At 42.2% G+C, this 230686-nt stretch carries 215 protein-coding genes, 5 tRNA genes, 1 other RNA gene, 1 riboswitch and 2 other annotated features (1 of these 224 running past the window's edge); of the genes, 35 read left to right on the top strand and 186 right to left on the bottom strand.

Going from position 1 to position 230686, the window contains the following annotated elements; translation table 11 throughout:
• Positions 1–8 precede the first annotated feature (8 nt).
• From RZO55_RS15035 to RZO55_RS15075, 9 genes are all read right to left on the bottom strand, one after another.
• Positions 9–839: an AraC family transcriptional regulator gene (locus tag RZO55_RS15035; protein WP_318065074.1), complete on the bottom strand. Its 831-nt coding sequence runs from the start codon at positions 837–839 to the stop codon at positions 9–11.
• 72 nt (positions 840–911) lie between these two features.
• Positions 912–2615, bottom strand: coding sequence for a S8 family peptidase (locus RZO55_RS15040; RefSeq protein ID WP_318065075.1), 1704 nt, complete (start codon positions 2613–2615; stop codon positions 912–914).
• Positions 2616–2660: 45 nt separating this feature from the next.
• Positions 2661–4931: a SpoIID/LytB domain-containing protein gene (locus tag RZO55_RS15045; protein WP_318065076.1), complete on the bottom strand. Its 2271-nt coding sequence runs from the start codon at positions 4929–4931 to the stop codon at positions 2661–2663.
• Between the two features lie 9 nt (positions 4932–4940).
• Positions 4941–6173, bottom strand: a complete 1233-nt coding sequence (locus RZO55_RS15050; protein ID WP_318065077.1) for an AI-2E family transporter — start codon at positions 6171–6173, stop codon at positions 4941–4943.
• Positions 6174–6271: 98 nt separating this feature from the next.
• A non-coding RNA gene (ssrS, locus tag RZO55_RS15055) (6S RNA) lies at positions 6272–6450 on the bottom strand.
• An 84-nt stretch (positions 6451–6534) separates the two neighbouring features.
• Entirely contained in the window at positions 6535–6798 is a 264-nt protein-coding gene (locus tag RZO55_RS15060) for an HPr family phosphocarrier protein (RefSeq protein WP_318065078.1), read from the bottom strand.
• A 29-nt stretch (positions 6799–6827) separates the two neighbouring features.
• A complete protein-coding gene (locus RZO55_RS15065) occupies positions 6828–7622 on the bottom strand; it encodes a GNAT family N-acetyltransferase (protein WP_318065079.1) in 795 nt (264 codons plus the stop codon).
• Between the two features lie 84 nt (positions 7623–7706).
• On the bottom strand, positions 7707–8351 hold the full coding sequence (locus tag RZO55_RS15070) for an HAD family hydrolase (protein ID WP_318065080.1): 645 nt from the start codon (positions 8349–8351) through the stop codon (positions 7707–7709).
• Between the two features lie 63 nt (positions 8352–8414).
• Positions 8415–10106 carry a phosphoenolpyruvate carboxykinase (ATP) gene (locus RZO55_RS15075; RefSeq protein ID WP_318065081.1) on the bottom strand — a complete coding sequence of 564 codons (1692 nt, stop codon included), beginning with the start codon at positions 10104–10106 and terminating at the stop codon, positions 8415–8417.
• Positions 10107–10257: 151 nt separating this feature from the next.
• On the opposite strand from RZO55_RS15075, the gene RZO55_RS15080 reads away from it, so the two are divergent.
• Entirely contained in the window at positions 10258–11223 is a 966-nt protein-coding gene (locus RZO55_RS15080) for a pectinesterase family protein (protein ID WP_318065082.1), read from the top strand.
• Between the two features lie 43 nt (positions 11224–11266).
• Here the strand turns inward: RZO55_RS15080 and RZO55_RS15085 are convergent, their stop codons facing one another.
• The 7 genes from RZO55_RS15085 to RZO55_RS15115 form a co-directional block, all read right to left on the bottom strand.
• A complete protein-coding gene (locus RZO55_RS15085) occupies positions 11267–11731 on the bottom strand; it encodes a NanQ anomerase/TabA/YiaL family protein (protein WP_318065083.1) in 465 nt (154 codons plus the stop codon).
• A gap of 103 nt (positions 11732–11834) precedes the next feature.
• The gene (locus RZO55_RS15090) at positions 11835–12713 is read right to left on the bottom strand and encodes a cell wall hydrolase (RefSeq protein WP_318065084.1); all 879 of its coding nucleotides are present in this window, start codon (positions 12711–12713) and stop codon (positions 11835–11837) included.
• Positions 12714–13024: 311 nt separating this feature from the next.
• Positions 13025–13498 (bottom strand): Cys-tRNA(Pro) deacylase, encoded by a 474-nt coding sequence (gene ybaK, locus RZO55_RS15095; RefSeq protein WP_318065085.1) that lies wholly within the window; start codon positions 13496–13498, stop codon positions 13025–13027.
• Between the two features lie 298 nt (positions 13499–13796).
• Positions 13797–15140, bottom strand: coding sequence for an MFS transporter (locus RZO55_RS15100; protein ID WP_318065086.1), 1344 nt, complete (start codon positions 15138–15140; stop codon positions 13797–13799).
• Positions 15141–15180: 40 nt separating this feature from the next.
• Positions 15181–16668 (bottom strand): sulfatase family protein, encoded by a 1488-nt coding sequence (locus RZO55_RS15105; RefSeq protein WP_318065087.1) that lies wholly within the window; start codon positions 16666–16668, stop codon positions 15181–15183.
• Positions 16652–18178 (bottom strand): sulfatase, encoded by a 1527-nt coding sequence (locus RZO55_RS15110; protein ID WP_318065088.1) that lies wholly within the window; start codon positions 18176–18178, stop codon positions 16652–16654. The genes RZO55_RS15105 and RZO55_RS15110 overlap by 17 nt, the downstream gene beginning before the upstream one ends.
• Before the next feature lie 47 nt (positions 18179–18225).
• Positions 18226–19254 (bottom strand): LacI family DNA-binding transcriptional regulator, encoded by a 1029-nt coding sequence (locus RZO55_RS15115; protein WP_318065089.1) that lies wholly within the window; start codon positions 19252–19254, stop codon positions 18226–18228.
• Between the two features lie 293 nt (positions 19255–19547).
• Here RZO55_RS15115 and RZO55_RS15120 point away from each other — a divergent pair, with 293 nt between their 5' ends.
• Positions 19548–20441: a LysR family transcriptional regulator gene (locus RZO55_RS15120; protein WP_318065090.1), complete on the top strand. Its 894-nt coding sequence runs from the start codon at positions 19548–19550 to the stop codon at positions 20439–20441.
• A gap of 97 nt (positions 20442–20538) precedes the next feature.
• On the opposite strand, the gene ilvC is transcribed toward RZO55_RS15120, so the two are convergent.
• The 12 genes from ilvC to RZO55_RS15180 form a co-directional block, all read right to left on the bottom strand.
• Positions 20539–21549 carry a ketol-acid reductoisomerase gene (gene ilvC / locus RZO55_RS15125; RefSeq protein ID WP_318065091.1) on the bottom strand — a complete coding sequence of 337 codons (1011 nt, stop codon included), beginning with the start codon at positions 21547–21549 and terminating at the stop codon, positions 20539–20541.
• 109 nt (positions 21550–21658) lie between these two features.
• The gene (ilvN, locus tag RZO55_RS15130) at positions 21659–22159 is read right to left on the bottom strand and encodes an acetolactate synthase small subunit (protein WP_318065092.1); all 501 of its coding nucleotides are present in this window, start codon (positions 22157–22159) and stop codon (positions 21659–21661) included.
• A gap of 99 nt (positions 22160–22258) precedes the next feature.
• Positions 22259–23191 carry a cation diffusion facilitator family transporter gene (locus tag RZO55_RS15135; RefSeq protein WP_318065093.1) on the bottom strand — a complete coding sequence of 311 codons (933 nt, stop codon included), beginning with the start codon at positions 23189–23191 and terminating at the stop codon, positions 22259–22261.
• A gap of 110 nt (positions 23192–23301) precedes the next feature.
• Positions 23302–23394: riboswitch (NiCo riboswitch) on the bottom strand.
• Positions 23395–23479: 85 nt separating this feature from the next.
• Positions 23480–24076 carry a metallophosphoesterase family protein gene (locus RZO55_RS15140; protein WP_318065094.1) on the bottom strand — a complete coding sequence of 199 codons (597 nt, stop codon included), beginning with the start codon at positions 24074–24076 and terminating at the stop codon, positions 23480–23482.
• Positions 24048–26039 carry a BMP family ABC transporter substrate-binding protein gene (locus RZO55_RS15145; protein WP_318065095.1) on the bottom strand — a complete coding sequence of 664 codons (1992 nt, stop codon included), beginning with the start codon at positions 26037–26039 and terminating at the stop codon, positions 24048–24050. The genes RZO55_RS15140 and RZO55_RS15145 overlap by 29 nt, the downstream gene beginning before the upstream one ends.
• An 84-nt stretch (positions 26040–26123) precedes the next feature.
• Complete coding sequence (gene smpB / locus RZO55_RS15150; protein WP_318065096.1) at positions 26124–26591, bottom strand: SsrA-binding protein SmpB; 468 nt, start codon at positions 26589–26591, stop codon at positions 26124–26126.
• A 582-nt stretch (positions 26592–27173) separates the two neighbouring features.
• Positions 27174–29315: a ribonuclease R gene (rnr, locus tag RZO55_RS15155; protein ID WP_318065097.1), complete on the bottom strand. Its 2142-nt coding sequence runs from the start codon at positions 29313–29315 to the stop codon at positions 27174–27176.
• 134 nt (positions 29316–29449) lie between these two features.
• Positions 29450–29683: a preprotein translocase subunit SecG gene (gene secG / locus RZO55_RS15160; protein WP_097005797.1), complete on the bottom strand. Its 234-nt coding sequence runs from the start codon at positions 29681–29683 to the stop codon at positions 29450–29452.
• 73 nt (positions 29684–29756) lie between these two features.
• On the bottom strand, positions 29757–30926 hold the full coding sequence (locus RZO55_RS15165) for a phosphopyruvate hydratase family protein (RefSeq protein WP_318065098.1): 1170 nt from the start codon (positions 30924–30926) through the stop codon (positions 29757–29759).
• 131 nt (positions 30927–31057) lie between these two features.
• Entirely contained in the window at positions 31058–33478 is a 2421-nt protein-coding gene (pheT, locus tag RZO55_RS15170) for a phenylalanine--tRNA ligase subunit beta (RefSeq protein WP_318065099.1), read from the bottom strand.
• A gap of 22 nt (positions 33479–33500) precedes the next feature.
• On the bottom strand, positions 33501–34520 hold the full coding sequence (gene pheS / locus RZO55_RS15175; protein WP_318065376.1) for a phenylalanine--tRNA ligase subunit alpha: 1020 nt from the start codon (positions 34518–34520) through the stop codon (positions 33501–33503).
• A 55-nt stretch (positions 34521–34575) separates the two neighbouring features.
• Positions 34576–34819: a binding site (T-box leader), on the bottom strand.
• Between the two features lie 55 nt (positions 34820–34874).
• Positions 34875–36947: a methyl-accepting chemotaxis protein gene (locus RZO55_RS15180; protein ID WP_318065100.1), complete on the bottom strand. Its 2073-nt coding sequence runs from the start codon at positions 36945–36947 to the stop codon at positions 34875–34877.
• A 340-nt stretch (positions 36948–37287) separates the two neighbouring features.
• Between RZO55_RS15180 and RZO55_RS15185 the strand changes: the two genes are divergently transcribed.
• Complete coding sequence (locus RZO55_RS15185; RefSeq protein WP_318065101.1) at positions 37288–37599, top strand: helix-turn-helix domain-containing protein; 312 nt, start codon at positions 37288–37290, stop codon at positions 37597–37599.
• An 80-nt stretch (positions 37600–37679) separates the two neighbouring features.
• On the opposite strand, the gene RZO55_RS15190 is transcribed toward RZO55_RS15185, so the two are convergent.
• The 9 genes from RZO55_RS15190 to RZO55_RS15230 all read right to left on the bottom strand — a co-directional run bounded on the left by RZO55_RS15190 (position 37680) and on the right by RZO55_RS15230 (position 45808).
• Positions 37680–37853: a hypothetical protein gene (locus tag RZO55_RS15190; protein ID WP_318065102.1), complete on the bottom strand. Its 174-nt coding sequence runs from the start codon at positions 37851–37853 to the stop codon at positions 37680–37682.
• A gap of 42 nt (positions 37854–37895) precedes the next feature.
• Complete coding sequence (locus RZO55_RS15195; RefSeq protein WP_318065103.1) at positions 37896–38483, bottom strand: hypothetical protein; 588 nt, start codon at positions 38481–38483, stop codon at positions 37896–37898.
• Positions 38484–38504: 21 nt separating this feature from the next.
• On the bottom strand, positions 38505–38975 hold the full coding sequence (locus tag RZO55_RS15200) for a hypothetical protein (protein ID WP_318065104.1): 471 nt from the start codon (positions 38973–38975) through the stop codon (positions 38505–38507).
• Positions 38976–39233: 258 nt separating this feature from the next.
• Positions 39234–39824: an accessory gene regulator ArgB-like protein gene (locus RZO55_RS15205; protein WP_318065105.1), complete on the bottom strand. Its 591-nt coding sequence runs from the start codon at positions 39822–39824 to the stop codon at positions 39234–39236.
• A complete protein-coding gene (locus RZO55_RS15210; protein WP_318065106.1) occupies positions 39824–39985 on the bottom strand; it encodes a cyclic lactone autoinducer peptide in 162 nt (53 codons plus the stop codon). Before RZO55_RS15210 ends, RZO55_RS15205 begins: the two co-directional genes overlap by 1 nt.
• Before the next feature lie 69 nt (positions 39986–40054).
• Entirely contained in the window at positions 40055–41416 is a 1362-nt protein-coding gene (locus tag RZO55_RS15215; protein ID WP_318065107.1) for a sensor histidine kinase, read from the bottom strand.
• Positions 41406–42182: a LytR/AlgR family response regulator transcription factor gene (locus RZO55_RS15220; protein ID WP_318065108.1), complete on the bottom strand. Its 777-nt coding sequence runs from the start codon at positions 42180–42182 to the stop codon at positions 41406–41408. The genes RZO55_RS15215 and RZO55_RS15220 overlap by 11 nt, the downstream gene beginning before the upstream one ends.
• 148 nt (positions 42183–42330) lie before the next feature.
• Positions 42331–44076 (bottom strand): ABC transporter ATP-binding protein, encoded by a 1746-nt coding sequence (locus tag RZO55_RS15225; protein ID WP_318065109.1) that lies wholly within the window; start codon positions 44074–44076, stop codon positions 42331–42333.
• Position 44077: 1 nt separating this feature from the next.
• Positions 44078–45808 (bottom strand): ABC transporter ATP-binding protein, encoded by a 1731-nt coding sequence (locus RZO55_RS15230; protein WP_318065110.1) that lies wholly within the window; start codon positions 45806–45808, stop codon positions 44078–44080.
• A 117-nt stretch (positions 45809–45925) separates the two neighbouring features.
• Here RZO55_RS15230 and RZO55_RS15235 point away from each other — a divergent pair, with 117 nt between their 5' ends.
• Positions 45926–46807 (top strand): LysR family transcriptional regulator, encoded by an 882-nt coding sequence (locus RZO55_RS15235; protein ID WP_318065111.1) that lies wholly within the window; start codon positions 45926–45928, stop codon positions 46805–46807.
• Here RZO55_RS15235 and RZO55_RS15240 read toward each other — a convergent pair whose 3' ends face one another.
• On the bottom strand, positions 46808–47698 hold the full coding sequence (locus tag RZO55_RS15240; protein ID WP_318065112.1) for an SPL family radical SAM protein: 891 nt from the start codon (positions 47696–47698) through the stop codon (positions 46808–46810).
• A gap of 108 nt (positions 47699–47806) precedes the next feature.
• On the opposite strand from RZO55_RS15240, the gene RZO55_RS15245 reads away from it, so the two are divergent.
• Positions 47807–48631, top strand: a complete 825-nt coding sequence (locus RZO55_RS15245; protein WP_318065113.1) for a YihY/virulence factor BrkB family protein — start codon at positions 47807–47809, stop codon at positions 48629–48631.
• A 60-nt stretch (positions 48632–48691) separates the two neighbouring features.
• On the opposite strand, the gene cysK is transcribed toward RZO55_RS15245, so the two are convergent.
• The 5 genes from cysK to RZO55_RS15270 form a co-directional block, all read right to left on the bottom strand.
• On the bottom strand, positions 48692–49621 hold the full coding sequence (cysK, locus tag RZO55_RS15250) for a cysteine synthase A (protein WP_318065114.1): 930 nt from the start codon (positions 49619–49621) through the stop codon (positions 48692–48694).
• 57 nt (positions 49622–49678) lie between these two features.
• Positions 49679–51175 (bottom strand): carboxypeptidase M32, encoded by a 1497-nt coding sequence (locus RZO55_RS15255; protein WP_318065115.1) that lies wholly within the window; start codon positions 51173–51175, stop codon positions 49679–49681.
• A gap of 81 nt (positions 51176–51256) precedes the next feature.
• A complete protein-coding gene (locus tag RZO55_RS15260; RefSeq protein WP_318065116.1) occupies positions 51257–52333 on the bottom strand; it encodes a 5'-3' exonuclease in 1077 nt (358 codons plus the stop codon).
• A gap of 33 nt (positions 52334–52366) precedes the next feature.
• Positions 52367–52600 carry a hypothetical protein gene (locus tag RZO55_RS15265; protein ID WP_318065117.1) on the bottom strand — a complete coding sequence of 78 codons (234 nt, stop codon included), beginning with the start codon at positions 52598–52600 and terminating at the stop codon, positions 52367–52369.
• Positions 52601–52649: 49 nt separating this feature from the next.
• Positions 52650–53147 carry a macro domain-containing protein gene (locus RZO55_RS15270; RefSeq protein ID WP_318065118.1) on the bottom strand — a complete coding sequence of 166 codons (498 nt, stop codon included), beginning with the start codon at positions 53145–53147 and terminating at the stop codon, positions 52650–52652.
• A 181-nt stretch (positions 53148–53328) separates the two neighbouring features.
• Between RZO55_RS15270 and RZO55_RS15275 the strand changes: the two genes are divergently transcribed.
• Complete coding sequence (locus RZO55_RS15275) at positions 53329–54150, top strand: CZB domain-containing protein (protein WP_318065119.1); 822 nt, start codon at positions 53329–53331, stop codon at positions 54148–54150.
• A gap of 94 nt (positions 54151–54244) precedes the next feature.
• Here RZO55_RS15275 and RZO55_RS15280 read toward each other — a convergent pair whose 3' ends face one another.
• The 7 genes from RZO55_RS15280 to ruvA form a co-directional block, all read right to left on the bottom strand.
• Positions 54245–54697, bottom strand: a complete 453-nt coding sequence (locus RZO55_RS15280) for an NUDIX hydrolase (RefSeq protein ID WP_097005819.1) — start codon at positions 54695–54697, stop codon at positions 54245–54247.
• Between the two features lie 137 nt (positions 54698–54834).
• Positions 54835–56259, bottom strand: a complete 1425-nt coding sequence (locus RZO55_RS15285) for a peptidoglycan D,D-transpeptidase FtsI family protein (protein WP_318065120.1) — start codon at positions 56257–56259, stop codon at positions 54835–54837.
• On the bottom strand, positions 56249–57574 hold the full coding sequence (locus tag RZO55_RS15290; RefSeq protein ID WP_318065121.1) for an FtsW/RodA/SpoVE family cell cycle protein: 1326 nt from the start codon (positions 57572–57574) through the stop codon (positions 56249–56251). Before RZO55_RS15290 ends, RZO55_RS15285 begins: the two co-directional genes overlap by 11 nt.
• A 7-nt stretch (positions 57575–57581) precedes the next feature.
• Positions 57582–59762: a U32 family peptidase gene (locus RZO55_RS15295; protein WP_336624310.1), complete on the bottom strand. Its 2181-nt coding sequence runs from the start codon at positions 59760–59762 to the stop codon at positions 57582–57584.
• Between the two features lie 91 nt (positions 59763–59853).
• Positions 59854–60222: a cell division protein ZapA gene (locus tag RZO55_RS15300; protein WP_318065122.1), complete on the bottom strand. Its 369-nt coding sequence runs from the start codon at positions 60220–60222 to the stop codon at positions 59854–59856.
• An 82-nt stretch (positions 60223–60304) separates the two neighbouring features.
• Positions 60305–61303 carry a Holliday junction branch migration DNA helicase RuvB gene (gene ruvB, locus RZO55_RS15305; protein WP_318065123.1) on the bottom strand — a complete coding sequence of 333 codons (999 nt, stop codon included), beginning with the start codon at positions 61301–61303 and terminating at the stop codon, positions 60305–60307.
• A 22-nt stretch (positions 61304–61325) separates the two neighbouring features.
• On the bottom strand, positions 61326–61934 hold the full coding sequence (gene ruvA, locus RZO55_RS15310) for a Holliday junction branch migration protein RuvA (protein ID WP_318065124.1): 609 nt from the start codon (positions 61932–61934) through the stop codon (positions 61326–61328).
• A 178-nt stretch (positions 61935–62112) separates the two neighbouring features.
• On the opposite strand from ruvA, the gene RZO55_RS15315 reads away from it, so the two are divergent.
• Positions 62113–63210 (top strand): ribonuclease H-like domain-containing protein, encoded by a 1098-nt coding sequence (locus RZO55_RS15315; RefSeq protein WP_318065125.1) that lies wholly within the window; start codon positions 62113–62115, stop codon positions 63208–63210.
• A gap of 6 nt (positions 63211–63216) precedes the next feature.
• Here RZO55_RS15315 and RZO55_RS15320 read toward each other — a convergent pair whose 3' ends face one another.
• Together RZO55_RS15320 and RZO55_RS15325 are read right to left on the bottom strand one after the other, a co-directional pair.
• Positions 63217–64026, bottom strand: coding sequence for an AraC family transcriptional regulator (locus RZO55_RS15320; RefSeq protein ID WP_318065126.1), 810 nt, complete (start codon positions 64024–64026; stop codon positions 63217–63219).
• Between the two features lie 7 nt (positions 64027–64033).
• Positions 64034–64579: a DUF5662 family protein gene (locus RZO55_RS15325; protein ID WP_318065127.1), complete on the bottom strand. Its 546-nt coding sequence runs from the start codon at positions 64577–64579 to the stop codon at positions 64034–64036.
• A 212-nt stretch (positions 64580–64791) separates the two neighbouring features.
• Here RZO55_RS15325 and RZO55_RS15330 point away from each other — a divergent pair, with 212 nt between their 5' ends.
• On the top strand, positions 64792–64989 hold the full coding sequence (locus RZO55_RS15330; RefSeq protein WP_318065128.1) for a cold-shock protein: 198 nt from the start codon (positions 64792–64794) through the stop codon (positions 64987–64989).
• 114 nt (positions 64990–65103) lie between these two features.
• On the opposite strand, the gene hslO is transcribed toward RZO55_RS15330, so the two are convergent.
• The 9 genes from hslO to RZO55_RS15375 all read right to left on the bottom strand — a co-directional run bounded on the left by hslO (position 65104) and on the right by RZO55_RS15375 (position 73924).
• Complete coding sequence (gene hslO, locus RZO55_RS15335; protein WP_318065129.1) at positions 65104–65982, bottom strand: Hsp33 family molecular chaperone HslO; 879 nt, start codon at positions 65980–65982, stop codon at positions 65104–65106.
• Entirely contained in the window at positions 65975–66763 is a 789-nt protein-coding gene (locus tag RZO55_RS15340; RefSeq protein WP_439100056.1) for a class I SAM-dependent DNA methyltransferase, read from the bottom strand. The genes hslO and RZO55_RS15340 overlap by 8 nt, the downstream gene beginning before the upstream one ends.
• Before the next feature lie 97 nt (positions 66764–66860).
• Entirely contained in the window at positions 66861–67370 is a 510-nt protein-coding gene (locus RZO55_RS15345) for an SEC-C metal-binding domain-containing protein (RefSeq protein WP_318065130.1), read from the bottom strand.
• A 181-nt stretch (positions 67371–67551) separates the two neighbouring features.
• Positions 67552–68859: a TRAP transporter large permease gene (locus tag RZO55_RS15350; RefSeq protein WP_318065131.1), complete on the bottom strand. Its 1308-nt coding sequence runs from the start codon at positions 68857–68859 to the stop codon at positions 67552–67554.
• Positions 68860–69360, bottom strand: coding sequence for a TRAP transporter small permease (locus RZO55_RS15355; RefSeq protein ID WP_318065132.1), 501 nt, complete (start codon positions 69358–69360; stop codon positions 68860–68862).
• Between the two features lies 1 nt (position 69361).
• Positions 69362–70384: a TRAP transporter substrate-binding protein gene (locus RZO55_RS15360; protein WP_318065133.1), complete on the bottom strand. Its 1023-nt coding sequence runs from the start codon at positions 70382–70384 to the stop codon at positions 69362–69364.
• 220 nt (positions 70385–70604) lie between these two features.
• On the bottom strand, positions 70605–71378 hold the full coding sequence (locus RZO55_RS15365; RefSeq protein ID WP_318065134.1) for a response regulator transcription factor: 774 nt from the start codon (positions 71376–71378) through the stop codon (positions 70605–70607).
• Positions 71379–71391: 13 nt separating this feature from the next.
• The gene (locus tag RZO55_RS15370) at positions 71392–72855 is read right to left on the bottom strand and encodes a sensor histidine kinase (protein ID WP_318065135.1); all 1464 of its coding nucleotides are present in this window, start codon (positions 72853–72855) and stop codon (positions 71392–71394) included.
• A 772-nt stretch (positions 72856–73627) separates the two neighbouring features.
• Entirely contained in the window at positions 73628–73924 is a 297-nt protein-coding gene (locus RZO55_RS15375) for a hypothetical protein (protein ID WP_318065136.1), read from the bottom strand.
• A 389-nt stretch (positions 73925–74313) separates the two neighbouring features.
• On the opposite strand from RZO55_RS15375, the gene RZO55_RS15380 reads away from it, so the two are divergent.
• A complete protein-coding gene (locus RZO55_RS15380) occupies positions 74314–74511 on the top strand; it encodes a cold-shock protein (RefSeq protein WP_318065137.1) in 198 nt (65 codons plus the stop codon).
• A gap of 232 nt (positions 74512–74743) precedes the next feature.
• Here the strand turns inward: RZO55_RS15380 and RZO55_RS15385 are convergent, their stop codons facing one another.
• Positions 74744–75256, bottom strand: a complete 513-nt coding sequence (locus tag RZO55_RS15385) for a hypothetical protein (RefSeq protein ID WP_318065138.1) — start codon at positions 75254–75256, stop codon at positions 74744–74746.
• Between the two features lie 127 nt (positions 75257–75383).
• On the bottom strand, positions 75384–77063 hold the full coding sequence (locus RZO55_RS15390) for a S8 family peptidase (protein ID WP_318065139.1): 1680 nt from the start codon (positions 77061–77063) through the stop codon (positions 75384–75386).
• A gap of 144 nt (positions 77064–77207) precedes the next feature.
• Here RZO55_RS15390 and RZO55_RS15395 point away from each other — a divergent pair, with 144 nt between their 5' ends.
• Positions 77208–78887 carry a S8 family peptidase gene (locus RZO55_RS15395; protein ID WP_318065140.1) on the top strand — a complete coding sequence of 560 codons (1680 nt, stop codon included), beginning with the start codon at positions 77208–77210 and terminating at the stop codon, positions 78885–78887.
• A gap of 69 nt (positions 78888–78956) precedes the next feature.
• On the opposite strand, the gene mscL is transcribed toward RZO55_RS15395, so the two are convergent.
• Together mscL and RZO55_RS15405 are read right to left on the bottom strand one after the other, a co-directional pair.
• The gene (mscL, locus tag RZO55_RS15400; protein WP_439100057.1) at positions 78957–79442 is read right to left on the bottom strand and encodes a large conductance mechanosensitive channel protein MscL; all 486 of its coding nucleotides are present in this window, start codon (positions 79440–79442) and stop codon (positions 78957–78959) included.
• A gap of 87 nt (positions 79443–79529) precedes the next feature.
• Complete coding sequence (locus tag RZO55_RS15405) at positions 79530–80423, bottom strand: LysR family transcriptional regulator (RefSeq protein ID WP_318065141.1); 894 nt, start codon at positions 80421–80423, stop codon at positions 79530–79532.
• 137 nt (positions 80424–80560) lie between these two features.
• On the opposite strand from RZO55_RS15405, the gene RZO55_RS15410 reads away from it, so the two are divergent.
• From RZO55_RS15410 to RZO55_RS15430, 5 genes are all read left to right on the top strand, one after another.
• Entirely contained in the window at positions 80561–81490 is a 930-nt protein-coding gene (locus tag RZO55_RS15410) for a ketopantoate reductase family protein (RefSeq protein ID WP_318065142.1), read from the top strand.
• Positions 81491–81560: 70 nt separating this feature from the next.
• A complete protein-coding gene (locus tag RZO55_RS15415) occupies positions 81561–82322 on the top strand; it encodes a MerR family transcriptional regulator (protein WP_318065143.1) in 762 nt (253 codons plus the stop codon).
• Positions 82323–82377: 55 nt separating this feature from the next.
• Positions 82378–83109: an ABC transporter ATP-binding protein gene (locus tag RZO55_RS15420; protein ID WP_318065144.1), complete on the top strand. Its 732-nt coding sequence runs from the start codon at positions 82378–82380 to the stop codon at positions 83107–83109.
• A complete protein-coding gene (locus RZO55_RS15425; RefSeq protein WP_318065145.1) occupies positions 83096–83839 on the top strand; it encodes an ABC transporter permease in 744 nt (247 codons plus the stop codon). The genes RZO55_RS15420 and RZO55_RS15425 overlap by 14 nt, the downstream gene beginning before the upstream one ends.
• 13 nt (positions 83840–83852) lie before the next feature.
• Positions 83853–84458, top strand: coding sequence for a CDP-alcohol phosphatidyltransferase family protein (locus RZO55_RS15430; protein WP_318065146.1), 606 nt, complete (start codon positions 83853–83855; stop codon positions 84456–84458).
• Between the two features lie 8 nt (positions 84459–84466).
• Here the strand turns inward: RZO55_RS15430 and RZO55_RS15435 are convergent, their stop codons facing one another.
• From RZO55_RS15435 to RZO55_RS15455, 5 genes are all read right to left on the bottom strand, one after another.
• Entirely contained in the window at positions 84467–85036 is a 570-nt protein-coding gene (locus tag RZO55_RS15435; RefSeq protein ID WP_318065147.1) for a thymidine kinase, read from the bottom strand.
• A gap of 105 nt (positions 85037–85141) precedes the next feature.
• Positions 85142–85906, bottom strand: a complete 765-nt coding sequence (pstB, locus tag RZO55_RS15440; RefSeq protein ID WP_318065148.1) for a phosphate ABC transporter ATP-binding protein PstB — start codon at positions 85904–85906, stop codon at positions 85142–85144.
• Complete coding sequence (gene pstA / locus RZO55_RS15445; protein WP_318065149.1) at positions 85903–86805, bottom strand: phosphate ABC transporter permease PstA; 903 nt, start codon at positions 86803–86805, stop codon at positions 85903–85905. The genes pstB and pstA overlap by 4 nt, the downstream gene beginning before the upstream one ends.
• Entirely contained in the window at positions 86795–87745 is a 951-nt protein-coding gene (pstC, locus tag RZO55_RS15450; RefSeq protein ID WP_336624311.1) for a phosphate ABC transporter permease subunit PstC, read from the bottom strand. Before pstC ends, pstA begins: the two co-directional genes overlap by 11 nt.
• Positions 87746–87831: 86 nt before the next feature.
• Positions 87832–89592 carry a phosphate ABC transporter substrate-binding protein gene (locus RZO55_RS15455; protein WP_318065150.1) on the bottom strand — a complete coding sequence of 587 codons (1761 nt, stop codon included), beginning with the start codon at positions 89590–89592 and terminating at the stop codon, positions 87832–87834.
• A 218-nt stretch (positions 89593–89810) separates the two neighbouring features.
• Between RZO55_RS15455 and RZO55_RS15460 the strand changes: the two genes are divergently transcribed.
• The 3 genes from RZO55_RS15460 to RZO55_RS15470 are packed head-to-tail and all read left to right on the top strand — an operon-like array spanning position 89811 to position 90432.
• Positions 89811–89954 carry a CPC_1213 family protein gene (locus RZO55_RS15460; protein ID WP_170313619.1) on the top strand — a complete coding sequence of 48 codons (144 nt, stop codon included), beginning with the start codon at positions 89811–89813 and terminating at the stop codon, positions 89952–89954.
• A 16-nt stretch (positions 89955–89970) separates the two neighbouring features.
• Positions 89971–90183, top strand: a complete 213-nt coding sequence (locus tag RZO55_RS15465) for a cold-shock protein (RefSeq protein ID WP_318065151.1) — start codon at positions 89971–89973, stop codon at positions 90181–90183.
• A 21-nt stretch (positions 90184–90204) separates the two neighbouring features.
• Positions 90205–90432 carry a heavy metal transporter gene (locus RZO55_RS15470; RefSeq protein WP_318065152.1) on the top strand — a complete coding sequence of 76 codons (228 nt, stop codon included), beginning with the start codon at positions 90205–90207 and terminating at the stop codon, positions 90430–90432.
• A 456-nt stretch (positions 90433–90888) separates the two neighbouring features.
• Here the strand turns inward: RZO55_RS15470 and RZO55_RS15475 are convergent, their stop codons facing one another.
• Together RZO55_RS15475 and RZO55_RS15480 are read right to left on the bottom strand one after the other, a co-directional pair.
• A complete protein-coding gene (locus tag RZO55_RS15475; protein WP_318065153.1) occupies positions 90889–91530 on the bottom strand; it encodes a hypothetical protein in 642 nt (213 codons plus the stop codon).
• A 401-nt stretch (positions 91531–91931) separates the two neighbouring features.
• Entirely contained in the window at positions 91932–92360 is a 429-nt protein-coding gene (locus RZO55_RS15480; protein WP_318065154.1) for a GNAT family N-acetyltransferase, read from the bottom strand.
• Positions 92361–92834: 474 nt separating this feature from the next.
• On the opposite strand from RZO55_RS15480, the gene RZO55_RS15485 reads away from it, so the two are divergent.
• Both RZO55_RS15485 and RZO55_RS15490 read left to right on the top strand, forming a co-directional pair.
• On the top strand, positions 92835–94052 hold the full coding sequence (locus RZO55_RS15485) for a 6-phosphofructokinase (RefSeq protein ID WP_318065155.1): 1218 nt from the start codon (positions 92835–92837) through the stop codon (positions 94050–94052).
• A 208-nt stretch (positions 94053–94260) separates the two neighbouring features.
• Positions 94261–95907 (top strand): sensor domain-containing diguanylate cyclase, encoded by a 1647-nt coding sequence (locus RZO55_RS15490; protein ID WP_318065156.1) that lies wholly within the window; start codon positions 94261–94263, stop codon positions 95905–95907.
• Between the two features lie 80 nt (positions 95908–95987).
• On the opposite strand, the gene RZO55_RS15495 is transcribed toward RZO55_RS15490, so the two are convergent.
• The 14 genes from RZO55_RS15495 to RZO55_RS15560 all read right to left on the bottom strand — a co-directional run bounded on the left by RZO55_RS15495 (position 95988) and on the right by RZO55_RS15560 (position 107383).
• A complete protein-coding gene (locus RZO55_RS15495; protein WP_318065157.1) occupies positions 95988–98498 on the bottom strand; it encodes an ABC transporter permease in 2511 nt (836 codons plus the stop codon).
• A 12-nt stretch (positions 98499–98510) separates the two neighbouring features.
• Entirely contained in the window at positions 98511–99176 is a 666-nt protein-coding gene (locus RZO55_RS15500) for an ABC transporter ATP-binding protein (protein WP_318065158.1), read from the bottom strand.
• 127 nt (positions 99177–99303) lie between these two features.
• Positions 99304–100341 (bottom strand): sensor histidine kinase, encoded by a 1038-nt coding sequence (locus RZO55_RS15505; protein WP_318065159.1) that lies wholly within the window; start codon positions 100339–100341, stop codon positions 99304–99306.
• A complete protein-coding gene (locus tag RZO55_RS15510) occupies positions 100338–101018 on the bottom strand; it encodes a response regulator transcription factor (RefSeq protein WP_318065160.1) in 681 nt (226 codons plus the stop codon). Before RZO55_RS15510 ends, RZO55_RS15505 begins: the two co-directional genes overlap by 4 nt.
• A 1-nt stretch (position 101019) precedes the next feature.
• On the bottom strand, positions 101020–101208 hold the full coding sequence (locus tag RZO55_RS15515; protein ID WP_318065161.1) for a helix-turn-helix domain-containing protein: 189 nt from the start codon (positions 101206–101208) through the stop codon (positions 101020–101022).
• Between the two features lie 174 nt (positions 101209–101382).
• On the bottom strand, positions 101383–102600 hold the full coding sequence (locus RZO55_RS15520) for an ABC transporter permease (protein ID WP_318065162.1): 1218 nt from the start codon (positions 102598–102600) through the stop codon (positions 101383–101385).
• Positions 102597–103466, bottom strand: coding sequence for an ABC transporter ATP-binding protein (locus RZO55_RS15525; RefSeq protein WP_318065163.1), 870 nt, complete (start codon positions 103464–103466; stop codon positions 102597–102599). Before RZO55_RS15525 ends, RZO55_RS15520 begins: the two co-directional genes overlap by 4 nt.
• Complete coding sequence (locus RZO55_RS15530) at positions 103442–104191, bottom strand: hypothetical protein (protein WP_318065164.1); 750 nt, start codon at positions 104189–104191, stop codon at positions 103442–103444. The genes RZO55_RS15525 and RZO55_RS15530 overlap by 25 nt, the downstream gene beginning before the upstream one ends.
• Positions 104191–104646 carry an RNA polymerase sigma factor gene (locus tag RZO55_RS15535; protein WP_318065165.1) on the bottom strand — a complete coding sequence of 152 codons (456 nt, stop codon included), beginning with the start codon at positions 104644–104646 and terminating at the stop codon, positions 104191–104193. Before RZO55_RS15535 ends, RZO55_RS15530 begins: the two co-directional genes overlap by 1 nt.
• Positions 104647–105016: 370 nt before the next feature.
• Positions 105017–106078 carry a hypothetical protein gene (locus RZO55_RS15540; protein ID WP_318065166.1) on the bottom strand — a complete coding sequence of 354 codons (1062 nt, stop codon included), beginning with the start codon at positions 106076–106078 and terminating at the stop codon, positions 105017–105019.
• Positions 106079–106245: 167 nt separating this feature from the next.
• Positions 106246–106767 carry a GNAT family N-acetyltransferase gene (locus tag RZO55_RS15545; protein WP_318065167.1) on the bottom strand — a complete coding sequence of 174 codons (522 nt, stop codon included), beginning with the start codon at positions 106765–106767 and terminating at the stop codon, positions 106246–106248.
• A 139-nt stretch (positions 106768–106906) separates the two neighbouring features.
• Positions 106907–106990, bottom strand: a tRNA-Leu gene (locus RZO55_RS15550).
• Between the two features lie 177 nt (positions 106991–107167).
• Positions 107168–107251 (bottom strand) — tRNA-Leu (locus RZO55_RS15555).
• Between the two features lie 48 nt (positions 107252–107299).
• Positions 107300–107383: transfer RNA gene (locus tag RZO55_RS15560), tRNA-Leu, on the bottom strand.
• A gap of 158 nt (positions 107384–107541) precedes the next feature.
• On the opposite strand from RZO55_RS15560, the gene RZO55_RS15565 reads away from it, so the two are divergent.
• Both RZO55_RS15565 and RZO55_RS15570 read left to right on the top strand, forming a co-directional pair.
• Positions 107542–107625, top strand: a tRNA-Leu gene (locus RZO55_RS15565).
• Between the two features lie 67 nt (positions 107626–107692).
• Positions 107693–107765: transfer RNA gene (locus RZO55_RS15570), tRNA-Asn, on the top strand.
• Positions 107766–108451: 686 nt separating this feature from the next.
• On the opposite strand, the gene RZO55_RS15575 is transcribed toward RZO55_RS15570, so the two are convergent.
• The 16 genes from RZO55_RS15575 to RZO55_RS15650 form a co-directional block, all read right to left on the bottom strand.
• On the bottom strand, positions 108452–109276 hold the full coding sequence (locus RZO55_RS15575; protein WP_318065168.1) for a phosphorylase family protein: 825 nt from the start codon (positions 109274–109276) through the stop codon (positions 108452–108454).
• A gap of 97 nt (positions 109277–109373) precedes the next feature.
• Positions 109374–109730, bottom strand: coding sequence for a 50S ribosomal protein L20 (gene rplT, locus RZO55_RS15580; protein WP_318065169.1), 357 nt, complete (start codon positions 109728–109730; stop codon positions 109374–109376).
• A 29-nt stretch (positions 109731–109759) separates the two neighbouring features.
• Complete coding sequence (gene rpmI / locus RZO55_RS15585; RefSeq protein WP_013272956.1) at positions 109760–109957, bottom strand: 50S ribosomal protein L35; 198 nt, start codon at positions 109955–109957, stop codon at positions 109760–109762.
• Between the two features lie 27 nt (positions 109958–109984).
• A complete protein-coding gene (gene infC, locus RZO55_RS15590; RefSeq protein ID WP_277407941.1) occupies positions 109985–110479 on the bottom strand; it encodes a translation initiation factor IF-3 in 495 nt (164 codons plus the stop codon).
• A gap of 430 nt (positions 110480–110909) precedes the next feature.
• On the bottom strand, positions 110910–111224 hold the full coding sequence (locus RZO55_RS15595) for a DUF1540 domain-containing protein (protein ID WP_318065170.1): 315 nt from the start codon (positions 111222–111224) through the stop codon (positions 110910–110912).
• Between the two features lie 105 nt (positions 111225–111329).
• Positions 111330–113291, bottom strand: a complete 1962-nt coding sequence (gene thrS, locus RZO55_RS15600; RefSeq protein WP_318065171.1) for a threonine--tRNA ligase — start codon at positions 113289–113291, stop codon at positions 111330–111332.
• 359 nt (positions 113292–113650) lie between these two features.
• Positions 113651–114562: an AEC family transporter gene (locus RZO55_RS15605; RefSeq protein ID WP_318065172.1), complete on the bottom strand. Its 912-nt coding sequence runs from the start codon at positions 114560–114562 to the stop codon at positions 113651–113653.
• Positions 114563–114633: 71 nt separating this feature from the next.
• The gene (locus RZO55_RS15610) at positions 114634–115704 is read right to left on the bottom strand and encodes a branched-chain amino acid aminotransferase (RefSeq protein WP_318065173.1); all 1071 of its coding nucleotides are present in this window, start codon (positions 115702–115704) and stop codon (positions 114634–114636) included.
• Between the two features lie 154 nt (positions 115705–115858).
• Positions 115859–117220 carry an MATE family efflux transporter gene (locus RZO55_RS15615; RefSeq protein ID WP_318065174.1) on the bottom strand — a complete coding sequence of 454 codons (1362 nt, stop codon included), beginning with the start codon at positions 117218–117220 and terminating at the stop codon, positions 115859–115861.
• A 170-nt stretch (positions 117221–117390) separates the two neighbouring features.
• Positions 117391–118539 (bottom strand): lactaldehyde reductase, encoded by a 1149-nt coding sequence (gene fucO, locus RZO55_RS15620; RefSeq protein ID WP_318065175.1) that lies wholly within the window; start codon positions 118537–118539, stop codon positions 117391–117393.
• Positions 118540–118673: 134 nt separating this feature from the next.
• Complete coding sequence (locus tag RZO55_RS15625; protein ID WP_318065176.1) at positions 118674–119243, bottom strand: TetR/AcrR family transcriptional regulator C-terminal domain-containing protein; 570 nt, start codon at positions 119241–119243, stop codon at positions 118674–118676.
• Positions 119244–119320: 77 nt separating this feature from the next.
• On the bottom strand, positions 119321–120838 hold the full coding sequence (gene garD, locus RZO55_RS15630; RefSeq protein WP_318065177.1) for a galactarate dehydratase: 1518 nt from the start codon (positions 120836–120838) through the stop codon (positions 119321–119323).
• 9 nt (positions 120839–120847) lie between these two features.
• The gene (locus RZO55_RS15635) at positions 120848–122158 is read right to left on the bottom strand and encodes a nickel pincer cofactor-dependent isomerase, group 22 (protein ID WP_318065178.1); all 1311 of its coding nucleotides are present in this window, start codon (positions 122156–122158) and stop codon (positions 120848–120850) included.
• A gap of 3 nt (positions 122159–122161) precedes the next feature.
• Positions 122162–123658: a tripartite tricarboxylate transporter permease gene (locus RZO55_RS15640; protein ID WP_318065179.1), complete on the bottom strand. Its 1497-nt coding sequence runs from the start codon at positions 123656–123658 to the stop codon at positions 122162–122164.
• Between the two features lie 13 nt (positions 123659–123671).
• Complete coding sequence (locus tag RZO55_RS15645) at positions 123672–124145, bottom strand: tripartite tricarboxylate transporter TctB family protein (protein WP_318065180.1); 474 nt, start codon at positions 124143–124145, stop codon at positions 123672–123674.
• A gap of 56 nt (positions 124146–124201) precedes the next feature.
• The gene (locus tag RZO55_RS15650; RefSeq protein ID WP_318065181.1) at positions 124202–125221 is read right to left on the bottom strand and encodes a tripartite tricarboxylate transporter substrate binding protein; all 1020 of its coding nucleotides are present in this window, start codon (positions 125219–125221) and stop codon (positions 124202–124204) included.
• Positions 125222–125400: 179 nt separating this feature from the next.
• On the opposite strand from RZO55_RS15650, the gene RZO55_RS15655 reads away from it, so the two are divergent.
• On the top strand, positions 125401–126318 hold the full coding sequence (locus tag RZO55_RS15655; RefSeq protein WP_318065182.1) for a LysR substrate-binding domain-containing protein: 918 nt from the start codon (positions 125401–125403) through the stop codon (positions 126316–126318).
• On the opposite strand, the gene RZO55_RS15660 is transcribed toward RZO55_RS15655, so the two are convergent.
• Together RZO55_RS15660 and RZO55_RS15665 are read right to left on the bottom strand one after the other, a co-directional pair.
• Positions 126315–126752 carry a PPC domain-containing DNA-binding protein gene (locus tag RZO55_RS15660; protein WP_318065183.1) on the bottom strand — a complete coding sequence of 146 codons (438 nt, stop codon included), beginning with the start codon at positions 126750–126752 and terminating at the stop codon, positions 126315–126317. The two genes, RZO55_RS15655 and RZO55_RS15660, sit on opposite strands and share 4 nt — an antisense overlap.
• A gap of 31 nt (positions 126753–126783) precedes the next feature.
• Entirely contained in the window at positions 126784–127449 is a 666-nt protein-coding gene (locus RZO55_RS15665; protein ID WP_318065184.1) for a YoaK family protein, read from the bottom strand.
• 185 nt (positions 127450–127634) lie between these two features.
• Here RZO55_RS15665 and RZO55_RS15670 point away from each other — a divergent pair, with 185 nt between their 5' ends.
• Positions 127635–129068 (top strand): MATE family efflux transporter, encoded by a 1434-nt coding sequence (locus RZO55_RS15670; protein ID WP_318065185.1) that lies wholly within the window; start codon positions 127635–127637, stop codon positions 129066–129068.
• Between the two features lie 60 nt (positions 129069–129128).
• Here the strand turns inward: RZO55_RS15670 and nrdG are convergent, their stop codons facing one another.
• From nrdG to coaBC, 18 genes are all read right to left on the bottom strand, one after another.
• On the bottom strand, positions 129129–129647 hold the full coding sequence (gene nrdG, locus RZO55_RS15675; RefSeq protein ID WP_318065186.1) for an anaerobic ribonucleoside-triphosphate reductase activating protein: 519 nt from the start codon (positions 129645–129647) through the stop codon (positions 129129–129131).
• Between the two features lie 8 nt (positions 129648–129655).
• Entirely contained in the window at positions 129656–131782 is a 2127-nt protein-coding gene (nrdD, locus tag RZO55_RS15680; protein WP_336624318.1) for an anaerobic ribonucleoside-triphosphate reductase, read from the bottom strand.
• 116 nt (positions 131783–131898) lie between these two features.
• Positions 131899–132522, bottom strand: a complete 624-nt coding sequence (locus tag RZO55_RS15685; protein WP_318065188.1) for a flavodoxin family protein — start codon at positions 132520–132522, stop codon at positions 131899–131901.
• An 18-nt stretch (positions 132523–132540) separates the two neighbouring features.
• Positions 132541–135687, bottom strand: a complete 3147-nt coding sequence (locus RZO55_RS15690) for a DEAD/DEAH box helicase (protein WP_318065189.1) — start codon at positions 135685–135687, stop codon at positions 132541–132543.
• A gap of 21 nt (positions 135688–135708) precedes the next feature.
• Positions 135709–137478 carry an arginine--tRNA ligase gene (gene argS / locus RZO55_RS15695; protein ID WP_318065190.1) on the bottom strand — a complete coding sequence of 590 codons (1770 nt, stop codon included), beginning with the start codon at positions 137476–137478 and terminating at the stop codon, positions 135709–135711.
• Positions 137479–137612: 134 nt separating this feature from the next.
• Positions 137613–138170, bottom strand: coding sequence for an elongation factor P (gene efp / locus RZO55_RS15700; RefSeq protein WP_318065191.1), 558 nt, complete (start codon positions 138168–138170; stop codon positions 137613–137615).
• Between the two features lie 204 nt (positions 138171–138374).
• Positions 138375–138896: a YqeG family HAD IIIA-type phosphatase gene (locus RZO55_RS15705; protein ID WP_318065192.1), complete on the bottom strand. Its 522-nt coding sequence runs from the start codon at positions 138894–138896 to the stop codon at positions 138375–138377.
• A 7-nt stretch (positions 138897–138903) separates the two neighbouring features.
• Positions 138904–139356 carry a transcriptional regulator NrdR gene (gene nrdR / locus RZO55_RS15710; RefSeq protein ID WP_097006750.1) on the bottom strand — a complete coding sequence of 151 codons (453 nt, stop codon included), beginning with the start codon at positions 139354–139356 and terminating at the stop codon, positions 138904–138906.
• Between the two features lie 85 nt (positions 139357–139441).
• Complete coding sequence (locus RZO55_RS15715; RefSeq protein WP_097006749.1) at positions 139442–139702, bottom strand: PRC-barrel domain-containing protein; 261 nt, start codon at positions 139700–139702, stop codon at positions 139442–139444.
• Between the two features lie 59 nt (positions 139703–139761).
• Positions 139762–140523: a DUF975 family protein gene (locus tag RZO55_RS15720; protein WP_318065193.1), complete on the bottom strand. Its 762-nt coding sequence runs from the start codon at positions 140521–140523 to the stop codon at positions 139762–139764.
• Positions 140520–140912: a DUF4190 domain-containing protein gene (locus tag RZO55_RS15725; RefSeq protein ID WP_318065194.1), complete on the bottom strand. Its 393-nt coding sequence runs from the start codon at positions 140910–140912 to the stop codon at positions 140520–140522. The genes RZO55_RS15720 and RZO55_RS15725 overlap by 4 nt, the downstream gene beginning before the upstream one ends.
• 163 nt (positions 140913–141075) lie before the next feature.
• Positions 141076–141948, bottom strand: coding sequence for a MetQ/NlpA family ABC transporter substrate-binding protein (locus tag RZO55_RS15730; RefSeq protein WP_318065195.1), 873 nt, complete (start codon positions 141946–141948; stop codon positions 141076–141078).
• A gap of 45 nt (positions 141949–141993) precedes the next feature.
• Positions 141994–142659 (bottom strand): methionine ABC transporter permease, encoded by a 666-nt coding sequence (locus RZO55_RS15735; protein ID WP_318065196.1) that lies wholly within the window; start codon positions 142657–142659, stop codon positions 141994–141996.
• Positions 142649–143671, bottom strand: a complete 1023-nt coding sequence (locus RZO55_RS15740; protein WP_318065197.1) for a methionine ABC transporter ATP-binding protein — start codon at positions 143669–143671, stop codon at positions 142649–142651. The genes RZO55_RS15735 and RZO55_RS15740 overlap by 11 nt, the downstream gene beginning before the upstream one ends.
• A gap of 333 nt (positions 143672–144004) precedes the next feature.
• Entirely contained in the window at positions 144005–145408 is a 1404-nt protein-coding gene (gene pepV / locus RZO55_RS15745; RefSeq protein ID WP_318065198.1) for a dipeptidase PepV, read from the bottom strand.
• 33 nt (positions 145409–145441) lie between these two features.
• Positions 145442–145894: a GatB/YqeY domain-containing protein gene (locus tag RZO55_RS15750; RefSeq protein ID WP_318065199.1), complete on the bottom strand. Its 453-nt coding sequence runs from the start codon at positions 145892–145894 to the stop codon at positions 145442–145444.
• A 48-nt stretch (positions 145895–145942) separates the two neighbouring features.
• The gene (locus RZO55_RS15755) at positions 145943–147532 is read right to left on the bottom strand and encodes a peptide chain release factor 3 (protein WP_318065200.1); all 1590 of its coding nucleotides are present in this window, start codon (positions 147530–147532) and stop codon (positions 145943–145945) included.
• Positions 147533–147636: 104 nt separating this feature from the next.
• Positions 147637–148824, bottom strand: coding sequence for a bifunctional phosphopantothenoylcysteine decarboxylase/phosphopantothenate--cysteine ligase CoaBC (coaBC, locus tag RZO55_RS15760; RefSeq protein ID WP_318065201.1), 1188 nt, complete (start codon positions 148822–148824; stop codon positions 147637–147639).
• Positions 148825–148908: 84 nt separating this feature from the next.
• On the opposite strand from coaBC, the gene RZO55_RS15765 reads away from it, so the two are divergent.
• Both RZO55_RS15765 and sigG read left to right on the top strand, forming a co-directional pair.
• Complete coding sequence (locus RZO55_RS15765; protein ID WP_318065202.1) at positions 148909–149673, top strand: type III pantothenate kinase; 765 nt, start codon at positions 148909–148911, stop codon at positions 149671–149673.
• A gap of 112 nt (positions 149674–149785) precedes the next feature.
• Positions 149786–150562: an RNA polymerase sporulation sigma factor SigG gene (gene sigG / locus RZO55_RS15770; RefSeq protein ID WP_097006612.1), complete on the top strand. Its 777-nt coding sequence runs from the start codon at positions 149786–149788 to the stop codon at positions 150560–150562.
• Positions 150563–150651: 89 nt separating this feature from the next.
• Here the strand turns inward: sigG and sigE are convergent, their stop codons facing one another.
• The 6 genes from sigE to RZO55_RS15800 form a co-directional block, all read right to left on the bottom strand.
• Positions 150652–151392 carry an RNA polymerase sporulation sigma factor SigE gene (sigE, locus tag RZO55_RS15775; RefSeq protein WP_318065203.1) on the bottom strand — a complete coding sequence of 247 codons (741 nt, stop codon included), beginning with the start codon at positions 151390–151392 and terminating at the stop codon, positions 150652–150654.
• Positions 151393–151421: 29 nt separating this feature from the next.
• The gene (locus RZO55_RS15780) at positions 151422–152309 is read right to left on the bottom strand and encodes a sigma-E processing peptidase SpoIIGA (protein WP_336624312.1); all 888 of its coding nucleotides are present in this window, start codon (positions 152307–152309) and stop codon (positions 151422–151424) included.
• Positions 152310–152551: 242 nt separating this feature from the next.
• A complete protein-coding gene (locus RZO55_RS15785) occupies positions 152552–155191 on the bottom strand; it encodes a valine--tRNA ligase (protein ID WP_318065205.1) in 2640 nt (879 codons plus the stop codon).
• Positions 155192–155254: 63 nt separating this feature from the next.
• Positions 155255–155477 (bottom strand) — a binding site (T-box leader).
• Positions 155478–155516: 39 nt separating this feature from the next.
• Entirely contained in the window at positions 155517–156332 is an 816-nt protein-coding gene (locus tag RZO55_RS15790) for a tetratricopeptide repeat protein (protein WP_318065206.1), read from the bottom strand.
• A complete protein-coding gene (locus tag RZO55_RS15795) occupies positions 156329–157552 on the bottom strand; it encodes a DUF5716 family protein (protein ID WP_318065207.1) in 1224 nt (407 codons plus the stop codon). Before RZO55_RS15795 ends, RZO55_RS15790 begins: the two co-directional genes overlap by 4 nt.
• 15 nt (positions 157553–157567) lie before the next feature.
• Entirely contained in the window at positions 157568–161140 is a 3573-nt protein-coding gene (locus RZO55_RS15800; RefSeq protein ID WP_318065208.1) for a DUF5717 family protein, read from the bottom strand.
• Between the two features lie 142 nt (positions 161141–161282).
• Here RZO55_RS15800 and RZO55_RS15805 point away from each other — a divergent pair, with 142 nt between their 5' ends.
• Together RZO55_RS15805 and RZO55_RS15810 are read left to right on the top strand one after the other, a co-directional pair.
• Positions 161283–162434 carry an NAD(P)-dependent malic enzyme gene (locus RZO55_RS15805; RefSeq protein ID WP_318065209.1) on the top strand — a complete coding sequence of 384 codons (1152 nt, stop codon included), beginning with the start codon at positions 161283–161285 and terminating at the stop codon, positions 162432–162434.
• Positions 162435–162455: 21 nt separating this feature from the next.
• Positions 162456–162980 (top strand): DUF4364 family protein, encoded by a 525-nt coding sequence (locus RZO55_RS15810; protein WP_097006604.1) that lies wholly within the window; start codon positions 162456–162458, stop codon positions 162978–162980.
• 278 nt (positions 162981–163258) lie between these two features.
• On the opposite strand, the gene RZO55_RS15815 is transcribed toward RZO55_RS15810, so the two are convergent.
• The 13 genes from RZO55_RS15815 to RZO55_RS15875 form a co-directional block, all read right to left on the bottom strand.
• Positions 163259–164212, bottom strand: a complete 954-nt coding sequence (locus RZO55_RS15815) for a D-2-hydroxyacid dehydrogenase (RefSeq protein WP_318065210.1) — start codon at positions 164210–164212, stop codon at positions 163259–163261.
• 80 nt (positions 164213–164292) lie between these two features.
• Positions 164293–165036, bottom strand: coding sequence for an amino acid ABC transporter ATP-binding protein (locus tag RZO55_RS15820; RefSeq protein ID WP_318065211.1), 744 nt, complete (start codon positions 165034–165036; stop codon positions 164293–164295).
• Between the two features lies 1 nt (position 165037).
• A complete protein-coding gene (locus RZO55_RS15825) occupies positions 165038–165838 on the bottom strand; it encodes an amino acid ABC transporter permease (protein ID WP_336624313.1) in 801 nt (266 codons plus the stop codon).
• Positions 165839–165935: 97 nt separating this feature from the next.
• The gene (locus tag RZO55_RS15830) at positions 165936–166814 is read right to left on the bottom strand and encodes a transporter substrate-binding domain-containing protein (protein ID WP_318065212.1); all 879 of its coding nucleotides are present in this window, start codon (positions 166812–166814) and stop codon (positions 165936–165938) included.
• A 67-nt stretch (positions 166815–166881) separates the two neighbouring features.
• The gene (gene yihA / locus RZO55_RS15835; protein WP_318065213.1) at positions 166882–167481 is read right to left on the bottom strand and encodes a ribosome biogenesis GTP-binding protein YihA/YsxC; all 600 of its coding nucleotides are present in this window, start codon (positions 167479–167481) and stop codon (positions 166882–166884) included.
• A gap of 12 nt (positions 167482–167493) precedes the next feature.
• A complete protein-coding gene (gene lon, locus RZO55_RS15840; RefSeq protein WP_318065214.1) occupies positions 167494–169812 on the bottom strand; it encodes an endopeptidase La in 2319 nt (772 codons plus the stop codon).
• A gap of 78 nt (positions 169813–169890) precedes the next feature.
• Positions 169891–171192, bottom strand: a complete 1302-nt coding sequence (gene clpX, locus RZO55_RS15845; RefSeq protein ID WP_318065215.1) for an ATP-dependent Clp protease ATP-binding subunit ClpX — start codon at positions 171190–171192, stop codon at positions 169891–169893.
• A 212-nt stretch (positions 171193–171404) separates the two neighbouring features.
• The gene (gene clpP / locus RZO55_RS15850) at positions 171405–171992 is read right to left on the bottom strand and encodes an ATP-dependent Clp endopeptidase proteolytic subunit ClpP (RefSeq protein WP_318065216.1); all 588 of its coding nucleotides are present in this window, start codon (positions 171990–171992) and stop codon (positions 171405–171407) included.
• Between the two features lie 83 nt (positions 171993–172075).
• Positions 172076–173362: a trigger factor gene (gene tig / locus RZO55_RS15855; protein WP_318065217.1), complete on the bottom strand. Its 1287-nt coding sequence runs from the start codon at positions 173360–173362 to the stop codon at positions 172076–172078.
• A 113-nt stretch (positions 173363–173475) separates the two neighbouring features.
• Entirely contained in the window at positions 173476–176451 is a 2976-nt protein-coding gene (locus RZO55_RS15860; protein ID WP_318065218.1) for an EAL domain-containing protein, read from the bottom strand.
• A gap of 3 nt (positions 176452–176454) precedes the next feature.
• A complete protein-coding gene (locus RZO55_RS15865; RefSeq protein WP_318065219.1) occupies positions 176455–177900 on the bottom strand; it encodes an extracellular solute-binding protein in 1446 nt (481 codons plus the stop codon).
• 15 nt (positions 177901–177915) lie between these two features.
• Complete coding sequence (locus RZO55_RS15870) at positions 177916–178476, bottom strand: DJ-1 family glyoxalase III (protein WP_318065220.1); 561 nt, start codon at positions 178474–178476, stop codon at positions 177916–177918.
• Between the two features lies 1 nt (position 178477).
• Entirely contained in the window at positions 178478–179539 is a 1062-nt protein-coding gene (locus tag RZO55_RS15875; protein ID WP_318065221.1) for a substrate-binding domain-containing protein, read from the bottom strand.
• 140 nt (positions 179540–179679) lie between these two features.
• On the opposite strand from RZO55_RS15875, the gene RZO55_RS15880 reads away from it, so the two are divergent.
• Positions 179680–180135 carry a CYTH domain-containing protein gene (locus RZO55_RS15880; RefSeq protein WP_318065222.1) on the top strand — a complete coding sequence of 152 codons (456 nt, stop codon included), beginning with the start codon at positions 179680–179682 and terminating at the stop codon, positions 180133–180135.
• 68 nt (positions 180136–180203) lie between these two features.
• Here the strand turns inward: RZO55_RS15880 and RZO55_RS15885 are convergent, their stop codons facing one another.
• From RZO55_RS15885 to RZO55_RS15945, 13 genes are all read right to left on the bottom strand, one after another.
• The gene (locus tag RZO55_RS15885) at positions 180204–181202 is read right to left on the bottom strand and encodes a galactose/methyl galactoside ABC transporter permease MglC (RefSeq protein ID WP_318065223.1); all 999 of its coding nucleotides are present in this window, start codon (positions 181200–181202) and stop codon (positions 180204–180206) included.
• Positions 181199–182752 (bottom strand): sugar ABC transporter ATP-binding protein, encoded by a 1554-nt coding sequence (locus RZO55_RS15890; RefSeq protein WP_318065224.1) that lies wholly within the window; start codon positions 182750–182752, stop codon positions 181199–181201. The genes RZO55_RS15885 and RZO55_RS15890 overlap by 4 nt, the downstream gene beginning before the upstream one ends.
• A gap of 274 nt (positions 182753–183026) precedes the next feature.
• Positions 183027–184148: a galactose ABC transporter substrate-binding protein gene (locus tag RZO55_RS15895; protein WP_318065225.1), complete on the bottom strand. Its 1122-nt coding sequence runs from the start codon at positions 184146–184148 to the stop codon at positions 183027–183029.
• Between the two features lie 194 nt (positions 184149–184342).
• On the bottom strand, positions 184343–185365 hold the full coding sequence (locus RZO55_RS15900; RefSeq protein WP_318065226.1) for a galactose ABC transporter substrate-binding protein: 1023 nt from the start codon (positions 185363–185365) through the stop codon (positions 184343–184345).
• Between the two features lie 14 nt (positions 185366–185379).
• On the bottom strand, positions 185380–186351 hold the full coding sequence (locus RZO55_RS15905) for a sugar ABC transporter substrate-binding protein (protein WP_318065227.1): 972 nt from the start codon (positions 186349–186351) through the stop codon (positions 185380–185382).
• The gene (locus RZO55_RS15910; protein ID WP_318065228.1) at positions 186348–188120 is read right to left on the bottom strand and encodes a sensor histidine kinase; all 1773 of its coding nucleotides are present in this window, start codon (positions 188118–188120) and stop codon (positions 186348–186350) included. Before RZO55_RS15910 ends, RZO55_RS15905 begins: the two co-directional genes overlap by 4 nt.
• Positions 188120–189730 carry a response regulator transcription factor gene (locus RZO55_RS15915; RefSeq protein WP_318065229.1) on the bottom strand — a complete coding sequence of 537 codons (1611 nt, stop codon included), beginning with the start codon at positions 189728–189730 and terminating at the stop codon, positions 188120–188122. The genes RZO55_RS15910 and RZO55_RS15915 overlap by 1 nt, the downstream gene beginning before the upstream one ends.
• 28 nt (positions 189731–189758) lie before the next feature.
• Positions 189759–190391, bottom strand: a complete 633-nt coding sequence (locus RZO55_RS15920) for a precorrin-8X methylmutase (RefSeq protein ID WP_318065230.1) — start codon at positions 190389–190391, stop codon at positions 189759–189761.
• Positions 190384–191928 carry a cobyric acid synthase gene (locus RZO55_RS15925; protein WP_318065231.1) on the bottom strand — a complete coding sequence of 515 codons (1545 nt, stop codon included), beginning with the start codon at positions 191926–191928 and terminating at the stop codon, positions 190384–190386. Before RZO55_RS15925 ends, RZO55_RS15920 begins: the two co-directional genes overlap by 8 nt.
• 3 nt (positions 191929–191931) lie before the next feature.
• Entirely contained in the window at positions 191932–193020 is a 1089-nt protein-coding gene (locus RZO55_RS15930) for a pyridoxal phosphate-dependent aminotransferase (protein ID WP_318065232.1), read from the bottom strand.
• A gap of 28 nt (positions 193021–193048) precedes the next feature.
• Positions 193049–194032 (bottom strand): adenosylcobinamide-phosphate synthase CbiB, encoded by a 984-nt coding sequence (gene cbiB / locus RZO55_RS15935; protein ID WP_318065233.1) that lies wholly within the window; start codon positions 194030–194032, stop codon positions 193049–193051.
• A 21-nt stretch (positions 194033–194053) separates the two neighbouring features.
• Positions 194054–194443 (bottom strand): bifunctional adenosylcobinamide kinase/adenosylcobinamide-phosphate guanylyltransferase, encoded by a 390-nt coding sequence (locus tag RZO55_RS15940; RefSeq protein WP_318065234.1) that lies wholly within the window; start codon positions 194441–194443, stop codon positions 194054–194056.
• 22 nt (positions 194444–194465) lie between these two features.
• Complete coding sequence (locus tag RZO55_RS15945) at positions 194466–195230, bottom strand: adenosylcobinamide-GDP ribazoletransferase (RefSeq protein ID WP_318065235.1); 765 nt, start codon at positions 195228–195230, stop codon at positions 194466–194468.
• A 218-nt stretch (positions 195231–195448) separates the two neighbouring features.
• On the opposite strand from RZO55_RS15945, the gene RZO55_RS15950 reads away from it, so the two are divergent.
• Entirely contained in the window at positions 195449–196117 is a 669-nt protein-coding gene (locus RZO55_RS15950; protein WP_318065236.1) for a Fic family protein, read from the top strand.
• Between the two features lie 53 nt (positions 196118–196170).
• On the top strand, positions 196171–196482 hold the full coding sequence (locus tag RZO55_RS15955) for a YcxB family protein (protein ID WP_318065237.1): 312 nt from the start codon (positions 196171–196173) through the stop codon (positions 196480–196482).
• A 67-nt stretch (positions 196483–196549) separates the two neighbouring features.
• On the opposite strand, the gene hydF is transcribed toward RZO55_RS15955, so the two are convergent.
• The 23 genes from hydF to RZO55_RS16070 all read right to left on the bottom strand — a co-directional run bounded on the left by hydF (position 196550) and on the right by RZO55_RS16070 (position 216550).
• A complete protein-coding gene (hydF, locus tag RZO55_RS15960; RefSeq protein ID WP_318065238.1) occupies positions 196550–197743 on the bottom strand; it encodes a [FeFe] hydrogenase H-cluster maturation GTPase HydF in 1194 nt (397 codons plus the stop codon).
• Between the two features lie 33 nt (positions 197744–197776).
• Positions 197777–199192 carry a [FeFe] hydrogenase H-cluster radical SAM maturase HydG gene (gene hydG, locus RZO55_RS15965; protein WP_318065239.1) on the bottom strand — a complete coding sequence of 472 codons (1416 nt, stop codon included), beginning with the start codon at positions 199190–199192 and terminating at the stop codon, positions 197777–197779.
• 58 nt (positions 199193–199250) lie between these two features.
• Positions 199251–199502: a TM1266 family iron-only hydrogenase system putative regulator gene (locus RZO55_RS15970; RefSeq protein WP_318065240.1), complete on the bottom strand. Its 252-nt coding sequence runs from the start codon at positions 199500–199502 to the stop codon at positions 199251–199253.
• 161 nt (positions 199503–199663) lie between these two features.
• Entirely contained in the window at positions 199664–200212 is a 549-nt protein-coding gene (locus RZO55_RS15975) for a bifunctional adenosylcobinamide kinase/adenosylcobinamide-phosphate guanylyltransferase (RefSeq protein WP_318065241.1), read from the bottom strand.
• Positions 200209–201291, bottom strand: coding sequence for a nicotinate-nucleotide--dimethylbenzimidazole phosphoribosyltransferase (cobT, locus tag RZO55_RS15980; protein WP_318065242.1), 1083 nt, complete (start codon positions 201289–201291; stop codon positions 200209–200211). The genes RZO55_RS15975 and cobT overlap by 4 nt, the downstream gene beginning before the upstream one ends.
• A 3-nt stretch (positions 201292–201294) precedes the next feature.
• Positions 201295–201837 (bottom strand): GNAT family N-acetyltransferase, encoded by a 543-nt coding sequence (locus RZO55_RS15985; RefSeq protein WP_318065243.1) that lies wholly within the window; start codon positions 201835–201837, stop codon positions 201295–201297.
• On the bottom strand, positions 201834–203228 hold the full coding sequence (locus RZO55_RS15990) for a cobyrinic acid a,c-diamide synthase CobB (protein ID WP_318065244.1): 1395 nt from the start codon (positions 203226–203228) through the stop codon (positions 201834–201836). Before RZO55_RS15990 ends, RZO55_RS15985 begins: the two co-directional genes overlap by 4 nt.
• Complete coding sequence (cbiT, locus tag RZO55_RS15995) at positions 203212–203793, bottom strand: precorrin-6Y C5,15-methyltransferase (decarboxylating) subunit CbiT (RefSeq protein WP_318065245.1); 582 nt, start codon at positions 203791–203793, stop codon at positions 203212–203214. The genes RZO55_RS15990 and cbiT overlap by 17 nt, the downstream gene beginning before the upstream one ends.
• Positions 203794–203796: 3 nt before the next feature.
• Positions 203797–205215: a precorrin-6A reductase gene (cobK, locus tag RZO55_RS16000; RefSeq protein ID WP_318065246.1), complete on the bottom strand. Its 1419-nt coding sequence runs from the start codon at positions 205213–205215 to the stop codon at positions 203797–203799.
• Positions 205208–205948 (bottom strand): precorrin-3B C(17)-methyltransferase, encoded by a 741-nt coding sequence (gene cobJ, locus RZO55_RS16005; protein ID WP_318065247.1) that lies wholly within the window; start codon positions 205946–205948, stop codon positions 205208–205210. The genes cobK and cobJ overlap by 8 nt, the downstream gene beginning before the upstream one ends.
• On the bottom strand, positions 205945–206982 hold the full coding sequence (locus tag RZO55_RS16010; protein ID WP_318065248.1) for a cobalt-precorrin 5A hydrolase: 1038 nt from the start codon (positions 206980–206982) through the stop codon (positions 205945–205947). The genes cobJ and RZO55_RS16010 overlap by 4 nt, the downstream gene beginning before the upstream one ends.
• A complete protein-coding gene (gene cobM / locus RZO55_RS16015; RefSeq protein ID WP_318065249.1) occupies positions 206979–207746 on the bottom strand; it encodes a precorrin-4 C(11)-methyltransferase in 768 nt (255 codons plus the stop codon). The genes RZO55_RS16010 and cobM overlap by 4 nt, the downstream gene beginning before the upstream one ends.
• A 2-nt stretch (positions 207747–207748) precedes the next feature.
• Positions 207749–208426: a precorrin-2 C(20)-methyltransferase gene (gene cobI, locus RZO55_RS16020; RefSeq protein ID WP_318065250.1), complete on the bottom strand. Its 678-nt coding sequence runs from the start codon at positions 208424–208426 to the stop codon at positions 207749–207751.
• A 41-nt stretch (positions 208427–208467) separates the two neighbouring features.
• Positions 208468–209634 (bottom strand): cobalt-precorrin-5B (C(1))-methyltransferase CbiD, encoded by a 1167-nt coding sequence (gene cbiD / locus RZO55_RS16025; protein WP_318065251.1) that lies wholly within the window; start codon positions 209632–209634, stop codon positions 208468–208470.
• A gap of 68 nt (positions 209635–209702) precedes the next feature.
• Positions 209703–209924 (bottom strand): alpha/beta-type small acid-soluble spore protein, encoded by a 222-nt coding sequence (locus RZO55_RS16030; RefSeq protein WP_318065252.1) that lies wholly within the window; start codon positions 209922–209924, stop codon positions 209703–209705.
• 117 nt (positions 209925–210041) lie between these two features.
• Complete coding sequence (locus tag RZO55_RS16035) at positions 210042–210221, bottom strand: PspC domain-containing protein (RefSeq protein WP_318065253.1); 180 nt, start codon at positions 210219–210221, stop codon at positions 210042–210044.
• A gap of 38 nt (positions 210222–210259) precedes the next feature.
• Entirely contained in the window at positions 210260–211159 is a 900-nt protein-coding gene (locus tag RZO55_RS16040; RefSeq protein WP_318065254.1) for a hypothetical protein, read from the bottom strand.
• Positions 211156–211902, bottom strand: a complete 747-nt coding sequence (locus tag RZO55_RS16045) for a DUF1700 domain-containing protein (protein WP_318065255.1) — start codon at positions 211900–211902, stop codon at positions 211156–211158. The genes RZO55_RS16040 and RZO55_RS16045 overlap by 4 nt, the downstream gene beginning before the upstream one ends.
• A complete protein-coding gene (locus RZO55_RS16050; protein WP_097006232.1) occupies positions 211899–212219 on the bottom strand; it encodes a PadR family transcriptional regulator in 321 nt (106 codons plus the stop codon). Before RZO55_RS16050 ends, RZO55_RS16045 begins: the two co-directional genes overlap by 4 nt.
• A 35-nt stretch (positions 212220–212254) precedes the next feature.
• Positions 212255–212503, bottom strand: coding sequence for a PspC domain-containing protein (locus RZO55_RS16055; protein WP_318065256.1), 249 nt, complete (start codon positions 212501–212503; stop codon positions 212255–212257).
• Between the two features lie 181 nt (positions 212504–212684).
• Complete coding sequence (locus RZO55_RS16060) at positions 212685–213620, bottom strand: ROK family protein (protein ID WP_318065257.1); 936 nt, start codon at positions 213618–213620, stop codon at positions 212685–212687.
• Entirely contained in the window at positions 213601–215181 is a 1581-nt protein-coding gene (locus tag RZO55_RS16065; RefSeq protein WP_318065258.1) for an alpha-L-rhamnosidase-related protein, read from the bottom strand. Before RZO55_RS16065 ends, RZO55_RS16060 begins: the two co-directional genes overlap by 20 nt.
• Positions 215182–215194: 13 nt before the next feature.
• On the bottom strand, positions 215195–216550 hold the full coding sequence (locus RZO55_RS16070) for a glycoside-pentoside-hexuronide (GPH):cation symporter (RefSeq protein WP_318065259.1): 1356 nt from the start codon (positions 216548–216550) through the stop codon (positions 215195–215197).
• Between the two features lie 140 nt (positions 216551–216690).
• Between RZO55_RS16070 and RZO55_RS16075 the strand changes: the two genes are divergently transcribed.
• Positions 216691–217734, top strand: coding sequence for an AraC family transcriptional regulator (locus RZO55_RS16075; RefSeq protein ID WP_318065260.1), 1044 nt, complete (start codon positions 216691–216693; stop codon positions 217732–217734).
• Between the two features lie 27 nt (positions 217735–217761).
• Here RZO55_RS16075 and RZO55_RS16080 read toward each other — a convergent pair whose 3' ends face one another.
• The 4 genes from RZO55_RS16080 to RZO55_RS16095 all read right to left on the bottom strand — a co-directional run bounded on the left by RZO55_RS16080 (position 217762) and on the right by RZO55_RS16095 (position 223620).
• Positions 217762–219366, bottom strand: a complete 1605-nt coding sequence (locus RZO55_RS16080) for a sulfatase family protein (RefSeq protein WP_318065261.1) — start codon at positions 219364–219366, stop codon at positions 217762–217764.
• A gap of 3 nt (positions 219367–219369) precedes the next feature.
• Complete coding sequence (locus RZO55_RS16085; RefSeq protein WP_318065262.1) at positions 219370–220830, bottom strand: MFS transporter; 1461 nt, start codon at positions 220828–220830, stop codon at positions 219370–219372.
• 135 nt (positions 220831–220965) lie between these two features.
• A complete protein-coding gene (locus RZO55_RS16090; protein WP_318065263.1) occupies positions 220966–222123 on the bottom strand; it encodes a helix-turn-helix transcriptional regulator in 1158 nt (385 codons plus the stop codon).
• A gap of 261 nt (positions 222124–222384) precedes the next feature.
• Positions 222385–223620, bottom strand: coding sequence for a D-alanyl-D-alanine carboxypeptidase family protein (locus RZO55_RS16095; RefSeq protein WP_318065264.1), 1236 nt, complete (start codon positions 223618–223620; stop codon positions 222385–222387).
• 192 nt (positions 223621–223812) lie between these two features.
• On the opposite strand from RZO55_RS16095, the gene RZO55_RS16100 reads away from it, so the two are divergent.
• Both RZO55_RS16100 and RZO55_RS16105 read left to right on the top strand, forming a co-directional pair.
• Complete coding sequence (locus RZO55_RS16100) at positions 223813–225219, top strand: polysaccharide deacetylase family protein (protein ID WP_318065265.1); 1407 nt, start codon at positions 223813–223815, stop codon at positions 225217–225219.
• A 55-nt stretch (positions 225220–225274) separates the two neighbouring features.
• Positions 225275–226015 (top strand): MurR/RpiR family transcriptional regulator, encoded by a 741-nt coding sequence (locus RZO55_RS16105; RefSeq protein WP_318065266.1) that lies wholly within the window; start codon positions 225275–225277, stop codon positions 226013–226015.
• A 126-nt stretch (positions 226016–226141) separates the two neighbouring features.
• Here the strand turns inward: RZO55_RS16105 and RZO55_RS16110 are convergent, their stop codons facing one another.
• Both RZO55_RS16110 and RZO55_RS16115 read right to left on the bottom strand, forming a co-directional pair.
• On the bottom strand, positions 226142–227095 hold the full coding sequence (locus RZO55_RS16110) for a TIGR03943 family putative permease subunit (RefSeq protein ID WP_336624314.1): 954 nt from the start codon (positions 227093–227095) through the stop codon (positions 226142–226144).
• A 17-nt stretch (positions 227096–227112) separates the two neighbouring features.
• The gene (locus RZO55_RS16115) at positions 227113–228255 is read right to left on the bottom strand and encodes a CobW family GTP-binding protein (RefSeq protein WP_318065267.1); all 1143 of its coding nucleotides are present in this window, start codon (positions 228253–228255) and stop codon (positions 227113–227115) included.
• A 239-nt stretch (positions 228256–228494) separates the two neighbouring features.
• On the opposite strand from RZO55_RS16115, the gene RZO55_RS16120 reads away from it, so the two are divergent.
• The gene (locus RZO55_RS16120) at positions 228495–229520 is read left to right on the top strand and encodes a PTS sugar transporter subunit IIC (protein ID WP_318065268.1); all 1026 of its coding nucleotides are present in this window, start codon (positions 228495–228497) and stop codon (positions 229518–229520) included.
• 54 nt (positions 229521–229574) lie between these two features.
• Here RZO55_RS16120 and RZO55_RS16125 read toward each other — a convergent pair whose 3' ends face one another.
• The 3 genes in view from RZO55_RS16125 to RZO55_RS16135 are tightly spaced (at most 17 nt apart) and all read right to left on the bottom strand, a layout consistent with a single transcriptional unit that may run on beyond the window.
• Positions 229575–229754, bottom strand: coding sequence for a FeoB-associated Cys-rich membrane protein (locus tag RZO55_RS16125; RefSeq protein WP_318065269.1), 180 nt, complete (start codon positions 229752–229754; stop codon positions 229575–229577).
• Between the two features lie 15 nt (positions 229755–229769).
• Entirely contained in the window at positions 229770–230423 is a 654-nt protein-coding gene (locus RZO55_RS16130) for a potassium channel family protein (RefSeq protein WP_318065270.1), read from the bottom strand.
• A gap of 17 nt (positions 230424–230440) precedes the next feature.
• A protein-coding gene (locus tag RZO55_RS16135) for a TrkH family potassium uptake protein (protein ID WP_318065271.1) crosses the window boundary here: on the bottom strand, positions 230441–230686 show its final stretch. Its footprint extends 1110 nt past the window's final position; the window shows 246 of its 1356 coding nt (coding positions 1111–1356); its start codon lies beyond the right edge, outside the window — the gene reads right to left on this strand; it ends in the stop codon at positions 230441–230443.

Raw genomic sequence — 230686 nt, forward strand, 5'->3', positions numbered from 1 at the left:
CAATCCCCTCACCTTGTGCTGTTAATATGCTTCCTGTATTCACTGGGCAGGCATCCAAACCTTTTTTTGAATGCCTTGGCGAATGCTCTGCTGTCAGGGAACCCGTGTTTCATGGCGATCTCTCCAATTTCATGGTCGGTTCCCATAAGTTCACGGACTGCATACTTGACACGCAGGTCAATTAAAAATGTCCTGTAATTGACCTGCGCATATTTCAAGAAGATCCTGGATAAATAGGTGGGACTAAACCCAAATTTTAAAGCGACTAAATCCAGCTTTAAATCCTGGTCATAGTTCTCCCTCATATAATTGGTTACATCGGATAGCTTATCAAGCTGTTTCTTCTGACGGATCACCTCTTTATCCATATTTTCTGATTTAAACTCCGTAACCAGCAGATATAAAAGCTGATAGAACTCACTTTTAACCTGAAAGGTATACCCATATTCCTGTTTTTCATATACATAAAAAAGAGAAGTTACAAGGTCCTTCAGCTTTCGGTTTGATTCTTCCCCTTTTTTTTCAAAATTCACATAGGAATCCTCTCCCATATAATCTTCAAAGGTCTCTCCGGGGATCTGTAAAACAATGGTTATATTGGGATTTGGGCAATCAATAGAATGTACTTCATTGGAATTGACCAGTACAAACTCATCTCTGGTAAGCCTTTGGTGTGCATTATTGATAAAAAAATCGATTTCCCCTTCCAGTACCAGAAAAATCTCTACCGAATGATGCCAGTGCTTTGTAACTTTATAGTTACCGTCTCTGCCTTCAAAGATAAACAGCCGGAAAGGGAGATCATTATTGGGAATGACCAGTTCATGTCTGATTTTCATTTCATACCTCCGAAAAGTACTGTACCCATTATAAAACATTTCTGTCTGTTTTCCAATGGATTTTCTTTTGTTTTAAACCGGCAGGCTGTTACTTACACATAAAACACCATATCCCAGTTCAGGGTTTGGATACTGGGTAATTCCCGGAAGCTTTCTTGTTCCCCTGATTAAATAGGCTTTTATCTTTTCCCCGAAGAGAAACGGATCTCTTCCGTCCACTATTCCCCACTGCATCAGAAGAGCTGCACTTCCTGTCACAAATGGAGTCGCAAAGGACGTTCCCGTAACTGCATCATAACCGCCTCCCGCAAGAGCCGCGATAATCCCCACTCCCGGTGCAGCCAGATCCGGTTTCACCTGATTCGTCCTTCTTGTGTAACCCCTCCCTGAAAAATCGGCATAGGACTGATACGTATCATCATAGGCTCCTACAGAAATCACCTTAGATGCTGTAGAAGGGATGGTCAGCGTTGTTTCCGGAGTTGCCCGTAAAAAGCGGGTGGACTGGTTTAGCACACCGGAAGACGGAAGCCACAAATCATAGTTTCCCTCAACAATTTCTCTGGGCGTCAGACGGAATTTCCAGATCCCTCCGTCAACATACGTATCATTTGGGAGGAAATCCATATAGATCTCCTGAGCTACACTATATGGTCCCGGTTTTCCATAATACAAAAGAATCTGGGTGTTTCCGTATTTTATCGACTGAGGCCCCAGTCTGCTGCTGATGGGACCGATTATTTCTCCGGAAGGTGTTATAATGCTGATATCAAACAGATCCGCATAGGATTTCCAGAGCTGTACACTGAAGCTCTGCTGATAATCTCCCACGCTGAGTTCGATATCCTGCGGATTTGACATGGTTAATGTTCCCGATATATGACCGCCCCCAACTCCTTCATTCCCTGTACCAACCATAATTGCAGTTTTTCCATAATTGGAGATGTCATCAAGAAATGTTTCCAGCAGGCTGGTGCCGTCATGGGAACCATAGGTATTTCCAAAGCTTAAATTGATTGCAATCGGCATTTTTAAGTCCACAGCTTCCTTCACTGCAAAATTAACAGCCCGCATAAGTTCTGTCGTTCTTGGAAATCCACCTTCCTGGGGTACTCCCAGCTTCACCACTAAAAGAGGGCTCTCATAGGCAACCCCCCGGTACTGTCCCCTGTTTTCCCTTCCGTTTCCTGCCGCAATCGAAGCTACTGCCGTACCGTGACCGCTTATATCAACAGACGGGACCAGCTTTAAGGCTTCTTCTCTGCTTCCTGTTGCCAGTGCTGCATCAATTTCTTCTTTTGTAAAGACACGGTCAATCGTCTGGTCCCAAAGCTTCAATATCCGGGTCGTTCCGTCTGCATTACGAAAGTCATCATGATAATAATCAATCCCCGAATCAATAACGGCTACAAGGACTCCTCTTCCTGTCAGATTATTGGTCCCCTGCTGGACCAAATTGACACAAGAGGCCGCCTTTGCCTGATTTATGGCAAAAAACAGCCTCTTTGGTTTCTCCACATACTCGATCTGCGGCAGTTCACTTAACTGATCAATGAACGATTCCGGTACGTTTAAAATCGCATATTCATTTACCATCTGTTCTACCTTGATTCCCACCTGGGACAGACCGCTGATATCTCCGGAATGCTTTACAATCACATCCCACGATTTTTCTTCTGGATTATATCCTACACTTAAATTGCCTGACTTTGCCCTCTCTTCCGGTGTGGAACTGAGTGCGAGATTCAGCAGATTTTCCAATTTCTGATCCTGCATATTGCGTCCTGCGTTTTTTTATATTCTACGCAGGATCAGCCTCTCTCATTCCTTTACCTGTTTCGCTTCACACACCTGAACCCCATGGTAAAAGAATTTCAGGATATCCTCATATGATTTGCCTTCTTTCGCCATTGCCTGGGCACCATTCTGACTCATCCCTACGCCGTGTCCGAAGCCGCCGCCATAAATGTGAAATGTGGTGATATTTTTATCATCAACTCCCTGATTATCTATGGCAAGATACGCGCTGGGAAGAGAATCAAATTTTTTCATCACAGATCCGTCTTTCCTGGTTATTGTCATATATTTATTGCCTAGTTTTGCCCGGACCTGTCCTTCACCGCTGATTGTCATTACGCCATCTGAGCCTTCGACCCTCAATTTCTTCACAATACCGCCAACTCCACGTTCCACCACTGTAATATTTAAAATGGAGCCAACCTCTGTTATCTCTTCTTCCAGCTGTCTGTTTGTCACAGTCGTCTCCCACCGATACATGGGAAATGAAGAATCATAAGCTGGATAATCTTTATTCTTTATAAATTGCTCAAAATCTGAATTGGTGGACAGATTTAATACTTCTCCTCCATCCTGAAGCAGACTTCCCTCCAGGTAAGGAAACTGTGCTGGATCTCCCCCCCATACACTTCCATCTGTGGTGTGTCCGCAGGACGTGGAAAAATAAAAAGCAGCAACCGGCGTATCTCCATAAAACAGCAGTTTTCCATAAGTTTCCCGGACTGCATCCTCAGTTTTACCTGCAGTTGGAAGGTTATTGTATACCTGAAAGCGGGTACTATCATCTACATGAGCTCCATATTTGCTGTAGGTATTGCTCTGGATCTGGCGGTAAGCATAGGTTCTTGCACACACTGCCTGTGCTTTGAGCGCTTCTTTTTCATAGCTGTCAGGCATCTCACTGGGTACCACCTTTGTCAGATAGTCCTCCAGATACAGCTCGTTAATCAAAAGTAATCCTTCCGGATTCTTTCTGATCTCAATGGTTCCATCATATGAGGGAGTTCCATAGGAACGGCTGATGGAATCCACCTCTATGGAACCGCCCTTTTCCAGGGGAGCCGCTACAATTCTGCCGTTTTTTAATCGTTCATCAGAAGGCTCAATAATTACTTCTGCTTTTGGCGGTACCTGAACTGTTGCTCCGTCATAGGTTAAAATCAAACCGGTCTGGGAGGACAGTGTCACAGAAGGGTGAAAAATCGATTGAAAATTCGTGTTCATCAATAAAACCCGAATGGTTTTAGCATCAAATTCCCGGACAAGCAGTGCTGCGCAGATCCTGCCATGGGCCACCACGAAATCCTGTATATCATACCCTACAAGTATATCAGAAACCGTCCGTTCTTCAAATTGCCCGTACAGACGGTAAACTTTAAAATCCTTATCAAATTTCAATGTTCCGTAATTCTCTATTTCTATGGTTGAATCAGTAATTGCAAGTACTTTTCCTGATATTTTCTTTTTCTTCATGGTAACCTTCTGAAGCTTCCCGCGTTTCAGACTGATATCAGCTACCTGATTGGCAAACTCCTCCGTCTGTCCTAAGGATGCTTCCAAAGGAAATGATCTTACCACAGAACCTAAATGCACCTCAAACGTCTGACTTCCGTCAGAAGTCAGCCAGGCATTCCTATATGTAACTGAATCACTTACAGCTTCTTTTAATGCGATGATTTCGCTGCCTTTTACCAGAACTTTTACTTCCCAGTCTATATAAGAATCCAGACTGATACCCTCAAAACCAAATGTTCCTTCACTGGTATAGGCAGTCCATGAGGAAGAAGGTCTTATATTAGAAGGTGTACCATATAGAAGCACATCAATGGATTTAATCTGATTCTCCTTATCCAGCACCTTTTTTAAATCTTCAAACAAAAACCACCATTCATCAGCGGTGATATGTTTATTCCTGTTTTTTCTTCCTGCATGAATATTCGTTCCAGAACCAGGTGCCAATGCTTCTGCCAGGCGTTCTGCTTCCTGATAGGTCAAAAAACCTTGCGCAGTCTCCTGATCTGCAGGCATAAGTGCCGGATCAAGATAGCCATTAGCATATAAATAATCCATATATTTCGCATACCAGACGCTCTGATCCTGTTTGGAGAAATAACTCTGATTCTCCGGCATTTTTTCTAAGCTTTCTCTGTCTGTAAGAAGGAGGGCTGCCGACTTATATGCCAGCCCCCTTGAGATCCCCTCCGGCTCTGGTTCATTCAATAATATAATAAGAATGAGAACTATAACCAGAAGAGGAATACCGACGACAAACCCGATCAATGACTTTTTGTTCATGCGCTCCTCTTATCTCATATATGTTTTTTTCTCTTCTTCAATACGATCTAAATTCAAATAATCTTCTGTTTCCAAAGAAAGTCTTTTCTTTGAAAGCGACCGGTTCACCAGTCTTGTAATAACACTGTAAATCACTGCAAATGTGGGCACTGCTATTATCATTCCCACGAATCCGAACAATCCTCCAAATAAAAGGATGGAAAACAGAACCCAGAAGCTTGGCAGCCCTGTGGATTCACCTAGTATTTTAGGACCCAGAATATTTCCGTCAAACTGCTGGAGCAGTAAAATAAAAATCAGGAAATAAAGACACTTTACCGGGCTGACGAGCAGTATTAAAAATGCGCTTGGAATCGCCCCGATGAAAGGTCCGAAGAATGGCACCACATTGGTAACGCCGATGATAACACTTACCAGCAGCACATACGGCATCTTCATGGCATTGAGCAGCACAAAGCACATAATACCGATAATTAAGGAATCCAAAAGTTTACCGGTAATGAATCCGCCAAAAACCCGGTGTACAAACCGTACCTCATCAATGATCTGATTCGCTGTTTTTAAAGAAAAAATACTGTAGATAATCTTTTTCCCCTGGGCAGAAAGTCTTTCCTTAATATTAAGCAGATATACCATAACAATCACGCCGATTAATAAGTTTTTAAGAACCAGAACAACACTTAACAGACCGCTGGATAAGCTGCCGATTAATGTAGACATATTGGGGACAAGATCCGTTGTCATCCAGTTCTGAAGCTGATTGGCAACTTTATCATAGATTGGAATCACTGCTTTTTCAAAAGATGGATTATCGTGAAACAGCTTTTGAAGCCACAGGGCAACATTGTTAATGTTCTCTCCGAAATTATCCTGTATTCCCATAATGCTTGTATAAATTTCAGGTATAATCATTGAGAAAAGTCCTGCCACAATTACAAATAAAAAAATCAGGCTGACCAGTGTAGCCAGTACCCGTGAAAAGGAAAGAACCGTTTTTCGGCTGCGTGTCACCTTATTTAGCGTACGGGCTGATATATCCCTGGACCTGTTATAAACCGGCAATAAAAGATATGCCAGCACCGCGCCATAAATGACAGGCATTAATATTTCTACAATCAAACGGATTGTACCTTTTACCGCTTCAAATCTGGAAAGGAAAAAGGCGAATGCAATACTGAGCGCGATTACCGCAAGTGCGGTTACTCCCCAACAAACGTAGGTGCGGAATTTAAAATCCTTCATGTTTATCTCCTATGTGGCTGCTTAATATATATCTAACCATACTTTATCATATTTTTTCATAAAGTTAAAGCAGCGATTTCTCGCTGCTTTTTTTCTTTTGTAACCCCAAAATGCCGGTTCTTACTTATTGACGCCTAGCTGTGCTAGGTGGGCAACCTCACTCAAGCATCTGCCTTCCACTACAATGGAGGCCTGACATCCGCCTGAAAATATTGGAATCCCTTATGTCATAATGTAGGTTCAAAAAAGGTAAGATTATCGTACATTTCAGGAATTACACACTCTATTTTCTATGGTTTCAGTATACAACATTTCCTAGAAATTTTCAAGTTCCTTTTCCTGTCAGTTTTTAATCAGAAAATCAAAAAACAATATTCTTACCACCAAGAAGCCTTCCATGCTCCACGTACAAATCAAGCCGGTCTAAAAGAGAATCGCAGGATTCGTCCTGAATAATCAGTTCAACCGCTTCAGCAGTTACCAGGGAAAGAACCGATAAAAGTGATTTTGCATTTACAATGCAGTCTCCATTCACTAACTCCATCTGTTCCTTATATTTACCGGCTATAGTCACAAATTCCAATATGGAGTCCATGCCCCAAAAACCGATCCTAACCTTTTTCATCTGCTGTAATCCTCCTGATTCTTCTGTGTCTAATACAGTCCGTTCTCTAAGTTTCCCAGTCTGTATACCTGATATTCTTTTTCAAAAATATAACCAAGCTTTTCCGCCAGACCGGCGGCAGGAATGTTGTCCGCATCCCAGGTTGGAATAATATCCTGTTGCAGGCAGGATAAGATCAACCCGGCGCTGCATGCCAGAGCAAGACCCCGGCGCTTGTACTCCTTGTGTGTTGCAACCTTTACCACAATTTTTTCTTCATTAATGTCATATGCAGAACAGCCGGAAACCATCCTTTCCCCATCTAGTGCAGCAAATCCAAATCCATATTGGCAAAACTCTTCTTTTGATTCAAAATTAGAACAAATCTCTCTGCTCCATTCTGAATTCATCGCTTTTTCATAAAGACCTGCATCAATTTTTTTGATCTGGATTCCATCAGGAATGGAATTTAAATAATCTGCCAGTATCTCTTCGGAAAAATAAGTTTCATCCGTTCTCATGGCATAGCGGGACATAATCCGGCAGTTGCCGCCAAACGTCTCCTCCAGCCACTCAGCCCAGCGTTCATCCGATGGTGTAATAAAATCCTGGTTGAAGTTTTTGATCAGCAGCTCGCGAAGTTCCAGAGCCAGCTCTCCCTTAGGACAAATACCCACCAGATATGCAAAATTACCCGAATGAATCAAACAAAAGGAGGGATTATCCCGTTGGGGGACCCAGACTTTTTCCATTCGCCCTTCCGCAGTTACAGAAGGTATGGCATCTTCATTCATACTGCAAAGTTCTCTGACAATCTGTCTCTCATCTTTTTCCAATTCAATCACAATAATTCTCCTTCCGCTCGTGCTTCGTCTGCCAAATTCCGATATCAAAAGGACTGTTTCCTGTTAAAGACCTAGTATAGCACACTAAAAAAGATTCTGCAAATCAAAAATTGATTCTGCCAGAAAATCTGCTCCTGCCTCTGAAAGTTCCTGTCTGCTGCCATAACCATACAGCACCCCCACAGAATCAATTCCACACTCTTTCGCCCCCAGAACATCATGCTTTCTGTCACCGATCATTACGGTTCCCGGCAAATCACAGATACCGCAGGTATCAAACACATACCGGATCACATCAGCCTTTTTGACACGAACTTCCTCAAAGTCAGCTCCACCCATAAATTCAAAATATGAATCCAGCTCAAAATGTTTTAGTATCTTTCTTACAAAAACTTCCGGTTTTGAAGATGCAACGTAAAGCTTTTTCCCCGATTCACAGAGGGCTTTTAAAACTTCTGCCGTCCCCTCGTATACTTTGTTCTCAAAGATCCCCTTTACGGAAAAATATTCCCGGAAGATCCCGACCGCTTTTTGTGCGTCAGCTTCTGAAAAATCATAATATTCCATGAAGCTGTCCTTTAGCGGCGGGCCAATAAAGCAACATAGTTGGTCAAGGCTTTCCACTTCTATTCCAAAGGCTTTCAGTGCATGACGGACCGACTTTGTAATTCCCTCTTTTGGGTCAGTCAGTGTCCCATCCAAATCAAACAATACATATTCTTTTTTCATAACAATTCCTCTCTGATTTTAAAAACAGAGACGAAAAGGTTTCCCTCCCCGTCTCTGTAACGATTACTTCAATTGATCAACAACTTTCTGAATAGCTGCCAGAGCATCATCAGGAAGTTTATCATATCCTTCTTTTACAACTGCAGTATTAGCAACATATTTCAAACGATCTTCCATACGTGCCTTTAACTGTGTCTTATATTCCGCATCATTAAGATCCGGAACAAATCCTTCCCATTCAAAGATATCGATATCTGTAAATGGTCCCCATGGCTTGAATTCCGCTTTCTTTTCCACTATTGCTTCCAGAATTCCCAATGTGTCTTTCGGCTGAACCTTCTTCCCCATGAAATCGCCTGTATTAATAATATAGCAGTCTACATTCTTTTCTTCCACTAATTTTTTGAATTTTTCATAATCATTTGCAAGAGAATAGGTTCTAAATGGATTTGCATAAGGAACCACTACCAGTGCGTTGGGATCTGCACCTGGAGCAAGTCTTTCTGCTGAGGATCTCTTTGTTGCAAGAGTTGCTCCCATGACAGATGCCAGAGAAGACCCTTTTAATTTAACTACCGGTGGAATGGTAGGATCCTTCATAATCCAGAAAATTGCATTTACCGGAGAATCGATCTTATCCACCCGGTTCGGTGACCATAATTTTGATTTAATCGCCCGGCCGTTGCCGTTCCTGATATCTTCTGTTACCAGCTGAAGTTTTCCGTCTTCATCTAAGGTACAGGAGCAGTTCTGAGCGGTCAGTAAGTATTTGTTATCGTCACAGCCTGTAGGATAATCCTGTGTCTTATCAAAATATGTAGGCTCAATTGCTATCGATGAGCAGGTATCTGTATTGATAATAAAGGCATCATCATGAAGTACGGTAACGCCGTATTTGCCGCCGTGCTTTGCATGTGTAATAGTGGATTTTCCGGATCCGGATAAACCAAATACAGATGCAACATATTTGGAGCCGTCCTGCAGTGTATATTCTTTCTGTCCGCCGTGGCAGGGTGCATAGCCGTTGCGGTTAGCAAGTGCCCAGGTCATGGTAAGTGTACCTTTCTTATGCTCTCCGAAATATCTCATGCCGAGAATTGCAGCGCAGTTTTGTTCTGTATTAAAATAGCATAAACATTTAGGATCGCTTAAACAGGACAGATCTACACCTGGACGGTCAGAGCCGTTCCACTGTGGATCAGAGAAAATATAGATATCAGGCTCTTTCCCATCCCCAACCGGTTTGGAAGCCTTATACATTTTGATATACTGATCAGACATATACTGGAAGTTCAGCATCCAGTTATATAAGATATTTTCTTCCCCTTCCGGTATGAGAAGATGCGCCTTTACCATATATTCCGGATCAAGACCTGTAAACACTTCTGCATGATACATGGTCTTCCACCGTGTTTCATAAACTGCATCCATTACAACTTTATCAAGGGCCGCGCAGTTTACTCCAGGTTCACCAGCAATTCTTCTGGCAGTGGCATACCGTCCGGTAATCGCGCCATCATTAAACAGTAGTACTTTGGCATCCTTATCAAGACCAAATTCTTCTCCTCTATAAACGGGCATATCCGTAACTATGGTACCTGGTGAGTTTTTTGCTAATTCATATGCCTCACGAAGCGTATTAACTTTAATAACGTTATTCCCATAGAATGGTGCCTCAATAATTGAACGTGTCGTTGCAAAGCCTGGTTTGCCTTTTCCAATTTCATTAATTGGGTAATAAGCTTTTGTTGACATATAAAATCCTCCTTATAAAATTCAAATTTGAATCTATTATCTCATTCTGTTAATAAAAAGTCAATATTTTCTATTGCATTTTTCACAAAAATTGTTTATATTTAATATGCATTATGCATCATGTATACAATAACTAGAAAGAAGGTCAAATATGATACACATTTCCAAAGATGGTTCCGGAGATTTCAAAAGCATACAAAAAGCGCTCGATTCACTGCCAAAGGACAACACAACAGAACAGATTCTTTACATACACAAAGGAATCTATCAAGAGCAGATTACAATTACAATTCCCCACGTTACCTTTCTTGGAGAGGATAAAGATAATACCATATTAACTTATAATTTGTATGCCCGCATGCCCATGGAAGACGGTATGAAACGCGGAACCTTCCGCACTTATTCCTGTTTTATCGATACAGACAATTTTACTGCAAGAAATATTACGTTTGAAAACAGTGCAGGAAAAGGCATTGATGTGGGCCAGGCTCTGGCAGTTTATGCAGACGGAGACCGCCTCTTATTTGAAAACTGCCGTTTTCTGGGCAATCAGGATACCCTCTTTACAGGACCTCTGCCTCCAAAGGAAGTGGAGCCCAACGGATTCATCGGACCGAAACAGAATGCTCCCCGGATCAACGGAAGACATTATTATAAAGACTGCTATCTGGAAGGGGATGTTGATTTCATCTTTGGCAGCGCAACTGCTTATTTTGAAACCTGCACCTTCTTTTCCAAATATACTGGAAAGGAAATCAGCAGCTATGTAACAGCAGCTTCTACTCCCGAAGGTCAGGAATACGGCTACGTAATGAATCACTGCCGTTTTGAAGGCAACTGCCCTGCTGATAATGCATATCTGGGAAGACCCTGGAGAGAATACGCCAAAACAGTTCTGATCAATTGCTTCATCGGTGATCACATCTGCAGGGAAGGCTGGCATGACTGGAATAAAGAAGCTGCTCATACCAATGCCTTTTATGCAGAGTACGGCAGCTTTGGGCCCAGGGGAGATATGGAGCACCGCCCCGATTGGATATATAGACTAAAGGAAACTGATCTGTCTAAATATACCAGAGAAGCTGTGCTTTCCGGCTCGGACGGCTGGATGGCATAAAATATGGGATTCTGTTCTTTTAAAAGGAACAGAATCCCGTTTTTTAATTCTCTTTGATTTTAACAATTACTTTCTTGATGGGAGCAGATTCTCCGGCAGCAGCCTTCGGTTTATGGCCATCCCAAGGATTAAATATCATATATTCTCCAGCCTTAACTACTGCTTTTAAGCCTGGATTTTCATTGTCGTAAAATACAACATCTTTTTCATCGTTATATGGTACTTTTTCATTCAGTTCATCGATTCTTGCATAGGTCATGATCTCAGAACCTGAAATTACATACTGAATATCTGTATAATTATGGTGAGCTTCAAATTTCGCTTCTTCCCATGGAATTGTTGTATATTCTACTACATTGGCAAATACATTCTTGCCGTCAATCTCATATTTACCTGGTTCAAGTTTCTCCAGATCCGTATTCTTAAGAAAATCCACTGCCTTGGCATATCGTCCTTCCACACCAAGGTTTCTGTAAAAATCAAGGTTTTTTGCTGTGTCAAAAATCATATGAATACTCTCCTTTTATGTATCAATATAGTCATAGCAGAACATAGATCATCCTGTCCATACCCTATAGTATACACCTAAAGCAGAATATTAAACAATGTTTTTATTTAAAAAATTCATGGTTTCCGTGCTGGAACAAATAAGTCAAATGGGAATCGAACCAGCTTACCGCTCCGCTCCTGGAGCCTCTTCGGTACATAAAATATAATGCTCCGTTTGAATAGTCTTCACCTGCCAGTGCCCGGTTCACACATTCTTTGGTACTGTTCGTTACCTTTACAGAATTTATGCTGCCGTTGGATACCGGTGAAAACTGGGAGGGCGAATAAACAACTCCTTTCACTGTACTTGGAAACTGACCGCTTTTTACGCGGTTTAAAATCACATTTGCTACAAGAATCTTTCCTTCCTCATCACAGATTCCAGCTTCTGCCTGCACAATCTTTAACAGGACATTATAGTCATCATCAGATAGTGACGTGGCATGAACTGCTCTTTCCTCTTCTGCTTTTCTGGCTGCTTCTTCTTCCGCTTTTTTTGCTTCCTCTGCGGCTATCTGTGCCTGCCTTTTTGCTTCCTCCTCCAGTGCAATCTGCTCATTCATGCGCTGAACTCTGGTAAAAGATTCTTCTTCCAGTTCCTGCTTTTGTATGATTTCTTTTTCTAACAGATTTCCAGCCAGCTGCTGTGCCTGCATCTTGGGATCGGTAAGGTTAATTTGTACTTTTGCTTGTAAGGCCGTTTCCTCTTCTTCAACGTTCTCATCATCTGTAGCGTCTTCCAATGCCCTGGTCTCTGCAAAAGCCGTCAACGCATTCTTTCCGCTGCTTCCAAAACCTGTGGAAGTAAAAGCGATAACGGTAATAACTGCAGCACCTGCCATAAAAACTGCTGAGGAACGATACATTCGCTTTGTAACCTTTACGGTTATTCCTCTTAAGAACTGACTAATCTGCTGAAGGATAGAGCGTAGTGTAAGCATAAATACTCCTCTTTCTCTAATCTCATTTGCCTGGGCTGCGGATGAATCCGTAACCCGTTTCCTTGTGTCGTCCGTAATTATAGAAGAATACCGTTAAAAAAGTCAATGGCAGTTTAACATTTTTGTGATAATTTAACTTCTTAATTTTTTAACTTTTTTATTTTTTTGTTAGTTATACACTATTTTGTCTTGTACTTAAGTGCTTTTTTTGTATTAAACATGTGTTAACATTTTACAATAGTATTACATTTCTGTTAATTATTCACCTGGCCATCTTCGGCTTGTCTTGATGTTTTATTGTTTTATGTAAACTAATCAGCCATAATTGATGCAAATTTGCCATTTATAAAGGTAGCCAGCTTCTCCGCTGGCAGAACAATCTGCTGTCCTCTCACACCGGCACTGACAACAATTTCAGAATACTGTTTTGCTGATTCCTCTATCCATGTGGGGTAGTGCTTTTTCATTCCAACAGGAGAACACCCTCCCCTGATGTATCCGGTGACAGACTGTAATTCTTTTACAGAAATCATTTCTGCCTTTTTATCTCCTGTGAGTTTCGCTGTTTTTTTTAAATCCAGCTCTCCGTCTACAGGAATGCAACAGACAAAATACCCTGTTTTATCCCCTTTTAATACAAGAGTTTTAAAAACACTCCCATGATCGACTCCCATCATATCCGCAGCATGGCTGCCCGATAGATCCTGTTCATCTACGGTATATTCCCTGGTGTTATAATCAATCCCTGCTTTATCTAACATTCTCATCGCGTTTGTTTTTACCATTCCAGCTCTCTCTTAACCCTTTCTCGTATTAAAAAACGTTTTAATGTTTCTTATTTCAACAAAAAAATCAGGGACAGAATTATATTCTGCCCCTATTGCCTTAACTTCCGTATTCTGACTTTCTATTCTATGTCTTCCAAAAAAGCGTCTGGTTTCCAGCATCAATAATCCATTTCTTTATATCATAATAAAAAAGACCATTTTTGTCCAGCAAAAGCTTTACACTACCAGTTCTCTTTCTCTTATTTGATGAAGCTGCCTTCACCCAGGCTTTCTCTGCCTTTCATTATTTGCCCTCTTACTTTTCATCCAGCTCTGAACGAATCTGTAAATACTTTTCATCGGTGATTTCATATAATGCCATGGAAATCAGCGATGCCACATATCCTATTACCGGCATACCAAATCTTAAAAACACAATCATATCAAGAACCTGAGGGGTCTGCTCCTGGTTTGCCGTAAAACCAACTATACCCAGAAAAAAGCTGGCGATAAAGCCTCCGATTGCCATACCGAATTTATTGATAAACGTCAGGGAAGACGACATCAGACCATCTGAGCGCTGACCAAATTTCCATTCACCAAAGTCAGAACACTCCGGAAGCATTGCCCAGCCTAAGTTACTTGGAATACGTGAAACGAATCCGAAGACTGCCATCATACTCATGAGTATGGTAACAGATGCTGTAGGATGCAGCCACATAACAATCAGAGGATAAATAGAGAACAGGCTTCCCAGCCAGTATAAACGTTTTTTACCTACAAACTTAGCAATTGCCGGCAGCAGAGGAAGGAGGATGATCCCTGCGAACAGTGTCGCAGAAGCAACTTTCGGTACCAGGTCCACACGATTAAGCACATATTTGAAATAATACATATTGACTGCACTGTATGTAGCATTAGCCAGTACGTCCGTACCAAAAGCAATCATCAGCATCAGCATAGGTTTGTTTTTCACTAAAAGCTTAAGATCATTTACCATATTTAGCCGGACTCTTTCCCTTTGCATATCACAAACATCATATTTCTTACCGCCCCATGCACAAACCCAGAATGAAACGGTTGTCATAATGCCGACTAAAGCTCCATAAATCGCCCAACCCTGTTTTCCACCTCCAAATGCGTCCACTAACGGAAGTGCCATGATAGTAACAATAAACTGTGCCACCGTTCCCATACCCTGTTTCCACGATACAATTACAGTCCGCTGATCTGGATCCTGAGACATGACAGGAGTTAAAGAATGATAAGGAATATTTACTACAGTAGATACCAATGAATATGTAATATATATGACATACACATATACAATCTTCATATTAGGAGACATCTCCGGTGCCGTAAACAGCAAAAAGATAAATAATCCAAGTAATGGTGCTCCTCCTATGATCCATGGCCTGTATTTCCCCATCTTTGAATGAGTATGATCGCTTAGCATCCCCATGATTGGATCTGTAAATGCATCGATAAATCTGGATATCAGCATAAGGCCGGAAACCACCATTGTGTTAATTCCAAAAATATCTGTATAAAAGAATGTCAGATAAGACATAACCAGAAAAAATGCCAGATTGGATCCCAAGCCCCCAAAAGAATATTTAAAAACATCTATAAATTTTGCTTTTGAATATTTATTTTTCATATGATTCCTTCTCCTTTTCTAAATAAACTTCCCCAAGTTGTTAATGCATCAATCTTTTCATAAAATCCCGGTCCATTCTGGCATCCTTTTCAAATGGTACAACATCGCAGGTATCCTGATAAAACTCCAGCAGCCTTTCCTTCATTTCTGCAATCAAAGTCCGGTACTCTTCACAATCGATCTGATTCCTTATCTCATCCGGATCATTTCTCAGATCATAAAATTCGTCTTTCTCATAGAGCCTTCGGATATATTTATAATCCTTTGTTCTGCACATGACAGCTTTTCCATTATACATGTCATCCGATGCCTGCAGCGACTGCCTGGGAAAATATAATCCTTGCGGATCAGGTACGGTCTGCCCTCCGGTTTCTTTACAGTGATCCTCTCCTTTCCGAAAACCTCCTTCACAAAATACGGCCTCCCTCAATACCTCCTGCTGCTGCATAATATAGGGAATGAGTGATTTCCCAAAGTGCGTATGTTCTGCAGGCAGCTCTGCCAGTTCTTCTACAGTGGCATAAAAATCAATTAACTCTGTCATTTCCCGGCTTACACCATGACGTTTTTGCATATTTTTTGGAAGTTTTACAATAAACGGAACATTTGTCAGACAGTCCTCAAAAGAATTCTGTACCTTTTCCACCAGGTTATAATCGCCGGTATAGTCCCCATGATCACTGAAAAAAAATAAAGCAGTTTCATCATAAATTCCTTTTTCCTTTAATGCGCGGACAATCTGACCTGTAAGTTCATCAACCTTACTGCACATTCCCAGATAGACCGCACGCAATTCATCATATTCTTCCTCCTTCCAATCTTTCATATTCTGCAGCCTGGACAATTCCTTTTGCAGCCTGGACTTTCCTTCCAATCCTTTCATCGGCAAAATCCTCTTTTTCAGTTCTTTCCTGTCGATTCTGCTAAAGTATGGCTCACTGATCTGATAGACAGGATGGGGGAGCATCAGAGGAAGGAATAAGCAGAATGGCTTTTCTCCCTCATAATTTCGTATAAACTCAGCTGCACCTTCTGTCCATATCTGATCTATATCTTTAATTTCCGGCAATTTTCCCCGGTAAAAGGAATAAAAGTTCTTTCCACCTGGTTCTCCCCTCCAGTTTTCATAAGGAAGTATATCCGGTCGCCTTTGCCCATCAAGAGTAAAATAAGTATCACAATAGGGCTTATAATACTCCGGGTTCTGAGCCGGAAGCAGATCGTTTCTCTGATTCATCCAAATATGGTAATTGTGCTCTTTCAATCTTTTTAATAAGACTGGTTCATGATCATGCATCATATGATTCATCGTGCGGTGTCCTGTAACGTGGGGATACCAGCCGCTCATGAAGCTGCATCTCGATGGCGTACATACCGGATTCTGACAGAATGCATCTGCAAAGGACACCCCCTCGTTTGCCAGTTCATCCAGATTAGGAGTAACCGATGCCGGATTTCCAAGATGAAACATGGAATCAGCCCGCATCTGATCCGGATTGATAATTACAATGTTAGGATGGTTTATCATTTTCCTTCTCCTTTTTCAATCCCAGCCTTGTATAAAGTTCGTTTGGAGCATCGTTTTTTTCCATATACTCCCGGATATAGCCTTTCATTTTGTTTCGCACCGCCTCATCCGATATCGTTTGAATCTGATCCGGATCTTCTTTCAGGTCAAAAAGCAGAGAACCAAATGATGTAGTATCTCCCATATTATCTTTCTTTCTGATTTTCATTACTTTGCAGTTTTTGGTAAAAGAAAACGGTCCTGCCAGCTCCATATCTTTAAATTCAGCCGGCTGAAACATACTTCTCATATGAGTCGGCATCAGAGTATATTCAAAAACCGGCTCATCCAGGTTTTCTGCTGCGTGCATATATATGTATCTTCCATCCGTTACATTCACCTGGCTTCCATGGTAACCAAATACCGCATATTCCCGAACGGACTCATCTGAATCCATTACACTGCACAGCGGTTTCCCCTCCATATCCTCCGGAATTTTTAATCCAAAAAACTCTAAAAGTGTCGGTGCCAGATCAATGGTCTGTACGATTGCCTTTCTTCTTATTCCTGCACACTCCTTTCTTCTGGGATCATAGATATAAAATGGTATATGGGCAATCTCCTGATAAATCGGCATACTCGTTTTTCCCCACCAGCCATGCTCACCCAACAGGAAACCATGGTCAGTATTAACGATCAGCATCGTATCCTCCCACAGATTATAACGATCCATTAAATCCAGAACCTTACCAAGGTACCGGTCACATTTTGAAAGAAGAGCGGCATATTCAAACCGTACATGACTGACTGTATCTTCATCTTCCGCAACCGGAGCATAAGGAGGCCAATCCGATTCAGATGCAGCATCTCCAGAAAATGTATGTGGATACAATGCTTTATCCTCTTTCAGAGAGTAAAATGGTTCATGGGGATCAAAGGTCTCTATCTGAAGAAACCAGTTATCTTCTTCATGATTTGTTCTAATGAACTCCAGACCATTTTTAAACGTAACAGCCTGTGATGTCTTATCCTCTTTATCCATGCATCTGCGGTTAATACCATCATGCATCATCATATTTTTATAAGGGGGGTAAGTAAGCATTACTTCCTTATTTTTAAAAACAGTATTAGCTTCATATTTATAAGACAAATCTGCTTTCCATAAATCGCCTTCCTGGCCCCTGGAAATCTCCCAGGATGAGTAGCGGTTGTGATATGTGCATCCGCCATCCTCCCAATAATGCTGATGGTCACTAATTAAATGAGTATAAATCCCCCCATTTTTCAATTGTTCAGGCATGGAATCATCATATGGTTCCATTGGTCCCCAGCTCCGGTGGAAAAAGTTAATTCTGCCGGTATGAAGTTCTCTCCTTGCGGGCATGCAGGGCATGCTTCCCACATAACAGTTATCAAACTGGACACTTTTTTCCGCCAATCTCTTGAAATTAGGAGTAATTGTCCAGTTGCAGCCATATGACTCCAACAGATCCCTTCTCAGCGAATCATACATTACCATGATTGCTTTCATAATAATACCTCCTTGAAAACGTTTTCAAATCTATGATCAAAAAGCGCTTATATAAGCCGCTTTATTGATTCCCTCTCAATGTATTCTGTCACAAATTCCTCTGAAATTATTTCGTTATTCTCATGATTAATCATATTCAGCACCAAACATGCAGCTTCTCTCCCCATATCAATGGCAGGTACATAAAATGCAGAAATTGGAGGATACATAAGCGCCCCATCTCCCTTCTTATGCTCCACAGATAAAATAGATATGTCATCCGGGATAGAAAGCCGCAGTTCAACACAAATCCCCATGATAAGCTGAAGCAGTTCAATACTTGGCGAACAGACTGCAGTACATGATCCATCACGAACATATTTTTTTATTTGTGAAGCAATCATCTCCCTGGATTTTGCGATATTCTTAAAAGCTGACGGAATGATCTTTAATTCGGGTAATTCCGTTTTTAATTGTACACTGATCTTTTCTATATAAGTCTGATGTAAATGCATATAATAAAGCAGCACGCAGCGATGGCCTTTATTATACAGTTCGTGCATCATGTTAATCGTATAATTCTCGAATTGAGCATATATATTCATTCCTCTTTGATGAAGCTTTTTACCGATATATATAACTGGATATTGCTGGTCTATGAGTCGTTTTAATGCCAGTTCAGATGCCTGCTTATTGATCAGTCCTGTAAGAATCAAACCATCAATTTTTCTTTGCCCTGCGCTTTCTAAAAATCGGGGGCCGCTTTCTTCCTGGCTTTCATATATCTCCGATTCACTTATTATAACCATATTATAATTATAATGGGGTAACGTCTGTTCAATTCCCTTTAGCAGTTCTAAATTATAAGAAGTTTCAAATATAGAGTGTGAAGAGAAAGGAAAATACACCCCTATCATGTTGGATTTTTGTTTGACAAGACCACGTCCAAATTGATTGGGCTCATAATGATAGTAATTAAGTGCCTCTTTTACTGCAGCAATCTTTTCATCACTTACATTAGCACTGTTATTTAAGATTCTCGACACTGTCGAAATAGATACACCTGCGCGTTTGGCAACATCTCGTATGGATTGCATAAAAACACCTCATGAAAACGTTTTCTTATTGTATGTTTTTATACTACCAAATATAATTTCTATTTACAATAAGCACTTTAACTAAAACAAACATTTATTTATTAAGCACTTTTCACAAATATATGTTTTTTGATTTGAACTTATTATATCTTATTCTTCTGTTTATCAAAAAAATCGAGGAGTTCCAGAAGGTTATTTAATCCTTTACATTACAATATAGTTACTGATATAATACAAATATATAATATTTTATTATATCATAACAGAAAGTTATAAAACGAAAGGATTTTAATATGGATCAGAATCTTTCCCAATATAAGATATTTTATGAAGTGGCAAAAGCAGGTAATATTTCCAAAGCGGCAAAAGAGCTTTTTATCAGTCAGCCGGCAATCAGTAAATCAATCAGCAAGCTGGAAGACAATTTAGACGTGGCATTATTTACCCGCAATTCCAGAGGTGTCCAGCTTACACAAGAAGGACAGCTGCTGTTTCATCACACGAAAACTGCCTTTGAAGCATTAAACAGAGGGGAACTGGAGCTGAAAAGGGTAAAGGATTTTAATATCGGACACTTAAGAATCGGTGTCAGCAATACACTGTGCAAATACATTCTACTTCCATATTTAAAAGGATTTATTGAAAAATATCCTCATATTAAAATCACCATTGAGAGTCAGTCTACCTCCCATACAGTTGAAATGCTTGAACAGCAACAGATTGACCTTGGACTGATTGCAGAACCTTCCAACCGCCGCCCGCTTTTATTCAATCCAGTCATGGAAATTCAGGACATTTTCGTAACTACAAATGCATACCTGGAAAATCTATATTTAAGGGAAGGGGAAAATGCTGATTTATTTCAGACAGGCAACATTTTACTATTGGATAAAAATAATATGACAAGGAAGTATATTGACGAATATCTAAATGAAAATAAGATTATTCCCAATCAGCTTCTGGAAATTACCACCATGGATTTACTCATAGAATTCGCCAAAATCGGCCTTGGCATAGGTTGTGTGATTAAAGAATTTGTTCAGGATGAACTTGACAAAAAGGAACTGATCGAAATCCCAATGATTTCCGGCATTAAGAAACGTATGGTAGGGTTTGCATATAATCCGGGAACGATATCCACAGCAATGGAAATTTTCATTGAAGCAATGAAAAAAGCTGGAATGTAAGGCTGAATATACCATAAAAAAGACTGCTAAAAAGAGAAGCTGTTTTATCCCACTCTCTCTTTTTAGCAGTCTTTTATTTAATACACTAAAGTGATATTTAGTTATCGATCAGTTTTCCGCCGTCATTCCAGCTGTAAAGCTTACGAAGATCTGCTCCCACTTTCTCTAATTCATGAGAAGCTTCAGAATTCCTCATAGCTCTGAAATGTGCACCGCCAACCTGATTCTCAAGCAGCCAGTCCTTTGCAAAGGTGCCATCCTGAATATCAGTCAGTACTTTCTTCATCGCTTTCTTTGTTTCATCTGTAATGATCTTTGGTCCTGTAATATAGTCTCCATACTCAGCTGTATTGGAAATGGAATATCTCATTCCTGCAAAACCGCTTTCGAAGATCAGATCGACAATCAGCTTCATCTCATGTACACATTCAAAGTAAGCGTTCTCCGGTGCATATCCTGCTTCAACCAATGTCTCAAAACCAGCTTTCATCAGTGCGCATACACCGCCGCACAATACAGCCTGCTCACCGAAAAGATCCGTTTCAGTTTCTACCTTAAAGGTTGTCTCCAAAACGCCTGCTCTTGCGCCGCCTAAAGCCTGAGCATAAGCCAGAGCCTTGTCCTTCGCCTTACCGGTATAATCCTGATGAACTGCTACCAGACAGGGAGTTCCTCTTCCAACCAGATATTCATTACGAACTGTATGTCCAGGTGCTTTTGGTGCAATCATGGTAACGTCAACATTCTTAGGAGGAATAATCTGTCCGAAGTGAATCGCAAAACCATGAGCGAACATCAGCATATCGCCTTCCTTTAAGTTAGGCTCTACTGATTCCTTATACATAGCAGCCTGTTTCTCATCATTGATCAGAATCATGATAACATCTGCCTTTTTGGCTGCTTCAGCTGCAGTATAAACGGATAAACCCTGAGCCTCTGCTTTTGCCCAGGAACTGCTTCCTTCATAAAGTCCAACGATGACATCACATCCGGACTCCTTTAAATTAAGCGCGTGGGCATGGCCCTGGCTTCCGTATCCAATCACTGCAATCGTCTTACCTTCTAATAAAGATAAGTTGCAGTCTTCCTGGTAGTAAATCTTTGCCATCTTTCTTTCCTCCTCATATACTGACTCATAATATATTTTGTTAAAGGAACTCTGCCGACGGCTCACTGTCCGCCTTTGGCAACACCTCTAGCTAACAAACTCAGACTGCCTAAGGCAGGTAGCGGATATCATCGGATCCTCTGGAAAGTCCTGTCAGACCAGTCCTTGCCAACTCTAAAATCTCGTAGTCTCCAAGGAGATTAATCAGCGCATCCAGTTTAGACTGGTCCCCTGTCAGCATGACAGTCAAAGAATCTCTTCCTACATCAACAATGGTAGCTCTGAAAATTTCTGCAATGGCACTGATTGCCTGGCGTTCACTGGCATTGGCACTTACCTTAACCAGAATAAGCTCACGGTAAACAGAATGCCCTGGTTTTAATTCCTTAATATCCCTGACATCTTCCAGCTTTCTCAGCTGTTTTTCAATCTGATCCAGAATCTCCTGTTCGCCGACAGAAACCACTGTCATCCTCGAATATCTCTCATCCGCAGTTACTCCTACCGTAAGGCTCTCAATGTTATAGCCACGGCGGCTGAACAGTCCGGCTACACGGCTTAATACGCCGGCAGTGTTATCAACCAACAATGATAATACGATTCTTTCCATTCCCATCCCTGCCTTTTTGTATAATATTTAAATGATAACAATGGAACTGTTATTTGTCAACTAAATAATAGGAATGTGTATTATAATCTGGAGTTATACCTATAAGCAGATTTGATCATTATCTTCCATATCAATCACAGGATTCACATGAACCATGCAATGCTTTACATCAGGAAAGTGTTCTTCTATGCACAGATGTACCTTTTCTGCAATTTCATGAGACCTCACCAGTTCCAGTTTCCCTTCCGCAGCAATTTCTATATCCACATAAACCTTTGCCCCAAACATTCTGGTTCTGATTTCATCAATCCGTTTCACTCCGATTACAGACATGGCAAATTCTTCCATTTTTTGCACTGTCTCATCATCACAGGATTTATCTACCATTTTATCCATTGCATCCCGGAATATATCTATCGCAGCCTTAGCGATAAAAAAGCATATTACAATACTGGCGACTGGGTCCAGCACCGGTGCGCCCATTCTGGCTCCTGCAATCCCCACCAGGGCTCCCACAGATGACAGTGCATCAGAACGGTGATGCCAGGCATCTGCCATAACTGCCCCAGAATTTATCTTTTTTGCCGCTGCTTTTGTATACCAGTACATCCATTCTTTCACAGCAATAGACAAAACTGCCGCAAACAGGGCCAAAACACCAGGAATTGCCATTGGCTCCCCGTTTCTGCCAAAAATGTTCTTAATTCCGGTCATACCGATTACAACTCCGGTTGCCATAAGCATGGAGGAAAGAATGATGGAAGCCACGCATTCCATACGATCATGTCCATAAGGGTGCTCCTTATCCGATTTTTGATCTGCCAGGTGTACCCCAGCTATCACAACCAATGAACTGAAAACATCAGAAGCGGAGTGAACGGCATCGGAAATCATTGCGCCGGAATGAGCAAAAATTCCAGCTGCCAGTTTAAAGACAGACAGCAGTAAATTCATCATAATACTGACTGCCGACACATGCATGGCAAGACTTTTACCTTCTTTTTCTTTCTTTTTTGTGATCATACATTTCATAACAGTTACCTCCAATTAATTAAGATAGCCCTATATCATCTGCAATCACTTCCTGACGTCCACATCTGTCCAATAATAGAAAAAGCACCTGTGGAACAATTAGAGTAAACTACTGTCCCACAGATGCTTATTAATCATCCGTTGTCGCACAAGGCAACCCGGCTTCCAGCGATTTAAGCTGATGCCTGCTCAGTTTGTACTGTAGATTCATATGCAGTGCAAAGAGTGTTAAATTCTGTTTAAAGGCTTCTGCAATATAATATGAAGGATCTTCTTAAAAGTGACTGGTTACGTATAATCAATAATACAATATTCATAGGCATTGATTACGATTGTACTGCCATACTGGTCTTCCCGCTTAAATGCATTGCCATAGTTAGCATGGATATGACCATGAAAAAAATATCTGGGAGCATACTTATCCATCAGTGCTTTAAAACACGAAAAACCACGATGAGGAAGATCCGGCAGGTCATTGAGTTCAAAAGCCGGCGCATGGGTTACCAGTATATCAAACCCCTTATTTTTCTTTAACTTCCACCACATACGCCTGATTCTCTGCTCCATTTTCTTCTCTGTAAACTGATCGGGTGAACATGGAATATATTCCATGGAACCACCCAGCCCCAAAATTCTGACTCCATTGAAGGTAACAATCTCATCTTCAATGCAGGTACACCCCTCCGGAGGGCAGGTGTGATACTGACAATCATGGTTTCCACGGACATAAAAGACCGGTGCATGGGAACAGGTCGCAAAAAACGTCAGATAATTTGCTCTCAAATCACCGCAGGAAATGATCAGATCAATATCCTTTAGTTTCTCCGGTGTATAGTATTCATAGAGTGACTTGGACTCATGATCCGCCAGTACCAGAATTTTCACGCTGCAGTTCCTCCATATCCATGTTCTCGTATATTGTCTGGCCCTGAAGGCGGACCAATGACCGGGCTTCTTCCGTTAATTCCTCAAAATCAGGAATCTGCCCCACCACATTTTCCGTCAGCCAGTTCATTGTGGTAATTTCTTCCGGTGTAAGACTTAAGCCTTCTTCACACTCGATTTTCCCAGCCTGAGAATAGATGGTTCCTACAAAAGGCTGAAAACTGCCTGCCCGAATAGAATTTTTTAAAAATGTAAGCAATCGGTTTGTGCCGTGTGGCAGATTCTGGGAGCAAATCACATCAATCACATCGGCAGACATTCCCCACCAGTAATTAATTGCCTGCTTTCCTTTCATTTCCTTGCGGTCAACCGAACCGTGACAAGTGAGATTTACGATTCTCTCATAGAACTTTCCCCAGTGCCAGATAGGAGTAGCCAGATTTTTGAGGCTTCCATTTGGTGTTTTCTGATATAGTCCATATGCTCTTGTAGGCGCCTGAGGTGTGATCATATCGTCTCCGGAAATAAAACGGATGCCTTCCTTCTCCAGTTGTTCCTGTGCATCCCGTCCATTGATCTTTGACCACTCCAGATGAACTTTTGCATAAGGATTAATCATCTTCGCTCCCAATGCAAATGCATTGATATTTGCAATGGTTCCGTATATGGGATAATCTGCAATGTAACCCAGTTTATCATCCCGCGACATGGAAGCCGCCAGAGCACCCATTAAAAATTTAGATTCATACATCCTTCCATAATAGGTGCAGACAGAAGAATACGACATATTGACCGAGCAGTTAAATACCTTTATTTCCGGGTGGTCGATTGCAGCCTTCACGCTTAAATTAATCATTTGAGAGGCTGTGGTAAATATCATATTGCACCCTTTAGCAATCGCCGTATCTATGGCTTTTCCTGTCTCTTCCTCCGTATCTGCGTGGAAGAAGACAATCGTCTCCGTCTTCCCCTCAAAGGCTTGTTCCAGATACATCCGTCCCAGCTCATGGCCGTAAGTCCAGCTGGAGGTTTCTGCTGTCTTTGCATGTATAAATGCTATTTTTAACATGGATGGATCAAACGACGAATTCGGAAGCAGCCAGTTAATCAGCTTCATGGGAGTATTTTCTGCTCCTTCACTTGCCTCCTCCGGCTGCTCTACCAACGCAATCTTATTGCCTCTGGAAGCAAGAAGGAGCTCATCCTTTATCTTAACCAGATCCTTCCTGATCTGCTTTTCCACCCGGTCTTTCACCAATCTGTAGCCAAACAGTTCTATATAAACTAAAAAGGCATCGGAACAGGTCATGTCATAATCATCACCGCCGAATGCATGAAACGCTTTGGAAAAACGGTCATAAGCGGACTTAAAAATCAGCCGCTCATCTTCGCTCCACTGTTCATCCGGATTTTTATTCATGGCTTTTAAAAGCTTATCATAGCTGCCTTCCTTGCTGAACCATATATCACAGTTAAAGGAGACCTGATAAAAATCAAGGAATTCATAGTAAAGCTTGTTGTTTAAATCGTCCGTACGTCTGGGAATCATTCGGATCACTGAAGCAGCGATACTGAAAGCTCCTACATATTTTAATACACTGACCCTTTTATTCCCTTCCTGTACATAATACTGATTCATGAATTCATAGACAACAATCGGGTCATGAATCCCCTCCTGTATCTGATGATCATAAAGATATGCCCATTTCGCTCCAAATTCAGACTTTTCCGACAAGAGCGGCATGAAATTGTTGGCAAATGCATTCGTCCGTCCTTCCGTCTTGGTGCCAACTACCTTTTCAAGAGGAATATCCATTATCCCCAGATTGACTTCCGATACAATATCCGAATACGATAAGATATCATCAAGCACCGGCAGATACGGATATTCTCCTCTTGATACGGATGCCTGGTACTGCCTTCGCCCTTTTCTTAAAGCCCCTACATAATCATATAGTGCCATCCGCAGTTTCCTCCCTTTATTTTATACCCCTATTTTACCATCCAATCTGTTGTGTGTACAGACAACGATTTCTTCTTATGCTTATTACACTTTTAAGTTGCGCACTTTGAAATCACGTTCCAATTCACGTTTCTGGTCTTTCTTAGCAATATCATCCCTTTTATCGTAAAGCTTTTTACCTCTTGCCAGACCGATCTCCACCTTAACCAGACTGCCTTTAAAATATACCGAAAGGGGTACCAGAGTATACCCTTTCTGGGCAATCTTTTCATCCAATTTCAGAATCTCCGATTTGTGAAGAAGAAGTTTTCTCACACGCAGGGGATCTTTGTTGAAAATATTTCCTTTTTCATAAGGGCTGACATTCATGCCACATACATAAACCTGACCTCTGTCAACTTTTACAAAAGATTCCTTTACGCTGCATTTTCCCATTCGTATGGATTTTACCTCTGTGCCAAAAAGCTCAATTCCAGCTTCATATTTTTCATCAATAAAATAATCATGATACGCCTTTTTATTGTTGGCGATTAATTTAAAATTTTCTCCCATATCAATAAATCTCCCTCATTAAAACTTTACACAATCATACTACATTATTTATATCCCGTAAAGGTGTTAGAAAATGCTTTTTTATTTTCCGCTTAAAATAGGAAGGTTATGGTACATATTTATGTTGATTTTGGCACTCAACATATATAATGTTGGCACTTTAGTCGATTTTTATTTCTTATATGTTATCATTATACAGGGAACGAAGTGGTATTAATATAGAGAAGGCTACAGCTAATGAAAGAGAGGGCTATAATGAATAAAACAGATAAATTGATAAGGATCACATTTTCAATCTTGAGTATCATGTTTCTTATTTCTTATAAAAGTCAGGGATATATTAATGGAGTTTCTATATGGAATTTACAGAGTTTTATATTAGCTCCAATATTAATTATTTTAGGTTGTATTGATCTAAAAGAAAAAAATATGCGGGGACTTATTAATATCGTATTGGGCATAATTCAGATTATTTTAATCATAAATAATTTTTTGCTATAACAAAAGTCTCGTTTATATAATACCAAATTATCGTTTTTCACGAGCTTTACTTATATCATAATAAGTAAAGCTCGTATAATCTTATTCCTCTTCAAAATCTCTTCCCAGAATAAAGTCGATGGTACGAAGCAGTTTATCCGTAGCCGATACAATTACCCGAATGGGCTGGCCAAGTTTAAAAGTTCTCCTTGTCATTTCACCCACCAGCTCATAATGTTCCTCATCAAAATGATAATAATCATCCTGAAGGTCATTGACATGGATCAGTCCTTCCACGGTATTAGGTAGTTCCACATAAAGCCCCCAGTTTGTCACTCCTGAGATGACTCCGTCAAATTCCTGTCCGATATAGCGGGACATATATTCACACTTTTTAAGCTTTATGGTTTCCCGCTCCGCTTCATCTGCCCTTCTCTCAAGAGAAGAGGACTGTACCGCTACCTGCATAAGAAGCTTATCGTAATGGCTGACCCGTTTCTCACTGAGACCTGCCCTTAAATTCTCCTTTATGATACGATGGATCTGTAAATCCGGATATCTTCTGATGGGGGAAGTAAAGTGCGTATAATATTTCGCAGCCAGACCAAAATGTCCGGTATTTCCTACTGTATACTTCGCCTGCTTCATTGAGCGGAGGGCAAGGCGGCTGATTAACGCTTCTTCCGGAGTATCCTCTGCATTGGCAAGCAGCTTCTGGACCTCCTTTGGGTATACCTCTCCGTTGTGGAAGCGGATGGAATATCCGAAATTGTTAATCAGTGTTGCCAGGCTTTTCATCTTCTCCGGATCGGGATTGTCATGGGTCCGATAAAGGAATGGGATCTCCTGCCAGAAATAATCCTCTGCAACGGTTTCATTGGCCATAAGCATAAAATCTTCGATGATTTTAGTAGCGGAGTTCCGGTCATAAGGCTTTATTTCCAAAGGCTTGCCCCGTTCATCAAGAATCACCTTTGTTTCCGGGAAATCAAAGTCAATGGAACCTCTTTTTTTCCTTTTCTCTCTTAAAATATCAGCCAGTTCCTTCATCTGTTCAAACATGGGAATAAAGGCTTCATACTCTTTCATCACTGCTTCATCATGGTTGGTAATGATTGCGTTCACTGCTGTATAAGTCATTCTGCGGTCCACATTAATTACCGTTTCCGCGATCCTGTGGCCGGTTACCGTGCCATTCTCATCAATATCCATGATGCAGCTCAGCGCCAGACGGTCTTCTCCCTGGTTTAAGGAGCAGATACCATTTGACAGCTTGTGGGGCAGCATGGGAATCACACGGTCCACCAGATAAACACTGGTTCCCCTTTTTAGTGCTTCTTCGTCAAGCGGGCTGTGCTCTGTTACATAATTGGTTACGTCTGCAATGTGCACACCCAGCGTATAGATACCGTCTTTCTTAGAAAGAGTAATCGCATCATCAAGATCTTTTGCATCTTCTCCGTCGATGGTGACTGTCTGCAGCTGTCTTAAATCCAGGCGCCCCTGCATATCTTTTCCAGTAATGGAATCCTGCACAGACTCCACCTGCTTCATCACACTGTCAGGGAATTCCTCCGGAAGCCCGTATGCACGGACAATGGAAAGAATATCGGTTCCGGGATCATTAACATGCCCAAGAATCTCTTTAATAACGCCCTCCGGTTTTTTCCCTTCTCCACCAAAATCAGTGACCTTAACTACAACTTTGTGTCCGTTTACAGCCCCCATATCCTTGCCCTGAGGTATAAATACATCCTTTGATATCTTTTGATTATCCGGTATTACAAACCCAAAATTTTTATTTTTCTGATAAAAACCGATAATTTCTTCATTGGCATGCTGAAGCACTTTGATAACCCGGCCTTCTGCTCTCTTTGCTCCCGAGCCTTCTGTCTCCACAGATATCAGAACGGTATCTCCATGAAGAGCGCCGCCCGTCTTATCCTCTGGTATAAAGATATCCTTCTCAAAGCCTTCTACAGATACGAAACCAAAGCCTTTCTGGTGTCCGAAAAATACTCCTGCAATGGATCCCACATCTGGCTTTCCATATTTGCCTTTCTGTGATACTCCGATTTTTCCTTCTGCCAGCAGCCCATCAAGCACCTGTTTTAATTCGTCTCTCTGATGTTTGGGAACCCCGAATAACATGGCTAGTTCCTTTAATTTCATCGGTTTATATGTCGGATCCGAAAACAGCTCCATAAACATGGCTTTCCGCTGCATTAACTGTTCTTCTGTCATTATTTTCCTCTCTTTTCACGTTTTACAATTTTATTTATGTTCATATTATCTGCACTTCCACCAATGGTATAACAGATATTATCCTTAATTCGAAAAAAACACCCTTGTTGCTATACCACAAGAGTGTTTAATCGCTACAGTATATTCAGATTCAGTACCAATGACAGAATAAAAAATAAGATTGCTCCGTACTTTGTAAACTTCTCCAGTTTTCCTTCCATAGAACGACCTTTATTCCTGCCCCAGTAAGTATCCGCCATACCACCGATAGAACCAAGACCCTGACTCTTTCCTTCCTGTAACAGGATGATCGCTGATAAAGCAATGCATATAATAACAAACACGATTGATAATATAATCCGGATCATTTTTCCACCTCCTTAAGTCAAACACCGATTATCATACCATATTTTTTCAGTAAATACAATGATTTTTTCTATTTTAATGCCGCTGGCCATAGAATTCCTCAATCCTGAGAAGTTCATTATATTTCGCCGTATTCTCTCCTCTGCAGGGCGCTCCGCATTTTATATAGTCCGCCCCTACGGCAGCGGCCATATCTCCCAGAAATACTTCCTCCGTCTCATTATCGCTGTTTGAGAATATCACTTTACTTCCCATTTTCTTTGCCGCACAAACCATATTAAGTGCACCAGTCACTGTACCAGCCTTTTTTAATTGTACCTCAACACCATTGGATGCAAAAAAATCGTCTGAAACCATCAGAAGACGGTGTTTTAACATTTGATACATCCTGTTTCTGTCATCCGGATCATTCTTATAAAGTCCGTTCATTACAATGCCCAGCGGAAATCCATCTGCAAGCCTTAAATAGTAGGATATCATATCTTTTTGATCTCTGTGAACCGGGATCCCATTTTTCAAACTCTCTTTGTCAAAGCGGTAAATTCCATCCTCTTTTACATATAGATTGTCCGCATTGCCATAGATTGCTGCAGAAACATCGGAATCAGGATCATATCCCGATAGCCTGACGGCATCCATTATATAATGAAGAGATTCCTCTGAACTTTTCATATCAGCTGCAAAGCCTCCGCTCTCCCCAACAGATGTATCATATCCATTTATGGATAATATGCGTTTTAATGTCTGGTATATTTCTGTTCCCATCCGAAGTCCTTCTGCAAAGGAACCGCGTTTTAAAGGGACAATCATAATTTCTTTAAAATCGATTCCTTTCACACAGTCTCCTCCATCAATCATACTCATTACAGGAACGGGCATTGCCGGAGCTGATGTTCCGCCTAAATAACGGTAGAGCGGAAGTCCCAGACCTGCTCCTGCTGCCCTTGCTGCTGCCATGGACAGAGCTGAAACTCCTGCCCTGCCTCTGCCTTTTTTATCAAATTGCTGCATTAAAAGACGGTCGATGTTCTCCTGATCAGCAGCATTCTCAAATAAAATGGCTTCTGCTAACCATTCACTTATAACGTCCGCCTCTTCCTCTCCATCTGCTTCATTAAAAACAGAAACCGTTGCTCTCCCATGTGCACCGTTTTCAAGGATCACTTCTGCTTCCACTGCCGGATTCCCGCCGGAATCATAAAGCATTCTTCCTCTTATCTGTTCTATATCAAGATCTTCAAGCATCTGATTTGCCTCCCTTTATTCCATCATTCCTCTACCGTAAGGATTGACGGGATTTTTCGGTTCCATGCAGGCAAATAAAAAAAGATGTCAGAAGCGGACCATGAGTTTCTTCTGACATCTTTATTCTATATTTATGCTCTCAGTTCAATACCGAGGGCCTGTAAACCATTGAGTATCTTTTTCATAACGCCTGAAACTTCCTGTTCCTCCAGCGTATGATCTGCAGCCCGGAATGTGATGGAATAGGCCACTGATTTAAAGCCAGCCAGAATCTGTGCACCCTCATAGATGTCAAACAGCTCATAGCTTTCCAAAATTTTCCCTCCCCGCTGCGCAATCACTTCCTCGATCTGACCCACAAGAATATTTTTAGGCACAACCATGCTGATATCTCTTGTTACTGCCGGATACTTTGCAATTCCCGTATATTTACGATCAAAACTTGTAAACGGTATCATAGAAGGCATATCAATGACTGCTACATAAGCCCGGTCTCCGATCTTATAGTTATCTGCAACCTCCGGATGAATCTCTCCCAGATAACCAATATTTACTCCATCGTAAATAATATCTGCCTGTCTTCCCGGATGGAGGAATGTCTTGCCTGCCTTCGGATCATAATGTGGTTTTAATTTCATGCCGGTTTTATCAAAGAATTCCTCAATAACACCCTTCATATCAAAGAAATCGCCATCTCCGTAAAAGCCCAGGGTAAACTGCATTCTTTCATCAGGAAGCTCGGTTAATGGAAGGCTCTTAGGCAGATAGATGTTAGCCAGCTCATATAAACGTACATTTTTGTTACGCCTGTTAAAATTAGTGGACAGTGAATTTAACATCCCATGGAGAGGAGTTGTTCTCATAACACTGTAATCTTCACCCAGAGGATTTAAGATATTAACGGTGGTGCGAAGCGGACTGTCCTCTGGAAGAAGCAGACGGTCAAAAACTTTGGGACTTTCAAAGGAATACGTCATTCCCTGTGAAAATCCGCTGAATTCTGCAACCTCTCTTGCAACTTCCTCCACTCTTAATTTGTAGGAAAGTTTACCAGTTGTTGCTTCTCCTGTTGGCAGGGATACCGGTATCTTGTCATAACCATAGAATCTGGCTGTTTCCTCTGCCATGTCTGCCATGCATTCCAGATCCTGACGGAATGTAGGTATTATGATCTCCCCTGTTTTCTCATCATATTCCAGTTCCAGACGGTTATAATACTCAAGCATCGTCTCCGGCGCAATATCTGTTCCAAGAAGACGGTTCATTCGCTCTGGTTCAAAAGCAATCCGCTTGCTTTCTCTCTTTTCCGGATAGACATCGATCATGCCGCCGACTACTTCTCCTGCACCCAGCTCTTCAATTAGCTGGCATGCACGGTCAATTGCAGCCTGTGCATTATTGGGATCAAGACCCTTTTCAAATTTACCGGAGGCATCTGTTCTTAACCCCACTTTTTTAGAGGAAAGACGGATATTGGTTCCGTCAAAGCAGGCACTTTCAAATACCATGGTATGAATTTCATCGGTAATTTTTGAATTCTCGCCTCCCATAATACCGGCGATACCCACAGCTTTCTCTCCGTCACGTATCATGAGTACGGTGCTGTCCAGTTTTCTCTCCTGACCATCCAGAGTCTGGAACAGTTCTCCATCCTCTGCACATCTGACAACGATTTCATGGCCTGATAGCTGATCATAATCAAAGGCATGCATTGGCTGACCGTATTCTTCCATTACATAATTGGTAATATCAACGATGTTATTAATTGGTCTGATTCCGCAGGCAGCAAGCCTTCTCTGCATCCAGACCGGTGAAGGAGCCAGCTTTAAATTTTTTACCATTCTTGCACAATAGCGGGAACAAAGACGGCTGTCTTCGACTGTCACTTTTAAATAATCGTGAACATCCTCACTGTTACCTGCAGCGGTTACTACCGGAGGAATAAATGGTTTGTTAAATGTAGCTGCTGCCTCTCTGGCAATTCCTATTACACTGTAACAGTCTACCCGGTTTGATGTTACTTCATATTCAAATACGGAGTCATGAAGGCCCAAAAGCTCTACTGCATCAGACCCTGGAACAGAATCTTCCGGAAGAATATAGATTCCGCTTTCCGGAGCATCCGGATACATCTCATTTGTAAATCCCAGTTCTTCAATGGAGCACATCATTCCGCAGGACTCAATTCCTCTTAATTTGCCCGTTTTTATCTTTATTCCATTTTCCGGAAGCGGACCGCCGTCATGTCCTCCGGCAACCTTCCCTCCGTCTAATACAACCGGTACCTTATCACCTGTTTTTACGTTTGAAGCGCCTGTTACGATCTGTACGGTTTCACTGCCTGCGTTAACCTGGCAGACAATCAGTTTATCCGCATCGGGATGGCGTACAATCGATTGAATGTGGCCTACTACAATCTTCTCTAAATTTTTATCCAGGCATTCATAGCCCTCAACCTTCGTTCCTGTCAGTGTCATGGCATCCGTGTATTCCTGTGGTGTCACATCCAAATCCGGTACATATGCTTTAACCCATGATAATGGTGTATTCATCAATCTATCTCCCTTCCTGTTTTTAGAACTGCTTTAAGAATCTGATGTCATTTTCATATAATAATCTCATGTCATCGATCTCGTATTTCAGCAGAGCAATTCTCTCCAAGCCTACTCCGAAAGCAAAGCCGGAATATTCGTTGGAATCAATTCCGCTCATTGCAAGTACATTGGGGTGTACCATACCGCAGCCTAAAATCTCGATCCAGCCAGATCCCTTACAGAAACGGCAGCCCTTTCCTCCGCACTTAAAGCAGGTAACATCCATTTCAGCACTCGGCTCAGTGAACGGGAAATGATGGGGGCGGAACTTCACCTTTGTCTCAGGACCGAATAACTCTCTGGCAAACTCAGCCAGTGTCCCTTTTAAGTCTGCAAATGTTATATTCTTATCGATTACCAGTCCTTCAATCTGATGGAAGGACGGGGAATGAGTTGCATCCACTTCATCGGAACGGAATACTCTGCCTGGTGCCAGCATACGAATCGGAAGTTTCCCCTTCTCCATGGTCCTGACCTGGACAGGAGAAGTCTGACTTCTCAAAACGATGTTATCACTGATATAAAACGTATCCTGTTCATCTCTTGCCGGGTGATTCTTCGGAATGTTTAGTTTTTCAAAGTTATAGTGATCATACTCCACTTCCGGTCCCTCAATGACCTCATATCCCATGCCTACAAAGATTCTCTCCACCTCTTCTAAAGCGATGGAATTGGGATGGGTATGACCTACTCTGCTTCTCTTTGCAGGCAGAGTGACATCAATCACTTCTTTTCTCAACTGCTCTTCCCTTGCTTTTTTCATCAGTGCCGCCATGGCAGCATCTAATTTTCCCTCAATTGCTTCACGGGCTTCATTGACCATCTGCCCGATCTTGGGTCTGTCTTCCGGAGCAACGTCCTTCATGCTCTTTAGCACACTGGTCAGTTCTCCCTTTTTTCCAAGATAAGCGACTTTAATGTCACCTAGTTTTTCCAGTGCATCCGAAGCTTCGATCTGCTTTAATGCTTCTTGTTTGATTCTCTCTAATTGATCTTTCATCATGCTCTCCTTCTTTGATTCATTCCCTGATACATCAAAAAAGCTCCATCCCTGTAAAAGGGACGAAGCTGTGTTCGCGGTACCACCCTGATTCCTGCTTCTAAAGCAGGCGCTCGGCATACGTAACGTGTAAGGACGTCATGACCTACACGCCTGGCAGACAAATACAACCGCCGGTTTCAGCCATGCTGCTTCAGTGGGAAATTCGATTTCTTAATTGAACTTAAAAGGGCTTTCAGCCGGTGACCCCTTCTCTCTGATAGAAACTAAGAATCTACTTGCACTTTCATCGCATTTAATTATAATATAATATTGCAATCATTATAATAAAACAGCATTAAAATGTCAAGAGAATTATTTTAATTTGAAGCCGGATACTACAGTCTTTAATTCCTCTGCAATTCGTTCCTGCTTTTCTGACATCTTAGACATGTCCTGTACAACTACATATGCTTTTTCGATTGTGCCAAGGACCATACTGCTGTTTCCTGCAGTCGTCTGAACGGATTCGGAGACATTCTGGATTGCATCACGCACTTCCTGCATCACCTGGCTGATGTTTGCAGCCATCTCCTCCACCTCATTGGAGATTTCTTCTATGGTAACTGCATCCTTGCCATATTGCTGTCCTACATTAACAAAACTGTCATAATCCGGAGTCACCGTATCTTTTAAGAAAACAAGCATGGACTGAGATCCATCTAACATCATGGTGAACGCATTCTGAACATCTGTAATAGTTCCCTCAATTTCCTTTACGATCTCAGAAGTATCTTTTGCAAGCTTTCCGATCTCTCTTGCAACAACAGCAAAGCCTCTGCCCTGTTCTCCAGCCCTCACTGCTTCAATTGAGGCATTGAGTGACAGTAAATTGATCTGGGAGGCCGTATTGGAAATAAGACGTGCCATATCGCCGATCCGCTCCACTACCTTTGCGTGCTGGACTGCCATCTGAAGGTCCTGCTCTCTTTCCTGGGATATCACAATGGCATTATCGTAAGCTTCCCTGCTTTTTTTCTCAATATCTTTTGCCCGTTCCATGATCTCTCCGGCCATACTGCTGCTTTTTTCCGTCTCATTTGCAAGTATTCCTACTGATGAGTTAACTTCTGCAAGAGACGCATTCAGCTCCTCCGTAGCTGCACTGGAAGACATCATTGCCTTGTCCACATCTCCCATATATGTTTTCACTTCGCTGAATTGAAGAAGCAGATCGTTTGATACTTTATTCAGGTGAATGCTGGCATCTGTAATATCTCCTGCCTGATCGGAAATCTGTTCAATCACCCCTTTGTTGCTTTGGAACATATTATTCAACGAGCTGCTCATCTGTCCCAGTTCATCTTTTCGTCTGGTTTTAAGAGGCTGGACTGTAAAGTCACCGGCAGCAAGAGAACCCGCAAACTTACGGACCTTCTTAAGACCTGATGCAATGCTTCCCACTTGCAGTAAAACTGCAAAAATACATAGAATCAATGCTGCAGCACTCAGCTTCATCAATTTCTCGTTTAATAGAACAATGGGTTCTTCAAGCTCAGACTGCGGCATCTTAATCATAATAATCCAGCCGACTCCCGGGACCGTATCATAATAGAGGTTATAAGTCTTCGTTCCCTCTGTGTAAGCCGTCTTTCCTCTGTCATTTGCAACCATCTCCGCTGCTGCAGCGGAAAGAGAGGCATTCTCGTCCTGCTTCATATTCATCGCTTTACTGACCTTATCCCCATCTGCACCGCTAAGATAAACTCCTTCTGCAGAAATCAGCATGGCAGTTCCGTTCTTCCCCACTTTAATGGACTTAATCAGTTCATCAATATCACTAAGCTGCATATCAACCGTCACAACTCCGATAAAACGGCTGCTGCTGTCATAAATAGGGGCCGCACAGGTGGCCATCATCATATCGAGAGTCGGGTCATAATAGGGATCTGTAATAACTGGAGTTTTCACTCCTCCTGATACCGATTGATAGTATGCCTGATTGAAATAATCATAACTGTCATTGCTGTATTCATTGGTCTGGATAACCTTATCACCGTCTTTGTACCAGTAAGGGCCCACATACTTCTGGCTGGTGTCATATACATTCGGCTCAAACCAGATACCACTGCCAAGTATTAAGCCGTTGGTTGATATTATATCTGAAATTGCCCTGCCGTATGTATCAAGATCTGTGGTCTGATAGGACGCACTCACTATATGTGAAATATTCATGGCCGTGGTTTCCACCGCATTTAAATCATTATTAATACCGTTAACGCTGGCTTTCAATTCCGACTCCATCGTGGAATTGCTCTGCTGCTCAATTAACTGACTGCTTGTAGATTCACTTAATTTGGCCAGAAAGGCCAGGGCAAGCACCAGAACAGGTAAAATTCCCAACAGCATCTTAACCCCTATGCTTTTGATTCCGATTCTTCTATTCATACTTTACTCTCCTGTAATTCAGTCTCGACCTTATAATACATATATCGACATTTAGTTAAAAACATCATATCATACCAAGGTAAATTTTACTAATAAGTTTTGCTATTTTTGTGTAAGCTTGATTCCGTTTTCCTATTGCAATTCCACTTATGTACATATAAACTGGATATCAGAACTTTTATACCTGTTAAGCTCCCTTCCTCCCCGCATCTTTTACTAATATCAGCAGTTTTTAATTATACTATTGATACTCATATTATGCAATATATGAATTTTACATATTTAAATCGTGTATTATACTAATTTTATTATCATAAAATAAGTACGAGAGGTGACAACAATGGATCAAGACTATATCAACAAAAGAATTACAGAATTACGTTTAAAAAAAGGAGTGGCGGAACATAAGATGAGCTTGGAGCTGGGACATAGCAGAAGTTACGTGCAAAGCATTTCCAGCGGCAGAAGCCTTCCCTCAATGGCTGAGTTTCTGGCAATCTGTGAATACTTAAGCGTAACACCGAAAGACTTTTTTGATAATGATAATCCCAACCCGCCCTTAGTCAAAGACACCATAGACAAGCTTAAAACATTACCGGAAAGTGATCTGCTGCTGATATTGACTATTATCAACCGGCTTCAGTCTCAATAGACGGGATTTTTGAAAAAAAAGGCAGAATAATTCATTGTCCCCGTGCATATGTACGGGGATTTTGAGGTATAACCGATAGTTTATGGATTCGTACTTGCGGCAGAAACAGTTGTTTTAAATTCATTGATTTCCTGAAGAGAAACAATGGTAGGTATTGCTTCCAGTGCCCTGGCATATATTTCGTCAAGATCCCCCCGATTTATCATACCAAAAAAATAACCATATAAATCCTGAAAAGTCTGTTCGTTTATCATGAAATCTCATTCCTTCCCCTGGCCGAATCAAAGCCAATACTTTTAATAATCTACTTCATTCACGTTATTGTAGATTGTAATGCTTTTACGTATTTTACACAGGCAGCTGCCCCAGTCCAGCCTTTTTTCAAACGGGCTGTTAAACATCACCATCAGCAGTTTTTTACCTACCGGATATATAATCAGCATGTTATAAAGGTTATCATCAAGAGCAGTGCTGATAAATTCCATCCAGGCAAAGGGAACCTTATTATCCAACTCTGTTCCATCATCGAGACAAACGCTCATCGGCTGAAAACGCTTTAAAACAAGATAAAATTCCTGTATTACAGACCCAAGCTGTTCTGGCTTAATCTCCCTTTCCACCATACTGAAAGAAAAATTAACAGTACCATCTTCATTGGTTTTTATTATTTCAGGGCGCTGTTCAGAAAAATATTTTCTTTTTGCATCTTCCGCTTTCATATCTTTAAATACCGTAGGAAGAAATAGGCCCACCTTATTATCAAACATCCTCACTTCACAGAATTGCAGTAGTTCTCCTTCCACATAGATCCCCGTTTCTATGCTGGTAAACCGGTTAATCCGCTCGAGGTGTCTGTCATCAATCAGTTTTTCATCCTCACACATGATTCATCCTCTCTATTTTGTTCAGTCTTTATCCGCGATACATTGGCTGATATTATCCACTCCCATTTCAACAATATCAGTCATCTTATTATCATTTGCGTATATTTCCACTTTTTTCTCCTCTGCAACAGATGCCCACATCATATTTAAAAGCAGAAGTACAATCACTTCTATGACAAGCAGCAGCCTTTTAAACAATGATCCTTTTTTACCGGCTGTTTTATGGGATCTGTAGGTGAATCGTGGTATCAGGACCAGTCTCTCCTGTAAAATTCTGCATTTTACAATTCCTGGTTCACGGGATGCAAAATCAAATAACATATTCTGACTTTTTTTCAGATAGTATAACCGATTCCAAAAATGAAGATCTCCGTATAATATATCTGTCTCCAGTTCATAATTTTTTATCTCTTCTGTCCCATCTTCTTTACGAATGGAACAGCTTGCCCTGTATTGATAATAACTTTCATTGTTTCTTTTATTCTGCACCATCAGCCCTCCTTTCGTTCTAAGAACTATGTTACTTATATTTTTATTCTACATGGAACAGAAATAAATTCAACCGAAGTGCCAAAATTGTACACTTTGAGTGCCAAAATTTGCACACCTGACCGATTGAATAGTGCTTTAGAGATAATAAACCGGGTGGGGGAATTTATAATTGTAGGTGCACGGAAACTGCTCCCTTAGATCATCAAAACAGGAAAACGAGACTGGCGCAAACGCACAGTCTCGTCTTCAAATAGATTGTTATAGCTCTTTCATACCCATTTTACTATTTTTCAGCACTCCATATACAAGCATAATGGATAGCAAAAGGTGGCTTATGGCTAGTACAACACAAATGCGGCTGTTGACAAACCAGAAGATTCCGCCTGCGATTACTTCTGCAAGCCATAGCTGTCTGCTTTTCAATCGGTAACGTCTTGTCTCCTCTTCGTCCAGAAGTTTATTATTATCAGCAACTGGTGCAAAGATAAAGATTAAGATTCCTGATATAAGAAACCCCGCTATTGGTAAATAAAGAGCAGCCGTTCCAACTATGTACATTTCAAGCAAACAGGTAATTATAATAAGGATTGCCGACACTACGGTACAGACTCCGTTGGTTTTCGCGTGATACCCTCCGCAATAGGACCGCAAGGGTATATAGCTGACAAGGAACACCAACACAGGCATAGGAGCGCGTAAAATTACTGCTATGACAACAGCCACGACTATGTTAATAATCTGGTTGAGTAAAACTTCATAAGCGTAAAGATACAATGAGCGCTGATTATCTTTTAAAAGATTCTTTTTAATCTGCCAGCTGACTATGCCATTGGAAATCCGTTGTAACATTAGAACTTCCTGAGACTCTTCGCCTCTTCAGGTACCTCTGGCTGGTGGTGAGCCCAGAAACAGGTTACATTCATGGTATAAGCTGCAACCAGTAATGCACATGTGTTCATAACGTTCACCATTGATACTTTTCCCTTTAAAGCATTTAACAATTTTTTCATCTTAAATCTCTCCTTTTTTTTCTTTAATTTTATAACAGTAATTTCCATTTTTCAAGTCAAGTGCCAAAATTATACACGTTGAGTGCCAAAATTTGCACATCTATCTTCTGTAAAAGCCGAAATCGTTAAAGTCGTGATAAAAAAGGCCTCTTTCTGAACAAGATTTAATGATCCTCCATACTTCTCAGCAAGTGAGGTAACTATACCTACACCCAGGCCATGATGTTTTGAATCTTCTTTTGTAGAAAGGAGTTTATCACCTTCTTTTATTGCTTTGACTTTAAAACTGTTTTCAATACGGAATATGAGGAAATAGTTAGTTCCCATAAATAGTTTTATATGTACTACACGCTTTTGGGGCTCACATTTAGAAGCCGCTTCCAATGCATTGTCAAGCAGGTTGCCAAACATAGAAATCAGGTCTGAGTCAGATATAAAATCCAGATTAATATTCTTTTCTATAAAAATAGAAAACTCAACTCCAAGTTCCTTAGCCTTTGAAACACGTTCCGACAATATGGCATTAAATACAGGATTACCGCTATAAATAACAATATTGATCTCATCTTGTATTTTCCCTTTCAGTTCATCTATAATTTCAACAATCTTTTGATTTTCCCCATTTAAAGCAAGCAGTCGAAAACTATTAAAGTACGAATGCACATCATGCATAAAACAACGGTAATGGTCATTTATTTTTAGTATGTTTTGAAAGTGATCATTTTCCATCTCTCTTTTCACTGAATAAAGCTCTGCATATTTTATTTTGTTCATCATGTCAGTATATTTCTCAAGTATAATAAATATTGCAGCATTGGAAAGATATAATAAAACGGCTCCACCGCACATGAAAATTTGTAAAACTATAGATTTCGGAAAATCCATATATAAAAAGCTGCTGGAAATAGCCAGAGATAACACAGGAACGATCAGTAAATACCATGAAAATACATTATTATTCCTGATATTTATCTTTTTAATATATTTCTCAATATAAAGCAAAAATAAAAAGCCTACAATATATTCTAATATCAAAAAATAAATTCCACCTGACGTAAACCATGGAGGTATGTAAATGGGAAGATTATAAGAAAGGAACCGATATAATAGTTCAAAAAGCACTTCCTTACCTCCCACAAATGCAAAATAAATAATTGTATATGCAATACCATTTGAAAAAGAAATCTTAAACAAAAGCAGAGCATAAATATAACAAAATAGTGGAACAGTTATAAAATTTAAGCTGACACTGCCAATTGCATTTTCAAAAAAGATCAGTAATGTTATTACAATACTAATTATTTGACGTTTTTTTCCAAAGATCTTAAATGGATAAATAGCAGCAAAAAACCGAAACATCATATAAACATCTGCGCCGCAGAACAAAAGCCTGCTTACTGAAAACAAATCATTTCCCATCTTAATTGCCATCCTTGTATTTTGATAACATAAATTCTTCCTTCAGCATATGAAATTCCTGCGCCTTGCTCCGGGTAATCTGAAACATGGTGTCAACATCTTTCAGGCGCAGAATCTTGCTGGTACAATAAACCAAATATTTAAAATTAATAATATAGCTGTCATGAGGATAGCCGAAACCATACTTTTTAAGGCGCTCATAAATCGTCTCCAGTTTATCCGGAACCCGGATATCAGGGATTTCACTGCTGTCAATTTCTTTAATTCCGTAAATTCTAATGGAGCTTTCAGAAATATGAACTCTTGTATTCTTCTTAAATTTTTCTATGTATACAATATCATCTGCCCGAAGAAACAGCCGTTCCCGGTTCACGTTCGCCGTCAGAAGCGGTGCCTGACCCAGTTCAATCATTTTATCCAGAGAATCTCTTATATAACGGTCCATTAATTCATCGGTCATATTCTTCATAATATAGCGGTAAGGCTGGACTTCAAAGCTGCGGGGAGACGGTTCTGCAAAGCCTGTATTAAAAACAAGAATTACATTATTATCCAGTTCCCTGACCCGCACCGCTGTTTCTTCTCCATTCATTTCATTCATCTGAACATCAAGAAAAATAATAGAAAATCTAATATTTTTAATCGCTGATAAAAGGCTGATTCCAGAATCATATTCGTGTATACGGAATTTATCGCTTTCGGGCATATTCTTACCAATTCTCTCTATTAAACGCTCTCTGTCGCCCATACTATCATCGCAAATAGCAATTTCAAACATTCTTTTTCCCCTTTATAAATTTCTTTTTTATTGAATATCGTATATTCCCTCCTATTTTATAAGAAATATGCCAAGAATACAAGAAAAGGTGCCAGAAAAATACAAGTTCATACTTTTTCGGTACCTCATTTCTGATTATTCAACTTAATTATACGGCAAACTGACTGTTATAGAGCTGAGCATAAAAACCATTTTCTGAGAGAAGGTCCTCATGCGTTCCCTGTTCAATGATATGGCCCTCCCTCATAACCAGTATGACATCCGCTTCCTTGATTGTGGAAAGACGGTGAGCAACAATAAAGCTGGTGCGTCCCTCCATCATTTTAGCAAATGCTTTCTGTATCTTTAATTCAGTTCTGGTATCGATGGATGATGTCGCCTCATCAAGAATAAGAATCGGCGGAAGGCACAGCATGACTCTTGCTATGCACAAAAGCTGTTTCTGACCCTGTGATAAGTTTCCTCCGTCTTCTGAAATGATTGTATCATATCCCTGCGGCATGCGGGAAATAAAGCTATGCGCATGTGCTTCTTTTGCTGCTGTGACTATTTCTTCCTCAGATGCATCCGATTTTCCGTAGGCGATATTTTCTCTTATCGTCCCAGTCTTCAGCCATGTTTCCTGTAAAACCATTCCATAGGAGGATCTTAAGCTTTCTCTGGTAATGTGACGAACGTCGTTTCCATCCACCTTTATGGCCCCGGCATTTACATCGTAAAAGCGCATGAGAAGGTTAATTACCGTACTTTTCCCGCAGCCGGTAGGACCAACAATGGCAATTCGCTTTCCCTGTGCTGCGCATAAATTCATATCCTCAATCAACCGTACCTCCTGATTATAGGAAAAATCAACATGTTCCAGAACCACCTCGCCTCTGGAATTCTTTAGTACAACCGCCTGGCCGTCATCCGGTATCTCTGACTCTTCGTCAATCAGTTCAAATACACGTGCAGCTGACGCAAGAGCGTTCTGAAGCTCTGTTACTACGCCTGATATCTCATTAAAAGGTTTCGTATACTGATTGGCATAACTTAAAAAACTTGATAACTGACCCACTGTCAAAAATCCGTTTACTGCCGCAATTGCACCGGCGATTCCTACACAGGCATAAACAAGGCTGTTTACAAACCGCGTAGCCGGATTGGTAATGGAAGAGAAAAAGGTTGCCTTAAGTCCCCATACACGAAGCTCTTCATTAATGGTTTCGAATTTTTTCTGAGCCTCATCTTCATAAGCAAAGGCCTTTACCACCTTCTGGTTTCCCAGCATCTCCTCCACCAGAGACGTCATTACTCCTCTTGTCTGAGATTGCATCCGGAACATACTGTATGTTCTTTTCGCTATAAAACTGGCCACAAACAGGGACAGCGGGGTAACAAGCACAACCAGAGCCCCGATTAACGGATTAATATAAAACATAAAAACCAGTGTTCCTAAAATGGTTAAAACTCCGGTAAACAGCTGGGTGAATCCCATCAGCAGGCCATCGGAGAACTGATCAATATCAGCAATAATTCTGCTGATTATATCACCATGTGCATGTGAATCTATATACTTTAAAGGAAGGCTTTCCAGCTTATTAAAAGCCTGCGTTCTGATGTCCTTTACCACCCGGTAAGTAATCTGATTATTGATATGGCTCATGACCCACTGCGCCGTTGCAGTAACCAGAATCACTATCCCCATCTGTGTCAGGATCACACCCATTGTTTTAAAATCCACTTTTCCGGCACCTGCTATACAATCAATAGCGCGTCCGATTAATATGGGAATATACAAGGTAAATACAACTGTAAGAAACGCACAAAACAGCGAAGCCATTACACTCCATTTGTACTTTCCAATCTTATTTAAGATTCGTTTGACTGTAGTCTTATGCCTTTTTATATTCATATTACTGCACCTCCTTTTCAGACAGCTGGGATAGGCAGATTTCACGGTAGACCTCACAGGATTCCATTAATTCTCCATGCTTTCCGCAGCCTGCCATCCGCCCATCTTCTAACACGACAATGCTGTCTGCATTCTTGATTGTGGAAGCTCTCTGGGATACTAAAAATACGGTCATATCCCTGGTTTCCTCCTTAATCGCCTTGCGGAGTCTTGCATCGGTGGCAAAATCCAAAGCAGATGCGCTGTCATCCAAAATAAGAATCTGGGGATTTTTTACAATGGCTCTGGCAATGGTAAGACGCTGGCGCTGGCCTCCGGATAAGTTTTTTCCCCCTGCCTGTATCAGAAAGTCAAGTCCTTCCCCTTTTTCTTCCACAAATTCCTTTGCCTGGGCAATAGTAAGTGCCCGGTAAATGTCTTCATCAGAGGCATCCTTTTTCCCCCACTGCATGTTTTCCCGAATACTTCCTTTAAAAAGAACCGCCTTTTGGGGAACAATACCTACCATCTCTCTCAGCTGGCCCAGCGGATATTCCCTGACATCGATACCTTCCACTCTGACGCTCCCCTGAGATACATCATAAAATCTTGGAATTACGTTCACCAGTGTGGATTTTCCTGATCCCGTCCCTCCTATAATTCCGATGGTCTCACCTTTTTTCGCGCAAAATCCAATTCCCCTCAGAGATTCAGACTTTGCACCCTGATAAAAAAGGCTTACCTGATTAAATTCCACCTTGGGTGAATCTGTTTTCCCCTTTACCTCGTTATGGTTTGTGTCTTTAATGCCTGGTTCCATGGAAAACACGGAACTGATCCGGTTGGCACAGGCCAGAGCTTTGGATATGGTGATAATTAAGTTGGCAAGCTTCACCAGCTCAACCAGTATCTGAGACATGTAATTTACAAGAGCCACTACCTGACCCTGAGTGATATTCCCTGTCTGAACCCGATTTGCACCGGTGTTAATGAGTACAATGATTGCAAGGTTTATAATTACATAAGTAAAAGGATTCATCAATGCGGATATCTTACCTACAAATACCTGGAGTTTCACAAGCATGCCATTCTCTTCATCGAACCTGCGTACTTCATCATTCTGACGGTTAAATGCACGGATCACACGGACGCCGCCCAGATTTTCTCTTGCTGCCAGTAAGACCCGGTCCAGCTGCTTTTGTACTTTTTTATATAGAGGCATACTAAAAAGCATAATACCGAATACTACAACTGAAAGTACCGGTATGGAAACCGCAAATATCAGAGCTGCCTTTATATCGATGGTAAATGCCATAATCATTGCGCCGAAAACAACAAACGGTGAGCGCAGAAACAGGCGCAGAAATAAATTCACACCGGACTGGACCTGATTCACATCACTGGTCATTCGGGTAATGAGAGTGGCCGTTCCTATGGTATCAATTTCCTGAAAAGACAGAGTGTTAATATGGGAAAACAGATCATTTCTTAATGAAGTACCAAAACCTGCCGCTGCCTTTGCCGCAAAGTACTGTGCTGTTATGGAACAGGTAAGACCGATAATGCCTAACAGAACCAGCAGTCCACCCATGGACAGAATATAAGTCACATCATGGTTTTTGATTCCAATGTCAATGATTGCTGCCATTACCAGAGGCACAAGAAGTTCAAAACTGGCTTCCAGAAGCTTGAACAATGGTCCCAGTATGCTTTCCCGCTTATAATTACTCAAATACTTAAGGAGCTTTTTCATTTTTCTTAATCCTCCCGCAAATAATACTTTTTAAGAATAATGCATTGTATTATTATACCATTTTGATATAATAATACAAGTATAAAATGAAATCAGATAGAATAGAGGATGTACCAGATGATTCCAATTAATTCAAAACAGTTATACTATTTTACCGTCGTCTCAGAGACCGGAAGTTTTACTGCAGCTGCAAAAAAACTGGGGATTTCTCAGCCGCCTTTAAGCAAGCAGATTATGCTTCTGGAGGAAGAGATGGGAGTGAAGCTTCTTGAGCGCAGATCGAAAAAGGCAGAGCTTACAGAAGCAGGCACATATTTATATTTTAAGGCAAAAGATATTTTATCCATGATGGGGACTGTATCAGATGATTTAAAGCATTTTCCATCTTCTGCCAGAGGTGTGCTGAAGCTGGGGACCATTTCTTCATCCGGAACTGTACTTCTGGATTTTTTAAAGAATTTCACATCAGCTCACCCAGGTGTCCGGTTTGAAGTAACAGAAGGCAATACCTATGAACTCCTGGAGAAAATGAAAAATGGACTTGTAGAATGTTCCATTATACGAACACCTTTTAATCCGGAGGGTCTTAAATGTGTCTACGGTAAGAAAGAACCCATTATGGCAGTGGGTAATCCCGCATTTTTCCCGGAGTTTACAGGGAATAAGGTAAGTCTTACAGAGTTGAAGGGGAAGCCATTAATTTATTACCGCAGATTTGATTCCATCATTTCTCTGGCATTTCAAAACAGCGGGATCAAACCGGATATCTTTTGCAGGAATGACGATGCAAGGACCTGTCTACAATGGGCAAAAGCAGGAATGGGAATTGCTCTGGTACCCCAATCCATCAGCCTCACCCTGGGGCAGGAAAATCTGTTATTCCGGGAAATTGATTCTTCCGATACCGTTACCCAGATAGCCGCTGTATACAAAAAAAATGGCTATGTCTCAAACATAGCCAGGGAATTTGTAACCAGTTTTGGCGATCAGTCCAATTGATTAATCAAAAAGGCTCAACTGGGTAATCTGGTAATTTTTCTTGTACGCGTGAATTATATCCGGCATTTTATAAAGAATCCGGTTTCGGCTGCACTCTTCAGAAAACACCTGCCATAATTTACGTGCTCTTGGACTGGTGCACTGGTAATTATTTCCATAACGCTTCATATACTGCTCTGCCAGGTTATCTCCAGGAAACAGCTCCCCTAATCGGTCATAATACCATTCTCTCTGATTGTTCCGCAGCGTGACACCAAAAGCCGGATAGATAAAATCAGCGCCGGCTTCTTTCGCTGCAGCTATAATAGAACTGATATTGTCTTCATTATCCTCCAGAAAAGGGAGGACAGGCATCAGAAGGATCCCTGCAAACAGCCCCTGGTCTTTAAGGGCCGCAATCAGTGACAGCCGGTCGGATGGTCTGGAAACCCTGGGTTCAATTTTAGACGCCAGATTATCATCACTTGTAGTAACCGTAACCTTTAGAATAACAGGAGAATGATCTGCTATACTTTTCAGTATATCAATATCCCTTTGAAGCAAAGTACTTTTTGTAGCAATGGCTGCCCCAAAACCAAAGGCATCAATCAATTCCAGGGCATGTCTGGTAAGCTTAAGTTCATTTTCCAGTGGATTGTATGGATCACTCATTGCTCCTGTTCCCACCACTCCTGTTTTTACTTTTCTTCTCAGATCATCCCGTATGATCCGAAGTGCATCCTCCTTGACACGTACGGTATCAAAATGATCAATTCTGTAACAGTCTGAACGGCTGTCACAGTAAATACAGCCATGACTGCAGCCTCTGTATATATTCATATTATAATCAATCCCAAACCAGCCGGAGGTCTTTGTTTTTGTTACAATTGTTTTTGCCGGGATGTATTCCATGATAATTCTCCCTCTTTTTATACTTTTTTCACTGAACAGAGAATCCCTTGATATTTTCTAAGTGCCATGATAATATGCTTATACGAGATAGGAAGGGAAGCGTTCATTATGATTCGTTTTTTATTGCGCTGCAAACAGATATATGACAAATATACGAAAGATGAAATGACTGTCTATGCAGCACAGGCTTCATATTTTACCATAATTGCTGCTTTTCCGTTTATGATGCTGTTACTTGCTATGATTCAGTTTATTCCTTCTATTACAAAAGCGAATTTACTGCAGCTTCTGGTCACGGTGATTCCCAGCACGTTGGAGATTGACAGCGTTATCGTTAACGTGATTGAAGATCTCTACACCAAGTCACCTGCAGCAATCTTATCTGTGACCGCCATTGCTGCGATCTGGTCTGCTTCAAAGGGTATGCTTAGCATTGAACGGGGATTAAACCGGGTTTTCGGGCAGGAAAAAAAACGTGGGTATTTCATGACCCGTGTCGTCTGTGCCGGTTATACGGTTGTGTTTATTATAATCTGTACCCTGACACTTGTACTACTTGTACTGGGCAGTTCCATACAGGCTTTTATGAACCGACATTTTCCCATTCTGGCCGAGATTACCCAGCATGTTATCAGTTTCCGTACTATGCTCTTATTTATTCTTACTTTATGTTTTGCCATGCTTTATACCTATGTACCCGAAAAGAAGCAGCATTTTACCAGACAACTGCCAGGAGCCGTCTTTTCCACACTGGGGTGGATTGCCTTCTCCTTTGCCTTTTCTATTTACTTTAGCAATTTCAGCAATTATTCCGTTATGTACGGCAGCCTGACTGCCATTGTTCTCATCATGCTGTGGCTGTATTCCTGCATCTGCATTCTGTTTTTCGGAGCTGAAATCAATTACTATTATTCAGAAAACAGGAAGGAATAAATGAACGAAAGACCAGAGATCCTTTAAAGATCCCTGGTCTTCTTAATCCATCAGCTGACTTTAAGAAAACAGCGGCGTGGATAAATATCTGTCTCCTGTATCCGGAAGAAGAACGATGATTCTTTTTCCTTCGAATTCCGGCCGTTTTGCAGCTTCCCTGGCTGCCCATACTGCTGCAGCAGAGGATATTCCCACAAGGATTCCTTCCGTCTGTGCGATCTCTTTGCCCGTCTCATAAGCTTCCTGATTCTCTACAGGTATTATTTCATCATAGATCTCTGTGTTTAGTATATCAGGGACGAAACCAGCTCCAATTCCCTGGAGTCCGTGAGGTCCCGGCTTTCCTCCGGAAAGAATGGGGGATCCTGCTGGTTCTACTCCGATAATCCGGATATCAGGATTCTTACTCTTTAGATATTCCCCAACTCCGGTTATGGTACCACCCGTTCCGATCCCTGCCACAAATACATCAACTATCCCATCAGTATCTTCCCAGATTTCAGGCCCTGTGGTTTCCCGATGTATTGCCGGATTGGCCGGATTCTCAAACTGCCCTAAAATGACGGAACCTTCGATCTCTTTTTGCAGCTGGGCAGCTTTATCAATTGCACCTTTCATCCCTTTTGTTCCTTCGGTAAGTACAATCTCAGCTCCATATGCTTTTAAAAGATTCCTTCGTTCCACACTCATGGTTTCAGGCATGATGAGAATTGCACGATACCCTTTCATGGCAGCGATACTGGCAATTCCAATACCAGTATTTCCAGATGTGGGTTCAATGATAGTTGCCCCCGGCTTTATTCTGCCGGTTTTTTCTCCATCCTCAATCATGGACAGCGCTGCTCTGTCTTTTACACTGCCAGCCGGGTTAAAATATTCCAGTTTTGCAATGACAGATGCCTTAAGTCCGTGTTTCTTCTGGTAATTGGAAAGTTCCAGCAAAGGAGTTTTTCCAATCAGTTCCCGGGCACTTTTTTTAATGTTTTCCATAATAAACCTCTTTTCTTACACGTTTCCTGATTTCATTTTATCTGCAGGTAATTAATATTATGATAAACCATAAAGCTTACGGTACTTTTCTTTCAGGTAATCGATGAAGTATTCCGGAGTAAAGTCCTCTCCTGTCGCTGCCTTTATTAACTCACGGCTTGTCTTCATCTTACCATATTGATGAATATGGCTTCGCAGATATTCTTTGATCACGTCCAGCTTCCCATCTCTTAAAAGGCCATTAAAATCCATCTCCTTTTTCATATGGAAATACAGCTGTGCTCCAAATGCATTCCCAAGGGCATATGATGGGAAATATCCGAACAATCCCTGAGACCAGTGGATATCCTGCAGGACTCCTTCTGAAACATTCTTCGGCCGGATTCCTAAATATTCCTCATATTTATCTGCCCAGATTTCCGGTAATTTTTTAAGATCCACGTCTTCTTCTATTATCATCTTCTCCAGTTCATACCGGATCATAATATGAAGGCTGTAAGTCAGCTCATCTGCTTCAGTACGAATAAATCCTGGATCCACTTTATTAATTGCTTCCATAAATCGTTCTGCAGAAATAGTTTTCAACCTGTCGGGATAAAGCTCCGTTAATCTGTCATAAATAGGATTCCAGAAATTCGGATTCCGCCCGATAAAATTCTCATAAAATCTGGACTGTGACTCATGCATACCCATAGAGGTTCCCTGTCCAACTGGTGTCTGGGTTATCTCATCTGATATGCCTAACTCATAAATCCCGTGACCGCTCTCGTGGATCACAGAAAACATGGAACTGTCCATCTTATCGTGGTAGCTGGTTGTTATACGGACATCATGGTTATGGAGATTAGTTGTAAATGGGTGGGCACTCTCTGACAATACACCCTTCTCAAATTCAAATCCTACGTATTCAGAAAGGAAACGAGCCATCTCCTCCTGCTTTTCTTTTGGATATCCGCCAATTAGAAAGGAATCATCAATCTCTTTTCCATGTTCTCTGATCTCCTGTAACAGCGGAACAAGTTCTTCCTTCAGTCTGCCAAAAAACTCATCCAAAAGTTCTGTCTCAAATCCCTTTTCGTATTCGGCAAGGAGAACATCGTACAGCTTCTGACCATCCTTTTTCCGGTAGGATGCAAATTTCTTCTTGAAATGAATAACCTTTTCCAATGTGGGCAGGAAAGAATCATAATCCTCATTCTTCTTCGCCTTCGACCAGACTCTTGCTGCTTCGGCAATCAGCTGGGCATTTTCCCTGTATTCGGTCTTTGGTATACAGATCAGTTCTTCTCTGGCTTCCTTTGCCCCCTGAAGTACTGCTTTTTGGATATCAGACAATTCCGATTCCTGTTCGCATGCTGCAATTGCTTCTCCCATCTCTTCGCCTGTCATAAATCCATAGTACTCTTCTGTTAGTGCACCAATCACTCTGGCTGTATAGGATCCGGCTTCTTCGGGAGCCAGTGTTTCATTATCCCACTCAAAAAGGATAAGAGCTGTCTGCAGTGCCATTGTTTTTTCTAATATTGAAGATAAGTTTTCATATATTTTGTTCATATTTATTCTTTCTCCTTCATAAAAAATCGGAACATTCTGTATAATTGTCTCCAATGCCACCCAAAAAATACTGCCCAGAATTTACTTTGCGCTGCCAAAAATGGAGGTTTCTTTTATATCAAGGCGAATCAGCCATTCCCTGACCGCATCCTCATTATAAGAGGATGCATTAAAATCCTCCAATTGAAAATCAAGGGGGATATCTGTTTTTATGGCAGCAAGTGTTTTAGACAATCGTGCAGCCTTCTCACCGCATAATTCTTCCTCACTTGTCTTAGTCATGGCTTTATATGGAGATCTGGTAATACCCAGATCATTTTTCCAGAAGTCCTGAAGATCCTTTAACCGCTTTTTATCTGCTTCCGCTTCATGTATGACATCATAGATACGCTCTACAGTCTTATACTCTCTCAGCAATATGGGAGCAGCACTGCTGACACCCTTAACACCAGGAATATTGTCGGAAGCGTCGCCTTGTATCCCTTTTAAATCCGGGATCTGCTCCGGCAGCACGCCTTCCTCACGAAGGACCGTATCAGAAGTGTATTCAAACACTTTTTCCGGCAGATTAATCTCTTCTTTCTTCATGCCGTAAAAAGAATAATATTTTTGATAAAGCTCGTCCGCCTTCTCCTGGCGGGATTGTACCATCCATGCACGGACATTGTATTCATCATTTACCAGCTGAAGGTAATCATGGTCCTTTGTCAAAACCACCATAGGGATCTGCTCTCTGAATTTAAGGACAAGACTCCCTGCATAGTCATCCGCCTCATACTGATTGCAGCAAAGCACTTTAAATCCAACTTCTTCCAGAATACGCTCCATGAGTGCAAACTGTTCCTTTAAAGGTTCCGGTGTGGCTCCTCTTGTACCCTTATACTGAGAATAAAGTTCTCTTCGAAAGGTGTCTCTTGTTTTATCGAAAACAAAAGCGATATGATCCGGCTGCTGCTTCTTCATAAGTGACGCTACCATCTTCAGCATGCCGAAAATAGCATTGGTATAAGTCCCATCTTTGGCATGAAGTATCTTGTCATAGTGCTTCTTCTTTTCCTCTTCTGTCTTGGCAAACATGATTTCTCTTGGCAAAACCGCATAATAGCAGGTTGACAGCATGGAAGAGCCATCTATAACTACGAATCTTTTTTCTGACATCTGAAACTCCTATCTTTTTCGTTCCTTTCAAAATTACGTAAAATAATTTTGTAATTCTGTTTCATTTTTTGTGCCCAGCCGCTTCATAATTTCTCTCCGCTCCTGTGCGGACAAACCCTTCCACAGTTTTTGAACTCGGGGGTCTGAAAATCCAATATAGGGCAGACCATTTCTATCACATTCATAAGACGATAAGTAGTGGTTGAGTGCACTCCATTCCACATAAAAAGCAGTGATACTGCGGCTTAAAGAGCTGACTTTTGCCATATTCGTTCCTCCCTTATAATTGCTGCTGACTAAATAATCTGTTCTCGTTTTATTGACCAGAGTCATTCTTCCAGATCTGAACTTCTCCCTGGTAATCTAAAAAGCAATTTTTTAAAATTTCTTCCACTTTATTCCAGTCGCCGCCTGCATTCTTACAGCCCATTTCATACGGAAATGCCACCTTCTCCAGTTTACCTCTGACATCCACAAAATCACGGATCTCAGTAACGGCCTGTGTAAGCGCTTTATAATCCGTATAAATTCCGTTTTTACCGTATTTATCCTGTCCATACAGATTGGCAATCAGAAACCATCTGCCACTTAATTCAACCGGCTGCGCCGATACTCTCCCTAATAAACCGGAGGTAATACCTCCCGCCTGCTCCTGCCACTGTTTCGTAATAATCCGGTATGTCTTTTCTACTTCCGGAAACATTTTTTTAATTTGACCTTCCAAACCGCGTTCAAATACTCCCTGACAATTTACCTGATGGCAGATGATATCTGCATCAGACATAAAGATATCTCCGTCGTAATACTTTAGCATATTTTTTTCCTCCAAGCTTATCTAATCAGATATCCTAACTCATTATACCCTGATTTTCCAGTTATTCATAGTACATTCCTTAAGTTTTGACATATATTTTCCAAAAACACGTTGAAGTATAAGGAAATAAGATTTATAATAAACATTAACAGCAAATAAAAAAGGTAAGGACCGAAAGAGAATGGAAAAAGAAATCAAATGTCCCTATATTATTTTTAAAATTGCAGGCTCCTTATACTGCATAAACAGCAAGTACATATCCACAATTTTACAGCTGCCGGAATACAGCACCATTCCCGCTGCACCTGCCAACATCACCGGAATGTTTAAGTACCGGGACAAAGTCATTAATATGATGGATTTACGCATTACATTTGGTTTAAAGCCCATAACAGAAGAATGCAGGGACTTTGAGCAGATGATTGATGCGAGGAAGCAGGATCATATTAACTGGGTCAGCGAATTGGAGCGTTTTATCAAAGATGGCGGATCCTTCAATCTCGCCCGGGATCCCCACCAATGTGCCCTGGGTAAATGGTATGATCATTTCACCACAGATAATACGGCAATAATCAGCCATTTAAAAAAAATCGAAGAACCTCATGAGAAACTTCACAGAGCAGCCGATGAGGCTGATAACTGTAAAAGAGACTGTGAGAACTGCCAGGAGTCCGAATGCCTTCGTAAAGTTTTAGCGTGTGCTAAAGATGAATGTATGCCTGTCATATTAAAGCTTCTGGACCAGACAAAGGACCTGTTCCGTTCTACCATATACAAGGAAATGGTTCTTATCTTAGATCAAATCCAGTGGGGAATCGTAGTCGATGAAATCGTCGCCGTAGAAGATCTTGAAGTGATTTCTAAACGGCACGATGACCCAATGATAAACCATTGTTCCTATTTGGGACGAGTTATGGAAAGTGAAAAACAGAAAGGACTGATCTTTGAGCTTAACCCGGAAACACTGCTTGCTAAATTTAAGGATCTGGAATCTATGTTTTAACAAATCAAATGTCTATAATAGAAAAAAGCCGAAAAAGTTATGGCAGAAGCTTTTCCGGCTTTTTTGGCAGTCAGGAAACTGGCTCTGACTTTCTTCAGAAATACTTTTTATTCCCCCAAAGGTTGCTCTTCTTCAGATCCAGATATTCATTATAGGCTTTTTCTAAAATCTGCTTTTCATTGGAAAACTTCAGAAGATGATATGCTTCATGGAACTTATAGTATCCTGAATCAATAAAATATTCTTCCCGTTGTGGTTTACTGTAATAGCTGTCGGCCATCATGAGATACCAGTATACATCCTTTTCCACCATATCCTGAGGCGTATTAAAAGAATACTGACTCTTACCAATGTACTTGATAATAGACGCACTTACCCCGGTCTCTTCTTTCACTTCCCGAAGTGCCGTCTCTTTATACTCTTCACCCGCTTCTACTGTTCCCTTTGGCAAAACCCAACCTTCATACTTGTTTTTGTAATTCTTATATAAAACCAGAATTTTACCTCGAAAAATAACCACACCGCCACAACTCGTTGCTTCTATCATTGCAATTCCTCCAGAGTGAAACCGCGGATCCAGCCGGATCCCGATTTTGGTGTGTCTCACAGACTGGCTCTAGTATACCTCTTTTTATAATGATATGCAAGTGTGTAATCGCCGAAAGAATGGGCTGAAATCTTCCCTTATCTGGAAAAATATAAATCAAAAAGCGACCTGGCGATGGGTGCAGCAGTCTTTCCACCAGACCCGCCCTCTTCTACAATCACACTGACTGCGATCTTCGGATGTTCTGCAGGAGCAAATCCAACAAACCATGCATGTGTCTCTTTATTTTTATCAAATTCTGCTGATCCTGTCTTCCCCGCTGCCGTATAGGCATCTGTGCGAATGGCAGAACCGGTTCCTTCCGTAACCACCGCTTTCATCAGTTCTGTCAGACTGGCTGATTCTTTTGCAGTCATAATGGTTTCATAAGTCTGGGGAACAAACTTTTTTATAACATCTCCACCTGCATTCTCCACATAATCAATCAGATATGGCTTCATCAAAGTTCCCCCATTGGCAATGGCGCAGGTAATCATGGCATTATGAAGAGGCGTGATCTGAGTCTGCCCCTGACCAATTGCAGTCTGAAGGATCTGCCAGGTATCAGCTCCCGGTTCCATAATATAAGAACTTCTGTTAGCAGGAAAAGGAAGGGATAAATCTGTACCGAACAGCATCTGACGGGTTGTATTTTTTAATCCGTTCAAATCCATCACAAGCCCGAGACTTGCAAAGGCTCCGTTACAGGAATTTGCAAATGCCTGGGTAAAATTCTGATGCCCATGGGCAGTTTCGTGATAGCACTTGATGGCATAATCCCCATTTTCATAAATACCGTCACAATCAAAGGTGTAATCCTTATAAGTATCGGGATTCTCCCTGATGTATTCCAGCGCCGTAATAATCTTAAACGTGGATCCCGGCGGATAAAGTCCCTGGGTTGCACGGTTTAAAAGCTGACCTGATGTATTCTCGTCTGCAACCAGATTATTCCAGTCGCTTAACAGGGTGTTTGGATTATAATCAGGTTTTGAGACCATGGCAAGAATCTTCCCTGTATCGGGCTCCATGACAACAACTGCCCCATTTCTTTTACCAAGAGTTTCATATGCTTTTTTCTGAAGCTCCACATCAAGGGTCGTCACCACGTTATCTCCCTGGCTTTTTCTGGTATACAACTCATTAAAAATCTGTTCCATAATATTGACATGGCTGGTTAACAGATAGAAATTAGCCTGGGCCTCCAGACCTGTCTTTCCATTTACCGAATATCCCACTGAATGTGCAAACATGGAGTCATAAGGATAAATCCTTGTCTCATGTCCTTCCCCATCCACATCCGTTCTGGCAAGTATCTGTCCGTCACTGCTGATAATCTCACCGCGTACTACCCTGTCGGCAAAGCTGTCCAGTCTGGTATTATAGGAATTGTTGATTACACTTTCGCTCTCCACCTGTAGAAAATATCCATAGTAAACCGCCAGACCTATAAAAAGCATGACAACCCCATAGGTCAGTATTAAGATATGATGATTTGCTTTTGGATTTGTATTAGCTTTCATACCTGTCCTCTTCCTCTTCATTGCGTTTAAGAATATAAAGTCCCTGAATGATACCAAAAATAATAAAAGTGCTGGCTGCCGAACTTCCTCCATAACTGACTAAGGGAAGAGTGACTCCGGTAGATGGGATAAATTTCGTAACTCCTCCTATTGTTAAAAACACCTGAATTGCATATATCATCCCCAGGCCGAAAGCAATGAGCTTATAAAACAAGGCCTGCATACTTCCTGCCACCATCATAAACTGAAGAAAGCATCCAAGGCAGATTAACAGGACACAGAGGGCAAATATCCCTCCCAGTTCTTCTGAAATCGCCGAGAATATAAAATCCTTCTCCACAACCGGTATTTTTCTCGGCATCCCTCTGTAAAGCCCCATTCCCAGCCAGCCCCCCGTTCCAATGGCAAACAGAGACTGGCTGATCTGATATCCTTTTCCTGCAATATCGGACCATGGATTTAACCAGGCTGCCACCCTTGTCTTTACATGATCAAACAGGTGAAACGCCAAAACAGACGACATAACACCTCCCGCTGTACCTCCAAGTAAATATATCCATTTACCGGTTGCTATAAAAAGCATAAACACATAGGTAGTAAAGAAAATAAGTGCACTGCCCAAATCTCTGGATAGTACAAGTATCAGAACATGAAGTGCAGAAACACCGGTGACTGCAAGAATCGTTTGAAAGCTGACAGACCGGTAAAACATGGCTGCTATAAAAAATACATAGCTGATCTTAACGAATTCAGAAGGCTGAAAAGAAAATCCGGCAATACCAATGGAAAGCTGCGCTCCGTAGCTGTTGGTTCCTGCAACGTATACAATTCCCAGAAGGATTCCTCCCAAAATACCATAAACCCATGGTATCCTGCTAAGCTGCCATGCTCTGTCGATAACAAAGGGGATGATGAAAGTAACTGCTGCCGCTGCCACAACAATGGTAAACTGTTTTACAGCCCTGTCAAAAGAAAGTCTGGTAAGCATAATGAAGCCGATCGATAAGAGCAGACACATATTGTTAACCAGCAGCTTTGACAAATTTCTGTAAAACAGGCGTGATAAAAACAGGTACACCAAAAAGAACAGTACCTGTGCCGCATAAAAGACCAGCATACGCTCATCTTTCATCTCCAGCCAGATAATACCATAGGCCAGGAGATGAATCAGAAACATAAATATGTTCTGTCTTCTGCAGATACTGTTTTTCTTCTTTTCGTCATGAAAAGAAAAATAACGAAAATTTAAATATGTGTATAAAGCAATCAGCAGTATCATGAAATATCTTGATACATCTACTATCAGATTAATCATAAATCACCTACTCTATACCGCGCTTAAAATGTCCCCTGGTAAAGTCAGTCAAAATCGCTTCTGCCTTTTTTCCGTTTAAAAATTCGTCTGCAAAGACCTGTATAATCTTAGCAGTCTCTGCAGGACTTTCGGTTGTAAACTGAAGCCTTAACGAGGCAGGAGATAATGCTTCCACGGAATCACTGTAACCCAAAAGGGAAAGAGGCGCTGAATTATAAATGGAATTGTAACAGAATGTACAATGGTTTTTCACGGGGAACTCTTTTCCCATACGGTCTTTTAAACTTAATAATACCGGCGTGTGATCACATTGTTTCATTCCCTGATGGAGGCACTGGGCCGTCACCATCATAGGAAGACGTCCGTAAATTAAAAGTTCTCCCGGAATTTCTAGTTTTTCCAGTTCCCGGCTGTTTAATTCAACAGGCCAGGTAATCTCGTTCGCACCAAGGTCCAGTAACATCTTTTGCGCCCGGCGGTTCATACCATACATTCCAAAATCAAAAACCAGCTTCCCCGGTATGCTAGCTTTTTTTAAATATCCGATCTCTTCCATGGAGCGGATTAAGAAACCGTCAAATCCTGCTTTTTGAAGGTGCACCAGATTGCGGTCAAAAAAGCGCTGTGCCTCCATACGGAAGATATGAGGCATAGTAAGAATACACTCCTTACTGCTGTCATGACACGCCTGTACATAATGGTTCCACCGTTGGGGTTCAAAATGGGCTGCATCTACATAGACCCTATTCACATTCAGATTGTGAACGGCTGTGTCAAAACACTCCGGTTTCTCTAAGGAAACAGTCAGATTCCAAGCACCAGATGACCGGGTATTGCAGTTACTTACCTGTTTGTCAGGAAGATCCTGTTTTCTGTATTCTCTTCTGTATTCATGGAGTATCTCTGCTTCCAGCACTTTAAGACCTCTGCGTCTTAAATCATTCAGAGTCTGGACTGGAAGAAAGACATTTCCCTGTATCTCTGCTGAGAGACTTTCAAACTGAAATGGTGTATTTCCTGTTTTATTCAGCTGCTTTAATACTTTTTCTTCTGACATCGGCTGATTCTGGGCCGTCTGTACCATGTCTCCTTCTATTAAAACGCGATATTCCTGAGACTGAAGGATGAGAGAGGCATTCTTCCCCTCTGTAAGAAAAAGGTTTCCTGTAACCGGTACTTTTAACTGTTTTTCTACGTATTCCCGGTCAAGCTGTTCAAAAAGCTGACTGTTGCCCTCTCTGAATGAAGGTTTTTCCTTCCAGACTATCATATCCCTGCCATTATGGTTCTTATAATATCCGTCAGTCTGTCCACCTCTGTCAAATAAATCGAGAAGTATCCTTCTATCCTCTTCTTCTACCCGATATCCACTCCTGCCTTTTTCCAAATAGAGATCTGCATATTTTCTGTAAATATGAACCACGCCTGCCGTATAACGCGGACTCTTCATTCTGCCCTCGATCTTCATGGAATATACACCAGCTTCCATAATATCAGGGATCAGATCCAGTGTGGATAAATCCTTCAGGCTCAGGCAGTACCGCTCATCTTTTTTACCAATGGGCTTACCACCATCTCTCACATCAAAGGGCAGGCGGCAGGTCTGTGCACATCTTCCCCGGTTTCCGCTCCGTCCTCCAATGAGACTGCTAAAAAGGCACTGTCCTGAATAGCAGTAACAAAGAGCCCCATGGACAAAGCTTTCGATTTCCACATCAACCTGGTCTTTGATCTGCCGGATCTCATTTAAAGATAATTCCCTTGCGGTGACCACCCGCTCTGCACCAAGGTCTTTTAAAAGCCGGGCACCATGAACTCCCGTAATCGTCATCTGTGTGCTTGCATGAATAGGCAGATCCGGAAACTGTTCCCTGATAAATCCCAAAACTCCCAGATCCTGTACGATAACCGCGTCCAGGCCCTGTTGATAGTAAGGGAGGAGATAGTCAAAAAGCTCCTTCATCTCCTGTTCTTTCATAAGAGTATTGACCGTTAAATAGAGTTTTCTGCCGTAAAGGTGAACATAATCAATGGCCTCTAAAAGCTTGTCCTCTCCGGGATTGTCTGCAAAGGCCCTGGCACCGAACCTGCTTCCTCCTATATAAACTGCATCTGCACCTGAGGCGACTGCAGCCTTCATGCTTTCAAACGAGCCTGCCGGAGCAAGGATCTCAACTGTATTTTTCACTTCTGCCTCCAAAATTTCCCTGTGGATATTCTTATTCTAATTGATAAAAAGGAGGAGGTCATGGAACATCCATGAAATACCCCCTCCTGCCTTATTCATTCCTGTCGGAACCGGACGAATTCCTGATTCCTGCCAGTTCTGTCTTCACTGCCTCCAGCTTCATCTGAGTTGCAACCAACTCATGCTTCAAACTGTAGGTTTCCTTTTCCATCTCCGCTTTCTGCTGTTCCAGTATAGCAATCTGCTCTCTTGCTTTAAAGAAATCATCTGCCATATTTAATTCTATCATAACGTTCTGGTATTCAGCACTCTGCTTTGTGAATCCTTCCCGACGTTTTAAAGTTATGATCATCTCATTGATGTAACTGGCAAGACGTTGTATATAGCCTTCTTCTTCACTGCCGCCAAGGGCATAGATCTTGCCATCTATCAAAACTTCTGTATAGTGTTTGGAATTCATGTTGTTCTCTCCCTGCTATCATTTGCTCTTTCTTTACTATATCATACTTTACACAGTTAGGAAAGTTCTAAAATTCAGGCAGCTAAGGCTCCAAAGAGATTCCAAGATGCCCATAGGCTCTTTCGGTTGCAACGCGCCCCCGGGAGGTGCGGTTTAAAAATCCATTCATTAGAAGATATGGTTCATACACATCCTCCAGCGTGCCCGCATCCTCACCCAGGGCTGCAGCAAGGGTATCAAGCCCCACGGGGCCGCCGGCAAATTTCTCAATGACCGTGGTTAGTATCGCGCGGTCATTATAATCCAGTCCGAATTTATCCACATCCAGGATATCCAGTGCGAAATCAGCCACTTCCTTTGTTATAATGCCATGGTACTTGACCTGTGCAAAATCCCGGACTCTTTTTAACAGGCGGTTTGCCAGCCTGGGGGTTCCTCTGGAGCGCTTGGCAATCTCTGCTGCTCCCTCATCCTCAATTTCAACTCCCAGGACCTCTGCGGAACGGGATACAATAATCTTTAATTCTTCCGGTGTGTAAAATTCCAGCTTCTGAACGACGCCGAAACGGTCCCTGAGAGGCGCTGTTAAAAGCCCTGCTCTGGTGGTTGCCCCCACCAGGGTAAACTTTGGAAGGTCCAGACGAATCGATCTGGCCGCGGATTCCTTACCCAGCATAATATCAATGGCAAAGTCCTCCATAGCCGGATAGAGCACCTCTTCCACCTGCCGGTTCAATCGGTGAATCTCATCAACAAACAGGACATCGCCTTCCTGTAAGTTATTTAAAATAGCAGCCATCTCGCCCGGCTTTTCGATGGCGGGACCAGAAGTCACTTTCATGTTCACTCCCATCTCATTGGCAATAATGCCGGAAAGAGTAGTCTTTCCCAGTCCAGGAGGACCGTAAAACAGCACATGGTCCAGTGATTCCCCTCTTGCTTTGGCAGCTTCAATATAAACTTTCAGATTCAACCGGATCTTCTCCTGTCCAATATATTCATTCAGACTTCTGGGCCTTAGATTCGGTTCAATCTTCTTATCCTCTTCTGTTAATTCTGTGGTTATTATTCTACGCTCCATCTTTGCCATACCCTGTTATATTCTATATAAATGCCAGATGTTTTAAGGAAGCCTTTAAAACGTCCTCTACCGACATTGTGTCTGTTACCTCTACCTGGCGTACCGCACGACCGGCTTCCGCTGGTGAATATCCAAGTGCTGTGAGCGCATCCACTGCCTCACCCGTCACCCCGTCCTCTTTCAAAAGCACATTCCCTGGGTCTTTAAACGAAGGAGGAAGAAGGTCTGCCGTATCTATCTTATCTTTTAAGTCCAGAATAATTCTCTGTGCAGTCTTGGCACCAACACCGGGTGCTCTGGATATGGCTTTGGCATCTCCTGAAATAACCGCTCTCTTTAAATCATCCGGTTCCATGGCAGAAAGAATCCCCAGCGCTCCTTTGGGACCAATTCCATTCACACTGATTAACTGCTTAAACATTGTTAAATCCTGCCGGCTCAAAAAGCCGTACAGACACATGGCATCCTCTCTTACCTGAAAGTAGGTATACAGCTTAGCTTCCCTGCCAATACCCGGAAGTTTCCCAAGTACAGATACCGGAACAAAAATCTCATATCCAATGTTTCCGCACTCAATCACAACGGAATCTTCTGTCATCTCGGCCACGGGGCCTTTTACGAAAGAAATCACTTCTTCAGTTCTCCTTTTAAGCCTTACGATTGCATCTGTTTGGCATTACTTTGACATTAATCATAGCATACTGCCAGTTGATATGCAAGTAATTGATCGAACAAATATTCTGTAGTGCGTTGACGAACCGGGAAGCTTTGGATATAATATTCAGTGAAAAGAAAGGACGAAACTGCAGATGATAACGCTTCAAAAACACATTCCATTCGAAGAAACCTACCCGCTGGACCGTTTAGGCTGCCGGGAAGATCTTCTGTTTTTTGATATTGAAACAACCGGCTTTTCCGGAGAATATTCCACGCTGTATTTAATTGGCTGTGTCTATTACAAAGACGGAATCTGGAATCTGAGCCAGTGGTTTGCTAATACTCTGGATTCGGAAAAGACGGTACTTATAACATTTTTTGAATTTCTTAAAGAATATAAAAAGGTTATCCATTTTAACGGGGATGGTTTTGATATCCCCTATCTTCTAAAACGCTGCCATGCATACGGACTTGACTATGATTTTTCTGATGTTGAAAGCCTGGACATATACAGAAAAATCCGTCCGTACCGGAATCTTCTCAGTCTTTTAAGCATGAAGCAGAAAGCCATTGAAGCATTCTTAGGTGTGGAACGCAAGGACCTTTATTCCGGCGGACAGCTGATTGAAGTCTATAAGGATTACTTGATTTCCAGGGAACAGTTTCTCTTTGATTTACTGATACTACATAATGAGGATGATTTAAAAGGCATGCCTCTGATTCTCCCAATACTCAACTATCCGGATTTTCTGGAGAACCCCTTTACTCTCACAGACCAGTCCCTGATCAGCTGTCCGGACCTGTTGGGTCGGGAACATCATCAGCTGCAGCTGACTCTGGAGAACGATTTTACGGTACCGGTTGGTTTTTCTAAATCCAATTCCATGGTCATGGCAAAAGCTGAGGGAAGAGAACTGATCCTTACCATTGACTTATACGAAGGAGAGCTGAAATACTTTTATCCGGATTACAAAAATTATTATTACCTGATTTATGAGGACAGGGCAATTCATAAAAGCGTAGCCGAATACGTAGATAAAGAAGCAAGAATAAAGGCCAGTGCAAAGAACTGCTATGTCCGGCAAACCGGCTGTTATGTGCCTCAGTTTTCGACTTTATGGACGCCGGCTCTTCAAAATCAGAGGAAAGATAAAATCACTTACTTTGCATACGAACCGGAGTTTTTTCAGAATCCGGATACTTTGCAGCACTATATCCGGCATCTGTTTGATCATCTTTCCACGGCCTGAATCCGATTATAATATACCCTGCATTTTCCGGAAATCCCTTGGAGATACGCCTTTAATCTTTTTAAAGGCATCTCCAAAATAATTTCCGTCTCCGAACCCGCATTCCATTGCAATATCTGTAACGGATTTATCCGTGTTAAGCAGCAGCGAGGCCGCTTCCCGAATACGGATATTGGTCAGATACTCCTTGAATCCGAATCCTGTGACAGCTTTGAATTTCCTTGAAAAATAGGCCGGGCTCATATGAATCCGCTCTGCCATCTCATTAAGAGTTATCGGCACTTCAAAGTTATGGTAGATGTATTCCGCCGCTTCCTCAATTGCCTTCTCCGCAACCTCCATCTTCCCTGTGTCTGCCTTAGCTCCCTGACACCTGTACAGAAAAACCAACAGCTCATATAGATAATTCTTCTTCATCATAGAAGAATATCCGTCCTGACCGGCTCCTTCATAGACCATCTTCTGAATCAGTTCTTCTGTATACGGTCTTCTCCCTGCCGGTACACAGATCCTGGAATTGCCAAAGAGAGAAACGGTCATCTGGCCGCCGCAGTTTTTTGTCATATCGGTTAAGTATTCCTTATCAAAGCTCAGAGTGATCCTTTCATTGACCGGACTGGAATGATAGGTCGTCCGGTGGATCTCTCCCGGAGAGATAAATATCATGTCACCAGGCTCTACATAATATAAGGTATGATTGATGAATATTTTACAATGTCCTGACACCAGGTAAAACAGCTCATAGTAAGGATGCCAGTGACTTTTTACCATATTGAATTCATAAGAACGCTTTGTCCTGCTGATTAAAAATTCCATAATTCTTTTAATAATCCCCTTTTTTTAACAGTTCCCTGATATAGGAAAAGGTTTTTCTCTCACCCTCATCCTTTAACATCAAAAGGAGCGTTTCCAGAAGCGTCTCTGTCTCAGGTGCGATAATCATATATGCTTTTCCCTGCACATAATATTCCCATGGTGATGCATCCGTATATTCCCTGCCTTTATAGGTCTTTGATGCCGCAATCCGGTCCATGACCATCTCCACCACATAGTTGAGAGGCATTTTATAACCAATCATCCCCTTTGCATGATCCATGGAAAAATCGATCCAGTATTCGCTGTGATGCTTATTCCTCCCCTTGTGATGCAGCCATGCCCTTGAGAATCCCTTTTCTTCAATCTCTGCCGCATTGGGGCTTCTGTTTCCCTGATAATATAAGACACCTGCAAAAAATTCCTCCGGACTGTATTTGGATAAATCATGAAGCAGCCCCTGTTTAATCAGTCCTACCCGAAAGCAGTTTTTCATGACACGGTATTTGTGTATGTGAATGGTGCAAAAATGCCCCCATAAATTTCTAAACTTCATATTTATCCCTTCTTGTCCCAATGTAAAATCTTCACCCATTTTATCATAATTACCAGTGATTTTACCACACATTTTTCGGATTCATTTTTTTTAGAGAATTCTTGTTTTTTATGGTGGAAAATGTTTGACACCTTACCCATTTTATGCTATTCTTAGGGAAGTTACAGATATCCTGTAACAGTACAATTTTTAGTCGTTTTGGAGGTATCATAATGAAAGGTACAGTTAAGTGGTTTAACAACCAAAAGGGTTACGGATTTATTTCCGACGAACAGGGTAACGATGTATTTGTTCACTACTCAGGTCTCAACATGGATGGTTTCAAGTCTTTAGAAGAAGGCGCTGCTGTAGAGTTCGATGTAGTAGACGGAGCAAAGGGTCCTCAGGCTACAAACGTTATCAAAATATAATCATTGACTTATCAGTGTACCTTTTTTCAATATAGGAAGAAGTTATATTGTTTCACATGATTACGATTAGAGCCATCCGAAGATGGCTCTTTTTGATGTTTATCACAAGTTTTGCTATTTCGCTTTCTCATATAAATCTTTTAAATCTTCTACTTTGAATTCATAATTTTTGTTACAGAAATGGCAGTTTACTTCAATGCTCTTTCCTTCCTCTATCATATCTTCCAGTTCTGTTCTGCCGATGCTGATCAGGGCTTTTTCCACTCTGGTTTTATCGCAGTTACAGGTGAATTTAACAGGAGTCTGCTCCATTATCTCCAGACCAAGTCCGCCTAATATATGAGTCAGTATCATCTCCGGAGTTTTTCCTTCTTCCAGTAGAGAAGTAACCGAATGAATCTCGCCTAATCTTTTCTCCAGAAGATCAATCATCTCTTCTGATGCGCCCGGAAGAAGCTGAATGATAAATCCTCCTGCCTGCTTCACTGTATTATCTTTGTTCATCAGAACCCCAAGAGCCACAGAAGACGGGGTCTGCTCCGAATTGGCATAATAATAAGTAAGATCTTCTGCAATCTCTCCGCCTACTAAAATCGTCTGACCTACATAAGGCTCTTTCAGCCCGATATCCTGTATTACACTCAAAACACCCTCTCCAACCGCTCCGCCTACATCCAGCTTTCCAAACTCATTGGGGGGCAGCATGACTCCGGGATTATACGCATATCCCTTAACGTTTCCTTTGGAATCGGCAGTTACCGTCAATCCTTCTATAGGTCCGCTTCCCTGGATTTTAATTGTCAGTAAATCCTCTTCACCTTTCATCATAATCCCCATCATACCGCCTGCTGTTAACAGTCTTCCTAACGCAGCCGTAGCCACAGGACTTGTATTATGTGCCTGCCTTGCATATTCCACCAGATCTCTGGTAGTTGCCGCAAATGCACGGATCTGATGATCTCCCGCTGTTGCTCTTACAATATAATCAGCCATGATTGTACTCCTTTCCATGCTCTCTTGCAATCAGATAAATTCGCTCGCTGGTATCCTTCACCGGTTCCCTGGTAAAAGCATCGTATGCTTCTAAAAATTCCATACCGGCCTCTTCTAACGCTTTTTGAATTTCCTCAATGGTATAAGCTCTCTGGTAATGGGTTTCCGTATATTTCCGATAGAGATCCTCTTCCTCCCTAATAAACAGGGAAAGATCATATTCGTTAAGCTTTGTATCCCCGTCGTAATAATTATCCCAGATGAAGCTGCATTCCTCCCGGTCCTCTGCAATGGTAGTATCACCCATCACCGTCTCATACTTATAAACAGTATTTAAATCAAAGATAAACACACCGCCAGGATCAAGATAATTATTTACCAGACCAAAAACCTTCACCAGATCTCTGTATTCCAGAATATAATTGATACAGTCGCAGATACTTATAACCGCTTTCACAGTGCCGTAAAGCTCAAACTCCCTCATATCCTGCATCAGATAAAGAATATCCTTACCAGATTCTGCTCTCTTATCCATAGCAATCTGCAGCATATCTTCGGAATTATCCACTCCAATCATGTCGTAGCCGGCATCTGCCAGAAGCTCTGTCAGACTTCCCGTTCCGCAGCCCAAATCCAGAAGCAGCCCCTCCCTGGTTCCATATTCCTTTAAAAGACAAGTCACATAGCTGCACCAGTCCTCGTATGGAATATTGTCCATAAACAAATCGTAGACCTCTGCAAAATTTGTATACGCTTCCACTAAGTTTTCCTTTCTTTTCAACAACCTTTTTCCATAGGGAAAATAAAGCAGGTAGCCTCAAAGAGGTACCTGCTTTCCTGTCTCATTGTCTTACTGCATAAGCAGCATCCGGTTACGATTACAGGCTGCGTCCGCAGCATTTTTTATATTTCTTGCCGCTGCCGCAAGGACATGGGTCGTTTCTTCCGACCTTAGCACCTTTTACAATAGTTCCGGAAGCCTTCTGAGTCTTGTAAAGCTCTTTTTTCTTCTCCTCTGTCAGAATCTGATCCCACTGAGGAAGGCTGTAGAGCCATTCAGCCTTTGCTTCTACCATATTGTAATAAAGCTTTTCAGGATCGATTTCGATCTTAACTACTGTATTCTCATCCATTGTCTCAATGGGATTTTCGTAGCCCTTTAAGCTTTCATTAATACCATCTAAGAATCCTGTCATTGTCTGCACATCTGTGCCATATCTTTTAGCCAGTTCTTCTACAGTTCCTTCCGCTGCTTCTTCCGGCTTTGACAGAATATGTTCATAGATACCTTTTTCAACTTTAAAATATTCGGTCCATAATTCTTCTTTACCTTTATCATCCAGACCTTCACCGTATGCTAAATTTCTCCAATTTTCTAAAATAGTCATGATTAAAACCATCCTTTTGTCTGTTCTTTCTTGTAATACTCCATCAAACAGTATATAACATATTGATAAATTTTGCAAAATGTTTTTTCTCTTTTTGTCATTCTCTGCAGGGTTTGAGAAAATGGGAGCTGCCTCATCCCCTCACAGGAAGGAATCGGAGGCAGTTCCCATTTACATTTTTTTATACATATCCAAGTAGCCCCGGCAGCCATAAGGACAATTGGGGAATGTACGATACCATAAGAAGCACTGCAAAAATAGCAGCAAAATAAATAAGCAGTGTTTTTATGACATTTTCAATCTTCGTCTGTCCCACTTTCACTCCCACAAACAGTGTTGTTCCTACCGGAGGAGTGATGGTTCCGATACATAAGTTAAAAATCATCATAATTCCAAAATGAATGGTATTCATTCCCAACGCCTGGCAGACAGGCAGGAAAATAGGTGTAAAGATCAGACAGGCCGGTGTCATATCCATAAAAGTTCCCACTAAAAGCAGAAGAATATTAATAATGAATAAAATTACGTAACGGTTGCTGCTGATTCCCAGCATGGCATCTGAAACTGCTCCGGGAATCCCGGTAAACGCCATAACCCAGCTCATGATACTGGAAACTCCAATTAAAAATATAATGATTCCTGTCATCTGGGCACTTTCTAAAAACAGCTTCGGCAGCTCAGAAAGCTTTAACGATTTATAAAAGAACAGAGACAAAATCAGGCTGTAAACAACAGACACCACACTTCCCTCAGTAGCCGTAAAGATTCCCCCAATAATTCCTCCAATTACAATAATAATCATTAGAAGGCAGGGAATCGCCTGAAGGAGAACACGGATCTTTTCTTTTGCAGTGAAACGTTTTGTACTCTGATATCCCTTTTTCTTTGCCAGAAAATAGATCACAATCATACAGGCCAGGCCCCATAAAATACCAGGAATATAGCCTGCCATAAAAAGTGCAGCAACGGAAGTTCCACCGCTGACAAGAGAATACGTAATCATAACGTTGCTGGGAGGAATTAAAAGTCCGGTTGGTGCAGTTGCGATATTGGCAGCAGCAGAAAAGTCCCGGTCATAGCCTTCCTCTTCCTCAATGGGACCTATGATCGCTCCCATGGCGGAGGCTGCGGCTGTTCCTGATCCTGAAATTGAACCAAACAGCATGTTAGCCACAGCATTTGTATGGGCCAGGGAACCAGGAATTCTTCCTGTAAACAGCTTTGCAAAATTAATGAGACGGATTGCAATGCCGCCCTTGTTCATGATATTTCCTGCCAGAATAAAAAACGGAATGGCAAGAAGACTGAACACAGAAATTCCCGAAAAGATTCTTTGTGCACCTGTTAACACCGCTGCCCCTGTGTTTAAGATAGGCAAAATGGCACATATGGAGGAAACGGCAAGCGCTACAGCTACCGGTACTCCTAACAAAAGCAGGACTACCAGAACAAACAGTATGATCAGTCCGCAAAATATGGATATATTCATTTAGGCTTCCTCCTCCTTTACGCTGAAATCCGTATGCAGTATATCCAACGCATTTACCAGGCAAAACACCATGATAAGCACTCCTGTAACAGGTACTGCTGCATAAATATACCCCATGGGAATCTGCAGGGATGCGGTTGTCTGCATCATCGTAAGCTTTGTAATGGCGCTTCCGCCATAAACCATCACCACACCGGCAAATACAAATGCCAGTATTTCTATGGAAAATTCCAGATATTTTTTACCCGTACCAGTAAATTTATCTGCCAGAAATCCGATTCGCATATGGTCTTTTTTCCCAAATACATAAGCAGAGGCAAACAATGACATCCAGGTGAAGGAATACGTCAGCAGTTCTTCTGAAATCGTACTCGGTCTGTTAAAAAAATATCTGGTAATAATCTGGTAGGTTCCGATTACCGTCATTGCTGCAAACAAAACGGTAATGACTGCTCCAAGTATCTTCATAATCTGGTCTTTTACCTGATGAATTGCAGACATCTTATTGTCCTCCCTTTAATTTTTGATTTTCTTCCTGAATGTGCTGATATAAATCTCTGATTTTTGGATTATCATTGAGCATTTTTTCATGAAGCGGAAGAACCATTTTCTTAAATGCATCTACATCAACATCGATGAATTCCACACCCATCTCAGTTTTAGCCTTTACTTTCGCTGCATCTATACTCTTATCCCATTCAGCAAGCTCTACTTCTGTGGAGCGTCTGGCCGCCTCTTTAAAAACTTCATACTCTTTTGGGCTTAAGCTGTTTAAAAATTTCAAATTACCAACCAGCATATCCGGTACCATCTGATGCTTATTATAAGAGTAATATTTCGCCACTTCGCCATGCTTGTTATTGGTAAGCGCCAGCTCATTGTTTTCCGCTCCATCTATGACTCCCTGCTGTATGGCAGTATACACTTCTCCAAATCCCATAGGAGCTGCTGCTGCGCCAAAGGACTGCACCATTGCTACGCTGGCAGGGCTTTGCTGCACACGGATTTTCTTTCCCTTTAAATCATCCGGTGTACGAATGGGTGTCTTGGCATAGAAATTTCTGGTTCCTGCATTGTACCAGGTGACAACACGGAATCCCGCGTCGTCAGTAGACTGATAAATATTCTGCATATAGTCCGTATCTTCCATAACTGAGCGGTACACATCTTCGGAGTCAAATAAATACGGCATACTGAATATTTCATATACATCCGCGAAGGTTTCCAGATTTGCTGTGCCTGCAACTACAAAATCAATTGCTCCTGTCTGTGTAAGTTCAATTGCTTTCTGGGCTGAGCCAAGAATCTCATTGGGAAATATCTGCACCTCATACTTATCTCCAAGCTGTTCCTCCACATACTGTTTAAATGCAAGAAGACCTAAATGCTCCGGATGTGTCTCAGCCTGTGCGTGTGAGATCCGTATGATCCTTTTCCCTGAAGTTGCCATACTGCAGCCACTAAGTCCTGCTGCCAAAGCAGCTGCCAGAATGCCCGCTGCCAGTCTCTTTAAGAATTTCTTCATATGATTTCTTTCCTTCCATCTGTTTTTAAGATGTAATACGACAAAAAAAATAAGCCCCGGATTATCTGATTGAGCGAATCAGCAAGGGCCATTGCCTGCCTGAATACTTTCTCAATTATATAACCTGAAGCTTTTTTTTGTACCGTAGAGGATTGTCTTCCAGGAAGAATATTTTAACATCCTCCCTGGAGCTTTCGACAATTTGCATAAATATATATATTTATTTTTGTGCATTCTGACCATCGCGAAATTCTGAAGGAAGCATTCCGGTAATTCGTCTGAATACCTTAGCAAAATAATTGGAATCAAAATATCCCACCTGTATACTCACGTCCTTTACACTGGCATTTTTATTCATAAGCAGCTTTTTCGCCTCACTGATTCTGACCTTTGTCAGATAAGTGGTGAAATTCTGGTCAAAACACTGCTTAAACAGCTTACAAAAATAGGCATCGGAATAGTGAAGCATCCGGGCTGCATCCTGCATGGATATTTCCTTCATATAATTATTCTTTATATATTCCAGAATCCTTGCTGCTACTTCACTTTTAGCATCTCCATCTTCTGATTCATGGAGTTCTGAATCAGGTTCATGAGGTTCCGGACCAGCATTTGAACCGATATCTGCGAGGCGCATGGCTTCTTCCATGACAGCAAGCAGCTCCTCTTCTTCACAAGGTTTTAAAAGATAATCCAGAGCCCGTATGACAATCGCTCTCTTCGCATAGGAAAATTCATCATATGCAGTTAAAAAGATAATGACACAATCCCTGCTTAAACTCCTGATCCGCTCTGCTGCCTCCACACCGTTTAGTTCCGGCATGGCAATATCCAGAATTGCGATCTGACACTTTTCCCTCTCAAAAATGGCAATTGCATCTGCTCCGTCAGCCGCCTCACTGATTGCGATACTGTCACCAAAATGTTTGATCAGCCTTCTTGCCAGCGCCATTCGTTCGATCTGCTCATCATCTGCCAGTAATATACGATACATATATCTTGCCTCCTTACGAATTCTTTCGGTAGTCCGGGGTAAAGGCAAGCTGTACAGCCGTTCCTTTACAGGGACTGCTGAATATGGATACCTCCCCATCCTGATACATCCCATGGACTCTCCGGTAAATATTCCCCACACCGATCCCTGTTTTTGTTTCATTTCCCTCTCTTAATGAGCTGCGGATTTCTTCCAGAGTTTCTTTGCTGATTCCTTCTCCCGTATCTGCTACGGATATTACCAGCTTTCCTTCCTTCAGCCAGGAGCGGATAAGAATCTTTCCTCCCCTGCTTCGTTTGGAAAGTCCATGTATAACTGCATTTTCCACAAGGGGCTGCAGCGAAAAGGAGGGAATCAGTATGTCAAGGGTCTGGGGACTGCAGTCTGTCATATACTGGAATCGCTGTCCGAAACGCATCTGCTGCAGATACATATAATCCTGAACTACCTTTAATTCCCGCTCTAGAGGCATCACAGAATCCGTTGACTTTAAGTTATAGCGGAAAAGACTGCTTAGCGCAGAGATCATTTTCTCTGTTACTTTGGCTTCCTCAATCTGTGCCATGCTGGATATCATGTTTAAGGTATTAAAAAGGAAATGGGGATTGATCTGGTTTTTAAGCATCTGCAGGCGAACCTCATCCAACTGCTTTTCCATCTCATGCTTTTCCGTTAATGCACGAATATAACCGCGGGTTGAAGATTTCATGGAAGAAAAAGCCCGTACCAGTCCTGTTATTTCATCGTCTCCTTCTTTCTTCACATCTTCGCCGGAAAAATCATTCTTCCCGATTCTTGCAGAATCCTCAGCCAGTTCCACCACAGGGCGTATAATGCTGCGGTTAATGGAACGGTTTAGAAGCTTAACCAAAAGCAGGGAAACGACACCCCAGATTATACTGACCAGCGGGATAATCACCAACAGATAGCGGTTGCTTTCGTAGCTTTCATTGCCCTGTTTTACTGTCATCTGTTCCAACTGTCCTGCATGAGTAGTTAAATACCCCTGCACTCTGTATATCGTATATAGTTTTTCCGTATAATCCGAATCCTGCTTTGTCAGTTTATGAAACGATTCCCGGTATCCGGAATAACTTTCATACATATTCCGGATCGACCATACTTTTGCATACTGATACCGCCCGGTCTTCTTATAATCATAAGGAAGCTGGTCAACCGCCCGCTTTGTGTTCCGGCAGGCCTTGCGGTATGCATCACGGCTGTCTTCCGTTTCATCCCTTATATAAGAAGCAAACGCATTCTTTTCATTCTCCATTGCTGACCAGAATGCCAGACTCTGGGAATTGTTCCTTAATACAGAACTGAATCCTCTCATACCAAACCCAGCCACCATAAAGTTGGCTATAATCGATAATATTACCACAGCAGCTCCGCTGGCTGTAATATAATTCACCTTTTTCTGTAGGGAAAGTGTACCCCAGAACCTATGCAGCCGGCTGTTTTTCTTATTTTCCATTCCATTTCACCTTTCAAACGTGTAATTCACGGTAATTGGCGTTTTAAATCAGAGTATATCAGTTCTTATCTTGTTTTTCAAGCGTCTATCCTGACCCTGCTGTTTCTTTAAACTTTTTATAACCAGGAATCCGGTTTTTTATTTTTAGTAAAAAAAGGAGCTATTGCTCCAATAGATGATTCATCCATTTTTGCAACAGCCCCATAAGTTTAAATTCATAATCACTTAATATCCGGTTTTCTTTCAAATATTCCCCATATTACAAAAATTAGCCCTAGTGCAATAAGAAAATATGATAGTATTAAGAATGGTAATAATCGGTAATTGATTGCAGCCTGCCAAAATTTACCTATTTCTTTATATGATTGCACGTCATTTATGGACAGCCACGTAACTATTATAAATGCTATTTGTAATAATGTGCCAGATATTATACAGCATGATCCAGATATCACTTTCTTCATGTTAAAAGACCTCTAATTAAACATATTGTCTTACTACAATTCCACAAGGCAGCATAGTTTCTCCCGATCCTTGCGAATACCATAATCCTATGGAATTTGAATACTCATAATAGATATCGTATGTTTTTTTCCTATAATTTACGTAATATCTAATATTATTGATTTTTCCAGATGGGACTTCTATATGCAAACTTTTAGTAAATGATGATTCTTCACCTATTGAAACTCCAAAATTCGCTTCGAAAACCGACGTAGGAATAGAAACTCCAGCTGTAATTTCAACTTTTCCAGTAACACTATATTCATTGTCAATTGACGCTGGACCTTGTATAGAAAGTAGACGTTAAACGTTTTGCTTTAAAATTATCTTGAGGCACTTTTTTTATTGCAGTCGGTTTCAACTCGTATTCATTGATAATAATTTTATTGACGGATTGAGGATTTATTCCATCTTGCAATGCCATTTTTTCAATAGTATTGCGATCAGTAATCACCTTCTCCCCCTCTGCCTTAGTATTATAATTACCGGTTGATGCGTTTGATATCACATAATTTGATTGAAAAAATAAACCTGTACATAATAATAACAATAAGATCTTTTTCATTTAATTTCTAATCATCCGATTCTCACCATAACGAGCACCCCCTTTTTTTTAGATTAAGCCTTATTTTTATGAATTTCAATCCATACGCCAAAATTATACAAGTTAGAGGCCAAAATCAGCACTTTATAACGTATTTTTACAAGGAGGGTCGGATACATTATATAACGCAAACTCCATAGACAGAATTGAAAATGACTAAATGTATTGGTGCAATTAAGAATATATTTATCTCTATTGACTCTTTTTAACTAATGTGATATACTTGGCAAGTAGTTTAATAAAGTCGTGATTTCGCATGTATACGTAAGTCATTATTCTATTGGTGATTTACTTATATATGCGATTTTTAGTTAGGCAAATATAATTTTAAAATTAAGGAGGTATCTTTCATGAAAGGTACAGTAAAATGGTTTAATGCACAAAAGGGATTTGGTTTTATCAGCGATGAGCAGGGCAACGAAGTTTTCGTTCATTTCTCAGGTCTTGCTATGGACGGTTATAAGTCTTTAGACGATGGTCAGTCTGTAACATTTGATATGGCAGAAGGTAAACGCGGACCACAGGCTGTTAATGTTAAACCTGCATAAACACTTATTTAAAAGACCACTTCTAAGCGGTCTTTTTTTAATTTCTCCACCAATCCTTCTGCATTTCCATTCACAGCCTTATTGTTCATATCATGCCTGAAGCAAAAAAATACCCCACATGCGACGCCTTTGCCGCACATGGGGTATTAAAAAGGGGAGGATAAGTATTCACTTATCTTTGGTATAATTCTATTATCACCCATTCCATTGTTTTTATTCACATAAAATATATTTATTTATGAAGTGCGGACAGTTTTTTCTTTAATCCTTCCAGATAAATCATATCCAGTCTGCGTTTTGCTTTCAGAGATTTTACATCTTCATCTTTTAGCTGCTCATCTATCGCTGCGATCCGCTCTTCACATTCTCTAATCTGCTCAATCAGCAGGGATCTGCTGGGCTTTTTCATAATCACCGGCAAATCAAGCGTTCTGGTAAGGAAACGGGAGACAGCTTCCTCCGTCTTCGTCTCATTCTCATAAAGCCGCTTATAAAAATCGCACACTGCCAGATAAAGATTTTCATAAGACTTTAACGCCTCACCGTCAGCTCCGGAAACCACAATTGTTCCATCCTGAATAAAAAAGCTGATTCTTTCTTTATCTTCTTTCTCCAGGCTGTATTTGCTTTCATCTATTTTATCCAGCTTTAATCCTTCCGCAATCAGATCAAATACATACCACTTCAGTTCACTCGTTATCAAACCGTTTAATGATTCCAGTCCGATCTCTTCCTCATGCTCCATCTCGTATCTCCAATCCTTTCCTTTTGCTGTTCTCTTTCGTACCGTTATTATACAGGAACCTTCTCCACAGCTCAACCATTATTTCAAAATTTCAGTTTGATCCGTCCTAAATCATGGGATGTCCCAATTAAATATTGGTGAGGCGTTCAAAAAGAGTATTGATATCAATTTGTCCATATCCCCATACGTTATTGGGGTATGTATTAGCAGGATTGCGCCTCGCCCCTCTTATAAGAAGACGATTTACATCAATCCCAGCTATGGTTGTATAGTTCCCTCTGGGAACTGCCCATTCAAAAACCATTGCTTCAATTCCGGTTGCCTGCGCGGCTGCACAGCCACTTCCGGTAATGGTACCATACTGATTTCCAGGTACTGCGCAGACCAGTTGATATCCCGGTGCTGCAATATCTGGTTTTATATATCCGGTTCTTGTATACCCTCTGCCGGACTCCGGTAATATGCTGTCGTTTGCCGCATTGTATGCAGTCACCCCCAGCGGGTGGGTAGAGGTGCCGGGAGCAGTAATGGTTGTATCAGGATTGGAATTTAAGAAAAAGGTGTCTTTACTAATTAAATCACCAGACGGAAGCCAGGAATGTAAAGCGAAGGCTTCATTTTCCAGATTCTGCACTTTTATAGTCCAGATACCCGGGATCGGATTCTGAAAGCGGATTAAAATCAGCTGATCACCTGTTTCTTCTTCAAAAATATAGTTATTGATATATACAACGCTATCGTTTAATACAAAAGAAAATCTTCTGCATTCACCAAGGGAAGGATATACCTGTCCGGTTGTTTCTCTGTTTGGTACCGTGATTTCGATAGAAAGTCTTGCAGGAGCAAATGGCCATATCTCCATAGAAAACAGCTTATCGTTTTCTCCGACTCTCATTTCAAATTCGTTCACGAAAGGCTCTGCGGAAGTATTATTATAATAATGCCTTCGCTTATTCGCTTCATTTCCTGCTGAAATTACGACCCCTGTAAGAGGCTGCTCTGCGAAAAAATTGGTAATATAGCTGGTCGCCCCCCTGCCATCATGGCTGGACTGATTCGTTCCCATCGCGACACAGATGACGATCGGACGGTTCAGCTTGCGTGCAAGCGCTACGACATAACTGATTCCTATAATTAAATCGGATTCCTGATAGCATTCAGCATCTTCCGGAACAAAGAAAATCCTTTTCAGCGAATTTTTTGCTGGTTTTAATTTTACAACCACCAGATCCGATTCCGGTACAACACCGCTAAACGACTGAGCCGGATTTGGTTTTCCTGCTATGACACTGGCAATCGCAGTACCATGCCCATTGGTATCTACAGAAGGAACGATGGATAAGGGATCTTCCGAGCGCAGTGCCACGTTAATGTGCTCTCTGGTATATTCAGTCCCATAGGTAAATCCGGCTGGCGGATTGCCGCTTTGAATGGTCTGATCCCATAAGGAGAGAATTCTGGTTGTTCCATCGTTGTATAAAAAAGCCTGATGCTGATAATCAATACCGGTATCAATAACAGCTACCAATACCCCCCGTCCAAACAGCGCAAGATAGGGAGTTCTCTGAACTGTTCCTATTCCTGATTTTTCAAGGCTGATTACAGAGCTAAGCGTCAGCACAGAGGGAAATGCGTTATAAGGATATGTGCCTAAAGCACAGGGGTCCGGCGGCATACTTGGAATTGGGATATGAGCCAGGGAATGTCTTAAATCCATGTAGGTAATATTATCTCCTGTGTCATAATCAGATTTCATCACATTGCTGATAATGAGATCAAAATAATTTTCATCCAGTATTTTTTGCATAAGCAGGCCTCCCTGTCTATCACTTATGGTACATATGATATATCTTATGCAAAAAGGTACTTAATATGAGACCATTCATAATAGAAAAAACAATGCATAAAATATAGCATATGCCTGGAGTGCTGAAATAAAGGAGATCGGATAATGTTAAAAATACTGGACAACGATTATTATGATATGATAATTAATAATTTCATGGTTCCCAACTTCGGCTCCAGTGACAGTCTAACACTGCTAAACGGCAATTTCTCTCTGCTTCATGTCTCGCAAAAAAACAAAGATCTCTGTGACCTGGGGAGAAATCCCTACCATTATTTTCCTTCCCTTTATACGCTCACCTCTGTTATCGGCAGACATCTCTCCCCTCCTTTGCATACTGTTCAGCAAAATCCTGATTTTATCTTATCTGGACAGGGAATTATCATAGGGATTGTAGATACAGGAATTGACTATCAGCATCCGGCTTTCTTTAACAGGGATAAAACAACTAAGATTTTATCAATCTGGGATCAGACCATTCAGAGTGGTCCCCCACCCCAGGGATTTACATTTGGTACGGAATATACTAAACCAGCCATCAATGGTGCTTTAAACTCATCAGAATCCTTTTTGACTGTTCCAACGACGGATACCAATGGACATGGAACTGCTATCGCAAGCATTATAGCCGGAAGCCAGAATAATGATCCGCCATTTCAGGGAATTGTCCCCAATGCCGACATAGCAGTAGTCAAACTGAAAGAGGCCAAAGAAAACTTAAAAGTGCTTTTTTCCGTACCTGATGACAGGCTGTGTTATCAGGAAAGTGATATTGTTCTTGGAATTCGCTATTTGACAATTCTTGCCCAAAGACTGAAGAGACCTCTTGTCATATGCCTGGCACTTGGAACCAGCCAGGGAGGTCATGACGGTAAAGGGGTATTAGCCAGGTACATTGATGATTTGGTTCAGGTGCCGGAAATCGGAATCGTCACCTCTGCCGGGAATGAAGGAAATAACGGCAGACACCATTTTGGCTCTGTGGTTTCTCTTCCATACACAAGTAATTTTCAGTTAAACGTAGGCAAAGGAGAAAGTAAATTCGCTATGGAATTGTGGACGGTCGCCCCAGGGCTGCTTTCTATTGAAGTCACTGCTCCAAACATGGAGAAGATTCCCAGAACAGATCCAACCTTTATTAATTGTACAAAGTATCAGCTCAATTCCGGCCAGAGCACAGTCTGGATCAATAATATAGGATTTGAACAACAAAGCGGGGAACAACTTATTCTTCTGCGTTTTGATAATCCGCTTCCGGGAACCTGGTATTTTTATGTCAAAAGCACAGAAAACGAACGCTTCGCTTATAATGTCTGGCTTCCTTCCGGAAACTTGATTTCTGATAACACATTTTTTCTGAATCCTGACCCTGATACTACCATCACATCACCTGGCAACACCCAAAATGTGTTCACAGTAACTGCCTATAACCAGCAGAGCGGAAATATCCTGAATGAATCTGGGAGAGGATATACAAAAAGCGGTCTGGTAAAGCCCGACGTAGCTGCCCCCGGTTATAACATCACATGTGCGATCCCAGGAGGACAGTACGGAACTTTAACTGGAACCAGTGCTTCTGCCGCACAGGCTTCCGGTGCTATGGCTATGCTGTTTGAATGGACTCAGGGTAAAGGAAATCTCACTTCAGTTACCGGAGAACAGGCAAACAGGATGCTGATCCGCAATGCACAGCGAAATCCGTCATATCATTATCCCAATCAGATCTGGGGCTATGGAATCCTGGATCTTTACGGGCTATTAAAACGGCTCTATACTAATTTATAAACCTGGTTCATATACAATATAAATAAAAAGAGAAAGATGATTTCCTGCAGTGAAATCACCTTTCTCTTTTTAAGATGTCTGATTTTTCGAATCCAGCTGGCTGGTACAGTGGGGACATCGTTTTGCTTTTGGATGGATGGGCTGATAACAATATGGACACTTTTTGTCCTCTGTTATGGAAGTCGTTTGAGATTGTTTCTTCCCATTCATAGCATTGATTGCTTTTATTATAATGAATATTACAATTGCCATGATCAGAAAATTAATCACAGCGGTAATAAAGGAACCATAGGCAAATACAGGACCCAGTGCCCGGGCATCCGAAAGGGTCTGAACGGAAGAACCTTCAGGAGCCTTATAAAGGAGCAAAAACTGGTTGGAAAAATCCACCCCTCCTGTGATCACGCCAATTAAGGGAGAGATGACATCCTTAACCAGAGAACTCACTATTCCCTGAAATGCCGCGCCTATAATAACGCCGACTGCCAGATCGACTACATTTCCCCGGAGAACGAATTCCTTAAATTCTGTAACAATCCCCTTTTTCTTACTCATCGTATCATTCCTCTTTTCTTTCAGCCTCACGTTCCATGGTTTCTGTATCATAGGATTGGTGAAACCCTGCAAGAATATACCCAAATATCAGATTCCAATTACATTTTCTGCATTTTCTTTTACCCATTCCCTGGCAAATGCAGAAAATACTCTGACTGTTGGGCGCAGCGTTTTACCGGAAGGCACACAAAAATAGATGATGCGGGATACTTCCGGATCCAGAGCTCTTCTTACGTACCCTGCGGATCCGTAAGAATCCAGAACAAGCTTTGGCAGAATACTGATACCGCAGCCTCCGCATACCATGGCTATGACTGCCTGATCGCTTAGAAATCCGCTATGCTCCATCAGTTTTCCCTTTGCCTGGCGAAGCATCCTTCCCACGCAATAGCTGGTTCCTTCACTGGGAATCACAAACGTTTCTCCTTTTAAATGAGTAAGAGTAATTGTTTCACAGGCACAAAGAGTATGCTCCGGAGGCAGTATCACATAATAGGGATCTTTTACCAGCGGGGTCTCATTTTCTTTTCTGCTTGATTCAGCCGTAATGGCGCAGTCAATGACGTCTTTGGAAAACCAGTCTTTCATGATTTCATAATTGATTGCATCATTCATAAATAAATTCACCATCGGGTATTTCTTTCTGAATGCGATTATCATCTGAGGCATCCATTTGACAGCTACACTTGTGATTACACCAATCCGGATCTTTCCATGCTGTATATTCTCCTCTCCTGCCATCTGTCTGATAAGTTCTTCCTTTTCTGTCAGTTCCTTTGCAGCCGGGTAAATTCTTTCTCCCTCTTCTGTCAGGGATACACCGTTTCTTCCTCTGTAAAGCAGCTTGATTCCCAGCTCCTCTTCCATGGAAGAGATCATGTGGCTGGCTGCAGTCTGGGAATAATTCAGCTGAGCCGCTGCTTTTGAGAGATTTCCGGTCTCCGCCGCTCTTACAAACAGAATATATTTATTCACGTCCATATGATTTGTCCTTTCGGTTTTAAATCTACTTGGATTATACATGAATTTCTCTCATGATACCATTGAAATTTCATCATTATATTAAGAAAAAAATTCATGGTAAAATCAAGAAAATCATACCTATAACGGAGGATATAATGAATATAGCAATTCTCGGCGCCGGAGCAATGGGCAGTCTGTATGCCAGTTATCTGGTGCCCTTTCATTCTGTCACACTGATTGACAGTTTCACCCCTTTAATCGAACATATTAATACAAAGGGACTGGTGAAAGTCAATCACGACCATACGGAAACATCAATAAAAGCAAAGGCTGTTTTAAGTGGGACCAGGCTTGTGTATCAGGATCTGGTTATCGTTTTTGTAAAAGGGATACATACCTATGAGGCCATGAAAAACAACCAGTCCCTGTTTGGACCGGACACTATTGTCATGACCCTTCAAAATGGGGCCGGCAATAACCGGGATATCGCACAGTTTGTCCCCAGAGAACGGATTATCGTTGGTACCAGCAGCCACAACAGTGTCTCCCTTGAATTAGGAAAATTCTACCACTCCGGCTGCGGTCCCACCAACATCGGTCCTGATCTTCCCTGTGAAGAATCTCTGCAAGGTGTAAATAAGGTGGCACAGGCACTTAAGGAAAGCGGCCTTACGGTAAATATCATAGAAAATATCCAATACGTCCTCTGGCAGAAGCTGGTCATAAACTGCGGCATCAATGCCTTAAGCACTCTGATGCAGTGCCGGATCGGTGAAATCTATACCAATCCCTGGCTTTGGGATCTGTGCAGAAAAATCGTCTATGAGTGCGTATTGATTGCAGAAGCAGACGGTACTTATCTGGACAGAAAGGAAGCTCTTATCGCAGTTCAAAAGGTCTGTGAAAATGACGCCGACGGATATGCCAGCATGTATCAGGACAGACAAAAGCAGAGGCTGACGGAAATTGACAGAATTAATGGTGTGGTTGCCAGCCTGGGCGGCAGTTATGGCATCCTGGCCCCCTGCAACAGCATGCTTGTCACTCAGATACATGCCATGGAGCAGATGTATTCTAATTCTTAGACCTTCCATTATAGCACCAGACTTTTCCTCTGTGTTATACTATATCTACAGAATGGAGGTTCCGGTAATTATGAATACCTATAGAACATCAGAAATTGCAAATAAAACAGGAATTCACCCCAACACAGTACGGCTTTATGAGAAGTTGAATCTGATTACTAAACCAGAGCGCCTGCCCAATGGATACCGCGTTTATACGGACCTGCATCTAGAACAAGTCCGATTTATAAGAATGGCATTAAAAGCGGAAATACTGCAGAATGGTCTTAGAAAACAGGTAATTGCCATTATAAAGAAAGCGTCATCTCTGGGATTTGACAGCGCACTGCTTATGAACGGAGCTTATTTACAGCAGATTCATAATGAACAGAAACGTTCAGAAGAAGCAATAGAGATAACGAAAAAACTGTTATCCGGGAAAACAGAGGAACAGGAAAATAAAGTTTATACGAGAAAAGAGGCAGCGGATTATTTAAATATTTCCATGGACTCCCTAAGAAATTGGGAAATGAATGGACTTCTCAAAGTTAAACGGCGGCTTAACGGCTATCGAATTTATACCGGAGAAGACATTCTACGTTTAAAGATAATACGATCACTGCGCTGTGCTAACTACTCGCTTTCAGCAATTCTCCGAATGCTTGATGCGCTGTCTAAAAGTCCTATGACCGATATACGGCAGGTTATTAATACTCCGGCCGAGACTGAAGATATTATTTCTGTATGCGACCATCTGCTTACCGCACTTTCGGAAGCAGAGACACTTGCAAAAGCTATGGAAGTCCAGCTGAAAAAAATGAAAAAACTTCTTTCTTCCAACCCTACATTTTAACACCAGACTTTGTTCTGGTGTTATTCTCTTTTTATCAGAAAAAGGAGGGAAAAAAATGGATTTCGTAATCAAGACCGAAAAACTGACAAAATCATATGGCAGTTTGACAGTTCTCGACCAATTTGACTTATCGGTGAGAAGGGGAGAGATCTGGGGGCTGTTGGGAACCAATGGCGCAGGAAAAAGCACCGCAGTGGAGTGCATTATAGGTACCAGAAAAGCAGACTATGGAACTACAGAAATTCTTGGAATGGATCCGCAAAAAGACCGTAAAAAAGTGTTCCAGAAAGTAGGTGTCCAGTTTCAGGAAAACAGTTACCAGGATAAAATCAGGGTTTCTGAACTATGTGAGACAACCGCCTGCCTGTACAATAATCCCATGGACTCAAAACTTTTGCTGCACCAGTTCGGACTTTCTGACAAGCTTAATTCAATGGTAAACGAGTTGTCCGGCGGACAGAAACAGCGTCTGTTTCTGGTACTGGCTCTGATTCCACGACCGGAGGTCATCTTTTTAGATGAGCTGACCACAGGTCTCGATGTCCGGGCGCGGCGTGATGTATGGAACCGGATTCTGGACTTGAAAGAAAATGGACTGACAGTGGTTCTTACTTCCCATTTCATGGACGAAGTTGAAATGCTGTGTGATAAAATTATGATTTTAAAAAATGGAAAAACAGTATTTCGAGGTACAGTACCAGAAGCCATTTCAGAAAGTCACTGCCCCCAACTGGAGGAAGCATACTTCTATTTCACAGAGGGGAGGTCCCGCAATGAAAGCGTTTAGAACAATATTAAGAACAGAGTGTAAATTGTCACTACGGGGAATGGATATGTTTATTTTCGCAATATTTATGCCTGTAACAATTTTTATTCTTTTGGGAATTATCTATAAAGACAAACCTGCTTTTGACGGTGCCGGCTACACATTTATGGACCAGTCTTTCGGTGCTGTATCAACCATTGCAATCTGCGCAGGGGGCGTTATGGGACTTCCCCTTGTGGTATCTGATTACCGGAAAAAGCATATATTAAAACGTTTCCAGGTAACACCTGCAAGCCCGATACTGATACTCGCGGTACAACTCACCATTTATGCCATGTACTCCTTTGCTTCCCTCATTATGGTCTACAGTGTGGGAGTGGTTTTCTTCGGTCTACATTTAAAAGGTTCCCTTCTGATTTATTTAGCCGCACATTTGCTGGTGATGATGTCCATGTTTAGTATCGGACTTTTGGTGGGAGGAATTACTCCAGACGCAAAAACAGCCGGCGCTGCCGCCAGCATACTCTATTTCCCCATGATTATTTTTTCAGGTGCTACCCTTCCCTATGAAATTATGCCGACTGTACTTCAAAAATTCTCTGATTTCATGCCACTTACCCAGGGGATTAAACTACTGAAAGCTGCAGCACTGGGATCTCCTTCCAAAGATTTATTCCTTCCTGTTTTATTCATGAGCGCAACAGCATTTTTATGCATTGCCCTCACCCTCCGTTTTTTCCGGTGGGAATAAGCAGCTGTTTTCATTGACAACTAAACAGTTCTATGCCATAGTTAAATCATCAGCCATTTATCTGCTATGGAGAACTCTCATGAAAAACATTCCCAACTACATTACAGCAATCCGTCTTGCTCTGTCTGTGCTTTTATATTTTATTACGGACAATTGGACACTTTTTCTTATGATCTATTTTGTGTGCGGCATAAGCGATGTGCTTGACGGCTTCCTTGCAAGGATGTTTCATCTTCAGACAAAAACAGGAGCCAGGCTTGACAGCCTGGCCGACTTTATATTTTTCTTTTCCGCTTTTTTCAGAATGCTGCTTTCTTATGGGCTGACCATACCATCTCCGGTTATCTGGGGAACCATTCTGGTTGCACTGATCCGCTTTTTCAACCTCTATATTACAAGGAGAAAATTCGGACTGACCGGTATTCTTCACACGATAGGGAATAAGCTTTCCGGATTCATCTTTTTTATTGCATGTCCGGCAGCTGTAATGATGGATGATCTGTCTCTTTGGATTGTATTCATTCCCTTAATTTCTTCATTGGAAGAAACATTCATTCTCCTTCAGTCAAAAACTTATGATCCTGATATCAAGAGCTTTTACCATATATCGAATAAATAACTGTCTAATCAGTCCGGTTTGATCTTTCCTTCATTATAGTGCTTCCTGCAAAGGGATACATATTTTTCATTTGCTCCCATAAGGATCTGCTCTCCGTTCCTCACAATCGTACCATTTTCATCAAGCCTTGCATTCATTCCTGCACGGCTTCCGCACCAGCAGACTGTTTTTAATTCCGTAACTTCATCTGCCAGCTCCATAAGACGTTTGGATCCCGGAAAAAGATGAGAAGTAAAATCCGTCCGCAAGCCATAGCAAAAGACCGGTATCTCATACTGATCCACAATATAAGCAAGTTTATCTATATCTGATTCCTCAAGAAACTGTGCTTCATCTACAATTATAACATCGGATTTTTTCAGTTCTTCAGGATCGTATTTCTGCAATTGGGACCATACAATGCAATCAGCTTCCAGTCCAATCCTAGATCTGATCTTATTAATCCCATCTCTGGTTTCAATATCCGGCTTTACCAGCAAAACCTGTTTTCCCTTTTCTATAAAGTTATATCTGGTCATCAGTGCATTTGCCGTCTTAGAACTTCCCATGGCCCCATATCTGAAATATAATTTAGCCATTCCTGTCTCCTTTGTCTTCAATCATTCGCGTTGCATCCGCCAGTTGAATTTTACCACAGACATGGTGGGAAGTCCATATAGAAAGAGTCTTTATTCTGTCGCATACTATCCGAAATGCCCTGTAATATATTGTTCCGTTTCATGGTTATCCGGAGAGAAAAACAACTGGCTGGTTTCATTATATTCGATCAGGTTCCCTAAGAGAAAGAACGCCGTCTTATCTGAAATGCGGCTTGCCTGCTGCATATTATGAGTCACAATTATGATGGTGTATTTTTCTTTTAAGCTGACAATTAATTCCTCTAACTTCATTGTAGATAAAGGATCCAGCGCAGAGGTTGGCTCATCCATAAGTAATACCTCCGGCTCTACTGCTAAAACACGGGCAATGCATAAACGCTGCTGCTGACCTCCTGAAAGTCCCAGTGCACTTTTATGAAGCCGGTCTTTCACTTCCTCCCAGACAGCCGCCTGTTTCAGGCTTTTTTCAACAATCTCATCCAGTTTACATTTCTGATTGATTCCATTGATACGAGATCCGTAAGCCACATTTTCATAAACGCTTTTTCGAAATGGATTGGGCTGTTGGAATACCATTCCCACTTTTTTGCGAAGTGCAATGGCATCCATATCACGATAAATATTGACTCCCGATAAAGCAACCTCCCCCTCTACACGTACATCAGGCTCCAGCTCATTCATACGGTTTAACGTTTTTAAAAAGGTTGACTTTCCGCAGCCTGACGGTCCGATCAGCGCAGTAATTTCGTGTTCCTCAATTTCCATACTGATCTGTTTGAGAGCCTGGAATTTCCCATAAAATAAATCCAGCTGCTTTATGGAAAATTTGGGCTTACGATCTAAATTCATTCTTCTGATCCTCCGGATTTTCTTTTAATTCGTTCCGACATAATTCTTGCGGTCAAGCTGAATCCAAGAATCAGCATCACCAGGATTGCAGATGAAAAATTCGCAATTTCAGTGGCGTGAGGATTTAAACTTCCTTCCGTACGCATCACCCAGATATGAAGCGCAAGGGTCTCACCCGGACGAAACGGGTTAAGCGCACAGGTTGGTGAGGTAAGATTCCAGTTTGACCAATTAATATTCGTACTTTGCCCTGCTGTATACAAAAGTGCTGCCGCTTCCCCGAACCCGCGGCCTGCTGCCAGTATCACTCCTGTAATAATCCGGGGCAGGCAGGCGGGAAGAAGCACCTTGAAAATCGTCTGCCACTGGGTTGCCCCCAGAACATAGCTTCCATTTTTATATCCGATTGGAAGGTTGCGTATGGCATCTTCTGTGGTTGTTGTAATTAACGGCAGACTTAAAATAGAAACAGCCAGAGCGCCGGCCATAAGATTCCATTTTGCCCCAGTCATGAGAATAAATACGAGATATCCGAACAATCCCACTACAATAGAGGGTAAAGAGGATAGAGATTCAATGCTTATTCTGAGGAAAGAAAGAATTTTTCCTTCTTTCGCATATTCTGCCATATAGATTCCTGCTGCCACTCCAATGGGAACACTGATAAGAAGAGATAAAAAAACAAGGTAGATGGTGTTAAACAACTGATTTCCCACACCTTCCCTTCCAAATGACAGAAGACCAGGATAAAATCCCATTAAACCACTGATAATTATGGCACCTGCCAAAAACAGAAGAAATAATAATATAAAGCCTCCAACGATATAGAATAAGATAGTCATTCCTTTGTCTACAGATTTGGATTTTTTTATTCGCAGTTCTATGGTATCAGACTTCACCGGATCCACTCCCCTTTCGAAGCAAAACATGAATTAAAAATATAAAAAACATTGAAATCAGGAATAAAAGAAGTGCCATTGTCCATAAAGCCAGATTATGCTCTCCTCCATCTGCAGAATTGCCCATGTCTGCTGCAATTGCTGCCGTTAAATTATTTGTAGGTGATAAAAGGGAAGATGGAAAGGCTCTGGTCTTACCGATTACCATGGCAACTGCTAAGGCTTCTCCAAATGCTCTGGATAGTCCAAGAATAATACCGGTAAAGATTCCAGGAAATGCAACCGGCAAAACAACCCGGTAAATCACCTGCCACCTGGTTGATCCCATTCCATAGGCAGCCTGATAATATTCCTTTGGTACGTTTCGTAAGGCATCGGCAGAAAGCGCTGTAATGGTGGGAAATATCATGACTGCCAATACAATACTGGCTGCCAGAACAGAAAATCCACCCATTTTTGCTCCAAATGTATTCTTAATAAAAGGGACCAGAACCGTTAATCCAATCCACCCATAAACGACGGAAGGAATCCCCATAAAAATTTCAACTGCAGGCTGGAAAAGCTTCTCTCCGGCATCGGGCGAAATTTCCACCATAAATATAGCTGCAGCCAGGCTGAACGGAGTTGCTATCAAAAGACTCAGACCGCAGGTTAACAATGAACCAAATATGTATATGGCAGAGCCTACCTTTCCTCCTCCTTCGTTGGCACTATCCATAGGTGACCATTCCGACGAAAACAGAAATTCACTTAATGTGTGATGGTACTTGGTAAACGTTCCAGTTCCTTTTGCAATGAGAAAGAGTCCAATGGAGAGAGTCAGAAGTATGATTAAGATTCCGCAAACCGTAACCAATCCCCGCCAGAAATATTCATTGCGAAACTTGTGCAGCGTATTCTTTTGCGATGCCCCATCTTTGATACTTTCAAAATTCGACAATTTTAACACCTCTTCTGAATAAAATGAAATGCCGGACAGGCACAAAAGCACCTGCACGGCAAAAGAATGGTTTCAATCCCAGTTCTTTACTGATGACTTTTCACTGCTTGATCTGAAAGTTTGGAAGAAGCACCATACCCCATAGCTTCGATGTTAGAAGCAAATGCATCACTCATCATATATTTGATATATGCCTGAGCAGATTCACTGCCCTCCCCTTTGGTATACATGTGTTCATATCCCCATACTTTGTAAGTTCCATTGTAAGTATTTTCCAGTGTCGGAGCAACACCATCGATCGCAACTGCCTTAACTTTATCATTATTAACCAGATAGGAAAGAGCTACATATCCGATGGCAGCATCATTGTCTTCTACAGTCTGAAGTAGCGTACCGGAATCATCTGTCTCAAGCGCGGACTCTGAAGCTTCTTCTACTCCGCCTAATGCCCAGGTCTTAAACAGTGCACGTGTTCCGGAGGAGGTTGGTCTGGTTACCAGCATAATCTCTTTGTCCGGGCCTCCCACTTCTTTCCAGTTCTTAATTTTTCCTGTAAATATATCTGTTATTTGTTTTGTGGTAAGATTATCAACGCCCAGACTCTTATTTACTACCGCTGCCATGGTTACGGTACAAACCTTGTGGTCTGTCAATTCAGAAGCTGCAGATGCATCCAATTTTTCTTCTGCAAATACATCGGAGTTTCCAATGTCTACCGCGCCTTGAGATACCTGTTTTAATCCGGTTCCTGAACCGCCCCCATTGGCAACGATGGAGCAATCTGGATTCTGTTTCATAAACTCCTCAGCTGCTGCCTGAGCAAGAGGAAGCAGTGCAGACGAACCGGAAGTTGTAACAGAACCCTTTACCTGCTCAGCCGCTGGTGCTGCTGCCTGACTGCTATCCTCATGACTGTCAATTGCTTTTTTAGATAGTTTGGAGGAAGCGCCGTATCCCATTTCTTCTATATTGATTGCAAACTCATCACCCATCATATATTGAATGAACGCCTGAGCCAGATCACTTCCATCCCCTTTGGTATACATGTGCTCATATCCCCATACCGGATAGGTACCGTTATATGTATTTTCAAGAGTTGGCTCAACCCCGTTAATGGCAACTGCCTGAACTTTATCGTTATTTACCAGATAAGATAAAGCTACATACCCAATAGCACCAGGGTTATCCTGTACTGTTTGTAAAAGAGTTCCGGAATCATCGGTTTCCAGCGCAGTATTGGAAGCTTCTTCTTTTCCATCTAACGCCCAGGTCTTAAATAATGCACGGGTTCCGGAGGAGGTTGGTCTGGTCACCAGCATGATTTCCATATCCGGTCCCCCAACTTCGTTCCAGTTCTTTACTTTTCCAGTAAATATATCAGTCATCTGCTGGCTTGTCAGATCTTTTACTCCCAGACTTTTATTAACAACTGCAGTCATTGTTACGGTACATACTTTATGATCTACCAGATCCTCTGCTGCTTTTTCATCCAGCTTTTCTTTTGCAAATACATCTGAGTTACCGATATCGACAGCACCTTCTGAAACCTGCTTTAAACCGGTTCCTGATCCGCCTCCATTCGCAACTATGGAGCTGTCTGGATTCTTTTCCATAAATTTTTCCGCGGCAGCTTGTACCAACGGAAGCAAAGCGGAGGATCCCGAAGTTGTTACTGAACCGGAAACAGTTTCAGCTTTCGTACTGCTTTCTCCCGTAGTCTCTGTTTTTGCGGTTGTTGCAGCATCCGCCTGGCTGGCTGATGTTTTCTTGTCTGATGTACCTGCGCAGGCAGCCAGACTTGCACATACTGCGGCAGTCAGAATCATAGCAATGGCTTTTTTCATCATCTTTATTTCCTTTCTAAACTTTATTTACTTTATTTAGTATGCTACTGAGAAAATTTTCTTACTATCGAATTTTTGTAATCTATTTGTCAAATCTTAGTAAATTTATCAAAAGATCAGCTATTATTCTTCTATTGGCTGAAACTGGGCACCAACAACCGAATGATATTTTTATATATTAGGTATACTAAAAACACTTCATAAATAACAGGAGGCATAAAATGAGCAGAGATAATTCAAAAAAAAGCACAAGTAACCACAAAAAGGAAGATGGCACCTTTCATTCAAAGCATATTAACCATAATCCCCAGGCAGAAAGCGCAAGAGCCGTATTCGGGTTAAAGGAAGATAATTCAAAAAGATAAGAAGGAGGGGTTATTCATGTCTAATTATACCGGAGTTGTAAAATGGTTTGATAATGAAAGAGGCTATGGCTTCATCTCTACCAACGATGGTGAGGATGTCTTCGTACATCATTCTCAGGTAAAAGAAAAAACGCATTACAAAGATCTGCACGAAGGCGAGTCTGTCAATTTTGACGTCAGAAAAGGGGAAAAAGGGCTAAGTGCTTTTAATGTCCAGAAAAACGATTAAACTATAAGGAGTTGTTGTCTAATGAAAAGAATCCATTACGAGATATCAGGTATTCAGAATAAAGATGTCAAAACACAGTTAAAAAATGCTTTGGATAAAATAGATGGAATTTCTATGATAAACATCGACGCGGGCAGAGGTTCCATTGAAGTGGGATACAATCAATCTACGGATGAGAATTCCATAAAATCGTGTATTGAAACAGTTGGATGTGAGATAACAGGGCGGTCCTGTGAGGATAGCCATTAGAATCCTTAAGCGTGAAACGGCAGAAAAACTATAACCGGACCTTTCCCGCTTGTTTATTGTCTATATGTTAGTTATTACCATAATAATTTTATAGATTATGCTCATAATAATAATGTGTTCAAAAAAAAACACATCATTATAGACGAAGGTATCAAGTCATGGATGGCAATGCGGAAATAACAATAGGTTGTTAATGATGTATTGTTGACAGCTTAAGCCTTAGTTAGAAAAATGTCCTCAAATTAATTTTGGGGGCATTTTTCTTTTAAACATTTTGCTCTATTACCATGAGGAACAAAGGCGTTCAGCCTCTCCACGTCCCTTAATCTCAGATACGTGGTGGAAAACCAGAAGAGGTTTACTCATTTATGCTTTCTTCCATATATCCGCTACTCCATGCTGCGATCTCTATTTAACTGACTAATCTATTATAACATCTCCGCATGAAAAAAATCCTTAAATCTTGGGTTTCATAGACTCATGTTGCTTTTGTTTTATTTCATACCAAACATCTTCACCAATATCTTTTAAATCTTTAACATTTGAACTCGAAAATCCATCATAAATAAATTGCAAAGCTCTATAATCTTCACCTTGAAGAATCAAAAAGCCCACATTAAAGTTAGATTCTGAAAAATCGTATCTATAATCATGAGAATAAAGTAACGACTGAGAGAACACATAATATCGGTATCCCTCATTATCAACCTCACATATTTTTGACAATTCCTTATTGCCTAATTGGTTTTTATCATTATAAATTTTTCCGTAGACATATAAATTTTCATTATACAAATGCAGTGTTTCATCATCCATACCTTCTATCTTAACTTTTGCAATTACGTAGGGTGTATATGAATTACCTACATCTGATTTTTCCTGATACAGTTCACATGATGATAATTCAAGAATATGTCCTTTGAATTCCATATCATAAGGCAAAGTTCTCAAATCAAATATTACTCTTTTATCTCCTTCGATAATACTTACATCTTTATTAGTTTCAGCATTAGTTTGCGCTTCCCCGCCATCTTTTGAACAAACCGTTATAAAGATGATTCCAAGAGCTAAAGCCATTATTAAAAAGTACTTTTTCATAGTACTCCCCCCATTCGTATATATGAAACATACCATACTTTTTTGTATTATTCAAGAAGAGAGCTGTCACTTCTCAAAATGTATAAAACAATCATTACCATAAATTTATTAAGTATCCTAGTCACTAAAAAAATATGAGTGCTATAATCAATTATTTTTTATCACTTTTAATATATTTAATACAGCATATTATTATACAAATTAACGTCACCAATTCTAATGCCCGAAAAACCACTGCAAATATTGCAGTTAGAAGCGCCATATATTGCATAATTATCACCTCCTATAAATTCAAATATAAAGGGAATTGTGGGAATGTTAATCAATATTAAGTAGTCCAGAATTCTCTTTACATATTCAATTTATTGGCCTTACATTATTCTCATAATCTTTGCTATAAATTATAACTGTTTCTTTAATGTATATAGTCTGATATCATCCGGAAAACCGTTGACTTCCCCACAAATAACATATCCTCGCTTTTGATAAAAAAGTGGAGCTTGAAAAGAATATGTTGTCAGATGAGCAATTTGGCATCCAGCGTCTATTGCTTGATGTTCAATTACTTCCAATAAACGTGATGCTATTTTTTGTCCTCTATAAGCTTCCTGCACCCAAAGAACCTCTATTTCTAAGGAGGAGAGATAAGTAGATCCCGATACACCTCCCACAATAACCCCCTTTTCATTTCGTGCTATATTCGTAAACTCTATATTTGGTACTTTTAATTTACCGTTTGTTTTTTTCATATTGTGCTCAAGCAACCCATTTACACGAACTGAATTAAAAAACTCTTGTTCATCACAATCATTATAAATAGTTATAGACATTTTTGTCACCCCCATAAAACCAATGTAATAATCTTTTATAAGTAGAATATCATCAAACCTGCTAACTATCAATATTAAGTTCTCAATGTACTTTAATTCATTAAATTCTAATTCATAAACTATATCTAATGATATACCAGTCGAAATCGCTCATAAAACACTACCATTATTCATTCACAGTTTTTTCATAAGTCGTACAAAAATTATTTACATCTTCTACAAACTTACTTCACATGTATCCTATATACTGATTAATATAAACAAGAACAACTCCAAACTTGTTTTATAAAACTTTTTTTCATAACTCGCCGGTGAAACCCACATTTCACCGGCTCCTCCCTTTTTATGGTCTTTTTTCTATTTCCTTTCTTTACCAATTCCCTTATATCCTTTAAATCTGGTTGCAAAGATGTCCTTTCTATTATAGAATAGGTAACGTGCACCTGGTATATGCAGATTTGGAGGAAATGATACATGAAGAAAAATGTAATCGTAGGACAATCCGGCGGACCTACAGCTGTGATTAACGCAAGCCTTTACGGCGTCATTAAAGAAGGAAAGGCTCACGAAGAGATCGGACGTGTATACGGCATGATCAATGGCATAGAAGGCTTTATGTCCGGAAATTATATGGATTTGACCAATGATTTAACATCGGAGGAACTGGAGTTATTAAAGCTGACACCTGCTGCGTATCTGGGTTCCTGCCGTTATAAACTGCCTGATGATTTATCATCCCCTTTCTACCCCGCACTGTTTGAAAAATTCCGTGCTATGGAGATTGGATATTTCTTTTATATTGGCGGAAATGATTCTATGGATACTGTAAGCAAGCTCTCCCGCTACGCTTCCCATCACGGAAGCAGCATCCGCTTTATCGGCGTTCCAAAGACAATTGACAATGATCTGGTCCACACTGACCATACGCCTGGCTTTGGAAGCGCAGCCAAATATGTGGCAGATACCGTTCGGGAGATTGTTTTGGATTCCAGTGTTTATCAGCAAAAATCAGTTACCATAATTGAACTGATGGGTCGTCATGCAGGCTGGCTCACTGCTGCCAGCTCACTTGCAAGAAAATTTGATGGTGATAATCCTGTTTTAATTTATCTTCCTGAATCCGATTTTGATTTTGAACAGTTTGCAGATGATGTGGATAAGGCCTTATCCAAAAAGAACTCTGTAATCATCTGTATCTCTGAAGGTATTTCAGATGCAAGCGGAAAATTCATCTGCGAATACACCGACGAAGTCCGTACCGATACATTCGGCCACAAGATGCTGACTGGTAGCGGAAAAATGCTGGAGAATTTCGTCCGCAACCGTTTTGGCGTAAAGGTTCGTTCTATTGAACTCAACGTGAACCAACGCTGCAGCGGCATGCTTGCATCAGCAACGGATATTGAAGAGGCTGTTACAGCCGGCAGAGAGGGAATAAAGGCTTCCTTAAACGGCGGTACAGGCCTGATGATCGCTTTCAAACGAATTTCCGATTCTCCTTATGAGATGGAATGTGTTACGGTTGATGTAAATGATGTGTGCAATAAGGAAAAGCTATTCCCATCTCACTGGATCTGTGACCATGGAACCAATGTCACCGAGGAATTCCTTGCCTATGCACTGCCTCTCATTAAAGGCGAACCGGACAGGATTATAAAGGATGGCAGACCTCTCTATCTTTACAGATCTTAATAGCGTCTATTTGCAGAATATTATAGGGTTGATTTTAAGCTGACAGCATATGTTCCGCTTGAAATCAACCCTTTTTCCCTATACGAATTACATGTTTTACATTTTTTATATTATTTTTATTAAATAAGTAATTTTTTCAATGCTTGCCTCATATGCTTATAATAATAGATATTTCTATTTCTAACGCACTTATGGGAGAAAGCGAACAATGGACGGAGATGTTTTTTTAGACCGCATACCATGCGGCATTCTAAAGCTGAAGGCGGAAGAAGGCTTTCCAGTTATTTATTCTAATACAGCAATAAAAAACTGGTTCCAGTCTCCTTCCTGTCTTGAAGATATGATCTGTGAATCGGAGTTCAGCAAAATTACAGATAAAATTCACAATCATATGGAGCTTGAATCCAGTATCTTCAGGCTGGAATTCAGAGCTAAAACAATGGATAACCGCTGCTGGTTCTCCATCGATTTTCATTTTATACAAGAAGAAGAGCTATTCTATTGTTCTGTATCGGATATCAGCTGCCTGAAACGAAGCTTAGAAAGCCTTCAGGTTCAGGAAGAGCAATACCGCCTTGCAAGCCGGCACTCCGGCTGTATGGTATGCATCTATGATATACCAAACAGAACCCTTTCTCCTTCCGCAGAATTTACCAGATGCTTCCAAGCTCCTCTTTCCGTGCCTCTTTCTCCGGAATTTTTAATAGAGAACGGCATTGTACATAAGGAAAGTATCATGGATTTTCTGGAATTTTACGAGGATATGGAACGGGGTTCTCCAGAAGGGGAATGTGTAGTCAGACTTAAAACAGGTTTAGGAAAATACCACTGGTTTTCAAAGCATTACTCACTGGTATACACGGAAGAAAAAAAGCCGCTTCGAGGTATTATTTCCTATCAGGATATTACAGATCAATATGAAAAAGAGCTGGCATATCAGCGCTGGGCAGAGTATATGCGGGAACAAAAGAAAGACTGTATCGGATATTATGAATATAATACAAAGTCGGATCTGTTTGAGGAAATAATCGGAGAAATGACTCGCAATATCCCGGAAGATGCAAGAAAATCATTTTCGGATATTATGAATTATATCGCGGAACACGAAATTTACGAAGAGGATAAAGAATCTTACATAAACTTCTTTAATAAGGAACACTTACTTTGCCAGTACTACCAGGGGAACCGTTCTCTCCACCTGGAACACCGCCGGTTAAGGGAGGATGGCAGCATCTGCTGGACTCTGGGCATGGTACAAATAGTTACCGACCCGTATACAGATACCATTAAAGCATTTATTCTGATTAAAGATATTGATGCTTCAAAACGGGAGGCTCTGACCTTGCATGAGCTGTCACAACAGGACTGTCTGACAGGACTCTTAAACCGGGCTGCTGCAATCCGGGCGATCCGTCATATCCTTAATAGCAGCAAAGGCCATCATATCCTGATTATGCTGGATATCGACCAGTTTAAGCAGCTCAATGACAACTATGGGCATCAGTTTGGAGATAAGGCGCTTCACAGAGCTGCATCCAGATTGAAATCCGCCCTCAGAAGAGATGATGTCTTCGGCCGTTTAGGCGGCGACGAATTCATCATACTTCTTAAAGATGTGTCTTACAGTATGGATTTATATTCCCGTTTAGAGAATTTGTGCAGTCTGATCGGAAGTGCTTTGGAACCTGAGGTACATATATCCGGAAGTCTGGGAACAGCCGCTTATCCGGAGGATGGTGTTATCTTTGAAGATTTATATAAAAAGGCAGATATTGCACTTTATCATGCAAAAAAGCATGGAAGAAACCAGTATTCCGTTTATGAATCAGGTATGACCATGTCTGATTGTGAATAAATAAAAGAGAGGTATCTCTCCGTATGTTTCCTTTGGATTCATCGGGCAGATACCTCTTTTTTAATCATGTAAAAAACGCCTTATTCAAATGATCTTAGCCGTTCCACAACGGATTTCTTATTTAGTTGTCGGGTCATAAAGAAGGAAATAGTCGCACACAACGCTGCCATAAAGATAAGTAGGAGCAAAAAATTCATCCCAAACAGGGTTGGATTGAACCCTGTAAACATAGAAGATGATGCCACCGTCACTGTAAGATAGCTTCCCGCCACCAACATAATCCCTGCTGATATAAGGCATAGCCTTAAATTATTTTTGAAAAGGGACCTCCATAGTTGCTTTTTCGTCATGCCGACCGCCTGAAAAATGAGGATTGTTTTTTTCTGTGCAAGCGTATCGGTGATCAGAGTATTCACCATATTCGATACTCCGATAATCCCCAGCACCAACGCCAAGAAAAATCCTAAAATTGTAATGGCTGCTTTGCGATGAGTATAATAGTCCATGTCTTCATATCGGGAATCAATACGCAACTGTATATTATGCTCTTTCTTCATCAAGTCTGTGATGTCCTCTATCTGTTGTTCGTTAAGGCAGTTATTTGAAACAATCTGTATGCTTGATATACGCTCACCGTAATCTGGGTATATGGATTGAAAAAGCGTGTCTGGCATTATAATATTGCTATAGTAGATGTTGCCCGTACCATAGTTATCCATTTTTCTTACAACCGCCATCACCGTTAACTGCTTTGCTTGATACGCTCCGGTTATATCATCGTAGAAAGACAAATCCAAGACATCGCCTGCATGAATCTTCTGGCTTTGCTCAATTTGCTGATCGGTAACATTTAAATAATCAACATCCTGATATAAAATGTAGCCGCCCGATTTGAACTTTTCCGTATCTAACTGCCCCTCCAGAACTTTTATATAGGCAGCTTCCTGTTCCAACCTTTGTGCAGGTAAACCGCAGATTAATAGCTTTGCGTTACCGTTGGATAATAACTGAACAAAGTTACGACTTCCTTGCAACTGTGCAATTGCCTCAATTTCTTCTTTCAGCTTTCCCTCAAGTTTAACCTCCGCTAAAAAACTCTCATACATTTTTTGTGAAACAGATTCGATCAAATCAGGCATGGTTTTTGCACGGTATATTACATCAACACGTTCTACGAAAGGCAGTTTTTCTATAGAAGAAGGCAGTTCCTTTGAAATGGGTTTATAAGGCTCATTTAAATCCCAGAAACTGGCGATATGAATAATTCGAGCCTCGTCTTGATTATGGCGGTCAACCATCTTTTCAACCTGATACCCGAAAGCCACGTTACAAACAGTTAAAAAAACAATCCCGCTCAACGCAAATGAAATAACAGTAAATACTTTATTTTTATGGCGTGGGATAAAACGAGCTGCTTCAATGGGTGAATAGGAGGCTGCTTTTTGAAGTGTTCTGGAGCAGCTGATCCAGACCGTAAGCCATGAAAACAAGACTGTGAAACACAGTATCAGCCACAAGTTTGGTGCCTTGTAGTAAAGATAGTAATCTGTCATTCGGATGACTTCCGGGGCCAATAGCAGGCCTGCGCCATATCCGGAAAGAATTCCTAAAAAAATACCTGCACAAGCTAAAAAGCGTATTTGTTTCATGTACATGGATCGGAGCTGTTTCTTTGTAGTACCAATCGTTTTCATCATTCCAAACCATCGGATATCCGACGCCAAAGAGATGGAAAAAACATTATGGATTAGGAAATATCCGCTCAGCATAATCAGCATTACAAAGAAAAGTAAAGGTAGAGCAATCACAAACGAATAAGCAAATTCCATATAATGTCTCGTTTGAGCAGAATCTGCATTGACTGCTTTAGTCAGATCAGACAATTTGTTGAACACATCACTTTTTAGCAAAAAAGGATTCAGGTTGTTGAGTTTAACATAAATCAGGTTCTGATTTTTTGACAATTCGGGATTATAAGCGTCAATGAATCCTTGAGCCGTATAAATCTCTTCATAGTAATTGCTGATATTTGCTAATGGGTTTTTATAGATTCCGCAGACTTCCATCGGGATTTTGGTTTCAAGCTCTTTTCCATCCTGCAATACGACTACTTGCAAGGGAATCTCTGCACCCAACTCTTGTAATCCCAGCTTTTGTGCAAGCGTGTCCGAAATTAGAATTTGTGTGTTTTCTTTCGGTAATTCGCCTTTAGCCAAGATGATATAGTTGTGAGTATAGAAACTCTTATCTGGTGCAAACAGCTCTGTCTGAACACCGGCAAACTCATCATTGTGTAAGGATGACGTGCTGCATTTTCTTACAAAGTCAGCCCATTCGACCTGTTCCTGAAGCACAACCTTTTCGTAGGCCGCTTTGCTGCCAGTCAATGCACCGTCTGCTCCCGGACCCGGCGCAGCTTCGGAAGCTTCATACATGGTTGTAAAGAAGCTGAATCCGGCCGTTAAGACAAACGAAATCAAAACCGTTGTTAAGAAGATTGCAGTAACCATAATCAGGCTACGATTTCGATTGGCTTTCATATTTTTTATAGCAAGTTTCTTTACGACTTTTTTGTTATTATTCTCAAACAATGTTTTGCCCCCTTACGCCACAATCCGTCCATCTTCAATCCGCACAATACGATCAGCAAGCTGGGCGATTTCGTAGTTATGGGTAATCATGACGATAGTCTGGTGGAATTGCTGACTTGTTATTTTCAAAAGCCCCAGCACTTCCTGACTGGTCTTGCTGTCCAGATTTCCGGTAGGTTCATCAGCAAGAATGATGGCTGGTTTTGTTGCCAATGCTCTTGCAATTGCCACACGCTGTTGTTGACCGCCGGACAGGTTGTTCGGCAAATTGTTTAGCTTTTCTGTCAACCCAAGCATCTTTACAATTTTATCAATGAAGTCTTTGTCCGGCTTCTCCCCATCAAGTTCAATGGGCAAGACAATATTTTCGTAAACACTCAGAATCGGTACAAGATTGTAGTTCTGAAAGATGAAGCCAATATTTCTGCGCCGGAAAATAGTCAGCTGATCATCATTCATTTTGGATAGTTCTTTTCCCCCCACTTCCACGCTGCCGGATGTAGGGGTATCCAGTCCACCGAGCATATGCAGCAGAGTGGATTTTCCGCTGCCGGATGTGCCGACAATTGCTACAAATTCTCCAGGCTCTACGTTCAGGGTAACGCCATCCAGCGCTTTTACAATATTTGTATCGGTTCCATATTGCTTTTTCAGTTCATTTGTTTTTAATATGCTCACCGTAAACCCTCCTGTTTTCACTTTATCTTCTTTATTGTACTAGGCAAATGTAACCAAAAAGTCTCAATTACAAAATCAAATGTCACAGTTCTGAGACATTTGATTCTGCATAGAAAAAAGACAGCTCTCAAAGCTGCCTTTCGTTTTGAAGGAATACCGAAAAAGTGGAGCCTTTGCCGATTTCGGATTTTACCTGAATGTAGCCTCCCTGTTTGGAGATAATTTCACGGCACAGATAAAGGCCAACGCCGATGCCGCTGAATTCATGCACCTCATCTTCCCGATAGAATCGTTTGAATATCTGTGCGTAGTGCTGTTCGGGGATGCCCCTGCCTGTGTCGGTAATGTCGATTTTGGTTACCATTTCCCACTGATCCACCGTCACGGATATTTTGCCGCCCGACGGCGTATATTTGACAGCATTGTCCAAAATGTTAAACAAGGCTTCCGCAGTCCACTTTTTATCATGGGGTACGGCAATGGCAGGGTCACAGTCTACGATTACTTCAAGCCTTTTCTGTTCCGCAGTCCGTTCAATTCCAGAGAGTGCAAGCCCTACCGTATCGTAAATCGGTGTGGAGGAAACGGAAAGGGTGATAACACCTGTTTCCAGCCGGGACATCTTCACCATTGCCTGCATCAAAAAATCCAACTTATCTATTTGTGTTTCCATCAGTTCATGAAACTCTTGTTCTTTCTCCGGGGTAAGCTGTCGCTCCAGCAGGGTAGCGTTATACATTTTTAGATTTGTCACCGGAGTTTTTACTTGATGGGAGATGTCAGAAATTGTTTCCTGTATGGATTGCTTTTCTTTCTGAACCTGTCTTTTTCCATTTTGCATGATTTCGTACAGGCGTTGAAGCTTATAATTGAATTTGCCAATCAGTGTTTCCGATTCTAACTCAAAGGTCAAATCCTCTTTTCCGCTTACAATGTCATCAATACAGGCATTCAAAGAATCAGAAAAAGCTGTCAATTTTCCTTTTATCAGTCTGATCAAAGTAATTCCCAGCAGCAGAACCAACAGGGAGAAAATGATAGACGATCCAAGGATTGTCCGGTTTTCGGTATTGTGAAACAAAATGATATGAAAGCATACCATAAGGACAAGAAAAGCAGTACCGACTCCGATATAGATTCCACTTGTAGATAAATTTTTTTTCATTCCTTATCACCTGCCCACAGATAGCCCATACCATAAACAGTCTTAATAAATTTTCTGTTTCCGGTTTCTATCTTGTTTCTTAAACGATTGATATTGACGGTCAAAGCGTGTTCATCCACAAAATTCGCATCTACATCGTACAGCTTTTCCAACAGCAACTGCCGGGTAAGTAGTACACCGGGATTACTTGTAAAAATTTTCAGAACTTTATACTCCGTGGGCGTAAAAACAACTGGCTCATCCTTTATGGTCGCTGTCATCTTGTTGAAGTCTATCACAAGATCACCGCATAGATAAAATTTTTGACTTGACGGTTCTCCTGACCGCTTCAAAACAGCGGCTACTTTTTTTCTGAAAATATTGATATTGAACGGCTTTGTAATATAATCATCCGCGCCTAAATCAAAGCCTTTCATCACATCAGCTTCCAAATCTCGGGCAGTCAGAAATATAACCGGAATATCCCGTGCAGCTCTAATTTTCTTGCACAGTTCAAAGCCATCTCCATCCGGCAGATTTACATCCAGAATCATTAAGTCAAAGGTTTCATTCTTTATCTTTTCCAGAGCTGCTGCCACATCATGGGCAGGAACAGCTTTATATTCATCCAGTTCAAGGTTATAGCACAAACCGGAATTCAGCATAACATCATCTTCCACTACTAGAATTTGTCTCATTTTATCGCCCCTTTTTCCTGTTTTCTTTCAGCCTGCTGTCTGCAGGTTTTGGTGCATCCTTGGGAATCGCCCATACACGACCGAAGCGAACCACTCCGTTAATTCTATTTTCTTCACAGAGCTTTTGTATTCTCCGCTTGGAGATTCCCCATTTGTCAGAAGCCTGTTTCACAGATATATAATCAAACATTCGTATTCCTCCACCATATATAATGCTTACAGTATATACGCATTAGCGAATAAAATCAACAGTTCGCTTTTCATGGCGCATCTATTCTTCCGTTTTGGTTTCAGGCGCAAAAAAGCGGTTGTGTCTTTCGGTTACGAAGAACACAACCGCTTCAAAATTGCCCTGCAGGGTAGTCTAAGCAATTTGATGTTTTTTAAAGGTTCGATACGCCAAAGGGGTCAACAGTATACTGACTGCAATTCCAAATAAAGAAAGAGCCATATAAGGGGGAAGAACCAAACTTCCAATTTCATATTGAATCACATCGACCACCGATGTAAGAGAGGTCATTTGTGTTGGGAATAGATGATATAAATTATAAAGCAGTATGTTCTTTTCAGAAACGCTTCCCAGCATAGGAGCAATCAGCAATACACTTACCAGTATAATTACACCAAAGGGTGATCCCAGCTTTGCGGAAAGCAGCATGGTAATCGCCGAAGTCATCAGGTAAGCACATAAGCTGACGACCATAAGCAAAATTGCCGTCTGTGACATTGTCAGAGAATATGGAGACAGAATCGCATACAGTTGTAAGGGAGCATTACCACCGTCAGAACCAAATACAGCCAATGACAGACAAAAAGCGAGCGTGATCTGAATCAGCCCCCAAATAGCTGACAGTGAAAAGCCGGTGAATATCTTTGCCACAATCAACCTATTTTTTCCGTACTTCGCGGATAAAATGAGCTGATCCGCGCCGGAAGTGTATTCTCCGGAAAACAGTGGTGCCACGCAAATGGCAATAGCAAAGGCAGAGAAAAGCCCCAGCGAATTAATCATAACAAAAAAACGGGTATATCCGTCCACATAAGAAAATGTAAGCGGTGTTTTTATCTGCTCATCCATTTCTATTACACGTTTTTTAGCATTTTCGCTCATGTGTGTTTGCAGAATATGCTCCGACATCTTTTCGTGCCGGGTGCTGTAATAGCCATCCGCCTGTGCTTCGGTCAGCACTTGAAAATCCTCCATATTAAAACGTTTGGAAGCTGTATTGAAAACACTGCGGATTGTACCGTAAATTTGACTGTATGGTCTTGCGATGGTCTGGAATTCCTGCGTGGACTGATAGACATCTGATTCCGGAATTTCTGCATATGCATTTACAGTTTCCATAATCAACTCTGTATCCAGCGGGCGTTTTGAAAGTTTACGGGCATATGTTCTGTCCTTGACCATTCCTTCATAATTGGATTCGTAGGGTTTGCCATCCACATAATAGTCCCCCAGCAGCGTGGCAAGAACGCTGAGAGCTGTTATGAGGACAGAAAGTAACAGGGTAACTTGTACACTTCTCTTAAGCAAAATCTTTTTATATTCAAAGCCTACTAAATTCCAAAATCCTTTCATGATTTACTCACCTCACTAAAATAGTATAAATATAAATCTTCTAATGTTGCTTGTACGCTCATTGCCGAAGCACATGGTTTTTCATTCGCTATCAAGCGCAAAAAAGTCCGCGCTTCGCTTTCCTGACGCAGGTTGATCACCGAATAATTCTCAAACAAACTATCCGCTTCGGATTGAGGCAAAGTACACTCCCATACCTTACCATCAATCGCTTTTATTAATTCCTCCCGTGTTCCCTGATGAACGAGCGTCCCGTCTTTCATTACAAGGATCGTACCTGCAATATGCTCAACATCGGAAACAATGTGTGTAGAAAGCAGTATAATACGATCTGTTCCAAGTCGTGAAATCAAATTGCGAAAACGCACCCTCTCCTTAGGGTCAAGACCGGCAGTAGGCTCATCTAAAATCAATATTTGAGGGTTGTTCAGCATGGATTGGGCAATGCCCAGCCGCTGTTTCATACCCCCGGAAAAAGTCTTAATTTTTTTCTTAGCTTCTTTTTCAAGAGATACCTGTTCCAAAAGATCCCACATTTTTTCCTTAGCTTGTGGCTTGGGTAAACCCTTTAAGGCTGCAATATACAGTAAAAAATCCATTGCGGTAAATTCGGGATAGTATCCGAAGTCTTGCGGTAAGTATCCCAGAACATCGCGATAATCTTCGTGGCTGACATCAATATTGTTAAACCGAATTGTTCCGGAAGTCGGTGCCAATACACCGCACATCATACGCATCAAGGTCGTTTTTCCTGCTCCGTTTGCTCCAAGAAGACCGTAAACACCTCTTTGAAACGAAAATGAAATACGGTCGCAGGCAATTTTACTCCCGTATTCTTTTGTTACTCGCTTAAGCTCAAGTTCCATTGTTTTTCCTCCAGTTGTTTTACTAATTTATGCATCTGAAATCCAATCAGCGCCAAGCAGCCGGCAACAAGCGTCAGCCAACCGTTTAGATATGCATCTGAATAAAGAACAGTTACTACGCTTTCACAGAAAATACTGACAACGCTGACAAATCCCGCTGCGATGGCACAAGCATAGATGCCCTCTGAAGCATGTGTTCGGTTTAGCAACCACAAGCAAACGGCACACACAACAAGATAGGGACTTATCACATAAAGAATGGTCTGCAGCAGGCTGTAAGCCGATATCCTGCTAATAAAAATAAGGAGCAGTATCAAAACAACAGCACTGACTGCTCCGAGAATACTAATCCGAGCCATCACAATCTGAGGCAGACTGAATCGGCATCCTCCCTCCAACTCCACCATTTTGTAAGCGGCGGAGCGGTAGACTTCTGTAATCGTTATCATCGCCAGAAATGGAAGAGCTGCGGAAATGCCCCAGATATTTAATCCATCAGTACGCCAATATTGCGGCATGGGTAAGCGCAGCGCAGTTAGCAAGCCAAGCAAAATAATCAAAGTAAAAGCAATCCATATACGTTTGCGGATATAGCTAAGCTGAGCCAAAAGGAATTCCCGATAAGAGATTTTCGGATAACGCAGTTGATTTAAAAATTGCTCCTTACCTGTTGGCGGTGGCGCTTGAAACGCTGATTTCAGTTCTTTTTTGAGTTTCCCTTTCATTAAATATCCTCCTCTCTCAATAACTTTTTCAAGGCTGTTATTGCAGAACCTGTTCTTCGGTAAACAGCAAAACGGGAAATTTGTAAAATAGAAGAAATCTCTACCACAGAAAGTTCGTTGACATATCGTAGGAGCAACAACTCCCGTTTCTGTTCAGGCAAAGAGTTAAGGACCTTGCGGATCGTAAGATTAAGTTCTATTTGTTCAAAATAGTCTTTGTCAGGTATGTCTTGCGTCAATAGTTCAGGCTGAACTTTACGAAACGCATCTATGCAAAGGTTTCGTGCTATGGTATAAAGATAGGCAAGCATTTTACCTCGCTCGATATACGCAGTTTGTTCAAAATATTTGAGGAAGGTTTCTTGAGTGAGGTCTTCTGCCAAAGCAGAATTTTTCACCTTATAATAGCAATATCGATAAATTTTATCGTATTGCTCCTGCATATCAATCGACATTTAAAACCTCCTTTCAAAATGATTAACGGTTCATGTTCAGCAAATGTGCGGATAAAATTATTATATTATATAATTTGTCATATTTTCATGATTGAATTTCATGGCACATCTATTCTTCTGTTTTGGTTTTAGACATAAAAAGCGGCTGTGCTTTTCAGTTACGAAGAACACAGCCGCTAGCGAGGGTTACTCTTATTCAGCACTTTGAGTCCTAAAAAATCAACGATATCTTGAATATTTCATCTTTTTTCATGGACAATGACAGCAGCTCATTGTCGTCCAAACTACCCATAGCCCCAACAGATTAGAATTTTTCTGTTTCTCATCGTGCTCATAATCTCACCTATAAACGGATTCTTCACAACCTGACTTATTCGCTGCTTTTGGGAATAGCCCACTGATTGAGTATTTCACAAAGTTTATCATCATAATCCAATCCCAATATATAACTATTCTCTTGGCTGGTTAATGTCCCTTGCTGAAAACAAACTTCTAGGTTGCTGGGAAACAAAATAATATACTCTGGCTTAAATGCCATCTCCATTTCTTTTCTTAGGGTTGTATCAGTCACACCCGCAATATCCAGTATCTTCTGTTTTGCTTCTTCCGGTGAACAGGAGAACAAATTCCAGTTATTAATTTCTTGCCCAGTTTTCCGATCAAAAGCAGCTCCGGTACGATACTCATAGCCGTGATCATCATCTTTAGTTAGCTGTACCGATGTCAGAAAATACAGTACCATTTCATTTGATGCTGTAGGTGCTATATCCTGACTGATCATGTAAGAATTGAATTCCGAACTATCTTCTTTTTCAAGATAGTCATCATATGCTTTTTCAAGATCAGCCTGTACATCATATAACAAGCCTTGATTATCATAGAATTTCAATACATTCGATTGAGCATTTTTCTCTAAATCATCGAAACTCTCAATTCCAGCTACGTATACATTATTAGGACCGGACGGATTATGAATTCGCAGTAATTCTGTTCCGTTCTGTAGTGTATAAGCAGAACCATAGGAAGAGTTCCAAATATCTATGTTTGTTCCATCTGATAAAATGGTTTCACCCGTTAAAAAATCTGTAATCTGAATTTGCTTAGCATTATATGCAGCAATCTCCTGATTGTTTTTGGTGGTTATAGAGTGGCGTAAATTTTCATATTCTATCGATACGATAACCTTACTAAAAGAGCCCGTCTTAAATTCATCGGCTGTTATGCCATCTGCAAAAGAAGATATATATGTTTCATCGGTCATAAGAATCCCAATCTCTTGATCAGCATCTGTTTGAACAACAAAAGAAACAACGCCTATTGTATCATCAATGTTAGCTTCGATTACTTTGCCGGACACCTTGCTTTCTACACCACATGCAGATAACAAGCAAAGGCATGTAACAAACAGGAACAGGACTCCTTTTTTTATCATACTTTAACCTCCCAAAATATAAATAATCCACACATCTAAATTCCATTTATCTTTCTATGAGTAATTGAATTTCAAATCAATTATACCATATTTCCCCACATAAAAAAGACATACCTTTCTTTGGCGAAAGATATGTCTTTTTTGAAAAAATACTGCATATAAAAAAGTTATAAATTTTTACGCATTACAAAATCCGTTTGCTCTTCTTCTCCCATGAAAAAAGAATGCGTACCAATTTCATAAAAACCATTCTTTTTATAAAACAAAATGGCTCTATCATTTCTTTCCCATACTCCGAGCCATACATATAATTTTTTTCTGGCGTTCGCTATATCAATAGCCTTGTTCATAAGAACATTGCCCAATCCCTCGCCTTGAAATTCCTTTGCTACATATATTCTCTCTATTTCTAGCGATTGCATATTGTTTATGTCAGTTTGTGATGGGGCCTCGTTTAACTTTAAGTAACCTGCCAATTCACCGTTGGCATAAAGAAAATAAAATAATGAATTGCTATTTGATAATTCTCCGTATAGTTTGCTTATATTAAAAGACTGTTCCAAATAGGCTTTCATATTTGATGGCGTGTTCATGTGAGCAAAAGTTTCATTATATGTTTTATACGAAAAGTTACAAAGTGTATGAATGTCATCCGGTATACATTGTCTAAATGTTAAATTCAATTTCATATTTCCTCCATACTATATAAATAACTTCACAGCAAATCTGTTTATCTTTCTATGATAATGGAATTTAGTTTCATTTTACCACGCTTTTCGCGACAAAAAAAGGCATATCTCCCCCTTGGCGGAAAATATGTCCTTCTAATGCAGAAGAAGGGACTTGAACCCTCAAGGTATTGCTACCACACGGACCTGAACCGTGCGCGTCTGCCAATTCCGCCACTTCTGCTTTCTCAATTGTTCAAATTGATGAATCAATTCGTAAAATTATAATACTATACTTTTCCAAAATAATCAAGCACTTTTTAATTTAATTTTATTTAAATTTGATCTAATCCTACAAACAAAACCAGTCATTGCCTGAACAAAAAAAGCAGCTCTCCACAAATGAAAAACTGCTTCCCAATGCGGGAGATGGGACTTGAACCCACACGATCATACAACCACAAGATCCTTAGTCTTGCCTGTCTGCCAATTCCAGCACTCCCGCATGTCATCTTATACAAAACCTTACCGCCATGACATTCAATAAGGTTCGTGCAGAAGAAGGGACTTGAACCCTCAAGGTATTGCTACCACACGGACCTGAACCGTGCGCGTCTGCCAATTCCGCCACTTCTGCATTCCGCTGTAATCTCTTTCAGCGACAATAGCTATTATAGTATACAAGCCAACTTCTGTCAACAAGATTTTCTATTATTTTGAATATTATTTTTTTGTATATATTTTTTAAATAATATTGACAATTATAGGTAAAGATGGTAAAATTACTTTCGTTGCGCGGGAGTGCTGGAATTGGCAGACAGGCAAGACTAAGGATCTTGTGGTTGTATGATCGTGTGGGTTCAAGTCCCATCTCCCGCATTTACTCTTAAAAATCAAGAGTTTTCACTTGACATTTTCAACTTATAGAGTATAATAGGTCGTATATTCCTCGATAGCTCAGTTGGTAGAGCAAACGGCTGTTAACCGTTGGGTCGTAGGTTCAAGTCCTACTCGGGGAGTTTTTAATCACACTGAATGTGTGATTTTTTATTGCTTTCAAATCAATACATAATTTTACATCACCATACATATATATTACTGTACATACCTGTCAAGGTGGTACTTAGGTGCTGTTTACCGGCACCCGCATTTCCGGGCGGAAGTCTCAATCTCCTGTAGGCTTCCGCCCCTTTTTATCATTTTTGGGGATTTGTTAACTGCATTCTTTCATTTTCATATAATATATTAACAAAGATGAAAGGGATAAAAATATGCCCCCATTCCCACCTTACGGCAACCCTCCAGGCGGCCCCGTCCCTATGGGACCTCCACCATCGACTGCACCGTCAAAACCTACTCAGACACGATCTGCTACAAAGATGGTAAGCCCCGGTTCCATGCAAAATTGCATAGGACGCTTTACCTATATATGGATGAGCAACGGACAAGAATTCTGGTTCTTTCCAATTCAGATATGGCGTAACAGTGTCTCAGGCTTCCGCTGGGACAGAAGATTCGGTTGGTCATACGCAGGCATCTCCTTAAACCGGATTGATATGTTTACCTGCTCCTGGTAAACCAGCAATATCTCTTTATTCTAAAATAAAATTACGTATACGATACGTGGCGTAAAAGAAAGGAGTGAAATAAATTCGCTCCTTTTTCCATGCATACTAATAAGCAGATTGCCTTTTTTCATCACAGCCTACTGCTCGCCTTTATTATGAAAGAATGCTGTTATGATTTCAGGAAACAGTTCACTACGCACCTTTTTTCGATACTGCATCTCTTCTGATGTACGTCCACTGACCAGAGATTTATGGACAACCGTATTATCAGAGACACTAAATAGAGCTGCCATTGGAATGCCAGTTAAATCTGCTGCCCGAAAAGCAGCTGCAGTCTCCATTTCAATAACATTACAGCCCATTCCAATAATTTCATCAATATGTACAAACTGTGCGAATACCGTATCCGTGCTATAATTGTTACCAATATGCCATTTCACATCGTACTTTTTACATATTTGACTGACCGATTTTTTTAAGTGTTCAAACATTGCTTTATCCGGATATTGTTTCTCTCCAAACACATCACCATCTGCAAGTTTTTCAGTGGCCAGGTAGCGGCTCGCTCCATCACCACAAACAGAATATTCCGGTATCACAATATCTCCGATGCCCATTTTATCATCCAGAGCCCCCACAGATCCAATAAAAAGAATCTGCCTGCACGGTGTGACACCCAGAGCCAGAAGAACATCCATTAATACAGGTGCACCAATTCCTGTTTTTATATAACTGATTTCCAAGCCATCAACCGTAAGATTCCACACTTTTATTGAAGAATAGTCTGACTTACTTAAATAATCAAAATTTCCAAAATCCGTAAAAGCTGACGGTTCCCACCAAGGAGCAATCACTACATTCTTTTGTATTTTGTCCGGGTCTACACCTATGCTATGAATACAGATATCATGCTTCGTTGCTCCAAACCGTTCCATACTCTTTAATAAATCCTGATAATTCAACAATATCTCCCCCTTCCTCACTTTTCACAATAAGTATAGAATTTCATTCATTAAAAAAACCCCGTAAACACGAGGTTTCCGAGGTCAGAATATATGATTAAGCCACTTTGGATTTTGCAAGCTCAGCTAATTTTGCAAAACCTTCCGCATCATTAACAGCCATGTCAGCTAAAATTTTTCTGTTTAAATCAACACCAGCCAGCTTTAATCCATGCATAAATACGCTGTAGGATACGCCATTGATACGTGCTGCTGCATTGATACGGGCAATCCATAACTGTCTGAACTGTCTCTTTCTTTCTTTTCTGCCTGCATAAGAACTTGTTAAAGCTCTCATTACGGACTGTTTTGCTACTCTATACTGTTTGGAACGAGCGCCTCTGTAGCCTTTAGCCATCTTTAACACTCTGTTATGTTTTTTCTTAGCGTTCATACCGCCTTTAATTCTTGCCATCGGTTTTTCCTCCTTCTTAACTTAAGATCCTATAAATATGGTAAAATCTTTTTCATTACTTTTGCATTGGTTGCATCTGTAACAATATCTTTTCTAAGATTTCTTTTTCTCTTAGTAGATTTCTTAGTTAAGATGTGAGATTTATAAGCTTTATTTCTTACAAGCTTTCCTGTTCCTGTAACTTTGAAACGTTTTGCAGCTGATTTGCTTGTTTTTAATTTAGGCATTGTATTTTCCTCCTTGATAATGTTCTTTTAGCGTTTTGGGGTTAAAAACATAACCATGCTTCTTCCTTCCACTTTCGATGGTTTATCAATGGTCGCAATATCTGATAATTTCTCAGCGAAATCTTCTAAAATATATCTTGACTTTGACATATGCGCCATCTCACGACCTCTGAAACGTAAGGTTACCTTAACTTTATCTCCTTTTTCGAGGAACTTCCTTGCGGCGCCCATCTTTGTATTCAAATCATTCGTATCAATGTTGGGAGATAAACGAACTTCTTTTATTTCGATTACCTTCTGTTTCTTTTTAGCTTCTTTTTCTTTTCTTGCCAGTTCATAACGATACTTACCGTAATCGATGATCTTGCAAACGGGTGGTTTCGCGGTAGGAGCAATTTTAACCAAATCAAGCTCTGCTTCCTTTGCCATCTGCATGGCATCTTTGGTCAACATAACTCCAAGCTTCTCTCCGTTTTCACCAATCAACAGAATTTCTTTATCTCTGATCTGTTCATTAATCATTAAATCGCTAATTGTCGTGCACCTCCATTATATTGTGTGTGTATTGGTCGGAATCACATTGCTGCCTTAAGGCATAAAAAAAAGTAGATAGACAAACGCTATCCACCACCAAAGTCTCTACACAGTATACCTATGTATGAAAGGCTATAAACCAGGGACACTTGCTCGTGCCGTGGTGAGGCGGATACCTACTTTCCTGTCTGTTGTTTCCACAACTTTTATTATAATACTACATATCAAGTAATGTGTCAATGTATTTCTCATCATTTATGTAAATTTTCTGTTGCCAACTGGTTAAAGCGGAGATACAATCGAGTAGTAAAAAGCTGATTGGGATCCTGCTCATCACAGCAGGAACCTTTATCATGATCCTTTAATATAGAAGAAAGACAAAGACTAACGGATATTCGTCTGCCTTTGTCTTTCCTTTTTATCTGGTCTTAAATGTGGCACATTCCGTATGCTCGGATGCTCTTGCACCATCACCCGCAATGCCAATGTGCTCCGCGGAACAGTGACGGCCTTCATTGTATACACAGTTAACCGCTTCACAATCCACTTCCAGTTTGCTCTCCGGTGTTTTGAATAAGTTGTGGAAAGAACCGTCTTTGTTCTCATCAAAGCTGCCGCAGCAGGTATCAATCGTATCCTTTGCCTGGGAGCCTTCTACTATAATTGCAGATTTACAACAGCAATTATCAGAATTGTGCAGACAGTTTGTTACATTGCAGTCTAATTTTGTCATGTCCGTTTCCTCCTGGAATTCTTATTGAGATTTTCTTTCAGGAGGTATTATGCGCCGGGGGGGAGGAAAATATTCTCACGAATATCTCCTCTTCCCGGTATCATGTTATTTCGATTCTTCTGTCACATTGACCTTTTTGATCTCTTTGGTACGAATCTCCCGGCAGATCTCATCGATGAAGTCTGCAAGGGGACGCTGTCCCTCATCTCCGTTAAAGCGGCTGCGTACGGAAACAACGCCTTCTTCTTCTTCTTTCTGTCCCACTACAAGCATATACGGCAGCTTAGAAAGACGTGCCTCCCGGATCTTATATCCGATTTTTTCTGCACGCTCATCCACGGTAGCAAGAACCCCGTTTGCTTTCAGCTGTTCTGCCACTTTGCCTGCGTACTCATGATATTTTTCGGAGATAGGAAGAACACGAACCTGCTCCGGACATAACCAGGTTGGGAACGCACCCTCATATTTTTCAATCAGCCATGCAAGCGTTCTTTCATAGCAGCCGATGGAGGTTCTGTGTATGATATAAGGACGTTTTTTTGTTCCATCCTTATCTACAAAGCTCATATCAAAACGTTCTGCCAGGAACATATCCAGCTGAATGGTAATCATGGTATCTTCCTTGCCATATACATTCTTTGCCTGAATGTCAAGTTTCGGGCCATAGAAAGCGGCTTCTCCTACTGCTTCCGTATACTCAATTCCGATATGATCCAGAATCTTACGCATCATTCCTTCCACTTCATCCCACATCTCAGGATTTCCAAGGTAATGGTCTGCATTGTCAGGATCCCATTTAGACATCTGATAAGTCACGTCACCTTCCAGACCCAGAGTAGTTAAGCAGTATTTTGCAAGATCAACACAGCCTTTGAACTCATCTTCAATCTGATCCGGACGAACAATTAAGTGACCCTCGGAAATGGTAAACTGGCGTACACGTGTCAGTCCGTGCATCTCTCCTGAATCTTCGTTACGGAAAAGAGTTGATGTTTCACCATATCTGCATGGAAGATCGCGGTAAGACTTCTGGCTCTGTTTGTATACGTAATACTGGAATGGACATGTCATGGGACGAAGTGCGAATACTTCATCATCCTTTTCTTCATCTCCCAGAACAAACATTCCCTCTTTATAATGATCCCAGTGATCTGAGATAATATACAGATCCCGCTTTGCCATCAGAGGAGTTTTGGTTCTCATATAACCGCGTCTCTCTTCTTCATCCTCGATCCATCTCTGCATGGTCTGAACAATCTTGGCGCCCTTTGGCATTAAAAGAGGGAGACCCTGACCAATCACATCAACAGTGGCAAACAATTCTAAATCACGGCCAAGCTTATTGTGATCCCGGTTTTTAATATTCGCCAGATACTCCAGATATTCATTCAATTCGTCTTTCTTAGAAAATGCGGTTCCGTATATACGGGTTAACATGGCATTCTTCTCGCTTCCTCTCCAATATGCACCGGAAGATGAAGTCAGCTTAAATGCCTTAATTGGCTTTGTGCTCATAAGATGGGGTCCTGCACAGAGATCGGTAAAATCTCCCTGCTTATAAAAAGAGATTTCCTCTCCCTCCGGAAGATCTAAAATCAGTTCTACCTTGTAAGGCTCCCCTTTCTCTTCCATAAATTTAACAGCTTCCTCTCTGGGAAGAGTAAAACGTTCAATAGGAGTTCCTTCTTTTATGATCTTTTTCATCTCAGCTTCTATTTTATCAAGATCCTCTCTTGAAAAAGATGGAGTATCAAAATCATAATAAAACCCATTCTCAATGGAAGGTCCGATTGCCAGTTTTGCCTGAGGATAAAGGCGCTTTACTGCCTGGGCCAGAATGTGGCTGGTGGTATGGCGGTAAGCTGCCAGACCAGCAGGATCATTGACTGTTAAAATACTTAAGCTGCAGTCCCTGTCCACCGTAGTCCTTAAATCCACAACCTCTCCATCTATCTCGCCCGCACAGGCATTTCTGGCAAGTCCTTCACTGATATCAGAAGCGATATCAATCACCGACATTGCATGATCATACTCTTTGACTGAACCGTCTTTCAGTGTAATCTTCATTGTTCTAATCTCCTTTACCAATTTTTGTAATCATGGATCAAATAAAAAAAGCCCCTTTCCATATGTCTCCATACAGAAAGGGACGATTCTAACGTAATAAATCGCGGTTCCACCCTACTTGAAAGAATGATTCCTCATTCAAACCACTTAAACTGATGATAACGGAATCACCGTTCCCGATTAAGGGACGCTCCAAGCTGGTCTTCTCCTGATATTCCGGCAAGGCACTTTCACCATATGTGCCTCTCTCTGAGCTCTCCTGTCAGGGTACTGGTCTTGTCACCGCTTTATCTTAATTAAATTTCTATGCCTAAATTATAACACTCAAAAACATTTTGTCAAGCGTCAAAAATATTTTGTTATAAAAGGAGAATCAGTGCCGCGGTAATCGCAACAATGCTGATAATGATTGACAGGGAATTGATTGCACTTGCCATCTCAATATCGCCTTTTAGATCTGCTGTGAATGCAGGTGCTACGGAAGCAATCGGGCCAAGAGTAACAATGGCTAACGTCTGGCGGACTTCCAGAATAAAAGGGGATAGAAAATAAAAGCCTGCTGCCATGATTACAGCAATCGAATACCGCATTACAAGCATCCGAATAATTTTTTTGATTTTCTCTTTGTCCATTCGGATCTCAAATCCGATACCAAGCATCAGCAGCGCCAAAAATGCATTGGCTGCACCTGCAGTATCTGCAAAACTGATTATAATACCCGGAAGACTGATCTTTAAGATGCTTAAAATGGTCATGATTACATAGGCATCAAAGGGGACAGAGGAAAAAAGCTTCTTCACCATCTTACCAACAGAAGGTTTTTCCCCTTCTCCTGCCACCATGCTGGCCAGGGAATAGGTCATGCCTGTACACATCACTGAATTGCCTGCATCAAAAAGGCTGGTGGCCGCAAAACCCACAGGGCTTAAAAAACTCTGCACAAAAGGCATAGTAAAATTCCCAACATTATAGCCGGACATATTAAGCATCGCGAAGGCTTTACTGTCTCCGGAACGGGTAAGATTGGTGATATAGCCGATCCCTATTGTCACAAGATTACACAAAATCCCAATGATACACATGGTAAGGAGGGAACGCTCCATGGTAATCCTGCTGAAATTGGAAACAATAGCGGCAGGAAGAGTTATCCTGATCACTACTCTGGAAATCAGATAAAAATCCTTTGCCTGAAAAAAACCTGCCCGCTTCAGTAAGTAGCCCATCAAAATTATTGCCACAAAGGCTGCTGCCCTCATTAGTACTGCCGTCATAAAAACTCCTTATTCTGTAATCAACAAACTGACGGCGGTGCTTTTAAGCCCCGCCAGTCGTTCTTTTTCTGTTATTTTACTTCTACGCTCCAGCCTGCAGGTCCTGTTACCTTGCCAAGCTGTATACCAGTGATGGTATCGTAGCATCTCTGGGTGAGCTCTCCGATCTTTCCGCCACCGATGGACATTCTCTCGTCCTCAAAGCGAAGCTCACCAACCGGTGAAACGACTGCTGCCGTACCGGTTCCAAAACATTCTTCCATCTCTCCAGATCTGGCTGCAGCCACCACTTCATCTACAGAAATCCTGCGCTCTTCCACCGGAAATCCCCATTCTCTGCACAATGCCAGAACGGAATCCCTTGTTACACCCTGCAGAATGCTGCCGTTTAACTCTGGTGTAATCACAACACCGTTAATCTTAAAGAAAATATTCATAGCACCGACTTCTTCGATGTATTTACGTTCAACACCGTCAAGCCACAGCACCTGGGAATATCCTTCGTCATGAGCCTTGACCTGGGCAGCAAGGGAAGCAACGTAGTTCCCTCCGGTCTTTGCTTCACCGATTCCGCCTTTTACCGCTCTCACGTAATCATCTTCAATCCAGATTTTAACCGGATCAAGTCCGCTGGCGTAATAAGCACCGACCGGTGACAAAATAATCATGAATTTATAAGTATGAGAAGGTCTGACTCCTAAAAACGGATCCGTAGCAATCACAAAGGGTCTGATGTAAAGAGACGTTCCAGGTTTTGTAGGAATCCAGTCCTGATCCACGCTTACAACCGTCTTTAACGCATCCAAAAATAACTCTTCCGGAATCTCCGGAATACAGAGTCTGTCATTGCTCCGGTTAGCACGCTCAATGTTTTTATCCGGGCGGAACAGCAGTATCCTTCCATCTTCGGTTTTGTACGCTTTCAAGCCTTCAAACATCTCCTGACCGTAATGAAACACCATTGAGGATGGTTCCAGTTCCAGCTTGTGGTAAGGCACAATTCTTGGGTCATACCAGCCTTTTCCTTCCTCGTAATCCATTTCAAACATATGATCTGTAAATATGGTACCAAATGTTAAAGGATTTTCTTTGCCTGGTTTTTCTTTCGGGCAAGCGGTTCTCTCAATTCTAATATTCTGCATGTTATACTCTTCCTTTCCCATACCGGCATATCGTCAGCTTTTCTAATTTGTTTATCATTATCTTCCAAAAAACTACTGCTGTCAAGAAAATTCAACCCTTTTTAATCTGCCGAAATGGAATCAAATCCATAACTTTTTGTTATATAACAGGGAATTATGATTTTTTCTTATTTAATTCCGGCCATACAGTGGCCAGCATGGTAGTAAAACAGGCGCCTCCTCCGATTAAGTTGGAAACTGGCTCTGCCATTAACACTCCATAGACACCATTTCCCAAGACAATGGGAAGTAAGATGATAAGAGGAATAACAATTACAACCTTTCTGAAAATAGAAAAAAATACTGCCCGTTTTGCCTTTCCCAGCGCTACAAAAACCGATTGCCCGGCAAATTGGAGAGACATGAGAAAAAATCCGAAATAGTAAATCCGCATGGATGGAATACCTGCTTTCAAAAGCTGCCCATCCTGATTAAAAATACGGATAAAAAATTCCGGAAAGCTGTGAACCAGAACCCACATGGCAGTCGTGTATACAATAGCTACCAAAGAAGTAAATTTAATGGCCTGTTTCACCCGCTTGTATTCGCCAGCACCATAATTAAAGCCCATGACCGGCTGTGAACCATTGGTTAAGCCACTGACAGGCATGGATATTACTTCTCTGACTGAATTAATTACCGTCATAATTCCAACATACAGATCACCTCCATAATGCTGAAGGGAGGAATTGTACATGATCTGTACCAGACTGTTGGTGATAGACATGGTAAAGCCGGACATTCCGAGCGCCGCAATGGACTTAACACGGTGTTTTTTCAGGCGGAAGGCAGAAAGCTTCAGCCGCAGAATAGTCTTTTTTCCAGTTAAGAAAAGGACAATCCAGAGAGCAGAGAGAAACTGGGATATGATTGTAGCAAAGGCAGCTCCTTTTACCCCCATACCCAGGGCAAAAATAAAGATGGGATCCAGCAAAATATTAGCTGCTGCCCCAACCAGAACTGTTGTCATTCCAATGGTTCCAAACCCCTGGGAATTAATAAAGCTGTTCATCCCCAGCCCGGTCATTACAAAAATGCTGCCAAGAAGATAAATACTGATATACTGACTGGCAAACGGATACGTCTGATCACTGGCACCAAACAGATACAGCATCGGTTTCTTAAAAAGCAGCCCTATAGCAGTAAGAACAATTCCAAATGCAATAAGAAGAATAAAGGAGTTACCCATGATCTTTTCTGCTTCTTCTTCATTCCCCCTGCCCCGTTCAATGGAACATAACGGTGCTCCTCCCATTCCAAATAAATTAGCAAAAGCGATTACTATAGAAATGATAGGAAGGCAAAGCCCCAGTCCGGTAAGAGCCAGAGTCGAATTCTCAGGTATTCTTCCAATATAAATTCTGTCTATGATATTATAAAGAACATTAATCAGCTGAGCAAGGGTCATGGGAACAGCAAGCTTTAATATATTCCCTACTATATTTCCTTTCGAAAAATCATTCTTTGTATCTGACATTCGTTCACTGCCTTTCTGTAATATTCTGCCAATATAGGCACTCTTTTAATGATAGCATGGATATTCTGATTTTGCATCCGTTTTTTTCCAGTCCCGCTTTTCAAATATTTTTCTTCGCAGCAGTAAAAAGCCGGTTCCATGACAGGAACCGGCGAACAGACAAAGAACGATTACATAAGGGAACGATATAACCGGATAAGGTCTTCCAGACTGGCTTCTTTCGGATTGCCGGGAGCACAGGCATCTGCAGCTGCAGACTCAGCTAGAAATGGAATATCCTCTTCCTTAACGATACTGGTTAAATCAACGGGAATTCCCACATCTGCCGAAAGCTTTTTCACTGCCGCAACTGCAGCTGCCCGGTACTCCTCCTGGCTCATTAAATCAGCCCCTTCCACTCCCATGGCTCTGGCTATATCACGATACTTTTCACCAGTTGCACTTGCATTAAACTCCATAATTGCAGGAAGAAGGATTGCATTTGCCACTCCGTGAGGGGTATCATAAACAGCTCCCAGAGCATGGGCCATAGAATGTACAATTCCAAGGCCGCAGTTTGAAAATCCCATTCCTGTAATATATTGTCCCAAAGCCATTCCTTCTCTGCCTTCTGAGGTATTCTCAACTGCTCCCCTTAAGCTTTTGCCGATCAGCTCGACCGCTTTTATGTTAAACATATCTGTAATAGGATTAGCGCCTTTAGTGATGTAACCTTCTATGGCATGAGTGAGCGCATCCATACCCGTAGCTGCTGTCAGTCCCTTTGGCATGCTGGACATCATGTCCGGATCAACAATTGCCACAACTGGAATGTCATGAGGATCAACGCATACAAATTTTCGTTTTTTCTCCACATCTGTAATTACATAGTTAATGGTCACTTCTGCCGCAGTACCAGCCGTGGTTGGCACTGCTATAATCGGAACCGACGGATTCTTAGTAGGCGCAACTCCTTCTAAGCTTCTCACATCTGCATATTCCGGATTTGCAATGATAATGCCAATTGCTTTGGAGGTATCCATAGATGAGCCGCCTCCGATGGCAATGATGTAATCAGCGCCGGATTTTTTGTATGCTTCTACTCCGGTCTGCACGTTCTCAATTGTAGGATTGGGTTTAATATCCGAATAAAGTTCATACTCCAGCCCGTTTTCTTCCAGTATTTTTGTTACCTTAGCGGTAACCTGGAATTTAATTAAATCAGGATCTGATGCGACAAAAGCCTTTTTAAACCCTCTTTTTGCCACTTCGCCGGGAATCTCAAGAATGGCGCCTGCGCCGTGATAGGATGTTTCATTTAAAATGATTCTGTTTACCATGATAATCTCTCCTTTCATACTGTTATAATTTTAACAACCAAGCCTCAAAAAATAAAGTTACAGTTCCGGGCTTTTGTAACATATGTTACATTACCTTTAAACTGTAACTTTATTTATGTGCATTAATACTATAATCATACCAGATTTGCTTCTTCAAAGACCGCAGACAGCTTAGGCGGCATGGCTTCTACAAGAGTTTTAGCCATATCCTGCGGCGTCTTTTGCATCCCGGACAAAACCCACTTAACAGTCATATACACAGATCCACGGCAATACATCTCCAGCAGGAACTCAATTTCATTGGATAAAGGCTCCTGTCTTCTGCGGATTAACAAATCCGTATAAAATCCCATAATCAGCTCGAAATCATGCTCCTTTAAAGAATTATAATCGTCAGAACGGAACGCACCCGTAAAGAAAACTGACTCCTTCTGAATGAACTGAAACTTTTCACTGAGACTCTGGCAGATAGTCTTGTCCACACCGATCTGGGCAAATGATTCCAGAACCAGCTTATCAAAATACCAGTTAATCAAATCATACTTATCCTTAAAATTGCGGTAGAATGTCTGCCTTGTCATCTGACAGCCGTCTACAATATTCTGAACCGTTATTTTATCCACCGGTTTTATCTTCATGCAGTTCTTTATGGAATCAGCCAGCTTGTATTTTGTTTTTTCATTCTTATTTGGATATTCAGCCATTTCTCGCTCCTGTTGGTTTATATGAATCTATTTTATCACAGCAGAAGGGTTTTGTGAACCTGGTCAGTGGTAAGTGTCTACGTAATTGGCGCTGGGTTAAAGATGCATAAATCATTATGAAGTTTGTATTTTTCCGCCCAGGTCTGTTTTTTTCCGCTTGCCACATCAATGATCTCCCGAAACAGCAGCGTCCCGATTTCTTCTATGGATGCTTCACCGGTTGCAATTGGTCCTGCATTGATATCAATCAGATCCATCCATTGGTTTTTCATATCATTTCTGGAGCAGACCTTTACGACCGGGGCAATTGCCAGACCGTATGGAGTGCCTCTTCCTGTCATAAACACCTGTAAACCAATTCCACTGGCCAGCTGACATGGACCACATACGATATCACTGGCAGGTGTAGCCGCATAAATCAATCCTTTTTTAGTCGGTTTTTCCGCTGGAGAAAGCACCTCCACAATAGGAGAAGTCCCTGATTTTGCTATGGATCCCATGGCTTTTTCCACAATATTGGCAAGTCCTCCCTTCTTATTTCCAGGAGTAGGATTAGCGCTTCTGTCAACCTCCCCTTCCTTAAGATAATTGTCGTACCACTTCATTTCCTGCGCCAGTTTTTTGCCTGTTTCTTCATTTACACACCGTTCTGCAAGCAGGTAGACACCGTCACGTACTTCCGTCACTTCAGAAAACAATACGGTAGCTCCGCCTTTTACCAGCATATCTGACGCATATCCGGCTGCAGGGTTGGCTGTCACTCCGGAAAAGGCATCACTGCCCCCGCATTGCATCCCAATCAGCAGTTCAGAAAGAGGTAATGTCTCCCGTCTTCTTTCATTTAAAATCTTAAGCTTCTTTTCCGCCATTTCCATCAGAGAATTGATCATTTCATCAAATCCTTTTTTCTCCTGGAGTATAATGACATTTTCTTCGTTGATATCAGCTTCCTCGCAAAGCATATCCACCGTAAACTTTTCACAGCCAAGGCCAACCACCATTAACTGCCCTCCAAAGTTTGGATGCTTAGATAAATTACGAAGCGCCCGTATGGGTATTTGAGCCTCCGGAGCATTAATTGCGACACCGCAGCCATATGCATGGTTGATTGGGACAATATTATCTACATTAGGGTATTTATGTAGCAGCTCCTTTTTCATTTTTTCTACTGCAACATTTAAAACTCCGGTAACACATTGCACCGTCGTACTGATTCCCAGTATATTTCTGGTTCCAGCCGGGCCTCCTAATGGGTTTACATACCCTTCCCACGAAGCAACGGGCGGATCAGGTAAATCAGTTACAAGATTGATGGAAAATTCCATCTCATCAACATTCGGCGGTTCCGGGAGTTCCAGCATATGCTCATTGATCCAGTCGCCTTTTTTTATTGGTTTCATGGCATAACCAAGAATCACTCCATAGCGAATGATTTTACCCCCCTGCGCAATATCTTCCAGCGCAATCTTATGAGCCTGTGGAATATCCTGGTGAGCAATAACCCCCTCCATCACTTCCATTCCGGCTTTGATTTCATTTACTGCAATAGCCACATTATCCTGTTCCTTGATCTTTACATATAATGGTATACTCATGTTTCTCTCCTATATTCTTACAGGGGTCAATACATTCCCTGCATGATCAAACTCTAAACTTTGGGGCTCATCCAGTGCCGTGACCCCCTTATACTTACCGGCAATCACCTCTTCATAATAACTTTCTGACAATTGTATCCTGTCAATGTGTAGGCTATTGGCAATTCTGACCATTCTGACATGCCCTTTGTCAATCTTATTACATGTTCGGATGCATATCTGTATTGCTTCCTTATCAGATGACACTACACAAGGAATTCTTGCCGATGCCAGCACGGTACTGGTAATGCAATTGGGATACATTTTTTCTATATCCATTTTATCAAATATTTTTTTAGTGATAGCACTTGCCAGACCACAACCCAGTGCATTTCCATGGGACTCTTCACTCAGATTTAAGAAACAGGTTCTTTGAACGTTGATCCCTCCAGATGCATACGGAGTGGAAAACGTTCCTGTTATATTAGGGTCCACCCCAGTCCCGCTGAAATTTTTACCAATCTCATCAACTACCAAGACATCTGTTTCTCCCACAATCAATTTGGGCATATTGTCAAAAGCCTCTTTGAGCAGTTCCGGCTCTCGTGACAAAATATCTTTCGCCAGAATACCTTCGATCTTGTAAGTTTCATCGTAAGCATTCTCAATACATGGAACTGCGAATAATATGTTCGCCTTTTCCAATACCACCTTTGCCATCGTGGGAATATTTTCTGCGATCACATCCATACCGTCACTATGCACCACGGACGCACCAGTCTGTTTTCCCAAACCAACCGTCATCATTTTACAGGGACCGCTTTCATACGCCCCACGGAAGGCATTGTGGGGTTTCAGCCGACAGGAAACAATAATTCCATCCGCTTCATAAGCATTCCGGTCAAGAACAACCTTTCTCCCCCTTTCCGAGTACCCAAGTTCTACCACCTCCATGGATGACCGAATGGGACAGCCCATAGATTCCGTGGTAATGTTATAACTTTCCAATACCTCCAACTGACCTTCTGACGTTGCTCCACCATGACTCCCCATTGCAGGAACGATGAAAGGCTCTGCACCCTTTGATTTGACAAAATCCACAATTGCTTTTGTAATAATATCCACATTACGGATTCCGCGGCTTCCAGCAGTAATTGCTACGTTCATCCCAGGTTTTATAAGGGAAGAGAAACATTCTTTTTCCAGTTCCTTATGAATCACAGCCGGAATCTCTACTGGTTTTATAACACTTCTTGAAAACTCCTGCCTTGCATGAAACATCTTGGGAATCTTTGTATCCTTTAGCAGTTGGCTGACAACTCCCTGACTTTTCACTTCCATCTTTTAAATCTCCTTTTTTACTTTCCGTCTTTTACTGTCAATCTGTTTATATCCAGTCCAGATTAACATAGCCATAGTGAATAATAAGAATACGGCCGCGATGGGAGATTTGAAGAATGCAAAGAAATTATTGTTGCTATACATAAGTCCACGAATCAGGTTTTCTTCAATCACCTTCCCCAAAACAAATCCCAGTATCATAGGAGCCTGCGGGAATTTATGTTTCATCATAAAGAATCCAATTAATCCAAAAAACAGTGCTGTCCACACATCAAACATATTGTGATTGGTTCCATAAGTACCTACAACACACAATACCAGTACAGCTGGAAGAAGAATGTATTTGGGAATTGCCAGTACTTTTACAAACATACGGATTCCGCCATATTCCACAATAAGCATTAAAAAGGTGGCTATTAAAAAGGAAGCAAAGATTCCATATACCAGTTCTCCGCTGTTTTTAAACAGCAGCGGTCCGGGAGCAATACCATGTAACGTAAGTCCGCCAAGAATCATTGCGGTCACCGTATCCCCTGGTATTCCAAGAGTTAAAAGAGGAATCAAGGCTCCGCCGATAGATGCGTTATTTGATGTTTCTGTTGCAATAACACCATCAATTATTCCCGTTCCGAACTTTTCCGGGTGCTTGCTTTGCTGCTTTGCAACACTATACGCTACAATATTAGAGGTCGCCCCTCCAATTCCAGGAAGAATTCCGATTCCGATTCCAAGCAAAGCTGACCGGATAAAGTTAACAAACTGCTCCTTAAATTCCTGAAAGGTAATTCCAAATCCTTTTATCTTGCAGCTCATAACTTTTGCTTTATCCGCTTTGATTCCATCCATTCCGACTTTTAATATCTCAGCTACAGCGAACAAACCAATCATGACAGGAAGCTGCTGAAATCCATTTTCTAAATCCCGGATTCCGAAGGTAAATCGTTGCGCTCCACCGATGGAAGCAATCCCAAATAAGGAAAATGTAAGACCTGCAACTCCACTCATCAACCCTTTTAAAAGGTTATCCCCTACCATAGCCCCTATCATGGTAAGAGCAAACAAGCAGATAGCAAAGTATTCATATGGGCCAAACTTTAAGGCAATTTTAGCCAGTGATGGGGCAATAAAAATCAGTGCAATAATGGAAAGTACCGTACCAAGGAATGAATATAAAATTCCTACACCCAGCGCCTTGCCACCTTCCCCGTTGTCTGCCATAGGGCCGCCATCAAAAGTAGTTGCCACAGAAGAAGGAGTACCTGGAATTTTTAATAATATTGCTGATATGAGTCCTCCAGAGGTACCTCCTACATAAAGCGCAATCAGCATGGCAATTCCATTTAAGGGTGACATGGAAAATGTAATAGGCAGACATAGTGCCACACCCATTGTCGAAGTAAGTCCAGGAATGGAACCGAATATAATTCCAATCACTACGCCGATGAAAATAACGATAAAACAGCCCGGGTTCAGTACGGACAATAAACCTTGAGTAATCATTTCATTCCTCCTCCTATTTTAGTATTCCGGTTGGCAATATAAGTGAAAACACATTTACAAACAGGAGGTTCACCAATATTGGTAATATAACAGATATCACTGCAAATGAAACAATCCGTTTCTTGTTCAACTGCTCTTTTGGAACAAACAGTAACATCTGGACAAACATGTATAATATAGAAGTGATAACAAATCCAACTGGTTTTAATAATAAAATATAAACGAACAATAAGACCAAGGTGGCAAAAAATCCTTTGACACTACCTTCAGATTTTTGTCCTTCACTCTTTTTCTCACTTAAGCTGGTGACTAACAGCAATGCACTAAGAAGAACCCAGATCGTCGCACATAACTTCGGCATAAAATCTCCGCCCTGTCCCATCGCTGCTCCTACCTCGATTCCCTGAGCTGAGACCCACAGGCTAACTCCGAAAATCAGCAAAACTGTGTGTATTACTATATCAGAAACTCTTTTTGTACCCATCATACGCTCCTTTTAAAAGAATCCCGGCAATAAATGCCGGAATCCTTATGACTGATCTGCTATTTCACTGAAAAATCTACCTCTTCAAGTAATTTATCAATTTCCGAAAATTTATTAAGTCCATCCTCTCTAGGAATGAATACTGGTTTCTGATAGTAGGAAGAATAGATCTTATCCTGATATTCCTTGTCCGTCTCAATGATATCTTTTAAAGCAGCATTAAATTCATCAACAAGTCCGTCATCCGTACCTTTTGGGAATGCAAAGAAATAATAAAACGGGAGCTTAATGTCATATCCCAAATTATGCATTGCCTTTATATCAATTCCTTCTGAATCAACCACCAGATCATCTTCTCCATCCATTGCCAGCGGAACGAGTGTTCCCTCTTTTACATAATCCTTTACAGAACCATATGCAGCCAAAATCACATCTACATGTCCTCCCAATACTGCTGCAAGGCGATCTGCCGCGGATCCCGCATCAACAATATTCACATCAAAGCCAGCATTTTTCATTTGCATGGCAACTGCATAGGAAGTGGCACCTGTCTGGGCTGCCATCTTTAATTCGCCCGGATGTTCTTTCGTATACTCAAGAAGTTCCTGTAGTGTCTTGATTCCAAGCTTTGAATTAATTGTAACAACATTTCCCACATTTAATCCGGCAATTGCTGCAAAGTTATATTCATCAAAGCCGTAATCCGTTGTTCCAGAAGCTTTATTTACTAATAAAGCCGTATGATAAAATACGATAGAACTTCCGTCATTTTCTGCATCTTTTACCTGACGGGTTCCGGTCGCTCCCCCGTTTCCATTCACGTTTGATACAACAAAATTTGCCGGAAGTTTTTCTGATAACTTCTGAGCCAAAAGTCTTGCATTAAAATCAGTATCTCCCCCTGCTCCGGCAGGCACCACAATCTCAACATTTTTGGGCCATTTTACCTCAGTTGCTGTCGTCCCCTCGGAAGTGTTTTCTGCTGAATTAGTTCCTGTTGCCTGTGCGCGATTCCCACACGCTACTAAAGTCCCCGCCATAGTGATTGCCATTAAAATACCAACTGCTCTCTTTAACATAACTCTCTTCTCCTTCATTAAGCATTTTGTTGTATTAATCCCTTGTCATACCCTATTATATTGGCATATTTACCATTTGTAAAATTAATAGTTTTTATATATCTCTAATTTTTTCTTATAGTTCTTCTTGTAATCCTGCAAAAATCCAGCTATACTACTAATAAACAGGCTGAAAGGATATGACAATGGATACCAAACAGATTGAGTATATATTAAAAATAGCGGAAGAAAACAACATAACCAAAGCAGCAGAAAAGCTTTTTATAACCCAGCCTGCCCTTAACCAACAGCTTCTGCGATTAGAAAAAGAGCTTGGAATCCAGCTTTTCCATCGCTCCAGAACTGACTGGCACCCAACACAAGCCGGAGAAATCTATTTAAAAAATGCACGTTTAATGCTGCAGATAAAAAAAGACACCTATCGCATCATCAACGATATGGTATCTGATAAAAAAGGAAATTTATCTGTAGGATTTACTCCGGGACGGGGCATTGCCATGTTCTGTGCTGTCTATCCAAAATTCCACAAAAAATATCCTGAAATAATAGTCACGCCCAATGAGATGAGCGTAAAAAAGCAACAGGCCGCCATTTCAAATGGCGACCTGGATATTGGATTTTTAACGCTCTGCGACAATCAGCGTACTTCCGATCATTATATACCAATTGCACAAGAGGAGATTTACCTTGCTATTCCTGCCAGACATCCCTTAAGCGCACTTGATTCATCTAAGACATATGAAAACAATTATCCAGATCTGGATATTACTGCTGTTAAATACGAACCCTTTGTCTTAATGTACAAGGAGTCTACCGTGCGGCATATGATCGATAATATATTTAAAGAAGCAGCGTTTGAACCAAATGTTTTGTTTGAGACAGCAAGTACAAGTACGATTCTTACCATGATTCAGGCAAATTTATGCTGCGGCCTGATTCCATATTATTATATAAAGAATCCAATAGAAGGAATCTCTTGTTTCTCTCTTCCTTCCCATCCCGCCTGGAGTGTGGCAGCCACTTACCGAAAAAACAGCTACCTTACTCATGCAGCAGAATATTTTATAAAACTTGCGAAGGATTACTGGAAAAATTAATGGGTCTCCTCTTCAAACTCAAATAAATTCAACCCCACTGTCTCGTCTTCCCGTCTCCCAACTATTCCCGGGATTGTGGTGACAACCAATTCTCCGGTAGCGCTGATTACTGCTCGTCCTAAGTGTCCGCCGTAGCATTCATTCGTATGCGGATTTCCAATAACCATATGCAAATGAAGATATGGATTTTCTCCTTTTACACTGATTGTACCAGTCAGGGATGCAATTTCGTATAAACCTTTGTATTCCCGGCTGTAGTATTGCTTCTTTTCTGTATCAAATACGCCCAGCTGAGCAGCATTTACTGCCCCAAGTCCGCTCACGCAAGCCAGCATAATTTTTTCTGTCTCGCAAAGGCGAATAAGACTGGTAAGTATTTCATCACCAGGATCCAACCGTATTACAAACGTATTTTCAAACTTTCTATATTCCATGTATAAACCTCCTTTGAATGTATATTGTTTATTAGTCTCTCAGAAACATCATGATGAATACAGCCATTAACAATCCAGAAGAAAACCAGATCGTTTTTTCCTGAAACAAGGGAACGAGAAAGCTTCCGGCGGCAGCTCCCAGCGCAAAAAACAGGATAACACCGTAATACCGCAGACATTTTTCCAGACTCTCCCTGTTTTTGGTCTTACGATAACGATAAAGCATTTCCGTTGCACTTCTTAAATTTCCAATGCACATCGTACTTGCGAAGGCACTTCCCTTCACTTTTCTAAATGCCTCTACCTGCATGGCACAGACAAATGATACCAATGAGTTGGCAAATAAATTAAACGACTGAGGCATAAAACCTACAAAGAACAGCAGTATAATTTCTATTATTACCACAATCTGTCTCCAGTGAATCGCTTCGCGGCACTGAAATCTCCCTCTGATTAGTTCGGAAACATAGATTCCTCCTGCAAATGACAAAATCGGCAATAAATACAGAAAGGCTGTATGCCAGCTCCGGCTTATCATATTATGGGTAAAGTTTATAATATTACCAGTCTGTGCATTTGCATAAACTTTTCCTCTGTAAAAATAAGTGTATGCATCCTGCAGGCCGCCAGAGATCGTTAAGATGATAACGGTAGACATCGCTTCCGACATCTGACCTTCTCCTTTTTTCCAAACCATTTTTGATTGTCCTCCTTAACAAAGCATACTATATCACAACTTTCGGCATTTGAAAATCAATCCAAACCAAAATTGAGCAAAAAATCTGTAGTTTCGATAAAATTCAACATAAAATTGGTAGTATTTATTAGTTCTTTGCTATATGCTTAATGGGCATTAAAACATTGCTCAAAAGGAGAATTTACATGTCACCAAAAGCAACCTTATCTGCCAAAGACGAAAAGTTCCGCTATTTCGCACTTCACGATAATATGTGGAAAGTTGTTCTTTATGTGGGAGCACCACTGGCACTCTATCAGAGTTTAAATCAGCTGTTTAAAATATTTGACTCCATGATGGCGGCACACATCAGTGCCGCATCCGTTTCGGCAGTTGCTTACCTGTCCCAGATTAATTTATCTCTTTCCGCCTTAGGAGGAGGTCTTGCCATCGGTTCCAGCTTAAAGATCAGCCAGGCCTATGGAGCAGGTGATTTTGATCTGGTAAAGAAACGAGTCAGCAGCCTGTTCGCCATGTGCGCCTTATTAGGTGCAGCAATCCTTATTATTTTAATGCCCTCTGCAACTCAATTTCTCAGGCTTGCAAAAACACCGGAAAGTTTTATTGCAGAAGGTACTCAGTATTTCCGCCTGGAACTGGTTGGTATGGTCATCAGTTTCTTTAATAATGTATACATTGCAATTGAAAGGGCAAGAGGAAATTCGAAAAGAATCCTCCATTTAAATATGGGCGTTATCGCAGTAAAGTTATCTCTGACCGCTTTATTTGTATATGTGCTGGGATCAGGAATCAACATGATCTCTGTGGCAACCATAATCTCTCAGATTTTTATTCTTATTGCTGCTGTGATTAATTTAAATCAGAAGGATAATGCATTTGGTTATTCGTTTCGAAGCATCAGCTTAAAGTCCACGGTAATTGTACCTATGATTAGCTTATCCATACCGGTCATTATTGAAAAAATTGCCTTTTCTCTTGGCAAGGTAGTCGTCAATTCCATGAGTACGATCTATAGTGCTTTAACAGTAGGTGCTTTGGGGATCTCCAATAATATCGGAGGGATCACTACAATGCCCCAAAACGGTTTTCAGGAAGGGGGTTCCGCCATCATCAGCCAGAACATGGGCGCAGGAAAGCCAGAGCGTGCACTGAAGGCATTTGGCTGTATTCTGGCCATTAACATTATGCTGGGGGCGGTACTCATGTCTTTGTCGCTGATCTTTTTAGGCCAGATCAGCAGGCTTTTTGCCGGTGAGGATCAGGAATTTGCCAACATGATAGCTTCTATATACCATTATGAGGCCTATGGTGCCATTCCATTGGGAATTAATTCCTCAATCCTTGCACTTTTATACGGCTTTGGCAAAACCAGAATCACCCTGGCCATTAATTTCTGCCGGGTATTCGTATTTAGAATCCCCGTACTCTGGTACTTACAGAACTTTACGAAATTTGGAAGCACCAGCGTCGGAATGGTGATGGCAATCAGCAATATCTGTACCGGGTTGTTTGCCCTTCTCATTGGATTCATTGAAATCCGGAAAGTTTGTAAAAAACATAATATTACAATACAATTCTTTCCTGCTGCTAAAAAAATGCTGCAGAAAACGGATTCCTAACCGATTAAGAAATAAACAGGGTGCTTCTTCTTTGCTCACGCATTGAAAAGCACCCTGTTATTATTCCCACGATATTACACTGCCTGCTTTAAGAGACTCTGGAACTTTAATAATTCTCTGATTGGATGATCCCTTAAACCGCAGCTTTAAATCTTTCTTCTCTTCTACAAACTTACCATCTACCAAAACATCCAGACATGCTAAAATCCGTCGTGTCTCCGGAACGCGTTCAGCCATGCCGCCCAGAATATCTGTCTCAAAATCATACCCTGTATAGCACCAGATGGTCTTGTCAGGAAAACGGCGCCGGACTTCTTCCACCAGCTGCAAAATACCTTTCTGGTTGTCCGGATGCATGGGCTCCCCTCCCAAAAGAGAGAGCCCTGCAATATAACTGTGATCAAGATATCCAAGTATCCGTTCCTGTGTTTCCTCTGTATAAGCTTCTCCATAGTGGAAATCCCATGCTTCAGCATTAAAGCACCCCTTACAGTAATGCGTGCAGCCGCTGACAAATAAGGATACTCTCACGCCTGACCCATTGGCAACATCAGTGGGTTTTATTGTAGCAAAATACATGGCTCCTCCTAAAGATGCAGTACTCTGGACTTTATTTCTTTGGTCTTCCCTGTGTTCCAGAAATTCTCTCCTAAATAACCGCAGGTTCTTCTGGTTACATTCATTCGGTTCTTATCTTTATTACGGCACTGGGGACATTCCCATTCCATATTGTCATTAATAATTATCTCTCCGTCATATCCGCATACCTGGCAATAGTCAGACTTGGTATTAAACTCTGCGTACTGAATGTTATCATAGATAAATTTTACGATATCTTCCATCGCCTCTAAATTATGCCTCATATTGGGAACTTCCACGTAGGAAATAGCTCCGCCTGAAGAAATCTTCTGGAACTGGCTTTCAAAATTAAATTTGGTAAAAGCATCAATATGCTCTCTTACGTCAACATGATAGGAGTTGGTATAATAGCCTTTATCTGTCACATCAGGAATGCTTCCGAAACGTTCCCGGTCAATCTTAGCAAAACGGTAGCACAAGGATTCAGCCGGTGTTCCGTACAGTCCAAAGCCAAGACCGGTCTCTTCTTTCCATCTATCTACGGTCTCTCTCATGTAATTCATAATGCGAAGTGCGAATGATTCGCCCTCAGCAGTGGTGTGGCTGACGCCCTTCATAAGCCTGGTTGTTTCGTATAAGCCGATGTATCCAAGGGAAATGGTTGAATACCCGCCGTGAAGGAGGCGGTCAATGGTCTCTCCCTTCTTAAGCCTTGCAATTGCTCCGTACTGCCAGTGAATAGGGCTTACATCAGACACCGTTCCCTCCAGCGATTTATGCCTGTACATCAGTGCTTCAAAGCAGAGGCTTAACCGTTCTTCCAGCAGATTCCAGAACGTTTTTTCATCTCCGCTTGCTATGATTCCGATCTGAGGAAGATTTAAGCTCACCACGCCCTGGTTAAATCTCCCTTCAAATTTATAGTTTCCATTCTCATCTTTCCAGGGAGACAGAAAGCTTCTGCAGCCCATACAGCTGAATACGTTGCCTTCATAATATTCCCGCATCTTTTTAGCCGAGATATAATCCGGGTACATCCGTTTAGATGAACACTGCACTGCAAGCTTTGTAATAAAGTCATATCTTCCGCCTTTTAAGCAGTTGTTCTCATCAAGAACATAGATCAGCTTTGGAAATGCAGGGGTTACATATACGCCGGATTCGTTCTTGATCCCTTCCAGTCTCTGGCGGAGAACCTCTTCCACAATCAAGGCATTCTCTTCGATATATTCATCCTGATCATCCAGGCATAAGAACAAAGTAACAAAGGGGGCCTGGCCATTGGTTGTCATGAGTGTGTTAATCTGATACTGTATGGTCTGGACACCGGACTTTAACTCATCCCTTAAACGAATGGAAGCAATCTTCTCTATCATCTCTTCGGATACTGAATCTCCGAATTCTTCTTTGATCTGCTTATGAAATTTGTTGCTGCTTTTTCTTAAATATTTTCCGAGATGACGGATATCTACAGACTGACCTCCGTACTGATTGCTGGCTACAGCCGCAATAATCTGGGTCATGACTGTACAAGCCACCTGAAAGCTCTTAGGACTTTCAATCATCTTCTCATTCATAACCGTCCCGTTATCCAGCATATCGCCGATATTGATCAGACAACAGTTAAAAATCGGCTGCACGAAATAATCCGCATCGTGAAAATGAATGGATCCCTGTTCATGAGCAAGGGAAATCCGCTCCGGCAGAAGCATTCTCTTTGTTAAGTCTCTGGAAACCTCTCCTGCTATATAATCTCTCTGTGTCGATGCAAGAATGGTATTCTTATTGGAGTTCTCCTCAGCCAGTTCTTTATTCTCGTTCTTAATCAGTTTTAAAATGGATTCATCCGTTGTATTAGCCTTACGAAGTAAAGCTCTCTGGTAACGGTAAATGATATATTTTTTGGACAATGTATACTTGTTGTTATTTACAAGACCGCTTTCGATCATGTCCTGTATGTTCTCCACATTCATTACATCTTCTGAATGGCTTTCCACATGATCTAAAATGGCATGTATCATGTCCTCGCCAGCCTGCTCGGAAAACTCCACCTCGGCATTGGCTTTGCAAATTGCCTTGATGATCTTTTCTCTGTCATACTCCACAATTCTGCCGTCGCGCTTTTGTACCTTTATCATTCCTGTCACCCTAACCTATTCAATATTTTGTATGTTAATATAAATCTCCACTACATATAGTGCTTTTTAATTATACACCACCTAGAAAAAATGTAAAGGAGATTTTTGGAATTTTAACGGATAAAGTTAGTCCAGACTTTTTCTTCTTCCTTTGGAAGGCCGATTCCTGCTGCTTTACCCGCCTCAATACATTTTAAAAGCCATGCCATATTTTTTCCCAGAATCCTCATTGTGTAAAGTCCTTCTAAATCCTGCTCCACTTCCTCGGGAGTTCTTCCATGTACCATATTCCAATAGGAGGAGGAAACAAGCGGCATCTGAGCAATGGTAAAATACTTATTTAAGGAATCAAGGGTAGCCGTAGTACCCGCTCTTCGTGCTGAAGCTATGGCTGCTCCTGGTTTATGGGCGAAATTTCTTCCTGCTGCATAAAAGAGACGGTCAAGGAATGAAAACAGCGCTCCATTGGCAGACGCATAATAAACCGGCGAACCTACAACGAGACCATCTGCCAGTTTCATCTTTTCAATAAATTCATTTACCGGATCATCCTCAAATACACAGGCCCCAATCTTCATGCATGTTCCGCATGCAATACATCCATGAATTGCCTTAGATCCAATATGAACCAGTTCTGTATCAATTCCCTCTGCATTCAATGCCCCTTCTACTTCAAGAAGGGCACGGTTGGTGCAGCCTTCCTCGTGAGGGCTGCCATTTAATAACAATACATTCATGTCTCTCCTGTCCTTTCTTTAATTCAGAAGTCCCAGCAAGTCTTCCCTGGTTAAATTGCTCAGGGAAACGGTTCCTTCTGTTATAATCTGTTCCGCCAGATCTTTTTTGGATTCCTGAAGCTTTAAAATATTTTCTTCAATTGTACCCTTGGTGATCAGTTTAAATACCGTCACCTGTTTGTCCTGGCCAATTCTGTGAGCTCTGTCTGTTGCCTGATTCTGTGCTGCCACATTCCACCAGGGATCAAAATGAATGACTATATCAGCTGCAGTTAAATTAAGACCCGTTCCCCCCGCCTTTAATGAGATGAGAAATAGCGGTATATCATCATTTTTAAAGGACTTAACCATACGAAGCCGTTCTTCCTTGGGAGTCGCCCCAGTCAGCATATAGTAGGAAATCCCTTCCGCTTTCAGCCTTGTTGCGATGATTTCCAGCATAGAGGTGAATTGGGAAAACAGAAGGATCTTATGTCCTCCCTCCACACCATTTCTGATCAGATCAACACAGGTTTCAAGCTTAGCGGAAGCTCCCCTGTAATTCTCATAACACAAATGGGGATCGCAGCAGATCTGGCGCAGCTTTGTCAGCTCTGCCAGTATCTGGATGTTATTCCTGCCGGTTCTCTCCCCCCTGTTTTCCAGTTCTGCCTTTAAGCGGTACGCATTGGCTGCATAGATATCCTTTTGCTCTTTGTCAAAAGCGGAGTACACCACAGTCTCCAGTTTGTCCGGCAGTTCCTTCAATACATCCTTTTTAAGTCTTCTTAAGATAAATGGTCCTATCAGGCGGTGAAGGCTCTCCAGAACCCATTGCTCCTGATTCTTCACGATTGGCAGCTCATATTCTTTCTTAAACTTCTGATAATGGAACAAAAAACCAGGCATCAGAAAATCAAAAATACTCCAAAGCTCAGAAAGTCGGTTTTCTATGGGTGTTCCAGTCATTGCAAATCTGCAGACAGCTTCAACTGATTTCACTGCCCTGGCGCTCTGGGTGGATGCATTCTTAATGTACTGGGCTTCGTCAATAATCTGAAACCGGAAAGTTCTGCCTTCATAAAGATCAATATCCCGTTTCAGCAAATCATATGAAGTAACCACTACACTGCCTTTATCCAGATTCCTTAACTGCTCTTCCCTCTCCGCAGCCGTACCTGTTACCGTTACTACGTTTAATTCAGGAGCAAATAAGTGGATTTCATTCTCCCAGTTAAAGACGAGAGAAGCCGGGCAGACAACGAGAAATTCCGCTTCCGGATTCTTCTGTGCTTCATCCAGAATTAACGTAATGACCTGAAGAGTCTTGCCCAGTCCCATATCATCAGCAAGAATTCCGCCAAAACCATAATGGTCCAGAGTTTTAAGCCAGAGGTACCCGGTCTTCTGATAGCCCCTTAGCACATGCTTTAAGGACTGGGGTATTTCAAAATCACTGTCTTCCACGGATTTCATCCCACGGACTATTGCTTTGTACAGCTGGTCCCTGTATAAGGTTATGCCGCTTTCCTCTTTAAAAAGACCATCCAGATAAAGAGCCCTGTATTTAGGAAGCCGGAAGTTTTTCTGCTCCATCTCATCCGGACTCACCCCCAGCCCTTCCACCAGCTTTGCTATAGTGATCAGACCGTTGTCCTCAAGGTTTACAAATTCTCCGCTCTTGAGCCGGTAGTATTTCTTTTTACTGCTGTATTCAGATAAAAGCCTGACTAAGTCTGTTCCTGTCAGTTCCCCTGCATCCACATTCAGTTCCAGCCAGTTCCCCGCACTTTTCACACCAACTGCGATTTTAGGAGGAGGAAGCACCTTCAGCTTTTTAAATGACTCGGAAAAATATACCTCTCCCACAGCCATAAACTCTCTTACACCCTCGGTTAGAAGACGGTATACTGCTTCTTCGTCATCCCGTATGGCCGGATAATCAGATTCATATTCCCTGTATTTAAAATATCTGGTAATCAGCTGGCTGATACGAAATTCTCCCGGAACATCCCTGCAAACGGTTCGCGGCAGTCTTTCATCCTCCACCGGCTGAAAGGAATAACTTCCATAAGAAAGCGTAGGGCGAAGGACCAGTTTATTCAGACCATCGGAATCAAACTCAAATTTTGCCTTAAGTTCATCCGGCTGAAAGGACTCCAGATCAAGACTCCCCGAATCCACGGTACAGTATGCGGAAATCCTTTTTATCACCCGCTCATAAAAAAGAGGCATATCCTTATTGTTGATTTCTGTCTGATAGTCCATCCCATAACCATTTATCATCTGGTTTAAAAAGACTCCAAGAGTATCACTGCAGGGCTGGTCACAGCAATAGAGATATTTTCTGTCTCCCAGATAAAGATGAGTCTCTCCTTTCAGTACCAGGAGATTTTTGTCTATGGAAATACGAACTCCGTCTCTGCCTGAACGGACCGCCGTCACAGTCAGATCCGGATTGCAGTTGGAAATCTCCAGCTGCCGTTTCTCTCCCTTGTGATCTTCAAACTCCAGCGTGTTTCCCTTCATAATCTGAAAAAAACGGTCTCTTGCCGTTTTGCTGAGATTTAAGTAGCGCATCACAGGACGTGCAGAAAATGAACTTTTCTGCATCTGTTCATATTGTTCGCAGTAGGAATTGATGACTTCCAGCATAAAATCCAGCAATGGCCGGCTTTTTTTTACGAAAACTGACCGGTTGTGGTAAAATGAAAGGTTTTTACCATATTCCACATAGGTTCCATGATCCATTGCATCTGCAAAGGCCGCTAAATCTTTGATGAGGTACAGCCGGTCTCTGCCAAGCTTCACTTCCAGCTTTACTTCCCTGCGGCTTACAATCACAGATACCGAAAGATGTATCTGTTCTTCCTGCCCCTCGCTCATAATCCTGGCCACTTCTCCATTGGTGTACTCGCGGATCATGGCTCTGACCTGGGCGGAGGTAACAACCGGCTTGCCCTGATTTCCAGCTTCCTGCTCCTCATATGCCTTTAAAAGGGCCTTGCAGTGAGGGCACATCCCCCGATAAGAATTTCCCAGAGCACAGGAACAAGAGTAGTCAAATACCTGACTACCCTTGAGATGAAGACTTACCTTATATTCTTTTCCCTGATCTTCCACCAGTGCTTTTACTCCTGTTTCACCTTTCCAGAAAGCATTGGCAGTTATCTGTGATACTTTCATAAACCCTCACATCCGTTCACTTTACATTCGTTCCGGTGCCTCAATTCCAAGTACTCCGATGCAGCCGCTCAGTACGTCCCTGGTCAGACGAATCAGACCGATCCAGGAAGCCTGCTGCTCCTTATTCTCCTCAGAGATGATCTTCGTATCATGATAGAAACGGTTGAATGAATTGGCCAGTTCATATACATACTGGCAGATCTTATGAGGAGCCAGCTCCAGGAATGCGTTCTCTGTCACTTCATTGTATCTGGACAGCTGAAGCATAAGATCCTTTTCAGCCTCAGAGGAAGCAGGAAGAATCAGTTCTTTTCCCTGTTTTCGCTCCTTAAGAGCCTGATATTTTGTCAAAATAGACTTTATACGCACAATGGTGTAAAGGATGTAAGGTCCTGTATTCCCTTCAAAGGACAGAAACCGGTCCATATCAAAGACATAATCTTTCGCTGCCTGATTGGATAAGTCACCGTATTTTAAAGCTGCCATACCCACCATTTTAGAAGTGTCTCTTGCTTCTTCTTCTGTAATGGTACGGTTCTCCATGATTTTTTCATATGCAGCCTGGCTGATATCAGAAATCAGGGTTTCCAGACGCAGGACTCCTCCGTCCCTTGTTTTAAACGGTTTTCCGTCTTTGCCGTTCATAGTACCGAAAGCAAGATGGGACATCTTCTTATCAGCACTTACAAAGCCAGCCTTTTTCGCCACACGGAACACCTGGGTAAAATGCAGTTCCTGACGTTTGTCCGTTACATAAATATACCAATCCGGCTTAATCTCATTCTCTCTCTCTATAATGGTTCCCAGATCAGAGGTGGAGTAAAGAGCTGCTCCGTCAGACTTTCTTATAATACAGGGGGGAAGTTCTTTTGAATCTCCTTCCTGTGAAACATCAACCACAAGAGCTCCCTGACTTTCGTAGGCAAGCCCCTTGGCTGTCAGCTCCTTTATGACTTCCGGTATATAAGGTTCAGCATCGCTTTCTCCCTTCCACAGATCAAACGTCACATTCAGATTACCGTAATTCATCTTTAAATCTGCAACGGAAATGTGAATAATGTGCTGCCAGATCGCACGATACGGACGGTATCCGTTCTGCAGCTTTAAGGTAGCATCATGGGCTCTCTTGCTAAATGCTTCATCTTCTTTTGATTTTAAACTGGCTGCTGGATAAATCTCCTCTAATTCGCTGATTGTAAAGGGAGCTTCCTTTGGATATTCCCCTTCAAATGACTCATCAAAATAAGGCAGATCCGGTTTTCTGTCTTTTAGTTCTTCGATAATGAGACCCATCTGAAGACCCCAGTCTCCTAAATGTACATCGCCGATAATGTGATGTCCAAGGAAACGTCCCATGCGCTTGATGCTCTCTCCAATCACAGCAGACCGGAGATGTCCCACGTGAAGAGGTTTTGCCACATTGGCTCCGCCGTAATCTACAACGATGGTCATGGGTTCGTTTGCTTCCTCACAGCCGCAGCGGTCATCATCTGCCATTCCATTCATATATTCCGCCAGATATCCGGCATTGAGTTTTAAATTAATAAATCCGGGCATCACAGCATCCACAGAAGTGAAAACGTGACTTCCGGCAAGTTTTGACACCACTTCCGATGCGATATCAAACGGTTTCTTTTTATAAGCTTTGGCTGCCGCCATGGCTCCGTTGCACTGGTACTCGCAAAGATCCGGACGGTTGGATAAGGTCACCTTTGCATAAATTTCATCGTATCCGCTGTCTGCAAAAGCTGTCTTCATCTCTGCCGTAATTAAATCAAGAATCTTCTTCATCGGTTTTATGATCTCCTTTTTCTATTCCAGAAATTTCTAAGCTAAATATTAATTATATTACAATTACCTTAAAAAATCAAATCTTTTAGGGCAGAAAGAAAAAAAGACCGGATATCCCGGCCCTTTTTAATTGATTAAACTCTTGACAGGTATTCACCTGAACGTGTATCAATCTTAATCTTATCACCCTGTTCAACAAATAAAGGTACATAAACCACTGCACCGGTTTCCACGGTAGCCGGTTTGGTTGCACCCTGAGCAGTATCACCCTTGAATCCTGGCTCTGTATCAGTAATAACCAGTTCCACAAATAACGGAGGCTCTATGGAATACACCTTACCATTGTAAGAACATACCTTTACTGTATCATTCTCTTTCACAAACTTTAATGCATCTCCAATGACATCATTGCTTAATGCAACCTGCTCATAGCTGCTGGTATCCATAAAGTTATGAAGATCTCCATCGGCATACAGGTACTGCATGTCTACTCTGTCGATTCTTGCCTGGGGAAACTTCTCTGTCGGGCGGAATGTGCGCTCTACAACGCCGCCGTTTACCACATCTTTAATCTTAGTTCTTACGAAAGCAGCACCTTTACCAGGTTTCACGTGCTGAAACTCCATAATCTGATATACAGTACCATCGATCTCCAATGTGATACCGTTTCTAAAATCACCCGCTGATATCATAAATGATATTCCTCCTTGAATTCTCTTCTTAACCTTTTATATTCTATACTAAAATAAATTCATTTTCAACCGTTTTTTGCAAATATCTCCTTTTTTCTTTGTAACAGATCAATCATTTTTGATCAAAAAAGGAATCTGCATGTCCATGAAAACTATCCTCTCCCCTGATATTATAACCGAATAAATGAAATATACCCACCCCGATCAGCGGCGCTTTCCATGTCTGATTTTTTTATTCTTATGGTAATAATGCAGAACAACGGACTCCAGGGCCCGTTTCATTCTGATCTGAATTTCCTCTTTGGGATGAATCCGTTTGACAAAAATGCTGTGGATTCCTGCTCTCTTTGCACCGAACACGTCAGTAAAAAGCTGGTCACCTACAAAAATCGTATTAGATATATCGGTTCCCATAAGCCTCATAGCCTGCTGATACCCTCTGATTCCGGGCTTTCTTCCTTTATAAATGTACTTAAGGCTCCCTGCATCCCGGGCAAATGCTGCAACTCTCGGCTCCTTGTTATTGGACAAAAGGCAGGTTTCCATTCCCATCTGGTGAAGCGTGGAAAAAAGCTTTTTCGCCCGGTTGTCCGCCGGCGCCCCGTGGGGTACCAGTGTATTGTCAACATCAAAAATAACACCCCTGATTCCTTTTTTATAAAATTCCTCAAAGGGTATTTCATACGTGGAATTAACGTCTTCGTCTGGATAAAATCTCTGTAACATAGTTCTCCTACTTCTTTAATAATTTTCCTATTTCTTCCATAAAGGTATTCACATCTTTAAATTCCCGGTATACGGAAGCAAAACGTACATATGCAACTTCATCCACTTCCTGAAGTTTTTTCATAACCAGTTCGCCTATGACGGTGCTTTCTACTTCTTTTTCCTCCCGGTTAAAAACCTGGGTTTCGATTTCATCTACCATAGCAGCAATCTGCTGGGAAGAAACCGGTCTTTTATGGCAGGAATGAAGGATACCCGCTTCTATCTTGGAGCGGTCGTAAACCTCCCTGGAATTATCCTTTTTTATTACCATAAGGGGCATGGTTTCCAGCTTTTCATAAGTAGTAAACCGTTTCCCGCACTTTTCGCACTGTCTGCGGCGTCTGATGGAACTGTTGTCGTCTGCCGGTCTGGAATCAATGACCTTTGTATCTGCCTCGTTGCAAAATGGACATTTCACGCCTCGGATCCTCCTGTCTTACGGACTGTAACTATTTTATGTATATCATAACTTACAATCCATAGTTGCGCAAGCCTATCTTCTGTTAAATACCGCATTTTTCCGTTGCTTTTTCCAAATCCACGTTTACCAGGATAATATCAGGCCCTACCTGCCTGATATCACAAAACGGGATAACATATTCTCTTTCTCTGACCAGAAAGCCGCAAAAGCATCCGGGACCTGGTACAATGATTGCCAGCAGACAGCCGGTCTCCATATCAAAATCCACGTCTCCTACAAAGCCAAGACGTCTGCAGTCACAGATATTAATCACTTCTTTTTGCTTCAGATCACAAATGCGCATAAGACACACCTCCTATAGTGTATTCTATGCGCATCCAAACCCTGTGACACGGTTTCAAATTAAAATTCTTGTTTCAGTTCTTTATAGTATTCCGTATAGGTGGCATACATATACGGATAAATCCAAAGATATGCAATACCAAAAGAAAAGTAGCCTAAAAGCACCAGCCCGATAAAACTTAAATTAAGATAGAACAAACTTCCCTTGTTCCCATTCATCAGCTCTGCACTCTCTCTGATGCACTGAAATACCCCTTTTTCAGGTGCTTCAACAAAAATAAACATAGACTGAGACACATATAGGGATGTGACCATAATTCCTGCTAACAGCAACAGATATGTAATAATCAGCAAGACTACCATAACCGGAATATAATTCGTAACAGCAGCCACAGCCAGTACCACATAGTAGGGAATGGCCCAGATCATCATCATCAAAAAGATGATGAAGTTCAATCCAATAAACTTATGGGGCTTATTCTTGAATCCGTAAAGAAGGTCTGATAGCTTAGCCGGTCTATCCCCGCTGATATTTAAAAATATCTTAAACATTCCTGGTGTAAACAGAGAAACTATGATAAGCATAAGAATTGACACAATTCCCACAACAATTAAGATCATGGTGAATTCTTTCATATGTACACCTGCTCCAGGTATCAGTCCGGTACTTATGAAAGCACTTACTAATACTGCAAAAAACACCATAATTAAAATGACTGACATGATTGCGCCAACAATCAGCTGAGCTCCCACACAGAGACCGTAGTTTCCCATAAGCTTCTGCTTTGCACGCTTTTTCAGCTCTTTTGATGATATTTTCAATGAAACGCACCTCCTGTACTGAGCTTATGCATCACTCCCCATGTTACATACAAAAACATAACAATCACGGTAAGTACCAAAGCAATGATAGAGGTAATGAGTCCTGCTGTAGCATTCCCTTCAAAATGATCCTCTGTTTTCGAGAGCAGCGCGAATACAATACCCAAACTGCCGAATATAAGACCTCCATAACAGCTGCAGGCTGTAACAATACCAATAATTCCCATAATCAGAGAGGCAAGTGCCATATTATTCTGCATTTTCTGCGGAGGCTGCTGGAAGTTAACGGCATTATTCTGCTCTATGTCAGAATTTACAGAAACAGGCTGTATATCGTTTTCCGGTGATACCGAAGGTTCATTGAAATCCATCTGATTATCCTGATCCATAAATAATCATCTCCTTTTTTGTCATAATAAAAGAATTATACATTATTTTCCAATTTATGTAAAATGAAGTTTTTCTTTCAATTTTTCATTTGACGAATCACAAAAAAATGCAGCAGGGAGTTTATTTTTCCTGCTGCATGATAAAACATTAATATTTCATTCATTAAAAGGAGGGAACAACGGCTCCGTTATAGGTGTCTTCTATAAACTTTTTAACTGTATCGCTGGTTAATGCTTCTACAAGAGCCTTTGTCTTATCGTTTGTTTCATCTCCCTTGCGGACTGCAATGATATTGCTGTAACGAGTTGCTGCTGCAGAGGTTGCATCTTCTACTGCGAGCGCATCAGAAACCTTTAATCCTGCATCAATGGCATAGTTACCGTTAATAACTGCAACATCCACATCACCAAGAGAGCGGGGAAGCTGAGCGGCCTCTACTTCAACGATCTTAAAGTTCTTATCATTTTTTACAATATCATTCTTCGTTGCTTCCAGACCAACGCCCTCTTTTAACTGGATCAGACCATTGTCAGCCAGAAGATTTAATGCTCTTGCCTCATTGGAAACATCATTTGGCACAGCGATCTGGGCTCCGTCAGGAAGATCTTCAAGAGTCTTGCTCTTTCCAGCATAGATTCCGTATGGCTCATAATGAATAGAGCCTGCACTGACTAACTCAGTTCCCTTTTCTTCATTGAACTGATCCAGATACGGCTGATGCTGGAAGTAGTTCGCATCTAAATCTCCGGAATCAAGTGCTAGATTTGGCTGCACGTAATCGGTATATTCTTTCACAACCAGCTCATATCCTTTTTCTTTTAAAATATCCTTTGCAGCATTTAAGATCTCTGCATGAGGAGCTGGTGTAGCACCTACTACAATTTTTTCCAGTTTACCGGAAGCCTCTGTCTTGCTTTCAGTTTCTGCTTTTGTCTCTGCTGCAGTGGTCGCCGGTGTTTCTTTGCTTCCAGCGCAACCGGTCAGTGCTCCTGCTAAAAGCAGGGCTGCGGTTAGAGCATAAAAAGATTTTTTCATAATAATTTCCTCCTGAAATATATTTGGTAACGCCAGTGGCAGTTACTATTTAATTCGCTTGTCACTCATTCTGGAAAGTTTCATACCTGCTTCCTGAATAACCTGGACAATGATAACAAGAATTGCAACCGTAATAAACATCATCAGAGTCTGGTACCGGTAATAGCCATATTTAATGGCGATATCACCCAGACCGCCTCCGCCTACAAAGCCTGACATTGCGGAATAAGCCAGTATGGTCGTAACGGATAAAGCGGCTCCAACCAACAGTGAAGGTTTTGCTTCCGGCAGAAGAACCTTCCATATTATCTGCATGACAGACGCTCCCATGGATTTGGCCGCCTCTATTACCCCTGCATCCACTTCTTTAAAGGAAGATTCCACCACACGTGCCACATAAGGGAATGCTGATATCACGAGAGGAGGTATAACCGCTTTCGCCCCTAGTGTTGTTCCTGCGATAATCTTTGTGATTGGCATTACCATAATAAGCAGAATAATAAAAGGAATGGAACGCAGCAGGTTAATGATCAGACCCAGAATTCTCTGCAGCCATGGAACCGGATAGATTCCATCTCTATCCATAACTATGAGTATAATTCCTAACGGTATTCCAATCAGATAAGCAAAAAAGGATGAAGCAAATGTCATGTATAAGGTTTCCCAGATTCCTAATTTCAACATATCTATTGTCGCAGCATCAAAGGTCATAATCCTTCACCTCCTCAAAATTAATCTTTGCTGTTTTTAAATAATTCAAAATCCGGTTCTGATCAATTTCCTCTTCCGGAAGCTGAATCACCATTTGACCCATGGCAGTTCCTCCAATATCGCGGGTTTCCGCATGCATAATGTTTACAGGCACCTTGCAGGCGAGAATCATATTGGAAAGAACCGGTTCGAAGGAAGAACGACCGTCAAAGGAGATACGGATTCTTCTGTTGCCTCCAAACCCTATGGCCTGTTCCGCCGCTTCTCCAAGAATCAGCTGTCTTCCAATTTTGGATTTGGGTTCGGAAAAGATATCTGCAACACAGCCCACCTCAGCGATATGGCTCTGGTCAATGATGGCAACCCGGTCACAGATCGCTTCAATCACCGCCATCTCATGTGTGATCACAACAACAGTAACACCCAGGTTTTTGTTGATCTCTTTTAAAAGGCCCAGTATGGATTTGGTCGTATTAGGATCTAAGGCACTGGTTGCCTCATCGCACAGAAGAATCTTAGGATTTGTAGCAAGGGCTCTCGCTATGGCTACCCTCTGTTTCTGACCTCCGGAAAGCTGGGAGGGATAGGCTTTCGCCCGATCCTTTAAACCAACCAGTTCCAAAAGCTCCATGGCTCTTTTTACCGCTTCCTTTTTAGGCATATATGCTATTTCCAACGGGAAGCATACATTCTGTAGTACGTTTCTCTGGGCAAGCAAATTAAACTGCTGGAAAATCATTCCCATGGACTGTCTCGCCAGCCTCTGCTGCCTGGAATTCATGGCTGCCAGGCTTTGATTTTCAAAAAGCACCTCACCGGATGTAGGTACCTCCAAATAATTAATACAACGGACGAGGGTGCTTTTTCCGGCTCCGCTTAAGCCGATGATTCCAAAGATCTCCCCCCGTTCAATGGACAGATTAATATCGTCTAATGCTTTAATGGGACCGCTTGAGGTATGAAATTCTTTTCCCAGTCCGACCAGCTGAATAATAGGTTCTTCTGACTGCATGTGTCGTTTCCTTTCTTTTTATGTACAAAAAGGCCGCAAGCCTTGCACAGACCTGCGACCCGAAACTTCCGCATATGCGGTTTCCAGCAGACACCAATCACAATCCTATACAAATGAATTCCTTTATCGGTTTTTTACGTATCCAGAGTAACAACACATCATCATATACATGTCGTTCATCTGATCCATATTCATCTGCATAGCTGTTAACCGGATCATGGCAACCGCTCCTTTCCCCAAATCCTACGGAAATAGTAGGTATGTCTTTATGAGGCGTATTGTACGCTTTCTATTCCGTTTTGTCAATAGTTTTTTTTAATATGCAAAATTTCCTTATGAACAGAGATCTGTAATTACCTGTGCAAAGATCTTAGCACTTACCAAAAGCTCATCAATAACAGCAAACTCATCGGCTCCATGCATGCGGTTATCTGTTCCAGGCAAAGAAGCACCGAAAGCGACTCCGTTCTCCAGTTCGTGAACATAGGTACCGCCTCCCATGGAAACGCACTCACCTTTTAAACCGGTATATGATTCATAAGCATTCAGCAGAGTTTTTACGAATACGGAATCTCCGTCAACGTGATGAGGCGGACGCATGGAATCGTTATGCAGGGTGAATCCCTTTTCTTCTATATTTTTTCTTACTACTTCCAAAACGTTTTCCGATGTGGCACAAACGGGACAGCGGCTGTCAAAGGTTCCGTCAAGTCCGGACTCAGTGACTTCCAACAGGCTGAATGCCAGAGTCAGTTCTCCTGAAAGTTCATCACTCATGGCAATTCCCAGTGCTTTTCCTTCTGTATCCCCGTGAGGAATCAGTTCCAGAAGACGTCCGATCATGGTAATCTGCGGACATTTTGCAAAAGGAAGTCTGGTTAAGTAAAACAATAAACCGGTTAAAGCGTTGTTACCCTCTTTAGGTGTAGATGCGTGGGCACCCTCTCCTACCGCAGTAATACAGGTCGTGTCACCCTCAAACGTTAATTCATAGCGGACACCTGTTTCTTTCTCACACTCAGAAGCCGTACGGCTTAATACTTCTTTGTCAAAACCGGCAACTGTCGCATTTGCTTTGCCAGGTACAACATTGACCTTAAGTCCTGCTTTGATGCTTACCAGTTTTGGAAGTGCATCAGAAGGCTCCCAGTCAGCAGTGAAATGACCGTTTAAACCGCCTTTTTCCGTATTAACCACAGGAAAAGCTCCATCTGGCGAAAAGGTCATAGGCGCTTCCTTTTCAATGGAATAATAATGAGCAATATCGGAACTGCCGCATTCTTCATCTGTACCAAGGATCAGGCGTACATTCTTCTTTAAGGGAATATTTAACTCCTTTACAGCGCGCATGGCATAAAGTGCTGCCACGGCAGGTCCTTTATCATCGGAGGTTCCACGGCCGAACAACTTATCTCCTTTTACAACCGGTTCAAAAGGTTCTGTCTCTTTCCAGCCTTCTCCAGCCGGTACCACATCAAGATGAGCCAGAATATCAAGCTGGTGTTCCTTGTCATTTAAATCAGCGGTACCCACATAGTTATCATAATTGTTGATGGTAAACCCATAAGAGTCCGCCATCTCAAGAGCTTCCTCCAATGCCCGGAATGCCCCTGGACCATAAGGCATGCCCTCTTTATAAGACATCTTCTCGCTGTTGATTCTGCAGAGTCTGCAGATATCCCGGATCATCTCCTCCTTATGAGAATCAATGTACTGGCTAATTTCTTTCTTATACATAATCCGCACCCCTTTCTGTATTCTGATCTATTATTATTTCATCATGCCTGCCAGTGTTTCATTCACAACCTTGCCGTCTGCCTTGCCTTTTACCTTAGGCATCAGTACCTTCATGATCTTTCCCTTGTCTGCTGCAGTGGGTGTTTCTATTCCAAGTTCAGCAAGCACAGCACCGATGACTTCCTTAATCTGGTCAACTGCCATGTCCTCCGGTGCAAATTCTTTATATACTGAAATTCTGAAAGATGATTCTTCTTTTATGTCTGTACGGTCTGCCGGTGCCTGCTCAAAAGTTTCCTGTGTCTGCCTCAGTTCCTTTTTTACAACTGCGTCAGCTTCTTCCTCTGTAATCGGTGTATGATCCTTCTTATCAATCTCAAAATTCTTAAGTGCAGAAAGAAGCATGGATAAAGCATCTTTTCTTTGTTTATCCTTTGCCTTCATCGCTGCTACCATTGCCTGTCTTACTTCATCAATTCTACTCATTATCTGCTGCCTCCTTGTTTTTATACAGTTCCAGGCCCTGCTTTCAATCTAATTATGTCCAAATTCAGAAAGCTTGAGGCCCGGATTGCGATCCAGTACCATTCCCACACTCCAGCTATTTACAAAAAGGAGAAGCGGGTTGTCCTTTAAATCCTTAATGCGCTTCATATCCGATGTTCCCTGAATCTTTGCCACATCAATCTCCGTGCTGTTCTCTACCCAGCGGATATATTCATATGGCAGCTTCTCAAGCTTTACTTCCACGTTATATTCATTCTCCAGCCGGTACGTCAGCACTTCAAACTGCAGTTCTCCCACAACGCCTACGATAATCTCTTCCATACCAGTATTAAACTCCTGGAAGATCTGAATTGCACCCTCCTGGGCGATCTGATTGACTCCTTTGATAAACTGTTTCCGTTTCATGGTATCTATCTGCCGCACTCTGGCAAAATGCTCCGGCGCAAACGTCGGGATTCCTTCGAATTCAAACTTTTCATTAGATTTACACAGAGTGTCTCCAATGGAAAAAATTCCTGGATCGAACACACCGATGATATCACCGCCGTATGCCTCTTCCACAATCTTCCGGTCCTGTGCCATCATCTGCTGCGGCTGGGACAGACGAAGCTTTTTCCCGCCCTGCACATGGGTTACTTCCATTCCTGCATCAAACTTTCCGGAAACGATCCTCATAAATGCAATTCTGTCTCTGTGAGCTTTATTCATATTCGCCTGAATCTTAAAGACAAACGCAGAAAAATCCTCTTCAAACGGATCGATCACTCCGGTTGTGGTCAGTCTGGGAAGAGGAGCCGTGGTCATCTGAAGAAAATGCTGTAAAAATGTTTCTACGCCAAAGTTAGTTAGCGCTGAGCCGAAAAAAACAGGAGATAAATCTCCTTTGCTCACCCGTTCCATATCCAGTTCATCACTGGCTCCGTCAAGCAGTTCAATCTCATCCATCAGCTGGCTGTGAAAGGATGGCCCAATCAGATCATCCACCTGGCTGTCGCCTAACTGAACCTCTGTGGATTCCACTTCCTTCTGTCCGTTCATAGCTGCTTTAAAAGTGGTAATGGTCCCTTTATAGCGGTCATAAACTCCTTTAAACTCTCTTCCGCAGCCAATGGGCCAGTTTACCGGGCAGGTTCTGATTCCCAGTACTGATTCAATCTCATCCATCAGTTCAAAGGGATCTCTGGCTTCCCTGTCCATCTTATTTATAAATGTAAAAATAGGTATATGTCTCATAACACAAACTTTAAAAAGCTTAATTGTCTGTGCTTCCACACCTTTGGAACCATCAATAACCATGACTGCAGAATCTGCCGCCATTAAAGTACGGTATGTGTCCTCCGAGAAATCCTGATGTCCCGGTGTGTCCAGAATATTGATACAAAATCCGTCGTAATTAAACTGTAAAACGGAGGAGGTTACGGAAATACCTCTTTCCTTTTCGATCTCCATCCAGTCGGAAACCGCATGTCTTGATGACTTTCTGCCTTTTACGGAGCCGGCTAAATTGATCGCTCCTCCATATAGAAGAAACTTTTCTGTCAGTGTGGTCTTTCCCGCATCTGGATGGGAAATGATGGCAAATGTTCTTCTTTTCTTTATTTCTTCTGCAATATTCACAAAAATAATTCCTCCAATTATACGTCTGGGTCCTGTCTATTGTAGTATGATTCTAACCATAAGTCAAGATTCACTCTGGCAGTTGGAATACGGAATTTTTCCTGCTACGTTGGAAAAATCTCTGATAAGAGACGGTGTGCCACTTCCTCTTTTGTCATCTTGTCAAGAGCTATTTCTTTGTCCCTGGTGATGATGGTAACTACATTGGTATCCGTTCCAAATCCGGCACCTTCCACCTTTAAATTATTTGCTACAATCATATCGATTTTTTTTCGTTTCAGTTTTTCCCTGGAATTTTCCAGCATATTTTCTGTTTCCATGGAAAAACCACAAAGAACCTGGCCCTTCTGTTTATGCTCTCCAAGCCATTTTAAAATATCTTCTGTCCGTTCCAGTTCCAGGGACAGATCCCCGTCTTTTTTCTTGGTTTTCTCTGCATTCACATGTGAGGGACGATAATCCGCTACTGCTGCTGCCTTGATGACTGCATCCTGATCCTTTGCCTCTTTTGTTACAGCTTCAAACATGTCTGCTGCACTCATTATCTCAATCACTTTCACAAATGCAGGTTTCTTAAGCTCAGTTTTTCCGGTTACAAGAGTGACCTCAGCTCCTCTTAATGCAGCAGCCCTGGCTACGGCATATCCCATTTTTCCAGTAGAATAATTAGTAAGATAGCGGACTGGATCCAGTGCTTCTCTTGTAGGCCCTGCTGTAACGAGAATCTTCTTTCCCTCCAGATCTTTTTCATATGCAGCCTCTTTTTCAATGTATTCAAAAAGAGTTTCCGGTTCCGGCATCTTGCCGGCGCCGATATCCCCGCACGCCAGATAACCTACCGCAGGTGTGATGACTTCCATTCCGTAAGACTGGCAGATTCTCATATTATCCTGTACAATGGGGTTTTCATACATATTTGTATTCATTGCAGGAGCAATTATTTTTTTACATTTACATGCCAGAACTGTAGTGGAAAGCATATCATCAGCCATACCGTGTGCAAGTTTTGCAATTACATTGGCACTGGCCGGAGCAATCATCACTACATCTGCTAACTTCGCGATGGATACATGTTCAACCTGAAACTGAAAGTTGCGGTCAAAGGTATCCACCAGACATTTATTGCCGGTCAGTGATTCAAAGGTAATGGGATTTATAAAATTTGTGGCATTCTCAGTCATGATTACGTGGACGTTACAGCCTTTCTTCACCAGCATGCTGGCCAGCCCTGCTGTTTTGTAAGCAGCAATGCTTCCTGAAACGCCCAGAATTATATTTTTTCCTTTCAGCATAATAGCCTCCCGTTGTTTTTCCTCACAAAATATGATACTCTACAGTATAGCACAAGAAAAAAAAGTTGGAAAGGAGTTCTCTCCATGATTTTAGCCATAGATATTGGTAACAGTAATATTGTCATTGGAGGCATCGACAAGAGCAAAACGTATTTTGTTGAACGGGTGAACACCAATCACAGAAAAACGGAGCTGGAATATGCCGTAAATATAAAGGACATTATGAATCTTAACGGATTCCCTCTTTCCTCCATAGAAGGATCCATCGTATCCTCCGTTGTTCCTCCCCTCACGGAGGTAATCCTCTCTGCTGTCAGGAAACTGACAGGAAATACACCTCTTCTTGTTGGCTCAGGCATGAAGACAGGACTGAACATAAAGATGGATAACCCAAAGGCTGTGGGAAGTGACTTAATTGTAGATGCAGTTGCTGCTTTAAAGGATTTTACACCTCCGATTATTGTGATTGACATGGGGACTGCAACCACCGTATCTGTCATCGATCAGCAGGGGAATTTTACAGGGGGGATCATTTTCCCTGGACTCAGAGTTTCCCTGGATTCTTTAAGCAACCGGGCTGCCCAGCTGCCTTATATCGGTTTGGAAAAGCCTTCACGAATCATTGGAAAAAACACCATCGACAGCATGCGAAACGGCATTTTATACGGAAATGCGGCCATGATTGACGGTATCATTGACAGAATGCAGGAAGAACTTCATATGGAAGCAAGTCTCGTTGCAACAGGCGGACTGGCATCCTCTGTTATATCCCTCTGCCGCCACAACATACATTACGATGATGCTCTCCTGCTTAAAGGTCTGCAGATTTTATATGAAAAAAACAGGTAAAAAAAAACTGCCCAAAAACTGGAAATAAATTTTAATTCGGCAATCGTATAAAAGCCCTCGAATAAGTACATCATTTCTATGTAAGAGAATAAAATGATGCGGAGGGAAAGATATGTCTGGATACAAAGTAGAGATTTGCGGCGTCAATACTTCCAAACTGCCTCTTCTGAGCAATGAAGAGAAGGAAGTCCTTTTCAAGCGGATACTTAACGGAGATAAAAAGGCCAGAGAAGATTACATCAAGGGGAACTTAAGACTGGTTCTCAGCGTTATACAGCGTTTTTCCGGCAGCAGCGAAAATGTGGACGATTTGTTTCAAATTGGCTGCATTGGTCTGATCAAGGCTATTGATAACTTTGATATTACGCAAAATGTACGGTTTTCCACCTATGCAGTACCCATGATTCTGGGTGAGGTGCGGCGTTATCTTCGGGATAATAACTCCATCCGCGTCAGCCGTTCCCTGCGTGATACTGCTTATAAAGCTATCTACGCCAAAGAAAACCTGATGAAAAAGAACTTAAAAGAACCTTCTCTCATGGAAATAGCAGATGAAATCGGAGTCAGCAAGGAAGATATCACCTATGCACTGGATGCAATCCAAAGCCCGGTAAGTTTATATGAACCGGTATACTCGGATGGGGGAGATCCTCTCTATGTCATGGACCAGATCAGTGACAAGAAAAACCTGGAGGAAAACTGGGTTGAGGACATCTCCTTAAACGAGGCCATGAGAAGACTTCCGGAACGGGAAAGACACATCATCGATATGCGTTTTTTTGAAGGAAAGACCCAGACGGAAGTTGCAGAAGAGATTCACATCAGTCAGGCCCAGGTGAGCAGACTGGAAAAGAACGCGCTTAAAACCATGAAGAATTATCTTTCATAATGTTTTAAGAATGACTCACATGGCATAAGCCCACCTTTTAAAAGGCAGGCTTAGCTTACATAATTAATAATTCGCCACATCAAACATTTTTATTCGAACCGCACAATTTCTTTTTTTAACCGCTTCATGATTTTCTTCTCCAGCCTTGATATGTAGGATTGGGAAATACCAAGTAAATCCGCCACTTCCTTCTGTGTCATCTCTTCTCCATCCTCGTCGGAAAGGCCAAACCGCAGCTCCACAATCTTACGCTCCCTGGGGCTTAACCTGCTGATTGCTGAATTCAGGAGATTTCTTTCCACCTCTGTTTCCAAGTCTTTATATATAACATCCTCATCTGTACCAAGAATATCGGACAGCAGAAGCTCATTTCCATCCCAATCCACATTTAAGGGTTCATCAATTGATACTTCCATTTTAGTTTTATTATTTCTTCTTAAATACATGAGTATTTCATTTTCAATACATCGGGAAGCATAAGTTGCCAGTTTTATATTCTTTGCGGGATTAAAGGTATTAATCGCTTTAATCAGACCGATGGTGCCAATGGAAATTAAATCTTCCACACCAACACTTGTATTATCAAATTTTTTCGCAATATAAACAACAAGGCGGAGATTGTGTTCAATTAATTCCGATTTCGCTCTCTGGTCCTCGTCTCCTCCAAGCAGACCAATAATCTGGGCTTCTCTCTCACTGTCCAGAGGCGCAGGCAGGATATCAGCACCTCCTATATAATGGATCTCCCCCTGAGACGGCATCATTAATGTTCTGAATGTAGGTATTGCTTTAAACTGAAAACGATTTGGTACGGATACTTTTATAATCATGTCGACACTCTCTCCTTTACATCATACAATTACTCTTCGTGCAGCAGCATCTGATACTCTCCGCCTGCAGACAGTGCTTTTTTACAGACAGCCACCAGAGGCTTTTCAATTATTTTTACATCATCTCCCTGACGTATCTCCATCTCGTCTAAATAAATTCCAGGCATGACTCCATCAGACTTTCCCACACTTCCGAACGGGATATAAACCACTTCCGAAACACTCTCACACAGTTCCCGAACGGCTTCATAGGTCACAACATGGACGGGACGGCGGCTTACCGGCTCATAAAGGCGGTTACCTGTATCAAGAAGAGCAGTCACCCTTTTTTCCTTTCCTCTGTAATGCATGGTGACTTCATAAAAATTGCTCTTTGCTTGCCACAGCTTTGGCAGCCATCGAAGCAATACCCGTATTCCAAAATAGGATCCGGTACCCAAAAAAATAAACTGGTAAAAAGGAATGGCCTTGCCTGTATTTCCTCTAAGAATCTGTTCTATATAATAGCCGGTCTTCGTATGTTGATATAGGAACTCCATGATTCCTCCAACAGCTACTGAGGCCAGATAAAGGGCTATTACTCCTTTTCCGATATCTTTGGGTTTTCTTAAGTTGAAAGCAGTCATCACCATCAGGGTGCTGACCCCCAGATAGGTAACTGCCATCTCAAATATTACAGGCAAATAAGGAAAAGCAGCGGCAAACACGGCCCACGCTGCTCCCAAAACTGCCCCCAGAATCAGCCTCCACCGGATCAGACGGTATTTCATTCCCCGTCTCACGATGGACAATACCAGAAAATCCATGGTAAAATTAATAAAGAACAATACATCTATGTACAGGTTTAATTCCGTTGCTGCGTTCACCTCCCGCCCTGTACGAACATTATAGCCAGTTATCCATTCAGAATTTGTCAAAACCACGGAAAAAATTCCATTTTTTCATCGTCTTTTTCCAACCTGCAATGCCAGTTCCCGACAGTTTTTTACAGACCAGATCTGATCTTTTTGTCTACTTTCGCTAATTAAAAGTCAGTACTTTGTGGTAAGAATCTTTCCCAACCAGACATAGACAACAAAAAACAGCCGGACACGGGACTAAAATCCGCGTTCGACTGTTTTTTTAACCAATATTATATTGTCGATTTTATATAAAAAAATTAAGAGAGCTGAGAAAGACGTTCTTTAACCTGTTTCATCATCTGAGCATACTTCTCAAGCTTTGCTTTCTCTTCTTCAATCTTGGCTGCAGGTGCCTTGCTTACAAACTTCTCATTGCTTAACATGGTGCGCACACGGGAAAGCTCTTTTTCCAGACGCTCTTCTTCCTTCTTCAGGCGTTCAATCTCCTTTTCAATATCAACCAGTTCTGCAAACGGCATATAAATGACTGCCTGGTGAATCACTGCGGAGACTGCATCCTCGCTGATTCCCTGCTTATCCTTCTGTATGCATACTTCACCTGCATACCCAAGAGTAGCAAAAAATACTTTGCTGCGTTCAAAAATATCAAGGACATCCTGATTTTCAGAAACTACATACACCTTTGCCTTTTTGCTTGGCGGAACGTTCATGGATGTTCTTACATTTCTGATCCCCCGGACTGCTTCCTTAATCGTTTCCACAGCAAGCTCTTCTTCCTCAAATACGTACTCCTCCCTGAATTCCGGCCATTTTGAAATCATGATTGACTCTTCTTCATCCTGAAGATTGCAGAAAATCTCCTCAGTCAGGAACGGCATATATGGGTGAAGGAGCTTTAAAGAATTAATCAAAACCGTTTTAAGCGTCCACACCGCTGCTTTCTTTGTGGTATCGTCATCATTCCAAAGCCTCGGCTTCACCATCTCAATATACCAGTCGCAGAATTCTTCCCAGATAAAGTCATATACTTTAGACAGAGCAATTCCCAGCTCATATTTATCCAGATTTTCAGTCACATCTTTCGCAAGCGTGTTTACTTTTGACAGGATCCACTTATCAGCCATGGTAAGCTCTGTCAGCTCTGGGTTTGCATCAGGAGCCTTTTCGATATTCATCATGATGAACCGGGATGCATTCCATACTTTATTGGCAAAATTCCGGCTTGCCTCTACCCGCTCCCAATAAAAACGCATATCATTACCAGGTGCATTTCCGGTAATCAGCGTCATCCTCAGGGCATCTGCACCGTATTTATCGATAACCTCCAGAGGATCAATTCCGTTTCCTAAGGATTTACTCATCTTTCTACCCTCAGAATCTCTTACCAGCCCATGCATCAGCACTGTATGGAAGGGAAGCTCCCCTGTCTGCTCAATTCCGGAGAAAACCATACGGATTACCCAGAAGAAAATAATATCATATCCGGTTACAAGTACACTGGTGGGGTAGAAATATTTTAAATCCTCTGTATTATCCGGCCAGCCGAGAGTTGAGAACGGCCACAGAGCAGAGGAAAACCAGGTATCCAGGGTATCCTCATCCTGTGTGAAGTGAGTGCCGCCGCACTTAGGACATATATCAGGAGATTCTTTGGAAACAATAATTTCATGACATTCATCACAATAATATGCCGGTATCCGGTGTCCCCACCATAGCTGCCTGGAAATACACCAGTCCCGGATATTCTCCAGCCAGTTAAAATAGATCTTATCAAAACGCTCCGGAACGAACTTAAGCTTACCGGTCTTTAATGCCTCGATTGCCGGCTTTGCCATCTCCTCCATCTTAACAAACCACTGCTGTTTCACCATGGGCTCAACCGTCGTCTTACAACGGTCATGAGTGCCGACTGCATGGGAATGGGGAACAACCTTAACCAAAAGCCCCAGTTCCTCTAAGTCTTTTACAATGGCTTTTCTGGCTTCATAGCGCTCCATGCCGTTATATTTACTGCCTGCAAGGCAGATAGTCGCATCATCATTCATGATCGTAAGTTCAGGTAACTGGTGCCTTCTTCCTACCTCAAAATCATTGGGGTCATGGGCCGGGGTAATCTTTACACAGCCGGTTCCAAATTCTTTGTCTACATAAGAATCTGCAATGACCGGAATCTCCCGTCCCGTAAGGGGGAGTACCAACATCTTTCCAATAATGTCCTGGTAGCGCTCGTCTTCCGGATTCACGGCCACTGCTGTATCTCCTAACAGGGTTTCCGGTCTGGTGGTCGCTATCTCCACGAATCTGCCTTCCTCACCTGCAATCGGGTAGCTGATATGCCAGAAGAATCCGTTCTGGTCTTCATGTTCCACCTCTGCATCGGATATGGAGGTCTGGCAGACCGGACACCAGTTGACAATTCTGGATCCCTTATAGATATAGCCTTTTTCAAACAATCGGAGGAAAACTTCCTGTACTGCTTCGGAACATCCTTCATCCATGGTGAAACGCTCTCTGTCCCAGTCTGCAGAAGATCCCATTTTATGAAGCTGGTTGATGATGCGGCTGCCGTATTCTTCTTTCCAGTCCCAGCATTTCTCCAAAAATCCTTCCCGGCCTAAGTCGTCTTTTTCGATTCCCTGGGCTTTTAAGCTTTCAATTACCTTCACTTCTGTTGCAATTGCCGCATGATCCGTACCAGGCTGCCATAATGCCTCAAAGCCCTGCATTCTCTTATATCTGATGAGTATATCCTGCATGGTATTGTCAAGGGCATGCCCCATATGAAGATGTCCTGTGATATTGGGAGGAGGCATCACAATGGTAAACGGCTTTTTATCCTTATTGGGTTTGGCATGGAAATACTTTTTATCCAGCCATTTCTGATAAAGTTTGCCTTCAATCCCTGAAGGATCATAGGTTTTCTCCAACTCTTTCATAATCTTCTCCTTTATGTTTGCTCAGTATTTTGGAAAAACAAAAAGCCCTTTGCATCCGAAGACACAAAGGGCGAATAAACGCGGTACCACCTTTATTATGACAGATTCTGTCATATCTTTATAAGCCTGTAACGGGGCCATACGTGAACGCTTACTATGTCATAAAACTTTCAGCCTTCCAGTTCCGAAGCTACCTTCCGCATATACTTCCTTAACCGTCTTTCAGCCAGCGGACGGTTTTCTCTTTCAGGGTTATGTGCGTACTCCTCTTCTTCAACACCTTTATCTGTTATCTAGTATATGATAGTGGCTTTTTATCTTTTTGTCAAGACATAATATTACGGTATTCCTTCTTCCATTTGGAAACCAGTTCTCCCGCTCCCTGGAAACGCTTAATTGGGTCCTTCTGAAACAATTGATCCAGCTCATTCAGGCTTTGCGCCTTACCTGCAGCTTCATCTGCCAGTTCCCGCTCCTCCCTGCAGACTTTTTGCAATTCTTCCGTAAGGAGAGGCAAAAACCGTTCTCCCGGTTTCACAGAAGCGTTCCACTGGTTTAAATGGCAGATTTTCTTTAATACTTCCTCGCTTTTTGAGAGATCGTATGATTTCTCATAAGCACTGCAGGCTTTATCCATGAGAAACAACCGGGCATAAGCCGCACCTAAGTTGTTATAAACTTTTGCTGTAAAACCATCACTGCCTCTGTCTGCTCTCGCCATGTTGAGAATCTTTAGATAAAGAGCAGCCGCTTTTCCGTATTGCTTTTTATGAAAAAGGAAATCTGCTTTTTCCTTAAACAGTTCCGACTGCGGCAGCCGGCGCAGGGATGCCAGTTTCTGGCGGAACTGTCCCACTTCCACAGCACTGTAGTAATCACATTCATGGAGAATCATGGCAAGAAGTTCAGCTTCCTCTTCATCACTTTTCTGCCATTTTTCCAGTTTCGCCGCAAAAAAAGCCATATCTAAATCTTCCCGGATAAATTCCAGAAGACTTTCATCTACGAATCCCTCCATCACAAGAAGAGGATTGTTGTAAATAACATAGCAAAGCTCCTGGGAAGAATAAATTCTAATACCCAGGTACTCAAAGTAAAAAGGTCGTTTTACCGGCTCCTGCCGGCATAGAATCAGACTCATAACATAACCTCTTGCCTGATCACCGCATCCGTAGCAGGAAACAGCTCTCCAAAGCCCTTATCTTTTAATACCACTGCCATCGTCTTCTCATCCAGGAATCCAAAGCTGATTCCCAGGCGGGTGGTCCGGTCCGGGCGGTTGGGAAACCCTTCTAAAGGGATCTTCACCAGCCGTTTTTGTTTAGGATCCATGGGAGTTACCAGAAATTCCACATAATCCTGCTTATCTACAATTAAGTCCACACTGCTTTTCGCTTCATACCAGCTATCACCTGCTGCAGCTACTATGAGCTGACTCTCCCGTTCCTTGTGAAGCACGCGTAAGGATATCGTAGAATGCAGATGCCCTTCACAGATGCAGATAAACGGATATGCTGAATTATCCTGTAAATAATCCATCCCCTTAAAAGCTGCACCTCTGGCAAACAGCTCCGGTTCCATATAGACCTTTCTTCTGGAACAAAGCATTTTCATGGAATCTTTTGCCCAGTCATGGCGCTCAAATCCCTTCCCAGTAAGAAACACAGAGGAAAACAGCTTTTTCTGCATTAACCGGTCAACGCAGGAACATAAAATTTTATCTGCCAGTTTTCCGCCGGATGGAGTATCCAGTATATCTAAATTAAAGCTTTCTTCTAAAGCCTCATGTTCTGCAACCACCATCATCTTCCTAAGGCCACGCTGAACCTTCAGTTCATGATAATGAAAGGAATCCTCTGACAAATCAAATACGCCCACCTGGTTGCCCCACACCTCTTTTTTCTGGCTTAGTACATAGTAAACAAAGCTTTCCGTATGGCTGATAATATGGACCCGTTCCCGATCAATACCAAGAGCGTCAGCACAGTACATCAGTGCATCCATCAGCTTTGTGTCTACCTTCTGCATGGTAATAACCAGCTGTTTAATCTCCTCACAGAAGAATTCTTCCATAGGCAGCTTTATAATTTTCTTTAGAAATAATTTTAATAAGTCAAGACCTTCATATTTTGTACCGCCAAGTGTTGCCGTACCGTCTTTTCTTACCATTTTTATCAGCTTGTCCACAATGATGCCTTCTCCCACGAGAGTATAGGCATAAGCCTCTTCTCCTATGTACCAGGCTTCCTCATCTTTTTTCTTGCAGATAACCGTAGGAATGCTCCATGATTTGTCTCTGTCATGGCAGCATATCCGGGTATAGGCATCACACAGATCAAGCCCTATTATCAGTCCGTCCATTGACATCCCCTTATCTTACATCAGTGAAAATATTTCTTCCGCAGCAGCATTTTTCTTTAAATACTCCTGCATCCGTTTTTTAAGCCCCGTCTCTTCCTTTAAATTTAAAGACAGGCTCATTTCGTTTAAGCAGGCATATCTGCTGTCCGAATCTTCCGGTGTTACGCCTGCTTCACAGCTGACGCTTCCCTCTTCCTTTAATACCCATTCCTCATCAATCAGTTCCTTCACCCGGTATTCCATGATTTCGCCCTCAAACAGTATCTTCTGTTTCACAAAAACGCCCTGATACATGCGGGTAATGTCCTCGGTGTGATATTCTTCTTCATCGGGCAGGATCCTGATTTCCAGCTCAATTTTTGAATCCCGGTCTGCACAGTACTGAATCATCGACTTATCCATAATATCTTCTGGTATAGAGATATATCTGGCCAGGTTTTTATAATATGGAAAAACCAGACGCTCTTCTAATAGCAGTGAAACCATACTTAGGCATAGTTCTTTCTGCTGCTGGCTGATCATGGGAAGCTGGGAGTAATATCTGGTCAGTGCCAGTAAATAAATGGTAGGGAAACGCCCTCTCTGTGACGCAGTCTGTATAAGATCTTCCAGATAAGAAAAAATCTTCTCTTCCGGTTCCTTCCCATTCATAAAATAATCCGTACACTTTATGGTAAAATATGCTTTTACAATACTCTCAGCAGGTTCTTTCCTTGTCTGGTATAAACGAAAAACCTTATCCAGTCTGGAAGCATCACCGCTAAACATCATCTGGGCAGTCAGTCGTTCTTCCAGATCATAGGTTTCCACATGCCTGGAAACTGCCTGCTGCAAAATACGGTACATCTGGCTGCTGAGGCCGTTATAATGTTCACATAAATAATCCAGGAGAACGCTGTCGCTTTCTTCTTCCAAAAAAGCCTGATAGGCCAGATGCAAAAGAAGCACATCCTCGCAGAACAGATTCTTAAGAATCATCTCTGCACACAGCTTATGAAGCTGCTTGGTACGGATCCCTTCCGCCCCGTAATCCCGGATCATTTTATAAGCTTCTTCTATGTATTTGTTATGAATCAGCGTATCACATACCCCGGCCCGTTCCTGTCTGGAAAGGACCTTTTTATCAAGCTTTAGTAAGTATGCGGCTCCCTCTCCCTGCTCTGGCGCGTTTTCTGTCTGCCTATGGTAATATTCAATCACCCTGGAGAGCAAAAGCTTCTGATAATAAGGTCTTAAGTTTGGGTCCTCCAGCGTACGTTCCAGAATACCAGCCTCTCTGGCATCTGCGGCCCCACGGGCCAGTATCTGCTCACAGACACGCAGCCGGAGCATAGGGTGTTCCGGATATAGTTCAAAACACCGTTCCTCCAGTTCAGAACGTTCCATAACAGGCTCTTTTTTATAGGAAATATTGGCGTACCGGTTTCCATAAGCATCCTGAAAAAGTAAAATGCTGTGCTCGGAAAACAGAGGCACATATGCAACGCCGTCGTTTAGAAGAAAGGCATCTTCCTGTGTCATTTCCTCATAACAGACAATGACATACTTCATTTTTATATTCTTGCATTCCACCCGGTAGGATCTTAAAATGGAAGGCAGTACCTTTGCCATGGACAAATCAATGACTTCCTTTAATACCATACGTTCATAGATGGCAGCCAGATAATGATCAATCCTGGACTCAAACAGCTGTTCCGTCGCAAACTTCTCAATGATACGTTCATAGGCCTGATACAGAGGATCCGCAGGCTCTAAATATACCAGAACATTCTTATAAAGGACACTTCTGCTGTATAGATCCAGTTCACTGCCTCCGTAGGAGAAATACAGAAGAACTTCCTTTGGCAGTAAATAGCAGTAGTTCTTTGGCAGCGCATAAATATAGTATTCATAAAGCCTGGTCAGGCTGATACCTGCTTTTACACCCTTCTCGTACCAGGAAAAAGCCTCCGGCTGACGACATTCCCCCTTGATTAAAAGGGAACAGATAGCCTCCAGCACTTCTTTTTCGGCTTTTTCTTTATACAATCTGCAAAGCATCCGGTAATGCAGCCGATGGTAGTGCTTGGCTGCCAGAGTAAGCCTGCAGATCTGGGACGCCAGCGGTTTCTCGATCAGTCCTTTACCGGCAGAGGAAAACAGTATCTGAAGTTCCATGGGACCAATGGACCGGATCAGCTCCGGAGCACTGTTTAATACTTTTAAACCCCAGGCATAAAAAAACGGACTTCTTACTCCTGCTTCATACTGACGTCTGAGCAGAGCCAGCACTGCCGGGGGATTCTCAAACAGCCGCTTGTCTGATTTAGCAATTAGCACAAACAGATAGAACAGGCTGTGATCCTCTTCTAAATATTTTTTCATGAGACGGACCAAAGACTCTCTCTGGTATTCATCCGGTTGAATCTCCAGGCGCAGATACTGGTAATAACAGTAAATTTCTTTCTTTTCCTGTCTCTGAGCAAGAATCTCATCCCGGCTTTCATCAAGAAAAAGTGCTGCTTTGGATTTCTCACCGTCAAACAGACAGCATTCTGCACGGAGGAGTTTTAAAAGACTGCTCTCCCCTTTCATCAGCTCTATTTCATCAAGCGCCTTTTCCATCTCCAGTCGAAGAGACTTTGCACATTCCTCTTTAATATCCGCCTCCAGGCGAAGCCGCAAAAATCGGCCAAATGCCTCTTTTGTAAAGGCGTCCTCCGCCGATATTCCCCCTCCTGGATTACTTACCGATGTAACTGGTACCAGAAAGCACTCTTCCACTCCGTTTATCTGAATTCTGCCATAGTTCTCTCCCTGATGCATGCGCTCCGGGTGCACAAAAAAAGACAGCGCACAGACATCATCTTCGAAATCCTGTTCGCTGATTGTCTTCTTTGGCAGTTCTATAAAATCACAGTCGGTTGTCACTTCCAGGCTGATGCAGCCCCAGCTGCTGCGCTTAATCTCAACCCAGTCCTGAACAACTTCCTCCAGTTGTCCATATCTTCGCTCTGCAGTTTCCACCGATAGCTCGATCGGTTTTTTCACCTTTAAAGCGACCAGAAACTCTTCCAGTTCCTTTCTTCTGTCAGGCCGGCCCTTTAATCCGTCGTAGATTGCTCTTATATGAAGATCCTTCATAAACGGGGCCGTAACAAAATCGCAGTACTCAAATAAACGAAGAGCCGTATCTAAATCTTTTTTTGCAGTATCTGCAAAATCCTCTGCTGTCGTTAAATCACTCAGTGCTTTTCCTGACGTGCCAAGTTCTACACAAAACGAATAAGGAACTTCTCTCTCGCCGCCATTGGTAACCAGATAAAAAGATCCCTTAATCACATCCCCATCTTCCATGAAACTGCTGTTAATCTCATAGACCAGATGATTGTATGTACCTCCAAACGATCCGCTTATCATCCTGACGCGGTAGTTCGAGGAATATGCAAGTCCCTTTATGTGCAGGTTATTCTCACTGGTAACGACAAGTTCCCGTCTCGTGGCTCCGCCCGAACGCACTACATCATCAATTCCCGATGGAGTAACCTTTACCTTTGGAATATCAGAATCAATGATGCCCTTCGCCAGCCTGTTGATTCGTTCTCTCATAGTACCACCTGTATCTTCAATTTCCTTGTGTTATTCGTATGATTCATTTGAATTACTCTATATTCTAACATATTTTCTATTGATTTAAAACCCTAAAATTGGTATGATAAATAAAAACTGTTGAAAAAAGGACGAACTCATTATGACGACCAACGAAAAAGCACTAATGCTCCATGCAAAATGGGGTGGAAAGCTGGAAATAACTTCCAAAGCAGCAGTAAAAAGCAGAGAAGACTTAGCCCTTGCCTATACTCCCGGTGTAGCAGAACCATGCAAAGTCATCGCAGATAACCCGGAAGCTGCCTATCAATATACTATCAAATCCAACACCATCGCAGTTGTATCTGACGGCAGCGCTGTTTTAGGACTTGGAAATATCGGCCCTCTTGCAGCCATGCCAGTGATGGAAGGGAAAGCCGTATTGTTTAAAGAATTCGGCGGAGTCAATGCCATTCCCATTTGTCTGGACACCCAGGATACACAAGAGATCATAAAGACCGTGACTGCCATTGCTCCTGCCTTTGGCGGCATTAACTTAGAAGACATATCTGCCCCCAGATGCTTTGAGATCGAGGAACGGTTAAAAAAGCTTCTTTCCATTCCCGTCTTTCATGATGACCAGCATGGGACTGCCATTGTGGTCCTTGCCGGAGTGATCAATGCATTGAAGGTAACCGGGAAAAAGAAAGAGGATTGCCGCGTGGTGGTAAATGGCGCGGGATCTGCTGGTATTGCAATCACCAGACTCCTGTTAACTTATGGATTTTTGCATATTGTCCTCTGTGACCGGGCAGGAATCCTGTTTAAAGGGATGGAAGGGTTAAACTGGATGCAGGAAAAAATGATGGATTCTACCAATTTAGAGAGGAATACTGGTAGCCTGTCCGATGCCATGAAGGATGCCGATATCTTTATCGGGGTTTCAGCACCAGGAATCGTGACAGAGGATATGGTATCTTCCATGAATACCAATTCCATTCTCTTTGCCATGGCTAATCCAGTCCCTGAAATCATGCCGGATCTGGCAAAAAAGGCAGGCGCTAAAGTTGTTGGAACAGGCAGATCTGATTTCCCAAATCAAGTCAATAATGTGGTGGTATTCCCAGGTATTTTTAAAGGTGCGCTGGAGGGAAGAGCTGCTGCCATTACCGATGAGATGAAGCTGGCTGCAGCAGAGGCCATCGCAGGTCTTGTCGCGCCTGGAGAATTAAATGAGGACAATATTCTGCCGGAGGCTTTTGATCCACGTGTGGCAGAGGTTGTCAGCCGGGCGGTGAAAGACCATATCCGGTAATACAAAGATGGAGGTTATCCGATGCTGTCAGAACCCATGACACTTTATAAGCTGATGATTCTATACATGCTGAAACAGGTAAACTTCCCCCTGACCAGTGCACAATTATCTAACTTTTTTCTGGAGCATGAATATACCACATATTTTACATTGAATCAGGCATTGAATGAGCTGTTAGAGGCAAGACTGCTGCATGTGGAAACCAATCACAACAGCAGCCGGTACGAAATCACCCGGGAAGGAGAGGAAACGCTCTCCTTTTTCGGCAATAAGATTTCACCGGCAATTGTCCTTGATATGGATGAATATTTAAAAGAAAATAAGTTCCGCCTCCGTAACGAGGTGGGTGTCACAGCAGATTATTATAAATCAACAAGCCAGGACTACATTGTCCACTGTGAAGTAAGAGAAGGCAAAAACTGTCTGATTAATCTGGAGCTTTCCGTCCCGGATAAGGATCAGGCAGAAATTATGTGTGATCACTGGAAACTGAAAAGTCAGGAAATCTATGCATTCGCCATGAAATCACTGATGAGCGGTTCATAGTCATAGGGGGGATTTGTTTGAAAAAAGTTCCAATTAAAAAAACATGGTATCATTCTATTACTGATTCTTATCAAGCCTTAAAAATGCAGCACAAAAAGAAGATGCTCCGGCTGAAAATCAAGTTATTTCTCACTGTTTTTCTACCAATTGTTATTTTATTTCTGGGAGCCGAAGTGCTCCGTACATTCATCCGAATCCGGATCCGAAAACTCTTTTCCGGTCCGATACCTAAAAATTGATCATGTCAGGGCGGCTTTATAAGCCGCCCTGTTTTTGTCTTATACTCTGTTTCGTTCCTCTCCCCTCAAATAGGAGCAAATGTTTTCATAAACCTCATTTAAGCATCTTCTTCTGGCCTCAACCGTCGCCCATGCGATGTGAGGGGTTATAATCAATCTGGTACTGTCCTTCACATTCAGCAGAGGATTATCCGGCCGCATGGGTTCTTCACTGATCACATCAAGTCCTGCACCTCCAATTTCATCTGTTTCCAGAGCCTTTAAAAGTGCCTCTTCCCTGATAATATTTCCTCTGCCCAGATTAAGCAGAACAGCAGTTTTTTTCATCAGTTTTAATGCATTTTCATCAATTAAATACTCTGTGGCAGAATTCAGGGGAGCATGAATGGATATGATATCTGAATTTTTTAATAACGCCTCGAATCCAACCCGTTCCCAGCTTGAGTTGGTATTTTTACCAGACGTTGAATAATAGATAACCCGGCAGCCGAAAGCTTCTGCCACCTGGGCGACACCTCTTCCGATTTCACCAAGTCCGATGATCCCCCAGGTTTTTCCCCATAGTTCATTGAATTTTTTATCGAATCTGCTGAAAATATCACTGGCTGCATATTCACCTGACTTTACGAACTGATCATAATAGGCTAACTTTTCATAGATATAAAACAGCAATGCAAAGGTATGCTGAACGACAGACCGGGTAGAATATCCCTTTACATTCGTAACTGCGATATCCCTTTTTCGAATATAATCAAAATCAACCGTATTGGTTCCCGTTGCTGTCAGGCAGATCAGTTTTACGTGTTTCGCATATTTTAGAGTCTCTTCATTCATGGGAATCTTATTTACCACAATAATATCTGCATCTCTCACCCGTTCCTGATTGAACTCCGGTTCTGATTTATTATACTTTATTACCTCTCCCAGCTTATAAAACGGAGAATAATCCACGTCATCCCCCAGTGTATCGGTTTCCATAAAAACCAGTTTCATAGGATCCTCCTTTCAGTTACCAAAAAGGAGCCTGCTCCACAACTGAACATCCAGTTATTTTGCAACAGCTCCGTCTGCCTTTAACCCTGCATAAACCGGGCTAAGAATTCCTTTGTTGAGTTCTTCCGGGGATTACCGAATATATCAGCCGGTGCTCCCTCCTCTTCTATAACGCCTCCAGCCATATAAACCACATGATTGGATACATCCCTGGCAAAAGCCATTTCATGTGTCACGATAATCATAGTAAGGCCTTCCTTTGCCAGTGTTCTCATGACCGCAAGAACCTCTCCTACCATCTGGGGATCCAGAGCAGAAGTAGGCTCGTCAAAGAGCAGTACCTCCGGTTCCATGGCAAGCGCCCTGGCAATGGCCACTCTCTGCTTCTGGCCACCAGAAAGCTGCCTTGGCTTGGCATTGATATAAGGTGCCATTCCAACCTTTTCCAAAAACATCATTGCAGTCTTCTTTGCTTCAGCCTTATCTTTCTTTAAAACCTTCACCTGGCCTACCATACAGTTTTCCAGCACTGACATATTATTAAAGAGATTAAAATTCTGAAACACCATCCCGACTTTAGTCCGGTATTCGGGCACACTCATCTTTCTGTCCGTGATATCTGTATCGTGATGCAGAATCTCTCCGGTAGTCGGGGTTTCTAATAGATTGATACAGCGTAAAAGAGTGGACTTTCCAGAACCGGATGCTCCGATGATACACGTCACATCCCCGGCATTTACATTGAAATCAATATCTCTTAAAACCACATTGGCTCCAAATGTCTTGCTTAAATGACGAATCTTTAACACATTGCACTCAGCCATCTTATTTGCCCTCCTTCTCTTTCGGATCCGGGAACCTCACCATTCCGCTGGTATAAGCTAACGTATCTGTAGTTGCCAGATCGTAACTGTCAGGTCCATCCATCTTCTTCTCCCAATAACGAAGAATTCTGGAACTGGTAAAGGTCAGGACAAAGTAAATTACCATAGTAATGGTAAATGCCTCAAAATAAGTATAATAAGCCCCTGCCACTCCCTTGGTTGTATAAAACAGTTCTACAACTCCAATGACAGAAAGTACACAGGTATCCTTAATATTAATGATTAAGTTATTACCGATCTGAGGCATAATGTTTCGCAGAGCCTGGGGCATAATAACATTTAACATCGTCTGATAATGCGTCATGCCAATGGCTTTTGCTCCTTCTGTCTGACCCGGATCAATGGATAGGATTCCACCTCTGACCGTTTCAGCCATATAAGCTCCTGTATTGATGGATACAATAAAATAGGAAGCAAATACAATGGACATATTAATCCCCAAAAGTGCGGATGATCCGTAGAAAATAAACATGGCCTGAACCATCATCGGGGTTCCGCGGAAAACTTCAACATAGATATTCAAAATAATTTTGAGTACTTTAACCAGCACTCGTCTCACCAGATTATCCTGCTTTGATTCGGGAATGGTCTGAATAATTCCCACAGCAAAACCGATCACACAGCCGACCAATGTACCGACAATGGCAATTGCCATTGTTTTGCCTGCCCCTGCTAAAAAGGACGGGCCATAATTTTGCAGTATAAATATGATTCTTCCAAAAAAATCTGACGGCAAAGACATATACTACCTTCTCCCTTTCGTAACTTCGTAAAACAGAACAAGCGGCACGGAAAACACTGATCCCGTGCCTGCAAGCCCCGATATTCCTGATTCCTTATTACTTTGAAAGCGGCTGTACGCTGATCGCCTCTTCCATCATCTTATTAAAATCATCCTTGGTCATCTTTCCAAGTACTCCGTTGATGCCATCCTTTAATTCTGTATTGCCTTTTTTTAAGGAAACTCCGATATTAATATCCTCATCAGAGACCTTGAATTCTCCTTCTGTACCTGTGAAATCAAGAAGCTTAAAATCAGGATATGCAATCAGAGCAGCCTGACCGGTAGGCTTATCTGTTACTACTACATCACATCTTCCTGAGTCTAAAGCAACCAGCATAGCCGGAGCGGATTCCTGAGCCGGCTGAATGTCTGCATCCGGAATCTGGGGAAGACAGTTGTCATACCAGATGGTATTTAACTGAGAGGTAGCTACTGCACCCTTTAAGTCAGCAACACTTTTTGCATTCTCATACTTGCCGCCGTTTTTTACAAGAGCAACGATGGTTGCAAAATAGTAAGGTTCCGTAAAATCAACTGACTGCATACGCTCAGCAGTAATGGATTGTCCTGCAATTACACAGTCGACCTTTCCTGACTGAACAGCAGGTACCAACGAATCCCAGTCCAGCTTTACGATCTCCAGACTATATCCCAGCTCGTCCGCAATTTTTTTCGCCATCATTACATCATAACCGTAAGCATAATCAGAACTTCCGGAAATCGGTACAGCTCCGTTCTCATCTGTTGGCTGAGTCCAGTTATAAGGAGCATAACTGCACTCCATGGCAACTTTTAATACCTTTTTATCTCCTGCTTCTTTTCCCGCACCAGATGTGCCGGCTGTGGAGTTACCGCCTGAACAGGCAGTTAATGCTGCCGCTGCCAGAGCTGCCGCCATGAGAGTTGACACGACTTTCTTCATAGTTTTTTTCATAACTGTTTTCTCCTCTTCCTACCATAATGAACTCTATGTAATAAATAGGTTCATTATAAAAAGATTTTTACTCCTTGTCAAGACTATTTACAGAATCCTCAATCAAATCCCATATTTCATCTCTGCCCTGTTTGGTTTCTGCTGAAAATGGAATTACTGTCACTTCCGGTCCGATCCCCAGCCCTGAACGAACCACATTTAATGCTTTCTGCACCTGGCTCCGTTTCAGCTTGTCCAGCTTCGTTGCAATGATAATTGGCTGATAACCGTTGTGAACCACCCAGTCATACATGGTTTTATCATTGGCAGAAGGCTCATGGCGGATATCAATCAATAAAAATACACATTTTAACATAGGAGATTTATGAAGGTAATTTTCTATCATCTTACCCCATTTTGCTTTTACCTCCACGGCTACTTTTGTATAACCGTAGCCGGGAAGATCCACATAGTATAATGTGTCATTGATGTTATAGAAATTAATAGTCTGTGTTTTACCTGGCTGGGACGAGGTTCTTGCGTAGGACTTCCGGTTCATGAGAGCATTGATGAGAGAGGATTTCCCCACATTGGACTTACCTGCAAATGCAAACTCCGGTTTTGTATTCTCCGGAAGCTTGCTGGTAATGCCGCACACAGTCTCCAGTTCTACCGTTTTAATAATCATATGATTTCCTTTCTATTCCTGGATGAAAGCCTCTTTTAATACTTCCGGCATTTCCTTTACAAACACAATGGAAACTCCTTGTGTAATCTCTTCTGATAATTCAGCAATATCCGGGTGGTTCTTATCCGGTACCAGCACCTTTTGCACGCGGGCCATCCGGGCGGCAAGAATCTTCTCTTTTAAGCCTCCGATTGGAAGAACACGGCCTCTTAAGGTTATTTCCCCTGTCATTGCTATTTTTGCACTTACCTTCTGATTTGTTACAGCAGACAGCATGGCAGTTGCCATGGTAATACCAGCAGACGGGCCATCCTTTGGAACCGCTCCCTCCGGTATATGCAGATGTATATCATGCTTCTCAAAATAGTCATCCGCCACTTTGTATTTGGGACCTATAGATCTGACATAACTTAATGCTGTCTGAGCAGACTCTTTCATTACATCACCCATTTGCCCTGTCATCTGAAGAGTTCCTTTTCCTGGCATTACATTCACCTCAATCTGCAGGGTATCTCCTCCCACACTGGTCCATGCCAGACCTCTTACAATCCCTACCTGATCCTCTTCATTGACATTATCATAAGATATTTTTTCTTTCCCTAAGTATTTCTCCAGCTCATTTTCTGTCACTTCAATGATCCGGTTCTTATCTTCCAGGAATTCTCTTGCAGCTTTTCTAAACACAGCACCGATCCGCCGCTCCAGATTTCTGACCCCGGCTTCTCTGGTATAATTGTGAATGATCTTTTCTAGAGCCCGATCTGTAATGGTAACCGGCTTACCATCTAGACCGTTTCGTTCCTGCTGCTTTTTCACCAGATAGTTTTTGGCAATATGGAATTTTTCATTCTCTGTATAACTGTTAATTTCAATTACTTCCATACGATCAAGAAGCGGACCTGGGATTGTTGTCACAGTATTAGCCGTTGCAAGGAACAGCACATTAGATAAATCAATAGGAAGTTCAATGTAATGATCCCGGAATTTTACATTCTGTTCACTGTCAAGTACTTCTAAAAGAGCAGAAGAAGTATCTCCTCTATATTCACTGCTGACTTTATCGATCTCGTCAAGAAGCATAAGAGGATTGCTGACCCCTGCCTGTTTGACAGCCTCTGCAATTCTGCCCGGCATCGCACCCACATATGTTTTCCTGTGTCCCCGGACTTCCGCTTCGTCCCGGATACCACCCAGACTGATACGTACGTATTCTTTATTCAGTGCTTTTGCTACCGACCTTGCAATCGATGTTTTTCCTGTTCCCGGAGGTCCCACCAGACATATAATCGGACTGGTTCCCTTTTTGGCAAGAATACGGACTGCTAAATATTCCAGAATCCGTTCTTTTACCTTTTCCAGACCATAATGGTCCTCGTCCAGTACCTTCTGGGCATGAACAATGTTATTGTTATCCTTTGATACCTTCTTCCACGGGAAATCAAGAACTGTTTCCAGATACATCCGGACCACATTCGCTTCCTGGCTTCCGCCTGGCATGGCTTTAAAACGGTCTATCTCTTTTTGAATCTTATCTTTTACCGCTTTCTCCGCCTTTAACGATTTTAAGCGCTTCGCATATTCATCACTGTCAGTGAGGGGATTATCCTCCCCCAGTTCTTCCCGGATGACTTTCATCTGCTCTCTTAAAATGTAATCCTTCTGATTTTTGTCGATTCGTTCTTTCACATGGGACTGCAGTTCTTTTTTTACCTTAGTTACTTCAATTTCTGTAATCAGGTGTTTCATAACAAGCGCATACCGTTCTTCCAGCAGTACGCTTTCCAGTACCTGCTGGCGCAGACGGTAATCCCATGACAGCTGGACTGCCACCTGGTCTAAAAGTTCTCCCAAATCCAGAATGACTAACAGTCCGGGTACCACATCTTTGGCAATTCTCTGGTTTTCCCGGCCATAGGCCTCCAGTTTTTCTTTTACAATCTCAGCCATTGCCTGTACAGTAACAGGATCCAGAATCTCATCCGGCACCTGCAGCTTGTCGATTTCTCCCACAAGAAGAGGTCCTTCCCTGTCAAGAGACAAAAGCTCTGTCCGCTCCAGCCCTTCTACCATAACACGAATTACGTTATTGGGAAGCTTAACCAGCTGCTTGATTAATGAAACCGTTCCCACCTGATATAAATCATCCATTCCCGGATCCGTTTCTTCCGGATTCCTCTGGGTTACAAGACATACCTTCTGGTCCCCCACCATTGCCTTTTCAACCGCTGCAATGGATTTTTCCCGGCTGATATCAAAGTGCAGCATCATTTTGGGCAGAACAGTCATTCCCCTCAAGGCAATAACCGGCATTGTAATTGTCTTATCTACCATTTGGTTCTCTCCTTTGCATTCAAAAAGGTGTTCCAGCAGATTGATTCGCTGTAACACCTTCCCGACTCATGCAGGGATCTATGCGATCTCGCCTGTCTTATCTTTTCTCAATTTCTGAGCCAGTGACTTTCTGGGAACTGCCGTATCCCGATAGACCAGTTCCGGCTCTCCGTTTTTATCCACAACCTCTTTGGTGATTCTGCAGACTCCAATGCTGCTGTCAGATGGGATTTCATACATCAGATCCGTCATAACACTTTCCATAATGGAGCGCAGACCTCTGGCACCCGTTTTTCTTTCTACAGCCAGCTCTGCAATCCGTTCCACTGCCTCACGGGTCAGTTCAAGTTTTACGTCGTCCAGCTCAAATAATTTCTGGTATTGCTTAATCAGCGCATTCTTAGGCTCAGATAAAATCTGAATAAGAGCATCCCGGTCCAAAAGTTCCAAAGATACTGTAATCGGAACACGGCCGATAAACTCAGGAATCAGACCGAATTTAACCAGATCCTGAGGAAGCGTCTTCTTTAAGAGATCATCAATATCCGTCCTGTTCTTATCAACTATCTCAGCATTAAATCCAATGGATCCTGCACTTAAACGGCGTTCAATAATTTTCTCCAGACCATCAAACGCTCCGCCGCAGATAAACAGAATATTGGTTGTATTGATCTGTAAAAGCTCCTGGTGGGGATGTTTTCTTCCTCCCTGAGGCGGAACACTGGCAACCGTACCTTCCAGAATCTTTAACAGAGCCTGCTGAACACCTTCACCGGAAACATCTCTGGTGATAGAGACATTCTCAGACTTCTTTGTGATCTTATCAATCTCATCAATGTAGATAATTCCGAATTCTGCTCTGCTGATATCATATTCAGCAGCCTGGATCAATTTTAAAAGAATGTTCTCTACATCTTCACCAACATAACCGGCTTCTGTAAGGGCGGTGGCATCTGCAATGGCAAAAGGGACGTTTAGTACCTTAGCCAGTGTCTGAGCAAGATAAGTTTTACCGGACCCGGTAGGTCCAAGCATCAGAATATTGCTCTTTTGTATGTCTACATCCAGTTTTTTTTCGGATGTGATTCTCTTATAATGGTTATATACTGCTACGGACAACACCTTTTTTGCTTCGTCCTGCCCAATTACATATTCATCAAGAAATGCCTTCATTTCTTTGGGCTTCATCAGATTAATATTGCTGAAATCAGGTGCCTCTTCATCATGACCGTCGAATTCTTCCTCCAATATCTCCGCACATAAATCTATGCACTCATCACAAATGTAGACATTGTTGGAACCGGCAATCAGTTTTTTTACCTGATCCTGGGTTTTCCCGCAAAAAGAGCATCGGATCTTGTCGTCTGTTCTGACCGGCATACACACACCTCATACTTTCCTTGTGATCGCTCATGGTTTTTGAGCATAAAGGGATGCCCGTTAGGGCGTTCCTTGTGATCGCTCATGGTTTTTGAGCATAAAGGGATGCCCGTTAGGGCGCTCCTTGTGATCGCTCATGGTTTTTGAGCATAAAGGGATGCCCGTCAGGGCGTTCCTTTTGGTTGCTCATGGTTTATACTCTGTCTTTTGTATCAGCGGTCATGACTGTAAAGAATATCATCAATCAGCCCATATGCTTTTGCTTCATCAGCAGTCATGTAATTATCCCGTTCTGTATCCCGTTCAATTACTTCGTAAGGCTGACCAGTATTTGCCGCCATTATTTCATTCAAGCGTTTCTTAATCTTCAGTATATTCTCCGCAACAATGCGAATTTCAGTTGCCTGACCTTTTGCTCCGCCGGAAGGCTGGTGAATCATAACTTCTGCATTGGGAAGTGCAAAACGTTTGCCCTTTGTTCCGCCTGCTAAAAGAAATGCTCCCATACTTGCTGCCAGCCCCATACAAACAGTAGAAACATCACATTTGATGTAGTTCATCGTATCATAAATCGCCATACCGGCAGTCACAGATCCGCCAGGGCTGTTAATATAAAGATTAATATCCTTCGTAGGATCCTCTGCCTCTAAAAATAACAGCTGTGCCACAATTACACTTGCTGAAACATCAGACACTTCTTCACCGAGAAAAATGATTCTCTCTTTCAGAAGTCTGGAATAAATATCGTAAGAGCGTTCCCCCTTACTGGTTGATTCAATGACATAAGGTACTAAACTCATCTTTCTTCCTCCTGTCTGTTCTTCTCACTCAAAACCGAATAGACTCCGGACGGGATGTCTGGAATCTACCGGGAGTAAAACTCTTAAACTAATTTTGCTTCTGCTACCAGGAAATCAACAGCTTCCTGTACGGCCAGATCTTCTTTCATCTGAGTAACTCCGCTTTCGCCAAGATACTCTTTAATCTGATCAACTTCCATCTTGTAGTTTTCAGCCATAGTTGCAATCTCTTTTTCAACTGCTTCATCAGTCACAGTGATATTCTCAGCCTTGGCAACAGCCTCCAGGACAAGTCTTGTCTGAATTCTCTTTAATGCCTGAGGTTTCATCTGCTCTCTTAATGTTTCAATTGTCATGCCGGTAAATTTCATGTACTGATCAAGAGAAAGTCCCTGGCTCTCCATTCTTCTTGCATAATCGTTCACCATGTTGTTCACCTGGCTGTCGATCATCGGCTCAGGAATATCCATAGTTGCATTCTCTACAACCTTTTCTACTACATGATCTTCATTCTCAGTAGCCGCTGCCTTCTGTTTACTTTCAGCAGCTTTTTCCTTAATGTCGTTTTTATACTCTTCTAATGTATCATATTCAGAAACTTCGCTTGCAAACTCATCGTTTAACTCAGGAAGTTCTTTTCTCTTGATTTCCTTTACGGTAACCTTGAACATCGCTGGTTTTCCGGCAAGATCTGTGGAATGATACTCATTTGGGAAGGTTACGTTTACTTCACACGCTTCCCCGATGTTCTTTCCAATCAGCTGCTCTTCAAATGTATCGATAAAGGAATGAGAACCAATGGTAAGCGGATAATCTTCACCCTTGCCGCCCTCAAATGGCTTTCCATCAACAAAGCCTTCAAAGTCAATGACCGTCTGGTCGCCGTCTTCCACTGCTCTGTCTTCCACTGTAACAAGTCTGGAGTTCTGCTCCTGAACTTTCTTTAATTCTGCTTCAATATCTTCTTCTGTTACTTCAGCAGATGCTTTGGTAACTTCAATACCTTTATATTCGCCTAAAGTCACTTCCGGCTTTACAGCTACCGTAGCAGTGTAGATTAAGTTCTGGCCTTTTTCAACCTGCACAACGCTGATTTCCGGTCTGGAAACGATCTCCAGTCCGCTCTCCTCAGCTGCATCTCCATATGTTGCATCAAGAGCTTCATTCACAGCATCTTCATATAAGATACCAGCTCCATACATCTTTTCAACCATGGCCTGTGGCGCTTTACCTTTTCTGAAACCAGGGATGTTAAATCTGCCCTTATTCTTATTGTAAGCTGCGGTAAGAGCTTTATCAAACTCCTCAGCCGGCACTTCTACCGTTAATTTTGCCATGTTCTTTTCTAATTTTTCCACTTGTAAACTCATTAATGGGTTCCTCCTTGAGATATATGTGAACCGCCTTACCGACAGGGCGTTACACTTCAATTTAGCATTATACCATACTCGTCCTGTAAATTCCAGTGTTATTTAAGATAAAATCAGGATTTTCCAGCGAGCTCCTTCATTTTTCCGGCGATGTAAGGATCCAGAGGACGGATCTCGATTTGTGGTCTGGCAATGTAATATCCCTGAAACAGATATACGCCGCAATCCAGTAAAAACACGAGTTCTTCTTCCGTTTCCACGCCTTCCGCAAGCACGCAGATTTCGTTGCCTGCGGCAAAATCAAGAAGGTTTTTCAGTATCATCTGCCGTTTCTTATCTTTGTGGATCTGTCTTACCAGGCTCATATCCATTTTTACTATCTCCGGGCGCATGTGCAAAAGCACAGACTCACTGTTATATCCCGTTCCGAAATCATCGACTGCTGTCTGTCCCCGCCACTTTTTCGCCATTTCCATCTTACGCTCCATGAATTCCTGGCTGGCAGGTTCCCCTTCCGTCATCTCGATCACAATCCGGCTTAAAAGCTGATGATAATGAGCTTCCAGTTCCGCCTGTTCGCCGCTTGTGATGCACACAGAGGCAATGGAATTGATAAACAGCTTTTCCGTTTCTCCCAGATGCCCCTTTTTTAACTCGGCTTCAGCTGCCTTTAAGCCGGCAAACCATGTCAGCGACTCAATCTGGGATAATTTTGCCTGGGATCTTGCAAGATTCAAAACTTCAGTGATCCCCTTTAAGTTTGTAAAATGAGGTCTCATCAGAAGTTCATATCCAAAAATATTCCCGTCTCTTGTTACAATAGGCTGAAACACAAAGCTTACATTCCTTGTTTCCAGCATACGGTTCAGTTCTTCGCTTCCGGTCAGCATGTAGGAATTATGCGAGTATTCTTCGTGATCAAATTCCCTCACTTTCCCCTTCACACTATGCTTAACCATGTACATGGCAAAATCCGCATAATTAAACAGCGTTTCAAAATCACCTGCATCATCCGGATACCAGGACAGTCCCCCGGAGACCCTGACAGGCATCAGATAACCGCCCTCCATATTCAGGGCTTCTTTTTGTATGCGCTTTACAAAATCACGGACATCCCTTCGTATTTTTTCCTTATCATCTCCAAGTAAATACGTTACGAATTCATCACCGGAATAGCGGGCGATAATCCCCCTTCCGGCAAAGCTGTTTTTTAAGCAGCCGGCAAATAAAATCAGATAACGGTCTCCTTCATCATGCCCATATGTATCATTGATATACTTTAAATTATCCAAATCCCACATAATGACTGCTGCATATTTCTCCTTTTGGGTTCTCATCAAAAACTCCACCTGCTCCCTGAACGCTCTCCGGTTGTAGAGTTCTGTCAGCAGATCAAAATTACGTTCCCATTCCAGTTTTTCTTTCTCCTTCACATCTGCAGTCACATCTGAGCATACACCGAGAATAGTTCCTTCCTTGGACTCATCTAATATAATTTGTACCCAGCGTGTTCCATCTTTCATTTCAAGGCTCTGAAAAACACGGTCTCCCTTCAGACGCACGCCGGTAAAGGTCTGTTCCATCAACGATTCAAACTGGTCAACTTCAAGATACCGGTATGGCTCCTCAATATTCCCCCAGCCAAGCATCTCAAAAAGAGTCTGGCTGCAGAAGACCTGGTCTTCACCGTCCGAATACTCAAATACTCCAATCATAACATTCGCATGACGAAGAATGCCCGATATCTTAGACGAGGACTGTTCCACATCATGGCTCAGCTGTTCAATGATTTCCGTAAGATCATCAATCTCCCGGATACGAACCCGTTTAAGAGCCAGCCCCCGGTTACCGGACTTGCCCTTTAACTCTCCTGCAAGATTCCGGATAGGATCAGTCACGATCCTCCCGATGACAAATGCTCCCAGTAAACTGAACAAAATGGGAACCAGCATGGCAGAAAGCAGCATGCGGCGGATTGCATTATAAAAAGCAAGCAGATCATTTTGCCTTGCCATTCCCACAAGCACCCATTCCCCATCTTCCATGACACCGTTATTTGCATAAGCATCAAGACTTTTTATGCTTGCATACCACTTTGTTCCGTCGGAGGATTCAATCTCACTAATTGATTTTTCATTACTGTCCGTGTAGGATATCTGAGAAACATCATTGAAATACTGATTAAAGAGATAACCCGAATCAACCACGGGTTTAATGGTATTCGTCCCCCGGTTACGTATCCCAAGAAGCCAGCATTCCTCAAAGCTGCTGTTGGTCTGTTTCTCTGCCAGAATTTGTTTCAGCTGGTTTAGAGTCATCTCAAGCCCCCAGACTCCCACAACCGTTCCATCTTCTAATATAACCGGTACGGAATAAGTAATAACCTGAATATCTTTTGGACTTAATCGAAACGGAGGGCTTAAATACGCCAGCCTCATCGCCTCTTTTCCACTTGTACCGGTCTGCCTTGCCATGAATAGAGGATTTTGGTAAAAATCATTGTTTCTTAAATCTTTTCCCTCTTCAAAGCCGATTTCCCAGAAGGAATCCAGAGGTATATTATATTGTTCCGCAACGGAAGGAAGCCCCCGCTCCATCAGCAGCGAAGAATTGTCCGCTAAATACCCTCCCGGATTGGAGCTTCGTATGTAAAATCCTGCTTTCATATTGCTTGCACTGTTGGCGGCTGCAGGACCATCAAGAATACAATAAACACCAGTCGCATAACTCATATGGAGCATATCAATGGATTGGCTGATTATCTGTTCCACAATCCTCCGGTTTAATATGTAGTCTTTTGAAATGTCAGAAACACTGTACTGGTTTCTCTTTAAAATCTGCTCAATTTCATAGGAAACAAAAACAGAATTATTCAGCATAACGGCCCAATGGTGAAGAGTCTCCTTTTCCAGACTCAATCTGGTATTTTCCGTATTCTGGTTTAATATCTGGATTTCATTATTCTTTAATTTAACAGAAACTCCGCCAAAAAGCACAGTTCCTGCAATTACTGCAGCTTGTATTACAAGCAGAATCAGCAGCGGTCCAAGCAAACGGGCTCGTATGGACTCACTTTTCTTATCTTTCATAAATTACTCTCCAATGACTGCCTCCAATTGCCTCTTCGTATCTTCGTACCATTGGTTAAAGTTCTCATCCGTTGTGAAACGGGCAACAGCCCTCTCCCGTTTAATTCCCCCGTTCACCAGCTCTTTCACCTTTTGGGAGTCCTCCCTGGCTTTTGAGGTCATAGAAGTCTGAAGGATCTCTCTTGCACGGTCTCCCCCCTTAAAAGGCTTAGAAGTATAAAGCCTGTACCTGTTCGCCGTATCCAGTCCGATAATCAGATTGCGGGAAACCGCGCTGTCTTCTCCTGCCTCCTTCAAAAACGGCTCCAGAAGCGTTTGCTCCGCTGCTGCTTTTTTTACGGGCAGATAACCGGAACCTATAGCAAATTTCATATTCTGTTCTGTAGCGGTAAACCATTTCAGAAAACAGACTGCTGCATATTCCCGTTTTTCATCTGATTTAAAAACCATCATACCTGCCCCCTGTGAGACAGCACAGGGCATTGTCCCTGCAAATCCCGGAAGCGGATAGAGCTTGCTTTCGATGGGATAGTTTGTTCCAGCCTCCAGCGTTACAGAGGTTGGGAAATAAGAGATTCCGCTTGTTGCACCCACAAATGCAACCAGCTTTCCGGTCTTGACATCATCACTGCGGAATCTGCCATATTCCCCAAAGTAGCCGTTTACAAACGGTATATAGTAATTATCCCACAGTTTTCTCATCGTCTCCCAATCAAAATCCATTGTGGTTTTCCCATTTTTCACAGAAAAGATCTCATGTCCAAGCTGCAGACTTCCGATAATCATATAGTTAGCAAATGCATCTCTGCCAAAAAAAGCCTTTCCGTCACCAGCCGTTTCTGTAAGGCTGTCTGTCCACCTGTAATAAGATTCCGATAATCTGGCGATTCCCTCCCAGGTTGAAAAAGCATCCTCCGTTACACCGGTTGCAGCAGCAAACGTATCCCAGTCCGTCTTGTTCACCGTAAGTATCTCAGTGGATTTGGCAACAGGAAATACTTTGACAGAACCGCTGTCATCGAATCTTCCCTCGTCCATGTATGCAGCCACATATTCCGACAGCTCCTGTGAGGTTAAGTATTTACTTAAATCTGCAGCCAGCCCCATACTGTCCACTTCATAAACCTTATCTGCATAAGCAGAAAATACATCAGGAAGCGGATCTGAACCGATTCTGTGTTCAATACTGTCGCTGACCGCAGTGCTCAGCTCATCAATACTTCCTTTGTTATAAGCCTTTACTATAATTCCTTTTGTCCGTCCCTCATTTTCATTAAATATTCTGACCAGACTGTCAAATTCTTCTTTCTGGACACCATTATAATAATGCCAGATTGTGATTGTCACAGGGTCCCTGGAAGAAAGTCCATATGGATCCCTTTTCTCACAACCGGTAAGGTAAAATAAGCAGAAAATAAAAGCAATTGGTACCATCCAACTCTTTTTCATAGGTTCACCTGCCTGCTACATCGGAATCTGATCGTACTGAATTGCCTCTTTTATTTTTCGCGCATGCATTTTATCAACAAGCAGCTCTAACAGCTCGATTCCCAAGTCAAGCGCATACCCCAGCCCTCTGGCTGTTGTTATATTGCCATCAGTCACTACGCCCTGACTGACCACACTGGCTCCTGATAATTCGCCCTCATATCCCGGAAAGCAGGTTGCCTTTTTTCCCTCAAGAAGCCCAAGCCTGCCAAGAATACTGGGAGCTGCACAGATAGCAGCAATCCTGCGGTTATCCTTATGAGCTTCCAACAGCGCATTTAATAAGTCTTCATTGGCTCCAAGGTTTTTGGTTCCCGGCATGCCTCCCGGAAGAAAAAGCACATCCCCAGCCTTTAAATCTGTCTGGGATATTAAAACATCCGCCTGCAGTTTAATTCCGTGAGATCCTGTTACATTCTTTTTACCAGTTACTGACACAAGTTTCACATCCTGTCCCCCTCTTAGCAGAACGTCAACAACTGCAAGCAGTTCCACCTCCTCTGACCCATCTGCTAAAAATGCATAAACCTTACCCATATTAATCGTCTCCTCTCTCACTATGAAATGTACTGTTCATTGTAACTTTTATATAATCCACCAGATACTCAGTCTCGGCATCCTCCCCCTGTATCAGCCGTACTATCGTATCTGCAGCAGTCTTCGACTGTCCCTGATGGTCATTTAGAACCGTACCAGCTACCTTCCCAGCCTTTATATAACCCACGGTCTCCTTAAGCGCATCAACTCCCACCAGATAAACATCTTTCCCTGGTACCATACCCGCTTCTTCCACCGCTTCCACAGCTCCGTTCACCATAGCATCATTGTTGCAGAAAATCACGTCAATTCTGGATCCATAAACGGCCAATGCCTGTGCAGCAAGTTTTTTACCTTCCTCTCTGTTCCAGTTGCCGTAACCGGAAAACAGCTCCTCTGTCCTCACCCCTGCATCCTTTAACGCCTTAACCGAATATTCCGACCGGCACCGGACGGCCTCACTGCCCGCCTCCCCTTTTATCATTACATAAGAGACGATGCCGTCTTTGTTCCTGTCGCCTTTCAAAGGACTTTCCAAAATGATCTCCCCCTGATAGATTCCCGCCTGCTTAGAGTCTGTTTCCACACTGGAAACCGCCATGTGCCGCTCCTTCCAACGTTTTCTTTCTGATTCAAACGGCTCACTGTTAATAAAAACAAGAGGAATTCCTGCCTGACTGCAGTTATCCGCAATTTGTCCTGCTGCCAGAGCTTCCACAGGATTGACGATAATCCCGTCGCACTTGCTGTCAATAAACTCCCTGATCTGGCGGTCCTGTTCGAACTGGTCCCCTCCTGCATTGCGCATAATGACCTGGGCATGATAGGTTTCTTCCAGATATTGTTTTAATTCCGACCGGTAAAGCTTCATAAATGTATCATCATAACGATAGATGCTTATTCCTATTTTAGGACCTTCTGCTGTCTCAATTCCTTCTGTACCAGCCTCTTTTTCCGAGCTTTCCGCAGGTTTTGGCTGGCTGCCTTTTCCTGCACAGCCTGCTGCAAGCAACGCTGCAGCCACCAGAAAAAGAATAACCATACGCTTTATCAAGCACTTCATACGATTGATCTCCTGATTTTTACTGTATTTCTCATATTACCACGTTTTTCTTCTTTTTGCCACTATCTTCTATTTTTTATCCGATTGTGGTATACTAACCCTGTTTCACAGCCCAATACATGGAATCAGGAGGTTTTTTCATGGAAATCGAACGCAAATATCTGGTTACCGATCCGCCGGAAAATTATATGTCATTTCCCCATCATTTTATCGAACAGGGATATTTATCAACGGACCCCGTCGTCCGGGTCCGCAAAGAGGATGAAACCTATATTCTGACCTATAAATCCAAAGGACTTCTGGCAAGGGAAGAATACAACCTTCCCTTAAATGAAGATTCTTACAATCATTTAATCCGCAAAACAGACGGCTGCATTCTTACAAAAAAGAGATACTTAATTCCCGTTAAAGATTGCAGCCACCTGACCATAGAGCTGGATGTGTTTGAAGGCCGATTTCAGGGATTAATGCTGGCAGAGGTTGAATTTGAAAGCCTGGAGGAAGCCCACTCCTTTACGCCCCCTTCCTGGTTTGGAAAAGATGTTACCTTATCAGGGGAATATCAAAACAGCCGGCTCAGCCAGATGACAGAATAGTTTCGGGATCTGAAAAAGCGTCCGGAATCGGTTAGGCTGCCGAATCGGACGCTTTTTGTAAGTATATTTTACTTTTTAGCAATGTATTTTCTGATATCAAGAGCAATTGCAACTATGATAACCAAACCCTGAGCGATGTACTGGTAATTAGTGTTGACTCCCAGATACTGAAGACAGGTTTTTAAGATTTCAAAAACGAGAACACCGATTAAAACACCGGATACCTTACCGATACCTCCGTTTACAGACACACCGCCGATGGTACAGGCAGCAATTGCTTCCAATTCCCAGCCCATTCCCATATTAACAGATGATCCGCCGGATTTTGCTCCAACCAGGAAGCCGCCCAGTGCGTAAAGTGCAGCAGCTGTTACATAGATGATAATCTTTGTCTTTTTAGTATTAACACCAGATACTTCTGCAGCCTGCTCGTTGCCGCCTATGGCATACATATATTTTCCATGCGGAGTTTTGTTATAAATGAACCAGATTACAAGTCCTACTGCTAGCGCGATTAAAAACAGATACGGAACGACACCAAATAATCTTCCCTTTGCTACTTCCGTATATGCAGGACGGTAACCTCCAATTGGTGTTGCGTTGGTATAAACCAGACAAACACCATATACAACAAGCTGCATGCCCAGAGTGCCGATAAATGCCGGTACCTGCAGATAAGATACTACCAGGCCGTTTATCAGGCCAAATAACGCAGAAACCAAAATGCAGATCAGAAGAACTACAAATACCCACCAGATTCCAAAATCCGGAAGATTGGGGAAGAATTTACCGCTGTAGCCGGGTTTCTGCAGAAGCGTCCCTGCCAGACAGGCAGAAAGCCCTACAATACGTCCTGCTGAAAGATCTGTACCTCTGGTGATAAGACACCCAGATACTCCGCAGGCGATGATGAAACGAGGTGCCACATTTAAGGCAATATTCTTTAAATTGTCAACTGTTCCGAATGACGGCTGCTTAATTACCGTAAAAATGGCAAGCAGGACGAGGACAACGATGATTCCATTATTTATAAGGAAATCCTTCAAATTTATCTTCTTAGCTGTCATGACTTAACCTCCTGTTTGGAACTATTCTCCGTTTTGTTGATATCGAATTGAGTGGCAAAGGCCATGATTTTTTCCTGGGTTGCCTCACTATCCTCGACTTCTCCTGTGATACGTCCGCCGCACATAACGATAATCCTGTTTGACATACCGATCAGCTCAGGCATCTCAGAAGATATCATTATGATAGATTTTCCTTGCTTAACAAGATCTATCATAATCTGATAAATCTCATATTTGGCGCCCACGTCGATTCCCCGCGTCGGCTCATCCATGATTAAAATTTCAGGATTATTGGCCAGCCACCTTGCAATAATTACCTTTTGCTGGTTTCCTCCGGAAAGAGATTGAATCAGCGTTCTGTCATTGGGCGTTTTAATGCTCAGCTTCGCAATGCTTTCTTTTACCACAGAATCCACCTTTTTTCCGTGTATGACTCCTGCTGTAGTATAATTCTTGTAGGATGCAATCGCCGTATTATCTGAAATACTTAAGCACCCGAAAATTCCGTTTCCTCTTCGGTCCTCCGTGATCATACCAACAGAATCATTAATTGCATCCTGGGGACATTTTATAACCACTTTCTTGCCAAGAACCTCTACTTCACCTTCGGCAATATGCCTCATACCAAAGATAGCTTCCATCAACTCGGTTCTCTGAGCTCCTACCAGACCGCCGAATCCCAGGATCTCTCCTTTTTTCAGTTCAAATGAACAGTCCTGAAAGGAACGTTCATGGATGCTGCTTAAATGACTCACCTTCAGTACGGTTTCATCCGTCCTGTAATCATCCTTAGGAGGATAAACATTTCCCAGTTCTCTTCCTACCATCTGCTTTACAATCTCTTCATCGGAGATATCAGGTACCTGCCACGAGCCTACATAGGTTCCATCCCGCATAATCGTGATGTCATCCGCAATCTGTCTGATTTCTGCCATTTTATGGCTGATATATATCATAGAAACTCCGCGGGACTTTAAGTCCTTTATGATGCGGAACAGTGCTTCTACCTCATTATCAGTCAGTGATGAAGTAGGTTCATCCAGAATCACCAGTTTTGCATTCTGGCTGACTGCCTTTGCAATTTCTACTGACTGCATTTGTCCGATTGATAAGGTCCCAAGTTTTGCTTTGGGATTAAAATTCATCTTTACATCCTTTAACCACTTTTCTGCTTCAGAATTCATGGTTTTGTGATCAATTATTTTTAACGGTCCTATTTTAAATATCGGGAACCGCCCCAGATACATATTTTCCGCAATTGAACGAGCCGGTACCGGCTGAAGTTCCTGGTGTACCATAGCAAGGCCTTTATGAAGTGCATCATCCGGATTGGCGATATTCACCTTTTCACCGTCAATTAAAACCTCACCTTCATCCATCTTGTAAATGCCAAACAGACATTTCATCAGGGTTGACTTACCTGCTCCGTTCTCTCCCATCAGGGCGTGAACGGTACCGGGACGTACTTTTAAATTGATTTTATCGAGTGCTTTGACGCCAGGGAAGGATTTGCTGATTCCAACCATTTCCAGTCTGTATTTCTCTGCCATCCCGCTTCTCCTTTCATTAATCTGTCCGTTTTTCCGGACATAAAGGGATACCCGTAGGGTATTTCATTGTTTCTGTCCGTTTTTCCGGACATAAAGGGATACCCGTAGGGTATTTCATTGTTTCTGTCCGCTTTTCAGGACATAAAGGGATACCCGTAGGGTATTTCATTAATTCGTTCGTTTCTCAGGACATAAAGGGATACCCGTCAGGGTATTTTTACTTTTAAAAATCGGGTGTGCCCTGCCGACACACCCGTTTTCCGGCTGCTGGAAATTATTTTAATTTGTCAAGTATATCCTGAGCATTATCTTTGGTAACCTTAATATAGTCAACCATGTTAACGTTATCAACGGATTCACCCTTTAAATACTTAACAGCCAAATCGCTTGCTGTCTGAGCCTGAGAGAAATGATCGTTAAATACGGTACCTGTCTGTTTGTCGTCAAGCACGTTCTGTACTGCTTCTGTTAACGCATCTACACCTACTAAATAAATGTCTTTATTTACGGTACGTCCTGCTGCTTCAATTGCCTGAAGTGCGCCAAGTGCCATTGCATCGTTGTTGCAGAAAATCACTTCGATCTGGTCGCCGTACTGTGTCAGAGCATCCTGAGCAATCTGCTGTGCCTTAGCCTGATCCCAGTCACCACGCTGCTCTAAGAGTTCTTTTACCTTTACACCTGAATCAGTCAGTGCTTTTACAGAGAATTCTGTTCTGTACTGTGCATCTACGTTTTCCGGATCGCCCTGGATCATAATATAGTTTACAACGCCGTCTCCGTTGATATCACCCTTATTGGAAGTCTCAAGAATTTCTTCACCCTGATAGGTTCCGGACTGTCTAGCATCACATCCAACATAGGTCGCATTGATTTTTTCATCTTTCCATCTCTGCTCTTCTTCCGTATCTGGCTCACGGTTAATGAAAACAACAGGAATTCCTGCTTCCTTACACATATCTGTAACTTCCGGAGCTGAGGAAGCCTGAACAAGATTTAAAATAAGTACGTCATATTTCTGAGTAATAAAGTTCTGGATCTGGTTGGTCTGTTCTGCCTGATCACCCTTACCATCCTGAATTATTACATTCTCTTTCTTAAATCCCAGATCTTCTGTTAAATATCTCTGAAGCTCTGTTCGATAAAGTGTCATAAAGTTATCATCGAATTTGTAGATGGATATACCGACTTTCTTGTCAGCTAAATCTCCGCCTACTGCATCCTTTACTGCTTCTGCAGTTGTTTCTGCTGCACTGGAATCTTCCTTTTTTGTATCTGCTGCTGTTGCTGCCTCCGATGCAGCTGTTGTGGCCTTTGAGCTGGAACCGCAGCCTGCCATGGAAAATACCATTGCTGAAGCGAGACCTACTGCTACTACTTTTTTGAGTAATCTCATGATAAATCCTCCCTTATCATTATATAATTGTGTTCGATTGGTACTTTTACCTTATCGACATGCACATTATAGCTTTATTTTGTGCACTATTCCATATAATTTTCTTGGGATATGTATCGATTTTTTTAGATTTTTCATGATACAGCCAATTTTTTTATAGTTTTTTATTGATAAATAACAATTTTCCCTTATTCCTATTCGGCAGTCAGAGTATTCTGCTTACATTCATAATACTTATCCCTGCTCAACTTCACTGTTTCCTGTACATTTTTACCAAGAGCCTCTGCTGCCGCAATCTGAAAGATCACTCCCGCATATTCATCACTATCACACTGAACAGTGCCAAAAATTTTTCCTTCCCGCACCCCTTCAATTCCCTGGGGAGTTCCGTCGATTCCAACAACCTTTACGGGCCTGGTGCCCCCTTTACGCTCAAGGGCATCTGCTGCACCCAGTGCCATATCGTCATTGTTGCAGATCACCACCTCAATTTCACCCGGATACTCCGTCAGCCATTGCTCCATCCAGGCAGATGCCTGGCTTCTGTCCCAGTTTGCAATGGCTCCTGTGATCTTTTCTAAAGGCACTCTGCCATCCTTTAAGGTCTGTATGGACCATTCCGTTCTGATCAAAGAATCCTGATGGCTGCTCTCCCCTTCCAGCAGTACATAGCTCACCTTTCCGTCTCCGTTTAAGTCAAGAGAAGAGGGGTCTGCTTTATAGGCCTCCACCAGCATATTTCCCTGTAACGTTGCAGACTCTTTTGCATTCTCACCTACATAATAAAGCTTCTCCCACCGCCGCATATCCTCCTCCACCGGCTCCCTGTTGAAAAACACCACCGGCAGATCTGCATCCATTGCCTTCCCTATAATATTTGATGCAGCAGAACGATCCACCATATTGACACAGATCGCATCATACCCCAGGGAAATAAAACGGTCCACCTGGCTGTTCTGGGTATTCTGGTTGCCCTTGGCATCCACAATCTCCATTACAACCTTAATACCGGTATCCTTTTCATATACCTTTGCCTGCTCTTCCAGCTTTCCCCTTATGGTATTAATAAACGAATCGTCTCCCCTGTACAGAGTCACTCCTATGCGAACTGCTTTGTTCGCCTCCCTTTTCCCTGATTTATAGTTCTGATATGCCCCCGCCAGAACTATCACAATTATAATAACAACCGCTGCCAGCACTCCATATTTTTTTTTCATTTCTTTTCCCCCATTCAGTCAATCGGATATAAGATTTTTTCGAATTTTCTCTCTCTTAAATCTTCTCTTTGGATATAATAAGAATCCAGTACAATCTGTTCTTTCTCAAATCCTCCATGGACCGACTCAACCGCTTTTTCAATGCTTCTGTACCCTGCATCAAACTGATCACTTACCACCAGCCCTTTTATCACCCCGTTATCTAATTGCGTTAAAAGCCTGGTGGTACTGCCTGTTCCGTAAAGACCGTCCACATAATTGCCATAAACCGGACTTCCAGCAATAATTTCCGCTGTTTCATCAAGACTCTTTGCGTCGATTGCTGCTATAATCACTTTTTCACCACCTGGATAAACCAGACCTTCTATTGCTTTGTGAAATGTGTCCTCCATTGTTTTTTTGTAAAGCTTTACTGTAAATCCTGCTTTATTAAGTTCATTTTCTGCCCCTGCACAAACCTCCCGGTTATAACCGTCGTCAATGCCATCCATAAAGATCCATACCGGCCTGCCAGGAGAGTTCTCTCTGGCAATCGCCTGTCCAAGCATCCGCCCTTCTTCTTCAAAATCCGGAGCAATGCCGCACTTAACCCTCTCATTCGGTATCAGATTGCCAACGATAACAGCAGGACAGTTTAAGACCATGTCGTCCATCTTCCTGGCGCATTCTTCCGGCTTAACCGGTACTAAAACCACTGCCATGGCCCCGTCATTAATTTCCCGTTTTACCAGTTCCAGCTGCTGGTCCTGATCACTCTTTTCATAAAGAGTGATCAAGCTGACATCAACGTTGTATTCTTCTGCCGCTTTATCCACACCTTTTCTGAAATTTGTAAAATAATCATCGGAGGTATCGCTTATAATTACCGAAACCGGGTAAATCTCCGTCTTTTTTTCCTTAATGATTAAATCTGTAGAAGACAGGAGAAACAGAATCACGAGCACTGCCGGCAGAAGAACCCATAAAATTTTTTCCTGTTTTGTCATGCTCTTTTTTCCCTTTCTAAAAAAGAATCATAAGGAACCGCCGGAAGAAGAATGGTAATGGTAGTTCCCTCATCTGGCTCCGAATCGATGGTCAGGCCGTACCGCTCTCCAAAGTAAAGTTTGATTCTTTCATTTACATTCTTCACTCCGATACCGGACCCCTTTGTAGAAGTAACATGCACCTCATCAGAAAAAAGGCTCTGAACCTGTTTTTCCGTCATGCCCAGACCATTGTCGGACACCTGGATTATAAGATCGTCTCCTCTTTGCTCCACCGATAAGTGAATCTCTCCGTCTCCATCCATAAATTCCATGCCATGATAAATGGCGTTTTCCACCAGTGGCTGAAGAATCAGTTTTAAGCTGGTTAATTCCATGCATTCTTCCTTTGCCTCAATGTGATAGGAAAACTTATTTTTAAAACGCATATGCTGAATCATTAAATAACTTCTCACATGTTCCAGTTCATCACGGACTGTAATGATGCTTTTCCCTTTACTTAAGCTTATCCTGAAAAATCTGGCAAGTGCAGTTACCGCTTTAACTGCTTCGTTCTTCTGTTCATTTTCTATCATCCAGACAATAATGTCCAGCGTATTATATAAAAAGTGGGGATTAATCTGTGATTGCAGGGTATTAAATTCCTGTTTCCGTTTGGCTTCGTGCTCCGTTACGATATCGTCCATGAGTACACGGATCTGAATTGCCATATTTTTAATGGAATTACCCAAATGCTGGATTTCATAGGAGCCTCCGATGGAAACTGCAGTTTCCAAATCCCCTTCTTCCAGGATTCCTACGGATTTTTCCAACTCCTTGATAGGATTTGTTATACGAGATGAGATATAGGAGTTGATGAGTACTAATGCGAATAAAATAAGAGTAATCAAAAATACAATGAAAAGCCTAGTTTTGATGGTATTTAAGGAAACCACACTTTTGGGCGTAACACCGACAATCTTCCAGCCTGTATAGCCAACGGATTTTACTGTTATGATTCTGCTTTCCCCTTCAAAAACCTCACGGTGAATCCCGTCCTTATAACTGGAGGCCATCTGGTTATTTTCCTTCATTCGTCCCGAATCAATGAGCTGAATCCTGGGGTGGTAAAGAATCTCCCCGTCGCTGGCAATTAAATAGACATAACCGCCCTTTCCTGTGGTAACACTGTCAAACAAATGCTCTAAGCTGGAATAGCTTAAATCCACCAGCAAAACTCCCTGAGTGGTTGATGTTCCTTCTGTAAGTTCCACCGCTCTTGATAAGGATATCACCCACCGGTACTGGTTTTCATTGTTTTCAAATATATACTGGACATGAGGATCAGAAAAATGCTGGTTTTCCGTTTTTTCCAGAGCATTGTTAAACCATTTCTCTCCAGTTATATCAAGGTTTCTTTTCAGTCTTGCTGCAGGCACGGCTTCCACCATCGCGCCGTCCTGGGCAAAAAGGGCAATGTTATCCACATTGTCCTTATTGTTATCATACAGAAGGGTAATCTCATTATTAATGGATTGAGAAGAAAGGTCCGCATTTTTCACAGCCCCATAATAAAGAGAATCAGAAAGCTTCATAACTGTCCGCAAATAGGATTCCACAGATCTCGCCACCTGGTTGATCAGACTCTGATTCTCCTCCTGAACCACCTCTGCAACCTGAGAAGAAAGGCGCTGGTATAAAGACAGGGTAATCAAAAGACCTGCGGCAAGCGCTGTTATTGTAAAATATACAAATATAGTATATCGAATGCTGTTATTCTTTTTTTCCATTACCTCACTCCGCGGAATTTGGTTGGTGATACCCCAAATTTCTTTTTAAAAACATAACTGAAATAGTTCTGTTCCTGATACCCAACCTTTGCCGCAATGACATAGGTTTTGTCCTCCGTTTTATTTAACAGTTCCACTGCCTTGTTTAAGCGCAGGTCCGTAAGATAGGCGATATAGGCCTGTCCGGTTTCCTTTTTAAAAAGAGTGGAAAAGTAAGCAGGGCTCATGTGCAGATGGCGGCAGATCATTTCCACGGATAAATCCGGATTCTGATAATGATCCATAATATACTGTTTTGCTTCTTGAATTACCTGTCTTGTGGTAAAATCCCTCTCCTGATTAATTGCCTGGTTGATTTTCTCAGCCACCTTAAAAAGCCAGGACCCGAATTCTCCCTTTTGTATCTTGTCAAAAACTGCCATAGACTCAAAATCCCCGCCCATTATTTCCTCTAAATCCAGATCATGCTGCTGTACCATCTGTATCACACTGTTTAAAACTCTGAACATGTAAACCTGCTGCTGCCTGAAATGTACTTTTGCAGATTCCATCTTCTGAATAATCTTGGCCACAGCCGCTTCGATTTTCTCATAGGGGCCAAACTTTATGGCAGAAGTAAGATCCGCTTCTGAAACACTGTCGAATTCCAGCTTGCCGCTTCCTACCGGCTCCATATCATTGATGTAAATGGTATTTCCTTTTCCTGCAATCGCCTTATAGCCCAGAGCGTCAATCGCCGACTGATATGCAAACGGGATATTTGATAATTCGCTGCAGCTATGTCCGATTCCTATGGTAACCGGCACCTCCAGTATTCTTCTTGTTTCCTTGCAGATATCTCCGAATACATCGATGAGTCCGGTAATGAAATCTTCATCAAGAGCAACTACAACAACCATCTCTGCTTCCAAAACTGACTGGAACATTGCAAATCTGCAATACCCTTCCAGCTTGTCCCGGATGATCTGCATGACGGAAACAGGAATCAGTTCTTCTTCGCTATGAAGTGTCAAAGTATCTCCCACTTCCCCCCGCTCTACAGCCACAGCGGCAATAATCCATTTCCACGCACCTGCAATGGGAATATCGTATTCTCTCAGCTTCTGCTGTGCAACCTCATTGGACAGATTCTTGTGCACCAGATCATTAAAAAACTGTTCCCTGAAGATCGGAAGACTCTTTCTATAATTTTCTCTCAGCCTGCTTATATTCCGTTTTTCTTCAATTTCACGGTCAAGATTGTTCTTGATTCTCTTTAATATCGAAGTAAGTTCTTCCACATTTACAGGTTTTAAAATATATTCGGTCACATTGAGTTTGATTGCTTTCTGTGCATATTCAAAATCATCGTATCCGGAAAAAATCACAACCTTCATGGAAGGATACCGCTGCCGTATCTTTTCTGCAAGCACCAATCCATCCATATAGGGCATCCGAATATCAGTCAGGACGACATCCGGCTCTAAAACTTCAATCTTTTCAATGGCATCCTCTCCGTTTTCCGCGTCACCTACAACTTTAAAACCGGCTGACTGCCATTCAATTTTCTTAATAATGCTTTTTCGTACTTCCTCTTCGTCATCTACTAAAATAATGCTGTATAGGTCCATGGTATTTCCCCTCTAAGAAACAATGATGTTATGAAATCTGATAAAGCATGGCATTTATAATCGCTGCCGCCACATTGCTTCCGCCTTTTCTTCCTCTTGCCACAATATAAGGCACGTCAGGAAGAGACAGAATAAGCTCCTTGGACGCAGTTACATTGACAAAACCCACCGGAACGCCGATGATCAGTCTGGGGTTAATCTTCCCCTCCTGTATCAGCTCATAAAGGTGCACAAGAGCTGTGGGAGCATTGCCAATGGCAAAAATGCATTCGCCTGAAAGCCTGGCAGCCTTATCCATACTGGCATGGGCCCGTGTCGTCTGCCTTTTTTTCGCTTCCTCTGCTACATCATCATCTGCCATAAAGCAGTGGACACTGCTTCCCACGCGTTCCAGTGCCTTTTTATTAATTCCGGCTTTTCCCATATTGGTGTCGGTGATCACCGGGATGCCGGCTTTCAATGCCTCAATCCCCAGTGTTACCGCATGGGGTGAAAATATCAGATTATCTGCATAATCAAAATCTGCAGTTGTATGAATTACACGTTTGATCACCAGTTCCTGTTCCGGGTCCAGCTTCTTATCTCCCAGCTCATGTGTGATGATTTCAAAGCTTCTTTTCTCAATTTCCTCGGGTCTCACCCGTTCCAGTTTACTAAACATTTGTTCCTCCGTCATCATTGGTTAAACCCATCAGGCGATAGATCCGGTCCATATCCAGGCTTACCCGTAAAAGGTCCGCCAGCCTGTCATATTGCTTTTCCTTGTATTCCTGATAGCTGATAGTTTTATCTGGCTGGTCAGTCAGCCCTTTTTTCTTTCTCAGCGCTGTTATAATTGTATCCGCAATTCCTTCACTGTCAAAGAAACCGTGAATATAGGTACCATAGACGTTTCTTCTCTGGCAGCCATCCATTTTAGCCAGATGGGAGCCTGTCTGACTTTCCATTACATAGGATAAGGGCGGAAGCGCACGCTCCGTCTGTCCCATGTGAATCTCATAGCCTTCGATGTTCATCCCTGACAAATCCTCAAAAATACCATCAACTGCAGTGCACGCACCAGTCACTCTTGTCCTGGTTTTTTCTGCTCCGAATACAGTCCGTACAGGAAGCAGTCCCATCCCCCGTACAGTGGAAAGGCCAGCCGAAGATTCCACTGCCTGCGGATCTTTTAACTGTTCACCAAGCATCTGAAATCCACCGCAGATTCCAAATACAGGAACTCCTGAAGCTTCCAGCTTCACTACTGCTGCCTCCAGTCCATTCTGGCGCATCCAGAGAAGATCCTCTATGGTATTCTTACTTCCAGGAAGAATCACCAGATCCGGTTTTCCAAGATTTGATACCGAATCCACATAGCGCAGCGCTGCACAAGGAATAGCAGAGAACACGGAAAAATCAGTAAAATTTGAAATTCTTGGGAAACGGATGACAGCAATTTCCACATCCGTCCACTCTGTTTTTGCAGTTCCTGCCAGATGATTTCCCAGGCTGTCTTCATCTTCTATATCCACATCCATATAAGGAACCACTCCGGCTACAGGTATCTGAAGCCGCTCTTTTATCATGTCAAGTCCCGGTTCTAAAATGGATTTATCCCCGCGGAATTTGTTTACAATCAGACCTCCGATTCTGGCCCTCTCTTCCGGTTCTAATAGCATAACCGTGCCGTAAAGCTGAGCAAATACGCCCCCGCGGTCAATATCTCCCACCAGCAGTACCGGCGCATCCGCCATCTTAGCCATTCCCATATTGACGATATCTTCCTGCTTTAAATTGATCTCTGCCGGACTTCCTGCACCCTCGATGACGATAATGTCATACTCCCTGGCCAACGTTTCAAATGCTTTTTTTATTTCCGGAATTAATTTCTTTTTATATGCAAAATATTCTTTTGCAGGCATATTGCCAATGGACACGCCGTTGACAATCACCTGGGAACCGGTATCGTTGGTGGGTTTAAGCAGCACCGGATTCATGGCAGCCACCGGCTTTACACCTGCTGCCTCAGCCTGTACCACCTGAGCCCTGCCCATCTCCAGTCCTTCCTCTGTGATAAAGGAATTCAGTGCCATATTCTGGGATTTAAAGGGGCAGACCCGATATCCATCCTGCTTTAAAATCCGGCACAGACCTGCCGTAATCAGGCTTTTGCCTGCATTGGACATGGTGCCCTGAATCATGATTGTCTTTGCCATATTTCATTCTCCTTCTATCAGTATGGATTTTAATACAGTAAGAAATGCATCATTCTCCCGTCTCTGTTTTACGCAGATCCGGTAATGCGTGCCGTTAAGCCCTCTATAATTGGAACAGGACCGGATTAATACCTGCTGTTCCAGAAGTTCTTTATATAAAAGCATTTCCCCAGAAAGGGCATTCTCTCTTAAATCCTTAAAAAACAGGTAGTTTGCCTTAGAATCATAGACTTTAAATCCAAGCTCTGTTAAGTTCCTCTTTAGATATTCCCGTTCCGCTGCAATCAGCTTCCTTGTCTCATTTACATATTCCGTTTCCTTAATCGCCGCCTCTCCTGCCGCCTGCGCAAGGGAAGAAATACTCCACGGCTGTCGTATGCAGTTCATCTTTTCCAGCATCTCTTCTCCGGTTGTAATCCCGTAGCCAAGGCGCAGCCCAGCCATGGCATAAATTTTTGTAAATGCTTTCAGAACAAAAACGTGTTCATAACCGCCTTGTGATATAAGTTCCAGTACAGAATAATCCTCCGGATCATCAAGGAATTCATTGAAACATTCATCTATTACGCAGTATATCCCCATGGTTTTACTAAAATCCAGAAGTGTCTTCATTTCCTCTTTTCCCAGAGCAAATCCGGTGGGATTATTGGGATTGCACAAAAACAGCATCTCTACCCTTTGATCTTTGGATTTCAGCCATTCAATTAACTGATGAACGGATAAAGTAAATCCGTCCGCTTCTTTCAAATCATACCACAAAATATCTGCTGATACAGTTTTAAGTGCCTGCTCATATTCCAGAAAGGAAGGGGCAATTAAAAGTGCACGTCCGGGTCTTATCGCATGTACAATCTGAAAGATCAGATCTGCCGCTCCATTTCCACATATAATGTGTTTTTCAGAAACCTCATGAAACAAGGAAAGCGCTTTCCTCAATTTCTGGCACCGGCTGTCAGGATAACAGGAGCAGGATTCAACCGCCTGTAAAAGTGCTTTCCTGACACCGGGAGGAAGCCCCATAGGATTGATATTTGCAGAGTAATCCATGGTGACCCGATTGGTATAAATGTCTCCTCCATGCTGATATTCCATCTTTATTTCTCCATTTCAGTAGTATCTTCTAAAGGCTGATCACAAGCAGTATGACAACCGGAATCAGCGCCAGTATGTAGGTAGCTGTCATCAGCACGTTCACCCTTGTTATATCTTCATATTCCACGGCTCTCAACGGATCTCCTATGACAGGCTTTTCATGTAAAGTTCCAAAGTACCATGCATTCCCGGCCAGCTCAATCTTAAGAATCCCCGCACAGGCTGATTCGGTCTGGGCGGAATTGGGGCTCTTATGGTTAAAACGGTCACGTTTCCAGATCCGAAACCCATTTTTCCCACAATAAAAGCTTCCCCTGGATAATAGCTGGCACAAAAAACCAGCCGCTACCATAAGCAATGCCGAGATACGGGCAGGAATAAAGTTCACCACATCATCAAGCCTGGCGGCACACCGGCCAAACCAGAGATACCGGTCGTTTTTATAGCCTACCATGGAATCCATGGTGTTGACTGCCTTATAAAGAAATACACCGGTTCCACCAAAGAGGGTCATAAAAATCAACGGCGCAATCACTCCGTCGGAAGTATTCTCTGCCACGGTTTCCACCGCTGCCTTTGTGATACCGATATCAGAAAGACTCTTAGTATCCCGGCCTACAATCATGGAAACCGCCTGTCTTGCCTGCTCAATATCCTTTTTTAAAAATGCATGATATACTTTCATGCTCTCTTTTCTTAAGGAATGCCATGCCATCATCTGGTAACACATGATGCTTTCCACTACCAGCCCTGTTATGGGGGAAATACCGTAGGAAACGAACAATAATCCAAACGAAAGTCCGCCTGCAGCAAGAAGCACCAGTACAACAAGCCATACACCAGCCTGCCTTTCCCCGGTTTCATTCTCCGGGAACCGGAGCCGTATTTTTTTATCCAGCCAGCTTATCAGGTTCCCGATTGCGCAAACAGGATGCCACAAAAATAAAGGGTCTCCAAAACACGCATCCAGAAAACATCCGATCAGCACCGCAGTTATATGATATTTAAACATATGTCAGTCCTTTTTCCTGTTCTATTTAATCCGGTCCGGTATACCACATACCATGCGGTATACTTCGCCGCTGTATTTTGCCAGTTTCACTGCCGCTCTGCCGGCACTTTCCCGCCACGTTCTGTCAAACGGATCTTCAGGCACGATCCCACATCCAAGCTCATTAATGGTAATCACTGCTTCGGGATTCTTGTCCAGAATATTAAAAATAAATTCGTCCGGATCTATATGATCCTTCAAAAGTCTTCTGACATACTCATGGAAATCATGTATGATCCTGGACTCAAACGCAGCCTGATACGGATCAGTCGACCCTTCTGCCACATCTGCCTTGTCTTCCAATTGTGTATTAGTAAGCTGCAGTGCAAAGGAAAGCTTTCCCTGCCATGCTCCGCCAATAATTAACTTCATTCTAATTCCTTCCTGTCATTTCCTATATATTCATATGAGAGAGTACAGCCAGTACCATGACCAGCACCAATTCCAGGATCTGAAGAAAGTAACCTGCCAGATCCCCGGTGATTCCACCAAATTCCCGCTTTGCCATGCGGTAATAATATAAAAACACCAGAAATGACAGGGCAGAAACTGCTAATAATCCCCCTGTTCCTGCTAAAATCCATAATCCCATTAAAGTAATTACAAGGTAAAGAACCATAACAGTTCCAACCACTCTTTTATGGGCTCCATCTGAAAAAGCCGCTGCCAGTCCGCTCTTTTTCGCCATAGGGAATGTAACAACAGAAAGTCCGCTTAAGGCTCTTGTTATAACAAACGTTATACAATAGGCAGGGATCATGGCAGGCTTCATTTCCATGAAAAATGCCAGGTATAAAAGGAAATAAACTCCACAGCCAATAATTGCAAATGCCCCTGTATGAGGGTCCTTGAGTATCTCCAGCTTTTTCTCAGTTTCGCCGTGGGATGATTTTGCATCGATTACATCAAGAAGTCCATCCATATGAATTCCACCCGTAACCACCACAGGGATGATAACAGGCATGATCTGTTCTAAAAAAGGAAATCCCAAAGTACGAAAAAGAAGAATGGCGCCATACTCCAGCAAACCTATTATTGCTCCTATCAGGGGAAAAAAGCACATGGCATATTTCATCCGCTCTTTCGTCCACTGAACCTGGAGCACGGGTATCCGGGAATACATCGAGAAAGCGATCATCATACTGCCGGTAAGATTCATGGTCCTGCCCCCCTTTCTTTCATAAAAGTTCTAAAAAATATAATATCACAAAATTTGGCAAATGTCATTTCCAATCATGAGCCCTGAGCAGTTTCATAGATTTTATTTATTGACAGTCACGAAGCAATAACTTATAATTCTGTTACATGATAGATAGTTATCGAAATCAGTGAATGACTGACCATAAGATGCCAGTTATAAGGATAGGAGTGTCATCTATGAGCGTAAAAGAATTTATTATAAATAATCAGAAATACTTTGAGGATTATATTACCAGAAGCACATATCATTCAAATAAAATCGAAGGAAACACTCTTTCCTATGCTGAGACGTACGCTATTCTGTTTAATGATAACAGCTTTTCGGTTAATGCAAAACCGAGAGAAATTTACGAGGCAATTAATCATAAATACGCTCTCTCTTACATTTTAGAACATTCTGAAAACCAATTAGACCAGCAAATGATAATAGACATCGGTATCCTGATCAATAAAAATATTTCTGATATTAGTGGTTATAGAAAAGTACCGGTTATCATACAAGGAGCCGAACATCTGCCTCCTTCTCCCCAGGAGGTTACCCAGGCAATGATGTACTTTATTTATAATTACGCAAAAACGGAATACGACTCTATCTTTCAAAAAATAGCATATAATCATATACAATTTGAAAGAATCCATCCTTTTGAAGATGGTAACGGACGTACAGGTCGGTTACTCATTAATTATGAATTGATACACAATAACATGCTTCCTATAGTAATTCCGGAAGATCAAAGGGTCCTGTATTTTAGATATATTGCGGAACAAAACTCAGAAGGATTATCAGATTTTTTTAAAGAATTGCAAAACGAAGAAAATAACAGGGTTAAATCTGCTTTTACCTGAAACTTAAGAAAATGACAAACAAGGGGAGGAGAATATATGTTATACTTGCCTTCATGATATATTTTATAAATATCACGGTTATTACAGTCATTATCATTCGGCCTTACATATTTTACAAGGAATATGAACAACTTCGTCATCCTTATAAGCTGCTGTTTGAAGACGATAAAATCACGTTTGACGCACACGCCGTGCATTCCACTATGACCTGGGATATTTACAAACACTATAGGGAAAGCATGAATTATTTTTACCTGATTCAGAAAAAACGCTCCTACACCTTAATACCGAAACGTGTTTTTACATCAGAAAGTGAAATCAACGCATTCAGACAGCTTTTAGCCTCTCATTTAACAAACCATTAATACAAACAGGCTGCCACATCCCCAGACACATTGTCTTTTGATGCGGCAGCCTTATTAATCCATATGCCTAAATCAGTTTTTCCAGATCCGGAAGCACTTCTAAGCTTCTCTTTAATATTCCCTTCATATAAGCAATGGCGGTTCCATAGTTGGTAAATGGCACTCCTGCATCTCCCGCTGTCTTTCTGCGGTATTCCATTTCCCTTTCGTTTAACATGCAGCTGCCGCAGTGAATGATCAGCTGATAGCCGGAAAGTTCCTCAGGAAATTCTCTGCCGGAAGATGTCTCAATCACCAGATCTTTTCCCGTAAACTCTTTCAGCCAACGGGGAAGCTTCACAGTACCGATGTCATCACACTGTCTGTGGTGGGTGCAGCCCTCTGATATGAGAACTTTATCTCCATCCTTTAACTTACTGATTGCTGCCACCCCTTTGATTGCATCCTCCAAAAAGCCTTTATACCTTGCCATCAGAATAGAAAATGATGTCAGAAGTATATCATCTGGCGTATCCTTATTCACCTGTTCAAACGCCTGGCTGTCTGTTATAACAAGATAGGGCTTTGTTCCCAGCTTTTCAATGGTCTGCTTTAATTCTGTATCTCTGACAGAGATAGCAACAGCTCCTGCCTCTAAAATGTCTCTCATAGTCTGCTGCTGAGGAAGAATGATTCTCCCCTTTGGAGCTGCCGAATCAATGGGAATAACCAGAATTACCAGATCGCAGGGTTTTAGTAAGTCCCCTACAATCCGCATCTTCATATCCCCGGTGTTCACCAGACTTCCGATCCGCTCCTTCAGTTCATGAATATGATACCCGTTCTGGGCGCTGACCGATAAGCCGTCTGCATAATCTCCGTCACCTGCAAGATCAGACTTATTGTAAGCAACTACGTAGGGAATTTTCTTTTCTGTAAACAAGCCAATCAGCTGCTCATCCACCTGCGTTTTCCCAGAGGTACCATCCACAACAAGTACTGCGCAGTCCACCCGGTTTAATATCTGCTTTGTCTTACGCACCCGCATCTCACCCAGCGCACCCTCATCATCAAATCCCGGTGTATCGATAATTACTACCGGTCCCATGGGAAGAAGTTCCATAGATTTATGAACAGGATCTGTAGTAGTTCCCTTAATATCCGATACTACAGAAAGCTCCTGTCCGGTTACTGCATTAACTACACTTGATTTTCCTGCATTGCGGCGGCCAAAAAAGCCAATGTGAATTCTCTCAGATGACGGCGTCTCATTTAATCCCATATTGTTCTCCTCTTTTCAGTCGTCAGTATCATATCAGAACCGGAAATCCCGGATTCCAGCTTCAATTTTCTCCAGATGATCTTCGCAGATCAGACGTACCTTTTCTTTCGGTATATTGTTTAATTCCGCTGCAATTAATGCTTCTCCTACTTCCTTTGTTTCTTCGGAAGCATAATCCATTAAATATTCCTTTAATGTCATAAGCGCATTGGGCTGGCAGCAGTTCTGAATCTGACCGCTTTTACACAGACTCATGAAACGGTCGCCTGTCCGGCCTTCTCTGTAGCATGCCGTACAGAAGGAGGGAATATAGCCTAAGTCCATCAGCCAGTGAACCACTTCATCAAGAGTTCTCTGGTCTGATACATCAAACTGCTCAGTTTCCGTTGGACGAACCTGTTCCTCATAACCGCCCACACTGGTTCTGGAGCCGCCGCTGATCTGGGATACGCCCAGACGGATCACCTTTTCTCTCACGCTCTGGCTTTCTCTTGTGGATACAATCATGCCAGTGTATGGAACGCAGACGCGGATCAGCGCACACAGCTTGGCAAATATCTCATCGTCGATGCCATTGGAAAAAGCATTGGGGTCAATATCATCTGCGCTCTTAATGCGGGGAACGCTGATGGTATGCGGACCTACTCCGTGAACTGCCTCTAAATGCTCGGCATGCATTAACAATCCGGCGAACTCATATTTGTATCGTTCCAGTCCGAACAGTACCCCAATTCCAACATCATCGATACCGCCCTGCATAGCCCGGTCCATCGCCTCGGTATGGTAAGCGTAATCATGTTTGGGCCCTGTTGGGTGAAGGCTTTCGTAGCTTTCCTTATGATAGGTTTCCTGGAATAAAATATAAGTTCCGATTCCGGCTTCCTTCAGTTTCCTGTAATTTTCCACTGTAGTGGCAGCGATGTTAACATTCACTCTGCGGATAGCACCATTCTTATGCTTGATGGAATAAATAGTGTCAATGCATTCCAGTATATATTCGATGGGGTTATTCACAGGATCTTCTCCTGCTTCAAGAGCAAGACGTTTATGCCCCATATCCTGAAGGGCAATCACTTCTCTGGTCACTTCTTCCTGAGTCAGTTTCTTTCTTGCAATATGTTTATTCTTTAAATGATAGGGACAATAGGTACAGCCATTTACACAGTAATTGGACAGATAGAGCGGCGCAAACATCACGATACGGCTGCCGTAGAATTTCTTTTTAATCTGCTCTGCCAGGTCATACAGCTCCTGGATCTTCTCCGGTATATCACAAGCCAAAAGAACCGAAGCTTCCCGATGGGTAAGCCCCTTTAATTCTCTGGCTTTTGCAATAATCTGGTCAATCAGCTCCACATTGTCTTTGTTTTGCTCCGCATAATCAAGAGTTTCAAGAATTTCTTCATGAGAAATGAAATCTTCCGCTTTCAGCGATTTTGGATCATACATAGTAAATCATCCTTTCTTTTAGGTCAGCTGCTGCTTCCCCGTCAGTGTTATTGTACTGCTAAGCATTCACATTCTGATAGGCTGTTTTGGAACTGATTCCGCTTAACTTTCCGATCTTTCCAGTCAGAGCGGAAATCGTGCTTTGAGGAGCATCCACCGCAATGCTGATGACACTAACTCCCTTTTTGGGATATGGAATACCCATACGTCCGATGATGAAATGCCGGTATTCATGAAGAATATCGTTTAGAATTTCCACAGAATCTTCTTCTTCCACTACTATACCGATCACAGCAATTCTTGTTTCCATGCTTCTTCCCCTCTTTCCCTTTTTTCTTGAAAACAGGAAAGCCGCGCCAAAAAGGCGCGGCAAACATACAATTCCTCAAATGCCGAACCTTCTACCTCAAAACTGGTTTTTGGTATCAGGATGCTACTATGTTATAAATATAACATACATGAGGATTTTTTTCAATTAGTTCCTTCTTTTACTTTGATGGGGATTCCTGCCACTATTTCTACCACCATATGAGCCCTCTGGGCTGCAAGCTGATTGATGCTTCCCAAAACCTGACGGTATTCATTGGTTTGGGGGCTGTAATGATCTCCATCAGAAAACACTTCATTCGTTACGATAACCAGATGTTCACACTGACTCTCTAAGTTTAAAATTCCTTCCATAATTTCGGCTGCAGCATTTTCTTTATCAAGCACCGGTACATCCCCGTCTTCCCACAAACCAAACATTTCGTTAGAAACCAGATTGGACATGCATTCCAAAAGAACAACCGAAGGTCTGTTTCCCAGTTTCAGTTTATTTAAACTGCGGTAGCATTCCACAGTCTCGAACTGTTTTTTCTCACGCATTTTCCTGTGTTTTATAATTCTGTTTCTGCACTCCTTATCCCATGGTTTCATAGTGGCAATGTAAACCCGCCGCTCTCCTCCCAGAGAAACTGCAAGGTTTTCCGCATATTCAGATTTTCCGCTGCCGCTTCCACCGATTACGAGGGCAGTCATGACTGATCTCCGACAGGCTTATAAGCCTCAATTTCAATTTCCTCAAAGGAACTCATGGTTCCGTATACATCCGCCGCCATATCAAGCAGCGGAACTGCTGCAATCGCCCCCGTTCCTTCACCAAGACACATGCCAGCCTGTATGAGAGGAGGCAGTCCCAGCTCTTCAAGAAGAATATGTCCTGCTGGTTCTGCAGAAACATGGGAGGCGATCATAAAATCCCTGCATCCCGGATAAATCCGTTCTGCCAGAAGCGCTGCCACAGCTGATATAAAGCCGTCTAGCAGCACAGGAATCCGGTAAATGGCTCCCCCTAAGAATACCCCCGTCATACCTGCCAGATCAAAACCGCCCACTGCTGACAAAATATCAATTTCATCCTGGCAATTTGGACCATATTCAGCAACTGCCTCCTGAATTACCTTCATCTTCTGTTTCAGACCTGCATCATTTAACCCAGCGCCTCGTCCTGTCAGCCTTGCGGGGTCCTGCTTTAACAAAAGTGCTGCAACTGCACTGCTGGTTGTTGTATTTCCAATTCCCATCTCTCCGGTTGCCGCTAAATCATACCCCTTCTCTGAGAGTTCACCCATAAGTTCAATTCCTGCTATGATTGCCTGAACGGCCTCATCTCTTGTCATAGCTTTTGATTTTCGGAAATTCTTTGTCCCATAGGCGATTTTTCTGTTGATCAGAGGATAGCGGGTGCCGGAAACCAGATCTCTTGCAACTCCCATATCAACCGGAAACACATCCACACCAGCCCGGTTCGCCATAATACAGACACTGCTGTTGCCTCTTGTCATATTTTCAGCAACTACTGCAGTGACTTCCATTCCGGTCTGGGTGACTCCTTCCTCTACGATTCCGTTATCTGCACACAGAATCAGAAGCCCTCGTTTTTGTAAGGACACGAGAGAACTCCCTCTGATTCCTGCAATTTTTATGATATCTTCTTCCAAAACTCCCAGGCTGTTTAACGGCTTAGCTACATGCGCCCAGCGCAGGCGTGCCGTATCCATTGCCGTTTTATCAGGCAGCTGTATTCCTGACAGATATTCCTTAAGTTCCTCATTCATTGTCTATGCCTTTCCAGTTAAATCCTTTTCATAAAGTTCGAACCATGGAATTCCATATTCACCGTAGCCTAAATCTGCCTTTCCTGCAAAACAGTAGCCAAGCTTCCTGTAAAGCTTTATAGCAGGCGTATTCTTTTCATTTACATCAAGGCGGATTACGGCACTTTTCTGCTCCCTGGCTTTCTCTTCCGAAAACTCCAGCAAGTTTTTTCCAAATCCTCTGCCCAGGAAATCAGGATGCACTAAAAACGTATGGATTACTGCTACTTCCTCTGGTTTCGCTTCCTGCTTCCATGCTACCGTTTCATATCCTTTTTCCTGAAACTGGTTGACAATCACGGAACCTGCCACTTTGCCAGCCGCCCAGAGCACATAAAGAGTTCCCTCTTCGATACCTTCTTGTGCATTCTCTTTAACAGGGTAAATTCCTTTTATCCATCCCGGATAATTGATATGACTTTCCAGATAATCATTCACTGCATCATAAAGCTCTGTAATCTGCTCTATATCCTCTTTATTTCCCTGTAGTATTTCAAATTCCTTCATAGGTTTTTCCTTTTCTGTTTCATAACCTGTCTGCATGCTTCTAAAAATTTTTCCGGAAGACATCTATTTGAGGGGTAATAAAAATGCGGAAAACCTGCCATTACATTATCCTCCGCCAGCACACAATCCCATTTCACATTCCGCCCAGGCTTTCGCGCCTCCATCTGAGTCCCGTTATTTGTACTGTCCCAGTAATGAAATTCATGTCCCCTGACAGACTCTCCCTTTTTGAGAAACGGCATATCCTCTTTCGCAGCTGCTTCTATGTAACCGAACCGCTTTAATTTCCCTGTTGGAAAGGCCCGGCCCGGAATGACACCTGCCATTTGACATACTTCATGTTCCTCTGATTCCAGTTCCTCATGAAGGTAGAGAAAACCACCGCATTCCGCCAGAATGGGGATTTGGTTTTTGGCTGCGTCCCTGATTTCCCCCAGCATATCCTGATTCTCAGACAGTTGTTTTAAATAGAGTTCCGGGTATCCTCCGCCTAGTATAAGTCCACAGATTCCATACGGAAGATGACTGTCTCTGAGCGGACTGAACGGGATCAGTTCTGCCCCCATCTCTTCTAACAGCTTTCTGTTTTCCTGATAATAAAAGCAGAAGGCTTCATCAACGGCAATTCCAACCCGTACTTTTTCGCTGGAAGCGGTCAATTTTTCTTTCCCGTTCCTTTCATATTCAAAAGTAAGTAAAGGGGCAGTTTCTGATAATTCAAAAAGTCCGTCTATGTCAACTGTCTCTTCCATTTTATAAGCCAGTTTTTTTAATTTGTCCTTCAGCCCTTCCACTTCACCGGGAATTTTCAGTCCTAAATGGCGGCTGGAAAAATCCGCCTCAGCGCATTGGGGAAGATATCCGTAGACCCGGATTCCCAGGGCTTCTATCTGGGGAGTTAACCGCTCTGCCATGACAGATGATATTCTGTTTAAAATCACTCCCTCGATACGGCAGTCTTTCCTGTACTCCAGAAAACCTTTTAAAACAGCGGCAAGAGACAGACTGGCGCCTCTGCAGTCAAGGATAAGCACCACCGGTGCTTCCACTGCACACGCCACTTCATAGGAACTTGCCCAGGTACTGTCTCCCCCCATTCCATCATAGTAACCCATAACTCCCTCAATGACTGAAATCTCTGTATCGTGCGACTCCCTGATAAAAAGTTCTCTCACCGATTCTGTATCCAGAAAAAATGTATCCAGATTACCTCCGTCTATGCCAAGAACAGCCTTATGAAACATGGGATCAATATAATCCGGTCCGCATTTAAAGGAGCGGCATGAAATACCTCTTAATAAAAATGCCTGCAAAAGTCCACAGGTAATCATGGTTTTTCCGCTGCCGCTTTTTGGCGCAGCAAGCATGATCCGCTTATTCCCCTGACTCATAAGATATTCCTCCTTTCCCTCCGAAGGAAATGATATAGACCGGGTTCTGTCCCAGCATCATATGATAACTGCCTGCTGCTTTTGCCCTTGAAACCTGCATTTGAACAATCTCTGCATCTATGGAACGCTTTTTCAGCCACAGAAGCATATCAGATAAAGATTCCAGGGCGATGAAATTAGCAACAACCCGGACATCAGGATTCTTTCTTAACACCAGTTCTAAAATTTCTTCCAGATTTCCGGAAGTACCTCCCAGGAAAACGTGAGTGGCTGTTTCAAGACCAGATAAGGCTTCCGGGGCCGATCCTTTTATCACAGTGATACAATCTGCAGAAAATTTCTTTTTATTGGCTTTAATCAGTTCCTGGGCTTCTGGCTTTTTTTCCACAGCAAAAACTTTTCCATTGGTTAAATACCTGGATGCCTCAACAGATACCGAACCGGTTCCTGCTCCAATATCATAAAGAATGGAATCCGTCTCCAGCTCCAGCTTTGATACACAAACAGTCCGGATTTCGCTTTTGGTCATGGGAACATCGCCTCGGACAAACAATTCATCTCTCATTTATTACCTCTCAATCAATACTGCAGACAAGATATCAAACGTCTGATTCTTAAGCGTTTTAAGTGTTCCTCTGGTGATACGCTCGTCTTTATAGGATAACCGCTCTCCAACAGACAGCCGGGCGTTTTCATACCCATTCTCCTCTAAAAGCCTGCACAACGCACTTACGGAATTCCGTTTATCCAGCAGAGCGAAAACTCTTTGATTATTTTTCAATTCTTCCACAAGATCCCACTCTCTGCCGTGAAGGCTGATTAGCCGGACATTCTCCCATCCGGTCTTAAGTCTGGCGCATAAATAGGATACGGAAGAGACACCTGGAAGAATCTCCGTTTCATAAAGTTCGCTATACGGCTCCTTTAAAAGAGCAGCAGCCATTTTTTCCGCACCGCTGTAAAAACCCGTATCTCCGGAGAAAAGAACTGCAATCCTCTTATAATCTCCGTGTTCATTCAGCCATGGAAGGATATCTTTACTTAAATAATAAGGCAGCTTTAATACATCCGGGCTTAAATTCCCCATATCATGAAGAATTCGTTCAGCCCCGAATACCACCTGGCAGTTATGCAGAGTTTTTAAGGCTTTTACCGTCATCTGCTCTGGTCCGCCCATTCCGGTTCCTATTAAATAAATTGCACCTTTGCAAGAAGATGTCTCTGCAGGTTTCCTGCCTATTATCAATTTCTTTGCTTCTTCTAAGCTCACCCCTTCTTCGTTTAAAGGGCGGCCAATTACAACAGATGTTATTTCACAAGCAGCAGCAGCCTGAAGTTTTTCTAAAAAGCCTCCCGCGTGACCGGCTTCCTTTGTAACAAGAAAACGGATATCATACTGCCGGATCATCGCCCTGTTAATCTCCTGGGAAAACGGTCCCTGCATTCCAATGATTTTATTTCCCTTAAATCCCATCTTCTCACAGGCAGTCAGTACCGAAACTGTCGGAAGAACTCTGGCATATACCCGTTCTTCCCAGCCTTCCATGGTTGTATAGCATTCAAGCTCCTTGCTTCCTGTGGTCGCCAGCACATTGCCGGTATTCTGATTTAGAAAGCGGATGGCCTCCTTAATGGAATCCACCCATACCACATGATCTCCCTCATTGCTGCCTTTTAATGACTCCCTGAGTACCCTTAAACGTTTCGTCCCTGCAGCAGTGCACGCATGAAGAATATTCCGGCTTACTTCTGCAGCATACGGGTGCGTGGCATCCACTACCAGAGTAATTCCTTTTTCCCTCATAAAGACTTCCATTTCTTTCGCATCCATGGGGGTATGGTGAATATGGAGAAACTGGCTTTCCAAAAGCAGCATCTTCCCATATCCGGTAGCAACACTGACCCATGCCTCAACCTGGTTTTCATGACAAAATTCAGCCAGAAGCCGTCCTTCTGTCGTTCCTCCAAAAATCAAGATTTTACACATTTTTATATCCTCTTGGTGTGACCATTCGTCCGTTTATCTCTCTTGTATTGGAATTTCCTATGTAAACGGTAGTAAACATATCCACGCTGGTATCTTTTAACCGGGAAAGAGATAAAACCTCCATCTTTTCTCCGTCTCTTCCGATGTTTCTTACAAGCCCGCAGACCGTCTCCGGTTTCTGGTACTGCAGCACGATTTCACAGGCATGTCTCAGATAGTCCGCCCGTTTTTTACTGGATGGATTGTAAAGACAGATGACCATATCGCAAAGGGCAGAATTTCTCAGCCTGTCTTCTATCAGTTCCATAGGCGTCAGGAGATCACTTAAGCTTATTACAGCAAAATCATGCCCGAGAGGTGCACCAAGTACTGCGCCTCCGCTGAGTGCTGCTGTGACACCAGGAATCATTTCGATGGCTAAATCCTGTGCATCTTCTGCCAGCTGAAGAACGAGTCCGCCCATGCCATATACACCAGAATCTCCGCTGCATACCATGGCAACCCGTTTTCCTTTCTTCGCTTCTGAAATAGCCATCTGACACCGTTCCTGCTCCTGGCGCATGGGGGTGGTAAGCATCTCTTTCTCCGGGAAATGTTCCCGTAAAAGATCCACATACACGGTATATCCAACAATTATCTCACTATCTTTTATTGCATTGACTGCCCGGACAGTCATATCCTCATACGAACCCGGACCGATTCCTACCACATACAATTTACCTGTTGTTTTCATAACTTTACCTTCCAATCCCTGACGGCTGCCGCAACTGTTACGCCGGCTGCCGCTTCTTTTCTGACAATCAGTTTTCCGCCCCCCAGTTCCTTTACACAGCAAAGCGCCGCCCGTTCACACACATTGTCCACACCTGTGATCTGCTTTACAAATGGGGAAGGAGTAAATTGTCCCTCTGTTCCAGCAAGGATTTCTGCCGGATATGTATAGAAAGGGACCCCTGTCTCTGCAGCAAATACGCAGATCCCTTCTTCCTCTTTCTTTAGATCAATGCTTGCACACCCTGCAATAGCAAGGGGGGATAAATGATGTTCTTTTAAAACTCGTGATACCCCATCGCGAATGACTGTGACAGATGTTCCTTTCCTGCATCCGATTCCCAGAATCAGAATTTTAGGGATAAGCCTGAGCAAATGATTTGTTTTCCCCTTCTCCGGCATATCTTTTATTGTAATAAAGAGACCGGTATCTGCCTCTGCCTTAAGGCATAATTCCTCCGGCAGCGCCCCCTCGATTGGGAAGTCGCTGTAAAAGCCAACCGTTTCTTCTCTCAAAACAGCAGCAGACACCATTTTTACCTTCTTTAGGTCTGTAATTGCAAGCCCCAGCCTTTTGGCAAATAAATCAGCTGCAAATTTTCCATGTACATCGGTAGCTGTAGTAATCACTGCCTGACCTCCGGTAACAGCAGCAGCACGTTCAGCCAGTTCATTAGCTCCTCCCAGATGCCCGGAAAGCACAGAAATACTAAATCTTCCTTCGTCGTCCAGCACCACCACTGCAGGGTCCACTGCTTTCCCTTTTAAATACGGTGCAATGGATCGGACTGCAATACCCATAGCTCCGATAAACACGATTCCGTCTTTTTCCAGAAACTGTTTCTTTGTCCACGCTCCCAAAGACGTTGTGACAGGAAGTAATCCCTGCCCGTTTCCAAAACCTTCTATAAGATCTCCATCTTTTAACAGGCCTTCCATCAGCCTGCACGCAGTACGGGCTCCTGCCTGGGTAAAGCATATGACAGCAAGCTTCATACCATCTCCCCGGTTCCTTTCCGATACTCTGTGGTGAAGGAAGGATCATAAAGAAGGGAGCGTCTGTAATCGCTTTGAGACACAGCATCTCCTACCAGAATCAGTGCCGTTTTTCGTATCTGTTCCCTTTCGGCACATTCCTGCAGGGTCTCTACCGTACAAACCACCGTCTTTTCTTCCGGCCAGGTTGCCTTATAGCAGATTGCTGCCGGCGTCTTCGGTGAATATCCGCCCCGGACAAGTTCTTCCGACAGTTCTTTTAGCATCCCTGTACTTAAAAAAATCACCATAGTCGCTCCATGGACTGCAAAAGAAGCTATGGATTCACGTTCCGGTACCGGAGTACGTCCCGCCATTCTGGTAATTATAACGCTCTGCGTTACATCCGGAAGGGTATATTCCATCTTAAGAGCAGATGCAGCCCCGCAAAACGAACTGACTCCCGGGCAGACTTCATAGGCAATCCCCCTGTTTAAAAGCTCATCCATCTGCTCTCTGATTGCTCCGTATATACAGGGGTCACCGGTATGAAGACGGACCGTCATGTCTCCTCTTGACTCTGCCTGTACCATCACTTCTATGACCTCTTCCAGTGTCATCTTTGCGCTGTCATAAACAGCACAATCTGTCTTTTTGTAATCCAAAAGAGCCGGATTTACCAGAGAACCTGCATAGATAATTACATCCGCATTTTCTAAAAGCTCTTTTCCTCTAACTGTTATTAAATCCGGTGATCCCGGACCTGCTCCAACTATATGTACCATCGCTACCTCACTATAATCAATGAATAATAACCTGTTTCGTCTGGAATCTCTGAAAGAGAATGATAGACCCGTTCCTCTGACATGCCGCAGTTCTCCACCATAACAGCATCAAGACCGCTGATCCTTAACTCTTCCTTAACTGCCTTCATCTGTCTCCCTGCTTTCATAAGAACCTTTACACCGGAAAGCTTCAGCGCATCTTTGATCTGATAAGAGGCCGGAATAATGTGAAGTTCCTGTGCTCCGGTAACCAGAGGAATACCAAGTCTGGCAGCAGCGGCGCAAAATGAGGGAACCCCGCTATCCAGCCGGGTTGCGTAGCCTTCCTTCCAAAGCCTGTCTAAAAGATAGCTGCAGGTGGAATAAATGGCAACATCGCCAAGTGTAATAAATCCTACATTTTCCTCTCTGTCCAGCCGTTCCATCACTGCTTTCGCAGCCAATTCATGGCTCTCCTCAAGCACCTTCTTATCTTTTGTCATTGGCATAGGCAGATACAGGCACTCCTTTTCCTCTATTTCCGGAACTGCCGCTTTTGCAATCTGATATGCAGTACAAATACTTTTATCGGTGTGAGGGATGGCAATGACATCCACTTCCCGGATTCTGCGGACTGCCTTTAAAGTCATCAGCTCCGGATCTCCCGGACCCACCCCAATGCCATACATGATTCCAGCCATTTGTTATCCTCCTGTATAAGTTCATTTATCTGTTGTTTATTCTATGTATCTGACGTTAAATATTGTTTTATCATCTCCGGCACTTCAGGTGTCATGGAAAGAAGTCCCAGGGTGTTTGAAAATGTTATCACTTCCACCAATATCCCGCCTGTCCAATCAGTCATGTATGCCTTTATCCGTTTTACCACCTCGGACATCACCGGTTTTAAGACTCCCAGCTCTTTTAATATTCCGGCAGCTGTTTCCATGGTATTGGACTGAAGAATGGTCTCCTTTTCTTTACTGTCCAGATAATCACGGGCACAATCCCAGAGTACCTCCATACGCCGGTCACCATACCTGGAATGGGTATTTTCCACGCCTCCCGCAACCTTTATGAGTTTTCCAATATGCCCGACAAAAAGGACCTGCTCAAATCCTTCCTCCTTCACCATTATACAGGATTTTCGGATAAAATTGCTGATGGTAACCCCTTCCCCTGGGGGGAGGTTTAACTTTTCCTTTAAAAATAACTCTCCGTAATTGCCTGGCGTTAGAATGACCTTTTTTTGCCCTGCCACCGCTTTCATATGAAGTTCAAGCCGAATGGTGGCAGTCAGGGCCTCCTCGCTCATGGGCTTTACAATTCCAGTCGTACCCAGAATCGACAGACCGTCTACAATTCCGAGCCTGGAATTAAACGTTTTTTCTGCAAGCTCCCTCCCCTTTGGAATCCAGATGGAGATTAACAGGGAGCCTTTATAGCCGGCAGTTCTTCTTATCTCATCCACTTCATCAAAAATCATTCTCCTGGGCACCGGATTAATAGCCGGATATCCAACCGGGCAGGAAAGGCCGGGTTTGGTCACCCGGCCGACTCCTTCTAACGCTGTTAAAACAAGCGCTCCAGATTCCCCGGACGTTTCCTTTACAAATGAACTTCCGGCTAAAGATTCGTCACCATTAAAATATTCCACAGATGCAAAGATCAGAGCCTTGTGGGTAACATCCGGGTCATCACCTGCATCTTTTTCAACTGCGCATGATACCTTGTCCGGTCCCATGACAACATGAAAAAGGGGCAGATCGGCTTCCGTCCCTTTTGGCGTCATTAGTTTCATATGTTGTAACCGGCTTTCCAAAAGCAGCATTGCTGCTGCTGCTTTAGCAGCAACCGCCGCACAGGTGCCAGTGGTAAATCCGCATCGTAATTCTTTTTTTTCCATCATTTGCTTCCTCTTTGAGGAATATTATAAAAGATTTTTGACCAGGGTGCAAGAAAATTCCTGCTTTTCACCTATACTTCCTCTTTTTTCTCCAATGCATCATTTTTCATTTCCCGTTTTCTTTTGGTGATCAGACCGCCGATCCGGCCGCTTTCCTTTGCACTTAAACAGCGCCAGCCGCCTTTTATCACTTTCTCATCAAGACCAAGCTCTGTTGCTATTTCAAATTTAAGTATCTCCTCCGGTTTTAAGTTACTTGGATCGAAGGGTTCATTTTTCTTTCCTTTTGGCATACTGTCGTTCTCCTTTCATGAATCTAAAGAGAGTATACCCGTTTGAAGTGGAAATAAACTCCATATAATCAAAACAAAAAGAAAGAAGCAAAATACCACTTCTTTCTTTTCACCCTGTTATCTCCTTGGTATGATCACTGCTGCTATGATATAAGCCAAAATTCCAGAACCGGTGCAGCCAAGGATTGCCCATATAAGACGTATAATTGTCGGGTCTACATCAAAATATTCTGCGATTCCCCCGCATACGCCGCACAGCATTTTGTCCGTATCAGAACGGTATAATTTTTTCTCCATGTTAAAACTCCTCTCTTGTTTTCACCAAGCTGATATAATTAATAGAAATTTACTTCAATAGCACCTGTACTGCAATCCAGACTCATGTCTTTATCTGCGGAATAATCCCATTTATCTCCACTTACAATCGAGCCAATTTGATTATCTGCAATTTTTATAGCCCCAAGGCTTGACTGGAACTTGTAATTATAATCTTCCTTTTTTCCTGAAAGCAAAAGCTTTACTGCACCCACTCTGCATTCTCCATTAATATCTCCATCTGTGACTCCGGTATATTGCACAGCACCCACATTGCATTCAATACTTAAATCATTGGCATTGCCCTGACTTACAGATATTGCTCCAACATTTGCTTCCAGACTCATATCATCTGCAGTCAGCGAACGGCAGATTGCAGCGGGAGAAGTTCCTTCTCTCTTGCCAAAACCTTTTTTTCTGGAAACTTCCAGATGTACATCCGAAAACTGATAATCTTTTGGTACACAGACCGTCATAACAAGATCCCGGTCATCTTCCAAAAGTCCGCCGCCGGTTTTCAGCTTCAGTTTTCCTTTGTCTTCTTCTATATGCCAGCTGTTCTTCTGTTTATTGCTGTATATGGTTATTTCATTCACAGACGGATCTTCTTTTATTATGAACCTGCCGGCTCTGATCTGTGCATCCAGACTGTCCGCGGTACCAGTACTATAAATCTGACTGCCCTTTTCTGCAGGTTCCTCTAAATCTGACCAAAAGTAATCGTCCGTCTGCCCTGACTCATATTTATAATCCATATCATTAAATGAGAAATCATGAAGCATATTCTTCCAAAAAAACGCTTCATGGGGGGCAATATCCCCGATGCTGGCTCCATAAGATACAGCGGTAACAGCCATGGCTCCGCCTGCCACCATCAGGATTATCCCTGTAATCAGACATCTCTTCACAAATTTGTTCATGTCCGGGCCCTCCTTCCATGCAGGAATCTGTTACATATATCGATAATGCTTCGAAATAGATACGGAAGAAACTTTCCGTAGAACAAACCGCACACTGCCAGAAAAAAGATGCCAAGACCAAGGATAAGTATTCCCAGCCCCAATAGCAGTATTCCGTCTAACGGGTGCAGAATCATGGCAGTAAATCCAGCAACAGCCAGGGCAAATCCGGCTGCAAGGAATGCGAACGTAACTGCTCCCAAGGCCACTACTGCCCCAAACAGCGCCCCTATAATACCTGCCAGAATACCGAGAATCCCTCCGCCTATGCCCAAAAGCATAGGGGATGCTGAAATAATCAGTATAATCCACAATACAATCTTGACAGGGCGTCTGTCTTTCCTTCGTTTTCTTCTGTCTTCTTCCTGACTGGGTTGTTCAAAACTGCTGTCCTCTGACGGCTGTCTGGTGACATCAGGAAGATCGTAGCGCTTTGCCATCTGATAATTGGGATCTCTGAAACGCTCATCTTGAAAACCGCTCTCTGTAAATTCGCCACCATCCTTTAAATGACCGTTAATGTCCGCCCGGATCATGGCTGCAATACGCTCCGGACTCCCAAATTCCCGGATCACTGATTCTTCATTATCTGTTCCCGCCTCTTCCAGATAATCCCTGTAATATTCAATCGCATCTTCTTTTTCTTCATCAGGAATATCCGCCAGCAGATATTCCAGCTCTCTCATAAACTCATCCCTGCTCATATATGTGCCTCCTCAAAAATACGGGATATCTTCTGCGAATAGCCCGCCCATTCGCTCTTATAGAGATTTAACTGTATCCGCCCTTTTTCCGTAATCCGATAATACCTGCGGTTTCTTCCATCGTATGCAAGATCATATACTTCCAGACATTCTTCCTTCTGAAGTCTGCGAAGCACAGGATAAAGCGTTGACTCTGAAATCTCAATAACATTTCTTACATCCTGGGTGATCTTGTAGCCGTAAGTTCCTTCCTGGTCTTTTGTTACAACTGCCAGGACAATGGCGTCCAATAATGCTGCTCCTGTGTTAAAAACCATACGTCCACTCCTATCTTTCCTGTCTGCATAATCCTTTAATCTCTTTCTTCGTCAGGATTTTTGGGTATGATCACTGCTGCAAGTATATAAATGGCAATGCTTCCACCGATTAAGGAAGCTCCTGTAAACACGTGAAACAGATGCCTCCATGTCTGAAAAACCATGAGCAGAATCCATATCAGCCTTATCATAACCGGATCCACAACCAGATACTCACCAATTCCTCCGCAAACTCCACATAAAACCTTGTTCTTCCTTGAACGGTACAAACGTTTCGATCCCACGATTGACCACCTTTCCTCTGACCTTGGATTTTTCATCTATAATATTATTTATGTCTATATATTATATGATGTATAATATGATGTTATTATATGCCATATAATATTAGTTGTCAACACCCATTTAAAAAATATAAAAAAGACACCTTTCGCAAAAAAACGTAAGAGGTGTCAAATAAAAGCATCAGTGTAAGCTAAAATCAATTTTATTCTTCTTCATATAATGATACAGGGCTCCGATGAGATTCGAATCATTGAAATAGCGGCAGGAAGTGACCTCCGGCCTGGGTAAAAAGGAAGAAAGCATCCGCAAAGGATTCTCATTGCAAAATTTCTCCACATGTTTTCTGATATATTCAATCAGAAGAGGCTGCTTGCTGATACCGCCTCCGATTGCCACAAGCTCTGCATCGAAAAGTACCTGTAAATTATAAATCCGAACCGCAAGCTGTTTCGTATAGCGGTCTAACCCCTTTAACACTTCCGGATTCCCTTGTTCTGCCATCTCAAAGATCCGGATTCCATCAAGCTCTTCCTTTGGAATTCCAGTTTCTTCTGACACCGCTTTTATCAGTGCCGGAGCTCCTCCAGTCATTCCCCAATATCCGGTCATCTGATCCAGTTTTTCATCAGATATTGCCATATAGCTGAATTCTCCTGCAGAAAAATGTGTCCCCTTATAGATCTTTCCGTCGATGATCAGACCTCCTCCCACAGCGGTTCCCAGAACAAGGACAATTCCGTTTTTTACATCTTTCAGACTACCCTTCCATTTTTCTGCCAGAGCCGCACATTTGCCGTCATTTTCAATTGTAACAGGCACTTTGCATCTCTCCTGAAGCAGTTCAACCATATTATGACCTGTCACGCAGCTTATTCTCCCGCCTGTATAGCAGAATCCTGTTTCACTGTCTAATATCCCGGGAGCACTCATGGCAATCCCCTCTGCCCTGCCTTCATACTTTTTAAAAATGGAATACAGGGTTTCCAGATAATTCTCCAGATTTTTACTTTCACAAACCGTGGTCTTAACCTTGCCTTTTTCAATAAATTCCCCGTCTGCATTCATAAGAGCATACTTAATAAATGTACCGCCTGCATCAATTACAAGAAATTCCATTGGTCTTTTCCTCCTTCTCCAGTTTTCGCAGCAAGTAGGCCGGAGTACAGCTCCATGCATGGCAATAGCTGTTTACAGCAGAAGAACCATAAGGTGATTCTTCCGGATTTTCCGGATTATACAGTTCCCAGAACGTATCTGCCCCGTAAGAGAGCATACCTCCCCAGTAATATTTCATATAATCCACTGCCATTTTCTTTTCTCCGCACAGAATCAGCGCCTCCACATAATGATGATTCATGTAAGGTGTGACCATTCCCATATCAGGATTTATCTCAGTAATATGTTTTAAAAGCGCACCGGCCTCTTGATCTTTTTTTACACCTGCCAGTACCATCCATACCTGGCTTGCATAAGAAACCTGACGTTTGGCTCCACTGATAAACACATGAAGCTTTTCATCCCATAAATACTTCAAAGCTGCACTGATGCAATACCCCTTTTCCTCCTGTAATTGCTTTGCAAGTTCTTCTTTCCCCAGGATCTTAGCGAGTTCAATCGCAGCATTTAATGTATAGATATAGATTGCCTGAGCACTGGCCTGTTTGTCAAGTCCTTTTTTCCAGTCTACAAAGCACCAGAACGTATCGCTGCCTTCAATTATATAGTTATCATTAAAACGCTCTCTCGCCAGTTCAATCTGCCTGTAAGCCGGCTGCCAGAGATCCTTTAAGGTTTCCAGATCTTTTGAAGCCTCATAATAATCCTTTAAAGTGGATATAAAAAATAAAGAATAATCAAACAAAAATGTATCATCTACAATATACTCCGGTTCTGTAAAAAGACAGGCACCGATGGCTCCGTCGTCTCTGGTAAGGCCGCCAAACAGATACAGGCATCGTTTGACCATATCATAGTTTTTAAAGGTCTCGTAATTGGTAAGTGCCTGCAGCCTTAAATCCCCCAGCCAAAGGCGCCTGTCACGTTTCGGACCATCCTCAAACACAGACTGCATACAGTTTTGAAGAGTCCGTAAACTGACTTTATCCAGCTGACTCATACGCGGGTCAGCAACACATGCCACCCCTTCCTTACTAACTGCAGAAACAGCCCTGCATACAACTTCCTCTACCACCACCTGATATTTTAAAGAGGTATCCACCACATAAATCTCAAGAAAGCGGAATGCATACCTTCTGGGCAACTTAAGACATACTGGAAGTACATCGATATGTATATACTCTTCCTGAATCCACCCCCTGCTGATCCAGCCATTGTATTCCTCGGATTTTTCTATCAATTCTTTGGCAATTTCACCGAATTTCAGCCTTAAGTATGCAGGTGCATCCTGAGGACTTCCGGCTGATTTTAACTTTAAACTGACATAGCCCACCTGATGATCTTCAAAATCCAGAACAACAGAATCTCCTTTTTTCAGTAACATACCGGGTAAATCTTCAAGCTTTGCCCCTGGATGGATCTTCCCTTTCTCATCTACAGTTACAATTCCTGCCGGTTTCACCAGATTTTCTATCAGCTTTCCCTCCAGCTTTTTTGCCTTCTCTACAAATGCCTCATTGGTAAATCTCTTCATCTCCAAATCAATACTGACTGCCGCCATAATTATTCCTTTCTTAACGTTCTGCCAATCTTCTTTCCTCTAACTCCTTGTTGATCTGCGGTAGCTTTTTATCCAGATCATACATCAGAAAAGTAATGATAGTTAATATATTGGTTGCAAGGGGGATCCATATATACATGGCACTGATGGCATATAAAGCAGAGTTTGTCTGAACCTGTGCGTTCGCCACATAGCCGCTGGATGCCAAAAGTGCTGCTGCCACAGAACTTGCCACTGCCATTCCCACCTTGCCTATAAATCCGTTAACTGCCGACATGGTTCCTGCAATGTTAACTCCTGATTTCCATTCGCCATAATCCACCGGATCAGGCTGAATGGCAAAATGCATGCTTCCCTTCAGTCCATATCCCAGGGCTGCCACTGTCACGCCTGCAATCACAACGGGAACTGAGGTTCCTCCAGCAAAAACAATAAGAAGTCCTGCACCATGAAATACAGAACCTGTTATCATCAGATTCCTTTTTGAAGTCATGCGAGCCAAAAACGGAACACTGAGATTTGTAGCAACAGGGATTAAAGTTGTAATCGTCGCCACTACACTTGAAAGCTCTTTATTGTTTAAGTTGTAAGTGAAGTAATATATGATGGCCCCTGCCTGAATTATAAAACCGCCGAAAAACCAGATAATATTGGCAGCAAACAATAACCACGGTTTATTGTGAATCAGACAGTTTATACTAGCCTTCAGGCTTACCTTTTCTTCATTGATACGCACTCTCTCTTTTGTGTTATAAAAACAGAAGAAGAATACCAGACAGCCTGCGATACCAAAAATCATCATAACGATTCGAAATCCTACGGCTTCATTTCCGTTGCCAAAACGGTCCACCATCCTGAGAGCAAAGGCAGATACTACAGTAGAACCAATATAAGAGAAAAACACACGGCTGGCGGCCAGATTAGTTCTCTCCTGAGAATCTGCTGTCAGAGACGGCAGTATGGAGGCCATGGGAATATTTACAATGGTATAGGCCAGAGATAAAAGCATATAGGTTACATATGCATAAATCAGCATCCCCTTCTGCGAAATATCCGGTACGCTGAATGCCAGAAAAGCAGTCACTGCAAACGGCACAGCACCTGCAAAAATCCATGGTCTGGATTTTCCCCATTTCGTATTGGTTCTGTCTATCAGAATCCCCACTGCCAAATCTGTAAATCCATCAAAAATTTTGGTTACCAGGAACATGACACTTACTGCCGCTGCATTTAAATGCATCACGTCTGTATAAAAGTATAATAAGTATAAAGAAATCACCTGCCAGATCAGATTACAGGCAAAATCAGAAGAACCATAACCAATCCGCTGCCTCCACTTGCTTTTTTTATCTTTTTTAAAAGTATCCATCTTCTCCTACCTCTCCTTATTTATTGATAGTTGTATCCTATCATCTGGCAAAGGTTTTGACTAATGACTAATTTATGTTATTGACTTGATATTTTTTAAGATGGTACACTTATAAAAAGATTACTATAGGAGGAAGTATCATGAAAATATACAAGAAGAAATTTAAAGAATATATATTTTCATATAACGAAGATGAGGAGTTTTACCGCCGTCTTTTTGAAGCGGAGCAACGCTCTCCCCAGACTTTTTCCTTATATGTGAATACGTTGGACCAGGAATATATCAAGCGGCGCCAGCTCTATGTTCCCTGCCTGCACCCAATATGGCATCCATATATATCTGAGAACACATTTTTTAAATCCTCCTCACAGAATATTTACATTGTCAAACATAACCGCTATTCTCCGGAATTTATTCATGAGCATGAATTTTATGAATGCTTTTACGTTTATTCCGGCGCCTGCGCCAATACCATTCAAGGAAAAAAAAGAGTATGTAAAACCGGAGATTTATGTATTATTCCGCCTAAAACCAGACATAGCATTGCTGTATTTGATGATAGTATTGTAATTAATATCATAATTAAATCCAATGCCTTTCATTCAACCTTTTTTGAGCTGTTTGCCAACAACAATGCCTTGTCTCTCTTTTTTGCCTATACCCTGTATAAAAGAACGGAAAATAATTATCTGCTGTTTCATACCAGATCAGATGAGGTGATCTGCTCTCTGGTCGAAGATATCTATATTGAATTCTACGGACATGAAAAGTACTCTGACCCCCTTTTGGACAGCTATCTTCTCACCTTTTGGGCAATCCTGCTGCGCCGACATGAAAAGCATCTGGAAAGCTTTTTAAATACCACTCATGAAAACCTTGCCCTACCTGATATCCTGAATTATTTTCAGACACACTTCATGGATATCACGCTTTCCTCTGCTGCAGAACATTTCGGCTTTTCCGTACCCCATTTCAGCAAGCTGGTCAAGGATCATACAGGCCAGAACTTTACTAAGCTTATACGGAACATACGGCTGGAAAAAGCCTGCCGGGCACTTAAGACTACGAATTTAAGTATCTCTTCCATTTGCGAAATTATTGGTTATACAAATCCAGAGCACTTTAACCGGATTTTTAAAGAAACCTTTCATATGACTCCTGGAGAATATCGAAAAAATAATTAAGCCCTGCTCTCGCAGGGCTTAATTATTCTATTGACTAAATCTTTTTTTACATTCCTCAACCAACAAAAACTGATTGACACCGGCTGCAATCCTGCCGCGTATTTCTTCTTCGTATTCTTTCGGCACATATTTTTTTACTTTTGCCCAGGTCATTTCCGGAGAAAAACGCTGATCAAGATCAAGCGGAACAACATCGGTGGTCTGCATCAGCCAATACATTAATTCCTTTTGCATCTCCATCACAGTATCACGATTCTCAGGTTTATTAATCTGATTTACCAATTCTTTAGGATCCTCAGACAGACAATATAATTCGTCATTTTTATCTATCCTGGCCACATACTTCCATCTATCGGTGCGAAGCATATAACCCTTTGCATGCGCCTCCGGGTCAGCCTGGGCTGCATGCCTGGGCCAATATGGATTAAAGGGCATTGTTCCATTTACACCGTTGGCATGAAACTCATCGCAGTGGATTTCTTCTGCCAGACGTCCGCCTTCACAGCAAACAAAACTGCGATGAGATTCGTTCCGGTCACCCAGCACCTTCCGCAGAGAGCAGCTAAAATGAGTATGATCCGGCCCTGCCTGGGCATAGTCCATAGCAGTTGCATAAAAATCAACCAGTTCAACCATCGCTTCCGAGACACCTGGGTCCACCGCCTCTCCCTTTGGCGGTTTAATAAGAAACGGAACATTGGTCAGACAATCTTCAAAGGTGTTCTGTGCCTTTTCCACCAGTCCATAATCACCGGTATAATCACCATGATCTGAAAAGAAGAAAATTGCACTGTTATCATATTCTCCTGCTTCCTTCAACGCATCACAGAGTTTTTTAAACATCGTATCTACCTTCATGCACATCCCCAAATAACAGGCCCGCAATTCATCCCAGTCTCGTTCCGTATACTCTTCCATTGCCTGATTTTCGCGTATTACATCTTCCAGCTTCGGTTTACCCGCACCATCTTTTGCTTTCCTGCGTAGAGGCAGCTGATCTCTCTTTATTGCCGAATAATACGGTTCTTCCACCTGATATGGCGGGTGCGGATTTACCAATCCCAAAAACATGCATAAGGGCTGATCTTTGGGGTGATCCTTGATTTTTCTGATCGCCGCATCCAGATCCTCATCATCACTTCCGTAATTACGCCCGGATTTATCAAGTCCTAACCGTCCCCCAAACATTGAATAATAGTTTTTGCTGCCCGGCTTTCCGCGCAGGGCCTGTTCCGGACCCGGCGCCTCCTTACTTTCCCCGCCATAATAAATTTCGCTTACATGCGATTCAATTAATCCTGGAATCTGACCTGCGATCAGATCATTTCTGGCATTCATCCAAACGTGGTATCCCTCCTGCTTCAGCTCCTTAAAAATACTGCTTTCTCCTTCACGTAAGAGATAGCTCATTGTCCGATGCCCATGTACATGAGGATATAACCCGGTTGTAAAACTGCATCGGCTTGGCACACATACCGGATTCTGGCAGAAGGCATTCCGAAATGAAACGCCTTCTGTTTGTGCAAAAGAATCCAGAAACGGGGTTTTTGAAGCCGGATTCCCTAAATGTGCAAGACTGTCCGCTCTCATCTGATCAGGATTAAAAATTATAATATTGGGTCGTTTACTCACTCTCTATTCCTCAACTTTCCTTTCCGCTATCCCTTTGCGGACCTCAGCCATCCTCTCAGGGGTTAAATCATAAAACTTTAAGCTGATTACATTAACAATCAGTCCCACTAATGACAGTCCATACATGCCTAACAGACCGATCGCAAACAAGGATCCCGAATAGGCTGTATCTACAGATGGTAATTCCTTACTAAAACCTATCATTGCACAAAGAATTGCAACAACAGTCGGACCAATGGAAGAAATAATCTTATCTGCCAGATTAAACACTGCGCCAATTGTTCCAGGGCAGTATTTTCCGCTGCAGTAATACTCGTAATCAATTACATCTGCCAGCATCGGATTAAGGGAATTCGTTGCTACCAGGTTCAGCCCCTTCATTATGCACCACAGGATCAGATAGCCTATGGTAAAAAAAGTCCAGCCATGAAATCCTTCATATCCGGGGAAACTTAAAGTGCTTGGATTGCCAAATATCCAGAGTGCAATGCTTAAGACACCAACCAGGATACCTCCCCAGCTGGAAAACCAAAGCGAACGTTTTGCACCGAATTTCCTTCCCACTGCTCCAAGGCCAAGAAGAATCATTAAAATAGAGGGAATCATTGTATAAGAGTTTGCCGCAGAGCTTAACCGGGAATTACCAGCAACAATTGCATACATAATTACCACTACTGTAGCATTACCCTGTAAAACAGTTGCCAGCTTATCTGTTCCTGCTGACAAAACCAGCAGCTGCAGCGGACGATTGCTTTTTAACAATAAAATTGCATCTTTAAAATTAAATTTGTCTTTTTTCAAACCATCTTTTTCTGTTTTTTTCATATCTTTACCAGAAAAAGCGATTATTGACAATATCGTACAAACCAGCGATACCGTAGAGGTAATCAATAACAGCTTTTTAAAAAATTCAAGATTAAAACCTCTTGTCAAAGGCATGATATAAGAAAAAACCAGTATTGGTATCGCACTATATAAGATCGTCAGAAAGATACCGTTAATCATACCATATGTGACACGCTGTTTTGGATCTTCGGTCATTACCTGGGCAGCTGCACGCAAGCCACTGGCCTGCATAGTAGTAAAAAGTACAAAAAGCATATAAATAAGGATAAAAATATACTTTCTTACATTTCCTTCCGGAATATGCGGCGGCACATAGATCATGATATTACTGATGATAAATGCTCCGATTCCGCCAATGGCCATATACGGGCGAAATTTCCCCCATTTTGTGTTAGTACGGTCAACAAGAATTCCCATACCTACATCTGTGAATGCATCCCAGATTCTAAACATTGTAACAAAAGACCCAGCCATAACCACCCCGAATCCAATAACATTTGTCAAATAATAGCTGATATAACCGGTATAACTTATATAGATATTTACCGCAACGCACAGCGTACCAGCCATAATTAACTGCAGCATCGATGCTCTTCGCATTTCCCCTTGCCCATTCATGTGAATTCCTCCAATATGTTTAATATTTATTATAGATTTATGGGACAATTATACAAAGATACTTTCGTTTTTGATTATACCAATTTGATTTTAATTTCACCATTTTGTGTTTTTTACTAAAAAAGACCTTCTCAGCTATTCTGAGATGGCCTTTTTATACCATTCACCAGTTGTCATGCCGGTTTGGTTTTTGAATACATTGCAAAAATGAGACGTACTCTTATACCCGGTTTTCTCGGCAATATCTACAATCGGAAGATTCATCAGCAGATAACTCTGAGCCCGCTCGATCCTGATGCGGTTAAGAAGTTGAGAAAAACTGCACTGACATTCCTTTTTGATCATACGAGACAGGTGCTCATAGGATATATTGTATAGTTCAGCCAATTGGCCTAACCGGATTTCTTCTGATAAATGTATCTCCATATAAGAAATACATCTTCTGATCAGGGGACTGTAACCCTGAGCCCGTAATTCTTTTACTTTCTTAGCATACGAAAGAGAAATCTCCTGGCGCAGTATAAACAGCTCCGCTTCTGTTTTGGTCTCTTCTATTTTTGCCGCATATCTGGCACAGATACTGCGCGCATAGACAACTGCCATGCCGCCCTGTGCTGCTGCTCTGCTGGCTAAGGAATTGATCATCAATGCCAGATTCTTTTCTTTTCTCAAATCACTGCCAACTTCATAATGATCCGGATTTGAAAAAAAAGTATGCTTCCGCAATTCATTCAGCAGTTGTGTATCCCCTGTTTTGATTGCATTCATAATGGTTTGCTCCAAAACTGCATTGTCCTTTATTTTTGTATCATCATTATAGCTTATAGCTTCAAAAATACTTGTATCTTCATTTTCTTTCTCTGGACTTCTTTCATATATTTTAAACATATTGCCTTCCACCTCATCAGCAGTAAACAGCGGAAGAAATCCCCTAAGCTCTTCCAATGTGAACCGGCGTAACTTTGTCACAGGATTCTGCCATTGAATATGTTTCAGGTAAAAAGGGCCTATGACCAGAAAATACACCTCTTTTTCCAAAGCAATTATCTGAGCTCCGAAACTATAATCCTCATAAGTCGAAATGACAACTTCCAGACCTTTTTTCCCAGGCTTATGTGAGAAGAATAATGATTTTAAGAATTGATCCAGTGCGTCTTTTTGTCTGTTTTTATTTAATTCTATATTTCGCTGCAAACGAAATACACTTTCCCCGTTTAAGGTAAATAAATACATATCTACCTGCCCAAACACATGCATACGTTTAAGATAGTCTGTATAATTTCCTATATTCATAATCCATCCCCAACTGTTTTTCTAAACTATTGAATTATTTTAGTATATTTCTTAATCTGCCAATTATCAATAGAAACATTTATTCCTGACATTATTAAGTACCTTCGACGCACAAAATAAACCTTCGAACTGTTTAGATAAGTTTATGGTCTTATCGCTTTACAAAAAGCATAAATAACAGCAGGTATCCTCTGAACAAAATAAAAGGATACCTGCTGCTAAAATTTAAAACCAGACGTGCAAACATCTGCATTATTTTTACTACAAACCAAACACATGCAGCAGACGTTTTAAATAATCTCCAAACTTTGCCTCCCGCACAGCTCCTGCTGTCAGAACCGGCACCTCACCAATCTTTTGCCCGCCAAGAGTATAGATTAAGTTTCCTGCAGGCTGCCCCTCTTCTACAGGCGCAGTCACAGAAGGAACCAGCTCCAGTTTCTTTTCAATTGCAGTGAAGTCTTCCCCCTTCAGGCTAAGATAGGAAAAGGAGCCTCCATATTTTAATGGAACATTTTCATCTACGCCGTTATCCACAACCATATCAGGAAGGGGCAGCATCTCTTTGTCTTCATACAATTTGCAGTTTGCATAGCCGTAGTTTAACAGAGTCTGGGCATCTGCGAATCTCACCTTATAATCCGGCGCAGCCATAATAGAAGCAATCAGACGGACACCATCCTTTTGCGCAGTCGCAGAGAGACAGTACTTTGCAATGGAAGTAGATCCGGTCTTCAAACCGGTTACCTGAAAGTTTGTTGCCATTTTTAAAAGCTTATTGGTATTAGACAGACCAAATTCCTTTGTTCCCTGTTTTGTTACATGGGTGATGTTTTCCATCCAGATTGTTGAGTAATTATGAATCTGCGGGTACTTGTTGATCAGTTCCCTGGACATAATGGCAATATCTCTGGCGGTGGTAAGATGTGTGGGGGATTCCGTAAGACCGCAGCAGTCCTCAAAATGAGTATTTGTCATTCCAAGACCGGCAGCCCGCTCATTCATCATCTTAACAAATTCATCTTCGGTTCCCGCTATGTATTCTGCCATGACAACGGAAGCATCGTTGCCAGATGCCACTACAATACATTTAATCAGTGTTTCAACGGTCTGTACTTCTCCTTCTTCCAGGAACACCTGTGATCCACCCATAGATTTTGCATGGGCACTGGTCACAACTTCATCCGTCAGCTTGATTTTCCCTGCATCCAGTGCATCAAAAATCAAAATCAACGTCATAATCTTTGTGATGCTGGCAGGACTTCTTTTTTCGTCCGCATCCTTCTCGTATATGACCTGCCCGGTAGATGCTTCCATCAAAACCGCGCTTGGAGACTGCAGGGTCGGTCCGCCTTCTGTATTAACCTCCTGGGCCTCTTCCGCTTTTACAATCATGTCCGAGGCAACCGCTATATCCGGTTCCTGCGCTGCCACGGTCTGGCATAAGCAGGAAAATAGCAGAAAAAAGCTTAATAAAAAAGCTGTAACTCTTTTCATGTTATACACGTTCCTCTGGTCAATCGCTTTATACCATTGTATGGGACTGCTTCCCTTTCATATGCCACTTTTCCCAAAAAAAATTACTCCATTTTCATTTCAACTTTCTACAAAGTATGCTATACTTGGACAGGGAATATTATTTTAGTAATTGTTTCATCCAAAAATATAATAGAATTATGAGGTTTCATTATGAATCAAAATGATTTCCGTAAATGGAATGTTGGAAAAGGGCCCAGGCACTCAAAAAATCTTCTGGCGGTCATCCTTGTGGGACTGCTGCTTATATTGGTTGTGATACTCTGCGGGATTATTATCAGTAAGAATATGCGAAACAAGATTCTGCCTTCTGAATCCTCTGCTGCATCCGTTTCTTCCGGGAGCGAATCGCAGCCCTCTTTAGAGGAAACCTCCTTAGCGGATACTTCGGAAGCAGACGAACTGACAGCGCTTTTATCAAATGCCGAACAGCTTGCTTCCCAATATGACTACGATGGAGCCATAAACCTTTTAAAATCTGATTCCAGGTTTGCAGCAAAGGAGGACGTCATTTCTGCCATTAACAGCTATGAGGCTTCTAAGTCTGCTCTTGTCCGGATTAATCCGCTGGATGTCACCCATGTGTTCTTCCATTCACTGATTATAGATACAGCAAAGGCTTTTGACGGTGATTCCAAGCAGGACGGCTACAACCAGATGATGACTACCAAAGATGAATTTATAAAAATGATGCAGTCCATGTATGACAAAGGTTATGTTCTTGTAAAGATCCATGATCTGGCATACGAAACGAATGATGAAAACGGCAATCCAAAGTTTGTGTATGGAGATATTATGCTGCCGGAAGGGAAAAAGGCATTTGTCCTGTCCCAGGACGATTTATGCTATTATGAATATATGGAGGGAGACGGCTTTGCGACCCGCATGATTATCGGAGAAGACGGCTACCCTACCTGTGAGATGAAGATGGATGACGGCAGCGTTTCCGTGGGAGATTATGATTTAGTTCCGATCCTTGAAAACTTTATTAAAACACACCCCGGATTTTCCTACAAGGGCGCAAGAGCAATTCTGGCCTTTACCGGTTACAACGGAATCCTCGGCTACCGGACAGACGAAGCCTATAAAGATACCAATCCAAACTATGAAGCAGACCGCGAGGCGGCCGCGAAGGTGGCACAGGCGCTTAAAGACCACGGCTGGGAGCTTTCTTCCCATAGCTGGGGACACCGGAACATGGGTTCCATTTCCATGAACCACTTTAAAACCGATGCCGATAAATGGGAACGTAATGTAGAATCTCTCATTGGTCCTACTGATATCATACTATATCCGTTTGGAAGCGATATTGGAAGCTGGACACCCTATACAGACAGCAATGAACGATTTACATATTTAAAATCCAAAGGTTTCCGCTACTTCTGCAACGTTGATGCAAGTAAGCCTACCTGGATGCAGCTTGGACCGGACTACTTCAGACAAGCCCGGAGAAATTTAGACGGTTACCGGATGTTCTATTATCCGGACAGCCTGTCGGATTTATTTAATGTCAATGATATTTTCGATCCGGCAAGACCTAAGCCGGTCCCACCTATGTAACAATCAGGTCAGGTGATTTGATTTACAAAGTCACACATAAAGGGGGGAGGGGTTCATGATTATCTCACTTGATTCGGATATTATTGAAAAGCTGACAAAGACAGAACTGGAAATCATTAATTTTATTAACAGCCATGAGGATACTCTTCATACAATGTCCATTGTTGACATTGCTTTTGATACTTACTCTTCCCCATCTACTGTATCAAGAGCCATTCGCAAGTGCGGTCTGAATGGATTTAATGAATTAAGATACCGATCCGGGAATCGCGCCAGGAGTGAAGAAATACAAAGTATGAATGAGCTTTTTAACAAAACTCTTATAGAGGCTCAGGCGGTACATGAACGGATCTCACTGACAGATATTCTGGCAGTTATTCAATGCTTAAAAGAGGCCCGTCAGATATCGGTGTTTGCCAGAGGACTCACTACCTATGTCGGACAGGAATTTTCATTGAAATTGCAGCTTCTGGATTACGATGTTTTCTTTACGGATGACCCAAATATCATGCAGGTGAAGGCAGAGAAGCTGAAAGAACGGGATGTTTTGTTTGTTTTATCGCTGAACGGACAGACTCCGGAACTGATTTCTTCGGCTGTTACAGCCCACCAAAGAGGTAACTGCGTAATTTCATGCTGCTGTAATCCCAAGTCCAGACTGATAGCATGCAGTAAGATATCACTGGTTGGATTTAAGCACTTTCATCAGGCAATTAAGGAATTTGAGGTCTCATCAAGGATTCCCCTGTATATGATCTGCAGAATTATTATAGATTATATGTCAACTAATCTTTAAGCGGTTAATAGGGTGCTGCCATGCCTTACCTTTCAATTTCTCCACTCCCATGAATCCAAAAAAGCAGTTGGAAGAATAAAAAGCGTTCTTCCAACTGCTTTTATTGAGGATAAAAAATCCTTCTGGTTAAAATTGTACGAATCCTTTCACTGGTTTGGCTGGTTCCACGGTCTCGGCATATAAAACCGGTCCCTCTCCCTCATAATCCTTCCAGTATTCATAAGCAATTCTGGCTTTGACACGAACCCACTGTTTTGTCTCAAGACTCTTGGCATCTCTTGATTTCGTTATAAAACCCAAAAATGTCATATCGTCTTCACAGCAGGTCATGGCCATACGGCCAGGAACAAAATAATTCTTTGGAAATTCGGGGGTCTTTAATACCATAGCGGTAAACTCCACGGTCTTCCCTTCATAACGGTCCCGGCGCTCCATACAATCCAGATACCAGATTCCATATGCCTCCGGTGAAATTTCCACCAGATCAGCACTGATATCATAAGGCAGTTCCTCTTCTGCTATCTCATTGATCTCTCCTTCGGAGTCCTCAAAAACGATTTCCCCTCTGGGGCTCATAGCCTTTAATGTACGGCGGTAACCGGACAAATCCTCGATTCCATCGCAGCGGTTGCAAATAATCATCTCGGAATTGCGCACCATAGAATAAAGAAGGGATTTCATATTGGCAGCATACAGATCAAAAGTAGACATATCAATCAGCGTGATCTGCTGATAAACCTTCCAGTCATCAGGAAGTTTTAAATCATCTAAATCCCACATGCCGTTCCATTCGATCAGCACTCTCTCCGGATTATACAACAGCTCCAGTTCCAGAAGTTTTTCCTGGTTCAATTCTTCCAGGCTGTCAATGTAAATGGCCGCGGTCTTTGTCCGCTTCAGCAGCTCATCGCTGTATTCCGTTTCGCCTTCTTCGCAGACAATGAGAAGCGTCTTCCCTTCTGCCTTAAAATAATCCTGTTCCATAGTGAATTGAAGAAACCGGGTCTTCCCTGACTCCAAAAATCCATCAATCAGGAAAACCGGCATAAAATCATCTTCCATTTCGTCGATATTACTCATTATTTCCTCCAATACTTCTATTTTCCAAAGGCCTGTTTTAACTCTTCTTCTTTCAGGTCCGCGCCGATTACGCAAACCTTTCCAGTGTATTCCGGTTTACCGTCCCGAATTTCATATTGCTCCGGTACCAGATCAAAATAAAGCCACGTCCCCTTTTCCAGACCAGGAATCATGCCTTTGGCACGAAGTACATCTCCAAAACCGTCTCCATAAGCAAGTTCGTCAAGAATACCGTCCAGTGTCTCCTTACTCATTGCAGGCACATTCTCAAGCCCCCAGCTGTTAAATACTTCATCTGCATGATGATGATCGTGATCATGGCCACAGCTGCATCCGCCTTCATGGTCGTGATCATGGTCGTGGTCGTGACCTCCGCAGCCACAGCTACCCTCTTCGTGGTCATGGTCATGATCGTGGTGATGGCCTCCGCAGCCACAGCTGCCCTCTTCGTGGTGATGGTCATGATCATGGTCGTGGTGATGGCCTCCACAGCCACAGCCGCATTCTTCATGATCATGATCGTGGTGTTCTTTCACTTCCTTTAACAGATCATCTGCCATAGTATCCGGTTTTTCAATGATTTCAAGAAGCTGCTTTCCGCTTAATTCATCACAGGGTGTTGTAATAACCACTGCTTCCGGGTTCAGTTCCCGGATTATTTCAACTGCAAGATCCACTTTATCAGCGGGAGCAATATCTGTACGGCTTAATACAACAGTACCGGCATTCTCAATCTGATTGTTGAAAAACTCACCAAAATTCTTCCGGTACATTTTACATTTCTGAGCATCTACGATGGTAACTGCACTGTTTAACGTTACCTGAATTTCAGCTGCCACATCTTTAACCGCTTTCATTACATCGGATAATTTGCCTACTCCGGAAGGCTCAATAATGATCCGGTCCGGCTGGTAAGTAGTAAGCACTTCTTTTAAGGATTGTCCGAAATCACCAACCAGTGAACAGCAGATGCAGCCGGAATTCATTTCCCTGATTTCCACGCCGGCATCCTTTAAAAAGCCACCGTCAATACCTATCTCACCAAATTCATTCTCAATCAGAACAACCTGCTCACCGGCAATGGCTTCCTGCAGAAGTTTCTTAATAAAAGTTGTTTTACCGGCTCCAAGAAATCCGGATATAATATCTATCTTTGTCATACGATTCCATACCTCTTTTCTTTCCAGAGTTTAACATTACAACTACTTATTGTGTCACAAACAGAGGATAAAGTCAAGCAGAGGACCCATGGTTTTTCTCTGTATATTGTTAACATTTTATCAATTTCCATCTCAATTGGAAAAAAAAACTTGATTTTTGGACATACTATGATAAAATACTTGCAACTGCTTTGACGAAAGGTCAAATGTGTGCACCAAACAAAAAGGAGAGTTTAACCATGGAGAAACGCGGCGTAAAAGAATTCCTAAAGAGGAAGAACGTCACAATCACGGTCCAGACCTATCTGATTGACGCATTGGGTGCTATGGCATTTGGTCTTTTTGCGTCTTTACTGATCGGAACCATCTTCGGCACTCTGGGCCAGCAGTTTCATCTGGAACTATTCAATGCGATTGCAGATTTTGCAAAAAGTGCCACAGGCGCAGCTCTTGGAGTGGCAATTGCCTATGCCCTTCACGCTCCGGCACTGGTACTATTTTCTGCAGCCACCGTGGGGATTGCAGGCAATGCACTGGGCGGCCCCGTGGGTGCACTGGCCGCAACAGTAATTGCGACAGAACTGGGAAAAATGGTATCAAAAGAAACCAGACTGGATATTCTGGTAACTCCAGGAGTCACCATTATTTCCGGTGTTCTGATTGCACAGTTTGTAGGTCCCGGGGTGGCAGGGTTTATGAACTGGTTCGGGACCCTTGTAAAAACCGCCACTGAGCTGCAGCCCTTCTACATGGGCATACTGGTCTCTGCTCTCATCGGTATCGCATTGACGCTGCCAATCAGCAGCGCAGCCATCTGCATCGCTTTATCTCTTGATGGTCTGGCCGGCGGTGCGGCCACAGCCGGGTGCTGTGCCCAGATGGTAGGATTTGCCGTCCTTTCCTTCCGTGAGAACGGAGTCGGTGGTCTCATGTCCCAGGGCCTTGGAACCAGCATGCTGCAGATGGGAAATATCGTGAAAAATCCGAAAATATGGATTCCTCCTACTCTTGCCTCTATGATCACCGGTCCCATAGCGACCATGGTGTTCCATTTGAAGAACATTCCGGCAGGTTCCGGTATGGGGACCTGCGGACTTGTAGGACCAATCGGTGTTTATACTGCCATGGGCGGAGGTAAAACCATGTGGCTTGGCATTCTGTTTGTCTGCTTTCTTCTGCCCGCCATTATTTCGCTGGCAGCCGGAGAAGTGCTTCGAAAAGCAGGCTGGATTAAATATGGTGACTTAAAGCTGGACTTGAAGTAAGAACTGCAAAAGGGAACAGGCATTTAACTGCCTGTTCCCTTTTATAACTCCATCTTAATCCTTGTTCTTCCCGCGGCTTTTCCTGCCAGCGCCGCAGCCCGCACAGTTTTCGCAGCCTCCGGATCCGCAGCCGCCTCTGTTCTTTAAAACACTGCGGACCGCTAAGAATACCAGAACCAGAATTATCACTAATATTACAATTGTCGCCCAGTTTTTAATCAGCCAAACTGACATAATACCTCCGAAATTCTACTTCAGATCTTTCAATATATTATCAATATGTTCTCTCCTGCCAATCACCATTAAATGCTCCTGTGCCTGGATCAGATAATCTGCAGGCGGCATAAGCTGTGCCCTGCCATCCCGTTTAATTCCTAGTACGCTGATATGATAGCGGTTTCTGATATCCACTTCCCGAATGCTTTTATGCACCCATTCCGGAAGAGGCGGAATCTCATAAATGGAATATTCAGGAGTCAGCTCAATGTAATCAAAGACATGGTCTGTGCTGTATCTGACGGCAGTCTTTTCTGCTATATCACGGTCCGGATAAATTACTTCATCTGCTCCGTTTCTTAAAAGAAACTTCGCGTGAATATCTCTGTTTGCCTTGCTGATAACCCTTCTGCCTCCCAGTTCTTTCACCAGGCTGGTGATTTCAAGACTGCTTTGAAAATTCGTGCCGATGCAGACAAAGCAGATATCAAAATTAGAAATGCCAAGGCTCCTTAACACGGTTTCATTGGTGCAATCACCAATCTTTGCACTTTTCACATAGGGGAGCAGATCCTCTAAACACTCCTCCTTCTGATCCACGATCATAATATCATTTCCAAGACTAGCCATATTAATACAAAGATGATGTCCAAACCGGCCAAGACCGATAATTAAAATTGATTTCATGAATATACCCCTTTTCTTTATCCTACGTTAATTGTTTCTGCGGGCTGTTCCACATGAGCGATTCTGTGATTTTGTACAAAAGCCAGTGCAAACGATAAACTGCCGATCCTTCCGCAATACATAAGCAGTATAATAATCATTCTGGAAAATGTGTTTAAATCTCTGGTAATTCCGGTTGTCATTCCTACGGTACCGATTGCAGAAAATGCCTCAAATAATATATTCGAAAAGCCCAGAGGCTGATTTGCCATAATAACAAGAGC

It is taken from the genome of Clostridium boliviensis (genome assembly GCF_033342255.1).
GTDB lineage: Bacteria > Bacillota > Clostridia > Lachnospirales > Lachnospiraceae > Lacrimispora > Lacrimispora boliviensis.

Bases quoted from the DNA above. Each gene is read 5' to 3' on its own strand.
- RZO55_RS15035 (WP_318065074.1), bottom strand. From the start codon at position 839: ATGAAAATCAGACATGAACTGGTCATTCCCAATAATGATCTCCCTTTC.
- RZO55_RS15040 (WP_318065075.1), bottom strand. From the start codon at position 2,615: ATGCAGGATCAGAAATTGGAAAATCTGCTGAATCTCGCACTCAGTTCC.
- RZO55_RS15045 (WP_318065076.1), bottom strand. From the start codon at position 4,931: ATGAACAAAAAGTCATTGATCGGGTTTGTCGTCGGTATTCCTCTTCTG.
- RZO55_RS15050 (WP_318065077.1), bottom strand. From the start codon at position 6,173: ATGAAGGATTTTAAATTCCGCACCTACGTTTGTTGGGGAGTAACCGCA.
- RZO55_RS15060 (WP_318065078.1), bottom strand. From the start codon at position 6,798: ATGAAAAAGGTTAGGATCGGTTTTTGGGGCATGGACTCCATATTGGAA.
- RZO55_RS15070 (WP_318065080.1), bottom strand. From the start codon at position 8,351: ATGAAAAAAGAATATGTATTGTTTGATTTGGATGGGACACTGACTGAC.
- RZO55_RS15075 (WP_318065081.1), bottom strand. From the start codon at position 10,106: ATGTCAACAAAAGCTTATTACCCAATTAATGAAATTGGAAAAGGCAAA.
- RZO55_RS15080 (WP_318065082.1), top strand. From the start codon at position 10,258: ATGATACACATTTCCAAAGATGGTTCCGGAGATTTCAAAAGCATACAA.
- RZO55_RS15085 (WP_318065083.1), bottom strand. From the start codon at position 11,731: ATGATTTTTGACACAGCAAAAAACCTTGATTTTTACAGAAACCTTGGT.
- RZO55_RS15090 (WP_318065084.1), bottom strand. From the start codon at position 12,713: ATGCTTACACTACGCTCTATCCTTCAGCAGATTAGTCAGTTCTTAAGA.
- ybaK (WP_318065085.1), bottom strand. From the start codon at position 13,498: ATGGTAAAAACAAACGCGATGAGAATGTTAGATAAAGCAGGGATTGAT.
- RZO55_RS15100 (WP_318065086.1), bottom strand. From the start codon at position 15,140: ATGAAAAATAAATATTCAAAAGCAAAATTTATAGATGTTTTTAAATAT.
- RZO55_RS15105 (WP_318065087.1), bottom strand. From the start codon at position 16,668: ATGATAAACCATCCTAACATTGTAATTATCAATCCGGATCAGATGCGG.
- RZO55_RS15110 (WP_318065088.1), bottom strand. From the start codon at position 18,178: ATGAAAGCAATCATGGTAATGTATGATTCGCTGAGAAGGGATCTGTTG.
- RZO55_RS15115 (WP_318065089.1), bottom strand. From the start codon at position 19,254: ATGCAATCCATACGAGATGTTGCCAAACGCGCAGGTGTATCTATTTCG.
- RZO55_RS15120 (WP_318065090.1), top strand. From the start codon at position 19,548: ATGGATCAGAATCTTTCCCAATATAAGATATTTTATGAAGTGGCAAAA.
- ilvC (WP_318065091.1), bottom strand. From the start codon at position 21,549: ATGGCAAAGATTTACTACCAGGAAGACTGCAACTTATCTTTATTAGAA.
- ilvN (WP_318065092.1), bottom strand. From the start codon at position 22,159: ATGGAAAGAATCGTATTATCATTGTTGGTTGATAACACTGCCGGCGTA.
- RZO55_RS15135 (WP_318065093.1), bottom strand. From the start codon at position 23,191: ATGAAATGTATGATCACAAAAAAGAAAGAAAAAGAAGGTAAAAGTCTT.
- RZO55_RS15145 (WP_318065095.1), bottom strand. From the start codon at position 26,039: ATGGCACTATATGATTATGTAGGGGCTTTAAGAAAAGGGCGAAGGCAG.
- smpB (WP_318065096.1), bottom strand. From the start codon at position 26,591: ATGGGAGAAAATTTTAAATTAATCGCCAACAATAAAAAGGCGTATCAT.
- rnr (WP_318065097.1), bottom strand. From the start codon at position 29,315: ATGACAGAAGAACAGTTAATGCAGCGGAAAGCCATGTTTATGGAGCTG.
- secG (WP_097005797.1), bottom strand. From the start codon at position 29,683: ATGATCCGGATTATATTATCAATCGTGTTTGTTATTATATGCATTGCT.
- RZO55_RS15165 (WP_318065098.1), bottom strand. From the start codon at position 30,926: ATGCTTGAAGATCTTGATATAGAACAGATAAGAGGAAGAATGCTTTAT.
- pheT (WP_318065099.1), bottom strand. From the start codon at position 33,478: ATGAATACACCATTATCATGGGTTAAAGCATATGTACCGGATTTGGAT.
- pheS (WP_318065376.1), bottom strand. From the start codon at position 34,520: ATGAAAGATCAATTAGAGAGAATCAAACAAGAAGCATTAAAGCAGATC.
- RZO55_RS15180 (WP_318065100.1), bottom strand. From the start codon at position 36,947: ATGAATAGAAGAATCGGAATCAAAAGCATAGGGGTTAAGATGCTGTTG.
- RZO55_RS15185 (WP_318065101.1), top strand. From the start codon at position 37,288: ATGGATCAAGACTATATCAACAAAAGAATTACAGAATTACGTTTAAAA.
- RZO55_RS15190 (WP_318065102.1), bottom strand. From the start codon at position 37,853: ATGATAAACGAACAGACTTTTCAGGATTTATATGGTTATTTTTTTGGT.
- RZO55_RS15195 (WP_318065103.1), bottom strand. From the start codon at position 38,483: ATGTGTGAGGATGAAAAACTGATTGATGACAGACACCTCGAGCGGATT.
- RZO55_RS15200 (WP_318065104.1), bottom strand. From the start codon at position 38,975: ATGGTGCAGAATAAAAGAAACAATGAAAGTTATTATCAATACAGGGCA.
- RZO55_RS15205 (WP_318065105.1), bottom strand. From the start codon at position 39,824: ATGTTACAACGGATTTCCAATGGCATAGTCAGCTGGCAGATTAAAAAG.
- RZO55_RS15210 (WP_318065106.1), bottom strand. From the start codon at position 39,985: ATGAAAAAATTGTTAAATGCTTTAAAGGGAAAAGTATCAATGGTGAAC.
- RZO55_RS15215 (WP_318065107.1), bottom strand. From the start codon at position 41,416: ATGGCAATTAAGATGGGAAATGATTTGTTTTCAGTAAGCAGGCTTTTG.
- RZO55_RS15220 (WP_318065108.1), bottom strand. From the start codon at position 42,182: ATGTTTGAAATTGCTATTTGCGATGATAGTATGGGCGACAGAGAGCGT.
- RZO55_RS15225 (WP_318065109.1), bottom strand. From the start codon at position 44,076: ATGAATATAAAAAGGCATAAGACTACAGTCAAACGAATCTTAAATAAG.
- RZO55_RS15230 (WP_318065110.1), bottom strand. From the start codon at position 45,808: ATGAAAAAGCTCCTTAAGTATTTGAGTAATTATAAGCGGGAAAGCATA.
- RZO55_RS15235 (WP_318065111.1), top strand. From the start codon at position 45,926: ATGATTCCAATTAATTCAAAACAGTTATACTATTTTACCGTCGTCTCA.
- RZO55_RS15240 (WP_318065112.1), bottom strand. From the start codon at position 47,698: ATGGAATACATCCCGGCAAAAACAATTGTAACAAAAACAAAGACCTCC.
- RZO55_RS15245 (WP_318065113.1), top strand. From the start codon at position 47,807: ATGATTCGTTTTTTATTGCGCTGCAAACAGATATATGACAAATATACG.
- cysK (WP_318065114.1), bottom strand. From the start codon at position 49,621: ATGGAAAACATTAAAAAAAGTGCCCGGGAACTGATTGGAAAAACTCCT.
- RZO55_RS15255 (WP_318065115.1), bottom strand. From the start codon at position 51,175: ATGAACAAAATATATGAAAACTTATCTTCAATATTAGAAAAAACAATG.
- RZO55_RS15260 (WP_318065116.1), bottom strand. From the start codon at position 52,333: ATGTCAGAAAAAAGATTCGTAGTTATAGATGGCTCTTCCATGCTGTCA.
- RZO55_RS15265 (WP_318065117.1), bottom strand. From the start codon at position 52,600: ATGGCAAAAGTCAGCTCTTTAAGCCGCAGTATCACTGCTTTTTATGTG.
- RZO55_RS15270 (WP_318065118.1), bottom strand. From the start codon at position 53,147: ATGCTAAAGTATTACGACGGAGATATCTTTATGTCTGATGCAGATATC.
- RZO55_RS15275 (WP_318065119.1), top strand. From the start codon at position 53,329: ATGGAAAAAGAAATCAAATGTCCCTATATTATTTTTAAAATTGCAGGC.
- RZO55_RS15280 (WP_097005819.1), bottom strand. From the start codon at position 54,697: ATGATAGAAGCAACGAGTTGTGGCGGTGTGGTTATTTTTCGAGGTAAA.
- RZO55_RS15285 (WP_318065120.1), bottom strand. From the start codon at position 56,259: ATGAAAGCTAATACAAATCCAAAAGCAAATCATCATATCTTAATACTG.
- RZO55_RS15290 (WP_318065121.1), bottom strand. From the start codon at position 57,574: ATGATTAATCTGATAGTAGATGTATCAAGATATTTCATGATACTGCTG.
- RZO55_RS15300 (WP_318065122.1), bottom strand. From the start codon at position 60,222: ATGAATTCCAAACACTATACAGAAGTTTTGATAGATGGCAAGATCTAT.
- ruvB (WP_318065123.1), bottom strand. From the start codon at position 61,303: ATGGAGCGTAGAATAATAACCACAGAATTAACAGAAGAGGATAAGAAG.
- RZO55_RS15315 (WP_318065125.1), top strand. From the start codon at position 62,113: ATGATAACGCTTCAAAAACACATTCCATTCGAAGAAACCTACCCGCTG.
- RZO55_RS15320 (WP_318065126.1), bottom strand. From the start codon at position 64,026: ATGGAATTTTTAATCAGCAGGACAAAGCGTTCTTATGAATTCAATATG.
- RZO55_RS15325 (WP_318065127.1), bottom strand. From the start codon at position 64,579: ATGAAGTTTAGAAATTTATGGGGGCATTTTTGCACCATTCACATACAC.
- RZO55_RS15330 (WP_318065128.1), top strand. From the start codon at position 64,792: ATGAAAGGTACAGTTAAGTGGTTTAACAACCAAAAGGGTTACGGATTT.
- hslO (WP_318065129.1), bottom strand. From the start codon at position 65,982: ATGGCTGATTATATTGTAAGAGCAACAGCGGGAGATCATCAGATCCGT.
- RZO55_RS15345 (WP_318065130.1), bottom strand. From the start codon at position 67,370: ATGACTATTTTAGAAAATTGGAGAAATTTAGCATACGGTGAAGGTCTG.
- RZO55_RS15350 (WP_318065131.1), bottom strand. From the start codon at position 68,859: ATGAATATATCCATATTTTGCGGACTGATCATACTGTTTGTTCTGGTA.
- RZO55_RS15355 (WP_318065132.1), bottom strand. From the start codon at position 69,360: ATGTCTGCAATTCATCAGGTAAAAGACCAGATTATGAAGATACTTGGA.
- RZO55_RS15360 (WP_318065133.1), bottom strand. From the start codon at position 70,384: ATGAAGAAATTCTTAAAGAGACTGGCAGCGGGCATTCTGGCAGCTGCT.
- RZO55_RS15365 (WP_318065134.1), bottom strand. From the start codon at position 71,378: ATGTATCGTATATTACTGGCAGATGATGAGCAGATCGAACGAATGGCG.
- RZO55_RS15370 (WP_318065135.1), bottom strand. From the start codon at position 72,855: ATGGAAAATAAGAAAAACAGCCGGCTGCATAGGTTCTGGGGTACACTT.
- RZO55_RS15375 (WP_318065136.1), bottom strand. From the start codon at position 73,924: ATGAAAAAGATCTTATTGTTATTATTATGTACAGGTTTATTTTTTCAA.
- RZO55_RS15380 (WP_318065137.1), top strand. From the start codon at position 74,314: ATGAAAGGTACAGTAAAATGGTTTAATGCACAAAAGGGATTTGGTTTT.
- RZO55_RS15385 (WP_318065138.1), bottom strand. From the start codon at position 75,256: ATGGAGCATGAGGAAGAGATCGGACTGGAATCATTAAACGGTTTGATA.
- RZO55_RS15390 (WP_318065139.1), bottom strand. From the start codon at position 77,063: ATGCAAAAAATACTGGATGAAAATTATTTTGATCTCATTATCAGCAAT.
- RZO55_RS15395 (WP_318065140.1), top strand. From the start codon at position 77,208: ATGTTAAAAATACTGGACAACGATTATTATGATATGATAATTAATAAT.
- mscL (WP_439100057.1), bottom strand. From the start codon at position 79,442: ATGAGTAAGAAAAAGGGGATTGTTACAGAATTTAAGGAATTCGTTCTC.
- RZO55_RS15405 (WP_318065141.1), bottom strand. From the start codon at position 80,423: ATGGACGTGAATAAATATATTCTGTTTGTAAGAGCGGCGGAGACCGGA.
- RZO55_RS15410 (WP_318065142.1), top strand. From the start codon at position 80,561: ATGAATATAGCAATTCTCGGCGCCGGAGCAATGGGCAGTCTGTATGCC.
- RZO55_RS15415 (WP_318065143.1), top strand. From the start codon at position 81,561: ATGAATACCTATAGAACATCAGAAATTGCAAATAAAACAGGAATTCAC.
- RZO55_RS15420 (WP_318065144.1), top strand. From the start codon at position 82,378: ATGGATTTCGTAATCAAGACCGAAAAACTGACAAAATCATATGGCAGT.
- RZO55_RS15425 (WP_318065145.1), top strand. From the start codon at position 83,096: ATGAAAGCGTTTAGAACAATATTAAGAACAGAGTGTAAATTGTCACTA.
- RZO55_RS15435 (WP_318065147.1), bottom strand. From the start codon at position 85,036: ATGGCTAAATTATATTTCAGATATGGGGCCATGGGAAGTTCTAAGACG.
- pstB (WP_318065148.1), bottom strand. From the start codon at position 85,906: ATGAATTTAGATCGTAAGCCCAAATTTTCCATAAAGCAGCTGGATTTA.
- RZO55_RS15455 (WP_318065150.1), bottom strand. From the start codon at position 89,592: ATGATGAAAAAAGCCATTGCTATGATTCTGACTGCCGCAGTATGTGCA.
- RZO55_RS15460 (WP_170313619.1), top strand. From the start codon at position 89,811: ATGAGCAGAGATAATTCAAAAAAAAGCACAAGTAACCACAAAAAGGAA.
- RZO55_RS15465 (WP_318065151.1), top strand. From the start codon at position 89,971: ATGTCTAATTATACCGGAGTTGTAAAATGGTTTGATAATGAAAGAGGC.
- RZO55_RS15470 (WP_318065152.1), top strand. From the start codon at position 90,205: ATGAAAAGAATCCATTACGAGATATCAGGTATTCAGAATAAAGATGTC.
- RZO55_RS15475 (WP_318065153.1), bottom strand. From the start codon at position 91,530: ATGAAAAAGTACTTTTTAATAATGGCTTTAGCTCTTGGAATCATCTTT.
- RZO55_RS15480 (WP_318065154.1), bottom strand. From the start codon at position 92,360: ATGTCTATAACTATTTATAATGATTGTGATGAACAAGAGTTTTTTAAT.
- RZO55_RS15485 (WP_318065155.1), top strand. From the start codon at position 92,835: ATGAAGAAAAATGTAATCGTAGGACAATCCGGCGGACCTACAGCTGTG.
- RZO55_RS15490 (WP_318065156.1), top strand. From the start codon at position 94,261: ATGGACGGAGATGTTTTTTTAGACCGCATACCATGCGGCATTCTAAAG.
- RZO55_RS15505 (WP_318065159.1), bottom strand. From the start codon at position 100,341: ATGAAAAAAAATTTATCTACAAGTGGAATCTATATCGGAGTCGGTACT.
- RZO55_RS15510 (WP_318065160.1), bottom strand. From the start codon at position 101,018: ATGAGACAAATTCTAGTAGTGGAAGATGATGTTATGCTGAATTCCGGT.
- RZO55_RS15515 (WP_318065161.1), bottom strand. From the start codon at position 101,208: ATGTTTGATTATATATCTGTGAAACAGGCTTCTGACAAATGGGGAATC.
- RZO55_RS15520 (WP_318065162.1), bottom strand. From the start codon at position 102,600: ATGAAAGGATTTTGGAATTTAGTAGGCTTTGAATATAAAAAGATTTTG.
- RZO55_RS15525 (WP_318065163.1), bottom strand. From the start codon at position 103,466: ATGGAACTTGAGCTTAAGCGAGTAACAAAAGAATACGGGAGTAAAATT.
- RZO55_RS15530 (WP_318065164.1), bottom strand. From the start codon at position 104,191: ATGAAAGGGAAACTCAAAAAAGAACTGAAATCAGCGTTTCAAGCGCCA.
- RZO55_RS15535 (WP_318065165.1), bottom strand. From the start codon at position 104,646: ATGTCGATTGATATGCAGGAGCAATACGATAAAATTTATCGATATTGC.
- RZO55_RS15540 (WP_318065166.1), bottom strand. From the start codon at position 106,078: ATGATAAAAAAAGGAGTCCTGTTCCTGTTTGTTACATGCCTTTGCTTG.
- RZO55_RS15545 (WP_318065167.1), bottom strand. From the start codon at position 106,767: ATGAAATTGAATTTAACATTTAGACAATGTATACCGGATGACATTCAT.
- rplT (WP_318065169.1), bottom strand. From the start codon at position 109,730: ATGGCAAGAATTAAAGGCGGTATGAACGCTAAGAAAAAACATAACAGA.
- rpmI (WP_013272956.1), bottom strand. From the start codon at position 109,957: ATGCCTAAATTAAAAACAAGCAAATCAGCTGCAAAACGTTTCAAAGTT.
- infC (WP_277407941.1), bottom strand. From the start codon at position 110,479: ATGATTAATGAACAGATCAGAGATAAAGAAATTCTGTTGATTGGTGAA.
- RZO55_RS15595 (WP_318065170.1), bottom strand. From the start codon at position 111,224: ATGACAAAATTAGACTGCAATGTAACAAACTGTCTGCACAATTCTGAT.
- thrS (WP_318065171.1), bottom strand. From the start codon at position 113,291: ATGAAGATTACACTGAAAGACGGTTCAGTCAAAGAGTATGATCATGCA.
- RZO55_RS15605 (WP_318065172.1), bottom strand. From the start codon at position 114,562: ATGACGGCAGTACTAATGAGGGCAGCAGCCTTTGTGGCAATAATTTTG.
- RZO55_RS15610 (WP_318065173.1), bottom strand. From the start codon at position 115,704: ATGCAGAATATTAGAATTGAGAGAACCGCTTGCCCGAAAGAAAAACCA.
- RZO55_RS15615 (WP_318065174.1), bottom strand. From the start codon at position 117,220: ATGTCAGATACAAAGAATGATTTTTCGAAAGGAAATATAGTAGGGAAT.
- fucO (WP_318065175.1), bottom strand. From the start codon at position 118,539: ATGGTAAACAGAATCATTTTAAATGAAACATCCTATCACGGCGCAGGC.
- RZO55_RS15625 (WP_318065176.1), bottom strand. From the start codon at position 119,243: ATGGCTGAATATCCAAATAAGAATGAAAAAACAAAATACAAGCTGGCT.
- garD (WP_318065177.1), bottom strand. From the start codon at position 120,838: ATGAGTATACCATTATATGTAAAGATCAAGGAACAGGATAATGTGGCT.
- RZO55_RS15635 (WP_318065178.1), bottom strand. From the start codon at position 122,158: ATGGAAGTGAAAAGTCAGGGAGTTGTCAGCCAACTGCTAAAGGATACA.
- RZO55_RS15640 (WP_318065179.1), bottom strand. From the start codon at position 123,658: ATGATTACTCAAGGTTTATTGTCCGTACTGAACCCGGGCTGTTTTATC.
- RZO55_RS15645 (WP_318065180.1), bottom strand. From the start codon at position 124,145: ATGATGGGTACAAAAAGAGTTTCTGATATAGTAATACACACAGTTTTG.
- RZO55_RS15650 (WP_318065181.1), bottom strand. From the start codon at position 125,221: ATGTTAAAGAGAGCAGTTGGTATTTTAATGGCAATCACTATGGCGGGG.
- RZO55_RS15655 (WP_318065182.1), top strand. From the start codon at position 125,401: ATGACAATGGATACCAAACAGATTGAGTATATATTAAAAATAGCGGAA.
- RZO55_RS15660 (WP_318065183.1), bottom strand. From the start codon at position 126,752: ATGGAATATAGAAAGTTTGAAAATACGTTTGTAATACGGTTGGATCCT.
- RZO55_RS15665 (WP_318065184.1), bottom strand. From the start codon at position 127,449: ATGGTTTGGAAAAAAGGAGAAGGTCAGATGTCGGAAGCGATGTCTACC.
- RZO55_RS15670 (WP_318065185.1), top strand. From the start codon at position 127,635: ATGTCACCAAAAGCAACCTTATCTGCCAAAGACGAAAAGTTCCGCTAT.
- nrdG (WP_318065186.1), bottom strand. From the start codon at position 129,647: ATGTATTTTGCTACAATAAAACCCACTGATGTTGCCAATGGGTCAGGC.
- RZO55_RS15685 (WP_318065188.1), bottom strand. From the start codon at position 132,522: ATGAATGTATTGTTATTAAATGGCAGCCCTCACGAGGAAGGCTGCACC.
- RZO55_RS15690 (WP_318065189.1), bottom strand. From the start codon at position 135,687: ATGAAAGTATCACAGATAACTGCCAATGCTTTCTGGAAAGGTGAAACA.
- argS (WP_318065190.1), bottom strand. From the start codon at position 137,478: ATGAAGAAGATTCTTGATTTAATTACGGCAGAGATGAAGACAGCTTTT.
- efp (WP_318065191.1), bottom strand. From the start codon at position 138,170: ATGATATCAGCGGGTGATTTTAGAAACGGTATCACATTGGAGATCGAT.
- RZO55_RS15705 (WP_318065192.1), bottom strand. From the start codon at position 138,896: ATGTTACAGAGATTTTATCCAGACGAAGACGTTAATTCCACGTATGAA.
- RZO55_RS15715 (WP_097006749.1), bottom strand. From the start codon at position 139,702: ATGCGCATTTGTGATCTGAAGCAAAAAGAAGTGATTAATATCTGTGAC.
- RZO55_RS15725 (WP_318065194.1), bottom strand. From the start codon at position 140,912: ATGGATCAGGATAATCAGATGGATTTCAATGAACCTTCGGTATCACCG.
- RZO55_RS15730 (WP_318065195.1), bottom strand. From the start codon at position 141,948: ATGAAAAAATCTTTTTATGCTCTAACCGCAGCCCTGCTTTTAGCAGGA.
- RZO55_RS15735 (WP_318065196.1), bottom strand. From the start codon at position 142,659: ATGACCTTTGATGCTGCGACAATAGATATGTTGAAATTAGGAATCTGG.
- RZO55_RS15740 (WP_318065197.1), bottom strand. From the start codon at position 143,671: ATGCAGTCAGAAGAACCTATTATTCAGCTGGTCGGACTGGGAAAAGAA.
- pepV (WP_318065198.1), bottom strand. From the start codon at position 145,408: ATGTATAAGAAAGAAATTAGCCAGTACATTGATTCTCATAAGGAGGAG.
- RZO55_RS15750 (WP_318065199.1), bottom strand. From the start codon at position 145,894: ATGAGTAGAATTGATGAAGTAAGACAGGCAATGGTAGCAGCGATGAAG.
- coaBC (WP_318065201.1), bottom strand. From the start codon at position 148,824: ATGCTGAAAGGAAAAAATATAATTCTGGGCGTTTCAGGAAGCATTGCT.
- RZO55_RS15765 (WP_318065202.1), top strand. From the start codon at position 148,909: ATGATTTTAGCCATAGATATTGGTAACAGTAATATTGTCATTGGAGGC.
- sigG (WP_097006612.1), top strand. From the start codon at position 149,786: ATGTCTGGATACAAAGTAGAGATTTGCGGCGTCAATACTTCCAAACTG.
- sigE (WP_318065203.1), bottom strand. From the start codon at position 151,392: ATGATTATAAAAGTATCCGTACCAAATCGTTTTCAGTTTAAAGCAATA.
- RZO55_RS15785 (WP_318065205.1), bottom strand. From the start codon at position 155,191: ATGAAAGAGTTGGAGAAAACCTATGATCCTTCAGGGATTGAAGGCAAA.
- RZO55_RS15790 (WP_318065206.1), bottom strand. From the start codon at position 156,332: ATGAGTCTGATTCTATGCCGGCAGGAGCCGGTAAAACGACCTTTTTAC.
- RZO55_RS15795 (WP_318065207.1), bottom strand. From the start codon at position 157,552: ATGGACGGACTGATAATAGGGCTTGATCTGTGTGATGCCTATACCCGG.
- RZO55_RS15800 (WP_318065208.1), bottom strand. From the start codon at position 161,140: ATGAGAGAACGAATCAACAGGCTGGCGAAGGGCATCATTGATTCTGAT.
- RZO55_RS15805 (WP_318065209.1), top strand. From the start codon at position 161,283: ATGACGACCAACGAAAAAGCACTAATGCTCCATGCAAAATGGGGTGGA.
- RZO55_RS15810 (WP_097006604.1), top strand. From the start codon at position 162,456: ATGCTGTCAGAACCCATGACACTTTATAAGCTGATGATTCTATACATG.
- RZO55_RS15815 (WP_318065210.1), bottom strand. From the start codon at position 164,212: ATGAAACTGGTTTTTATGGAAACCGATACACTGGGGGATGACGTGGAT.
- RZO55_RS15820 (WP_318065211.1), bottom strand. From the start codon at position 165,036: ATGGCTGAGTGCAATGTGTTAAAGATTCGTCATTTAAGCAAGACATTT.
- RZO55_RS15825 (WP_336624313.1), bottom strand. From the start codon at position 165,838: ATGTCTTTGCCGTCAGATTTTTTTGGAAGAATCATATTTATACTGCAA.
- RZO55_RS15830 (WP_318065212.1), bottom strand. From the start codon at position 166,814: ATGAAAAAAACTATGAAGAAAGTCGTGTCAACTCTCATGGCGGCAGCT.
- yihA (WP_318065213.1), bottom strand. From the start codon at position 167,481: ATGATTATTAAAACGGTAGAACTGGAGACTGTGTGCGGCATTACCAGC.
- lon (WP_318065214.1), bottom strand. From the start codon at position 169,812: ATGGTAGATAAGACAATTACAATGCCGGTTATTGCCTTGAGGGGAATG.
- clpX (WP_318065215.1), bottom strand. From the start codon at position 171,192: ATGCCGGTCAGAACAGACGACAAGATCCGATGCTCTTTTTGCGGGAAA.
- clpP (WP_318065216.1), bottom strand. From the start codon at position 171,992: ATGAGTTTAGTACCTTATGTCATTGAATCAACCAGTAAGGGGGAACGC.
- tig (WP_318065217.1), bottom strand. From the start codon at position 173,362: ATGAGTTTACAAGTGGAAAAATTAGAAAAGAACATGGCAAAATTAACG.
- RZO55_RS15860 (WP_318065218.1), bottom strand. From the start codon at position 176,451: ATGAAAGATAAGAAAAGTGAGTCCATACGAGCCCGTTTGCTTGGACCG.
- RZO55_RS15865 (WP_318065219.1), bottom strand. From the start codon at position 177,900: ATGAAAAAGAGTTGGATGGTACCAATTGCTTTTATTTTCTGCTTATTT.
- RZO55_RS15870 (WP_318065220.1), bottom strand. From the start codon at position 178,476: ATGGGTAAGGTTTATGCATTTTTAGCAGATGGGTCAGAGGAGGTGGAA.
- RZO55_RS15875 (WP_318065221.1), bottom strand. From the start codon at position 179,539: ATGAAGTGCTTGATAAAGCGTATGGTTATTCTTTTTCTGGTGGCTGCA.
- RZO55_RS15880 (WP_318065222.1), top strand. From the start codon at position 179,680: ATGGAAATCGAACGCAAATATCTGGTTACCGATCCGCCGGAAAATTAT.
- RZO55_RS15885 (WP_318065223.1), bottom strand. From the start codon at position 181,202: ATGACAGCTAAGAAGATAAATTTGAAGGATTTCCTTATAAATAATGGA.
- RZO55_RS15890 (WP_318065224.1), bottom strand. From the start codon at position 182,752: ATGGCAGAGAAATACAGACTGGAAATGGTTGGAATCAGCAAATCCTTC.
- RZO55_RS15895 (WP_318065225.1), bottom strand. From the start codon at position 184,148: ATGAGATTACTCAAAAAAGTAGTAGCAGTAGGTCTCGCTTCAGCAATG.
- RZO55_RS15900 (WP_318065226.1), bottom strand. From the start codon at position 185,365: ATGAAAAAAAAATATGGAGTGCTGGCAGCGGTTGTTATTATAATTGTG.
- RZO55_RS15905 (WP_318065227.1), bottom strand. From the start codon at position 186,351: ATGACAAAACAGGAAAAAATTTTATGGGTTCTTCTGCCGGCAGTGCTC.
- RZO55_RS15910 (WP_318065228.1), bottom strand. From the start codon at position 188,120: ATGGAAAAAAAGAATAACAGCATTCGATATACTATATTTGTATATTTT.
- RZO55_RS15915 (WP_318065229.1), bottom strand. From the start codon at position 189,730: ATGGACCTATACAGCATTATTTTAGTAGATGACGAAGAGGAAGTACGA.
- RZO55_RS15920 (WP_318065230.1), bottom strand. From the start codon at position 190,391: ATGTTTAGTAAACTGGAACGGGTGAGACCCGAGGAAATTGAGAAAAGA.
- RZO55_RS15925 (WP_318065231.1), bottom strand. From the start codon at position 191,928: ATGGCAAAGACAATCATGATTCAGGGCACCATGTCCAATGCAGGCAAA.
- RZO55_RS15930 (WP_318065232.1), bottom strand. From the start codon at position 193,020: ATGGAATATCAGCATGGAGGAGACATTTATACCAATCGGGTCACCATG.
- cbiB (WP_318065233.1), bottom strand. From the start codon at position 194,032: ATGTTTAAATATCATATAACTGCGGTGCTGATCGGATGTTTTCTGGAT.
- RZO55_RS15940 (WP_318065234.1), bottom strand. From the start codon at position 194,443: ATGAAGTTAATTATTGGCGGAGCATGGCAGGGAAAGCTTTCCTTTGCA.
- RZO55_RS15945 (WP_318065235.1), bottom strand. From the start codon at position 195,230: ATGAATCTTACCGGCAGTATGATGATCGCTTTCTCGATGTATTCCCGG.
- RZO55_RS15950 (WP_318065236.1), top strand. From the start codon at position 195,449: ATGAGCGTAAAAGAATTTATTATAAATAATCAGAAATACTTTGAGGAT.
- RZO55_RS15955 (WP_318065237.1), top strand. From the start codon at position 196,171: ATGATATATTTTATAAATATCACGGTTATTACAGTCATTATCATTCGG.
- hydF (WP_318065238.1), bottom strand. From the start codon at position 197,743: ATGGGATTAAATGAGACGCCGTCATCTGAGAGAATTCACATTGGCTTT.
- hydG (WP_318065239.1), bottom strand. From the start codon at position 199,192: ATGTATGATCCAAAATCGCTGAAAGCGGAAGATTTCATTTCTCATGAA.
- RZO55_RS15970 (WP_318065240.1), bottom strand. From the start codon at position 199,502: ATGGAAACAAGAATTGCTGTGATCGGTATAGTAGTGGAAGAAGAAGAT.
- RZO55_RS15975 (WP_318065241.1), bottom strand. From the start codon at position 200,212: ATGACTGCCCTCGTAATCGGTGGAAGCGGCAGCGGAAAATCTGAATAT.
- cobT (WP_318065242.1), bottom strand. From the start codon at position 201,291: ATGAATGAGGAACTTAAGGAATATCTGTCAGGAATACAGCTGCCTGAT.
- RZO55_RS15985 (WP_318065243.1), bottom strand. From the start codon at position 201,837: ATGAAGGAATTTGAAATACTACAGGGAAATAAAGAGGATATAGAGCAG.
- RZO55_RS15990 (WP_318065244.1), bottom strand. From the start codon at position 203,228: ATGAGTCAGGGGAATAAGCGGATCATGCTTGCTGCGCCAAAAAGCGGC.
- cbiT (WP_318065245.1), bottom strand. From the start codon at position 203,793: ATGAGAGATGAATTGTTTGTCCGAGGCGATGTTCCCATGACCAAAAGC.
- cobK (WP_318065246.1), bottom strand. From the start codon at position 205,215: ATGTGTAAAATCTTGATTTTTGGAGGAACGACAGAAGGACGGCTTCTG.
- cobJ (WP_318065247.1), bottom strand. From the start codon at position 205,948: ATGAAAACAACAGGTAAATTGTATGTGGTAGGAATCGGTCCGGGTTCG.
- RZO55_RS16010 (WP_318065248.1), bottom strand. From the start codon at position 206,982: ATGAAGCTTGCTGTCATATGCTTTACCCAGGCAGGAGCCCGTACTGCG.
- cobM (WP_318065249.1), bottom strand. From the start codon at position 207,746: ATGGTACATATAGTTGGAGCAGGTCCGGGATCACCGGATTTAATAACA.
- cobI (WP_318065250.1), bottom strand. From the start codon at position 208,426: ATGGCTGGAATCATGTATGGCATTGGGGTGGGTCCGGGAGATCCGGAG.
- cbiD (WP_318065251.1), bottom strand. From the start codon at position 209,634: ATGATGGAAAAAAAAGAATTACGATGCGGATTTACCACTGGCACCTGT.
- RZO55_RS16030 (WP_318065252.1), bottom strand. From the start codon at position 209,924: ATGCCAAAAGGAAAGAAAAATGAACCCTTCGATCCAAGTAACTTAAAA.
- RZO55_RS16035 (WP_318065253.1), bottom strand. From the start codon at position 210,221: ATGGAGAAAAAATTATACCGTTCTGATACGGACAAAATGCTGTGCGGC.
- RZO55_RS16040 (WP_318065254.1), bottom strand. From the start codon at position 211,159: ATGAACAAATTTGTGAAGAGATGTCTGATTACAGGGATAATCCTGATG.
- RZO55_RS16045 (WP_318065255.1), bottom strand. From the start codon at position 211,902: ATGAGCAGGGATGAGTTTATGAGAGAGCTGGAATATCTGCTGGCGGAT.
- RZO55_RS16050 (WP_097006232.1), bottom strand. From the start codon at position 212,219: ATGGTTTTTAACACAGGAGCAGCATTATTGGACGCCATTGTCCTGGCA.
- RZO55_RS16060 (WP_318065257.1), bottom strand. From the start codon at position 213,620: ATGGAATTTCTTGTAATTGATGCAGGCGGTACATTTATTAAGTATGCT.
- RZO55_RS16065 (WP_318065258.1), bottom strand. From the start codon at position 215,181: ATGGCGGCAGTCAGTATTGATTTGGAGATGAAGAGATTTACCAATGAG.
- RZO55_RS16070 (WP_318065259.1), bottom strand. From the start codon at position 216,550: ATGGATACTTTTAAAAAAGATAAAAAAAGCAAGTGGAGGCAGCGGATT.
- RZO55_RS16075 (WP_318065260.1), top strand. From the start codon at position 216,691: ATGAAAATATACAAGAAGAAATTTAAAGAATATATATTTTCATATAAC.
- RZO55_RS16085 (WP_318065262.1), bottom strand. From the start codon at position 220,830: ATGAATGGGCAAGGGGAAATGCGAAGAGCATCGATGCTGCAGTTAATT.
- RZO55_RS16090 (WP_318065263.1), bottom strand. From the start codon at position 222,123: ATGAATATAGGAAATTATACAGACTATCTTAAACGTATGCATGTGTTT.
- RZO55_RS16095 (WP_318065264.1), bottom strand. From the start codon at position 223,620: ATGAAAAGAGTTACAGCTTTTTTATTAAGCTTTTTTCTGCTATTTTCC.
- RZO55_RS16100 (WP_318065265.1), top strand. From the start codon at position 223,813: ATGAATCAAAATGATTTCCGTAAATGGAATGTTGGAAAAGGGCCCAGG.
- RZO55_RS16105 (WP_318065266.1), top strand. From the start codon at position 225,275: ATGATTATCTCACTTGATTCGGATATTATTGAAAAGCTGACAAAGACA.
- RZO55_RS16110 (WP_336624314.1), bottom strand. From the start codon at position 227,095: ATGAGTAATATCGACGAAATGGAAGATGATTTTATGCCGGTTTTCCTG.
- RZO55_RS16115 (WP_318065267.1), bottom strand. From the start codon at position 228,255: ATGACAAAGATAGATATTATATCCGGATTTCTTGGAGCCGGTAAAACA.
- RZO55_RS16120 (WP_318065268.1), top strand. From the start codon at position 228,495: ATGGAGAAACGCGGCGTAAAAGAATTCCTAAAGAGGAAGAACGTCACA.
- RZO55_RS16125 (WP_318065269.1), bottom strand. From the start codon at position 229,754: ATGTCAGTTTGGCTGATTAAAAACTGGGCGACAATTGTAATATTAGTG.
- RZO55_RS16130 (WP_318065270.1), bottom strand. From the start codon at position 230,423: ATGAAATCAATTTTAATTATCGGTCTTGGCCGGTTTGGACATCATCTT.